The organism is Ruminococcus sp. Marseille-P6503, assembly GCF_900604945.1.
Taxonomy (GTDB): Bacteria; Bacillota; Clostridia; order Oscillospirales; family Ruminococcaceae; genus FB2012.
On record NZ_UWPB01000001.1, the window covers coordinates 115,344 to 346,029 of the forward strand.

General features: G+C 45.1%; 211 protein-coding genes, 8 tRNA genes, 2 other RNA genes, 1 CRISPR repeat array and 1 riboswitch (1 of these 223 running past the window's edge). Of the genes, 152 read left to right on the plus strand and 69 right to left on the minus strand.

Annotation, left to right across the window (positions count from 1 at the left end; translation table 11 throughout):
• Positions 1-156, plus strand: the 3' portion of a protein-coding gene (argF, locus tag EIH25_RS00465) for an ornithine carbamoyltransferase (RefSeq protein WP_124097980.1). Its footprint begins 762 nt before the window's first position; only the last 156 of its 918 coding nucleotides appear in the window; the start codon falls outside the window, past its left edge; it ends in the stop codon at positions 154-156.
• Between the two features lie 112 nt (positions 157-268).
• On the opposite strand, the gene EIH25_RS00470 is transcribed toward argF, so the two are convergent.
• A complete protein-coding gene (locus EIH25_RS00470; protein WP_164489112.1) occupies positions 269-1,237 on the minus strand; it encodes an asparaginase in 969 nt (322 codons plus the stop codon).
• A 377-nt stretch (positions 1,238-1,614) separates the two neighbouring features.
• Here EIH25_RS00470 and EIH25_RS00475 point away from each other — a divergent pair, with 377 nt between their 5' ends.
• Together EIH25_RS00475 and EIH25_RS00480 are read left to right on the plus strand one after the other, a co-directional pair.
• Positions 1,615-2,925 (plus strand): alpha-amylase family glycosyl hydrolase, encoded by a 1,311-nt coding sequence (locus EIH25_RS00475; RefSeq protein WP_124099601.1) that lies wholly within the window; start codon positions 1,615-1,617, stop codon positions 2,923-2,925.
• Positions 2,926-2,945: 20 nt separating this feature from the next.
• Positions 2,946-3,563 (plus strand): M15 family metallopeptidase, encoded by a 618-nt coding sequence (locus EIH25_RS00480; protein WP_124097982.1) that lies wholly within the window; start codon positions 2,946-2,948, stop codon positions 3,561-3,563.
• A 141-nt stretch (positions 3,564-3,704) separates the two neighbouring features.
• Here EIH25_RS00480 and EIH25_RS00485 read toward each other — a convergent pair whose 3' ends face one another.
• On the minus strand, positions 3,705-4,571 hold the full coding sequence (locus EIH25_RS00485; RefSeq protein WP_124099603.1) for a DMT family transporter: 867 nt from the start codon (positions 4,569-4,571) through the stop codon (positions 3,705-3,707).
• A gap of 20 nt (positions 4,572-4,591) precedes the next feature.
• Positions 4,592-4,990, minus strand: a complete 399-nt coding sequence (locus EIH25_RS00490) for a DUF3783 domain-containing protein (RefSeq protein ID WP_124097983.1) — start codon at positions 4,988-4,990, stop codon at positions 4,592-4,594.
• Positions 4,991-5,381: 391 nt separating this feature from the next.
• Here EIH25_RS00490 and EIH25_RS00495 point away from each other — a divergent pair, with 391 nt between their 5' ends.
• The 3 genes from EIH25_RS00495 to EIH25_RS00505 all read left to right on the plus strand — a co-directional run bounded on the left by EIH25_RS00495 (position 5,382) and on the right by EIH25_RS00505 (position 7,841).
• Positions 5,382-6,239, plus strand: a complete 858-nt coding sequence (locus EIH25_RS00495; RefSeq protein WP_124097984.1) for a pyridoxamine kinase — start codon at positions 5,382-5,384, stop codon at positions 6,237-6,239.
• Positions 6,240-6,275: 36 nt separating this feature from the next.
• On the plus strand, positions 6,276-6,779 hold the full coding sequence (locus tag EIH25_RS00500) for a tRNA (cytidine(34)-2'-O)-methyltransferase (protein WP_124097985.1): 504 nt from the start codon (positions 6,276-6,278) through the stop codon (positions 6,777-6,779).
• 189 nt (positions 6,780-6,968) lie between these two features.
• Positions 6,969-7,841 carry a DegV family protein gene (locus EIH25_RS00505; RefSeq protein WP_124097986.1) on the plus strand — a complete coding sequence of 291 codons (873 nt, stop codon included), beginning with the start codon at positions 6,969-6,971 and terminating at the stop codon, positions 7,839-7,841.
• A gap of 596 nt (positions 7,842-8,437) precedes the next feature.
• Here EIH25_RS00505 and EIH25_RS00510 read toward each other — a convergent pair.
• On the minus strand, positions 8,438-9,808 hold the full coding sequence (locus EIH25_RS00510) for a cohesin domain-containing protein (protein WP_124097987.1): 1,371 nt from the start codon (positions 9,806-9,808) through the stop codon (positions 8,438-8,440).
• Between the two features lie 348 nt (positions 9,809-10,156).
• Positions 10,157-10,330, minus strand: coding sequence for a hypothetical protein (locus tag EIH25_RS12340; protein ID WP_164489113.1), 174 nt, complete (start codon positions 10,328-10,330; stop codon positions 10,157-10,159).
• A 556-nt stretch (positions 10,331-10,886) separates the two neighbouring features.
• Here EIH25_RS12340 and leuC point away from each other — a divergent pair.
• The 4 genes from leuC (at position 10,887) to EIH25_RS00530 (ending at position 14,438) form a co-directional block, all read left to right on the plus strand.
• Positions 10,887-12,152, plus strand: coding sequence for a 3-isopropylmalate dehydratase large subunit (gene leuC, locus EIH25_RS00515; protein WP_124097988.1), 1,266 nt, complete (start codon positions 10,887-10,889; stop codon positions 12,150-12,152).
• A 156-nt stretch (positions 12,153-12,308) separates the two neighbouring features.
• On the plus strand, positions 12,309-12,695 hold the full coding sequence (locus EIH25_RS00520) for a hypothetical protein (protein ID WP_124097989.1): 387 nt from the start codon (positions 12,309-12,311) through the stop codon (positions 12,693-12,695).
• Between the two features lie 30 nt (positions 12,696-12,725).
• A complete protein-coding gene (gene leuD, locus EIH25_RS00525) occupies positions 12,726-13,205 on the plus strand; it encodes a 3-isopropylmalate dehydratase small subunit (protein ID WP_124097990.1) in 480 nt (159 codons plus the stop codon).
• A 162-nt stretch (positions 13,206-13,367) separates the two neighbouring features.
• Positions 13,368-14,438 (plus strand): branched-chain amino acid aminotransferase, encoded by a 1,071-nt coding sequence (locus EIH25_RS00530; RefSeq protein ID WP_206425669.1) that lies wholly within the window; start codon positions 13,368-13,370, stop codon positions 14,436-14,438.
• A gap of 102 nt (positions 14,439-14,540) precedes the next feature.
• Here the strand turns inward: EIH25_RS00530 and EIH25_RS00535 are convergent, their stop codons facing one another.
• Both EIH25_RS00535 and EIH25_RS00540 read right to left on the minus strand, forming a co-directional pair.
• On the minus strand, positions 14,541-14,720 hold the full coding sequence (locus EIH25_RS00535) for a hypothetical protein (RefSeq protein WP_124097991.1): 180 nt from the start codon (positions 14,718-14,720) through the stop codon (positions 14,541-14,543).
• 73 nt (positions 14,721-14,793) lie between these two features.
• Positions 14,794-15,771 carry a diacylglycerol kinase family protein gene (locus tag EIH25_RS00540; RefSeq protein ID WP_124097992.1) on the minus strand — a complete coding sequence of 326 codons (978 nt, stop codon included), beginning with the start codon at positions 15,769-15,771 and terminating at the stop codon, positions 14,794-14,796.
• Between the two features lie 207 nt (positions 15,772-15,978).
• Between EIH25_RS00540 and EIH25_RS00545 the strand changes: the two genes are divergently transcribed.
• The 6 genes from EIH25_RS00545 (at position 15,979) to EIH25_RS00570 (ending at position 20,633) form a co-directional block, all read left to right on the plus strand.
• Positions 15,979-16,794, plus strand: coding sequence for a hypothetical protein (locus EIH25_RS00545; protein ID WP_164489114.1), 816 nt, complete (start codon positions 15,979-15,981; stop codon positions 16,792-16,794).
• 51 nt (positions 16,795-16,845) lie between these two features.
• Positions 16,846-17,349: a small multi-drug export protein gene (locus tag EIH25_RS00550; RefSeq protein WP_124097994.1), complete on the plus strand. Its 504-nt coding sequence runs from the start codon at positions 16,846-16,848 to the stop codon at positions 17,347-17,349.
• Between the two features lie 397 nt (positions 17,350-17,746).
• Positions 17,747-18,217 carry an SsrA-binding protein SmpB gene (smpB, locus tag EIH25_RS00555; protein ID WP_124097995.1) on the plus strand — a complete coding sequence of 157 codons (471 nt, stop codon included), beginning with the start codon at positions 17,747-17,749 and terminating at the stop codon, positions 18,215-18,217.
• Between the two features lie 5 nt (positions 18,218-18,222).
• On the plus strand, positions 18,223-18,591 hold the full coding sequence (locus EIH25_RS00560; protein ID WP_124097996.1) for an MmcQ/YjbR family DNA-binding protein: 369 nt from the start codon (positions 18,223-18,225) through the stop codon (positions 18,589-18,591).
• Positions 18,592-18,599: 8 nt separating this feature from the next.
• Positions 18,600-18,957: a transfer-messenger RNA gene (ssrA, locus tag EIH25_RS00565) on the plus strand.
• A 452-nt stretch (positions 18,958-19,409) separates the two neighbouring features.
• Positions 19,410-20,633 carry an HD domain-containing protein gene (locus EIH25_RS00570; RefSeq protein ID WP_164489115.1) on the plus strand — a complete coding sequence of 408 codons (1,224 nt, stop codon included), beginning with the start codon at positions 19,410-19,412 and terminating at the stop codon, positions 20,631-20,633.
• A gap of 451 nt (positions 20,634-21,084) precedes the next feature.
• Here the strand turns inward: EIH25_RS00570 and EIH25_RS00575 are convergent, their stop codons facing one another.
• From EIH25_RS00575 to EIH25_RS00590, 4 genes are all read right to left on the minus strand, one after another.
• Positions 21,085-22,023 (minus strand): DUF1848 domain-containing protein, encoded by a 939-nt coding sequence (locus tag EIH25_RS00575; protein ID WP_124097998.1) that lies wholly within the window; start codon positions 22,021-22,023, stop codon positions 21,085-21,087.
• A 46-nt stretch (positions 22,024-22,069) separates the two neighbouring features.
• Positions 22,070-22,312, minus strand: a complete 243-nt coding sequence (locus tag EIH25_RS00580) for a hypothetical protein (protein ID WP_124097999.1) — start codon at positions 22,310-22,312, stop codon at positions 22,070-22,072.
• A gap of 157 nt (positions 22,313-22,469) precedes the next feature.
• Positions 22,470-22,553 (minus strand) — tRNA-Leu (locus EIH25_RS00585).
• A gap of 169 nt (positions 22,554-22,722) precedes the next feature.
• Positions 22,723-23,646 (minus strand): AEC family transporter, encoded by a 924-nt coding sequence (locus tag EIH25_RS00590; protein ID WP_243113053.1) that lies wholly within the window; start codon positions 23,644-23,646, stop codon positions 22,723-22,725.
• 400 nt (positions 23,647-24,046) lie between these two features.
• On the opposite strand from EIH25_RS00590, the gene EIH25_RS00595 reads away from it, so the two are divergent.
• The 20 genes from EIH25_RS00595 (at position 24,047) to ruvX (ending at position 44,619) form a co-directional block, all read left to right on the plus strand.
• Entirely contained in the window at positions 24,047-25,435 is a 1,389-nt protein-coding gene (locus EIH25_RS00595) for a hemolysin family protein (RefSeq protein WP_243113054.1), read from the plus strand.
• A 51-nt stretch (positions 25,436-25,486) separates the two neighbouring features.
• A complete protein-coding gene (locus EIH25_RS00600; RefSeq protein ID WP_124098000.1) occupies positions 25,487-26,890 on the plus strand; it encodes a transglutaminase domain-containing protein in 1,404 nt (467 codons plus the stop codon).
• A 223-nt stretch (positions 26,891-27,113) separates the two neighbouring features.
• Entirely contained in the window at positions 27,114-28,262 is a 1,149-nt protein-coding gene (gene fucO, locus EIH25_RS00605) for a lactaldehyde reductase (protein WP_124098001.1), read from the plus strand.
• A gap of 146 nt (positions 28,263-28,408) precedes the next feature.
• Positions 28,409-29,728 carry a DUF3440 domain-containing protein gene (locus EIH25_RS00610; protein ID WP_124098002.1) on the plus strand — a complete coding sequence of 440 codons (1,320 nt, stop codon included), beginning with the start codon at positions 28,409-28,411 and terminating at the stop codon, positions 29,726-29,728.
• Positions 29,728-30,300 (plus strand): ParB/RepB/Spo0J family partition protein, encoded by a 573-nt coding sequence (locus EIH25_RS00615; protein ID WP_124098003.1) that lies wholly within the window; start codon positions 29,728-29,730, stop codon positions 30,298-30,300. The genes EIH25_RS00610 and EIH25_RS00615 overlap by 1 nt, the downstream gene beginning before the upstream one ends.
• Positions 30,301-30,729: 429 nt before the next feature.
• Entirely contained in the window at positions 30,730-30,879 is a 150-nt protein-coding gene (gene rpmG / locus EIH25_RS00620; RefSeq protein WP_002848320.1) for a 50S ribosomal protein L33, read from the plus strand.
• A 17-nt stretch (positions 30,880-30,896) separates the two neighbouring features.
• A complete protein-coding gene (secE, locus tag EIH25_RS00625; RefSeq protein ID WP_124098004.1) occupies positions 30,897-31,157 on the plus strand; it encodes a preprotein translocase subunit SecE in 261 nt (86 codons plus the stop codon).
• A gap of 59 nt (positions 31,158-31,216) precedes the next feature.
• Positions 31,217-31,747 carry a transcription termination/antitermination protein NusG gene (nusG, locus tag EIH25_RS00630; protein ID WP_124098005.1) on the plus strand — a complete coding sequence of 177 codons (531 nt, stop codon included), beginning with the start codon at positions 31,217-31,219 and terminating at the stop codon, positions 31,745-31,747.
• A 170-nt stretch (positions 31,748-31,917) separates the two neighbouring features.
• On the plus strand, positions 31,918-32,343 hold the full coding sequence (rplK, locus tag EIH25_RS00635; RefSeq protein ID WP_124098006.1) for a 50S ribosomal protein L11: 426 nt from the start codon (positions 31,918-31,920) through the stop codon (positions 32,341-32,343).
• 122 nt (positions 32,344-32,465) lie between these two features.
• Positions 32,466-33,161, plus strand: a complete 696-nt coding sequence (rplA, locus tag EIH25_RS00640) for a 50S ribosomal protein L1 (RefSeq protein ID WP_124098007.1) — start codon at positions 32,466-32,468, stop codon at positions 33,159-33,161.
• A gap of 213 nt (positions 33,162-33,374) precedes the next feature.
• Positions 33,375-33,584, plus strand: a complete 210-nt coding sequence (locus tag EIH25_RS00645) for a hypothetical protein (protein ID WP_124098008.1) — start codon at positions 33,375-33,377, stop codon at positions 33,582-33,584.
• Positions 33,585-33,604: 20 nt separating this feature from the next.
• Positions 33,605-36,262, plus strand: coding sequence for an alanine--tRNA ligase (gene alaS, locus EIH25_RS00650; protein WP_124098009.1), 2,658 nt, complete (start codon positions 33,605-33,607; stop codon positions 36,260-36,262).
• A 24-nt stretch (positions 36,263-36,286) separates the two neighbouring features.
• Positions 36,287-36,628, plus strand: a complete 342-nt coding sequence (locus EIH25_RS00655; RefSeq protein ID WP_124098010.1) for a histidine triad nucleotide-binding protein — start codon at positions 36,287-36,289, stop codon at positions 36,626-36,628.
• 22 nt (positions 36,629-36,650) lie between these two features.
• Positions 36,651-38,600 (plus strand): ComEC/Rec2 family competence protein, encoded by a 1,950-nt coding sequence (locus EIH25_RS00660; protein ID WP_124098011.1) that lies wholly within the window; start codon positions 36,651-36,653, stop codon positions 38,598-38,600.
• 50 nt (positions 38,601-38,650) lie between these two features.
• A complete protein-coding gene (holA, locus tag EIH25_RS00665; protein ID WP_124098012.1) occupies positions 38,651-39,709 on the plus strand; it encodes a DNA polymerase III subunit delta in 1,059 nt (352 codons plus the stop codon).
• 44 nt (positions 39,710-39,753) lie between these two features.
• Positions 39,754-40,362 (plus strand): DUF4093 domain-containing protein, encoded by a 609-nt coding sequence (locus EIH25_RS00670; protein ID WP_124098013.1) that lies wholly within the window; start codon positions 39,754-39,756, stop codon positions 40,360-40,362.
• A 2-nt stretch (positions 40,363-40,364) separates the two neighbouring features.
• Positions 40,365-41,756, plus strand: a complete 1,392-nt coding sequence (locus EIH25_RS00675) for an MBOAT family O-acyltransferase (protein WP_124098014.1) — start codon at positions 40,365-40,367, stop codon at positions 41,754-41,756.
• A 13-nt stretch (positions 41,757-41,769) separates the two neighbouring features.
• On the plus strand, positions 41,770-42,876 hold the full coding sequence (locus tag EIH25_RS00680) for a DHHW family protein (protein WP_124098015.1): 1,107 nt from the start codon (positions 41,770-41,772) through the stop codon (positions 42,874-42,876).
• A 139-nt stretch (positions 42,877-43,015) separates the two neighbouring features.
• A complete protein-coding gene (gene pyrB / locus EIH25_RS00685; protein ID WP_124098016.1) occupies positions 43,016-44,101 on the plus strand; it encodes an aspartate carbamoyltransferase in 1,086 nt (361 codons plus the stop codon).
• Positions 44,102-44,187: 86 nt separating this feature from the next.
• Positions 44,188-44,619 carry a Holliday junction resolvase RuvX gene (gene ruvX, locus EIH25_RS00690; protein ID WP_124098017.1) on the plus strand — a complete coding sequence of 144 codons (432 nt, stop codon included), beginning with the start codon at positions 44,188-44,190 and terminating at the stop codon, positions 44,617-44,619.
• 34 nt (positions 44,620-44,653) lie between these two features.
• Here ruvX and EIH25_RS00695 read toward each other — a convergent pair whose 3' ends face one another.
• The 6 genes from EIH25_RS00695 to EIH25_RS00720 form a co-directional block, all read right to left on the minus strand.
• Positions 44,654-45,058 carry a sulfite exporter TauE/SafE family protein gene (locus tag EIH25_RS00695; protein WP_124098018.1) on the minus strand — a complete coding sequence of 135 codons (405 nt, stop codon included), beginning with the start codon at positions 45,056-45,058 and terminating at the stop codon, positions 44,654-44,656.
• Positions 45,059-45,061: 3 nt separating this feature from the next.
• Positions 45,062-45,424, minus strand: a complete 363-nt coding sequence (locus EIH25_RS00700; RefSeq protein WP_124098019.1) for a sulfite exporter TauE/SafE family protein — start codon at positions 45,422-45,424, stop codon at positions 45,062-45,064.
• Positions 45,425-45,496: 72 nt separating this feature from the next.
• Complete coding sequence (locus EIH25_RS00705; protein ID WP_124098020.1) at positions 45,497-45,730, minus strand: KH domain-containing protein; 234 nt, start codon at positions 45,728-45,730, stop codon at positions 45,497-45,499.
• Between the two features lie 153 nt (positions 45,731-45,883).
• Complete coding sequence (rpsP, locus tag EIH25_RS00710; RefSeq protein ID WP_124098021.1) at positions 45,884-46,126, minus strand: 30S ribosomal protein S16; 243 nt, start codon at positions 46,124-46,126, stop codon at positions 45,884-45,886.
• 62 nt (positions 46,127-46,188) lie between these two features.
• A complete protein-coding gene (gene ffh / locus EIH25_RS00715; protein ID WP_124098022.1) occupies positions 46,189-47,568 on the minus strand; it encodes a signal recognition particle protein in 1,380 nt (459 codons plus the stop codon).
• 71 nt (positions 47,569-47,639) lie between these two features.
• Entirely contained in the window at positions 47,640-48,032 is a 393-nt protein-coding gene (locus tag EIH25_RS00720; RefSeq protein ID WP_243113055.1) for a putative DNA-binding protein, read from the minus strand.
• Between the two features lie 291 nt (positions 48,033-48,323).
• Between EIH25_RS00720 and EIH25_RS00725 the strand changes: the two genes are divergently transcribed.
• On the plus strand, positions 48,324-49,295 hold the full coding sequence (locus tag EIH25_RS00725; protein WP_124098024.1) for an aldo/keto reductase: 972 nt from the start codon (positions 48,324-48,326) through the stop codon (positions 49,293-49,295).
• A 117-nt stretch (positions 49,296-49,412) separates the two neighbouring features.
• Here the strand turns inward: EIH25_RS00725 and ssrS are convergent.
• The 4 genes from ssrS to EIH25_RS00745 all read right to left on the minus strand — a co-directional run bounded on the left by ssrS (position 49,413) and on the right by EIH25_RS00745 (position 53,495).
• A non-coding RNA gene (gene ssrS / locus EIH25_RS00730) (6S RNA) lies at positions 49,413-49,620 on the minus strand.
• Positions 49,621-49,737: 117 nt separating this feature from the next.
• Positions 49,738-50,067, minus strand: a complete 330-nt coding sequence (locus EIH25_RS00735) for a DUF1292 domain-containing protein (protein WP_124098025.1) — start codon at positions 50,065-50,067, stop codon at positions 49,738-49,740.
• A gap of 1,600 nt (positions 50,068-51,667) precedes the next feature.
• On the minus strand, positions 51,668-52,639 hold the full coding sequence (locus tag EIH25_RS00740) for a hypothetical protein (protein WP_124098026.1): 972 nt from the start codon (positions 52,637-52,639) through the stop codon (positions 51,668-51,670).
• Between the two features lie 31 nt (positions 52,640-52,670).
• Entirely contained in the window at positions 52,671-53,495 is an 825-nt protein-coding gene (locus EIH25_RS00745; RefSeq protein WP_124098027.1) for a methyltransferase domain-containing protein, read from the minus strand.
• A gap of 328 nt (positions 53,496-53,823) precedes the next feature.
• Here EIH25_RS00745 and ilvB point away from each other — a divergent pair, with 328 nt between their 5' ends.
• The 8 genes from ilvB to EIH25_RS00785 all read left to right on the plus strand — a co-directional run bounded on the left by ilvB (position 53,824) and on the right by EIH25_RS00785 (position 58,366).
• Entirely contained in the window at positions 53,824-55,449 is a 1,626-nt protein-coding gene (gene ilvB, locus EIH25_RS00750; protein WP_124098028.1) for a biosynthetic-type acetolactate synthase large subunit, read from the plus strand.
• 113 nt (positions 55,450-55,562) lie between these two features.
• Positions 55,563-56,060: an acetolactate synthase small subunit gene (ilvN, locus tag EIH25_RS00755; RefSeq protein ID WP_124098029.1), complete on the plus strand. Its 498-nt coding sequence runs from the start codon at positions 55,563-55,565 to the stop codon at positions 56,058-56,060.
• Positions 56,061-56,133: 73 nt separating this feature from the next.
• Positions 56,134-57,150 carry a ketol-acid reductoisomerase gene (ilvC, locus tag EIH25_RS00760; RefSeq protein ID WP_124098030.1) on the plus strand — a complete coding sequence of 339 codons (1,017 nt, stop codon included), beginning with the start codon at positions 56,134-56,136 and terminating at the stop codon, positions 57,148-57,150.
• Between the two features lie 253 nt (positions 57,151-57,403).
• Positions 57,404-57,479 (plus strand) — tRNA-Val (locus EIH25_RS00765).
• Positions 57,480-57,532: 53 nt separating this feature from the next.
• Positions 57,533-57,609 (plus strand) — tRNA-Asp (locus tag EIH25_RS00770).
• Positions 57,610-57,640: 31 nt separating this feature from the next.
• Positions 57,641-57,716 (plus strand) — tRNA-Phe (locus EIH25_RS00775).
• A 31-nt stretch (positions 57,717-57,747) separates the two neighbouring features.
• Positions 57,748-57,823, plus strand: a tRNA-Gly gene (locus EIH25_RS00780).
• 270 nt (positions 57,824-58,093) lie between these two features.
• Positions 58,094-58,366: a hypothetical protein gene (locus EIH25_RS00785; protein ID WP_124098031.1), complete on the plus strand. Its 273-nt coding sequence runs from the start codon at positions 58,094-58,096 to the stop codon at positions 58,364-58,366.
• Positions 58,367-58,581: 215 nt separating this feature from the next.
• On the opposite strand, the gene EIH25_RS00790 is transcribed toward EIH25_RS00785, so the two are convergent.
• The 10 genes from EIH25_RS00790 to EIH25_RS00835 all read right to left on the minus strand — a co-directional run bounded on the left by EIH25_RS00790 (position 58,582) and on the right by EIH25_RS00835 (position 68,678).
• Entirely contained in the window at positions 58,582-59,493 is a 912-nt protein-coding gene (locus EIH25_RS00790) for a dihydroorotate dehydrogenase (protein WP_124098032.1), read from the minus strand.
• Positions 59,486-60,259 carry a dihydroorotate dehydrogenase electron transfer subunit gene (locus tag EIH25_RS00795; protein ID WP_124098033.1) on the minus strand — a complete coding sequence of 258 codons (774 nt, stop codon included), beginning with the start codon at positions 60,257-60,259 and terminating at the stop codon, positions 59,486-59,488. Before EIH25_RS00795 ends, EIH25_RS00790 begins: the two co-directional genes overlap by 8 nt.
• Before the next feature lie 401 nt (positions 60,260-60,660).
• Entirely contained in the window at positions 60,661-61,596 is a 936-nt protein-coding gene (gene pyrF, locus EIH25_RS00800; RefSeq protein WP_124098034.1) for an orotidine-5'-phosphate decarboxylase, read from the minus strand.
• Positions 61,597-61,619: 23 nt separating this feature from the next.
• Positions 61,620-62,900 carry a dihydroorotase gene (locus EIH25_RS00805; protein WP_124098035.1) on the minus strand — a complete coding sequence of 427 codons (1,281 nt, stop codon included), beginning with the start codon at positions 62,898-62,900 and terminating at the stop codon, positions 61,620-61,622.
• Positions 62,900-63,415, minus strand: coding sequence for a hypothetical protein (locus EIH25_RS00810; protein ID WP_124098036.1), 516 nt, complete (start codon positions 63,413-63,415; stop codon positions 62,900-62,902). Before EIH25_RS00810 ends, EIH25_RS00805 begins: the two co-directional genes overlap by 1 nt.
• Positions 63,416-63,525: 110 nt before the next feature.
• On the minus strand, positions 63,526-65,202 hold the full coding sequence (gene ilvD, locus EIH25_RS00815) for a dihydroxy-acid dehydratase (RefSeq protein WP_124098037.1): 1,677 nt from the start codon (positions 65,200-65,202) through the stop codon (positions 63,526-63,528).
• 81 nt (positions 65,203-65,283) lie between these two features.
• Positions 65,284-66,003 (minus strand): hypothetical protein, encoded by a 720-nt coding sequence (locus EIH25_RS00820; protein WP_124098038.1) that lies wholly within the window; start codon positions 66,001-66,003, stop codon positions 65,284-65,286.
• Between the two features lie 164 nt (positions 66,004-66,167).
• On the minus strand, positions 66,168-66,680 hold the full coding sequence (locus EIH25_RS00825) for a GNAT family N-acetyltransferase (protein ID WP_124098039.1): 513 nt from the start codon (positions 66,678-66,680) through the stop codon (positions 66,168-66,170).
• Between the two features lies 1 nt (position 66,681).
• Entirely contained in the window at positions 66,682-67,635 is a 954-nt protein-coding gene (locus EIH25_RS00830; RefSeq protein WP_124098040.1) for an ROK family glucokinase, read from the minus strand.
• Between the two features lie 89 nt (positions 67,636-67,724).
• Complete coding sequence (locus EIH25_RS00835; RefSeq protein WP_124098041.1) at positions 67,725-68,678, minus strand: type I phosphomannose isomerase catalytic subunit; 954 nt, start codon at positions 68,676-68,678, stop codon at positions 67,725-67,727.
• A gap of 233 nt (positions 68,679-68,911) precedes the next feature.
• Here EIH25_RS00835 and EIH25_RS00840 point away from each other — a divergent pair, with 233 nt between their 5' ends.
• The 15 genes from EIH25_RS00840 (at position 68,912) to EIH25_RS00910 (ending at position 83,479) form a co-directional block, all read left to right on the plus strand.
• Positions 68,912-69,400, plus strand: coding sequence for a GNAT family N-acetyltransferase (locus EIH25_RS00840; RefSeq protein WP_124098042.1), 489 nt, complete (start codon positions 68,912-68,914; stop codon positions 69,398-69,400).
• A gap of 59 nt (positions 69,401-69,459) precedes the next feature.
• Complete coding sequence (gene glmM, locus EIH25_RS00845) at positions 69,460-70,803, plus strand: phosphoglucosamine mutase (RefSeq protein WP_124098043.1); 1,344 nt, start codon at positions 69,460-69,462, stop codon at positions 70,801-70,803.
• A gap of 233 nt (positions 70,804-71,036) precedes the next feature.
• Complete coding sequence (locus EIH25_RS00850; protein ID WP_124098044.1) at positions 71,037-71,753, plus strand: NAD(P)H-dependent oxidoreductase; 717 nt, start codon at positions 71,037-71,039, stop codon at positions 71,751-71,753.
• 71 nt (positions 71,754-71,824) lie between these two features.
• Positions 71,825-72,697 carry a class I SAM-dependent methyltransferase gene (locus EIH25_RS00855; RefSeq protein ID WP_124098045.1) on the plus strand — a complete coding sequence of 291 codons (873 nt, stop codon included), beginning with the start codon at positions 71,825-71,827 and terminating at the stop codon, positions 72,695-72,697.
• A 48-nt stretch (positions 72,698-72,745) separates the two neighbouring features.
• Complete coding sequence (locus EIH25_RS00860; protein ID WP_124098046.1) at positions 72,746-73,645, plus strand: carbohydrate kinase family protein; 900 nt, start codon at positions 72,746-72,748, stop codon at positions 73,643-73,645.
• A gap of 41 nt (positions 73,646-73,686) precedes the next feature.
• Positions 73,687-74,550, plus strand: a complete 864-nt coding sequence (locus EIH25_RS00865; protein ID WP_124098047.1) for an energy-coupling factor transporter ATPase — start codon at positions 73,687-73,689, stop codon at positions 74,548-74,550.
• A gap of 22 nt (positions 74,551-74,572) precedes the next feature.
• Positions 74,573-75,328: a hypothetical protein gene (locus EIH25_RS00870; RefSeq protein WP_124098048.1), complete on the plus strand. Its 756-nt coding sequence runs from the start codon at positions 74,573-74,575 to the stop codon at positions 75,326-75,328.
• A 120-nt stretch (positions 75,329-75,448) separates the two neighbouring features.
• On the plus strand, positions 75,449-76,318 hold the full coding sequence (locus tag EIH25_RS00875) for an energy-coupling factor transporter ATPase (protein ID WP_124098049.1): 870 nt from the start codon (positions 75,449-75,451) through the stop codon (positions 76,316-76,318).
• Positions 76,315-76,998, plus strand: coding sequence for a YoaK family protein (locus EIH25_RS00880; RefSeq protein WP_124098050.1), 684 nt, complete (start codon positions 76,315-76,317; stop codon positions 76,996-76,998). Before EIH25_RS00875 ends, EIH25_RS00880 begins: the two co-directional genes overlap by 4 nt.
• 58 nt (positions 76,999-77,056) lie before the next feature.
• Positions 77,057-77,866: an energy-coupling factor transporter transmembrane component T gene (locus EIH25_RS00885; RefSeq protein WP_124098051.1), complete on the plus strand. Its 810-nt coding sequence runs from the start codon at positions 77,057-77,059 to the stop codon at positions 77,864-77,866.
• Between the two features lie 4 nt (positions 77,867-77,870).
• Positions 77,871-78,155 carry a hypothetical protein gene (locus EIH25_RS00890; protein WP_124098052.1) on the plus strand — a complete coding sequence of 95 codons (285 nt, stop codon included), beginning with the start codon at positions 77,871-77,873 and terminating at the stop codon, positions 78,153-78,155.
• A 1-nt stretch (position 78,156) separates the two neighbouring features.
• Entirely contained in the window at positions 78,157-78,915 is a 759-nt protein-coding gene (truA, locus tag EIH25_RS00895) for a tRNA pseudouridine(38-40) synthase TruA (RefSeq protein WP_124098053.1), read from the plus strand.
• On the plus strand, positions 78,912-80,249 hold the full coding sequence (locus EIH25_RS00900) for a DUF5711 family protein (RefSeq protein ID WP_124098054.1): 1,338 nt from the start codon (positions 78,912-78,914) through the stop codon (positions 80,247-80,249). The genes truA and EIH25_RS00900 overlap by 4 nt, the downstream gene beginning before the upstream one ends.
• A 24-nt stretch (positions 80,250-80,273) precedes the next feature.
• Positions 80,274-81,146 (plus strand): CvpA family protein, encoded by an 873-nt coding sequence (locus EIH25_RS00905; protein WP_124098055.1) that lies wholly within the window; start codon positions 80,274-80,276, stop codon positions 81,144-81,146.
• A 41-nt stretch (positions 81,147-81,187) separates the two neighbouring features.
• Complete coding sequence (locus EIH25_RS00910) at positions 81,188-83,479, plus strand: ATP-dependent Clp protease ATP-binding subunit (protein ID WP_206425670.1); 2,292 nt, start codon at positions 81,188-81,190, stop codon at positions 83,477-83,479.
• A gap of 69 nt (positions 83,480-83,548) precedes the next feature.
• On the opposite strand, the gene EIH25_RS00915 is transcribed toward EIH25_RS00910, so the two are convergent.
• The 3 genes from EIH25_RS00915 to EIH25_RS00925 form a co-directional block, all read right to left on the minus strand.
• Positions 83,549-84,844 carry a Ger(x)C family spore germination C-terminal domain-containing protein gene (locus tag EIH25_RS00915; protein WP_124098056.1) on the minus strand — a complete coding sequence of 432 codons (1,296 nt, stop codon included), beginning with the start codon at positions 84,842-84,844 and terminating at the stop codon, positions 83,549-83,551.
• Complete coding sequence (locus tag EIH25_RS00920) at positions 84,841-85,914, minus strand: GerAB/ArcD/ProY family transporter (RefSeq protein WP_124098057.1); 1,074 nt, start codon at positions 85,912-85,914, stop codon at positions 84,841-84,843. The genes EIH25_RS00915 and EIH25_RS00920 overlap by 4 nt, the downstream gene beginning before the upstream one ends.
• A 106-nt stretch (positions 85,915-86,020) precedes the next feature.
• Positions 86,021-87,502 (minus strand): spore germination protein, encoded by a 1,482-nt coding sequence (locus EIH25_RS00925; protein ID WP_164489116.1) that lies wholly within the window; start codon positions 87,500-87,502, stop codon positions 86,021-86,023.
• A gap of 189 nt (positions 87,503-87,691) precedes the next feature.
• Here EIH25_RS00925 and EIH25_RS00930 point away from each other — a divergent pair, with 189 nt between their 5' ends.
• From EIH25_RS00930 to EIH25_RS00960, 7 genes are all read left to right on the plus strand, one after another.
• Entirely contained in the window at positions 87,692-88,363 is a 672-nt protein-coding gene (locus EIH25_RS00930) for a DUF421 domain-containing protein (protein ID WP_124098059.1), read from the plus strand.
• A gap of 82 nt (positions 88,364-88,445) precedes the next feature.
• Positions 88,446-88,823, plus strand: a complete 378-nt coding sequence (locus EIH25_RS00935) for a DUF4363 family protein (RefSeq protein WP_124098060.1) — start codon at positions 88,446-88,448, stop codon at positions 88,821-88,823.
• Between the two features lie 163 nt (positions 88,824-88,986).
• On the plus strand, positions 88,987-89,277 hold the full coding sequence (locus EIH25_RS00940; RefSeq protein WP_124098061.1) for a helix-turn-helix domain-containing protein: 291 nt from the start codon (positions 88,987-88,989) through the stop codon (positions 89,275-89,277).
• The gene (locus EIH25_RS00945) at positions 89,234-89,770 is read left to right on the plus strand and encodes an IS1 family transposase (protein WP_124098062.1); all 537 of its coding nucleotides are present in this window, start codon (positions 89,234-89,236) and stop codon (positions 89,768-89,770) included. Before EIH25_RS00940 ends, EIH25_RS00945 begins: the two co-directional genes overlap by 44 nt.
• Positions 89,771-89,909: 139 nt before the next feature.
• A complete protein-coding gene (locus EIH25_RS00950) occupies positions 89,910-91,721 on the plus strand; it encodes a zinc ribbon domain-containing protein (RefSeq protein ID WP_124098063.1) in 1,812 nt (603 codons plus the stop codon).
• Between the two features lie 385 nt (positions 91,722-92,106).
• On the plus strand, positions 92,107-93,690 hold the full coding sequence (locus tag EIH25_RS00955; protein ID WP_124098064.1) for an MBL fold metallo-hydrolase: 1,584 nt from the start codon (positions 92,107-92,109) through the stop codon (positions 93,688-93,690).
• 135 nt (positions 93,691-93,825) lie between these two features.
• A complete protein-coding gene (locus tag EIH25_RS00960; protein ID WP_124098065.1) occupies positions 93,826-94,761 on the plus strand; it encodes a nucleoside kinase in 936 nt (311 codons plus the stop codon).
• Between the two features lie 128 nt (positions 94,762-94,889).
• Here the strand turns inward: EIH25_RS00960 and rbr are convergent, their stop codons facing one another.
• The gene (gene rbr / locus EIH25_RS00965) at positions 94,890-95,495 is read right to left on the minus strand and encodes a rubrerythrin (protein WP_124098066.1); all 606 of its coding nucleotides are present in this window, start codon (positions 95,493-95,495) and stop codon (positions 94,890-94,892) included.
• An 84-nt stretch (positions 95,496-95,579) separates the two neighbouring features.
• Positions 95,580-96,929, minus strand: a complete 1,350-nt coding sequence (ypeB, locus tag EIH25_RS00970; RefSeq protein WP_124098067.1) for a germination protein YpeB — start codon at positions 96,927-96,929, stop codon at positions 95,580-95,582.
• A gap of 321 nt (positions 96,930-97,250) precedes the next feature.
• On the opposite strand from ypeB, the gene EIH25_RS00975 reads away from it, so the two are divergent.
• The 8 genes from EIH25_RS00975 to EIH25_RS01010 all read left to right on the plus strand — a co-directional run bounded on the left by EIH25_RS00975 (position 97,251) and on the right by EIH25_RS01010 (position 106,183).
• The gene (locus EIH25_RS00975; protein WP_124098068.1) at positions 97,251-98,378 is read left to right on the plus strand and encodes a cysteine desulfurase family protein; all 1,128 of its coding nucleotides are present in this window, start codon (positions 97,251-97,253) and stop codon (positions 98,376-98,378) included.
• A gap of 84 nt (positions 98,379-98,462) precedes the next feature.
• A complete protein-coding gene (thiI, locus tag EIH25_RS00980; RefSeq protein ID WP_124098069.1) occupies positions 98,463-99,641 on the plus strand; it encodes a tRNA uracil 4-sulfurtransferase ThiI in 1,179 nt (392 codons plus the stop codon).
• Between the two features lie 623 nt (positions 99,642-100,264).
• The gene (locus tag EIH25_RS00985) at positions 100,265-100,801 is read left to right on the plus strand and encodes a CinA family protein (protein WP_124098070.1); all 537 of its coding nucleotides are present in this window, start codon (positions 100,265-100,267) and stop codon (positions 100,799-100,801) included.
• Positions 100,802-100,810: 9 nt separating this feature from the next.
• Positions 100,811-101,896, plus strand: a complete 1,086-nt coding sequence (locus EIH25_RS00990) for a class B sortase (RefSeq protein ID WP_124098071.1) — start codon at positions 100,811-100,813, stop codon at positions 101,894-101,896.
• A gap of 78 nt (positions 101,897-101,974) precedes the next feature.
• The gene (locus EIH25_RS00995; protein WP_243113056.1) at positions 101,975-103,132 is read left to right on the plus strand and encodes a cell wall hydrolase; all 1,158 of its coding nucleotides are present in this window, start codon (positions 101,975-101,977) and stop codon (positions 103,130-103,132) included.
• Positions 103,133-103,334: 202 nt separating this feature from the next.
• Positions 103,335-104,804 carry a SpoIID/LytB domain-containing protein gene (locus tag EIH25_RS01000; RefSeq protein ID WP_124098072.1) on the plus strand — a complete coding sequence of 490 codons (1,470 nt, stop codon included), beginning with the start codon at positions 103,335-103,337 and terminating at the stop codon, positions 104,802-104,804.
• A gap of 27 nt (positions 104,805-104,831) precedes the next feature.
• Entirely contained in the window at positions 104,832-105,503 is a 672-nt protein-coding gene (locus tag EIH25_RS01005) for a zinc-ribbon domain-containing protein (protein WP_124098073.1), read from the plus strand.
• A gap of 92 nt (positions 105,504-105,595) precedes the next feature.
• Complete coding sequence (locus EIH25_RS01010) at positions 105,596-106,183, plus strand: Maf family protein (protein ID WP_124098074.1); 588 nt, start codon at positions 105,596-105,598, stop codon at positions 106,181-106,183.
• A gap of 31 nt (positions 106,184-106,214) precedes the next feature.
• Here the strand turns inward: EIH25_RS01010 and EIH25_RS01015 are convergent, their stop codons facing one another.
• Entirely contained in the window at positions 106,215-106,925 is a 711-nt protein-coding gene (locus EIH25_RS01015) for a DUF421 domain-containing protein (RefSeq protein ID WP_124098075.1), read from the minus strand.
• 129 nt (positions 106,926-107,054) lie between these two features.
• Here EIH25_RS01015 and EIH25_RS01020 point away from each other — a divergent pair, with 129 nt between their 5' ends.
• The 19 genes from EIH25_RS01020 to EIH25_RS01110 all read left to right on the plus strand — a co-directional run bounded on the left by EIH25_RS01020 (position 107,055) and on the right by EIH25_RS01110 (position 127,846).
• Positions 107,055-107,252, plus strand: coding sequence for a hypothetical protein (locus EIH25_RS01020; protein WP_124098076.1), 198 nt, complete (start codon positions 107,055-107,057; stop codon positions 107,250-107,252).
• 68 nt (positions 107,253-107,320) lie between these two features.
• A complete protein-coding gene (locus EIH25_RS01025) occupies positions 107,321-107,632 on the plus strand; it encodes a hypothetical protein (RefSeq protein WP_124098077.1) in 312 nt (103 codons plus the stop codon).
• A gap of 314 nt (positions 107,633-107,946) precedes the next feature.
• A complete protein-coding gene (locus EIH25_RS01030; protein ID WP_124098078.1) occupies positions 107,947-108,225 on the plus strand; it encodes an HU family DNA-binding protein in 279 nt (92 codons plus the stop codon).
• A 141-nt stretch (positions 108,226-108,366) separates the two neighbouring features.
• Positions 108,367-108,735: a DUF6465 family protein gene (locus EIH25_RS01035; protein ID WP_124098079.1), complete on the plus strand. Its 369-nt coding sequence runs from the start codon at positions 108,367-108,369 to the stop codon at positions 108,733-108,735.
• A 212-nt stretch (positions 108,736-108,947) separates the two neighbouring features.
• Positions 108,948-111,416 (plus strand): glycoside hydrolase family 2 protein, encoded by a 2,469-nt coding sequence (locus tag EIH25_RS01040; RefSeq protein ID WP_124098080.1) that lies wholly within the window; start codon positions 108,948-108,950, stop codon positions 111,414-111,416.
• 212 nt (positions 111,417-111,628) lie between these two features.
• The gene (locus EIH25_RS01045; RefSeq protein WP_124098081.1) at positions 111,629-112,963 is read left to right on the plus strand and encodes a hypothetical protein; all 1,335 of its coding nucleotides are present in this window, start codon (positions 111,629-111,631) and stop codon (positions 112,961-112,963) included.
• A 29-nt stretch (positions 112,964-112,992) separates the two neighbouring features.
• Positions 112,993-113,691, plus strand: coding sequence for a response regulator transcription factor (locus EIH25_RS01050; RefSeq protein WP_124098082.1), 699 nt, complete (start codon positions 112,993-112,995; stop codon positions 113,689-113,691).
• Between the two features lie 48 nt (positions 113,692-113,739).
• Positions 113,740-115,254 carry a HAMP domain-containing sensor histidine kinase gene (locus tag EIH25_RS01055; RefSeq protein WP_124098083.1) on the plus strand — a complete coding sequence of 505 codons (1,515 nt, stop codon included), beginning with the start codon at positions 113,740-113,742 and terminating at the stop codon, positions 115,252-115,254.
• 64 nt (positions 115,255-115,318) lie between these two features.
• Complete coding sequence (locus EIH25_RS01060) at positions 115,319-116,311, plus strand: DUF1385 domain-containing protein (RefSeq protein WP_124098084.1); 993 nt, start codon at positions 115,319-115,321, stop codon at positions 116,309-116,311.
• Positions 116,312-116,329: 18 nt separating this feature from the next.
• Entirely contained in the window at positions 116,330-117,196 is an 867-nt protein-coding gene (gene prmC / locus EIH25_RS01065; protein WP_124098085.1) for a peptide chain release factor N(5)-glutamine methyltransferase, read from the plus strand.
• A gap of 154 nt (positions 117,197-117,350) precedes the next feature.
• The gene (gene recA, locus EIH25_RS01070; protein ID WP_124098086.1) at positions 117,351-118,556 is read left to right on the plus strand and encodes a recombinase RecA; all 1,206 of its coding nucleotides are present in this window, start codon (positions 117,351-117,353) and stop codon (positions 118,554-118,556) included.
• A gap of 3 nt (positions 118,557-118,559) precedes the next feature.
• On the plus strand, positions 118,560-119,177 hold the full coding sequence (locus EIH25_RS01075; RefSeq protein WP_124098087.1) for a regulatory protein RecX: 618 nt from the start codon (positions 118,560-118,562) through the stop codon (positions 119,175-119,177).
• A 27-nt stretch (positions 119,178-119,204) separates the two neighbouring features.
• On the plus strand, positions 119,205-120,059 hold the full coding sequence (locus EIH25_RS01080; RefSeq protein WP_124098088.1) for a hypothetical protein: 855 nt from the start codon (positions 119,205-119,207) through the stop codon (positions 120,057-120,059).
• Between the two features lie 287 nt (positions 120,060-120,346).
• Entirely contained in the window at positions 120,347-122,149 is a 1,803-nt protein-coding gene (locus tag EIH25_RS01085) for an L-fucose isomerase (protein ID WP_124098089.1), read from the plus strand.
• Between the two features lie 139 nt (positions 122,150-122,288).
• Complete coding sequence (locus EIH25_RS01090) at positions 122,289-123,761, plus strand: rhamnulokinase family protein (protein ID WP_124098090.1); 1,473 nt, start codon at positions 122,289-122,291, stop codon at positions 123,759-123,761.
• The gene (locus EIH25_RS01095; RefSeq protein ID WP_124098091.1) at positions 123,754-124,188 is read left to right on the plus strand and encodes an RbsD/FucU domain-containing protein; all 435 of its coding nucleotides are present in this window, start codon (positions 123,754-123,756) and stop codon (positions 124,186-124,188) included. Before EIH25_RS01090 ends, EIH25_RS01095 begins: the two co-directional genes overlap by 8 nt.
• Positions 124,189-124,236: 48 nt before the next feature.
• On the plus strand, positions 124,237-124,713 hold the full coding sequence (locus tag EIH25_RS01100) for a hypothetical protein (protein ID WP_124098092.1): 477 nt from the start codon (positions 124,237-124,239) through the stop codon (positions 124,711-124,713).
• 92 nt (positions 124,714-124,805) lie between these two features.
• Positions 124,806-125,480 (plus strand): class II aldolase/adducin family protein, encoded by a 675-nt coding sequence (locus tag EIH25_RS01105; protein WP_124099615.1) that lies wholly within the window; start codon positions 124,806-124,808, stop codon positions 125,478-125,480.
• Between the two features lie 443 nt (positions 125,481-125,923).
• Positions 125,924-127,846: an EAL domain-containing protein gene (locus tag EIH25_RS01110; protein ID WP_124098093.1), complete on the plus strand. Its 1,923-nt coding sequence runs from the start codon at positions 125,924-125,926 to the stop codon at positions 127,844-127,846.
• A 63-nt stretch (positions 127,847-127,909) separates the two neighbouring features.
• Here EIH25_RS01110 and prfB read toward each other — a convergent pair whose 3' ends face one another.
• Positions 127,910-129,043, minus strand: coding sequence for a peptide chain release factor 2 (prfB, locus tag EIH25_RS01115; protein ID WP_124098094.1), 1,134 nt, complete (start codon positions 129,041-129,043; stop codon positions 127,910-127,912).
• A 167-nt stretch (positions 129,044-129,210) separates the two neighbouring features.
• On the opposite strand from prfB, the gene EIH25_RS01120 reads away from it, so the two are divergent.
• The 10 genes from EIH25_RS01120 (at position 129,211) to secF (ending at position 139,865) form a co-directional block, all read left to right on the plus strand.
• Positions 129,211-130,218, plus strand: coding sequence for an RING finger protein (locus EIH25_RS01120; protein WP_164489117.1), 1,008 nt, complete (start codon positions 129,211-129,213; stop codon positions 130,216-130,218).
• A 129-nt stretch (positions 130,219-130,347) separates the two neighbouring features.
• Positions 130,348-130,638 carry a 30S ribosomal protein S6 gene (rpsF, locus tag EIH25_RS01125; protein ID WP_124098096.1) on the plus strand — a complete coding sequence of 97 codons (291 nt, stop codon included), beginning with the start codon at positions 130,348-130,350 and terminating at the stop codon, positions 130,636-130,638.
• A 24-nt stretch (positions 130,639-130,662) separates the two neighbouring features.
• Positions 130,663-131,202, plus strand: coding sequence for a single-stranded DNA-binding protein (gene ssb, locus EIH25_RS01130; protein ID WP_124098097.1), 540 nt, complete (start codon positions 130,663-130,665; stop codon positions 131,200-131,202).
• Between the two features lie 36 nt (positions 131,203-131,238).
• Entirely contained in the window at positions 131,239-131,475 is a 237-nt protein-coding gene (gene rpsR, locus EIH25_RS01135) for a 30S ribosomal protein S18 (RefSeq protein ID WP_124098098.1), read from the plus strand.
• A 174-nt stretch (positions 131,476-131,649) separates the two neighbouring features.
• Positions 131,650-134,088: an endopeptidase La gene (lon, locus tag EIH25_RS01140; RefSeq protein WP_124098099.1), complete on the plus strand. Its 2,439-nt coding sequence runs from the start codon at positions 131,650-131,652 to the stop codon at positions 134,086-134,088.
• Positions 134,089-134,095: 7 nt separating this feature from the next.
• On the plus strand, positions 134,096-134,791 hold the full coding sequence (gene yihA / locus EIH25_RS01145) for a ribosome biogenesis GTP-binding protein YihA/YsxC (RefSeq protein WP_124098100.1): 696 nt from the start codon (positions 134,096-134,098) through the stop codon (positions 134,789-134,791).
• A gap of 185 nt (positions 134,792-134,976) precedes the next feature.
• Positions 134,977-135,279 (plus strand): YerC/YecD family TrpR-related protein, encoded by a 303-nt coding sequence (locus tag EIH25_RS01150; protein WP_124098101.1) that lies wholly within the window; start codon positions 134,977-134,979, stop codon positions 135,277-135,279.
• A 1-nt stretch (position 135,280) separates the two neighbouring features.
• Positions 135,281-136,030 carry a class I SAM-dependent methyltransferase gene (locus tag EIH25_RS01155; RefSeq protein ID WP_124098102.1) on the plus strand — a complete coding sequence of 250 codons (750 nt, stop codon included), beginning with the start codon at positions 135,281-135,283 and terminating at the stop codon, positions 136,028-136,030.
• 72 nt (positions 136,031-136,102) lie between these two features.
• Positions 136,103-136,972 (plus strand): Hsp33 family molecular chaperone HslO, encoded by an 870-nt coding sequence (gene hslO / locus EIH25_RS01160; RefSeq protein ID WP_124098103.1) that lies wholly within the window; start codon positions 136,103-136,105, stop codon positions 136,970-136,972.
• Positions 136,973-137,456: 484 nt separating this feature from the next.
• A complete protein-coding gene (gene secF / locus EIH25_RS12345; protein ID WP_164489118.1) occupies positions 137,457-139,865 on the plus strand; it encodes a protein translocase subunit SecF in 2,409 nt (802 codons plus the stop codon).
• A 146-nt stretch (positions 139,866-140,011) separates the two neighbouring features.
• On the opposite strand, the gene EIH25_RS01170 is transcribed toward secF, so the two are convergent.
• The 3 genes from EIH25_RS01170 to EIH25_RS01180 form a co-directional block, all read right to left on the minus strand.
• Positions 140,012-141,556 carry a sialate O-acetylesterase gene (locus tag EIH25_RS01170; RefSeq protein WP_243113057.1) on the minus strand — a complete coding sequence of 515 codons (1,545 nt, stop codon included), beginning with the start codon at positions 141,554-141,556 and terminating at the stop codon, positions 140,012-140,014.
• Positions 141,557-141,603: 47 nt separating this feature from the next.
• Complete coding sequence (locus EIH25_RS01175; protein ID WP_124098105.1) at positions 141,604-142,086, minus strand: DUF4829 domain-containing protein; 483 nt, start codon at positions 142,084-142,086, stop codon at positions 141,604-141,606.
• Positions 142,087-142,188: 102 nt separating this feature from the next.
• Complete coding sequence (locus tag EIH25_RS01180) at positions 142,189-143,805, minus strand: ATP-binding cassette domain-containing protein (RefSeq protein ID WP_124098106.1); 1,617 nt, start codon at positions 143,803-143,805, stop codon at positions 142,189-142,191.
• Positions 143,806-144,165: 360 nt separating this feature from the next.
• Here EIH25_RS01180 and EIH25_RS01185 point away from each other — a divergent pair, with 360 nt between their 5' ends.
• The 7 genes from EIH25_RS01185 to EIH25_RS01215 all read left to right on the plus strand — a co-directional run bounded on the left by EIH25_RS01185 (position 144,166) and on the right by EIH25_RS01215 (position 147,633).
• Entirely contained in the window at positions 144,166-145,062 is an 897-nt protein-coding gene (locus EIH25_RS01185) for a DUF5685 family protein (RefSeq protein ID WP_124098107.1), read from the plus strand.
• A 71-nt stretch (positions 145,063-145,133) separates the two neighbouring features.
• Complete coding sequence (locus EIH25_RS01190) at positions 145,134-145,742, plus strand: J domain-containing protein (protein WP_124098108.1); 609 nt, start codon at positions 145,134-145,136, stop codon at positions 145,740-145,742.
• 13 nt (positions 145,743-145,755) lie between these two features.
• Positions 145,756-146,298, plus strand: a complete 543-nt coding sequence (locus EIH25_RS01195) for a hypothetical protein (RefSeq protein WP_124098109.1) — start codon at positions 145,756-145,758, stop codon at positions 146,296-146,298.
• Positions 146,299-146,411: 113 nt separating this feature from the next.
• Positions 146,412-147,161: a VTT domain-containing protein gene (locus tag EIH25_RS01200; RefSeq protein WP_124098110.1), complete on the plus strand. Its 750-nt coding sequence runs from the start codon at positions 146,412-146,414 to the stop codon at positions 147,159-147,161.
• Between the two features lie 146 nt (positions 147,162-147,307).
• Positions 147,308-147,381, plus strand: a tRNA-Gly gene (locus EIH25_RS01205).
• A gap of 39 nt (positions 147,382-147,420) precedes the next feature.
• A tRNA-Arg gene (locus tag EIH25_RS01210) sits at positions 147,421-147,497 on the plus strand.
• A gap of 59 nt (positions 147,498-147,556) precedes the next feature.
• Positions 147,557-147,633, plus strand: a tRNA-His gene (locus tag EIH25_RS01215).
• Positions 147,634-147,967: 334 nt separating this feature from the next.
• On the opposite strand, the gene EIH25_RS01225 is transcribed toward EIH25_RS01215, so the two are convergent.
• Positions 147,968-149,106 (minus strand): IS3 family transposase gene (locus EIH25_RS01225; RefSeq protein ID WP_124098111.1). Its coding sequence is split into 2 segments (ribosomal slippage): positions 147,968-148,854 and positions 148,854-149,106, totalling 1,140 coding nucleotides; the frame shifts between segments, so codons are not numbered across the junction.
• A gap of 177 nt (positions 149,107-149,283) precedes the next feature.
• On the opposite strand from EIH25_RS01225, the gene EIH25_RS12575 reads away from it, so the two are divergent.
• The gene (locus EIH25_RS12575) at positions 149,284-150,054 is read left to right on the plus strand and encodes a hypothetical protein (protein ID WP_243113058.1); all 771 of its coding nucleotides are present in this window, start codon (positions 149,284-149,286) and stop codon (positions 150,052-150,054) included.
• Positions 150,020-151,501, plus strand: coding sequence for a VirB4-like conjugal transfer ATPase, CD1110 family (locus EIH25_RS01230; RefSeq protein ID WP_243113059.1), 1,482 nt, complete (start codon positions 150,020-150,022; stop codon positions 151,499-151,501). The genes EIH25_RS12575 and EIH25_RS01230 overlap by 35 nt, the downstream gene beginning before the upstream one ends.
• A gap of 56 nt (positions 151,502-151,557) precedes the next feature.
• Here the strand turns inward: EIH25_RS01230 and EIH25_RS01235 are convergent, their stop codons facing one another.
• Positions 151,558-152,463 carry a hypothetical protein gene (locus EIH25_RS01235; protein WP_124098112.1) on the minus strand — a complete coding sequence of 302 codons (906 nt, stop codon included), beginning with the start codon at positions 152,461-152,463 and terminating at the stop codon, positions 151,558-151,560.
• 107 nt (positions 152,464-152,570) lie between these two features.
• Here EIH25_RS01235 and EIH25_RS01240 point away from each other — a divergent pair, with 107 nt between their 5' ends.
• The 3 genes from EIH25_RS01240 to EIH25_RS01250 all read left to right on the plus strand — a co-directional run bounded on the left by EIH25_RS01240 (position 152,571) and on the right by EIH25_RS01250 (position 155,096).
• Positions 152,571-153,212: a hypothetical protein gene (locus EIH25_RS01240; RefSeq protein ID WP_124098113.1), complete on the plus strand. Its 642-nt coding sequence runs from the start codon at positions 152,571-152,573 to the stop codon at positions 153,210-153,212.
• The gene (locus EIH25_RS01245; RefSeq protein WP_124098114.1) at positions 153,209-153,877 is read left to right on the plus strand and encodes a hypothetical protein; all 669 of its coding nucleotides are present in this window, start codon (positions 153,209-153,211) and stop codon (positions 153,875-153,877) included. Before EIH25_RS01240 ends, EIH25_RS01245 begins: the two co-directional genes overlap by 4 nt.
• An 80-nt stretch (positions 153,878-153,957) precedes the next feature.
• A protein-coding gene (locus EIH25_RS01250; protein ID WP_124098111.1) for an IS3 family transposase occupies positions 153,958-155,096 on the plus strand; the annotation gives its coding sequence in 2 pieces (ribosomal slippage) (positions 153,958-154,210 and positions 154,210-155,096; 1,140 coding nt in all).
• 13 nt (positions 155,097-155,109) lie between these two features.
• A CRISPR array of direct repeats spans positions 155,110-159,082; the repeat unit is 30 nt; unit sequence ATTTACATTCCACTATGCAAAGATTAAAAC.
• A gap of 214 nt (positions 159,083-159,296) precedes the next feature.
• On the opposite strand, the gene EIH25_RS01255 is transcribed toward EIH25_RS01250, so the two are convergent.
• Genes EIH25_RS01255 through EIH25_RS01265 form a run of 3 tightly spaced genes read right to left on the minus strand, consistent with a single transcriptional unit; the run spans position 159,297 to position 162,642 of the window.
• Positions 159,297-159,971, minus strand: coding sequence for a DUF4956 domain-containing protein (locus EIH25_RS01255; RefSeq protein WP_124098115.1), 675 nt, complete (start codon positions 159,969-159,971; stop codon positions 159,297-159,299).
• Entirely contained in the window at positions 159,964-160,680 is a 717-nt protein-coding gene (locus EIH25_RS01260; protein ID WP_124098116.1) for a polyphosphate polymerase domain-containing protein, read from the minus strand. The genes EIH25_RS01255 and EIH25_RS01260 overlap by 8 nt, the downstream gene beginning before the upstream one ends.
• 27 nt (positions 160,681-160,707) lie before the next feature.
• Positions 160,708-162,642: a CotH kinase family protein gene (locus tag EIH25_RS01265; RefSeq protein ID WP_164489119.1), complete on the minus strand. Its 1,935-nt coding sequence runs from the start codon at positions 162,640-162,642 to the stop codon at positions 160,708-160,710.
• 819 nt (positions 162,643-163,461) lie between these two features.
• Between EIH25_RS01265 and rimO the strand changes: the two genes are divergently transcribed.
• From rimO to EIH25_RS01340, 15 genes are all read left to right on the plus strand, one after another.
• On the plus strand, positions 163,462-164,790 hold the full coding sequence (gene rimO, locus EIH25_RS01270) for a 30S ribosomal protein S12 methylthiotransferase RimO (RefSeq protein WP_124098118.1): 1,329 nt from the start codon (positions 163,462-163,464) through the stop codon (positions 164,788-164,790).
• Between the two features lie 168 nt (positions 164,791-164,958).
• A complete protein-coding gene (gene pgsA / locus EIH25_RS01275) occupies positions 164,959-165,510 on the plus strand; it encodes a CDP-diacylglycerol--glycerol-3-phosphate 3-phosphatidyltransferase (protein WP_124098119.1) in 552 nt (183 codons plus the stop codon).
• A gap of 352 nt (positions 165,511-165,862) precedes the next feature.
• Positions 165,863-166,540, plus strand: a complete 678-nt coding sequence (epsC, locus tag EIH25_RS01280; RefSeq protein ID WP_243113060.1) for a serine O-acetyltransferase EpsC — start codon at positions 165,863-165,865, stop codon at positions 166,538-166,540.
• Between the two features lie 99 nt (positions 166,541-166,639).
• Entirely contained in the window at positions 166,640-168,049 is a 1,410-nt protein-coding gene (cysS, locus tag EIH25_RS01285; protein WP_124098120.1) for a cysteine--tRNA ligase, read from the plus strand.
• A gap of 43 nt (positions 168,050-168,092) precedes the next feature.
• On the plus strand, positions 168,093-169,028 hold the full coding sequence (locus tag EIH25_RS01290; RefSeq protein ID WP_124098121.1) for a peptidylprolyl isomerase: 936 nt from the start codon (positions 168,093-168,095) through the stop codon (positions 169,026-169,028).
• Between the two features lie 259 nt (positions 169,029-169,287).
• Positions 169,288-170,601 carry a hypothetical protein gene (locus tag EIH25_RS01295; protein WP_124098122.1) on the plus strand — a complete coding sequence of 438 codons (1,314 nt, stop codon included), beginning with the start codon at positions 169,288-169,290 and terminating at the stop codon, positions 170,599-170,601.
• A gap of 130 nt (positions 170,602-170,731) precedes the next feature.
• The gene (locus tag EIH25_RS01300; RefSeq protein ID WP_124098123.1) at positions 170,732-171,151 is read left to right on the plus strand and encodes a hypothetical protein; all 420 of its coding nucleotides are present in this window, start codon (positions 170,732-170,734) and stop codon (positions 171,149-171,151) included.
• Positions 171,152-171,369: 218 nt separating this feature from the next.
• Positions 171,370-172,026 carry a CopG family transcriptional regulator gene (locus EIH25_RS01305; protein ID WP_124098124.1) on the plus strand — a complete coding sequence of 219 codons (657 nt, stop codon included), beginning with the start codon at positions 171,370-171,372 and terminating at the stop codon, positions 172,024-172,026.
• A 122-nt stretch (positions 172,027-172,148) separates the two neighbouring features.
• Complete coding sequence (gene clpB, locus EIH25_RS01310) at positions 172,149-174,743, plus strand: ATP-dependent chaperone ClpB (RefSeq protein WP_124098125.1); 2,595 nt, start codon at positions 172,149-172,151, stop codon at positions 174,741-174,743.
• Positions 174,744-174,973: 230 nt separating this feature from the next.
• Entirely contained in the window at positions 174,974-175,246 is a 273-nt protein-coding gene (yabP, locus tag EIH25_RS01315) for a sporulation protein YabP (protein WP_124098126.1), read from the plus strand.
• Positions 175,247-175,256: 10 nt separating this feature from the next.
• Positions 175,257-175,706 (plus strand): spore cortex biosynthesis protein YabQ, encoded by a 450-nt coding sequence (gene yabQ, locus EIH25_RS01320; protein WP_124098127.1) that lies wholly within the window; start codon positions 175,257-175,259, stop codon positions 175,704-175,706.
• A gap of 75 nt (positions 175,707-175,781) precedes the next feature.
• Entirely contained in the window at positions 175,782-176,108 is a 327-nt protein-coding gene (locus EIH25_RS01325; RefSeq protein ID WP_124098128.1) for a septum formation initiator family protein, read from the plus strand.
• A gap of 152 nt (positions 176,109-176,260) precedes the next feature.
• The gene (locus EIH25_RS01330; RefSeq protein ID WP_124098129.1) at positions 176,261-176,791 is read left to right on the plus strand and encodes a S1 RNA-binding domain-containing protein; all 531 of its coding nucleotides are present in this window, start codon (positions 176,261-176,263) and stop codon (positions 176,789-176,791) included.
• Positions 176,792-176,893: 102 nt separating this feature from the next.
• Positions 176,894-177,157 carry a DUF4321 domain-containing protein gene (locus tag EIH25_RS01335; protein ID WP_124098130.1) on the plus strand — a complete coding sequence of 88 codons (264 nt, stop codon included), beginning with the start codon at positions 176,894-176,896 and terminating at the stop codon, positions 177,155-177,157.
• An 18-nt stretch (positions 177,158-177,175) separates the two neighbouring features.
• Complete coding sequence (locus EIH25_RS01340) at positions 177,176-177,856, plus strand: hypothetical protein (protein WP_124098131.1); 681 nt, start codon at positions 177,176-177,178, stop codon at positions 177,854-177,856.
• Between the two features lie 93 nt (positions 177,857-177,949).
• Here EIH25_RS01340 and aroF read toward each other — a convergent pair whose 3' ends face one another.
• The 8 genes from aroF to EIH25_RS01380 form a co-directional block, all read right to left on the minus strand.
• Complete coding sequence (gene aroF / locus EIH25_RS01345) at positions 177,950-178,966, minus strand: 3-deoxy-7-phosphoheptulonate synthase (protein WP_124098132.1); 1,017 nt, start codon at positions 178,964-178,966, stop codon at positions 177,950-177,952.
• A gap of 263 nt (positions 178,967-179,229) precedes the next feature.
• On the minus strand, positions 179,230-180,519 hold the full coding sequence (locus tag EIH25_RS01350) for an aminotransferase class I/II-fold pyridoxal phosphate-dependent enzyme (RefSeq protein ID WP_124098133.1): 1,290 nt from the start codon (positions 180,517-180,519) through the stop codon (positions 179,230-179,232).
• A 218-nt stretch (positions 180,520-180,737) separates the two neighbouring features.
• Positions 180,738-181,454 (minus strand): hypothetical protein, encoded by a 717-nt coding sequence (locus EIH25_RS01355; RefSeq protein ID WP_124098134.1) that lies wholly within the window; start codon positions 181,452-181,454, stop codon positions 180,738-180,740.
• Positions 181,444-181,905, minus strand: a complete 462-nt coding sequence (locus tag EIH25_RS01360; protein WP_124098135.1) for a LytTR family DNA-binding domain-containing protein — start codon at positions 181,903-181,905, stop codon at positions 181,444-181,446. Before EIH25_RS01360 ends, EIH25_RS01355 begins: the two co-directional genes overlap by 11 nt.
• Positions 181,906-182,059: 154 nt before the next feature.
• A complete protein-coding gene (proS, locus tag EIH25_RS01365) occupies positions 182,060-183,517 on the minus strand; it encodes a proline--tRNA ligase (protein WP_124098136.1) in 1,458 nt (485 codons plus the stop codon).
• Between the two features lie 74 nt (positions 183,518-183,591).
• Positions 183,592-183,903, minus strand: coding sequence for a hypothetical protein (locus tag EIH25_RS01370; RefSeq protein WP_124098137.1), 312 nt, complete (start codon positions 183,901-183,903; stop codon positions 183,592-183,594).
• A 165-nt stretch (positions 183,904-184,068) separates the two neighbouring features.
• Entirely contained in the window at positions 184,069-184,959 is an 891-nt protein-coding gene (locus tag EIH25_RS01375) for an LD-carboxypeptidase (RefSeq protein ID WP_124098138.1), read from the minus strand.
• A 412-nt stretch (positions 184,960-185,371) separates the two neighbouring features.
• On the minus strand, positions 185,372-185,893 hold the full coding sequence (locus tag EIH25_RS01380) for an AAA family ATPase (RefSeq protein WP_124098139.1): 522 nt from the start codon (positions 185,891-185,893) through the stop codon (positions 185,372-185,374).
• Between the two features lie 436 nt (positions 185,894-186,329).
• Positions 186,330-186,442, plus strand: a riboswitch (TPP riboswitch).
• 95 nt (positions 186,443-186,537) lie between these two features.
• Here EIH25_RS01380 and thiD point away from each other — a divergent pair.
• From thiD to thiE, 6 genes are all read left to right on the plus strand, one after another.
• The gene (gene thiD / locus EIH25_RS01385) at positions 186,538-187,335 is read left to right on the plus strand and encodes a bifunctional hydroxymethylpyrimidine kinase/phosphomethylpyrimidine kinase (RefSeq protein ID WP_124098140.1); all 798 of its coding nucleotides are present in this window, start codon (positions 186,538-186,540) and stop codon (positions 187,333-187,335) included.
• Between the two features lie 2 nt (positions 187,336-187,337).
• Positions 187,338-188,651 carry a phosphomethylpyrimidine synthase ThiC gene (thiC, locus tag EIH25_RS01390; protein ID WP_124098141.1) on the plus strand — a complete coding sequence of 438 codons (1,314 nt, stop codon included), beginning with the start codon at positions 187,338-187,340 and terminating at the stop codon, positions 188,649-188,651.
• A 37-nt stretch (positions 188,652-188,688) separates the two neighbouring features.
• Positions 188,689-189,105 (plus strand): DUF2185 domain-containing protein, encoded by a 417-nt coding sequence (locus tag EIH25_RS01395; RefSeq protein WP_243113061.1) that lies wholly within the window; start codon positions 188,689-188,691, stop codon positions 189,103-189,105.
• A gap of 395 nt (positions 189,106-189,500) precedes the next feature.
• Positions 189,501-190,031: an energy coupling factor transporter S component ThiW gene (gene thiW / locus EIH25_RS01400; protein ID WP_124098143.1), complete on the plus strand. Its 531-nt coding sequence runs from the start codon at positions 189,501-189,503 to the stop codon at positions 190,029-190,031.
• Complete coding sequence (thiM, locus tag EIH25_RS01405) at positions 190,028-190,840, plus strand: hydroxyethylthiazole kinase (RefSeq protein WP_124098144.1); 813 nt, start codon at positions 190,028-190,030, stop codon at positions 190,838-190,840. Before thiW ends, thiM begins: the two co-directional genes overlap by 4 nt.
• Positions 190,830-191,462, plus strand: coding sequence for a thiamine phosphate synthase (gene thiE / locus EIH25_RS01410; RefSeq protein WP_124098145.1), 633 nt, complete (start codon positions 190,830-190,832; stop codon positions 191,460-191,462). Before thiM ends, thiE begins: the two co-directional genes overlap by 11 nt.
• Before the next feature lie 140 nt (positions 191,463-191,602).
• On the opposite strand, the gene EIH25_RS12700 is transcribed toward thiE, so the two are convergent.
• Positions 191,603-191,953 (minus strand): helix-turn-helix transcriptional regulator, encoded by a 351-nt coding sequence (locus EIH25_RS12700; protein ID WP_124098146.1) that lies wholly within the window; start codon positions 191,951-191,953, stop codon positions 191,603-191,605.
• A gap of 148 nt (positions 191,954-192,101) precedes the next feature.
• Between EIH25_RS12700 and EIH25_RS01420 the strand changes: the two genes are divergently transcribed.
• A complete protein-coding gene (locus EIH25_RS01420; protein WP_124098147.1) occupies positions 192,102-192,608 on the plus strand; it encodes a hypothetical protein in 507 nt (168 codons plus the stop codon).
• Positions 192,609-192,753: 145 nt separating this feature from the next.
• Complete coding sequence (locus EIH25_RS01425; protein ID WP_164489120.1) at positions 192,754-194,145, plus strand: C40 family peptidase; 1,392 nt, start codon at positions 192,754-192,756, stop codon at positions 194,143-194,145.
• A 116-nt stretch (positions 194,146-194,261) separates the two neighbouring features.
• Here the strand turns inward: EIH25_RS01425 and EIH25_RS01430 are convergent, their stop codons facing one another.
• On the minus strand, positions 194,262-195,212 hold the full coding sequence (locus EIH25_RS01430) for a DegV family protein (protein WP_347561927.1): 951 nt from the start codon (positions 195,210-195,212) through the stop codon (positions 194,262-194,264).
• Between the two features lie 187 nt (positions 195,213-195,399).
• A complete protein-coding gene (locus EIH25_RS01435; protein ID WP_243113062.1) occupies positions 195,400-197,838 on the minus strand; it encodes an ATP-dependent Clp protease ATP-binding subunit in 2,439 nt (812 codons plus the stop codon).
• Positions 197,839-198,101: 263 nt separating this feature from the next.
• On the opposite strand from EIH25_RS01435, the gene EIH25_RS12645 reads away from it, so the two are divergent.
• The gene (locus EIH25_RS12645) at positions 198,102-198,236 is read left to right on the plus strand and encodes a hypothetical protein (RefSeq protein ID WP_279254423.1); all 135 of its coding nucleotides are present in this window, start codon (positions 198,102-198,104) and stop codon (positions 198,234-198,236) included.
• Between the two features lie 382 nt (positions 198,237-198,618).
• Here EIH25_RS12645 and EIH25_RS01440 read toward each other — a convergent pair whose 3' ends face one another.
• Both EIH25_RS01440 and EIH25_RS01445 read right to left on the minus strand, forming a co-directional pair.
• On the minus strand, positions 198,619-201,585 hold the full coding sequence (locus EIH25_RS01440) for an ABC transporter permease (RefSeq protein WP_124098149.1): 2,967 nt from the start codon (positions 201,583-201,585) through the stop codon (positions 198,619-198,621).
• A 37-nt stretch (positions 201,586-201,622) separates the two neighbouring features.
• Complete coding sequence (locus EIH25_RS01445; protein ID WP_124098150.1) at positions 201,623-202,675, minus strand: biotin/lipoyl-binding protein; 1,053 nt, start codon at positions 202,673-202,675, stop codon at positions 201,623-201,625.
• Positions 202,676-203,147: 472 nt separating this feature from the next.
• On the opposite strand from EIH25_RS01445, the gene EIH25_RS01450 reads away from it, so the two are divergent.
• Positions 203,148-204,005, plus strand: coding sequence for an SMI1/KNR4 family protein (locus EIH25_RS01450; RefSeq protein WP_124098151.1), 858 nt, complete (start codon positions 203,148-203,150; stop codon positions 204,003-204,005).
• A 21-nt stretch (positions 204,006-204,026) separates the two neighbouring features.
• Positions 204,027-204,911 (plus strand): leucine-rich repeat domain-containing protein, encoded by an 885-nt coding sequence (locus tag EIH25_RS01455; RefSeq protein WP_124098152.1) that lies wholly within the window; start codon positions 204,027-204,029, stop codon positions 204,909-204,911.
• A gap of 231 nt (positions 204,912-205,142) precedes the next feature.
• Here the strand turns inward: EIH25_RS01455 and EIH25_RS01460 are convergent, their stop codons facing one another.
• From EIH25_RS01460 to EIH25_RS01485, 6 genes are all read right to left on the minus strand, one after another.
• Complete coding sequence (locus EIH25_RS01460; protein WP_124098153.1) at positions 205,143-207,182, minus strand: carbohydrate-binding domain-containing protein; 2,040 nt, start codon at positions 207,180-207,182, stop codon at positions 205,143-205,145.
• A 49-nt stretch (positions 207,183-207,231) separates the two neighbouring features.
• Positions 207,232-207,918: a DUF4956 domain-containing protein gene (locus tag EIH25_RS01465; RefSeq protein WP_206425671.1), complete on the minus strand. Its 687-nt coding sequence runs from the start codon at positions 207,916-207,918 to the stop codon at positions 207,232-207,234.
• On the minus strand, positions 207,911-208,639 hold the full coding sequence (locus EIH25_RS01470; RefSeq protein WP_124098155.1) for a polyphosphate polymerase domain-containing protein: 729 nt from the start codon (positions 208,637-208,639) through the stop codon (positions 207,911-207,913). The genes EIH25_RS01465 and EIH25_RS01470 overlap by 8 nt, the downstream gene beginning before the upstream one ends.
• Before the next feature lie 276 nt (positions 208,640-208,915).
• Positions 208,916-210,547: a DAK2 domain-containing protein gene (locus EIH25_RS01475; protein ID WP_124098156.1), complete on the minus strand. Its 1,632-nt coding sequence runs from the start codon at positions 210,545-210,547 to the stop codon at positions 208,916-208,918.
• Positions 210,548-210,568: 21 nt separating this feature from the next.
• Positions 210,569-210,919: an Asp23/Gls24 family envelope stress response protein gene (locus tag EIH25_RS01480; protein ID WP_124098157.1), complete on the minus strand. Its 351-nt coding sequence runs from the start codon at positions 210,917-210,919 to the stop codon at positions 210,569-210,571.
• A 363-nt stretch (positions 210,920-211,282) separates the two neighbouring features.
• Complete coding sequence (locus tag EIH25_RS01485; protein WP_164489121.1) at positions 211,283-213,754, minus strand: EAL domain-containing protein; 2,472 nt, start codon at positions 213,752-213,754, stop codon at positions 211,283-211,285.
• Positions 213,755-214,165: 411 nt separating this feature from the next.
• On the opposite strand from EIH25_RS01485, the gene EIH25_RS01490 reads away from it, so the two are divergent.
• The 6 genes from EIH25_RS01490 to EIH25_RS01515 all read left to right on the plus strand — a co-directional run bounded on the left by EIH25_RS01490 (position 214,166) and on the right by EIH25_RS01515 (position 220,814).
• On the plus strand, positions 214,166-214,831 hold the full coding sequence (locus EIH25_RS01490) for a uracil-DNA glycosylase (protein WP_124098159.1): 666 nt from the start codon (positions 214,166-214,168) through the stop codon (positions 214,829-214,831).
• A gap of 225 nt (positions 214,832-215,056) precedes the next feature.
• Entirely contained in the window at positions 215,057-215,275 is a 219-nt protein-coding gene (locus tag EIH25_RS01495) for a DUF3343 domain-containing protein (RefSeq protein WP_124098160.1), read from the plus strand.
• 135 nt (positions 215,276-215,410) lie between these two features.
• Positions 215,411-216,538, plus strand: a complete 1,128-nt coding sequence (locus EIH25_RS01500; RefSeq protein WP_243113063.1) for an aminotransferase class V-fold PLP-dependent enzyme — start codon at positions 215,411-215,413, stop codon at positions 216,536-216,538.
• Between the two features lie 351 nt (positions 216,539-216,889).
• Entirely contained in the window at positions 216,890-217,771 is an 882-nt protein-coding gene (gene cdaA, locus EIH25_RS01505) for a diadenylate cyclase CdaA (protein ID WP_124098161.1), read from the plus strand.
• On the plus strand, positions 217,759-219,069 hold the full coding sequence (locus tag EIH25_RS01510) for a CdaR family protein (RefSeq protein ID WP_124098162.1): 1,311 nt from the start codon (positions 217,759-217,761) through the stop codon (positions 219,067-219,069). Before cdaA ends, EIH25_RS01510 begins: the two co-directional genes overlap by 13 nt.
• Before the next feature lie 161 nt (positions 219,070-219,230).
• Positions 219,231-220,814 carry an FAD-dependent protein gene (locus EIH25_RS01515; protein ID WP_124098163.1) on the plus strand — a complete coding sequence of 528 codons (1,584 nt, stop codon included), beginning with the start codon at positions 219,231-219,233 and terminating at the stop codon, positions 220,812-220,814.
• 492 nt (positions 220,815-221,306) lie between these two features.
• On the opposite strand, the gene EIH25_RS01520 is transcribed toward EIH25_RS01515, so the two are convergent.
• Positions 221,307-222,071, minus strand: coding sequence for a sporulation initiation factor Spo0A C-terminal domain-containing protein (locus tag EIH25_RS01520; RefSeq protein ID WP_124098164.1), 765 nt, complete (start codon positions 222,069-222,071; stop codon positions 221,307-221,309).
• Positions 222,072-222,636: 565 nt separating this feature from the next.
• On the opposite strand from EIH25_RS01520, the gene EIH25_RS01525 reads away from it, so the two are divergent.
• From EIH25_RS01525 to EIH25_RS01550, 4 genes are all read left to right on the plus strand, one after another.
• The gene (locus EIH25_RS01525) at positions 222,637-223,458 is read left to right on the plus strand and encodes a hypothetical protein (RefSeq protein WP_124098165.1); all 822 of its coding nucleotides are present in this window, start codon (positions 222,637-222,639) and stop codon (positions 223,456-223,458) included.
• Positions 223,459-223,706: 248 nt separating this feature from the next.
• Positions 223,707-224,135, plus strand: coding sequence for a 50S ribosomal protein L13 (gene rplM, locus EIH25_RS01530; protein WP_124098166.1), 429 nt, complete (start codon positions 223,707-223,709; stop codon positions 224,133-224,135).
• A 17-nt stretch (positions 224,136-224,152) separates the two neighbouring features.
• Positions 224,153-224,554 carry a 30S ribosomal protein S9 gene (gene rpsI / locus EIH25_RS01535; RefSeq protein ID WP_124098167.1) on the plus strand — a complete coding sequence of 134 codons (402 nt, stop codon included), beginning with the start codon at positions 224,153-224,155 and terminating at the stop codon, positions 224,552-224,554.
• A gap of 524 nt (positions 224,555-225,078) precedes the next feature.
• Positions 225,079-225,513 (plus strand): hypothetical protein, encoded by a 435-nt coding sequence (locus tag EIH25_RS01550; RefSeq protein WP_206425672.1) that lies wholly within the window; start codon positions 225,079-225,081, stop codon positions 225,511-225,513.
• A gap of 96 nt (positions 225,514-225,609) precedes the next feature.
• Here EIH25_RS01550 and EIH25_RS01555 read toward each other — a convergent pair whose 3' ends face one another.
• From EIH25_RS01555 to EIH25_RS01565, 3 genes are all read right to left on the minus strand, one after another.
• Positions 225,610-226,518, minus strand: a complete 909-nt coding sequence (locus EIH25_RS01555; RefSeq protein WP_124098169.1) for a hypothetical protein — start codon at positions 226,516-226,518, stop codon at positions 225,610-225,612.
• Between the two features lie 232 nt (positions 226,519-226,750).
• On the minus strand, positions 226,751-227,674 hold the full coding sequence (locus EIH25_RS01560) for an NPXTG-anchored protein (protein ID WP_124098170.1): 924 nt from the start codon (positions 227,672-227,674) through the stop codon (positions 226,751-226,753).
• A gap of 271 nt (positions 227,675-227,945) precedes the next feature.
• Positions 227,946-230,291, minus strand: coding sequence for a vWA domain-containing protein (locus EIH25_RS01565; protein ID WP_124098171.1), 2,346 nt, complete (start codon positions 230,289-230,291; stop codon positions 227,946-227,948).
• Between the last annotated feature and the right edge of the window lie 395 nt (positions 230,292-230,686).

Sequence of the window (230,686 nt, forward strand, 5' to 3'; positions counted from 1 at the left end):
GCAATGGTTCAGCATTGTCTGCCTGCTCACCGCGGGGAGGAGATCACCGCGGAGGTATTCGAGGCTCACGCCGACGAAATATTTGAAGAGGCGGAAAACCGTCTGCACGCTCAGAAAGCCGTTATGGTAAAGGTAATGGGCGGAGAAAAGGAATAGCTTTTGCAAAAATCAGGCTTCTGAAAAGAGATATAAGGCGCTGATATAATATAAGAGGGCGGCAACGAACCGCCCTCTTATGTTTTTAAGTCTGTTATTTTCAATCCCTATGCTATTTTACCGTTTCAAAGTAAATGTCGGTGTTCATGAATTGTTCTGTGGGATATTCTGTCTGATTTATTCCGATAAGCAGCTTTATATATGCTGAAACGTCGGATATTCTGCCTAACGGTTTGATACCGGCTTTAAGCATTTTATCCAGAGAAGCGTAGATGTTTCCTCCGCTTTTCACGCCGCACACATACAGCGGTATTTTCCTTTCACTGCATTTTTCAGCCAGCAGAGTTATATTCCTGCCGGAGCTTTTGCTGTCCGTGCAGGCGGTGGCGCTGTGATAAGGGACGAACAGTACCGCGCCCGCGCTTTCGGGAATGTTATAGGCTGTAAAATCAATATCCGGATAGCCGTATATTTTAAGCACGCTCTTTTCAAGCTTCAACGGCTTTCTCAGCAGAGGCTCAAAGCGTTTTCTCAGCATTTCTTCGCTTATACGGTAAAACTCATCTCCGCCGTAGGAGGAAAACCTGTCAAGACAGGTATCCGCCGGAAGCATACGGGTAGAAAGATAGACCTTTTCATAGACGGTGAAAACGCCGCGGTATTTTCCGTCTGAAATTATCTTTACGGCGCAGGAGAAATTATAAAGCCCGTTTGTTCCGCTTTCGTTGAGAGGACGGTTTGCGGCAATAAGTATCACCGGAACGGGAGAATGTCTGAACAGCATTCCTACAAATGCCGCCGTATAAGCAAGAGTATCGCTTCCGTGAGTTATGATTACTCCGGAATAGGCTTTAAAATCAATGCGGGAAAGCTCGTCTGCAAGCAGCTCCCATTCGCAGGAGGTTATGTTTTCGCTCAGAATATTCATGATCCTGCGGCATTCAAATTCAATACTGTGTCCGTAAATGCTTTCATACTGGCTTATAAGCAGATATTTTCCGCTTTCGTCAACGTCGGTGACGCCGTTGTCAGAAATACTGCCGATGGTGCCTCCGGTAAAAAGCACTAATATTTTTTTCATATATATCATATTCTTGTTAAGGGAATATGCACTCCTTTCCGTTTCTTATTTCATAATATTTTCCAAAAAATTCCAAGGTAAACTATGTTATTTTTATCCGCTTATTGTACAATAACCGGAATATTGCTCAGGTTTTTTTGCACATTTTATCATATCACTTTAGCTGTGAAAAGTCAAGAATTGTGCATAATACACAAATATCTTGAAAATTTTGCTGTAAAATCAGTATTGTATTAACATAGAATATCTGATATAATTATTATTGTCCAGATAAAACGGAAAAATTATTGCAATTAAGGCATTCAGAGAATGCTCCGACGGAATCGGCGGAATACTGTTTTCTCTGAATACCGTAACCGGAAAGGAATGTTGTGAAAATGTGGGCATATGAAAGCGTATTTTATCAGATCTATCCGCTGGGCTTCTGCGGAGCTCCGTTTGAAAACGACGGGGTCGTAAAGAACAGAATAAGCAAGGTGAGCGAATGGATACCTCACATAAAGAAGCTCGGCTGCAACGCGGTTTATTTTTCGCCTGTGTTTGAGTCGGATACTCACGGCTACAATACGAGGGATTACCGCAGGATCGACTGCCGTCTGGGAACGAACGGGGATTTTGCCGAGGTTTGCAGGGAGCTGCATGAAAACGGAATAAAGATAGTGCTTGACGGAGTGTTCAATCATGTGGGCAGGGGCTTCTGGGCTTTTCAGGACGTGCTGAAAAACAGGGAAGCGTCGCCCTATAAGGATTGGTTCCATATTGATTTCGGCGGAAGCTCAAATTACGGCGACGGCTTGTGGTACGAGGGCTGGGAGGGTCATTTCGATCTTGTTAAGCTTAATCTCCGCAACCGAGAGGTCGTAAATCATATAATGGACTGCATAAGAGGCTGGACCGAGGAATTTGATATAGACGGTCTGCGGCTCGACGTTGCTTACTGCCTTGATTTTGATTTTCTTAAAGAGCTGCACGGCTTCTGTAAGTCGCTGAAGCCGGATTTCTTCCTGCTGGGAGAGCTGCTCCACGGCGACTACGCCCGCTGGGTAAATCCTGAAATGCTTGACAGCGCCACCAACTACGAATGCTATAAGGGGCTTCATTCCAGCTTTAACAGCATGAATATGTTTGAGATATGTCATTCGCTGAAAAATCAGTTCGGGCCTGAAAACTGGTGCCGCTACAGGGGAATGCACCTGCTGTCCTTTGTGGACAATCACGACGTTTCAAGAATAGCAAGCGTGCTTAAAAACGAAAAGCACCTGCCGCTTATTTATGCGCTTATGTTTGCAATGCCAGGAATACCGTGTATCTATTACGGCTCGGAATGGGGAGAGAAGGCTGATAAAAGCCAGGGCGATCCGGCTCTGAGAGTATCCTTTGATAAGCCTGTGAGCAATGAGCTTACCCAATGGATATCCGCACTTGCAAAGGCTCACAGGGAAAGCAGGGCGCTTTGCCGCGGCTCGCTTTCCGTTCCTGTGCTTACGAACAAGCAGTGCATTATTGAGCGTGAGTTTGAGGGAGAACGGGTGCTTGCGGCGATAAACGCAGACGGCGAAAGCTTTACCGCACACTTCGACGCCCGCTGCGGAAGAGCGGTTGATCTGATAACCGGAAAGGAGCACGACTTCGGCGGCGGAAGCGAGCTGCCGCCGTATTCGGCTTTTCTATGGAAGTGCGAAAGGTAAAAGCAAAACAGGAGGGGGATATGATACCGGTATTTACTTCGCAGGAGCTGCCGGAAAGCGTGATCAAAAGGATTAGCGGCGTGACCTACCGCGAGAATCCGCATATAAAGCTTTCCGAGCTTTCCTATCTGAGGGTAGGCTATATTGATTTTGAAGGGAATACTCAGGTAGGGGAGCTGATATGCGGCAAAAGGCTTTCCAAGGATATGCTTAATATTTTCAGGGAGCTTTATGAAGCCGCTTACCCAATAGAAAAGATACGTCTTGCCGATGAATACGGCGGAGACGACGACAGAATAATGGCGGATAACAATACCTCATGCTTCAACTACAGAACCGTTGCCGGAACGGATACGATCTCTCTTCACGGCTTCGGCAGGGCGGTCGATATAAATCCGCTGTATAATCCCTATATAGCCGGCGGCAGAGTAATGCCTGAAAACGCACTGCCCTATGCCGACAGGACTAAGGATTTTCCGCACAAAATAGACAGGAACGATATATGCTATAGAATTTTTACCGCTCACGGATGGAAATGGGGCGGAGAGTGGAAGGAGTCAAAGGATTATCAGCATTTTTATAAGCCAAAGGTCAAAGCGGCGGGGCTTTTAAAAGCAATTTTCAGAAAAAGGGTCTGAAAAGCAATAAAACGAGTCTGCTTCTCAAAGAAGGCAGGCTCGTTTATTTTGGCAATCGGTATAATTTGATTCGTAGCAAAGCCCGATGTAAGCTTGCTTAACATCGGCGCCAGGTTATATTACGCCGGAATGATATCTGGTTTATGATTTTTTTGCGTCTGTATTATGCCATACGTTATTGTAGAAAAATACAAGCACAGCCATAAGAATTATTACCGCGTATCCGAAAAAGCTCCAGCGGTCGGGAACATCGCCGAACAAAATGTAGCCCAGAATCGTTGTAAAAATAAGCTGGGAATAATCGTAAACGGAAATTTCTCTGGCAGGGGCGTAGGTATAGGCGGCGGTGATAGCGAACTGACCTCCGGCGGCGGCAGCTCCCGCGCCAAGCAGGCAGAGAAGCTGGGAAGCGGACATGGGCTGAAAATCCGCAATCATGAACGGCAGACAGAAAAGACATGAAAAGGCTGAAAAATACGCGACGATATAGGCGCCCTTTTCGCCCCGGCTTCCCAGATATCTTACGCAGGTATATGCAAGTCCGGCGCCCATTCCTCCGAGGAACCCAATAAGGGCGGGGAAAAATTCAACGTTTGAAAAGCTGGGCTTGATAATAAAAAGACTGCCTATGAACGCGCATATCACCGTTATTGCCTGAAAAGCGGTTAGACGCTCCTTAAGGAAAAGGAAGGAGAATAATATCACGAAAAAAGGCGACATTTTATTCAGCATGGAAGCGTCCGAAAGCACCATGCGGTCAATGGCGTAAAAATTGAACAGCATTCCGGCAGTACCTGCCAGCGCCCGCACAAAGAGTATCGGACGGTTGCTTTTATGGGTTATTCTGAACGGAATATGATCCTTTTTCAGAATAAACAGCGCGAAAAACAAGGCTATAAGGTTTCTGAAAAAGGTTTTCTGAATAGTGGGCAGCTTTCCTGACAATCTTACGAATACCGACATAAGCGCAAAGCAGAAAGCGGAAAGTATAATGCAGATTATGCCCATATATTTATTTTTCGGCTTTGTCAATTTCCGAAGCCTCCGTTCAAAGCTTTATGCTCCTTGGAAAGCTCGCCGATCAGCGCGGAAAGCGTCCATGCCTGATTAGTGGGAGTGCATACCGCCTTAAGGCTGACGCTTACCGAGGCGCTTCTCATTGCCTTTATAAAATTGTCAAGCCGACGGCGGTCTATTCCGTTGAAAATTATACATTCCTCTGCGGGAGGATTTTCACATACGGCGTTGCGCTGCTTGAAACCCGGAAAGCCGCACAAAAACCCTATCTGTTCGCAGGACTGGGACGCTGTTACCGTCCGGTATTCAATATTTTCCTCTGAGCAGAGCGCCGTCAGAGCGGTATGCTTTTCGGGAGCAAGGTTAAAGCTTAATATCAGTGGCTTCGCCGTTACTATTCTTGATTTCATCCAATCATTCCTTTATTTTTGTCTGATTCCGTTTTAAACGGTTTTGACTGTATCTGAGCCGAATAAAATATATGCTTGTTATCCGTCTGCTTTTAGTATTATACTACTTTTGATCGATTTATGCAACTGACTCAGGGATTATTGCGGCATTACAGCCGGTCAGCGGGCGAATTTTAAAAAACTATTGAAAATCAGAGGGGCGTGTGTTATAATATAAAATATATCGGTTAGGAAATCATAACGTGAGAGCTTGAAAATACTGCTGAAAAGCTTTAAAGCTATGATCGGGGGCTTGAGCTCCAAGCCGGGAATACACAAGCTATATTTGAACAGAAACGGAGGAAGACGGGTTCGTATTGTTTTTTACATTCAATGCGTTCGCGGCGTTTTTATGACAGGTCCAAAAAGAGTTGCGGCAATACATGATATTTCGGGAATAGGCAGATGTTCGCTTACCGTAATAATTCCGGTGCTGTCGGCTATGGGCGTTCAGGTCTGTCCGGTACCTACCGCCGTGCTTTCGGCTCATACCGGTTACGGCGAGTTCGTAATGAGGGATCTTACGGATTATATCAGCCCCGCTCTTGAGCATTATAAAAAGCTCGGGACTGAATTTGACTGTATTTACAGCGGATTTCTCGCGTCCGGAGAGCAGATAGACCATTGTCTGGACTTTTTCGCAAGCTATCCCCAAGCGCTCAAGGTAGTGGATCCGGTAATGGGAGACGGCGGCAAATGCTACGCTACCTATACTAAGGATATGTGCGACAGAATGAGCGAGCTTGCGGCTGTAGCCGACATTATTACCCCTAACCTTACGGAGGCGGCAATACTTCTGGGGGAGGAATACCCGTCCGCTCCTATGCGCAGCAGCGAAGCGAAATCGTGGCTTGCAAGGCTTGCGGAGCTTGGACCTGGAACTGTGGTAATCACAAGCGTTCCCGTTGCCGAGGGAGGGATCGCCACCTTAGGCTATGATAAAGAAAAAAGCAGCTTCTGGAAGATAATCAACGATTATGTTCCCATAAGCTATTCGGGCAGCGGAGATATGTTCGCAAGCGTTCTTATCGGAGGTCTGCTCAAGGGCGACAGTCTGCCTATCGCTATGAACAGGGCTACTTCCTTTACCCAGCTTGCAATAAAAACAACCTACAGCTACGGAACCAAGTGGACTGACGGTATAATGCTCGAAACTCAGCTGCCGTGGCTTACTGGGTATCAGGAGCTGTCGGATTTCACCGATCTGTAGCCAGGCTCTGAGAATTTTTAGCTGAGGACGTGTAAAATGCATAAGCTTAATATAGTTCTGGTAGAACCGCAGATACCGCAGAATACGGGTAATATCTCCAGAACCTGCGCGGTTACGGGCGCGGCTCTTCATCTTGTAAGGCCTTACGGCTTTGAAATAACCGATAAACATCTGAAGCGCGCCGGGCTTGATTATTGGGACAAGCTTGATATTTTTCAGTATGATAATATCGGTGAATTTTTCAGGCATAATAACGGAGAATACTATTTTTTTACGACCAAAGGAAAAAAGGTGCACAGCGACGTAAGCTATCCTGCGGATAAAGCCGTGTACATAATTTTCGGCAGGGAGGATAAAGGTCTTCCGGAAAAGCTGCTGGCTGAGAATTATGAAAAGTGCGTCAGAATACCGATGAGGGACGAGCTGAGAAGCCTTAACCTTTCAAATTCCGCCGCCATCGCCTGCTATGAGGTTCTGCGGCAGTGGGATTATCCCGATCTTGGCAGGGAGGGAAAGCTGAGGGATTACCGCTTGGATTAGAGCTTCTCCTGATTTCAGGAGGATAAAAAATCAATAGATTAAACAGTGTGATTTGTTACAGGAAACAGGGATACGAAAGCTTTGTATATGATTTAAATACCGCGGATTAACCTATCGTTACAGAATAGAGGTCCGGTTACCGACAGCACGAAAGGAGGGACGCTCTCTGTCAGGGAGCGTGTAGGAACAATGGCAAAAATTAAACTGCTGACAGATTCTGCGTGTGACATTACCAAGGAACAGGAGGAGGCATTTGACATTCAGGTCGTGCCCTTTAAGGTCGCAATGGGCGACAAAAGCTATGTAAGCAGAATTGACTTTGACAACGAAAAGTTTTATAAGATGATGGACGAGTTTGACGGACTTCCGGCAACCTCGCAGATAACCGTCTTTGAGTATGAGGAAATATTTGAAAAGATTTTTGCGGACGGCTATACCGATATTATAAATGTAACTATAAACAGCGAGGGAAGCGCGACTTACGGAAACGCCGTTATGGCAGCAGCTAATTTTTTCGAGTCGCACCCCGAGCTTAAAGACGAATGTCATATTTACAATATCGACAGCCAGGGATATACTGGAGGCTACGGTTTTCCGATTTTGCAGGCCGCCGCTAAAATCAGGAGAGGCTGTACCGCAAAGGAAGCGGTGGATTATATACAGGACTGGGTGGAGAACTGCGTGATCTTTTTTGCGCCGTATTCGCTGAAATACGCCAAGAAATCCGGCAGGATACCGTCAGCCGCGGCTTTTGTCGGAGAAGTAATGGGACTGCGCCCCGTTATGAGGATACATGACCATAAAATAGCGACAGAAAGCAAGGTCAGGGGCGACAAGGCAATAGTTCCTAAGATCGTAGAGCTTTGCGCCGACGAGATCATACCTCAGACGCCGTACTGCGTTGTTTACGGAAACGATGAAAGCGTGCGGGACGAGATTGCAAGGGCGCTTACCAAAAAACTGGGCTATCCGCCGGCTGAATATTTTCAGATAGGCGCGGCTATCGCAATTAACGCGGGTCCGAAGGTAACGGGAGTTATTTTTAAAGGAAAAAATAAATAACAGGCTCCGCTTCTGGAACGCGTATGGAGAAGGTGGAATTTAAGAGGACAGAGTTGATGAAAAGGCGCTGCGGTTTATCCGCATCGCCTTTTTAATTTTCCCCGTTATTATGATTACATGATAATGTTTCAATAATAAAGCTTACTCCGAATCTTACTCCGGCAGTCCATGAGCCGTCCGATTCTGCGGTAAGCATTTCGCCTATAAGGCTGTCGATTTTCTGCTGCTGCTGTTTGTCGGCGCTGCATTCCGACAGGATCTTAAAGATCTCGGAATATGCCTCCTGATATTTTTTGTTATGTTTTAAAACGTCTTTGATCTCATTGTCAAAATTATATATCAGCTTTTGTAGCGAAGTGATATAAACCCTCCCCTTTCTGTTAAAAAAATATTTTTAACCGTTATTTTATGTATGATATTATATATTATGTGTCGAAAAATGTCAATAAAATAATAGAATATTTTTTCTGATTTGGGATTATACACAAAATTTGTGAGGGTATAAGCGCGGTATTTAGTAAAATATAAGTGTTTGACTGACGCGGTAATAAACCGCCGGAGCCGAAATAAAAATGAATCCGGCGGTTTATATAGGTTTAGTCTTGTTCTTTTTCATTTATCCTGTTATAAATCACAACGAACAGCGACCACAGTATTTCGGCTGTGCATACCAATGTAACGATTATCCGCAAGGGACGGCTCTTTATACCGGTGGAAGGATTAACGTCCGGGGAAGAGATATCTGAATTTTTTTCCGCTTCCTGAGCTGCGCTTAGCGCCGCGTTTTCAACCGCCTGACTTTCTCTGTCCGCGCTGACGGCAGATTCCGTTTCTGTACCGTGTTCAAAGTCAGAACCGCTGTTATCTGAATCAGAGGAGGCGTCCGTTTCATTTGCGCTTTCGGACGAATTTATAGGAACAGCTTCTATAGCTTCAACAGAAAATTCGGAATTTTCCTTGAGAAAGTAAAGCTGTACGAAAATATCGCCGGAAACAGAATTTGGGTCAATACAGCCGGAGGTCCATGTATCACTGCCTGATCGGTGCGTCATATTGCCGTACGACTGCCACCGACCGTTGACAAGCATACCGATCCCGCCGTTTACGCTTCCGCTGGTAGAAATATTTACCTTAATGCTGTAAAGCTTTGAAAAATCAGTTATATAATCTGACAGGCTGAAGGAGCAGCCTACAGGCTTTTCGGAATTAAAATCGCTGTCTTGGGTTTCATATGTAAAAACCGGACAAGCGTCGTCAGTCTGGAGAACCTTCGAATCGGAGGGATCAGCCGAAGTTACGGTTTTTGATTCCGGGGTGGACGCTTCGGAATCGGTATCGGATACCGTTTTTGCCGTTGTTCGCTCTGAGGCTGACGGTTTGCCGGCTTCTTCCCGACTAGAAAGCTCAGTGTTGTCAGAGCCGGAAGCCGCTGAATCAGAAATGCTTACCGTAAGGGGAGAAGCTTCCGTCGGAGCGGAATATGCAGAGCTTATGTACCCTGAGCCGCTTGAAGAAACCATGTTTTCAACCTCTGTCCAGAAGCTTATTTTTCCGTTTGCGCCGCTTTTGACCGTAAAGGTAGCAAGCGCAAGGTCGGTAGCGGAGGTTATGTTTGAGTTGACAAGATTTGCGCCGATTATTCTGACGATTCCCTTTGAATAAGCGTAATCGGTCACAACGGAGAATTTGCTGTCCGCCTTGTATGCCGAATCTGTTTCCGCTGGAATGTAAACCTCTACCTTGTTCGGATCGTAATGCAGATTTACAGTAAAGCCAGCCGCGCCCGTTTCGTTCGGTATAAATCCGACGGTAACATTGAGCCTTTCGCCTTCTTTTGCCGAGGTCTTGTCCGCGGTCAGGGTTATCTCGTTGTCTGCCGAAGCCGAAGTAGCCGGCGAAAGCAGCGAAGTCGCTATAAGAACTGCCGCTGCAAGCGAAAGAGCAAGCTTGTTTACTTTAAGTTTCATTTTACCATCCTCCTGTTGTTTTTATTTTCCCTTGCGCTGCTGATTATGGGGTCGCCTTTCAGCAGGTGTACAAAAATTTTAGCTTGATTTGAAAATACTGCGTTTGGTACATGGATTATATCACAGCCGCAGTGCGATAGTCAATAAAAAAACGTCGAAAAAACTGCGGCTTTACGGCTGATTGCTGTGTTTTGAGCTTAAAGCCAAATGAATGCGGCGATTAATATTGCACAACACAATATATGCTGTAAACAAATTTAAGAAACGCGGGGATTTCAGCAGAGGCTTACGGGGATTTTGGCGTAAAATGTATGTAGCCGCAGCAGCGTTTTCTGCGGCATTCTGAAATTATTTCATCATCATATTAATGCCTTCTACCATATCTCCTATGGCGTGAAGCGCGCGTCCGGCGTTGGACTTCAAACGGCGTTTTTCTCTTGACGTCGCATTTGCAACGGCATAAGTTATCGCTCCTGCGGTAAGTCCGACGGAAATTCCCTTGGCAATCGAACTGATCTTCATTTTTACGCTACCTCCTTTCAATATTTTGTGGTTTGCGCAGCAAAATTCCGATTTATTTCGTTAAAACATGGTTCAGGTCTGTTACTGTCATAAAGGCGGCTTGCTCCGCTGTTATTATTTTTTGATACGGTGTGAAATTAATTCAAGGATAGTTATGCTTGAATTAAGCGCAAAATTAAGGCAGAAGCCTCAAAGTTTACCTCCCGCCGGATATTGCGGTTAGTGCAATTAGTTACTGAATATTCCGCTTTTGTTTCATATTTTATGATAAATTTTAATACGGATTTGAAAAAGACGCAGTGTATAAGCCTATTGCGGTAAATATTTTCAATATTAAAATGTTTGTTTTAGCTAAAATCCTCATAACGCAAACGTTATAGATAAACATTATTCATATTTAATATAACTTTTATGTATTTACATATACTTTTTAAATGTGATATAATAATATTATCTTAATCGCTGTCAGCGGTAAATTTTTGAATCAATTAAGCATTGCCGTTTTATATTTGACAGGAACAGCGGCTTTCTATATAGAGAAGGGAGTAAGGAATATATGGGTATGACAATGACGCAGAAGATACTTGCGGCTCACGCCGGACTTGACGAGGTCAAAGCCGGACAGCTTATTATGGCAAAGCTCGATCTTGTGCTGGGTAACGACGTTACTTCGCCGGTCGCTATCAACGAATTCAATAAGGCTGGTTTCGATTCGGTTTTCGACACTGAAAAAATCACTATGGTAATGGATCATTTTACGCCGAACAAGGACATCAAGGCCGCCGGTCAGTGCAAGCAGTGCAGGGATTTCTGCGGAGAGTATAAAATTAAGAATTATTTTGACGTTGGAGATATGGGTATTGAGCACGCTCTGCTGCCGGAGAAAGGCCTTGTGGCTCCCGGCGACTGCGTTATCGGCGCGGATTCCCATACCTGTACATACGGCGCGCTCGGCGCTTTTTCAACGGGAATAGGCTCTACCGATATGTGCGCCGGAATGGCAAAGGGAAAGACCTGGTTCAAGGTTCCCTCCGCCATTAAATTCAATATAACCGGAAAGCTTCCGGAATATTCGGCGGCAAAGGACGTTATTCTTCACATTATCGGATTGATCGGAGTTGACGGAGCGCTTTACAGATCAATGGAATTTTCCGGCGAGGGTCTGAAAAACCTTACTATGGAGGATAGGCTCTGCATGGCTAATATGGCTATTGAGGCGGGAGCTAAAAACGGTATTTTCGCTGTTGACGAGGTTACTCTTGACTATATAAAGGACAAGGTAGACAGGGAATACAAGGTCTATGAAGCGGATCCGGACGCCGAATATGAGGCGGTCTATGACATCTGTCTTGACGAGATCAAGCCTACTGTGGCGTTTCCTCATCTTCCCGAGAATGCAAGGACCTTTGATCAGATTGGCGACATCAAGATCGATCAGGTTGTGATCGGCTCCTGCACTAACGGAAGAATTGAGGATATGAGATGCGCCGCCGAGATACTCAAGGGCAGAAGGGTTGCGGATAATGTAAGGTGCATAGTTATTCCCGCTACTCAGAAGGTTTATCTTCAGGCTATGCAGGAGGGGCTGCTGGAAATTTTCATTAATGCCGGCTGCGCCGTTTCAACTCCTACCTGCGGACCGTGTCTGGGAGGACATATGGGAATACTGGCTAAGGGCGAAAAGGCGGTAGCTACCACCAACAGAAATTTTGTCGGCAGAATGGGTCACCCTGAATCCGAGGTTTATCTGGCTTCGCCTTATGTCGCCGCCGCTTCGGCGGTTACCGGAAGAATATCGCAGCCGTCTGAGCTGACGGATTGAATCTCGCGTACCGCGGCCGAATATTTCAGGCGTGCGGTAAGTATAAAATAAAAGGGAACTTCTTGGGGTAATATGTGCTGTTGTCAGCGGCGGCAATAGTCTGCCGTAAGGTTTGATGAATCGGCTGCGGCGCTAATTATTTAGGAGGATTCATAAATGAAAAATTACATTCGTGAAATATTCTGGGATATAATTCTTAGTATTATTACCAAGAAGTACGGAACCTCCCTGAACGACGATCAGAGGGAGGATAAGGCGGATGAAATGGTCGAACAGCTTCGCGCGGAAAATAATTTTACCGTTGAAATGACTCAGGCGCTGCTTGACAAAAAGGGAATGAATAATTTCTATACGTCGAATATAAAGGGACAGCCTGTTTACGGTATCGTTAAAGAGGGAATGTTTCATAAAGTAAAGACCTGCTATTTCATTTCCCGTAACAAGGATGAGATAACGTCCCAGTATCTGGAGCAGGTTTACGAGGAGCTGAGGAAACAGGCTATGGGTGAAAATATTTTCAATTCGCCTGACTATAAAAGCTAAAAATATATATGAAAGGCAGGTTGTTCTGCAATGAAAGCACACGGCAGAGTACATAAATACGGAGATAACGTTGATACGGACGTTATCATTCCGGCAAGATATCTGAATACTACCGACCATAAGGAGCTTGCGGCTCATTGCATGGAGGATATAGATACCGAATTCGTCAATAAGGTAAACGAAGGCGATATAATGGTAGCGGAAGCAAATTTCGGCTGCGGTTCATCGAGAGAGCACGCTCCGATAGCCATAAAGGCCAGCGGTATTTCCTGCGTTATCGCCAAAACGTTTGCAAGAATCTTTTACAGAAATGCAATAAACATCGGACTTCCTATAATAGAGTGTCCTGAGGCGGCTGAAAAAATAAATGACGGCGACGAGGTTGAGATCGATTTTGAAAGCGGCGTGATCACCAACAGGACCAAGAACGAAACCTATCAGGGACAGGCTTTTCCGGACTTTCTCATAAATATTATCAACAGCAACGGTTTGCTTAACTCGCTGAAATAATTTAAGCGAATCAGGCAGCGCGTAAAAGCGCTGTCTTTTATTTTGCAGGAGAATACGGGCAATTATTCATTACAAGCCAAAAAATTTGTCCCAGCTACTTGAAAATTATAATAAAGTGTATTATAATTAGATTGAACAAAATTTATGAAAGAAGGATTTTGTATGTTGGATATCAAAATCGAGCGTACCGCGGCTCCAAAGGAAAAGCCGGCTGATGAAACTAAGCTTGGCTTTGGTCATATTTTTACAGACCATATGTTTATTATGAATTATGATACGGGTATGGGCTGGCATGACGCAAGAATAGTTCCTTACGGAGAAATTTCTCTTTCTCCTGCCGCAATGTGCCTGCATTATGGTCAGGAGATTTTTGAAGGTCTGAAGGCTTATCGTACAGCCGACGGAAGCATTCAGCTTTTCAGACCGGACGAAAACTTTAAAAGAATGAATGTTTCTGCCGAAAGAATGGTAATTCCAAAGCTGAACGAGCAGGATTGCCTTGACGGCCTTTTGGCGCTTTTGAATATCGAGAAGGATTGGGTGCCTCATACCGAGGGCGCTTCGCTTTATATCAGACCGTTTATTATTTCAACCGATCCGTATGTAGGCGTAAGACCCGCTGATCATTATATGTTTATGATAATACTTTCACCGTCGGGCGCGTATTATTCGACGGGGCTTAATCCGGTTAAGATATACGTTGAGGACAAGTATGTTAGAGCTGTAAGAGGCGGAACGGGCTTTGCCAAAACTGCCGCCAACTACGCTATTTCGCTTGCCGGTCAGGACGAGGCTCATAAACAGGATTATGAGCAGGTGCTGTGGCTTGACGGCGTTGAGAGAAAGTATGTTGAAGAGGTAGGCTCGATGAACATCTTCTTTGTAATTGACGGAGAGGTTATTACTCCCGCGCTTACCGGATCGGTTCTTTCAGGAATTACAAGAAAATCCGCTATTGAAGTATGCAGGGACAAGGGATATAAGGTTACCGAAAGAAGAATATCCATTGAAGAGGTCGCGCAGGCCTATGACAGCGGTAAGCTTGACGAGGTTTTCGGCACAGGAACTGCCGCGGTTATTTCACCTGTAGGTCATCTTAAATGGGGCGATAAGATCATGGAGATCAACGACAATAAGATCGGTCCTGTTTCTCAGATGCTTTACGATACGATGACGGGGATTCAGTGGGGAAAAATCGAAGATAAATACGGCTGGATTTTCCCGGTAAAATAATTTCGGATAAATACAGCCTTCAAAAAATCCGCCGCGCTTTATGTTCGGCGGATTTTTTGCATAGAAAAACGGCTTCCGCAGAAAAGGGAAGCCGTTAAAGGGTCAGTTTTTCTTTCGGCAGAAGCCGAGCACATAAAACAGCCACAGCATTGTTACTGAAACCGCACATACAGTTCCTGCAAAATCGCTGTTGAAAGCGAAAGAACATACGCAAACCAGCGCGGCATTGACCATCAGAGTAACAAACAATGCAAGCGAAGCTTTTTTGATTTTAAAGTTCAAGCGTTGATCAATTCCTTTCCTGAATCAAGCAGAGTATCCTGCTTTACTATAATTATCGGCTTAATTCCTCAGGTTATACGCCGTCCTGTGTTTCCGTAGCGGAATCGTCTGGAAGCTTATCCGAATCTATTGCATTAATAAGCTGCTGCTCTGCGGTTTTGTCGTCGGGCTTTACCATAAACCTGACAGCCTGCTTATGGCTGACAATTTCAGCTTTTGTGTGCGAGCCTCCCGCTTCGCCGTCAAGAGTCCATGCAATTTCACAGTCTGATGTAAAGCTGACCTTAGACGTCTTGAATTTTACAAAGTTTTTGTCGGTGAGCTTGTTCAGCGCGGCGTCGGCTAGCAGGCTCTGAAGCATAAGCGGACTTGCGGGAGTTTTTACAAGAATAACTTCAAACAGACCGTCGTCAAAGCAAACGCCTTCCGATATCAGCTTTTTCATTCCGCCGATTGAAACGGTGTTTGACACAAGTCCTAGAATAAAATTACCCTGTATGATTTCGTCGTCATGCTCCACCGTCATTTCATATCCGGTATATTTAGGCAGACGCTTGATCGCTTCGGCAATATAGGCGGCATGACCGAAAATATTTTTTGCGTTCTGAGAGGTTTCGTAGGATACGTCGGTAAAAGCGCCGAAGCCGGCAACGTAAACGTAATATTCACCGTTGAATTCTCCTACGTCATAATCAAAATAAACTCCGTCTACTATTTCCTGCGCGGCAACGGACATTTTTGTGGAGATCCCCATGCTGGACGCAAAATCGTTTGTCGAGCCGGCTGGAATGTAGCCGAGAGGTATTTTTTCAGCCTGCGCCATCATTCCTTTTACTGCTTCGCTGAGCGTTCCGTCTCCGCCGGATACCACTATCAGATCAAACTCTGAAGCGGTATTTTTGATTTGATTATATCCGTCCAACGGCGCTTGCGTAGGATAAGCGGTCACTGTATATCCGCCTTTGGTGAATATGTCTATAATATCGCAGAGATTAGAACGGACAGCCCCCTTGCCCGCCTGCGGGTTATAGACAAATAATAATTTTTTCATCAATATATTTCCTTTCTTTTATCTTTATCTCTGTTCTCTAAGTTTATATTATTGATAAAAATTCGTTTTGCTTTTATTTCTTATATTATTATAGCATAATATGCAATAATGTCAAGGATATATTAATTGTTTTTGTGGAAAAATTCTTATAGCTTTTCTATTTACTTTTTTTATGATCTGTGATATTATAAAAACTGGGGTGCCGCAATGAGGACTTTGAAAGCTGCAGTTGTTTCCGCAGTGATCATAATTGCTTTTTCTTTTGTATGCGGGCTTTTTGTTATGTGTATGGTATGGCTGGTCAGCGGCGCAAGGCTTGACGTTTTCGAGCTGTCGATCATTTATCGTTTTTCGGTATTTGTATGTATTGCGGCTTTATGTATTCTGCGGCTGGCTGACTGCGTTGGGAAAAGCATAATGTACCGCAGGATTGCTCATATAATGGAAACTGACGGCGCAACGCTTCAGCTGTATGCTATGCTGAAAAATCAGGCAGACAACGCAAGAGGCGCAAAAGCGAAGGCGACTGCTTTGCTGACTTTTGCCTCATACCTAACAGAGGGCGGTCATTACAAAGAATGCTATGAGATACTGGAGAAGATTTCTCTTGAAAATTTAAGCCCGTTTTATCAGGACGAGTATTTTAACGTTTATCTGTACGCCAGGCTTTTGGATGGAGATATGGACGGCGCCGGAGAAATATACGAAAAAGCGAGCTCAAACTTTGAAAGGGCAAGGCTGAGAGAATATAATATGCCGGTCCTTCATACGCTTGGAGTATACGAATATGCTAAGGGGAATTATACTCAGGCTGAAGCTCTGCTGCTTCAGGCGAAGAACAGCGCTCCGACAAAGCAGGCGAAGGCTGACTGCAGCTTGTATTTAGGTCTTTGCTATCTGAAAACCGGAAGAAAAGAATATGCCAAAGCGGCGGCTCTGGAGGCGGCGGGACAAGTAAAAACAGTATATCAGAAAAATAATTTGAAAAAGCTTATGAAGCTTGTAGAGAAAGCTTACGCTTAGGCAGGAAAGGTTATATTTTTGCTGACAGTGGACGGAAGAAAGGAAAATTTTATGAGTGACGCATTGATCAATTGGTTTACGACAACGCTTGACGGTCTGCCAAAGGAGCTTATTTGTTTTATCATATCTATGGTTCCTATTCTGGAGCTTAGAGGAGGGCTGGTCGCGGCGGCTCTTTTCAATATTCCTATAGTTCAGGCTATTCCCATCTGCGTTATAGGCAATATAGTGCCTATCCCGTTTATACTTTTGTTTATCAATAAAATATTCGCCTGGCTGAAAACGACAAAAAAATTCGGAGGATTTATAACCAGATTTGAGCAGAAAACGCTTGCCAAAGGCGATACGGTCCGAAAATACGAATTCTGGGGACTGCTTATATTTGTGGGCATACCGCTTCCGGGAACCGGAGCGTGGACGGGCGCGCTGCTGGCGTGTCTGCTTGAGGTGAAGATGAAAAAGGCGGTTCCTGCAATCTTTTTCGGCATTTTGCTTGCAACGGCTATAATGTGCATTATAACCTATCTTATTCCCTGGATAATCGCAGCGCTTTAATTCCCGATAAATTTCTGTATCCGACTGTAAAAATAATTAAATGAACAAGACCCGGAAAGAATCAGCTTGCCGGGTCTTAAATTATAACCTAGCGCCAGGCGTTCGCCTCTCTTAGGCGGCGGGTTCCATTCAGTATTTCAGTAGGGGAATTAATCCCCCTACTGAAACCCTGAGGAGCTAGAAGCTCTTCGCTGTCAAAAGACAGCGTTTGGCGCAGGTTGCTTCGTCGCAGCCGATGAAAAGCCACGCTTACATCAGGCTTTGCTCCGAATTAAAACCGACAAATATTTGACGTGATATTGTTTTGCAAAAACTGACAGTAAGATCGATTTTAATATACTTGACTTTACAGAAAATTGGTGCTATAATAAAGTTTACTGCAAAGGAGGTGCCGTATGTGGCTATAGATAAAAGCGGAACGAAGCAGATAGCCGATAACCGAAAAGCAAGACACGATTATTTTGTGCTTGAACAGATCGAATGCGGCATCGAGCTTGTAGGGACTGAGGTCAAATCAATAAGAAATGGCGGAGTAAACCTGAAGGACAGCTGGTGTTCTGTTGACGACGGGGAGATGTGGGTAAAGGGTATGCACATATCTCCTTATGAGCAGGGCAATATATTCAATAAGGATCCGCTCAGGGTAAGAAGGCTTTTGCTGCATAAGCGTGAGATAATGCGTCTTTTAGGAAAGGTAAAGCAGGAGGGGCTTACGCTTGTTCCGCTTGCTCTTTACTTCAAGGGCAGCAGGGTTAAGCTTGCGCTGGGAGTGTGCAAGGGCAAGAAGCTGCATGATAAGCGCGAGGACATGGCCAAAAAGGCGGCTCAGAGGGATATTGAAAGAGCGCTCAGGGACCGCGGAAGGTAACGTTAATGAGCACTGAGGATTTCATAAAATACTGTCTTTCAAAGAAGGGCGCATATAAGGATTTTCCTTTCGGAGAGGACTGTACTGTTATAAAGGTAGAAAAGAGGATATTCGCGCAGTTTTTCACGCTTAAAGGTCAGGAATCTGCTACCTTCAACTGCGACGCTATGACTGGAGATTTTTACAGAAGGCTGTATCCGGGAGTTGTTGTAAGAGGGTATCACTGTCCGGCGGTTCAGCAGCCGTATTTCAATACTTTGCCTTTGAATGGTTCGGTTGAAGCTTCGGTAATATTAGAAATGATCGATCACAGCTATAAAACTGTAGTCGGCAAGCTTCCGAAATATATACAGAAGCGGTTGGTCGATCAATAAATAAAAACGGGGGCGTAAAGGTTTCGACGGGGATCTTGAAGCACGATAAGCGAGTAGAGGAGCGCACTCTCTTTAAACGGCGTACGTTTTAAAATTAAACGACAACGATAATTTTGAATTAGCAGCTGCTTAATGCTGCTCGTCTTACCTTTGAGTACCACGGCTTAGGATAAGGCGCCGACTAGTGGTGAACGTCATTGAGTGACGGCTGTAGCTCTTTGATGTATTGCAGTCTACCGATAATATTTGCCTGCTTGTTTGCGGATATTAAAGGGAAACGGAGCGATCCGGAATAACAAGCTACACTCGTAGAAATTCGTGGGGATAGGTTTTCGGACAGGAGTTCGACTCTCCTCGCCTCCACCATATAGCATAAAAACCACGCATTTGCGTGGTTTTTATTTATTTTCCCCATGAGCCTTTGCTTTCTCCGGTGTATAAAATATTTTGTCCAAGTATTGACTTTTTGTCATCTTGTGGTATATAATTTAAGTAAGATTTATTTGTCGATATAAGCTTAATATGAAAAAGAAGAATGCTATCAAACTAACAATTGGATTAATGAATTCAGTTTTTATGCCAGTCGAACTGAATAATTGCTTTCAGTATTTAACTGATTATCTGCGCGGGTTATATATCTGTATGCATTTACTGTTCCCTGAAGTTAAAAGAAGTGCAGTTATTATAAATAAATGGTCGGCTTGTACAAAAAAGTTTAGATGATTCTTAATTGTAAATCGTATCGATGTTGAAAACATAGCAGATGTTTTCAACAGGGTCGAAGGTGAAATTACGTTTTAATAATGATTGGAAAATATATGAATAACTATTTTTTGTTTAGCGAAAGTGAAAGAAAATATCTAGAATCCGTAAATTTGTCATATGACGAGGCTTTATCTCCGTACGCTTCTAAAAATGATTCCGCTGTGAGGAGAAAAACACCCAGATATGACATCATTCGTCCGCAATATTCCTATGATGTTGATTGCATACTTTATAACCCGTTATATAATAGATACGCTGATAAAACTCAGGTTTTTTCATTTTATAAAAATGACGACTTAACCCGCAGGGCCTTGCACGTACAGTTAGTATCAAAAATAGCAAGAACAATCGGACGGGCCTTAAAGCTCAACTTAGATCTGATAGAAGCAATAGCTCTTGGTCATGATATGGGTCATACTCCGTTCGGACACAAAGGCGAGGAGTTTTTGAGTATATCGTATCAGAAAGGGTGCAGAAAAACAGGCGTACCGGTAAGATATTTCAATCATAATGTACATAGCGCCAGATTGTTCAGATATGTTTTGGGAACCAATATATCGCTGCAGACATTAAGCGGTATTTTGTCGCACAACGGTGAAAAAGGCTATAAGGAATATACTCCGTCAACGCTAAATACTTTTGATGAATTCGACGAACTTTTGGAGCAATGTTATTTAGAGGATAAATTTCATAAGAGACTAAGACCCAATACTTTGGAAGGGTGCGTAGTTAGAATAAGCGACAGGATCGCCTATGCAGGAAAAGACAGGCAGGATATGTTTCATGCCAAAATGATAACTGAAACCAAATTCAAAGAAAGCAGGCTTATTGGTACGAGAAACAGCGATATAATTTCAAATTTAATAATTAATTTGATAAAAAACAGTATCGATTCTCCCTCGCTGAATATGGATAAGGAAGTTTTCGATGATTTTGAAGACTTAATATCTGAAAACAATAAAATATATTCCTCAGATGAACTTAACGAGCCATACTATAAAATCATACGACCGCTGATGTTCAAGTTATATGACCGTCTGCTGGATGACGTTATAAGTAAAAATTATAATTCACCCATATTTAAGCATCACTTAAACAATACCATTTTAGGTAACTGTTATCGTGATAAAACCTCAAGACGCATTATTGCGGACCCTAATGAAGCAGTCGTTGATTTTATAGCAAGTATGTCTGACGACTATTTCATTGATATATGCAGGTATTTGCATATCGACGACCAGTTAGTCGGCGAGATTAAGTATCATGAGTATTTTTGAAGTTCGGAAATAATTAAACTATAAAGAAGTCTATCAAGATATGACCGACTTCATATAACCGGCTTCTTATTTTCCGGCATTTTGAAATGCTGTAAAGCGGGAGAGCTTACATTACGTCAGCCCTCCGCTTTGCTTTTTCTTTTTGAGATTCAACTTTTATAAAGCAAATTTTGTCCAATAACATAAAATGCTGAAAATCCTGAATTTATAGGATTTTCAGCATAAAAAGCAACGCGGCTTAAACTTTTTAGAGTTCAAACTGCGGTAGGTTTATCAATTGTGTTGTGAATATGAAATAGATATTTGCTCAGTGTACAATGCCGTTGCTCGATTACCTCGCACTTTTTTGTGAAAAGTGTAAGCGGCATAAAATATCCTGTTACCACAAACTGATAACGGGAATTGTGTTAGGACTGTCACGGTTTGATGAAACATTTGACACATATTTTGTTTACATCCACATCTTTAATTGTGTATCAATCATTGATTTAACTTTCCTGTCTGTGATTTTATCATCTTCGCCAAGAAAACTACAAAGCAATGGTGAATTCGCATCATATTTATTGAAATTTGCAAGAACGGTATTCTTGCTGTAATTTGCATAACAATATTTACATTCGTGCAGACAAGTGTTATACACACCAATATCAATACTTTCAACACAGCCGCATTCATCACGTTGATTTTTGTCTTTTGATACCGACAGCCATCCGCCTGCAAGCTTTTCAATCAGTTTGTCATCAATACATTTCCCATGTTCAATACCAAACTCACTCAAATCAATTTCCTCTGCGCAGGTATTTATAGTGAAATTTTTTCTCTTTGCAATTTCAGAAAAAGCTTTTGCAATTTGTCTTATACTTTCAAAAGAAAGCTCCGATATATTATTGTTTTTGAAATTCGTTGCGTTCTTTTTGTAGTAGTCTACAAAGCTGATTACACATTTTCCAAACTTTCCATCTAATATTTCAGCAAGTTTTTCAAAATACTTGAAGTGATATTCAGCTGTATATTTTTCGTTAACTATGATCGGATCATATCTCCAGATAACTCTTTCCTTGCCAATTTTGTCTGAAAGTGATTTAAAAGTCTGTATTAATTCCTTATCCTTTGACGGAACGCTCGGTTCAATGTCTTTGGCATAAGAATTAAGCGTAAATTGAAAATAATAGTTATAATCTTTCAGTTCATCAAGCCGCTCCAACATCGGCTTGGGATTTTTCGTCCAGAACACTATGCAGTCGACAACGTCAGGGGTAAGTTTTATCCTGCTTATCTGATGAGTATTCATAGGATTTCTCACAAGCACATCCCCGGCTTTTATTCTGTTAAAAAACCATTCCGAATAGAAAGCAGGTATATCTGTTCTTCGGCTTGCACTGATTATCATTTTATCACCCCATTTACATATTACATCATAAATCAAATTTCGTCAACTATTTATTTCTTTCTAATTTTATAAGATTGTAATTAATATTACTTAGAGTTAGTATTGGCTTTCTCGAAATCGACTTAAAATAAGAAGCACATTTGGTATCAGCATATATGTCTACTAAAATCCAATTCTTATTGTTTTGTATATATTTTTCATAATGAGCTTTCTGCACAATACGACTTGATTCCTGCTCTTTGTGACCTGAGCTTACTCGGCAATAAGCTGCTGCTTTTAATTTTGGCATTGCAATTTCCTTATTTTTATATAAAAGATAGCATAAAAATAAACAAGAGTTCAACTTACAGGATTTGAACTCTCGTTTTTATTTCTATTTTATTGTGTTTTTAAATAATATAAAGCTACATTCTTGTGCAATTAGCACTAAAATGTAGCTTTCAACTTGGTGCGGCAAACGGGACTTGAACCCGTACGTCAAAGACACACGCCCCTCAAACGTGCCTGTCTGCCTATTCCAGCACTGCCGCAATCGACTTTAATATTATATCATTAAAAATTGTCGTTGTCAACAGTTTTTTTGCTTTTATATTCGGTTTTACAGTTTGTTCACCAACGTTTAAATATTTCACAAAACTATTTTCGGTATTAAGCGAGCGTTTAGTTATCTGTCTTGACGATCAAACTAAAGGTTTTATTTTAAAGCAGCAGTTCCGCGCCGCAGACCAGAAGGGGCAGCGAAATACCGGAAAGCAAGGTCGTTGCGGTGAATATCTCGGAGCATTTCTGAGGATTTTTATCCAGCGTTACCGCGAACATAGTTCCCATTGTGGCGGCAGGACAGCCTGTAGCTACAAGAATGGTCGTTTTAACGGTATCTGGAGCAGGCAAAAGATTGATTATTAAAAATACTGCTGCCGGTATAAGTATAAGCTTGAGAAAACAGATGTAATATATCCTGATTTTTTTCAGGCTTTTAAGAATATTTGACTGCGCCGCGGTAGAGCCTGCAATAAGCATTGCAAGCGGCGTGTTCATATCCGCGATATATTCCATTGCCTGAGCGGGTATCTCCGGAAGTCTTATCTGAGTAAGATAGCATATAAGACCGAGTATTACCGCAATGACCGAAGGGGATTTCAAAGCCTTTGCAAACGAAGAAAAATCCCGTTCCCCTTTCATTGTCATAAGTCCGTGAGTCCATACCAGCAGATTGAAAACCGTAAGATAAGCGGTAAGATAAAGCACTCCCTCCGAACCGTAAAGACCGTTTATAAGAGGCATACACATAAACGCGCAGTTTGAGTAAATGACCGAAAAGCGTTCAACAGGGCAGTCGTCATTGTTTTTCTGACGGATAAGGAGCGTAGCCGCGGCGATCGTAAGGGCAAAGGATATTGCCGAAAGCGCGAAAGCCCAGAGAAGCCCGCTGATAAGACGGCTGTCGTATTCAGACTGGTAGGACATGAATATAAGTACGGGATTTACAATATTCAGCGCTAACCTGGAAAGCTGTTTGGTTCCGTCCTTTGTTATTATTCCTTTCAGGAAGCAAAGCGCTCCGAGAATGAGAATAAGAAACATTATAAGTATTCTTTCTCCGACGATCAGCCCGTATTCCATTTAATCAGTCCTTTCATTCACATAAGCTTTATTTTACAGCAAAGTTATGAATAATTTTATAAGCGGCGGAGCGGATAGGATAATTTCAGAGATTTATACATATTAAATGTAAGTTTTTTTGAAAGACAAGGCAGATTGCACAATTTGACGGCGTCTGCGCATATGCCTGTTCCCGCGGGACAAACAGCTGGCTTCAGAGCTGAATTTTATCGCTTTGATCTGACAATATATGCCCTGAGCTGACGGCGGCTTCGGTAGTCAAAATCCGTTATTAAGCTCTGCCGGAAACGCTTTAGAATACGGACGTTTGATACGGTAAATTCTTTTTGATGATTCGCTGAATATTCTATTGACAAATACAGTATGAATGTTGTACAATTACTTTAATGAAATTGTTATAATGAAAGGAATGGTCGGACAAATGGACGACGCCGGGCGATTGTGGCAGGGATTTCTGATTTGCGCTGTAGCATTATTTGCATCGGGCTTTTTTACCGCCTGTGAAAACGCTCTGATCGAAATGAACGATATGAAGGCAAAAAAGCTTTCAGAGGAGCATAAAAGAGGAAAAACGCTGAAAAAGCTGCTTGATAAGCCCAACCGGCTTGTAATGCTGAATCTGGTTTCCCGGACGGTAATGATAATAATTATGTCGGCTGCGGCGACAGCTTACTTCTTTTCTCCTTTGAGGAACTCTTTGCTTGATTTGTTTTCGGCTGAGGAAAACAAGCCGACGGTGTACTATGCGGCAGGGCTGCTGTCCTTCCTTATTATAATATGTGTGCTGGCGGCGGTAATTTCCGTTTTAGGCATAATGCTGCCGAAAAGGCTGTGCTCCGGCGGAAAGATCACAGACAGATTTGTAATGAACACCTGTCAGCTTTACCGTTTGTTTCTCGCGCTGTTTGTTCCGCTCGAGCTTTTGGTTTCAGGTATAACCTCCGCTGTTTTGAGGCTGTTCGGAGTAAAGGAGGCCTCCGGCGGCGAATCGGTAACGGAGGAAGAAATACTGATGATGGTAGACGCCGTAAATGAAACGGGCGGTCTTGAGGAAACCCAGGCGGAAATGATAAGCAACATTTTTGAATTTGACGATCTTGAGGTCCATGAGATCATGACTCACAGGACCGAGGTAGTGGCGGTCGAGGACGATTCCTCGGTAAAGGACGCGGTCAGGATCGTGATTGATCAAGGCTTTTCCCGTATTCCCGTCTATAAGGGCAATATCGACGATATATGCGGAGTGGTGTTTGCCAAGGATCTGCTTAAGGCGGTTTTTGTGGATCACGCGGACGACAGGCTTGTAAGGGAATTTATGAGAGAAATAAAATATATTCCCGAGAGCAACAGCTGCAAGGAGCTGTTTGAGTTTTTCACTTCACAAAAAAAACAGATAGCGGTGGTTGTGGACGAATACGGGGGTACTGCCGGAATCGTTACTATGGAGGATCTGCTTGAATCCATAGTCGGAAATATTCAGGACGAGTATGACGACGAGGACGAGGAGATACAGGAAATCACGCCTAATACGTTTGATATAAACGGCAAAGCCGATCCTGAGGAGGCTATGGAACGTCTGGGAGCAAAGCTTCCTGAGGACAGCGATTATGATACGATGAGCGGCTTCGCGACGGATATTCTCGGGTTTATTCCGTCGAAGGGCGAGGCTCCGTCGTTTACCTGGCAGAATATTGACTTTTCGGTTATTAAGGTAAGCGAAAAGCGTATAGAAAAGCTTCGCGCCGTTATAAGAAAAAGCGGTCCGGAGCAGAACGCCGCGGCTGAATAGTCTGTTTTATTTGTAAGTAACAAAATGCCGGCGGCTGGCGGTCAGAGATGAATGTGTAGAAATTTGCAGGAAACGGAGATAACTGTGCATAAATCAGTATTTAAAAATAAGTATTCAACAGACAGCCTTTTAAGGGGAGAGATAACTTTCAGAAGATTTCTGAACAGGTTATTGTGCGCCGCCGCGGCGCTGACAGTAGCGGTTGCGGTATCTTCCTGTTCTTTCTCTGATGTTTTGTACGGAGCATTATCTGGCTCTGAATCATCTGGCTCAACGGTGGTGTCACCCAGAGCGGACAGCTCTTTCGGGCACAAAGGTCAGCCGTCAGTTCAGACTGAGATGATAACGGGATCGGTGTCAGAAAGCAGCAGCTCGGACGATTCTGACGCAGACGCTGTACTTCCGGCGGCTGCGGATTATTTTCTGAAAGACGCCGATGAGAAGATAAGGCAGTGCTACCTTGAAATATACGCCGGTCTGATCGGATATAACGAGAATATTGATATTACCGACGGAGTTATTCCCTCAGACCTGCTTGACGATTTAATGACTCTGATAATCTGCACCTCTCCTGAGATGAATCAGATTGGTTCGAGCTACAGCATTGTTGTAGATAACGACAATTATGTCAGATCGCTTAACGTTTCGTATGTGAAAAATCAGGAAGAGGGCGGCAGTCAGCTTGCCCAGCTGAGGTCGGAGGCTGAAAGCATATGCCTTCAGGCGGAGGGGCTTGACGATTATGAAAAGCTCAAATACTTTCACGACAGGATAATTCTCAAATGCGCCTACAGCGACGAAACCGAAAACGCTTATTCGGCGTACGGCTGTCTTATTGAGGGAAAGGCGGTCTGCGAAGGCTACTCCAAGGCAATGCAGATACTCTGCGAGCGGGCGGGAATATTGTGCATACCCGTGCTGGGAGAGTCTCTGGACGCTGACGGCGAAGGCGTTCCTCATATGTGGAATATGGTGTATTTGAACGGAGGCTGGTATAATATAGACGCGACCTGGGACGATCCCATTTCCGATTTGGGCAACGATTATATCAGATATGACTATTTCAACATAAGCGACGAGATATGTTCAAGGGATCATATCGCCGAGGAATCGGTATTCATGAAATATCCGCAGGCGGCGTCAGACGAAGAAAATTATTATGTGAAATCAGGGCTTGTAGTGTACGACGCAGCTTCCGCTTACGGAGTGTTTGAAAGCGCGGCGGTGAAAGCTATCGAAAGCCATGACAGGTATGTCAGGGTCAAGTGCTCGTCGGACGAGGTTTACGACTGGGTATACAGTGAAATATTCGGCGGAGGCAGCGGAAACGGAAGCATTTTTGATATATTGAAAAGCGCTTCTGAGAAAACCTCGCCGGATATATCCTACGCTTCATACTCTCTGATACGCAATGAAAACACGAATACCTATACCGTTATTTTAAATCAGGAATAATCAAGGCAGCGCCGCCGTACTATTTTCGGCGGCGCTGCCTTGAATTTTTTGCGCCTTTGCCTTGGTTCGCAGCCGTATACTGTTCAAAGGAAAAGCTTAACATATAATTATCACATAATATTCTTGTATATTTCAACAAATATGCTTGACTTCAATAGGCTGTTATTGTATAATAAGCACATAGGATTTTTCCTGTAAAGCAGACAGAAAGGAATGGTTTTTTATGGCTAACAGAATGATATTGAATGAAACGTCATATTTCGGAGCGGGAGCTGTCGCTGAAATCGTCAGTGAGGCAAAAAAGAGAGACTTTAAAAAGGCCCTTGTCATAACCGATAAGGATCTTATAAGGTTTAATGTAGCAAAGAAAGTAACAGATCTTCTTGATGATTCCGGTATGCCGTATGAGATTTTCTCCGACGTTAAAGCTAATCCGACGGTTGCGGTGGTTAAAAAAGGCGTGGAGGTTTTCAGCAAGTCGGGAGCTGACTATATTATAGCGATCGGAGGAGGCTCCTCTATAGACACTGCTAAGGCTGTAGGTATTATCATAGCTAATCCGGAATACTCTGACGTTACTTCGCTTGAGGGCGCCGTTGATACCAAAAATCCGTGCGTTCCCATAATAGCGGTGCCTACTACCGCCGGAACAGCAGCGGAGGTTACGATAAATTACGTTATCACAGACGAGGAGAATAAGCGTAAATTCGTGTGCGTGGATCCTCATGATATTCCGATTGTCGCCGTTATCGACAGCAGTATGATGTCGTCGATGCCGAAGGGGCTTACGGCGTCTACCGGAATGGACGCGCTTACTCATGCGATCGAGGGCTATACTACCAAGGGAGCCTGGGAGCTTACGGATATGATGCATTTAAAGGCTATCGAGATCATCAGCCGTTCGCTGCGCGCAGCCTGCGACAATGATCCTATAGGCAGGGAGGATATGGCTCTCGGTCAGTACATAGCCGGAATGGGATTTTCAAATGTAGGGCTCGGAGTGGTTCATGGAATGGCTCATCCGCTCGGCGCTTTTTATGATACTCCCCACGGAATCGCAAACGCTGTCCTGCTGCCTTATGTAATGGAGTATAACGCTCCCTGCACCGGAGATAAGTTCAAGGATATTGCGGAGGCTATGGACGTCGATACCTCCGGAATGAGCGAAAGCGAGTACAGAAAGGCGGCGGTTGACGCGGTAAGACAGCTTTCCAAGGACGTAGGAATACCTGAGAAGCTCCGTGAGATAGGAGTAAAGGAAGAGGATCTTCCGGCGCTTGCCCAGTCGGCGTTTGAAGATGTGTGTACCGGAGGAAATCCCAGAGAATGTACTGTGGAATCTATTCTGGAAATTTATAAAACCGCTTATTAAAGACAATTTCAGATACAGCGCCGGAACGAGGATACGCCGTTCCGGCGATTTTTTATACTGTCTGCTGAAATTGGTATAATTATGTATAAAAAACTTGAAATATGTTTCAGGATATAGTATAATTATACAATAAGGCGGTGAAGAATATGATTAAAAATTATCTGGACATTGACGTTTATGAAGCTTTTCAGAACCGGATGGAATATATTTTTCAGGAGTTTGATAATATATATGTTTCGTTCAGCGGAGGAAAGGACAGCGGACTGCTTCTGAATATGGTGCTTGACTATGCCGAGAAGCACGGGATCAGAAAAAAGATCGGACTTTTTCATCAGGACTTTGAGGCTCAGTATACCTATACCACTGAATACATTACCAGCACCTTCGAGAAAAATCTTGAACGTGTGGAGCCGTATTGGGTGTGTCTGCCTATGGCGACCAGAACCGCTCTGAGCAGCTATGAAATGTACTGGTATCCTTGGGACGACAATAAAAAGGATATCTGGGTGAGAAAAATGCCCGATAAGCCTTATGTTATCAATCTGGAGAACAATCCGATCAGATATTACAGATATAAAATGCATCAGGAGGACCTTGCAAAGCAGTTCGGCAGATGGTACAGGGATATTCACGGAGGGGGAAAGACGATTTGCCTGCTTGGAATAAGGGCGTCGGAATCGCTTCAGAGATACAGCGCGATTGTAAATAAAAAGTACGGCTATAACGGCGTGAGCTGGATAACCAAGACGTTCAAGGACGTATGGTGCGGCTCTCCTATGTATGACTGGACGGTAAGCGACGTTTGGACGGCATATTATAAATTCGGGTATGAATACAACCGTCTTTACGATCTGTATTATAAAGCGGGGCTTACTCCGGAGCAGATGAGGGTAGCTTCGCCCTTTAACGATTATGCCAAGGACAGCCTGAATCTCTATAGGGTACTGGAGCCTGACGTATGGGTCAGGCTTTTGGGACGGGTGAGAGGAGTTAACTTCACTGCGTTATACGGAAGATCCTCCGCGCTGGGATACCGAAGGATAAAGCTCCCCGAGGGTTATACATGGAGGTCCTATACCGAATTTCTCCTCAGCACCCTTCCTAAACGGCTGAGCAAAAACTATTCGGACAAATTCAGGACGTCGATAAGATTCTGGCACGAAACGGGAGGAGGATTGTCTGACGAAACGATACAGGAGCTGCTGAGAAAGGGATACAATATCATGCTCAACGGAGTTTCAAACTATACCATGAATAAGAAATCCAGAGTCATATTTGTCGGAACCATTCCTGACGATACCGACGATATACTCAGTACCAAAGATATTCCCAGCTGGAAAAGAATGTGCACCTGTATTCTGAAAAACGACCATATGTGCCGCTCTATGGGTTTCGGAGAGACGCGTAAGCAAAAAAATCAGATTGAAAAGATAAAGAAAAAATACAAGAGTCTGGAGGAAATATAATGAAATATACAAGTCCTGTATACGGTGTGAAAGCGGTGCCGATAGAAAAAATAGTTCCTAATACATACAACCCCAACGCGGTCGCGCCTCCGGAGCTTAATCTGCTGTACGACAGTATAAGAGAGGACGGCTATACAATGCCGATAGTCTGCTATTATTCCAAAAAGGACGATAAATATATAATAGTTGACGGGTTTCACCGCTATCGCGTCATGCTGGAGCATGACGACATATATAGGCGTGAAAACGGAATGCTGCCGGTTTCCGTAATAAACAAGTCTTTGGATCATAGAATGGCAAGTACAATACGCCACAACAGAGCCAGAGGTTCTCACGACGTTGACCTTATGAGTAATATTGTAAAGGAGCTGCATGAGATAGGAAGATCGGACGCATGGATCTCAAAGCATCTCGGCATGGACAAGGACGAGATACTGAGATTAAAGCAGATCACCGGTCTGGCGGCTTTGTTCAAGGATGTAAACTTCGGAAAAGCGTGGATCCCGGAGGAAGAGGGAGAATTTAATGAAAATGCCGACGCTGCCGGAAAACCTGACGAAAGCAAGGTCTGAAAAACAAATGACCGCCGGAAGCCGCTTAACCGTCCGGCGGTCAGCGCGGAGGCACGCCTTTAATATATGAAAAAATCGGAGCGGCTGAAGCGTCGCCGTATATTTCATTGTTCCGGGCATAACAGAGAATTTCCGGACATTTTTATGTTCTGCGGCTCGGCTTTCGTTTCTATATGATTGCCGGAAGAAGAATTTACAGAAAGTTTATAAAATTGCTTGACAAGCGTATGTCAAGTATGATATAATAATCATACCTCTTTATGAGGTCTATTTTTTTGCGCGTTTTTGGCTGTATGCGCGGGAAACGCGGCTTAAAACATAAGTTACCTCATAGCTGCGCGGGCTTTTGTACATGACTTTGCGCGTGAGGGAGGCAGACGCATTCTGCCCGTTCCTGCAGAATGCAAATTTCGTCAGGAGGTGCCGAAAATGAGAGTTAAGATTACGCTCGCTTGTACAGAATGCAAGCAGAGGAACTACAACACGAAAAAGAACAAGAAGAATGACCCTGACAGACTTGAGATGAATAAATACTGCAAGTTCTGTAAGAAGCACACTCTTCACAAAGAGACTAAGTAAGTCGGGAGGGCTTTATTATGGCTAAGAAAGAAGCTGACTCCAAGGCTGCGAAGTCAAAGGCGTCCGGCAAGTCTGAAAAGACTAAAAAAGGCGGCGTGAGAAAGTATTTCAGAGATCTGAAATCCGAACTGAAAAAGGTCGTTTGGCCAAGCAGAAAGCAGGTTATAAACAATACGGGAATAGTTCTGTCCGTAATGGCGGTTATGGCGCTGTTTCTCTTTGGTATCGACACCGGACTGGGAGCCGCGATAAAGGCGTTGCTTAATCTGGGCGCTTGATTGCCGGCGTGTCCGGAAAACGGTTTTTGCAGCCTGCAATATCTACGGAGGTTTATATCATGTCTGAAGAAGCAAAGTGGTATGTAGTACACACATATTCCGGTTATGAGAACAAGGTTAAACAGAATATTGAGAAGGTTGTTGAAAACCGAAAGCTTCAGGAACTTATTACCGAGGTCAAAATACCTATGGAGCTTGTTACCGAAGTAAAGGATAACAAGGAGGTTGAAGCTGAAAGAAAGCTTTTCCCCAGCTATGTTCTTGTAAAAATGGTCATGAACGACGATTCATGGTACATTGTAAGAAACACAAGGGGAGTTACAGGATTTGTCGGTCCCGCGTCCAAGCCTGTTCCTCTTACTGAAAAAGAGGTTGCGGCGCTGGGAGTTGAGGCTGAGAGAAAGAAGACCGTTGAGGTCAACTATAAGATCGGAGATCTTGTGGTTGTTACAGGCGGCTCCTTCGAGGGCTTTACCGGAACGGTTCAGAATATCGATATCGAGTCGCAGACCGTTGACGTAGTAGTATCGATGTTCGGAAGGGAAACTCCTGTAAGTCTTCCTATCTCACAGATCAAGGCTGAGGACTGACGCAGACGGCGGGCTGGAATGTCCGCATAATTCATACGTTTATAAGAAGCGAAAGTTGATATACAAGACAATCCGCTGGAATCAATGCGGCTTGTCTGTTGACATCTTGCTTCAAAAAGTGGGAGAGCGTTTCGGCGCTCGCCTTACCACAAATTATGGAGGTGCGAAAGATGGCACAAAAAGTAGTAGGCTATATTAAGCTGCAGATTCCGGCAGGAAAGGCGACTCCTGCACCACCGGTAGGTCCTGCGCTGGGACAGCACGGTGTTAACATCATGGCATTCACAAAGGATTTCAACGAGAGGACAAAGAACGATATCGGTCTTATCATTCCTGTTGTAATCACGGTTTATGCCGACAGATCGTTTACGTTTATCACAAAGACTCCTCCGGCAGCCGTTCTTATCAAGAAGGCTTGCAAGATCGAGTCCGGTTCAGGCACACCTAACAAGACAAAGGTTGCTACAATCACAAAGGAGCAGGTACAGAAGATTGCCGAGCAGAAAATGCCCGACCTGAACGCTTCCAGCATCGAATCAGCAATGAGCATGATCGCGGGAACCTGCCGTTCAATGGGCGTTACTGTAGTTGACTGATAGTCTGTAACCTAATCGCGAACCGTATAAAATCAATTATACGGCAGATGGTGGGAGGAATTTTCCGCTAGCCGGTATGCTATATGGGTATCGGTATTACCACTAATAAGGAGGATATAATAATGAAACACGGCAAAAAGTATGTTGACAGCGCGAAGGCTGTTGACAAGACTAAGCTTTATGACGCTCCTGAGGCTCTTGATTTGGCGGCTAAGGGTGCTAAGGCAAAATTTGACGAAACAATTGAAGCGCATATCCGTCTGGGCGTTGACTCCCGTCACGCTGACCAGCAGGTAAGAGGCGCTGTAGTTCTTCCTAACGGAACAGGTAAGTCCGTAAAGGTCTGCGTATTCTGCAAGGAAGATAAATACGAGGCCGCTAAGGCTGCCGGCGCAGAATATGTAGGCGGCATGGACCTCGTTGAAAAGATCACAAAGGAAAACTGGATGGATTTTGACGTCGTAGTCGCTTCCCCTGACATGATGGGCGTTGTAGGACGTCTTGGTAAGATCCTCGGACCCCGCGGCCTTATGCCTAATCCGAAGGCGGGTACGGTTACTCCCGACGTTGCCAAGGCTGTTACAGACGCTAAGGCAGGTAAGATCGAGTACCGTCTTGACAAGACAAATATCATTCACTGCCCGATAGGCAAGGCTTCCTTCGGAGCTGAAAAGCTTGAGGAAAACTTTAATACCCTTATGAACGCTGTAGTTAAGGCAAAGCCTGCTGCCGCTAAGGGTCAGTATCTCAAGAGCGTTGTAGTCGCTTCTACAATGGGCGTTGGCATTAAGGTCAATACAGCCAAGTACGGAAACTGATTAAGTGTTTTATAAAACAGAGCCGACAGTGTTGTGCGGCTCTGTTTTTTTGCGCGGTAAAATTTACGGCTGTCCTGTCAGAGCGGTAAAGATATTTTTTCAGTGTATAAGGCTAATTTCAGCGTTTTTTTGACTTGTGACTATTGACAATTTTTATTGCAGGATATATAATTATAATATATGTGAAAAGCGTTGACGGAATTAACCGAAAAGATGGATCCAAGAGAAAAGGCGGTCGGTGCGAGCCTTGATTCGGATTTCGGCGGCTGCCCCGAGCATCGCTGTGAAAGCAGCGGCGTATCTCCTGCGTTAAAGGATTCGAGCGGCCGCGGCAGGTCAAGCTGCGCGGCAATTTGGGTGGTAACACGGAGTATGCAGCTTCGTCCCATGTTTATGGGACGGGGCTTTTTAAATAGCTATTGAGATGAAAGGATTTGAAATTGATGGAATGGACCAGTCTTAACGATCTGAGGGAAGCTTATCTGAAATTTTTTGAAAGCAAGGGGTGTCTGAGGCATAAAAGCTACCCGCTTATTCCTCAGAATGATAACAGTCTGCTGCTTATAGTCGCGGGAATGGCTCCCTTGAAGCCGTATTTTACAGGTCAGGAAGTTCCGCCGAGAACGAGAATGACTACCTGTCAGAAGTGTATACGGACGGGTGATATTGAAAACGTGGGAAAGACCGCGAGGCACGGTACTTATTTTGAAATGCTCGGCAACTTTTCCTTCGGAGATTATTTTAAGGAAGAGGCTATTTCATGGGCGTGGGAATTCTGCACCGAGGTTCTCAAACTTCCTGTGGACAGGCTCTACGTTTCCGTTTACGAGGAGGACGACGAGGCGGAAAGGATCTGGCACGAAAAGGTAGGCCTGCCTATGGACAGGATATTCCGTATGGGCAAGGAGGATAATTTCTGGGAAGCGGGAGTTGACGGTCCGTGCGGTCCGTGCTCTGAGATATATTTCGATAGAGGAGAGGAATACGGCTGCGGAAAGCCCGGCTGTACGGTGGGCTGCGACTGCGACAGATATATGGAATTCTGGAATCTTGTGTTCACTCAGTTTGAGCGCCATGAGGACGGAACCTATACGCCTCTTGCTCAGAAAAATATAGACACCGGAATGGGACTTGAAAGACTTGCCGCAATGATGCAGGGCGTAGATTCAATCTTCGATGTTGATACGGTAAAGGCTATAAGGGATCATATCTGCGAGATCGCGGGCTGCAAATATGGGGAGGAATATAAAAAGGACGTTTCTATCCGCGTTATAACCGACCATATAAGAGCGGTTACCTTCTTAGCGTCGGACGGAGTTCTGCCGTCAAACGAGGGTAGAGGCTATGTTATGCGCCGCCTTCTGAGGAGGGCCGTGCGTCACGGAAAGCTTCTGGGGATAAACGGTCTGTTCCTGAAGGATATTGTGAAAACCGTAGTTGACTGCAACAAGTGTGAATATAACGAGCTTGAAGAAAAGTATGATTATATAGTAAAGGTGCTCACCACAGAGGAACAGAATTTTAACAAGACTATAGACAGAGGAATGAAGATTCTTGACGAGTATATTGAAAACATGAGCTCCGAGGGCAGAAAAGTGCTGGACGGAGAGTCGTGCTTCAAGCTTTCGGATACCTACGGTTTCCCTATCGACCTGACCCGTGAGATTCTGGAGGAAAAGTGCTTCGAGGCTGACGAGGACGGCTATGCCGCGTGCGTGGAAAAACAGAGAGTTACCGCCAGAGAAGCCAGAGGCGGCTCAAAATATATGGGCTCGGACGAAACGGTATTCCATAAGATAGACAAGGAATTCCATACGGAATTTACAGGATATGAGAAGCTTACGGATACGGCTGAGATTGCGTTTATCGCGACCGATGACGAGCTTGTTGAAAACGCGGGCGCGGGGGACGAGGTCTATATAGTTTCGGCAAGAACTCCGTTTTATGCGGAAAGCGGCGGACAGGCAGGCGACAAGGGAACGATAACCACCTCCAGCGGAAAGTGCCGCGTTCTTGACGTTCAGAAGGCGGTTGCCGGCAAATTCGCGCATAGGGTGAAGGTGACTGAGGGCGGAATCTCCGTCGGTCAGACTGCTGAATTTGCAGTTGACAAAAAGACCCGTCTTGCAACAATGAGAAACCACAGCTGCGCTCATCTGCTTCAGTCGGCTTTAAGGCAGGTCCTTGGAGATCATGTTCATCAGGCGGGACAGCTTGTGGACGAAAACAGACTCAGGTTCGACTTTTCTCATTTTAACGCGATGACGCTTGAGGAAAGACTCAGAGTTGAAATGCTTGTAAACAAGTATATCCTTTCCGCGCTTGACATTACGGTCAGGGAAATGCCTATAGCCGAGGCTCAGAAGCTGGGCGCGATGGCGCTTTTCGGAGAGAAATACGGCGATGTCGTAAGAGTCGTTTCCATGGGAGATGAAGAGGAAAACGCCTCTATTGAATTCTGCGGAGGAACTCATCTTGACAATACTTCAAAAATAGGCTTGTTCAAGATAATATCAGAAAGCTCGGTAGCTTCCGGAGTAAGGCGTATTGAGGCGGTGACAGGTACCGGAGTTCTTGAGCTGTTTAATGAAAACGACAGGCTTATTCATCATGCGTCGGAAATTCTGAAGCTGGCAAATCCTATGGAGCTGCTTAAAAGATGTACGGCGGTCATGCATGACATAAGAGAGCTTGAAAGGGAAAGAGACGCGCTTCAGTCTGAAATATCGTCGCTCAGAACAAAATCCCTGTTTGATAACGCCGCGGACGTGGGCGGAATAAAGGTCATAACCGCGATGTTTACGGGAATCAAGCCGGATATGCTGAGGAAAATGGGCGATGAGATCAAGGCGAGCAGGAGCGATATATTCGCGGTAATTGCCGGAGTTGACGGAGAAAAGGCCAACTTTCTTGCGGTAGCCGGCAAGGACGCGGTTGCAAAGGGCGCTCATGCGGGCAGGATCGTAGGAAAGATCGCGGCAGTTACCGGCGGAAAGGGCGGCGGACGTCCCGATTCGGCAATGGCGGGAATAGGAGACAGGTTCAAGATCGACGAGGCTCTTGATAAGACGATTGAAATAGTAGGCGAATTTGTAAAATAGGCTTCGACATAAAGGAGGATAAAGATGTCTGATTGTTTATTCTGTAAGATCATAAAGGGAGAGATTCCGTCAAAGAAAATTTATGAGGACGAAACGGTATATGTGTTTGAGGACATAGAGCCTACCGCTCCCGTTCATTATCTGGTCATACCCAAGGAGCATATCTCAAAGCTTGACGAAATCACGGCGGAAAACAGCGGAGTAATATCTCATATTTACGAGGTGATTGCAAAGCTTGCAAAGGATATGGGGCTGAAGGAGGGCTTCAGAGTCGTTTCCAACTGCGGCGAACACGCCGGACAGAGCGTTTTTCATATTCATTTTCATATGCTGGCAGGCAGAGATTTCGGCTGGCCGGCAGGCTGACCGAAGATCGTGAGGAACGCCTGTGACGCGTAAATTCGCCTGGTGGGGCTTGTCTTTTCTTTTAGGACTTATACTTTTTGCCGCCGACTGGGGTAAAAGCTTTCTGCCTTTTACTATAGCCGCGGCGGCTTCGGGCGTTCTTTTGTATATATCTGTCAGGAAATACCGGGTATATATTCTGTCAGTAACGGTCTGCGTCCTGATCGGTCTGGTTTTCGGAAAAATATATACCTTGCGTATTTATGAGCCGATTATGTCGTATGACGGAAAGAACGTTGTCTTGGACGGATATATAACCGATTTTTCGTATACCGGAAGCGATGTGTGCAGGATCACCGTTAAAGGAAGGATAAACGGCGGCAGAAAAACCAGCGTTACATACTTTGCTGAAAACGACGATTTCGATTATTATCAGTATGTTACGGTTACCGGAAGGGTCAGCGCGATCAGCGATACCTTAAAGTTTGATTCGCAGAGCTATAACCGTCCGAGGGGAGTTTTCCTTGAGGGCGATTCGACTCCCGAGGTTGAGATAAAGGAAGGCTGCCGCAGCCGCTTTATGCGTTCTGTCATGAAATTCCGCGATCATGTCTCTGAATTTATACGGGACAATACCGGCGAGCGGGAAGGCGCCTTTCTGACCGCTATGCTGTGCGGCGACAAGACCGAGCTGGACGATGTAACCAAGACTATGCTTTACAGAAGCGGTATAGGTCACCTTTTTGCGGTATCAGGAACGCATCTTTCGGTTATAGCAATGTTTTTCGGCATTATAATAAACAGGCTGTTTTCGTCAAAGCGTATAAGGTTTCTTCTGATCGAGGCGGTAATAGTCGTCTTTATCGCTTTTGCAGGATTTTCGCCGTCGGTGATTAGAGCGGGGATCATGATGTCGGCTGTGCAGTGCTCGGGAATCTTCCGGAGACGAGCGGATACGCTGAATTCTCTCGGCATTTGCGCGGCGGCAATGTGCGCGTTCAATCCATATCTCGTCAGAAGCGCGTCGTTTTCAATGTCGCTGGCTGCGGCGTTTGCGGCTGGCGCGGTAGGTCCGGCTCTGAACCGTTCGCTGAACGTCAGGCGTTTTGCCGGATTGCCGCGCGCCTTTGTTTCGGTTACTGTGGTGTTGTTTGTAACGCTGCCGCTGGCGGCGGTGTACTTTACCGAGGTATCCGTTATTTCTCCTGTTACAAACCTGTTTGCCATACCTTTCTGCACCCTTGCGCTGACGCTTGTTACGGCGGCTGTGCTGACCGGCGGCGGAGCGGTTTCGGTATGTATTCTTAAAGCGGCGGGAGCTGTTGCGGGATTCGTTATCAGGCTCGCGCAGAAGCTTGCCGGTCTCAGCTTTGCCGCGGTTCCGTCCTGTCGGTTTGCGATAATCATGATATTTTCCGCGGCAGCGGCAGCAGGGATCGTTTATGCGGTCGTATATAAGAAATTTCGTGTTTACGCGGTAACGACCCTGCTTGTATACTGCGGGATATACGCTTCGGTAACCTTTGCGTCGTTTGCGGACAGAAATACCGTATACGCGGCGGTCTTTCCCGGAAAGAGGAGCTGTGCGGCGGTAGTTTATCAGAATTCGCAGGCGTTTGTTATAGATCTGAATTCAAAAGGAGAATATGCGTCGGCGGTGCAGAGATTTGCTTCGTATAACGGCATAAAAAGAATAGCCGGAGTTTTTATCGAAAGCGGCGTGGATTACAGTAAAAGCGTCTATGAGCTTTCGCTTGTTCCGCAGGCGGAGGCGTATTACTCCGACTCGGGAATTTCCGGTAGCTCTGCGTTTCCCGCGGGAACAAGCGCCGACTTGCTGAATTTTACGGTCACCGAGGCGGACGGAGGATATGCGGTTTCGGCATACGGCAATGTGTTGGAGCTGTTTGAAGACAAAATAATTATAAACGGCAATGAATATGAAACGGCGGGACAGGATTCGCAGATTTTGTTCAGCTTCGGCGGAAAGTAAAGAAAAGCGTGCGCGGACTTTGCTCGGCAATTGTACGAAGGAGATTTATTATGGCTTTTACGGCGGCAAACGATCTGGCTAAGAAGATAAAAGCCGGAGCTTTTGACAAACTCTATTATTTTTACGGACACGACTCGGGAGCGCTGGAGGCTTATGTGAAAAAGCTGATAAAAAAGCTGTGTCCCGACGGCGACCAGACTATGAACCTCCACAGCTTCGACGGAAAGAAACCCGATATTGCTGAAATTGCCGGAGCCTGCGAAATGCTGCCGCTGTTCGCTCCGAGAGTAGTCGTTACGATTAACGACCTCAATATGGACACGCTTGTCAGGTCTGACGGCGACGATCTGAGAAAAATCCTTTCCGATCTTCCTGAAACTACCTCGGTAGTGATATATTCCACCGGAGTGGATCTTTATAAAAACAAGCGCAGCCTTACAGATAAGAATAAACGGTTTGCAGATTTCTGCGCCAAGCACGGGTCGGTATGCGAGTTTGCATACAGGCGTGTGTCAGATACGGGCAAAAGCATTGCCGCTGCCGTTAAAAAAGCGGGCTGCGGCATATCAAAGCAGGACGCTGAATATTTGGCGGACTGCTGTCTGTGCGATACTTCTTTTATCGGACATGAGCTTGAAAAGCTGACGGCTTACGCTGTGAACCGAACGATAACCCGCGAGGATATTGACGCCTTGTGCGTAAAAAAGGTGGAGTCCGACGGCTTCGCGCTTGCTATAAATATTCTCAGGGGCAACGCGTCAATGGTCTTTAACCGAATAAAGGAGCTGTCCGAGCAGAATTACGAGGCGTTTGAGATTCTGGGGGTCATAAGCTTTTCCATGACCGATCTCTACAGAGCGAAGCTTGCCAGGTCGTCGGGAAGGTCGGTATCGGACTGCGCGGCGGATTTCAAATACGGAAAAAACCGTGAGTTTGCAGTGAAAAACGCTTATTCGGAATGTTCCAACATGACCTGTGAGCGCATAAGACAGTCGCTAAAAATATTTTCAGATACTGATCTGCTGCTCAAGACGCGTTCAAGCGGAAAAAGCGGAGATATGCTTGTTCTGGAGCAGGCTGCCGCAAAGGCTATGGCGCTCAGGTGCTGAATCGGTCCGAAAAAATATTCTGAGGGAGTAGGATAGCTGTAAAAATGGAAAAGATACGGCTCAAACAGGCAGTTGTGGTAGAGGGCAAGTACGATAAAATAAAGCTTTCATCTTTTATAGACGGAGTTATTATCTGCACTAACGGCTTCGGCGTGTTTAAGGACAGGAAAACGGCGGAGCTTATAAGGTATTACGCTAAAAACAGCGGAATCATTATTCTGACCGATTCCGACTCGGCAGGATTTAAAATAAGAGGCTATATAAAGGGGATTTGTCCTGAGGGCAGGATCATAAATCTTTATATTCCGGATATATACGGCAAGGAAAAGCGCAAGGCCGTTCCCTCAAAGGAGGGAAAGCTGGGAGTAGAGGGTATAGACGCCGGACTTTTAAGAGCCACCTTTGAAAAGGCGGGGATAGAAAGCCTTAAGCAGCATGAATATCCTGTTACAAAGCTGGATTTCTATGAAGCAGGGCTGTCGGGAAAGCCGGACAGCGCGGCGCTGAGGAGAAGGACGGCTCGGAGGCTCGGTCTGCCCGAGCTTATTACGGCTAACGCTTTGCTTGAGGCTGTGAATACAATGTGTGACAAAGACGGATTTATGAAGCTTGTCGACGAGCTGAAGCAGGACGGTAAAACAGGGGAGAACTGATAATGATATTTTCAAGTATTCTGTTTCTTTATTTTTTTCTTCCCGTATTTATGGGCATATACGGATTAGCAAAGCCTAAGCACAGAGCGAAGGCGCTGGCTTTGGGAAGCTGCTTTTTTACGGCGTGGGAAAATCCATGGGGACTTATAAATCTTGCCGTATCAGGTATTTGCGCGTACATAGGCGGAATACTTATTTATAATTTCAGGGAGAACAGGAGAAAGTCCGGAGCGGCTATGATCATCTGCGCCGCGGTCAACGCGGCAATGCTCGTGTTTTTTTCCTACAGCGGATATGACCGGACCAGTCTTATAGGCGCCGCTTTGGGAAGGGATACCGTTCTGCCTTTTTCGGCGTTTGGCGTAAGCGTGTATACCTTGCACAGCATTTCCTACTGCGCTGATATTTACCGGGGCAGTCTGGAGCCGGATATAAAATTTTCCTGTGTTTTTTCATATACAGCCTTTATTCCGTCTATGGTGTGCGGTCCTGTAGTCAGATATAAGGAGCTGTCCGAAAGCCTGAAGGCTCCGAGGATAACAAGCGGAAAGCTTTCGGACGGTATTCTGCTGTTTATGTTCGGATTATTTGAAAAGACGGCTGTTTCAGACCGGCTTGGATTTCTGTGGAAGGATATGACCTCGGCGGGAGCGGAGTCTATGCAGCTTGAAACCGCTTGGCTGGGTCTTTTGATTTTCGGCTTCTGGTTTTATTTTGAATTTCTCGGCTTTTCCCATATGGCGAGAGGCTTTGCTCTTATGCTTGGCTTTGAGCTGAAGCCTAATTTCAAGCTGCCTTTTACCGAAAAGACGATTATCGGCTTTGCTTCCTCGTTTAATATTTCCCTCAACAGATGGGCGAAGGATTACATTTACGACTCTTTTACCAAAAACAAAGACTCTCGGGTCATTAACTCGGCGAAGCTCCTGCTTTGCGCGGCAGCCGTAGGATTGTGGTACGGAACTGGCGTTAATTTTATTCTATGGTCGGTTTTTACGGCGCTGCTTATTCTGGCGGAAAGCGGACTGAAAAACATATTATCCCGTATTCCCTCCGCGGTAAGATTTATAATGACTCAGCTTTCGGTTCTTTTAAGCTGGTCGGTTTTATCGGGTAAGGATCTTCATTCCACGTTCGGATATATCAGAGCACTGTTCCGGCTGGAGGCAGTCTCCGGCGGAGATACGGTGTGGTACTGGCTCAAATCGTCGTTTGTGCTTATCGTATTGTGTATGTTACTGGCTTCGCCTTTAATGAAGCTTTTAAACTCCAAGCTGCGCGATTTAAAATTCGACGTTATTAGTTTTTCAAAGCCTATGATCATACTTGCGCTGCTGATACTTTGTACCGCCTTTATGGTTTCTGGAAACGGCAAGGCGGCTTTTGCGTTCTGACTGGAGGTATATAATGAAAAGGATACTGGATTATATATCTGTTTTTCTGTTTTTCGCTTTTACGGTAATGTTCGCGGTCAGCACGGTTTTTTTTCAAAGCTCGGAATCAGAAAAGAATATTTCTGAGGACAGAACCCTTAAAGGGCAGATACAGGGCTGCGTTTACAGCAGATTCCCCCTGAAAAGCAATTTCAAAGCCCTTTACAGCTCTGTGCTTATCGGTACGGGTCAGAACCGTCTGGGAAAGGTTTATGTAGACAACGACAGGCTGATAGAGGTATTTGACAGAACCGACAGTGAAAAAATTCAGAAATCTGTAGCCGCAATAAACAGGTTTCGTGAAGCGCATAAAGACGCTTCGGTTTATGCAATGCTGGTGCCTACCGCTTCCGGCATATACAAATCTCAGCTTCCCTCCTTTGCTTCGGCGGTCGATCAGCAGAAGCTTATCGACGATATATATTACCGGCTCGACAACAGCATATTAACGCTGGACGCGTTCAATCCTCTTTTTTCCGCGAGAGATGATTATATTTATTTCAGAACTGACAGCAGATGGACTTCCTTCGGCGCTTACGCGGTTTACAGAAGCGTGATCTCAAAGCTTGGATTTCAGCCGGTCGATCTTTCCAATTACGATATAGAGTATGCGGACAGAAGCTTTTACGGCAATTTATATAAAAAGACCTTCTACGGAGGAGTGTCGGCGGATACTGTCAATATATTCAGAAATAAACGGGGAAGCTATGTAACCGGCACCGAAGGCTATAAGGACGAGCAGAAGGTTACTTCAAAATCGGTATACTACGATTCCGCGCTTCAGTCAGACGATAAATACGGGATATTTCTCAACGGAGATACGTATAAAAAATACACGGTTTCGACCTCGGTAAGCTCCGGCCCCGAGTTGCTTATTATAAAAGGAAGCTACGCAAACTGTATGGTTCCTCTGCTGACTCCTCATTACAGCAGCATAACTCTTGTGGACCTTGGAAAGCTGGACGGCGAAGCTCTCGGAGATGTCGTCGATATTGACGGGTTCGATCAGATCATGTTTCTATACGACATACGGCAGTTCTGCGCATATGATAAATTTGATCTGCTTAATGAGCGGGGCTGAATCGGAGCTTAGGTATACACCTCATATTGTTCAGGCTTGTGAAAAAAGCAGTTATGCCGTATTGAAAAAACGTGTAAAGTGTGGTATAATGTCAAGGACGGAAATTTGAGCTTTCGGCATAATGAAAGGTTGGTTTTTTATGAGCAGCTATGATGAGTTTATACACCTGATCGATCTTAACGACTATCCGGTTTCCTGGTGGAAGCAGCTTCTGGAGCTTGGTCATGATATAAAAGAAAATCCTGAGAATTACAGCGAGGCCTGCAAGGGAAAAATTATGGGAACGCTGTTTTACGAGCCGTCTACAAGAACGCAGATGTCGTTTCAGACCGCTATGCTCAGGCTGGGCGGAACGATAATAGGCTTTGACAATCCGGCGACCTCGTCGGTCGCTAAGGGAGAGAATATCAAGGATACGACCAAAATAGTATCCGGCTATGCGGATATTCTGGTTATGCGTCACCCGTCGGCAGGCTCTGTAAAGGCGGCGGCGCTTACCGCGGAATGTCCCGTCATAAACGCCGGAGACGGAGGACATCTTCATCCGACTCAGACGCTTACGGATCTGCTTACCCTCAGGGAGGAAAAGGGTACTCTTGAAAATCTGACCGTCGGTCTGTGCGGAGATCTCAAAAACGGAAGAACGGTACATTCGCTGATAAAGGCAATGTCCTGCTTCAAGGGGACGAGGTTTGTGCTTATTTCCACAAAGGAGCTTGCTCTGCCGGTATATGTCAAGGATATACTTTCCGCGGGAGGTCATGAGTATAAGGAGGTATCAAGCCTTGACGAAGCAATGCCGGAGCTTGACGTGCTTTATATGACCAGGATACAGCAGGAAAGATTCAGCTCGAGGGAGGAGTATGAGCGGCAGAAGGGCTGCTATATTCTGGACAGGCAGAAAATGCTGAAAGCAAAGGCGGATCTTGTCGTGCTTCACCCGCTTCCGAGAGTAGATGAAATAGCTATTGAGGTTGACGACGACAGAAGGGCTATGTATTTTAAACAGGCAAAATACGGAATGTATATAAGAATGGCGCTTATTCTCACCATTTTGAATAAAAACGGAACTCCTGCCAGACTTGTATGCGGCAGGGCGCTGCCCTCGGTCAGATGCTCAAATCCCAGATGTATAACTAATCATGAGGAATATCTGCCTAAATATTTTATAGGCGGCGGAGATACAGTTATCTGCGAATACTGCGACGAAAGAACATTGATATAGTCAGGTTTTAGTCTGTGCCTGCGAATATGGCGGGATTTCGGGCAGAGGCGAAAAATTAAGTATACTTTTAAGGAGATTTTGCGTATATGAAAATAATGGCGGTCGATTACGGCGACGCGAGAACCGGTCTTGCCGTCTGCGACAGAACCGAGTTTCTGGCTTCGCCTATAGGCACGATAGAAGAACGCAATGCCAAGCTGCTGGCAATGAAGGTAGCGCATATGGCAAAGCAGTACGAGGTCGGAGAGATAGTCGTGGGGCTTCCTGTAAACATGAACGGTTCCTACGGTCCGAGAGCGGAGAAGTGCCGCAGCTTTGCTGATATGCTCAACGAGCTTACGGACGTTCCGGTCAATATGTGGGACGAGCGTTCTACCACGGTTACGGCTCATCAGATATTAAACCAGACGAACGTAAGGGGAAAGAACAGAAAGGCGGTCGTTGATACGGTTGCCGCTTCCGTTATTCTCGAGGGTTACCTTGAATACAGAAGAAAGAATAAAAAAGACAGAGAATAGGCGTCGGAGCGGACGGAAGCTTTTACGGCTGTTTTCACTGTGAAGCGTTATCATCGGAGGCGGAGGGCTGAGCCTCAGGCTTTTCCTTTTTGGAGAACAGCTCTTTTATGCCTGCGAGTATAACGAATACGCCGAATATCCGTTTAAGCAGCGTATTGTCCATAGCGTTTGCCATAAAGCTGAATATTGCAACAAAAATCGTTCCCGAGATTATAACGGGAACGATTTTTTTCCATTCCACCAGCTTGTTTTTAGTATGAAAATAAAGGGAGACGGCGGCTATAGGCAGAAAGAATACAAGATTGATCCCCTGAGCCTGAAGCTGGGGAAGTCCGGCAAAAAGGGTAAGATAGATTATAAGTATCATTCCGCCGCCCAGTCCGAGGGAGGCAAAGACTCCGGTTGCAAAGGATACCAGCGCGATCGTGATCCAGTTCATAAGCTATCCTTTCATAAGTCGGATTCCGAATATTATCATTACCGCTCCGAATATGCGTTTCAGCGTTATTCCAGAAAGCCTTACCAGAAGCTTTGATCCGGCAAAAACGCCGATAAGTCCGCAGGGTATGAATTTCCATGCCTGGGCAAGGTCTATGGAGCCTTTCGCGAAATAAATAACGCCGCTTATTACGCTCAGCGGCAGCGTTACCGCAATCGAGGTAGCGTGAGCTTTTTTTGTTTTCATTCCGTCGCGCTCCAGCATCGGAACGGTAATTATACCTCCGCCCGAGCCGAACAGACCGTTTGCCGCGCCGGAAAGAGCGCCTACAGTATACAGATAAAAGCTTTTCAGATATTTTTTCATAAAAAAATCACCTTTTACTATTATCGGTAAAAGGCGATTATTTATTCATTACAAGGTATTGTATCCTAGCGCTTAGTCTATCTCGACCATTATTTTCTGATTGATACGGGAGCAGCCGGCTCTCATTACAGTTCTTATCGCTTTTGCAATACGTCCCTGCTTTCCGATAACCCTGCCCATATCCTCAGGAGCAACGTGGAGATGATACACCACAATGCCTTCCTCGTTAGGCTCGTCCACCTGAATCTCTACCGCGTCCTTGTTTTCAACAAGCTCGCATACGATAGTCATTAAAAGCTTTTCCATTTTTTTATCCTCATTTCTCCCACGGAAAATACCGGCTGTCCCACCGGTAAACCGGTAAGGCGTGCGGTGGGATAAGTACCTTACCGATTGGGAACGCACCGTATACCGGTCTGAGCTCTGTATGAATTTACATACTTTTATCAGCTACCGGCATTAGATAGTGCCGTTTTTCTTGAGAAGCGACTTAACCGTGTCCGTAGGCTGCGCGCCCTTTGCGATCCAGGATTTAGCCTTCTCGTCGTCTACCTTAAGAACGGTAGGTTCCTTGGTAGGGTCATAGTATCCGATTTCCTCAATGAAACGTCCGTCTCTGGGATATCTGGAATCAGCTACGACGATACGATAGAAAGGAGCCTTCTTAGCGCCCATTCTTCTCAGTCTGATCTTAACTGCCATTGTATATTCACCTCCGATTGGTCCAATAATTTATATCAAGCAATTATTGCATGATCGCTGTTTTACATCGGCAGACCCGTTCCGTTTCCGCCCAGTCCTTTGAGCAAAGCGGCTCTGTTTCTTCTGGATTTCTTTCCGTGAAGAGCGCCGCCTCCTATGCCGAACTGCTTCATCATTTTCTGCATCTGTTCAAACTGCTTTAAAAGCTGATTGACGTCGGAAACCTGAGTTCCGCTTCCCGCGGCTATTCTCCGCTTCCTCTTCGGATCTATTATCGCGGGCTTTTCACGTTCCGCCTTTGTCATGGAATTTATCATTGCCTCGGTCTTTTTGAGCTGAGTTTCGCCCTGCTCAAGCTGCTCGTCCTTTATATTTCCCGCTCCGGGGATAAGCTTCATAAGCGATCTGATAGACCCCATTTTCTGAATCTGCTTCATCTGATCCAGCAGGTCGTTAAGATCAAAGCCTTTTTCCTTGACCTTTCTGGCAAGCTTTTCGGCGTCCTTTTCATCTACAGTCTGGGTTGCCTTTTCTATCAGCGTAAGCATATCGCCCATGCCGAGTATTCTTGAAGCCATTCTTTCCGGGTGGAAGGGCTCGAATTCGTCAAGCTTTTCGCCCATTCCCACAAACTTGATCGGCTTTCCCGTTACTGAAAGCACCGAAAGCGCCGCTCCTCCTCTTGTATCGGAATCGAGCTTTGTGAGTATTACCGAGTCGATACCCAGAGCCTCGTCGAAGCTGGAGGCTACCTTTACGGCGTCCTGACCGATCATGGCGTCTACTACAAGCATTATTTCGTTTGGCTCGGCAATCTTTTTTATATCCTTAAGCTCGTCCATCAGCTCCTCGTCTATATGCAGACGTCCCGCGGTATCGAGAATTACAAGGTCGTTTCCGTAATCCTTAGCGTGCTTAATGCCTTCCTTAGCGATCTTTCTCGGGTCGGTCTGTCCCATATCAAAAACCGGAACTCCGGCTCGTTCGCCGACGACCTTGAGCTGTTCTATAGCCGCAGGTCTGTAGATGTCGCAGGCGACCAGCAGCGGACGCTTGCCCTGAGCCTTGAAATGCTTTGCAAGCTTTGCGGCGTGAGTCGTTTTACCCGAACCCTGAAGTCCGCACATCATAATGATACAGGGAGGCTTGTTGGGAAAATTTATTTTGGAATTTGCCTCGCCCATAAGCTTTATCAGCTCTTCGTTTACTATTTTTATTACCTGCTGACCGGGAGTAAGGCTTTTAAGCACATCTTCACCGACGCTTCTTTCGGTAACGCTTGCGATAAATTCTTTAACGACCTTATAGCTGACGTCGGCCTCAAGCAGCGCCATTTTAACTTCCCGCATAGCTTCCTTAACGTCCGCCTCGGAAAGCCTGCCCCTGGATTTAAGCCGCTTGAAAACGCCTCCCAGCTTTTCGGATAGTCCTTCAAATGCCATGCAAACACCTCTTTTTGAGCAATTATCGCTCCGCCGACATCTGATAAAATTATCAGCGCGGCAAAGCTGTATCAATCTTCAAGATATTTTGAATTGTCGTACTCTGCAAGTCTGGAATCCAGGTCTTCAAGCAGAACTATCGTCTTGTCCGCAATATTTCTGGCAAAGGAAACCTTTTTACATTCCTCAAAAATGTCAAGAGCCATACGCTTAAATTCTTCCAGCTGCTTTTTGTTCTGCTCCTCCTGACGTGAAAGGCCCAGTATCTCTTCAAATTTCAGCAGCGCTTCTTCACCGCGTCTGATCGAATCGTGAACGCCCTGTCTTGAAATTTCATACTGCTGGGCGATTTCCGCGAGAGAGAGATCGTCGTTGTAATAAAGCTCAAGAACGTCGCGCTGCTTTTCTGTAAGCAGTTCTCCGTATAAATCAAGAAGTATGCTCATGCTGAGATTTTTATTCACAGTCGTTCCTCCGTTCATAAGCTTTGTTTTTTACCGCGGATCAATTGTAAAGCAAAACCGCTTTACATATTATATATCAAGTTCAGCCGCTTGTCAAGGGCTTTCTTAAAAATAATATTTTTTTTACAAATATCGCTTGAAATAGCCTTTTGCAATGTGATATTATTATAAAAACTGAATAAATCTATAAAAGGATAGAACGTTGATTTTCGGGGAGAGGTTTGAAGCGGTGTTTCAGACTTCCGTTTTTGAAGTTTTACTGGTTAAAAATTCAGACAGGAAGGTGTTTGCGTGTTTACTTTTGAAATTAAAAACAGCCGTTATTCTTTGAAGCTTCCGGCGCTTACGCTGGGAACGGCTAATTTTGACAGACAGGATAACGACGAGGCTTATTTCAAGCTTCTTGACAGATATGCGGAGCTTGGCGGCTCATGTATAGATACGGCGAGAGTTTACTGCTCATGGACTGAGGGCGGAGAGGATTCGAGCGAGCTGGTTATAGGAAGATGGCTTAAAGCAAGAAACTGCCGCGAAAAAATGATAATAGCCACAAAGGGAGGGCATCCGAGGCTTGATGATATGTCCGCTTCAAGGCTTGACCCTGAATCGCTGCGTTATGATCTTGAAAGAAGTCTGGAATGCCTTGGCGTCGATTATGTCGATATATATCTGCTGCACAGAGATGACGAGAAGCTTCCGGTTTCTGAGATCATGCCGGTTCTCAATGAATTTGTGGAAAGCGGAAAGGTAAGATTTATAGGCGCTTCCAACTGGACGACAAGCCGTATTGAAGCGGCGAACCGTTATGCCGAGGCGCACGGTATGGAGCCCTTCAGGGTAAGTCAGATAAACTACAGCCTTGCGCATTCCAGCACGGATACCTTCGGCGATCCGACGCTTGTATGCATGAATATGTGGGAGTACAACTGGTACAGAAAACACAATTTTCCGGTAATGGCTTTCACCCCGCAGGCAAAAGGCTTTTTTGCAAAGTTTGCAAGAGGCGACCTGTCGGCGGCAAAGCTGCCTGAGGGACAGTTTACAAGCACGGCAAATCTGGCAAGGCTTGCAAGGGTAAAGGAGCTGAGCCTTAAAACCGGTGATTCGCCGGCAGTCGTGCCGCTCGGCTATCTGAACAGTCAGCCGTTTTTTGTATCTTCGGTATTCGCGGTATCTAAGCTCTGGCAGCTGGAGGAGGATATGACGGCGCAGGATCTGAGATACGACGCGAAAACGGTTGCTTTCCTTGAAAATATACTATAGACGGTTCAGCCTTATATAAAAGACGCCGCTCGGCACAGTAAGGCTTTTCTGTTCAGACCATGCATATGTATATAAAATAAAAATCCGAGGGATAAAATCTCTCGGATTAATTTTTGAATGTAGACCGCCTTGCCGTCGTGCAGCGAATAAAACCCGCCTCAAGCAGGTGGGTACCAGCCCTAGGTTTCACGCTCCCTTCGTCCGTAGCCCGAAGCAGCCGAAGCGGTTCGGGGCGGGAGGTCTGCAATCCGCTTTCGGAGCAAAGTTCCCTTTTAAAATGTGTTGGATTTATAAAACCGCACTTGATCGTACAAGGCAGTGAGTCTGTATTAATTTGCTGTATATAGTATAGCACATTGCCGCGTAAATATCAATAGGTAATTTTGTGCAAAAATGAGTGAAAAAAATTGTACAGCATAACTATTGACAAAGGCGTTACGCGTCAGGAATACGTTGAGCTTCCGGCGTCGTCATCTTCGTCATCGTCAAACTCAAACATTTCCTCGATTCGTTTCATGAAAATGTTTCCGATACGTTCGTATTCCTCGTCGTCGTCAATAGAAACCATAATTTCCTCATCACCGTCGAAATCGGATTTCAGGATAACGACCTCGCCGTCGTCTCCGAGGGTTTCCTCAGGATTTTCGTAGTAGGGAGTCAGGGCGTAATATTTTTCGCCCTCGTATTCCATGGCGTCGAGCATTTCAAAAACCTGTTCATGCCCGTCCTCGTCTTCAAGCGTGTAAAGGTCAGGGGTATATTCTTCAGACATAGCGTACCTCCGCGCGGTTCAATAACTATAAACCGATTTTAAAGTTGTTTTAACAGCCTGTGATGATATGGCGCTCTCTGAAAAAACATTCAATTGAAGCGCCGCAACATATTTATTATACTACTATTGACAATGAAAGTCAAGCGCATAATGTAAAGGCAATATTAAATAATTTATTTCGCAATTTTTTGAAAAAAACTATTGACAATGCACAAAAAGTGTGTTATAGTATAAACAAGGAAAAGGAAATACCAGAAAAGAAGTTCCTCAGAGAAATTTATCTCAGAAAATAGACGATATGTCGAAAGGGATGCCGATTGAATATCACAGGTTTATTTTCATATAGGTTTCTTGATGAAAGGCAAAAGCTGAAGCTGAATTAGTCCGACGAGAGGGATCTGACAGAGATTAAGGCAGAGATTCAGTACAAAGCCGCAGTACAGAGGAATTTATAGGGTTATCCGAGTACCTTTGATTAAATCGAAGCGGCGGCGGAGAATTATCAAGTGGTTCATATAGTGCATAGTTTTACGGCAGGAACGGCAGGGTACCGCGGTTAAGCTTAATAATGATTTGAAAGGAGCGAGTCCCATGGACGCAGTAGAGATCGGACAGAGTATCCCGAGACTCGGCAGAATCTGAAAAAAATCGAGTGACAACTCAGGTGTATAGACTGATAAACTCAAACCGGAAAAATGGTTTTTAAAATATAGATTCGAGAGTTTCGCGGTAGATCGGAAAATAAGTTTATGCAAGTTTGGATACTCTGAAATTACAATTTAATAGTTCAGATAATGCGAAAGGAGAAATTACTATGATTTTCTTCAAGAGGTTTCTGAATAAATTTTAGTGAGGAGTGTTTCCAATGCACAATTTAAGTTTTACGAAGGATTTTTTGAAATAACCTGAAAGAGTGAGTCCAATGTAAACTTAAGGCTTAAGCAGTTTTAATACTGTTAAATGCGATTTAGGCGCTTTAAGATATGATTTGATATTTGAAAGACGGGAGTGAGTCCGCCTAAAAATTTAAATTGAAGCGAAATTGCTTGTAAGGTTAAGGAATAAAGTTTCTATAGGAGTGGTGCATAATGATTAGGATGTGCACAAGGCGCTTGAATATTTAAATGATTGGAGTGAGTCCGCCAGAAACTTTAGCTTGATTTTGATGTTTGTTCCTTAGGGGAATTTAATTTATACGAAAGGTATGAGTCCAATGGCATGATACCTCTGCGGTAGGTAAAATTACTTGAAAGGTTGAGTCCGATGGTTTAAGTAATTAAGAGTGAAATCGAAATTACTGAAAGGTGTAATTCCAATGGTTTAGGTTTTAAGCCGTAAGGCTTGAGGAAGAATGCCAAATGAAGCAGATTTGGCAGGTGCGGCAGCAGAGGCTGTTTGCAGAAACTTAATTCAATGTGGAGTGAATCCGATGTACTAAGTAGTATGACAGTATTTAAAGTGCTATTTGATTAAATATTGTATATAGTGAGAGAACAGGCAGTGCTTGTTCTCTCTTTATTTATGCGTATATAACAAAAAAGAACGAGTCCGTTTTACTGGACTTGTTCTTTTTTAGGAAACCTTAGCTTACATGACAGTATCAATCGTTTTTGCTGTACCACCTTTTCAGCACCTGCTCGGCTTTTTTGCCGAATACCGTAAAATCACGGTTTGCCTTTGCCTTTTCAATGGGAGGAAGAACCGCTTTCCAGTCCCACCAGAAGTAGCCGCAAAACCAATCCTTGTTCCATGTGGAAGTCATTGCCGCCTCATAGAAATCAGCCTGCTCCTGTTCGTCGGAGGGCTTTTCCGGTCTGTTGTGAAAATCCCACGGATACTGAGAGCAGCCCTGTTCGTTACGCATACCTATTTCAGCGAACATAACAGGCTTGCCGTAATGCTTGTGCGCCTTTTCCAAAACGTCGGTACGCTTGTCAAATTCCCTTATCATTCTGTCCAGACTGCGGTCGTTTTCGTCCGTAACGGGATAATAAGCGGAAATGCCTATAACGTCTACAGCTTCCAGCCAATCAAAGCGAAACTCGTCGCCGTGATTGATGTTATGCATGATAATTCCGCTGTAAAGCTTTCGTACCTCCGCGATCATTTTTCTGCACCTGTCGGACTGCTTGTCCATTCCTGCCATTTCACAGCCGGTGCAAAGCATTTCACAGCCTGTTTTTTCAGCAATCGCGGCGTAATGAAGCATAAAGGCGTTATACGATCTGAACCATTTATCCCAGTATTCCGGATTTTCAGACGGAAAGTCGATCCTTGCTCTCCATGCCCTGTCAAAGCAGTTTACCATAGGCTTCAGGCAGACCTTCAGACCAAGCGATTTTGCCTTTTTTACTGCAAAAACCAAGTCGCTGTCGGTCTGAGTCCTTTCGTAGTCGCTGAATATTCTGGTGCTTGCAAAGCTTTCCTGCCATGCGTTTACGGGAATACATATCCAGTTAAGACCGTTCGACGCCAGCCTTTCCATCGACCTTTCCGCCGCTTCGGTCTGCATTGTTCCGCTGGGAGCAAAAAATCCCCATGTATATCCTTTGCAGAATAAATCCTTGTTCATATTGACAACACCCTCTTTTTATGTTCTGAGCTTATTTTTTTCGGTAGGCTTCAATAAGAAAGCTGCATTCGGTTTCCAGCGCTTCAAGCGCTTCCAGCCGGCTCCCTGATTCCTCAGGAGTTTTGTAAAAATACGGAGTCATGGCGAAAAGATTTCGTATATCCTCGTTCGAGGAAAGAGTTACCGAATAGGTTATCTCCTCCTCTTGGATTTTGGCAAATTTTCTTAGGCCGTAAGCGTTCGGTCTGTTCTCGTACGGCTCATCATAAAGCACGCTTTTAAGTCCGTACAAATGCCTTGCCGCCGGGGAAATTATAACCAGAAAACCGCCTTTTTTAAGTACCCTTGTATATTCGTCGTTTGAAACGGGAGCAAACGCGGAAACGATCAGGTCTGTCGAAAGCGCGCGGAAGGGAAGCTCAAAGGCTGAAGCGACGGCAAAGCTTACGTTGGCAAGTCCATTTTGCCTGCTTCTTGCCGCGCAGTGCGAAACCGCGCTTTTTGATAAATCTATGCCGTAAATTTCCGCGTTTTTCAGCTCACAGGCGTAAAAAGACGTATAGTAGCCCTCTCCGCAGCCGCTGTCTATGATAACGGGCTGTTCTTTTCCGTTCAGCAGCGCCTTGATGATTTCTGCCGCTTTCACAGCCAGAGGTCTGTAATAGCCCTTGTCGAGAAAAGAGCTTCTCGCCTTTACCATAAGCGGATTGTCGCCCGCTTTTTTCGGATTTCTCCCTTTGGTGGTCAATAGATTTATATATCCGTTTCTTGCAATATCGAAGCAGTGGCCGTTCCTGCAGCGGCAGACGTTTTTTGAAGGCTTCAGATTCTTTCCGCATACGGGACATATATACATTTAGTATCATGCACTTCCTTTGTTTCCGGTTTGTCAGATTCCTTAAATTCCTATGTATTATAGCACACATGGATTTAACATACAAGAGCAAAACTTAAAAAAAATAAGGATAAAAAATAAACTTCCGGCTTCTTAGCATCTACGTTTCCGCAGCTGTTACCGTCATAGGCTTTTTAAGTCTGAGGGCAGTTGAAAAACATTTATTTTTCGGTTTTCCTGCGGATTTTTGATTATTTTTCTATTGACTTTAAAGGTGTATTATGGTATAATAAATTAATTTCAGACGTATTAAGTGTCTGAAAAAATTTTATTACGGAGGCGATTCTTTATGAAAATGAAAGCTGCTCAGGCAATGGTTGAATGTTTAAAGGCGGAGAATATAAAGGTCGTCTACGGCTATCCGGGTGCGGCGATATGTCCCTTTTATGACGCATTGATGGACGCCGGCAACGACATTACTCACGTTCTTGTCCGTCATGAGGCCAACGGAGGTCATGCCGCTAACGGCTTTGCAAGGATTTCGGGCAGGCCTGCCGTTTGTATTGCCACTTCAGGTCCGGGAGCTACTAATCTTATTACCGCGATCGCAACGGCTTATGCCGATTCTATACCTATAGTCTGCATTACAGGGCAGGTCAATACCGATCAGATCGGAAGCGACGTTTTTCAGGAGGCGGATATAACCGGCGCCGCCGAGCCCTTTGTAAAGCACAGCTATCTTCTGAAGGACCCCGCGGAGCTTCCGAGGGTTTTTAAGGAAGCGTTTTATATAGCCGGAACCGGCAGACCAGGACCGGTTCTTATTGACGTTCCTATGGATGTTCAGAAAGCGGAAATTGATTTTGAATATCCCGAAACAGCGGATATAAGAAGCTATAAGCCGACTACAAAGGGTAATTATCTTCAGATAAAAAGAGTGCTTACGGCGCTTAAGGAGGCTGAAAGACCGCTGATATGTATCGGCGGAGGAATCTTTGCCTCTCATGCCCGTAAGGAGATAAACGAGCTCGCGCATATTATGCAGATCCCAGTTATCACTACAATGATGGGTATTTCGGCGTTCTCAGACGACGATCCGCTTTTTTACGGAATGTTGGGTATGCACGGGGTAAAGAGCGCGAATACGGCGGTCAGGGAATGCGACGTACTGTTTCTCGTAGGGGCGAGGGTAGGCGACCGGGCTGTAAGGACTCCGCTCGCGCTTGAAAAGACCACTAAGATACTGCATATTGACATTGATCCTGCGGAGATCGGAAAGAATATCGGAGCCGATTATCCGCTGGTAGGCGACGCAAAATCAGTTCTTTCCCAAATGCTTGAAATGGCTGAGCCTATGGAGCATAGGGAATGGTTAGAGCGCCTTGATTCGTATAAGCGGCTCAGAAGCTTTGATCCGGCAAAAAGCGGAACGGTAAACCCCAGAGAATTTATGGAGAAGCTTTCAGGGGCGATGCCTGATAATACGGTAGTTGTCGCCGATGTCGGACAGAATCAGATCTGGACTGCAACGGGCTATCATATCAAAGAGGGAGGAAGGTTTCTTACCTCGGGCGGAATGGGAACTATGGGCTATTCCGTTCCGGCAGCTATCGGAGCGAAGATGGCGGACCCGTCAAGACCGGTTATGGCAATATGCGGCGACGGAGCGTTTCAGATGGAGTTTATGGAGCTCGCAACGGCGGTTCAGCACGGAGTAAACGTCAAAATAGTAGTTATGTCGAATAACCGCCTCGGCATGGTAAGAGAGCTTCAGACAAACGGATATAACGGCAGGGAAACGGCGGTATTTCTCGACGGTTCTCCGGACCTTATCAAGCTTGCCGACGCTTACGGTATACCGGCGGTCAGAGTTACCGACGAGGCTTCGATGAATGAGGCAATAAAGCTTCTCAGCGAAACAGACGGTCTTTTCCTTGCGGAGGTAAGGGTAGATGAAAATGCAGCCACGCTTTGACAGTTCTGCATTTTGCCGTATCTTTAATTTTAGATGTGTGAAAAATTAAAAATAAATTAATAAACCAGTGCTATAATTATAAATTGCGGAAGAAAAGTGGAGGGTATAAAGATATGAAGCATACTATATCTGTTTTAGTGGAAAATCACAGCGGAGTGCTTTCAAGAATTTCAGGGCTTTTTTCCAGGCGAGGCTTTAATATTGAAAGCCTTGCGGTAGGTCCTACGCAGGATCCGACGATTTCCCGCATAACCATAATTGCCGACGGCAACGAGCATACCGTTGAGCAGATCGAAAAGCAGCTCAACAAGCTTATCGAGGTAATAAAGGTAAAAACCCTTTCAAAGGACGAGTGCCTTGCAAGAGAGCTTATGATCGTGAAGATCGCCTGTACCGCCGATAAGAGAAGCGAGGTTATGACGATTGCGGACATAACCGGCGCCAAGGTAATGGATATTACCTTGACCACCATGACCCTGGAGCTGTGCGATACATATGCTCATCTCAAAAGATTTGAGGAGATAGTTACGCCGTATAACATTCTGGAAATGGTAAGAACGGGAACTATAGCGATTCAGAAGGGTGCGGACGTTATCGCCGCAAGGAAGTGATTCAAGCTTATATAGCCCGCAGCGGCTACATAAAATATTAGGTATTACATTTAATATACTGGAGGAATTTACAATGGCAAAGATTTTTTATCAGCAGGATTGCGACCTGAACCTTTTAAAAGGCAAAACGGTAGCGATCGTCGGCTACGGTTCACAGGGACACGCTCATGCTCTTAATCTCAAGGACAGCGGAGTAGACGTTGTCGTAGGTCTTTACGAGGGATCAAAGTCATGGAAAAAGGCAGAGGAGCAGGGGCTTAAGGTTATGACTACCGCCGACGCCGCAAAGGCTGCCGACATTATAATGATACTTATTCCTGACGAGAAGCAGGCTGCGCTTTATAAGAGCGAGATCGCTCCTTATCTTACCGAAGGCAAGACATTAGCTTTCGCTCACGGCTTTAATATTCACTTCGGCTGTATCGTTCCGCCGAAGAACGTTAATGTTATAATGATCGCTCCTAAGGGACCTGGTCATACAGTTCGTTCGGAGTATCAGGCAGGCAAGGGCGTACCTTGTCTTATTGCAGTTGAGCAGGACGCTACGGGCAACGCTCAGGATATAGGTCTTGCGTATGCCGCGGGTATCGGCGGAGCAAGAGCCGGCGTTCTTGAAACGACCTTCAGAACGGAAACTGAAACCGACCTCTTCGGAGAGCAGGCTGTTCTCTGCGGCGGTGTATGCGCTCTTATGCAGGCTGGATTTGAAACTCTGGTTGAAGCGGGATATGATCCGAGAAATGCTTACTTTGAGTGTATCCATGAGATGAAGCTTATTGTTGACCTTATCTATCAGTCCGGCTTTGCAGGCATGAGATATTCGATTTCAAATACCGCTGAATACGGCGACTATATCACAGGTCCTAAGATCATTACTGAGGATACAAAGAAGGCTATGAAGAAGGTGCTTTCAGATATTCAGGACGGTACTTTCGCCAAGGACTTCCTCCTCGATATGTCAAGCGCGGGCTCTCAGGTTCACTTCAAGGCTATGAGAAAGCTTGCTTCCGAGCATCCTTCCGAGAAGGTAGGCGCGGAGATCAGAAAGCTTTACAGCTGGAGCGACGAGGATAAGCTTATCAACAACTGATAAAAATGTATATCTGAGCCTCCCGCCGCAGAAAGCGGGGGGCTTTTATATATTTACGCTTGTAAAGAAAATGAACGGCGGTCAGAAATGATTGTGTAATTTCTCCAAAGATACAGGGGAAGCTTTAATAAAAATAGCTTTAATTGACGAAAATAAAGCTGTGAGAAAAAAATATAAAAAAAGGCTTGACAAACGGAGTAAAATGGCGTATAATTAATTATGTTGTGAAACGCAAGTTTTCGCAGTCGATTTTGGGAGCATAGCTCAGCTGGGAGAGCATCTGCCTTACAAGCAGAGGGTCACAGGTTCGAGCCCTGTTGTTCCCACCAGAACAAGCAGAAAATGTTGAAGCCTTTGACTTCAACATTTTTAATCTGCTTACGGCCTGGTAGTTCAGTTGGTTAGAACGCTAGCCTGTCACGCTAGAGGTCGTGGGTTCGAGCCCCATTCAGGTCGCCAGCTTAAATCCAATGACCTTGGATTTAAGTATGCCTCTGTAGCTCAGTAGGTAGAGCAGGGGACTGAAAATCCCCGTGTCGATGGTTCGATTCCGTCCGGAGGCACCATAATCAGATCTGAGTTTTTTGGATCTGCAATGCGGATTTAGCTCATCTGGTAGAGCGCCACCTTGCCAAGGTGGAGGTAGCGAGTTCGAGCCTCGTAATCCGCTCCAGTATCAGTGAATTGTCCATTATCACACAGTGGTAGCGGATATTTTTATATCTGCCGTAAGTATATTTTGCTGTGAATTCGGTGTGATTGCATGGTTCTCGTTATCATTTTGTGGTGACGGGATTTTTTATGCGACCTGACAAAGGCGGCAGGAAAACAAATTAAACGGCTGTTTCTGCAAGGACGTAAGTGACTTTAGCTTGACAGTACGGTGCAGCTGTGGTATAATAATGTTAAATTGATATTATTTTGTCGGGAAGGGCAGGGCATAATGAGTAAGCGTTTGGATGACGAGGTCAGAATAGAAATCCAGGGGTTTGACAGACCTGATTCGTGGAACACAAGCAGGTATATCGTGTATTCATGCGAGGGGAAAAATACTGTTGCGCTGCGCACCGACAAGCTTATGTCAGCATTGGCTTTTATTAAGAAAAATTCCGATAGAAAGCATCATTACAAGCTTTATGACCGTATAATAAATTCTTTCAGTATGAACGAGATACTGCGCGCGGCTCAGGAAGAGGATGAAAGGTCGGAGAAATAAGAGGCTGCAATATTGTGATAATAGCCTAGGAGCAGCTTTAAGAGCCGTGCATAGAATTTTGCGCATACATGGTTACTCAATTTATATGCGCTGTGCTTAAGCAGAGATATCGTCATTAGATATATTGTATTTTTTATATAAAAAACCGGGCAGTCCGTATAAAAAGGATTGTCCGGTTTGTTTTAAATGTCTGCCTGAATAGGATACAGTAATACCTACCAGGGTTTGACCGTACCTACGATTTCGCTTATGCTCTTTACTCCGTTTTCATCGCACCATTTGTCAAGCCCCTCTATTATTTCAATCGGAGCATAGGGGTTGGAGAAGATAGCCGCGCCGATCTGGACTGCGCCAGCGCCAGCCATCATCATTTCAACGGCGTCCTCATACGTTGAAATTCCGCCCATGCCGATTATCGGAATCTTTACGGAGTTCGAAACCTGCCAGACCATTCTTACCGCAATAGGGAAAACGGCAGGGCCGGAAAGTCCTCCTACGTTGTTTTTCAGGATAGGTCTGCGTGATTTTATGTCGATCCTCATGCCGAGAAGTGTGTTTATAAGTGAAAGCGCGTCGGCTCCGTTAGCCTCAACTGATTTGGCTATATCCGTAATGCTTGTTACGTTGGGAGAAAGCTTTACCATCAGCGGCTTGTCCGAGGCGTCCTTTACAGCCCTTGTGACTTGACCTGCTACAGCGCAGTCTGTGCCGAACGCCGCGCCGCCCTGCTTTACGTTGGGACAGGATATATTAAGCTCTATCATGTCAACGGCTGAGCCTTTGAGCCTTTCGGCAAGCTCGGCGCATTCCTCGACCGTCGAGCCGGCGATGTTTGCAATTATTCTTGTGTCCTTTGTGACCAGAGAGGGAAGCTCATAGCTGAGAAATTTTTCAACGCCGCCGTTCTGCAGCCCTACCGAATTAAGCATACCTGCGGGCGTTTCAGCTATTCTGGGGCCGGGATTTCCCTGACGTTCGTGCAGAGTAGTTCCCTTTACTGAAATTCCTCCCAGCCTTGAGAGAGGATAAAACTGCTCGTATTCTCTGCCGTAGCCGAATGCGCCGCTTGCGGGAATGACCGGATTTTTAAACTCAACTCCGGCAATTTTTACCCTCAGATCAGCCATTAAGATCCACCTCCTTGCTGTCGAATACAGGTCCGTCCTTGCAGACGTGAGAATATATTTCCTTTCCGTCCTTTACCGTTCTGCATACGCAGCCCAGACACGCTCCCACTCCGCAAGCCATCCGCTGTTCCAGAGATACCTGCGTTTCGATTCCGTATTTTTCCGCTATGTCAACGATTCCTTTAAGCATGGGCATAGGGCCGCAGGCGTAAATTATATCAGGCTTTGCGGATTTAAGATAGCTTTTGAGAGCGTCGGTGACGAAGCCGTGAACGCCTGCCGAGCCGTCGTCTGTGCAGAGGATCGTTTCAGCGCCCGCAGCCTTGAAATCCTCCTGCAAAATAGCAATAGAAGAGGTTCTGAAGCCGCTGATTACCGCGGCTCTTTTACCGTACTTTTTAGCTATGCCCAGCATAGGCGGAGTACCTATTCCGCCCCCAATGCATACGGCTTTTTTGTCAGATCCAAGCGCCTTGAAGCCTTTTCCCAAGGGAGCGATAATATCAATCATATCCCCCTTGTTAAGCTCTGAAATTTTTTCTGTTCCCTTTCCCCTTACCTCAAAAACAAAGCGGATCGTTCCGTTTGTCCTGTCAATATCGCAGATAGAGATAGGTCTGCGAAGAAAAAATCCCTCGGCGGCGATTTGCGCAAACTGACCTGCTTCAGCTTCAGCCGCAATTTCCGGGCATTTTACGGTAATATCGAAAATTCCTTTAGCCGCCGCGCATTTTTGGGTTATGGGGTATTTGCCCTGCCTGTACATCTGATCAGTCCTTTCGGTTAATTTTGTATTGCTGCACAATGTCATATAACCTATTCACCGATGTCCCCCGCCTTCTTAAGGCGGCGGGGTTCATTCTGTCATTCAGCGGGGGATTATATCCCCGCTGAACACCTACGGAGCTAAGGCTCATGCGGTGAGGCTGCCTCGTCGCAGTCGATGTTAAGTAAGCTTACATCGGGTTTTGCTCCGAGTTAAATTCCTTATCATTTTTTATACCTTAGATAAGGATTTGCAAAGGTCTTTCAATATATTATTTCTTTGAAAGCGTTTTATTATGCGTATTGAAGCTTGTATTTCAGTAGAGCTTCTTCCGCGCTTCAAGTTCATTCCTGAATATCGTATCCTAAAAATACAGGCGGAATAAATCCGCCCGCTGATCATTATTCAGGAAGCGCTATCTTAGGCAGATAAGAAATAATATCCTCTTTCATTCTGATAACCTCACGCCTTGCCGCCTGAGCATATTCATGCTCGTCGCACTCCTCCTTCTTGTACGCGCACATTACCGCGCGGGAGGAGTTTACGACAGCTCCCAGACCGTTTTTGTCAAAGCCTTTTGCAACGCCCTCGGCTCCGCCGCCCTGAGCGCCGTAGCCGGGAACAAGGAAAAAGGTGTGAGGAAGCGCCGCTCTCATTTCTTTAAGCTGTTCGGGATAGGTTGCGCCGACAACGGCTCCAACGCCGCTGTAGCCGTACTTGCCCATGACCTCAACGCCCCATTTTTCGCACATATCGCCCATGACGGCATAAACTGTCTTGTCGCCTATCATCAGATCCTGCAATTCTCCCGACGACTTGTTCGAGGTCTTTACCAAAACGAAAATACCCTTGTCGTAAGCTCTGCATTTTTCAAGCAGAGGCGAGATCCCGTCAGTGCCGAGGTAGCCGTTTACGGTAAGAGCGTCAGCGCCGAAAGCTGGAATTTCCTCGCCGCATACCTCGGTAACGCCGAGATGAGCCGTAGCGTAAGCGTCCATTGTCGCGCCGATGTCGTTTCTCTTGCCGTCCGTCATAACGAACATACCCTTTTCCTGAGCGTATTCAATAGTCTTGCAGAGAGTCTTAACGCCCTCCCAGCCGTACATTTCATAATAGGCTGCCTGAGGCTTAATCGCGGGGCAGATGTCGTGTATCTCGTCGATAATGCCTTTATTGAACTCAAGAATAGCCTTTGCCGCCGCTTTCAGCGTCTTTCCGTATTTCTTTATCTTCTTGCCGACGATATATTCCGGAATATACTCAAGCTTGGGGTCAAGACCGACGACTGAAGGATTCTGAGTCTTTACAATGTTTTCAATAAGTCTGTCAAACGACATTTTTCATCTTCCTTTCATTAGCTTCAGACAGAGTCCTGAAGCTCGTATACTATTTGCCCTCCGCAGATCGTATAAACGTTTCTGCCTTTTAAGCGTTCGCCCTTAAACACAGTATTTTTGGATTTGGAGCGCAGCTTATCAGGAATAACCTCCCACTCGAGGTCGGGATCAAATATGCAAAGCTCGCAGCTTTCTCCCTCTTTTATCATAACAGGAGGCAGACCGAGAATTTTTCTGGGGTTTACAGACATAAGCCCGGCAATCTTTGAAAGCTCCGCCTTTGAGGTGTGATAAAGCCGCGTCAGCGCGGCGGCAAGGGAGGTCTCAAGTCCAACCACTCCGTTGGGGGCCTTTTCAAAATCAGCCTTCTCTTCAGCCGTATGTGGAGCGTGGTCGGTAATAATGCAGTCTATCGTTCCGTCCAGCAGGGCGTTTTCGATTGCCTGCCTGTCCTTTTCCGTTCTCAGCGGAGGGGACATTCTGTAATCCGCGTCTTTACCGAGCAGCTTTTCTTCCGTAAAGGTAAAGTAATGCGGAGCGGTTTCGCAGGTCACCTTTACTCCGTCCTTTTTGGCGGCTCTTATAATATTTACCGCGCCGTAAGTCGAAACGTGACAGATGTGTATATGCGCTCCGCAGGAAGCCGCCAGAGCTATCTCCCTTGCGGTGATATAATCCTCCGACGCCCTGTCCATACCCTTTACGCCCAGCTTTTGCGATACTTCGCCTTTGTTTATTATTCCGCCGTTTATTATGCTGAGATCCTCGCAGTGCGAAAGCACAGTCATTCCGTTTTCTTTGGACAGCTCCAGAGCCGTTCTCATAAGCTCCGCGTTTTCAACAGGCCGTCCGTCGTCGGTAACAGCGATCGCTCCCGCCTTTTTCAGCGCGTCATAATCGCACAGCTCCCGGCTATGCATACCCTTTGTAATACAAGCCGAGGTGTAAATATTGATACCCGTCCGGCCGCCCTTTTTCAGAATATATTCCGCGGTTTCCGGATTGTCGCAGGCAGGCTTTGTGTTGGGCATCAGCAGAACTCCTGTGAAGCCTCCCGCCTTTGCGGCTTCCGCTCCCGTAAAAATATCTTCCTTGTGAGTAAATCCCGGGTCCCTGAAATGGACGTGCATATCGAACAATCCGGGGAAAGCGATAAGCCTTGCTTTGCAGTCTATAACTCTATCAGCGCCGCGGGATATGCTGCCTATTTCAGTGATTATTCCGTCTTCCGAGAGAATGTCGGTAATTTTGTCAAGTCCCGTCTGAGGGTCTATAGCCCGCACGTTTTTTATTAAAAGCTTCATCAGTTCTTTTCCTCAAATGATTTGCCCTTGGCGTAAAGGTCAAGAGTCTTTTCCGGCATCTCGCAGCTGTAAAGCTTGTTTGAGCCGTTGACAAGGAAGGTGACGGTGCACGGCTTTTCCTTGTCGGCGTCGGTTGCGTCTTCTGAGGCGGACGGATCGTTAAGGTCCGTATAGGATATCTGAGCGAAGAACATATAATCCATGGCTTTGTCAAATTCCGGCGCGTGATTTCCCGGAAGAATAAAAAGCTTGATTTTTCTGGAGTCCTCGTCTACCTTGAAGTATCCCTCCGCGATGACGCTTTCGTCATCGGTGTAAGATATCTTGAATTTGCTGTTTTCGTCAAAGGTCAGCGTAACGTTCTCCTCCTCGTCGTACCAGGCGCCGGAAATAAGCGTTCTTGTATCGCCCTCGGTAGACGGGTGGTTGAGCATATAGCTTCCGACGACAATCGCGCAGATCACAAAAGCTATGAATACAAGCAGCAAAAGGAACTGTACTATTTTCTTTACCATATAAAAATCCGTCCTTTCAGGCGGAAAGCTCCGCCTCGTTGATTTCAGATGATCTCACTGCCCCGTTCAGCAAAAAGCTTTGACGGAACGGGGCGGGTGTGACAGCCGATCTATTTTATTTCAAGGATCGCGCCTCTGTTTGCAGAGGTTACGAGAGAAGCGTATCTGGCGGCATAGCCTGTTTTTATCTTAGGCTCCTTCGGCGTCCAGTTTTTCTTTCTTGCTTCAAGCTCCTCGTCGGAAACCTTGAGCTGAATACTGTTGTTGTTGATGTCGATTGAAATTATATCTCCCTCTTTTACAAAGGCTATAGGACCGCCTACGGCAGCCTCGGGAGAAACATGGCCGATTGCAGCGCCTCTCGTAGCGCCGCTGAAACGTCCGTCGGTAATAAGAGCCACGGTTGAGCCCAGACCCATTCCGGAAATAGCCGACGTCGGATTGAGCATTTCTCTCATGCCCGGACCGCCCTTAGGCCCCTCGTAGCGTATTACGACTACGTCGCCGGCGACGATTTTGCCGCCTCTGATGGCCTCTATAGCGTCCTCCTCACAGTCGAACACTCTTGCGGGGCCCTCGTGAGCCAGCATTTCAGGCGCGACAGCTGAACGCTTTACAACGCAGGTGTCGGGAGCAAGGTTGCCCTTTAGCACCGCGATTCCGCCCGTTTCCGAATACGGATTGTCGATAGGTCTGATGATATCCGGGTTCAGATTTACAGCGCCCTTGATATTCTCGCCTACGGTCTTTCCTGTGCAGGTAACGCATTCCGTGTTGACAAGACCCTTCTTGTTCAGCTCGTTAAGAACGGCGTAAACGCCGCCTGCCTCGTTAAGATCCTCCATATATGTATGTCCGGCGGGGGCAAGATGACAGAGGTTAGGCGTTCTCTTTGAAATTTCGTTTACAAAGTCAAGATCAAGCTCTATTCCGCATTCGTGAGCGATAGCCGGAAGATGAAGCATTGAGTTTGTGGAGCAGCCGAGAGCCATATCCGCGGTGATCGCGTTGATGAAAGCTTCCCTGGTCATTATATCCCTGGGTCTGATATTCTTTCTGTAAAGCTCCATTACCTGCATTCCGGCGTGCTTTGCAAGCTTCAGCCTTTCCGAATATACCGCCGGAATAGTGCCGTTTCCTCTGAGTCCCATTCCAAGAACCTCGGTAAGACAGTTCATTGAGTTTGCCGTATACATACCGGAGCAGCTTCCGCAGGTAGGACAGGCCTTGTTTTCATATTCCTCAACGTCTTCAAGGGTGTATTTTCCGGCGTTGTAAGCTCCTACAGCCTCGAACATACTTGAAAGCGAGGTTTTTCCTCCCTTGACGTGACCGGCAAGCATAGGTCCTCCTGATACGAAGATAGTCGGAACGTTTACTCTGGCCGCCGCCATCAGCAGTCCGGGAACGTTTTTATCGCAGTTAGGCACCATTACCAGCGCGTCAAAGTGATGAGCAAGCGCCATACATTCGGTTGAATCGGCAATAAGGTCGCGGGTAACAAGCGAATATTTCATTCCCTGATGTCCCATAGCGATTCCGTCGCATACAGCGATGGCAGGGAATACTACGGGAGTTCCGCCTGCCATGGCAACGCCCATTTTAACGGCTTCTACTATCTTGTCGATGTTCATATGCCCCGGAACGATCTCGTTATATGAGGAAACTATGCCTACGAGCGGCCTTTCCATTTCCTCCTTGGTCATTCCCAGAGCGTTGAACAGCGATCTCTGCGGAGCCTTGTCAACTTCGCCGCAGAAAAAGTTACAATTTTTACATTCTGACATTCTGATTACCTCTTTTTATAATAATTTGGTTTTAATTCGGAGCAAAGCCCGATGTAAGCTTGGCTTTTCATCGGCGCTAGGTTATAAAATTGTTTCCTTATAGGTTGCCGCCGCTTCGTCAACCGCGGCCATAAGCTTCTTTTCCAACGGAGTTCCCATAACGTCTGGCTTATAGGATACTCCGATGTAGTTGTTCTCCCAGCTCATTCCTCTGTCAAGCGCGTAGAAATAGAGAATATTTCCGCGCAATTTTACCTTGGCTTTAAAATATATTTTTTCTCCTAGGTCTGAAACTTTCAGGAACATAAACGCTTGGTCGGGAACCGAGCCGTTCCTGCAGCTTTCGATCATATCATATATTTCGTTTTCCGGAGCGCTTACGATACAGAAGCAGGGAAGACTGCTGTCATATTCGTTATCTCCGTGTTCTTCGCTGCTGTAGGGCAGATACAGAGCCGAATAATCTACCTCGCCGGCTCCGCTTCTGAAAGGTAGAAAATCCCCGCTGAGCATAAAGGTATATTTCAATTCAATAACCGTGTCGTCTCCGTCATAAAAAATTTCGTTCACAAGTCTTGACGGCTTTGCCGCTGCCGTACCGCTTTCAAGGATACGCTCAGGCGTCCGGGCGGATTTATTTTCCGCCGGCGCGGAAGAACCTCCGACCGCCTTGTCTTTCATTCCAAGAGCATTGTCCATCATTTTTGAAAGGCTGGGAACTGTTCCCGTGTTGCCGTTTTTGTCTACTGCATCGTCAATAGCTTTTGCAGCGCTTTTTAATATTTTGTCAAATAAGCCCATAAGCTTTTGCTCCTTTTTTAAGTATTGTATTGAGCTTTTTGTTAAAATGTCCGCTGAGAATATCAGGAAGCAATACTGCCGGCAGTATTATCACGGACAACCTGCGGTTTTTCTGCTGTCAGGCGTATGCGCGCGGCGGCAAAATTGTAGAGCCGTATGCCTTTTCATGCTTCAGAGCTGAAATAAATCATATTCGGCAGCGTTTTGTCATCGTACGGTTCAGCCAGCGTATCGTTGTGAACGATCTCGCATTTTCCGCCGGAGTATTCCAGCGCTATGCTTTCCCAGAACCTGACCGATCCGATGTTTTTCGGATGACAGCGGATCTCCCAGCTGCCCTTGTGCGTATCCCAGAGATAAAAAGCCAGCTTTTTGCCAAGTCCAAGCTTTCTGTATTTAGGCAGTATGCAGAATTCAGCCACCTGATAATCGGTGCTTTCTCTGTATTCAGCATACGGACAGCTCATTGCAAAGCCTGCAATTTTATTATCCGCGCGGATAAAGTAGGCATAACGCCCGTCCTCCGTCCAGTAATAGTCAAGCCATTCGTAGCCGAAGTTTCCGTTTTCGTCAACGTCCCGTCCGTCATACTGCGAAAACTCATAGTCATACTTTTCAAGCAGGTTCCGGAGAATTTCCTTTTCCTCTTCTTTGACCTTTGTAATTTCAATATTCATATCAGTGCGAAAGCCCCAAGAAAGCCGCCCCGATGATTCCCGCGTCGTTGCCCAGCTCGGCAATTACTATCTCGGTGTTCTTAGCCGAGTTTTTAGTGTAGACCTCCTTTGCCACCAGCTCTTTCAGAGGAAGCAGCAGGGGGTCTCCCTCGTTGCATACGCCTCCGCCGATACACAGAATGTCCGGCTGGAAGGTGTTGATAACGTTTGTGATTCCGCAGGCAAGGTATTTTATATATTTATTGACTACCTCTCTGCCGGCTCTGTCGCCTTCTCTCATGGCGTTGAATGCGGTTCGGGCTGAAATCTTTCCGTCATCCTCGTTCATTTTCCACATGATGGAGCCTTTGTTCTCAAGCATGGCTTCTCTTGTCATTCTCACAAGAGCGGTTGCTGATGAGAAAACCTCAAAGCAGCCGTGCCTGCCGCAGGTGCATTGGGGACCGTTGGGGTCGATAACGGTGTGACCGATCTCTCCGCCTGCGAAGTTGAAGCCGGAATATATTTTGCCGCCGATGATTATTCCGCTGCCTACTCCGGTTCCGAGGGTAATGCATACTGCGTCGTCGGCGCCTTTGGCGGCTCCGGCAATGTATTCGCCGTAGGCCGCGGCATTAGCGTCGTTTTCAACAAAGCAGGGCTTGTCGATAAAGGTTTTCATCATCTCAACGACATGAAAGTCAAGGAAGCCGAGATTGTTGGAATATTCGATAATGCCGTCGGCTGAATTTGCCGTTCCGGGAGTGCCTATCCCTACGCTTTCTATTTCGCTGAGGGTGAGTCCGGCAAGCTCTACGGCTTTCAGGGCTGTTTCAGCCATATCCCTGCAAATCTCCTCAGCGGCTCTGGGAAGATTGGTTTTGCAGGAGGCCTTCGATACGATACTGAACTTTTCGTCGACTACTCCCGCCTTTATATTTGTACCGCCCAAGTCGATACCGATATAATATTTCATTTTTCATTCTCCCTTTTACTTATTGATTATTATTTCAACGGACGGCTAATCAAAAGCCGCGGCGCCGATTATCTGATCCGGGCATATGCTCAGACCTTGGTAAGCACAAACCGGCATTTGCCCTCGACCGCGTATTTACCTGTGCCTGCCGGAATGAAAACGCTGTCGCCCTTCTTGGCTTCTGCAATATCGTCCGCGATTATCTTGGCTTCTCCCTCCAGCATGAGAATGCTGTTGAAGGAGCTTCCGTCAGCTTCAAGCGCCGCCTTGCTTTCTACGTCGACTCGGTATGTCGTAAAGTATTCGCAGGAGGAAAGCAGCTTGATTTTATAGCCGTCCTTTTCTTCAACAGGCGTTTCGGGATACTGCTTTGCAGGACGAAGGGCTGTGACGTCCTTTGCCTTTTCAACGTGCAGCTCTCTCGGATTGCCGTCCTTTCCGACTCTGCCGTAGTCGTAGATACGGTATGTCGTGTTTGAATTCTGCTGGATCTCGGCAATAAGGATACCCTTTCCGATAGCGTGAAGCGTTCCCGCCTCAATGAAGAATACGTCGCCTTTTTTTACCGGAACCGCGTTCGTAACCTCCAGCAGGGTATTGTCCGCGATACGTCGGGCAAACTCTTCCTTCGATATCTCATGCTTGAAGCCGTAAAGCAGCGTTGCGCCGGGGTCGCAGTCTACAACATACCACATCTCGGTTTTTCCGTATTCTCCCTCCACTCTCTGCGCGTACTCGTTGTCGGGATGTACCTGAACCGAAAGATTATCCTTCGCGTCGATAAGCTTGATGAGAATAGGAAAGCTGTCAAATTTCTCACAGTCGGTTCCTAAAACTGACTTTCCGGCTTTTTCAATGTATTCCGCCAGAGTCATACCGGCATATTCGCCGTTAGCTACGATCGAATTTCCGTCCTTATGACAGGAAAGCTCCCAGCTTTCCGCAACTTTGTCGTAATCGCATTCCTTGCCGAAATCATCACGCAGTCTTGTTCCGCCCCAGATATAATCCTTGAAGGCGGGCTTGAGTTTTATAACTGACATTAAAAAATCCTCCATTGCATATTTAATTACATTTAAAAACATTATATCACAGCTGAGATTCAATGTCAACCGATCGGGTATGCGTAACGCAGTATTTTAAGCTTTGCTTTCTGAACCGACAGGGAAAATAAAAAGAAGCTTGTCAGGATAATTTTTGTTTGACTTGCCGTCGTATATATGGTATAATAAAATGTCAAATTGTATTCGTTTTTTGTGAGAGGAGGAGAAGCCTTATGCGGTTTGAGATACAGTCTCAGACGGATAGGACCGCATCGGGAGCCGCGTATGTGCATTATAAGGCGTGGCAGGAAACCTACAGAGGACTTATGCCGGACGAATTTCTGGATTCTCATACTTACGAAAAATGCAGACGGTACGCCGATACGTATCAGAATAAATTTGTCGCCGTTGTAAACGGGCAGGCGGCAGGCTTCGCCGCGTTTCTGCCGGAGCGCAGGGATTTTTGCTCCGCTGAAAGCGCCGGAGAGATCGTAGCCCTGTACGTTTTGAAGAAATATCAGAAAGCCGGAATAGGAAAAGCACTTATGGAAAGCTGTCTGAATAAGATTGAAAAAAGGGAAGTCGTGCTTTTCGTACTGAAGGGAAACGAAAACGCGATAGGCTTTTACCGCCGCATAGGCTTCAGACCCACCGGACGAGAGATGATTCAGCAGGTCGCCGGAGGAGAAATAACCGAGCTTGAAATGCTGCTGAAAAGATAACTGACGCTTGAAAAAGACTGTTTGCAAGGGCTGAAAATCATTAAAAGGAGTAATTTATAATGGGAAGACTATTCGGAACAGACGGAGCAAGGGGAGTTGCGATCACTGAGCTTACCTGTGAAACCGCTATGAATATAGGCAGGGCCGCGGCGCTGGTGCTTGCCAGGGAAACCAACCATACGCCTAAAATTATAATCGGAAAGGACACCAGGATCTCGGGCGACGTGCTTGAAGCCGCGCTTATCGCGGGTATCTGCTCGGTCGGCGCCGACGCTCATATTCTGGGGGTAGTTCCAACTCCGGCGGTAGCTATGCTGGTGCAGAAGTACGAAGCCGACGCGGGCGTCATGATCTCCGCCTCGCACAACAGCGTTGAATTCAACGGAATAAAGCTGTTTTCAGGCTCGGGCTTCAAGCTTTCGGATAAAATTGAGGAGGAGATTGAAGCTCTGATACTGGATACTCCCGAGAAAATGCAGCTGAAAGACGGCTGTGAAATAGGCAGGGTATTTTACGAGCCTAACGCCGAGTGGGATTATGTAAGATATGTTATGAAAACCGTAGACTGTGATTTCAAGGGCATAAAGGTAGCGATCGACTGCGCCAACGGCTCTGCTTCAAGAGTGGCTCCCAAGCTTTTCGAGGGTCTGGGCGCAAGCTGCGTATTTATTCATAACGAGCCGGACGGAACAAATATCAACGAAAACTGCGGCTCTACTCATATTGAAGACCTGCAAAGGATTGTAGTTGAGAAAAAATGCGATCTGGGCTTAGCCTTTGACGGAGACGCTGACAGATGTCTTGCGGTGGACGAAAACGGACAGCTTATAGACGGCGACAAGCTTCTGGCGATATTTTCAAAATTCATGAGGGTTCAGGGAAAATTAAAGTCAAACACCTGCGTAGTAACCGTTATGAGCAATCTGGGCTTTTTCAAGTTCGCGGAAAGCGAGGGTATCAACGCTACCACCACAGCCGTAGGCGACAGATATGTTCTCGAAAGAATGCAGCAGTTCGGCTACAATCTGGGCGGAGAGCAGAGCGGTCATATTATTTTTCTCGACGAAGCGAACACGGGCGACGGCGAGCTTACGGGAGTAAAGCTGCTTGAGGTGCTTAAAAAGACCAAGAAAAAAGCCAGCGAGATAGCCTCCTGCATGGACTGCTATCCTCAGGTGCTTGTAAATGTAAAAATAACCGCCGACAAAAAGGGTATGTGGGAAAAATGCGAGGCGGTTCAGAGCGCGATTCAGACGTACAAGGAAAAGCTGGGCGAAGACGGCAGGATTCTGGTGAGAGAATCCGGTACCGAGCCGCTTGTCCGTGTAATGCTGGAGGGAAAGCGCACAGGCGTTATAACCGAATATGCGAACAACATTGCAAAGCTGATTGAGGAAATGTGATATATGCTTTTGAAGCTCCGCCGTACCGCTTGATTTTACCGTCATATCACACAGATTTAGCGACAGAGATTCGTTCAAGTATACAAATTTTGTTTTAACTAAAAGTTTTTCTGTTCATAGTTGCACGTCCGCGTGCAACTTTTCCCTCTTTTTTGCCTGTTAGCAGAGGGGTATAACGCGCAAAACAAAAATGCACGAAAAAACACAGTATAATAATTTCAGGAGGCGGCGCAATGAAAATCGCTCTTATTCACGGTCAGAATCATAAAGGCTCTACATATCATATAGGAAGGCTTATGGCTGAGAAGCTCGCGGAGGAAAAGGATATTTACGAATTTTTTCTTCCTCGGGATTTCGGGGAATTTTGCCGCGGCTGTACAAACTGTATCGTAAAAAGCGAAAGCCTTTGTCCTCACGCGGAAAAGCTGAAGCCTATTACCGGCGCGATGGATAACGCCGACGTGATAATTCTTACTTCTCCTGTGTATGTCTATCACTGCACAGGTTCAATGAAAGCTTTTCTCGATCACTACGGCTGGAGATGGATAGTACACCGTCCGGAAGAGAAAATGTTCTCGAAAAAGGGGATAGTGATTTCCACCTGTGCCGGAGGCGGCTCAAGATCCGCCAATAAGGATATGAAGGACAGTCTGATATTCTGGGGAGTTCCGAAGGTCTATTCTGTAGGAAAGGCGGTCAGGGCGGTTTCCTGGGACGGCGTAAGCGAAAAGAAAAAGGCTCGTATAGAGTCGGAGTTAAGCAGGATCGCCGCAAGGATAAAAAGCTCCGGCTTCAGACCTGCCGCGGGCTTAAAGGGACGTTTCTTTTTCGGGATTTCCCGTATGATGAACAAAGGCGGCTCATGGAATAAGGCGGATACAGAATACTGGAACGCCAAAGGCTGGACGGAGAAGAAAAGACCGTGGAAACGTCTGGCTCAGCCGAAATAACCATTAGGACGGAGATGCTTCCGTTCGGGTATAGTGAAAAATGATCAAGGATATAACTGAGGGCTGAAAATATGAGGATTGCAGACAAATGGCAGGATTATAAGATAATCGACACGTCGGACGGCGATAAGCTTGAAAGCTGGGGAGGAAAGGTGCTGGTGCGGCCAGATCCGCAGATAATCTGGAAAACGCCCCGCAAAACCGATCTGTGGGATAAGGCGGACGCGGTCTATCACCGCTCCTCGAAGGGAGGCGGCGAATGGGAATACCGCAAAAAGCTGCCTGAAAGCTGGAATATTTCCTACGGAGAGCTTAGCTTTATTATCCGTCCCACTGGCTTCAAGCATACGGGGCTTTTCCCCGAGCAGGCGGTAAACTGGGACTATATGGCGGATAAAATAAAAAAAGCAGGCAGACCGATCAAGGTGCTTAATCTGTTTGCGTATACAGGCGGCGCGACTCTTGCCTGCGCCAACGCGGGAGCGCAGGTTTCCCATGTTGACGCCTCAAAGGGAATGGTTCAGTGGGCAAGGGAAAACGCCGCGGCAAGCGGACTTTCGGACAAGCCTGTACGCTGGCTGGTAGACGACTGCCTTAAATTCGTTCAGCGGGAGATACGCCGCGGAAACCGCTATGACGCGGTGGTAATGGACCCTCCGAGCTACGGCAGAGGTCCGGGCGGAGAGGTCTGGAAGCTGGAGGACTGCATATATGATCTGGTAAAGACCTGCTCCGAAGCGCTTTCGGACAAGCCGCTTTTCTTCCTGCTCAACAGCTATACAACGGGGCTTTCGCCGTCAGTTATGGCTTATATCCTGAACGAGGTCATCACTCCCGGATTCGGAGGAAAGGTGACCGCCGACGAAATAGGACTGCCGGTGGAAAAATCATTAACGGCTCTGCCCTGCGGCTCAACAGCGGTATGGGAGGAACGGCAGATATGACGGACGGGCTTTTTAAAAAGTAAGGCTTTGACTTTCAGAGGTGATAAGATGTCGGATTATATTTATATGTACGGTATGGTCATGTCGACCTACGCATATCTGCTGTGCGGCAATTATCCCGAAGCCGACGGCTATGCTGAAATAAAGGAGAAATATCACCATTTGGGCGGCGAAACGGGAACTGCGGCGGCTATACTTTGCAGTCTGGGGGCGAAGGTAAAGCTCGGCGGCTCCCATTACGGAAATTTAAACAGGGATCTTATTCTCGGCTATTTTGCCGATAAATCCGCTGACCTTTCCGAATTGGTTTATGAGGATTTTGAGGGCGTTGAGGACAGGGTGATCATTGACAAAAGCACCCGAACCTGCTTCGGGGAATTCGGCAGGCATTTCAGCCGTGAAATTCCTTTTTATGAGCCGCCCCGCGAGGAATCGGTGAAAAACGCCGTTTGCGTAGCAGCTGACCCGTTTTTCGGAGACGAGATCGCGCGGCTTTGCGTAAAGCACGATAAGCCCTATGCGACTATCGACTGCGATCACGACAGCTATATGAATGAGCGCTGCGCCGTAAACGCGGTTTCTCACCAGTATCTCGACGGCCATTATCCCGATAAAAGCTATGAGGAGCTTTACAGGCTCTATACTGAAAATACCGACGGACTTGTTATCTTTACTCTCGGGGAAAAGGGCGCGATGTACGGCAGAAAAGGTCGGCAGCCTGAATTCCGCGGCTCGGTGAAGGTCGACGTTGTTTCAACTCTGGGAGCGGGGGACAGCTTCAAGGCAGGCACGGTTTACGGACTTTACAAAGGCTTTGACGACGACAGGCTTGTCAGATTCGCCTGCGCGGCTGCCGGAGCGGCGGTGTCAAGATTCCCTATCCCGCTGCGTCCTCCTGAGCTTGAAGAGGTCGAAAGGCTTATGAAACAGTACGGAGGTAAGCTTTGAGATAAAGCTCAAGTAAATGCAATCGAGAAAAGAGGAACAGAATGAACACATTTTTAAAAGCGGAAAACCTTAATTTTTCATATATAAACGAAATGGAGGAGCCTCCCGTAAAAACCGAGGTGCTTAAAGGAATCAGCCTCGATATAAAAAAAGGCGAGTTTGTGGCTGTCCTTGGGCATAACGGCTCCGGAAAGTCCACTCTTGCAAAGTGCTTCAACGCTATAAATATTCCGGAAAGCGGAGAGGTTGCCGTTGACGGGATGGATACAAGGGACGAAAACAATCTGCTCCCTATACGTCAGCGGGTGGGAATGGTGTTTCAGAATCCCGACAATCAGATAGTCGCTACGATAGTCGAGGAGGACGTGGCGTTTGCTCTGGAAAATATGGGCGTCGAGCCTGCGGAGATACGCAGGAGAGTAGACGAGGCGCTGAAAACCGTTGGTATGTACGAATACCGACGCCACGCTCCCCATAAGCTTTCAGGTGGACAGAAGCAGAGGGTGGCGATCGCCGGAATAATCGCTATGCGTCCCGACTGTATCCTGCTGGACGAGCCTACTGCAATGCTGGACCCTAAGGGCAGGGCGGAGGTCATGAAGACCATAAAAATGCTTAACCGTGAAAACGGAGTTACTATAGTTCTTATCACCCATTATATGGAGGAAGCCGCTCAGGCTGACAGAGTGGTGGTTATCGACGGAGGAGAAATAGTTATGGACAACGTTCCGAAAAAGGTTTTTTCTCAGGTCGAAACGCTTAAAAATCTGGGGCTTGACGTTCCGCAGGTAACGAAGCTTGCTTACGGGCTTAAAAAGGCGGGCTATGATATTTCCACGGAGATAATCTCTGAGGAGGAGTGTGCCGAGGCGGTTGCCCGGCTGATTGTGGAAAGCGGCAGATAAACTGATTCAAGGGGGATATTTTATGTGGATAATTTTGCTGATAATGATTGTTTTCATAGTGCTTGACAGAACCGGGATATTGAAATGCAATACATTGTTTATGAGCGTTTTGTATGTTGTCGGAATACCGCTGCTGCTGTGCGGCTATCTGGCGGTGGTTATTTCGGGAATAATAAACATGGTGGCGGATTTTTCACTGTCAAGATGTATGATTCTGGCGGTTAATATTATGCTTGCGCTGCCAATGATTATTATGATGTCTTATATTCTTGTGAAAATCTGCCGTGCGCCTATTGACAGAACGCGTTTTAACGGCAGCGATGAGGATTACAATATTGCCTGCATGAAACGACAGCGCAGTCTTTTGTGGATAGCCTATCCAATTTTCTGGATAAGCGCGGTTATTGCGCTGGGAACGGGAGTGCATATTTTTATGACGGCTGTCGGCGCGTCAATCATAACTATGAATCCTTTTTTCTGGTTTATATGCATATGTACCTTTGGACTGACTCTGGTATGCTATGTGATTTTGGTTGTCGGCTATATGTCCTCGTCAATTATATTCTTCCTGCTTTTCGGAACATTGACCGCGGTATTTATGATTATCACAGTCGCAATGACCGTTACCGCATTGTACAGAATGAGAGGGCTTTCCGGATATTCCAAGTTGAAAAACGTTCTTTTGGCAGTATCTATGCTGGTGCCGGTGTGGAGTCTTGTTTCCATGATAGAGATCAGTATGAAAATGCGCGATCTGGGAAAAAAGAGGCTTATGTGAATCCGGATTAACATAACAGGGGAGTTTAACACCCTGCATTCAAACAATTTTCTTGAAATCTACACAAATGTATGATATAATAATACGAATAATCGTATTAGACAAAAGGAAAGTAAAAGTATGGCAGTAATCAGAACTGAGAATTTATCATATGTCTACGGCGAAGGAACGCCTTTCCGCAAGGTTGCTGTGGACGATGTCAGCATAGAGATAGACGAGGGAGAGCTTGTGGGAGTTATCGGTCACACAGGCTCAGGAAAGTCTACCCTTATTCAGCATTTCAACGGACTTCTCAAGCCCTCCTCAGGTAAGCTTTTTATTGACGGGGAGGAGCTGTGGGCTGATAAATCGAGGCTAAGGCCTATAAGGTTTAAGGTGGGACTTGTTTTTCAGTATCCTGAATATCAGCTTTTCGAGGAGACCTGCTATAAGGATATAGCGTTCGGACCTAAAAATATGGGGCTTTCGGACGCTGATATCGACCGCAGGGTAAAGGAGACCGCAAGGCTTGTAGGACTTTCGCCAGAGATACTTGACAAATCTCCGTTCGAGCTATCAGGCGGTCAGAAAAGGCGCGTGGCGATAGCCGGAGTTATGGCTATGGAGCCGAAGGCACTTATTCTCGACGAGCCTACCTCGGGACTTGATCCCAAGGGCAGGGAGCAGATACTCGGGCTTATAAGGGAGTATCATCAGGAGAAGAAGAATACGGTAATGCTTGTTTCCCATTCAATGGAGGACGTCGCAAAGCACTGCTCTAAGATACTGGTGATGAATTCGGCTAAGGTATTCTGCTACGATACGCCGGTAAATGTATTTCACCGTTCGCGGGAGCTGGAGGAAATGGGTCTGTCGGTTCCGCAGATAACAAGGGTATTCAACAGGCTCAAGGCTATGGGTTACGATTTCGGGGAGGACGTTTATACTGTGGATTTCGGCAGAAAGCTGCTTTTGCGGGAATTGTCAGGCGGGAAGAAGATGAGCGAATGACAGGCGTGAAAAGACAGATGTCGGAAACCTATACGGTCGCGGCACTGCTTGCTTCGGCAGGAGGCTTTCTCGACGCTTACAGCTATGTTTGCAGGGATCGGGTCTTTGCCAACGCTCAGACCGGCAATATAGTGCTGCTGGGGATCTCGGCATTCAGCAGGAATTGGCTGGGAATGCTCAGATACCTTGTTCCGATAATAATGTTCGCTCTGGGCGTAGTCATGGCTGAATGGATAAGAAAACGCTTCGCGGCTTCCCGTTTCCACTGGAGGCAGTATATAATACTGATTGAAGCCGCTGTGCTTTCGGCGGCGGCGTTTATTCCCGCGGGGAAATACAATATCGCGGCGAATATAATGATATCCTTCGTATGCTCGCTTCAGGTGCAAAGCTTCAGAAAGGTTCATTCCATAAGCTTTGCCACGACTATGTGTACGGGAAATCTGCGGACGGCGACCGAGAGCGTTTTCAGGTACAGAAGCACCGGCGAAAAGGAATATCTTGTAAACGGACTGAAAATTTACGGAATTATTTTATTTTTTATAGCCGGAGTAATTGCAGGAGCGGCGGTTACGGAGCTTTTGAGCAACTTTGCCGTGCTTTTCGCCGTCGGACTGCTGGCGGCGGTATTCGTTCTTATGTTTATTGACAGCGAAAAAACGGGAATTCTAAATAGATAAGAGGATAAAAGACCTGTAAAAGCAGGTTTTTCAATGTGCGTTTAAGGAGGATGTACCTTTGTTAAAGGATATCACTATAGGACAGTATTTTCCGGGAAATTCACCCGTTCACAGAATGGATCCGCGGGTAAAGCTTGTGCTTACCATGGCCTTTATAGTAATGCTTTTTATGTCGTCCAGCTTTTACGGACTGCTGGTCGGTATCCTGTATACGCTTACGGCTTTCGCGGTTTCGGGGATTCCGTTCAAGATGATGTATAAAAGCCTGAAGCCTATAGTTCCCATAATAATTTTTACTGCGCTGCTCAATCTGCTTTTTGTCAGAACCGGAGACGTGCTGTGGCAGTTCAAATTTATAAAGATCACTGAGCAGGGCGTTCATACGGCTGTGTTTATGGTGGTAAGAATCGTTTGTCTTATCATCGGAACATCGCTTCTGACCTATACGGCTTCTCCTATTGAGCTGACCGACGCTATAGAGCGGCTGCTTTCGCCGCTGAAAAAGATCAGGGTTCCGGTTCACGAGCTTGCTATGATGATGACTATCGCGCTCAGGTTTATTCCTACGCTTATCGAGGAAACCGACAAGATAATGTCGGCTCAGAAGGCCAGAGGCGCGGATATGGAAAGCGGTTCGGTGATCCAGAGGGCTAAGGCGCTTATACCTATACTTATTCCGCTTTTTGTTTCCTCCTTCAGGAGAGCCGAGGAGCTGGCGCTGGCGATGGAATGCCGCTGCTATCACGGCGGAGAGGGAAGAACAAGAATGAAGCAGATGAAGACCGGCTCTGTGGATTATGCGGCTATAGCGGTAACCGCGGCTTTTATCGGGGCGGTAATTCTTATAAATATATTTGTGAAGGGGTAGTGCAATGAGCTTTCTGACAGATATGGATCAGAACGACAGGCTGTCAAGGCTTGAAAGCAGGCTGCGCAGACTTGAGGGAAGAAACGGTAAGGGGGAAGATCAGATGTCAAGACTTATCAAGGAGCTGGTAGGCATGGAGTGTACCATCGACGGCGATGATTTTTTCAACAGCAGATGTACTGTTATCGACGCCGACGACGAGTGGATAAAGGTTACTGTTCACGACAAGAAAAAGGATTATACCAAAATCGTGAGAATTGATACGATAGATAATATTACGCTTGACTGATATGAAAAATTTTTTAGTAAAAATGGCGTATAACGGCGCGGCTTATCACGGGTTTCAGCGGCAGAACAACGCTGTCGCCGTTCAGCAGGTAGTCGAGGAGGCGATAGAATCGCTGACCGGAAAGCGGGCTTCGATAAACGGCTGTTCCAGAACCGACGCCGGAGTTCACGCGAGAGAGTATTATTTCAGCTTTGAAACAGATTCCGGAATAAACTGCCGGGGGCTTATATTCGGTCTGAACGACAGGCTTCCGGACGATATCGCTATCCTTGACTGCCGAGAGGCGCCGCTGGATTTTCACGCAAGGTTCTGCTGCCGGGGCAAGGAATACAGGTATCTTGTCCATAACAGCGAAATAAAGGATCCTTTCTATAAGGATACCGTATACAGAAGCTGGTTTCCGATAGACGCTCAAAAGCTTGACAGGGCTGCCAAGGCTTTTGTCGGCGAGCATGATTTCAAGGCCTTCTGCTCCGCGGAATGCGATAAAGAAAATACGGTAAGGAAAATATACCGCTTCGACGTAAGGCGCAGCGGCGATATTGTGGAGTTTATCGTAGCGGGCAGCGGATTTCTTTATAATATGGTCAGAATTATGGTCGGAACGCTGCTTTATATAAACGAGGGAAAGATCGCGGAGAATGCCATACCGGCTCTGATTGAAGCAAGGGACAGGACGAAAGCGGGCATAACGGCGCCTCCGCAGGGTCTGTATCTTAATAAGGTTTTTTATGATGATAAAGGATTTGACTTAACGTGAAAAGAAATGAAAACGAAAACCCAAGGACGGCTTTCGTCGGCGGTGAAGCCGCAGACGGCAAGGACGAAAGCAGGCCGATAGAGGTAAGCTCAGGCGAGGAAGCCGAAGCCACAGAAAAAAAGATACGCGGAAAGCGCGGCGGAGCCAAGAGTGAAAATACTATCGACATGGAGGATCTCAGGCTGGCGAGAAAAAAAGAAAAACGCCGCCGGATACTGAAAAAAACAATAATTATTCTTATTATTCTGCTGCTTGGGCTGGCGGTTTATATTACCAGGGAGCTTTGGGTTCCGAAGCTGGAGGGAATCCTGGAAAGACCTCACGACACTATCGTAAACGACGGAGTAGCTCAGTCGGGAAATTTTCCTATAGCGCTCAGCGGAGGATCGGTAAATATTATCGACCGTATGGATAACAATATTATAATAGCCGACGACAGCAGGATATGCTTTTACGACGGCGGCGGAAAGCTGAGGAATACCGTATATCACAATTTCGGCAATCCCATGATAAAAACCGCTGGAAAGCGTCTGCTTGCGTTTGATAACGGCGGATATACCTTCAGGCTGTACAACAAGAGCGGAGAGGTATATGAAAAAAGTATTGAGGACCAGATAATTTACGCCACGCTTGCCGGAAACGGAAACGCGGCGATCGTTACTCAGACTGAAAAATACGTCGCCTGCATGACGGTGTACGATTCAAACGGAACTGAGATCTATAGGTGGAGCTGCGGTCAGAGGATCATGGACATAAGCTTTACCGACGACGGGGCAGGCTGCTATGTAAGCGCCTTCGCTTCGGAGGACGGAGAGATATTTTCACAGATACACTACGTTGAGTTTGACAAGACCGACGAGCTTATGAAAAGCGAAAAGCTGGATTCGCTTGTGTTCGGAGCCTGTGAAAACAAAGGCGGCAGAATATGGGCTGCCGGCGACGAAAGGTTTTATCTGCTTGACAAAAAGGGAAAAATAATCGACAGCTACGAATATACCGCCGATATGATATCATATTCCTTAAGTGAGGAATGCGCGGCGGTTTCCGTAAGCGGAATGACCCGCGGAGTTTCTCAGCTTGCGGTTTTCGACTGCGATTCGGACAATGCTCAGCCCGCGCTTGTCAGGTCTGAAAAGGGAACGCCTGAAAAGGTCAGCTGTATTGACGGAGGGATATATCTGCTCAGCTCGGAAGCGCTGGACGCTTATGACGTCAACGGAAATCTTATAGCTACCGCGGCGGTTTCTTCCGACAACACGGATTTTGTTTATTACAGCGACGCCGTTTATCTTATGGGATACCGTGAGGTGAACAAGATCGTATTCGAGTCGTAGGATATTGCGGAAAGGAATAAACTGATGGCTTTCGCTCTTGATATAGGAGTTATTTTCATATTTACAGTTTCCGCGGCGATAGGCTACTGCCGGGGCTTTGCAAGATACGCGCTTAAAATGCTGGGGACGATAGTATGCGTTGTCCTTGCTTTTATTGCGTCGGATCTCTTATCGACGCCGGTATATGAAAGCTTTGTACAGCCGAGGATAGAGCAGAAAATAAGCGAGGACCTTGAAAAATTCAGCATTGAGGATACGGTAAGGGATTACCTTGAAAAAAACGGCTTGGAAACTAAGCTTTCCGACGAGCAGCTCAGAGAGGCGCTTTCCGGCAGCGGAAGTATTCCGCAGTCGGTCGCAAGGGCTGCCGAGGACGGCGGTGCGGACGAAGCTCAGGCAAAGCGAATTGAGGAGGAGCTTGATTCCTTTTTTGAGGACGGCTTCGCGCGGGAGGTCTGCAAGAGGCTGGGAATAGAGAATACGGACGAGATGTCAGGGCTTTCCAAGGGCTTTGTTTACGACACTGTAAGGGCGCTGGCTTCCGGGGACAGCTCGGAGGGAGCAGGATATATTGCCGAAACGGCGGCGCCGCTGATACGGACTGTTGTGAAATATATACTGTTTGTAATAATTCTGATCGCCGCGGAGTCGGTACTGGCAATAATTTTCGCCGTTGCCGGAATTTTTGACAGAATACCCGCGGCAAACGGAATAAACAGATTTCTGGGGCTGCTGGCGGGAATGATAAAGGGCGCGCTGTATATTCTGCTGATAGGATTTATCTGCTCCGCCGTTATCAGGATCAGCGGGGATTACCCCGGACATTTTCCGCTTAATACTGAGTTAATAAACAAAACGTATATTTTCAGATATATATTCTATATTTTCTATAAATAAAAAAACGGACCTTCAAGGTCGGGGAAAGGAACAGATGAAGTATGTTGATGTGTTCACGCTGCAAAAAAAGACCGGCTGTTGTGTTTATCTCACAGATGAATACCGCCGATTCCAGTCAGAAGCATAGCGAGGGGCTTTGCCTTGTATGCGCCAAAGAGCTGGGAATTTCGCAGGTAGACGATTATATGAAGTCAATGGGAATAAGCGAGGAAGAGGTTCAGGCAATGTCCGACCAGCTTATGGAGCTTACTGACGGCAACGATTTTGAGCTGGGCGGAAGCGGAACAATGCCAAGCTTTTTAAGCAGCCTTTTCGGAGGGGGAGTTCCGTCTGAGGGACAGACCTCCGGCGCTCCGGCGGAACCGGGAAAAAGCCGCCCGGCGTCCTCCAAAAGCGCCGACGCCAAGGGGGAAAAGAAAAAGAAGCTGAAATTCCTGACTAATTACTGCACCAATCTTACCGAAAGAGCCAGAGAGGGAAAGCTGGACAATATTGTCGGCAGAGATAAGGAGATTTCCAGAGTTATTCATATTCTTTCGCGCAGACAGAAAAACAACCCCTGTCTTATCGGAGAGCCGGGCGTGGGAAAAACTGCCGTTGCGGAAGGCATAGCTCAGAAAATTGTCAGCGGCGACGTTCCGTTTCACATTAAGGATAAGGAAATCTATCTGCTTGACCTGACGGCACTTGTTGCCGGCACTCAGTTCAGGGGACAGTTTGAAAGCCGCTGCAAGGGTCTTGTGGAAGAGGTAAAGAACGAGGGTAACGTTATTCTTTTTATAGACGAGGTTCACAATCTGGTGGGAACCGGCGACAGCGAGGGAACGATGAACGCCGCCAACATACTTAAGCCGGCGCTTTCCAGGGGCGAGGTTCAGGTAATAGGAGCCACTACCTTCAAGGAATACCGAAAGTATATCGAGAAGGATTCCGCTCTTGAAAGACGTTTTCAGCCGGTTACCGTTTCGGAGCCTACCGTAGAGGATACTGTAAAGGTTCTTGAGGGGATCGCAAAGTATTATGAAAGGCACCACAGAGTAAGGATTTCAGATGAAATGCTGAGAAAATGCGCCGTTTTGTCGGAGAGATACATCAACGACAGGTTTCTGCCGGACAAGGCGATAGACCTGCTTGACGAAGCGTGCGCCGTTGCAAGTATAAGAAGTCCGGAGCTTGAGGAATTTGACGAGCTTAACTCGGATCTTCATACGCTTGAGAAGCTTGTTTCCGATTACGAGGCTTCCGAAAATCCTGACTATGAGATAATTGCCACTGAAAAAGCCGAGATACTGCGTATTCAGAACAGGCTTAAAGAGGTTGAGGAAATTATAAAGAACATTCAGGTGACAGACGGGGATATTTCCAAGGTAATAGAGCTCTGGACGGGTATTCCCGCGAACAAGATAGTAGAAACTGAATATGAGAAGATACGCAATCTTAAAAAAGCCCTGTCTGCCAGAGTAATCGGACAGGAAGAGGCGGTTGACAAGGTAGCGAAGGCTATAAAACGGACGAGGGTTCAGCTTACAAAGCGCCGCAGACCTGCGTCGTTTATATTTGTAGGTCCGACGGGAGTGGGAAAAACGGAGCTGGTAAAGGCTCTCGGTGAGGAGCTTTTCGACGCGACCGAACCGCTTATACGGGTAGATATGTCGGAATTCATGGAGAAGCATTCGGTTTCAAAGCTTATAGGCTCGCCTCCGGGATATGTAGGCTTTGACGAAGCGGGACAGCTTACCGAGAAGGTAAGGCGGCGTCCTTATTCTGTAGTGCTTTTTGACGAGATCGAAAAGGCTCACCCGGACGTTATGAATATAATGCTTCAGATACTTGACGAGGGAAAAATACGGGATTCTCAGGGACGTTCGGTTTCCTTTGAAAATACCGTTATAGTTATGACGTCGAATGCCGGTTCTTCTGATAAGGATACTGGAGTGGGCTTTAACAAGACCGACGCCGAGGTATCGCATGAAAAAGCGATAAAGGCTCTGAGAGAGTTTCTGCGTCCTGAGTTTCTGGGAAGAGTGGACGAGATCGTCGTATTCAATCCGCTTACGGAGGACAATTACGCGGATATTGCCGCTCTTATGCTGGACGAGATGAAGGAGCCGCTGGAGGAAAAGGGAGTAAGGCTGGCTTACGACAGAGAGGCTTTGAAGCTTATTGCGCGTAAGGCTTACGGCAAAAAGCTTGGAGCGAGAGATATACGTCATGTTATCAGGGACGAGATAGAGGACAAGGTCGCCGAGGTCCTTATTGACAGAGGCGAAGGCTCGGTAACCGCTCTGGGTATAACGGTCAAGGACGGGGAATTATCTGTTGACGCCGTCTGATAAACAGCTATGCAGCCTGAACGGGCGGACACGGTTTATTCCGTGTCCGCCCGTTTTCAGGCTGAGCCTTTATTTGATATAGCAGCTTACGCTGGTCTCAAAATCAATGATCTGCCTCAGCAGGTCAAAGTTGTCCGAATAGTCAAGATACAGCTGAGGATAATAGAATTTTATGAGCCGCGAGCAGTTGAAGCAGTCGGCTCCGTATTGGTAAAAGGCCTTGTCCGCCGCCGCTTCGCAGTCCTGCTTGATTTTCCGGCTTACGCTTTCCTTGAGCCTGTCTTCGTTAAAGCTGGTGAGAATATTTGTATCGGTCAGAATGATGACGTCGATGTCGGTTTTATAAACAAGTCTGCCGTCCTTTTCAACAAGCTTGTTTTTTACGCTGCGCTTTTTGACCGTAACGCCTATTTGTTTTCCGTCCGTCTGAGTGTTGACTACCGTTTCCTTCATATGGTCGGTGAGCCAGTTCAAGCCCTTTGTTTCATCGGCGTTTATATATCCTTTTAATTGTCCTCCGCCTATCACCGCGGACTCTTCGATTGTAACCAGCTGCTCGGCGATTTGAGAGCCTTCCTCCGAACCTCCGCCTCCTGAGGACTGCGAGCCTTCCTGCTGAGAGCTGTTTTCAGCGCCTTCCGCTTCGGAGGAGCTTTCGTTTTGCGAGGAATCAGGGTTGTTTTGACTGCTTTCCTCCTGCTGACCGGAGGAATCGCCGGACTGCTCCGATTCGCCGGAGAGCGGTTGGCTGCTCTGGTCCTGAGTTGAAAGCTGTTTTACTGAAACTACAGGCAGAACTGCCGAGCTGCCCGGAGATTTCATTGAATTCATAAAGTGGAGCATATCGGAGAATACTGTTTCGCCGTTGCTGTAATACATATCTATGATCTCGGTAAAGTTTTCCGACGCTACCGCTCCTGTGGAAAGCTGTACTTCCATGATCTCCTTTGCCGTATTTTCAGCCATGACGACGGAAACGCCGAGGTAGTTGTCCTTGTTTTTTATAAAGTAGCCCAAAAGCTTATCGGGATCGTCAAGGGATACCTGAGAGCCCAGAACGATTATCTGGTTGTGTCCGATGAAAAGATATTTTCCCATTTGGCTTTCGCATTTTTCCATAGCCTCGTCGAAGCTGGCGGCAGTATTGGAGATCACAAAAATATTGGGCTTGCTGGGGTCGATCTGCGTATCCGAGCCTGCTCCGCTGGCTTTGAATACCTGGAGCGTAACGGTGATTCCCTCCTCCGACTCATCTATTCCTACGGCGTGCACAAGCGCGCGCTCGGAGATCTCAACGGCTTCCTTGTTATTAAAGGATACAAATACAAGAGTAAGCATTATCAGCCATAAAAACGCTCTTTTCATTTTGTACCTCCTGTTTTTGAACGGGTATAGCGCGTCCTGAACAGCATGACCGCCAAGGGGAGCGCTGCAACAAGGATAACAATAAGAATATTGCTGAAGGCTTTATAGCTTATGACTTCCCATTTGTCAAGCATTATCAGTATTATGTCGGCTGAGCCGCAAAAAAACGCAGGAAGGAACAGCCAGAGCTTTTTGTCCGTCTTAGGAAACAGAAATCTGAAGCAGTCGGAAATGCAGATCAGAGCGACGGACGCTTTTATCAGGGCGCACATTACCCAGAACATAAGAAAAAAGGCGTCGAAGCGTTCAAATATCCTGTTTTTTGAATATGCCGACAGAGCGAAGAACGGAAGCTTGGTATCAATTGCGAAGTCTCCGAGAATCACGGCAATAGCAATAATAATCACAGTTGAGAGAACCGCTTTTGCCGCGATATATGAGTATACGGTTTTTCCCGGCTTTGATTTAAGATACGGCAGAAGCAGTGCAAGCAGAACAAGCTCGTCGGAGCGGGAAAAGCTGCTGAGTATTCCGTCCGCAAGCATTTCTCCTCTGTTTTCAGCCGCAAGGTTCAGGGCTCGGAAATCAATCACTCCCTTAAAGCCCGTAATTACCAGCAGCGTTCCCGCAACGGTTATAAAAGCGGTTACCACCGCTGTCCTGGCTCCGGACGACACACCCATAGACGCTACATAAACCGAGGCCAGTGAAAATACAAGCACCACGCTCCATTCCGAATAGGTTGAAGCAAAGCTGTATCGCAGAAAGAATGCAAAATCGCCTATCGTAATAAACAGTATGAAAATACTGAACAATAAATAGATAACCGCCGCGGCGCAGCCTGCGGTACGGCTTTTTGCAAAAGCGGTTTCAATAATTCCTTTGCCGTTTGTTTTGGCATATAATTTGATCAGAGGAATCAGAAGGACGCACTGAATACCGAGCGTCAGAAGCTTTGAACACAGCAGAAGTACCGCGTTGTCATTCTGCGGCGGTATATAGGTCATAAGGGTGTAGAACAGACAGCAGATCAATATAGATACCATCTGAACCGGTGTTATTTTTTTCATAAGAACTCCTAAGGCTGTTTAGATTATCATCGGCTCCGCTTTGCAGCTGTAAATTCAGAACAAAAAGCTTTACGGAGAAATGAATGCGCGGTTTATCGTAAAAGCTTTATTTTCCCACATATTTTTCAATAGTCGGATGATCCTTCTGCATCTGACGGTAGCTTTTCCGCGAGATAACGTCCATTATTTCTTTCCGTGAAAACGGCGATACCGGAGCGGTATACGGAATATAGAATTCGTCCATAGCGCAGATGTTGGATATTATCAGTATCGTGCATACCGCTATTCCGAGGAAGCCTGCCGCTCCTCCGGCAATTATATACAGGATACGCAGGACAGAGGTCTGCTGACTGAAGCTTGGCAGAACAAAGGAAGCCGTTGCCGTAAGACCTACTATTATAAGCAGCGGAGATGAGATAAGTCCGCTTTTTACCGCGGCGTCGCCTATAACAAGTCCGCCTACTATAGAGATCGCGCTGCCTACGGCGCTTGGAAGCCGGACGCTCGCCTCTCTCATCAGCTCCAGCAGAACCATTATGATTATCACCTCAAAATAGAGAGGATAGGGAGTTGTCTGCTCCGAAGCGTAAAGATTGAGCAGCATACGCAGCGTAAGCATTTCAGGGTGATAGTTTGTTACGGAAACGTAGATCCCGGGAAAGGCGACCGCAAAGAAAAAGGCTATATATCTTATCCAGCGCAGGAATGTTGCATAGTAGGTTTTTGAGCAGTAATCGTCGATGGTTTTGAAGTTTTCGGCAAAAAGCGAAGGGCAGATAAGCGCAAAGGGAGTTCCGTCTATAAGCACGCCGACCTTTCCTTCGTTCAGCTTTGAGCATAAAATATCCGGTCTTTCAGTCGTTCCTATACCGGAGAACAGGTTCTGGCTGTTTTTTTCCTCAAGGAACGGTTTGATATAGCCGCTGGCGATAACGGTGTCCATTTTTATGCCTTTGAGCTTTTTCCGCACTCTGTCAACGATCTTCGGCGGAGCTTTTCCTGCCATATGGACAATGCACACGTCGGTTGAGGTCTTTTCGCCTATCTGCATCATTTCAAACCTTAAAGCCGGATCTTTCATTCGTCTTCTTATAAGCGATATGTTTGTTCTTATTACCTCGGCAAACGCTTCCTGCGAACCCATTACATTGCGTTCGCTGGTCGGCTCGGATATGGATTTCTTATCGTAGCCCTGTATTCCGTAGGCTACCGCTCTGGGTATACCGTTTATAAGTATCACTGCAAAGCCGGAAAACAGCAGCTGAATGATATCTCCGTAGGAACGGATTATTTTTCTTTCGTTGGCAAGCAGGCTCTGCTTGGTGCAGAAATCAAAAATTCCCTGCGCGGGCTGCTGCCGCGGAGTTTTTAATTCCATCAGCGGTCTGAAAATAAGCTCCGCCATTGAGGTTGTGGATACCATTGCTTCTATTGTAACGACAGCGCAGTCCACTCCTCCTATATTGATCTCCATGATATTAAGATCCATCGTATTGCCTGTTACTGTTCTTAAATCTATAAGGTTTCTGGTTATATCCTCTGAGATAACGGCGTCTTTATAATTTGAATAATCTATGGTGCCGCCCATTCTTTTATACATCTCCTTTCGGTAATATCAGCGCTGAATATATTATCTGCATAACGTTTCTGAATATTCAGTCTGCTTTGAGCTAAAATAAATCATAGAGGATATTGCGTCAGTGAAATCCTGTCCTGACGAAAATATGACAGTCATGACGCGGATAACTGAAATGAAAAGCTAAGGAGGCATTAGCTTATGCTTATTGTTTTCTTTCGGGCGATCATACTTTATTTTATTATTGTCATTTCAATAAGACTGATGGGCAAGCGGCAGATAGGAGAGCTTCAGCCGTCCGAGCTGGTGATAACTATTCTTATGTCCAACATAGCTACGCTTCCTATCGAGGATATCAATATTCCTATGATAATGGGCGTCGTACCTATTTTTACGCTGGTTTGCCTGGACGTTTTTATGTCGCAGCTTTCCCTTTACTCCAGAAAGGTGAGAAAGTTTTTTTCAGGTACGCCCAAAATCATTATTTCCGACGGAGCTGTGGATCAGGAGGTAATGAAAAAGCTGAGATTTACCATAGACGATCTTATGGAGTCGCTGAGAAGCGTGGAGGTATTCGATCTTGAGGACGTTCAGCTTGCTATAGTTGAAACTACAGGAAAGATTTCGGTTTATCAGAAGCAGTCAAGTCAGCCCTGCACAAGAAAGGATATGGGAATAGAAGCTAAATGCAAAAATCCGCCTCAGCTTATAGTGACCGACGGAGAGATCGCGGACAGAGCTCTGGATTTTATAGGCGCGGACAGAGAATGGCTTATGAAAGCGCTTGAAAGGGAAAAATGCCCTCTCGAGAAAGTTTTTCTGATGACCTGCGACAGCGACAGAAAATATAAGCTTATAAGAAAAGAAAAATAAATCAGACGCGTACCCTCGTTTATAAGCAGGCAGTATAAGGGTCTGCCGAAATTGAGGAGGGCCGGGCGGAGGAATATTCTTTATGAAAAGAGTTTATATATGCATGGGGATATTTGCTTTGATCATCGGCATATCGGTATATTCACTGTGCATTTTGAAAAAAAGCAACGAGGAGCTGTATTCAAGAATTGATGAAATAATTGAATTGCACGAAGGCGGCGATACGGATAAAACAGCGGAAAAGGTAGCTCAGCTTGAGCAGTTCTGGAAAGGGTACTATGTAAGGATATCCTTTATAGCAAGGTCGTCTACCCTTGACGACATTTCCTATTCAGTCGCTAAGCTCGCGCCGCTGCTTAAAGAGGATTCGGACGAGTTTGTTTCGGAATGTAAAAGCGTCAGATACTGGGCATATCTGGTGTACAGCAACCAGCTTCCGCGCCTTTATTCGGTTTTATGACGCCGGATAAGCGTTATGCGTATACGTTTCCACGCCGCAGGCAGGGGAGCTTATACGCTTTTGTTTCGCTTTACAGCAGATATATATCAGTTCAGGAGGACGAAAACGCTGAGCTGTGTATTTGGGTGTGGACAAATAGAGCAGAATATGATATAATGAAGGAATGAGAAAAGCAAAAGAAGTAGCAGGTAGAAAATGTCCTATCTGCGGTAAATCAAAAAATCAGGTGAACGCAGGGAAAAATCGTTCGGGAACACAGAAGTGCTTTTGCAATGATTGCAAAAAATACTACACTCTCAACCCGAAAACACGAGAATATCCCGAAGAAATTCGCCAACAGGCAATCAAAACATTCTACGCAGGAGCCAGCGGACGAGGAGTCGGCAAGGTGTTTGGTTTCAGCAAGGCGAATGTCTACAATTGGATTAAAAAAAACAGTTCAAGCTCACAGTAACTTCCATTTTTTAGAATTAGATGAGTTGTATTGGTTTATTGGACAAAAGCCCAAAACAGAAACACGTGAAAACACTTATGTAATGACAATGGTAAGCAGATTGCCAAGACAAATCGTTGGATTTGATGTTGCTTTTGATAAATCACCGGAGCGTATACAAAGGGTGGTTGACAGCGGTCCTGAAGCCGAATGTTACTGTACAGACGGCTATTGGGGTTATGTTGATATTGTATATCCAGGTAAGCATATTCGTAATATTTACGACAAAAGCAACACCTTTACCGTTGAGGGAATAAATGCTGATTTGAGGCATTATATACCTCTTTTGAGGCGACGCAGCCGATGTTTTCCACGAAAGCTTGATACGCTAAAAGCTGTTTTAGAGCTATTTGTCCAAGCGTATAATGAATTTGGCATCGCTAAAATGAATTATCGCAAAAGCCGTACCTCAAATTCTCGTGAATTACCCTTTTCTGTTCTTGATTTTTTATAATCTGCTCTTTGTGTCCACACCTGTGTATTTTTATATATTGACAAAATTGCTTGTTTATAATATAATAAAAATATCAATTGGACAAAAAATATTTATTTTTGCCCGGGGAGTAAATACAGTATACATACGGAGGTAAGTTATGAGTCAGCCAAAATTTTGTGCCAAATGCGGAAATAAGCTGGACGAAAATGAAAAATTCTGCGGAAAGTGCGGAGCGTCCGCGGAAGAAAGCAAGGCGGCGGTTCAGTCTGAGCAGCCTTCCTCCGCGGCGGCGATTCCAGCGGTAAAGGATAAGAAAAAGGTTATGCTTGCTCTTATTGCCGCGGCGGCAGTAGTGGCGCTTATAGTAGTAATCATTATAATCGTCAACGTTACCAAGTATCAGAAGATCGACGCCAAGGATCTTTTCAGAATCGAGTTCAGGGGAATCAACGGCTCCGGAAAATGCACGGCGGCGCTTAACTGTCCGACCGAGGACGATTATTTGTCGGATATGCTTGACGAGCTTTATGTTGACGAAGAGAGCGGCGAGGATTACAGCGATTATTTTTCAGACGATAAGAAAACTCTGCTTGACGTCTATACCAAGGCGAAGGACAAGGGCGAGGCGGAGGATATGCGCGACGCTCTTATGAAGGTCAATAAAAAGACCGGAGAGTACGAGCTTCAGCTGGATCTGTCCGACGACGAAAACCTTACAAACGGCGATAAGATAACCTGTACGGTAGAGTATGACGAGGACGAGCTGAAGGAAGAGAAAATCAAGCTTGTCAACACAGAGTTTGAGGTAGAGGTCAAGGGGCTTAAGGAAGGCACCAAGCTGGATATGTTCGAGGACTTTAACGTAAAGTTCAGCGGAACCGACGGAAACGGCGAGGCTGAATATCCGAGCCAGTCTGAAAAATATCCGTTTATAAGCTATTATAATGTTACAGGAAGCTATGATCTTACCAACGGCGATACCTTTACCGTTGAGGCTTACATAAGCGGCAGCGTCGGAGATATTGAATATGTCGATCCTGAAGACAGCGAATCGGGAATGTATTTTACATACGAGGACGTAACATATGTTATTGACGACACGTCGGTTTCAAAGGACTTTGTAGTCGAGGGACTTACCGAGCCTGAAGAAATAGACGTTTTCGAGGGTATTGAATTTGAAACCAGCGGCGCGATCCCGAAAATTAGAATCACCGGAGTAAAAACGGATAACTGCGCTGAAATCGTAAAGGAAAACGTAAGCTTCTCGGTTGAGGATTACAGCAAGGAATACGACGCGGGCGATAAGTTTGTTATCAAGGCGTATGTTTCTTCATATCTTGAGGACGAGGGCTACAAGGCTGCAGGTACTAAGAACGCGGACGGATATTACACGAAGGAGTTTACGGTTGACGAGGCTTCTTTCAATAAATATCTGACAGACGAATCCTCCTATGAAGATTTCATGAAGCTTGACGACCTCTTTAACGAGCAGGTAAACGAGTTCAAGAGCGATTACAGCGGAAAATCGTATATATCGGGTCTGAGCAGCTTTGACGGCAAGATCAAAAGCTTTGAAAGCTTTGACGCGGACAGCGTTTATTATTCTTATATCGCAGAGAGCGATTCCCTTTTCTCGAGCGGAGATACCAGCTATGTTTACAGGGTATACAAGGTAAAGGTAAAGCTTGACGACGATGATAAGTCTACTGAAACTTTCTATGTCGCGTTTGCGGCAAATGCTCCTTACGTTACTCCCGACGGAAAGGCGGAGGTTTCAAGCAGCTATATTTCGGTTTATGCAAACGCCAAGAAATCCGACCTTGTAAAGGAAAGGATCAGAACCGAAGGAGCCGAGGTTACGGAAATAAAGAAGGATTCGTCCAGCGCGGCTGACAGCAAGGACGATTCGTCGTCGCAGGCTGAGACCTCAAGCAAGGCGGACAGCGATTCAAGTGAAATGGTTCCGTAAGAATAGAGCTTGTTATGGCTCGCTGAAATTTAATATTTTCGTATAAAATAACAGGCGGATTCGGTTTGCCTCTGCGGCAGGGCTTTTACAGCTTTGCAGAGGCGTCCGGAACCGCCTGTTTTATTCTGTGCTGAATATCCCGCGGCAAAGGGTCAATAGTTTAACTGTGGCAGCAAAAGATCAGGAGAATTTTTTCAGGAACACGTTTGGGAACAGCGGTTACTGACTGTAATTTATTTTGGAAACAGTTTTGTGAAAATCAGATAAAATTTCAGAAATTTATTGAAAATATATTGGGTATATGTTATAATAAATCCTAGAAGATATGCGGCTTGGAAAATTATCAGCTGTGTTTTTGCCAAAGCCTGAAAGGAGACGGAAATTTATGAAAACGACTTTTATAGGAGCTGCTCATGAGGTTACGGGAAGCTGTACTTATATAGAGGCCTGCGGCAAGAGGTTTCTTGTTGATTTCGGAATGGAGCAGGGCTTTGATTCCTTTGAAAACGAACAGATACCTACCTCGCCCGGGAAAATAGATTTTGTACTGCTGACTCATGCTCATATCGACCATTCGGGGCTGCTTCCGCTGCTGTATGCCGGAGGCTTTAGCGGAGGTATACACTGTACCGAGGCAAGCTGCAATCTGTGCGGCATAATGCTGAGGGATTCGGCGCATATTCAGGAATTTGAAGCGGAATGGCGCAATCGTAAGGGAAGAAGAAAGGGGCAGGAGGAGATAGAGCCGCTTTATACGATGGAGGACGCCGAGGGGGCAGCTAAGCGCTTTGTTCCTCATAAATACGGAGAGATATGCGAAATATCAGAGGGAATAAAGGTAAGATTTTCTGACGCGGGTCACCTGCTTGGTTCCGCAAGCATTGAGATATGGCTTGAGGAGAACGGAGTTTCAAGAAAGATCGTTTTTTCAGGCGATATCGGAAATACCGATCAGCCGCTTATCAGGGATCCTCAGTATCTTGACAGCGCCGATTATGTGGTTATGGAATCCACCTACGGTACCAGATATCACGACAGACCGACGGATTACGCGGCGGCTCTCGCGGAGATTATCCAGACTGCCTTTGACCGTGGAGGAAATGTGGTTATTCCCGCCTTCGCGGTTGGACGAACTCAGGAGCTGCTGTATTTCATAAGGCACATAAAGGACGAGGGGCTTGTAAAGGGGCACGGGGATTTTCCTGTGTATGTGGATTCTCCGCTGGCTATAGAGGCTACCGGCATATTCAATAAGAACAAGGATTCATGCTTTGACGAGGAGGCTATGAAGTTTGTTTCACAGGGCAAAAATCCTATAACCTTCAGCGGACTTCATCTTACTACTACCAGCGACGAATCAAGAGCGATAAACTTTGATTCTGCTCCTAAGGTTATAATTTCAGCAAGCGGAATGTGCGAGGCGGGAAGAATAAAGCACCATTTGAAGCACAATCTTTGGCGGAAGGAATGTACGGTTCTTTTTGTAGGTTATCAGGCTGCCAACACGCTGGGAAGAAGCCTTTGCGAGGGAGCGTCAAAGGTCAGGCTTTTCGGGGAGGAGATCACCGTTAAGGCTGAAATAAAGATACTTCCCGGAATAAGCGGTCATGCGGACCTTGGCGGTCTGGACAGGTGGATAAGCCATATAAAGGAGCCGGATAAGGTTTTTGTCGTTCACGGAGAGGACGCGGTTTCAGAAGCCTTTACCAGACATCTGAGAGAGGATTTCGGACTTGACGCCTACTGTCCTTACAGCGGGGCGGAGCTTGATATGGTTACGGGAGAGTTTGTAAACGCCGAGCCAAAGCTTATAGTTAAGAAGCCTAAGCCGTCCACAGCCTATCAGCGGCTTTCCGCCGCCCTTGAAAGGCTTTCGGCTGTTGTTCAGTCCAGCAAGGGTCTTACTAATAAGGAGCTTGGAAAAATGACCGATACTATCAATAATCTCTGCTCAAAGTGGGAACAGTAAATGACATTGAAGCCCTGGGCGGCATAGTATAATAGGAATACCTGTTTGTATGAACTGACGCACGCGCAGTCCTGCGGCTGGTTTCGGCTGCCGGAGTAATGTACAATTTAATCTGGATATACAGGAGAAAACAGTATGAGAAAGCTGCATTGCACATCAATAAACCGAAAGCTTGAGGAAAACAGCGCTGATTTTATAAAAAGAAGCGAGCATAACTACTGCGAGCAGATAAAAGCGGCTGCCGATTCGATAGCGGACAGCAGAAAGGAAAAGCCTATTATTCTGCTTTCAGGTCCGTCGGGCGCGGGGAAAACCACTACCGCTCTCCGGCTGGAAGAATATCTTGATAATCGGGGGATCGAAACGCATACTGTATCAATGGACGATTATTTTCTTCCTATCGATCACGATACGGCGGTCAGAGATGAAAACGGAGAGATAGATTATGAATCGCCGATGAGGCTTGATATACCGCTGCTCAACGAGCATATGCTGAAGATATCAAACTGTGAGGAGATCGAGATACCCGCTTTCGATTTTTCCAATCAGGCGAGAAAAAAAGGAAAGCCGCTTAAACGCAGACCCGGCGAGCTTGTGGTGTTTGAGGGTATTCACGCTCTTAATCCTCAGGTTACCGGCATGACGGACAGCTTTGCCAGCTGCATATATGTGAGCGTAAGAACAAGGATAGAAACTAAAACGGGAGCGCTGCTTCACCCGTCCCATATAAGGCTTATGAGAAGGATAATCAGGGATAAGTTTTTCCGCGGCAGAGCGGTTGAAAGCACTATTGAAATGTATAAAAACGTCGAACGCGGCGAAAACAGATTTATTATGCCGTTTAAAAACCGCGCGGAATATTCTGTAGACACGTTCCATCCTTATGAATTATCGGTATACAAGAAATTTCTGTACGGCGATCTGAAGGCTGAACAGGATAAATTCAGGGATTTCGACAACTATCAGCTTATGCTTGAGGTGCTTGACGAACTGGACGAAATTGATATTGACAGCGTTCCTGATGACTCGCTTGTAAGGGAGTTTATAGGAGGAAGCAGGCTTAATTATTGATTCCTTTCGGCGGCGTAATTTAAAGGCATCAGGCTTTTCAGAGGTTATATGTAAAAAATAAAACGGGCGGATTGTGTTCGCCCGTTTTGCTTATGCCGCCGGACTTTTTGATCCCGGCTTTTGTCGCGTCAGTTTTGCTGGCAGCCCCAAGGAGCCATATTCATTCTCAGGAAATAGCCCTGAGGGTGTAAACATACGGGGCAGTTTTTCGGAGCCTGAGTGCTTTCAAGAATATATCCGCAGTTAAGGCAGACCCATGTGGTCTTTTCCTCGGATTCAAAAAGCCTGCCCGATTCCATCAGGCTTTTGAAGGTATTGAAACGGTCGCCGTGGCATTTTTCAACCTTCGAGATGTTTTCAAAGTCCTGAGCTATCTTTGAGAAGCCTTCCTCTCTTGCTACCGCGGCAAAGGAAGGATATACGTCCTCATATTCCTCGTATTCGTTATGATGCGCCATTTTCAGCAGATCTTCGCATTTCTTGGAAATATCTACGGGATAGCCTCCGTCGATATGAATCGTTTCTCCTGAACATTCGGCAAGATGATTATAGAAAACCTCGGCGTGTTCCTTTTCCTGATTTGCAGTAAATTTAAACAGGTCTGCTACAACATAAAGCTGCTGCTGGCGGCACTGTCCAGCCGCGAAGGTGTAGCGGTTTCTTGCCTGGCTTTCACCGGCAAACGCCCTCATAAGATTTTCCTTTGTTTTGCTTGATTTAAATTCGACCGGCATAAAAAACATCCTTTCTGTTTCAGAGTCTGTGCTTTAAGCGTACCGCAAGGCGCGGTACTGAAAAAGACAGGCGCTTGGTTTTGATTACATTGTAAGAGTTCCGCTTTCACTTTCAAAGAGCATCAGTATCTGCTCTTCCTTGCCGGTATATGCGTTTACATATACCAGAACGTGAGAGCCGTCCTCAGACTGACATTTGAATTCGTAGCAAAGAAGCTCTTCGGTTGAATCGGACGGAATTACCGCAAGCTGACGCGAAAGAACCTCAAGCATGGGGGAAACCTTTTCCTGAGCGTCAAGAACGGAAATTCTGTTGTCGTTATAGCCGCGCTTTTCATGATTGACCAGGAAGCCTCTCGCGTCGTAGCCCAGTATCTCTCCGTTGTCCATTGCCACCGATACCTTTATAAGATCGGTATAGCAGCATATACCGTTATCGTCATAGGCGTAATTTACAGTGAGTATCCCGTTATAATCCTCGTAATAGGTCTTAGTCATCGAGTTGACGCCTAGCTCCTCAAGAAATTTGCCGGCTGCTTCAAGACCCTCCTCCTGAGAAAGAGAGCTGTCCGTAACCTGACGGCTTTTGAGGAAGTAGGAGATATATCCGCCGTTCTTTGTAACCGCGCAGGTCACGCTGCCGTTATCGTCTGAAAATACCCATGACGGCATTTTTCCGGCTTCTTCGCTGATCTGTGTAAAATCCGTTGAATTGATGTTGAGTGCAAGGGTGCACCGTTCCAGAGCCTTCTGCTGGGTCACTTCTTCCGCTTCGGCTGTCATTTTAGGCGTCTTTTCAAGAATATGATCCGAAAAGGGTCCGTCATATATAAGCGTAGGATAGGAGTCGAAGCCTTCCTCAAAGTCCTCAAAGCCTTCGGTGACAGACGGCGTTTCGGCGTCCGTTCCGGCTGACACGGTTTTGCTTGCTACGTTTGAAAGAGAAATCTCGCCGCTTGAAATGCTGTTTTCAAGCTCCCACATATCGTCGTTCAGACGCTTTGAGAAATCGTAAAGCGTGCGGAGCTTTTCATATTCATCCAGTGAAATTTCCTCGCCTTCGCTTGCTTTTTCCGCAATAGACAAAGCGTAGTTTCCGACCTGAGAAAGGAATTTATAGGTGTTTTCAAGCTGAAGCTCCTCGACCGGAAGCTGAGATAATGCGGCTTTGGCGGCTGAGGATTCTCTCCAGAGCTTCGCGGCAAGAGTTTCGTGCATATCCGCGGTTCCCGCGTAAAGCTCCTTCTGCAAAGTATTGCTGATATTGTCAGCGGCAGTCGAAAGATCCTCTACGGCTCGTAAATACGAATACTCAAGGGCTCTGGCGCTGGTATTATGCTGATTCATAAGCTGAACGTTGCGTACTGCCAAAGCGGTTACCGCGGCGGCGGCAAACGAGCAGATCCTTATTAAACCTCTTCTTGTTACTGACATAACTGCCTCCTTGAATTTTGTGTACATAAAAACGTACTTATTTTATATTTTGTACTTTTTATTGTACTTTTAAAAAGAAAATTTTCTGTACATATAATTGTACTTATATAAAATTAGTACAATAAAACGTACATATATTATCCTTGTCAGAATTATTATGCCGGAAAATTTCAATAATATACTTATTTATTTGCATTATTGTTCGGATTGTGCTATAATAAAATAGTATGACTGCGGCGTAAAGCGGTTCACAAGAACGATACGCCAAGGTTTGCAGTTATATTTCATATAGCTGTTTACAGGAAAGGAATTGAAATTTTTATGATATATTTTGACAATGCCGCTACAACCAAGCCATGCAGCGAAGCGGTCGAAGCCGTTATGAAGGGGCTTGAGCTGTTCGGAAACCCTTCGTCGCTGCACGGTATGGGAGTTGAGGCGGAATGTCTGATAAACAGGGCGAGAAGCTCAATCGCGGGATCTCTCGGAGCGGCTGATGAGGAGATATATTTTACCTCCTGCGCTACTGAGAGCAGCAATACCGCTATTTTCGGGATAGCAAGAACCATAGGCAAACGTAAAAAACGTATAGTTACCACCTCGGTAGAGCATCCGTCGGTTCAGGTCTGCTGTGACGAGCTTGAAAAACAAGGCTTTGAGATCGTAAGAGTAACGCCCGGTGAGGACGGTAAAATAAGCGCCGAGGATATAATTGCGGCTGTAAACGACAATACCTGTCTTGTAAGCTGTATGCTTGTCAACAATGAAACCGGCAGGATACTGCCCGTAGAAAAGGCATTTAGGGCGATAAAGCGAAGATTTCCCCAGACCGTCACTCACTGCGACTGCGTTCAGGGGTATCTTAAAATTCCCGTTAAGGTAAAAAAGCTTTATGCGGATATTATTTCCCTCAGCGGGCATAAAATTCACGCTCCCAAGGGCATCGGAGCGATGTACATAAAAAAAGGCGTAAGAGTTCCTGCTTTTATGTACGGCGGCGGTCAGGAAAAAGGCTTCCGCTCCGGAACGGAGTGCGTTCCGCTTATCTGCGGATTCGGAGCGGCAGCTGAAAAATACGCGGATACAATCGGGGAGAGATTTGAAAAAGCCGCTGCTCTGCGAAATTATCTGTTTGAAAAATGCGGTGAGAACGGTATTCATGTAAATTCGGATACGGAATGTTCTCCGTATATCAGCAGCATTGCCGTTGATGGCTACAAATCAGAGGTGCTGCTGCATTTTCTTGAGCAGCGCGGAATCTATGTTTCAAGCGGCTCCGCCTGTTCCAAGGGAAAGAAAAGCTCCGTTATAAGAGAGTTTGGAATTGCCGAAAAGTATCAGGACTCTACTCTGCGCGTAAGCTTCAGCGAAGAAAATACTGCCCAGGAGATCGACAGTCTTATAGAAGCGTTGAAATCCGCGCGTCAAAAGCTGTGCGGGACAAGGTAAAATATAAGAACAAACATTTTACACTATTTATAATGTATATAAGGGGAAAAGGAATAAGATTTTTGAAAGGTGAGAAAAACTGATATGAAAGAAGTTATACTGTGCAAATACGGTGAAATTGCTCTTAAAGGGCTTAACAAGAATAATTTTGAAAGCATTCTTGTGAAAAATGTAAAAAGACGTCTCAGAAATTCAGGAAGCTTTAAGTATTCAAGGGCGCAGTCTACGCTGTATATCGAGCCTCTGTCGGAGGATACAGATATAGATGAGGTAGTTGATAAGCTGTCAAAGGTATTTGGTATCGCCAAGCTGTGCAGGGCGCTGACGGTTGAAAAAAAAATGGATTCAATACTTCACGATTCAATGGATTATTTGGCGGAAGCGCTGGAGGGCGCCGCAAGCTTCAAGGTGAACGCGAAGCGCGCCGACAAGAAATTTCCGCTTAAATCTCCTGAGATATGCAGAGAGCTTGGACATGAGATACTTGAAAGATTTCCGCACCTCAAGGTAGATGTGCATGATCCTGACGTTACGGTAACAGTTGAAATACGGGAGGAACACGCTTTTATAAACGCTCTGAAGCTTGACGGAGCAGGCGGAATTCCGGTAGGCTCAAGCGGACGTGGAATGCTGCTGCTGTCGGGAGGAATTGATTCGCCGGTTGCCGGATATATGGTGGCAAAAAGGGGAGTGCAGATACAGGCGATACATTTTGAAGCTCCGCCGTACACTTCGGAGAGAGCAAGAATGAAGGTTGAAAAGCTGGCGGAGGAGATCGCGACCTACTGCGGCGATATTAATTTTTACTGCGTTCCTTTCACTGAGATACAGGAAGTGCTGCGCGACAACTGTCCCGAAGAGCTGTTTACAATACTGATGAGAAGGCTTATGATGGAGATCGCCCAGCGCTTCTGCGAGCGTGAGGACATTCAGTGCCTTATCACCGGAGAAAGCATCGGTCAGGTGGCAAGCCAGACGATGTACGCTATGGTCTGCACTGACGCTGCCTGCCGTATTCCGGTTTTCCGCCCCTGCATCGGTATGGACAAGTCTGAGATAGTTTCTGTTTCAAGAAAAATAGGCACGTTTGACACTTCAATTGAACCGTATGAGGACTGCTGCACGGTATTTACTCCTAAGCATCCGAAAACGAAGCCGGCGCTGTCCGAGGTGGAGGCCGCGCAGGCGGCTTATGACTATGAGCCGTTTATAAAAAAAGCGGTTGATAATACTGTAGTGAAATTAATCAGAAATAAAATCTGATTCAGATAGTAAAATAACAGAAGTCGGCGTAATCAAGCCGCTTTAATCTGACAAGTTATATAACTTGTCAGATTAAATTATTATCCAGTATATACTGTATATTAAAAATTTTTTGATTTAAAAATATTACTGTAAATATAAGCCAAATCATTATCTGTAAAGCTTAAAACCTTTCAAAAAACTATAGGTACATAAAAACAGACAGAAAAAACGTTCTGCTGAAGCTGGTTTTCAAAATAACCGCGTCCTGAATAACATATTATGGCAGATTGTATACTGTAACTTTTATTGTACAATTGAGAAAGGTTACGCAGCGGTTAAAAATGTAACCGAAATTCAATAAATAGTACGATAAAATGGACATATATGCGCTTCGACACAAATTGTCACATATCACGAAAACCGCGCAATTCAGGGATAATATGTTGTTTTTCGACGCCTGTAAACAAGCATAAAAGCGTGGAGTTTAATTTAAAATAAGATTTGAAGTGTTACAAACAGGTTACATGATTATCCACAAATTAACAGTGCATTATGTTAAATAAAAGGGCTGCATTAATAATCAGGCTATAATTACAGCTGTTTTTATGTGCATTATAGTAAAGAAACGGAGGTCAACCACTGTGAAATTTGCCGAAGATGACAAACTGGTTACAAAAACCCTTGACATTGTAACAAGCGATGTAGTAGAATATATGATAGCTAAAGGCATTACTCTCAGCACTGCTGAAAGCTGTACCGGAGGAATGCTCAGCCAGACGGTAACGTCAGTTTCCGGCGCGTCGAAGATATTTTTCGGAGGCGTATGCTCCTACAGCGAGGAAGTCAAAATGAAGCTTTTGGGCGTCAGCGCTAAAACGCTGGAGCGGTATACGGTCTATTCGGAACAGGTCGCTTCTCAGATGAGCGCGGGGATCATGAAACTAACCGGAAGCGATTCCGCTGTCGGTATAACCGGTATTGCCGGTCCCGGCGGAGGTACCGCGCAAAAGCCTGTCGGAACGGTTTACGTTTCGGTAAGATATAAGGATTTTGAAACGGTACGCGATTTAATGCTTTATAAAGAATATGAAGATATGGACAGAAAATTCATTCGGTTGATAACTGTGCAGAGAGCTCTTGAAATGCTGCGGGAGCTTCTGCTGAAACATGAAAGCTGAGGATTGATCATGTCTATGGCCAATGAAATCAAGAATATTTCTGAAAAGGACGATTCCAATTTTTTTGTCAGATTCGTCAAATATTTTGTACCGTGGAAGGGCGATAAGAGCGCCGAGGTAGTCAGGAAAATCGTTTTTATCTTCTCGATTTTCATCTTTGTTTTTTCTATAAACGAGCTTACTGATTTTCTCAAAAGCGACCAGGAGCAGATAGACTACGCTCAGGAGATCGTTAAGTACGAGCCGGATTTTGACGACCTGAACCTTAACGACGTAAGCGGCGACGCTGAGGACGGCGCCGATATTCCGGAAAGCTCGGATAAGGAGCGCAAGGTTCAGAGCTGGGCGAAGGATTTGCTGAAAAGAAACGACGAGGTCGTTGGGTGGATAAAGATCCCCGGCTTTGTTAATTCAAACGGCGAGGAGTACATAAATTTTCCTGTGCTTCAGCACGTTACGGATAATATCGACGAGGGAAACAATTACTACCTTAAAAGAAATCTTGACGAGGAGTATTATGATTCCGGAAGTATTTTTGCCGACTGCGTGATTCCGATAGACAAAGACGGTCAGGCGGACAATATCACGATCTACGGACATCATATGAGAAAGCTGGGAACCTCCTTTACCCATCTCGCCGAGTATAAAGACGGCGTTGACTTTCTTAAAAAATATCCTGTGATCGAGTTCAACACAATTTACGACAGCGGTGAAAAATACGTTATAATCGGCTGCTTTGTTGCAGCCGCGGAGGATAATCAGGACGATATTCCGATTTTCGATTACTGGAGATACCGTAACTTTGACGACGACGAATATTCGTTTGAAAGCTGGATAGATAATGTAAGAAAGCAGTCGTGGTACTCTTCGGACGTTGAGTGCACCGAGGACGACGATTATATTTCGCTTTCGACCTGTTCAAACGAGGTAAGCGATATGCGCTGGGTCATCGTCGCCAAGAAGATGACTGCCGACGATAATCTTGATCTTATCGTTGAGTCCTATGAGGAAAGGGACGATAAGGATATATATTTCCCGAAATGCTGGAGAAACGTATGGGGAAACAACAAAAAGTATCTGGGCTGGTCTTACTAAGCTTAACTGCATCTTAGGATGTAAATATATAAGGCTCTGCGAATCTCTCACGCTCGCAGGGGAGACGGTTCCGCGGATATGCTGAACTGTCGGAAAGGTAATGTGATACAAATGAAGCAGAAACAATCTGTAGAAGGGGTCTTGCGAAGCACGAAGCCTTCTATCAAGAAAGTAGGAACAATGCTGGGTTCCGGAGCAATGGCCGTGCTGGTTATCGGCGCTGTCAGCGTTTACGGGCTTTCGGGTAAAACCGAAATATCCGGCGGGGAAACAAAAGCTGCAGCTGAGTATAACGTTGCGGCAGTGCAGGCTGCTGACGAGGAGAGAATTCCTGCAAACACAACCGCTTCAATCGCGACTGTCAGCTGGTGGAAAGCGGGAGTCGAGGAGTATGAGTTTGTTGAAAAAGCTGTAACTACAGCTTCGTCAAAGAACAAGGAAGCTTCCAAGACCACTACAGCTAAGACGACTACGACATCGGCTGAAGCTTCTAAGTCTGAAAAAAAGACTGAGAAAGGCTCTGAGACTGAAGCGATTGAAACAAAGTCTATGTACGCGGCTGAGGCTGTCAACATGAGAAAGGGCCCTTCCAAGAGCGACGATGTTATAACCGTTCTGGCTGCCGGAACAAAGGTAAGCTGCACTGCAAAGACCGACGACGGCTGGTATAAGGTTGAGTACAACGGAACAACGGGCTACTGTATGGCGGAATACCTTACTTCAAAGGCTCCTGCCAAGACAACAACTACGGCAGCGGCTCAGACCTCTGCAGCGAAAAAGACGACTGCTGAAACTGCCGCGACCACAAAGAAAACAACGACAGAGGCTTCTTCCGACGGCTCGGATTCAGTTATAAGCTATACTGACGAAGAGTTTGAGATGATGTGCTATGTCCTTCAGGGCGAGGTCGGAGGTTGTTCGGACGCAAGCAAGATCGCTGTTGCAAACGTAATTATAAACAGAGTTAAGTCAAGCAGATTCCCTGATACTATAAAGGGCGTTCTGACAGCTCCTAATCAGTTCACAGCGATTTCCTCATACTACAACAAGACCAACACTCCGTCAAGCAGCACTAGAGAATGTGCCAAGAGAGCGCTCAGCGGAGAGGGCGCTGAGGAGTCAAAGGGCGCTACATATTATTACGCGCCTAAATATTGCTCCGGCTCAACTGCCGCATGGTTTGAAAGCCTTACGTTCTGTATGGAGCTTGAGGGTCAGAGATTTTTTAAGAATTAATTTGTAAAAAAGTGCTGAAAAAATTTAATATAGTTTGTAAGAAGCTACAAAAAGTCAGGACATAATTTCAATATGTCTTGACTTTTTCTTATTAATGATTAAAATTAAATTAGGTATTGCCATGATGATTCTGGAAAGTTGTGGTATTTTTCGGCTTTTCAGTTTTTCTGGATCGCTGTTATAAAAACGCAAGAGGTATTTTATGAATAGTAAAATCAAAAAAATGCTTACCAACGCAGGAATAATGCTTGCCTGCTTCGCTGTTATAGGAACCTTCGGGGCGGCGGCTCTTGGAGAAAAACAGGAGCAGAGAAAAACGAAGCATATTATTCCGGCAGATATCGAGGCTTCGGCAGCCGATACCGCTACCGCTTATGAAGCCGCGCAGTTCATTGATTTCAGAAAGGCTGGGATCGACGAGTACGATACGGCGGTGATTTCCAAGGTTCAGGAAGGAAAGACGCCGTCCGGCAAATCGGATAAAAAGGCGGTCAGCTTTTCTATGGAGCTTCCGTCCGATGAAACGATGATTTACGATCCTCAGCCGGAAAGGGTTTATTTCAGCGAAACAAGAAGCGTAGCGGAGGAATATTACACGGTTTATGATATAATATCCGGTTCAACGGTAACTATGAACGCTTATGAACTGCTGTGCCGCATGGTTTACAGTGAAATAGGCGCTTCATGGAAGGAGGACGCTATTAAAGCTCAGGCGGTTGCGGCTTATTCGTATCTGCGCTTTAACGACAGCTTAGGTCTTATACCGACTATCGGGCTTAAATCAGGGTATCCGTCCAAAATCGAAAGCTGCATAAGCGCCGTGGAGGGTCAGTGCGTATATTACAACGGAAATATAATCAACGCTGTGTATTCCGCGTCGTCAGCAGGCTGTTCCGCTGAAAGCGAGAATGTATGGAGCGTTTATTATCCCTATCTCAGAGCGGTAGTAAGCGCTTATGACGATCAGGACCCGAATTTCGGCTTGGAGACCGAATTTACCGAAGATGAGGTAAGGGAGATATTCGCTGAAAAGACCGGAATAAAGCTTTCCGAAGATACTGAGAACTGGTTTAAGGCGGATTCAAGATACAGCGGAAAATATATAGGAGCTATGACTATCGACGGGCACGGTTCATATTCGGCGGGAGGAAGCACAGTAAGATTTACCGGCGCCGTTGTGCAAAGGCTTTTCGGACTGAAATCAAACGCTTTCACTATAGATTATGAAAAGGGCGTTTTTAAATTCACCACCTACGGCTACGGTCACGGAGTAGGTATGTCCCAGTGGGGAGCCTGCCTTTACGCGGAAAACGGCTATACCTACGATCAGATACTAAGGCATTATTATACGGACACATACCTCGGGCTGTCAGACGTAAATCAGAAAGCGGTGGAAAGAGGGAAAATGACTCAGGAGGAGCTTGAGAAGGAAATTGAAAACTCTGAAATAAACGACGACAGCAGCTTTTCCTCAGACACGGAAACAGGCGGAATACAGACAGATGATTCGGCGCAGGCTTCGGATACCTCTGCCGACTCATCTCCGAGCGGACCGTCCTCCGCTGAATCAGACGCGGAATCGGACAGTACGGAGGAATCTGCCGCGCAAGGCGATATTAAGAATGATTCATCGTCCGCAGCGGACGATATTCAGAATTTCGATGAAAATTAATTATATTTATACACGGAGGTTTTAAGCATGGCATTTTTAAATAAGCTTGGAGAGAAGATATCATCGGGAGCGTCGGCGGTTTCTGATTCCGCCAAGAAAATGGCTGAAACAAACAAGCTTAACGCAAGGATCAATTCCGATCTTGCGGAGGTAAATAAGAAGTATATCGAAATAGGAAGAGCCGTTAAGCTGCGTCTTATGGAGGGAATAACCGACAGCGAGGTAATAAGGCTTGCCGGAGAAATAGACGCTTTGCTTGCGGAGGTAGCTCAGCTTAATGAGCAGGTAAACGTACTTAAGGGTGTAAAAAAATGCGGTAACTGCGGCGCGATGATCAACGCTGACGTTATGTTCTGCCCGTCCTGCGGATCGAAGCAGGAGGTTAAAGCTCAGCCGGAGCAGGCTGCGCCTTCTGAAGCGGCTGAAGTCACTGTACAAGAAACTCCTAAGGCTATCCAGCCTGAAACTGTACAGTCTGAGGCAGCGCCTGAGGCTATACAGCCTGAAAACATACAGTCTGAAGCAGAGCCTGAGGCGGCGCCTGCCAGTGCGGAGGCAGTGTCTGAGCCTGAGCAGCCTGCCGTTCAGCCGGTTATAGAGGAACAGCCCGCGCCTGCTTTTGTTTTCTGCACTGAATGCGGACATAAAGAAGCTGCCGGAACAAAGTTCTGTTCCGAATGCGGAAACAAGCTTGATTGATAATATAACGGCAAACTATTATAAAAACGCCGAACGGGGATTTCTTCTTTGCGGGAAATCCTCTATCTTTTGATTTGAAAGGACAATGAATAATGCCGCTGAAAATACGAAGGCTGTTAGAGGGTAAAAAAGTAATTCTGGCTTCTCAGTCGCCCCGCAGAAAGGAGCTGTTTAAGCTTATATGCCAGGACTTTGAGGTTTGTCCGGCTTTAGGCGAGGAGAAGATTCCCGACGGAATTCAGCCTGAATATGCCGCGGAGACTATTGCCGCGGAAAAGTGCAGGGAGGCGGCACAAAGGCGTCAGGCCGACGTTATTGTGGCCTGCGATACTGTCGTTCTGCTTGACGGAGAAATAATGGGCAAGCCTGCGGATCCGGCAGACGCTGCACGAATGCTCGGAAAGCTTTCCGGCAGAACCCACAGAGTGATAAGCGGAACGGCTTTTATGTGCGGCGGCAGGCTTCGTTCCTTTTCGGAAATAACTGAGGTCACGTTCAGGAATTTGACTGACCAAGACATTGCCGACTATATTGAAACGGGAGAGCCTTTTGACAAGGCAGGCGCTTATGGGATACAGGGAACGGGCGCTCTGCTTGTGTCGGGAATAAGCGGAGATTATTTTAACGTTGTGGGGCTGCCGGTATCGAAGCTTGCGTCGCTGCTGGAGCGGTTTGTATGATTATCAGCGGCATTGCAAAAACGCTCGGCGGTTAATCAAACAGGTTTTTATCTACCTTGTGATCGCACTGCGGGTATATGGTAAGCTTGTTATTCCCGTCGACGGTAGCCAGGAAAATATCTGACGGCGACGAATAATTCTGCTTGTGCATTTCGGTGGAGAGCCATTTCATGTCGTTCCCGGTGTGTTTAAGGTTGTCCTCCATTACGACTCCGTCCAGAATTACGTTTACGCAAAGTCTTTCGTCCGGAGGGTTCTGCCCCAGGTCCTTCATGGTAACGGGGCTGTTGACTTTTTTGGGCAGGAACGATATTTTTCCGTTGTTTTCAAGAATGGCATAGGAGATCTGCGACAGATCAAAATAACCGGAATTTCTGGCGCGGGTAAGCAGATCGCCCGTATCAAGCTTTGCGGCTTTTATATTTTCCGGGTAGATCTTACCGTTTTCCATTAAGATAAGGGGAGTACCGGAGAAAAAGCGCCTTGCCTTTATGGATTTTATGGTTAGCATTGAAAGCGCGAAGCCTGTAAAACCGTACAGAACCATTGCGATAACGGCGGTAATCATTTCTTTTCCGGTGCTTGAAACCGCCAGCTCGGAGGCGATTGAGCCTATGGTTATTCCGTTGATGTAATCGAACAGATTAAGCTCGCTTATCTGTTTGTTGCCGAGAAGCTTTGACAGCAGAAACATTATAACTATTGAAGCGATTGTTGCAAGAACGGCTTTCAGTATAAACAAAACGGTTACTTCCTTTCCAAAATAGTTCTTTGAGTATTATGCGCTTAGGATTCGGGTTTATTCACTTATGAGCCGGGACATACATATAATAGCTTTAGGAAACTATTATAGGAAACGGAATGATTATAGTTGAACAACTGTTATGGACAGAAGCTTAATCTGCTTGCCGTATCTATTGCAAACGCATTGTCGGAGGGATTGAGCGACGATGAAATAAATCTGCTTGCCGGTCTTTTGCAGCTTGTCGGAGAAGCGCTTGCGGTCATTCCCGCGTCAAAGGCCTTGTGCGGCAGGTCTGATCAGGACGAAGGAGCGATCCTTAAATAAGGATCGTTGCCCGGAATATGCCGGGATAAAAATATTGCGGAGGAGCGCCTTACGGCGCGTAAAATGTCATGGGATTTTTTAAGAAGAAAAAAGATGAAACCTCTCACAGGGATTTAAGCAGGCTTCACGGTAAAGGGCTTTCCTATGCCGTGGAAAGAACAGGAGGCCAGGAGCTTGTTCTTGGAAGAAAGGGAGGAATTTCCGTAACGGAAGCTGAAATAATCGTGGTATGCGACGGTCATGAGGTGTTCAGGTGTAATGCCAGGGGAGCGGTAGCCGCCGAGCTTATGAGCCATAACGGCGTGGATATAAAAGGCGCAGATCCTCTCACTGGAGAAAAACGTCACATTATCGCGTATTATTCAAATCTGAAACAATAATTTGTGAATATTGTGTTACTTGAAGTCATGCTGATTCGCGTTAAGGCATGACTTTTTTGCTTTGTCAGATATGGTATTTATACTGAAAAAACGGGGAAAGATATTTTTATCTGTTTGCTTTCGGAAAACTTTTCTAGAGTAAGAGCTATAGATATTCTGTGAATAAATACAAAAGCACGCTTGATATCATTACTGCTTTTTATGTATTTCTACAAAGATTATGAAAACGAAAAGAAAATGCTCTGTAAAATTTGACAAGGAGCGTAAAATAGGCTATAATACAAGCAGAAAATTTATTTACGGAGGTTTTTATTATGACAAAATCAGAACTCGTTTCAGCAATTGCCGAAAAGGGCGGCTACACAAAGAAAGACGCTGAAAAGGCTCTTTCCGCTGTTGTTGATACAATTTCCGAAACACTTGCAAAGGGAGAAAAGGTGTCGATCGTAGGCTTCGGAACCTTTGAGGTTCGCGACAGAGCGGCAAAGGAGTCGATCAATCCGGCTACAAAGCAGCCCGTACACTGCCCTGCAAAGAAAGTTCCCGCTTTCAAGGCAGGCAAGGCTCTTAAAGAGGCTGTTGATAAGAAATAACCGCGGATTACGTCACTTTTCCGGCTTTTAGACGGCGGTTGTATTGGTCTGCCGGCGGTACGATAGTATCTTCCGCCGGAGCCTGAGGGGCTTACGCCCGTTACCGAATTGATTTGCTTTAATTTGAAAGGAGAAATTGTCATGGCTGTAAAGAAAACTGCGGAGGCAGCAAAGGAAGCTGTAAAAACTGAGGCTAAGGCTGTTAAGAGCGGCGCAGAGGCAGTTAAGAACGAAGTTAAGGCTGTTGAGAAAAAGGCCGCCGAAAAGAAAGCGCCTGCAAAGAGGGCTGCTTCTAAGGCTTCCGGCAAGGCGGCTGAAAAGAAAGAAACCGTTTATATTCAGTTTGCCGGCAAGGAGATCGACATGGATTCCGTTGTCGAGTCTGCAAAGGCTGATTTCAGGGCAAATAACAAGGGCTATGTAAGAAAGCTCGAGGTTTATGTTAAGCCTGAGGACAGCGCTGCGTACTATGTTGTAAACGGCAAGATAAGCGGCAAGGTTGATTTGTAATTTCAGTTTTGAATATGCCGGAAAGACCGACTGGGTTTTTCCGGCATATTTTTTGTTTGTCTGATTTGTTCAGAAAATATTAATTGACTTGACGCTTCAAAGGGTTCATAATATCTTTAATATAACGCCAATTCTTGAGGGTACAGAGGCTGTGATTTCAGCTTGGGTATCTGCGGAAAAGGTAATTGAAAAAACAGAAATGAGGCGTCGGCGTGACAATTGACCTGAACGAAAACTGGATCATGAATAAGTGCGGAGCTGCGGAAAGGCTTATGTGCTCCGTTCCTTGCTCGGTATATAAAACTCTGCTGGAGCATGGCAAAATACAGGATCCGTATTGGCGGGAGAACGAGTATGTTTCAACCGGCATATGCGACAGCGATTACGAGTTTTCTACCGTCGTATATGCGGATCGGAGCGTTTTGCGCTATGAAAATATAAGGCTTGTATTCGACGGAATAGATACTCTGGGCGAGGTGTATCTTAACGGAAAGCTCATAGGCAGAACCGACAATATGCACCGCGTCTGGGAGTTCGACGTTAAAAAGCTTCTGCATACGGGGGAAAATCAGCTCAGTGTGAAAATATTCTCTCCGAATGCGTATATTGCCCGAAAGCAGGCGGAGCGTCCGCTCTGGGGCGTTGATTCAACTATGGAGGGATATACTCACCTGAGAAAGGCTCACTGTATGTTCGGCTGGGACTGGGGCCCCAAGCTTCCGGATATGGGGATATGGAGAGGCGTAAGGCTTGAATGTTACTCCCGCGGAAGGATACTCGACGTTCATTATACGCAGAAGCACACAAACAGAGAGGTTCTGATAAGCTGTCTTGTTCACAGCGAGGCTTACGGCTGCGACGCAGCCTTCCTTGAGATATATTCTCCCGAAGGACGTCTTATATGCTCGGAAGAAATCGACCTGCATGACGACGATGAATATCATGAAATGAACTGCAAAATAGAAAATCCCAGTCTTTGGTGGGCTAACGGCTATGGGGCTCAGCCTCTTTACAGATGCGTTGTAAGGCTTGTAAAGGACGGGGCGGTCATAGACGAGAATACGACCAGAATAGGTCTGAGAACGCTCACCGTAAGCAGGGAAAAGGATCAATGGGGCGAGGAATTCTGCTTTAAGCTCAACGGAGTAAAGATATTTGCAATGGGCGGAAATTACATACCCGAGGATCAGATCGTTGCCAGATGTACAGAAAAACGTACTCGTAAGCTGCTGGAGCAGTGCGCGGCGGCTAATTTCAATTTTATCAGAGTATGGGGCGGAGGCTGTTATCCGGACGATTATTTTTACGACTGCTGCGACGAGCTTGGACTTATCGTATGGCAGGATTTTATGTTTGCCTGCTCCTCCTATCTGCTTACCGAGGAGTTTGAGAAAACGGTAAGGGAAGAGGTAAAGGACAACATAATAAGGCTCAGAAATCATGCCTCTCTCGGAATGTGGTGCGGAAACAACGAGATAGAATCGGCTTGGGAGGGCTGGGGCATACCGGACGACCCGCAGTCGAAAGCGGATTATCTGCGGCAGTTTGAAGAGCTTATTCCGGCTTTGGTGAAGGAGTATTCGCCTGAGATATTCTACTGGCCGTCATCGCCGTCGTCGGGAGGAGGATTTAAGGACTCGTCGTCAAATCATGCGGGTGATATGCATTACTGGGACGTATGGCACAATCTGAAGCCTATAGAGGATTTCAGAAAATATTACTATCGTTTCTGTTCGGAATACGGCTTTGAATCCCTCCCCTGCATGAAAACGGTAAAGGAATTTGCCGACGAGGCAGCGGGAGATTTTGATCTGATGTCGCCGGTGATGGAGGCGCACCAGAAATGTACCCAGGGCAATGAAAAGATAATGTTCTATCTGGCTCAGATGGTGCGTTATCCGTACAGCTTTGAGCGTCTTATTTATTCTTCACAGCTTTTGCAGGCCGACTGTATCCGCTCTAATGTTGAGCATATGCGCCGGGCGAGGGGGCGCTGCATGGGTTCGGCGTACTGGCAGATAAACGACTCGAATCCGGTAATTTCCTGGTCGGGTATTGACTATTTCGGACGCTGGAAGGGTCTGCACTATTATGCCAAGCGATTTTATAATCCCGCGCTTATTTCCTGCGACGACAGCGATTCTGTAAGACCTGTTCTGAACGTATCGAACGAAACTCTGAATACGCTCGAATGTGAATACAGGTGGCGGCTCAGGAACAGCAGGGCGGAAATACTGCTGGAGGGAAGCGGAGAGCTTGAAATTCCTGCGCTTACTTCAGAGAATATAGCCGTCTGCGATCTCAGCGGTCAGCTTGAAAGCAGGCAGGATAAGCGCGAAAGATACCTTGAATACAGCCTTATAAGAAACGGAGAGCTTTTAAGCCGAGGCTCCACCTTATTTGTACGGCCGAAGGAGTTTGCTTTTGAAAAGCCGTATATTTCGGTCATTGGCTCTGAAAACAAGCAAAGCTTTATTCTGACGCTTACCGCGGAAAGCTTTGCAAAATCCGTATGTCTTGATCTTGAGGACGGGGACTGCGTATTTTCCGACAACTGGTTCGATATCCATGGAACCGAGCCTGTTACCGTAACGGTAAGCAAAAAGGAATGTTCGGAAAAAATGTCCCTTGAGGGATTTATGGACAGACTGACTATCCAGTCGAATTATGAGAACAGGTAACGGAAGAATTCAACGGGCGCGGATTGCAGCGTCCGTTTTTTCTGCTGGATTTGATTTGTACGCTGCTGCTTTCAGAGGTATTTCTACAGCGACAGTATTTTCTGCAAAATATTTGTCTGTCACGCTTGAAAAACAAGCGGTCTTGTGATATAATATAAATATATGTATGCGTTGACGGTGTACGTTGTTAGATTTTAAACGGGAGTGGTGAAATGAAGCTGAAAAGAGCGGCGCTGCCGCTGGCGGCTGCGCTTGCTATGACAGGCTGCTCGCCTGTTAATTTCAATGTTGATAATATTCTTACCGCGCCCAAGCTTACCGAGGAGCAGAGCGAAATACACGAGGCGCTTATTTCCGCGGTGGGAAACAATATAAATCTTAAATATCCGAGAAACGGCGCGAACAGGTCGGCTTACGTTATCGCCGATATCGACGGAGAGGAAAGCGACGAGGCTCTGGTATTCTACGAGTATACCGGCGCAGCCGGAGACAGCGACGGGCTCAGGGTCAATCTGCTGGACAAGAACGCCGACGGCGACTGGGTTTCCGTCAAGGAAATCGCGGGCGCGGGAACGGAAGTCGATCAGGTAATAATAACTCCTATGGGCAACGGTAACCAGATCGACGTTCTTGTAGGCTATCAGAGTATCTCAGGCGAGGATAAGACCCTTGAAATATACAGCTACAGCGACGGAGATTTCATCAGGATAGGAACGGATACCTATTCTGTGCTTGAAACCTTCGATATAAATTCCGACGGCTACAACGAGATCATAACCATTCAACGCGGCACCAATCAGGATACCGGAATCGTAACGGCGAAGGCGGCGCTGCTGGAGCTGAGCGGAGGAGAGATAACCAAGAGCGACGGAATAGATATGTGCGATAATGTGGCGTCGTACATTAATTCCAAGACCGGCTATCTTCCCGACGGCAGGCAGGCGATCTATATAGACGGACTTACCTCCGCCGGAGAGCTTCAGACTGAGATAGTGTATTACAGATATTCGGCTCTTCAGAATCCTATGCAGCTCAGAAGCGAAAAGCTGCTTCCTATGTGTACACGTCCGACCGGCTATTATTCAACAGATATAGACGACGACGGAGTAATCGAAATACCGTCTACAAAGCCTATGCTCGGCTATGAAAACGCTGTCGCCGAGGAGCAGCTGCTGATGACGTCCTGGTCGGTATACAGGGATTTTTACAATCTTGAAGCCAGATATTCGGGATACTATGCCATTTCCGACGGATACGCAATGATGTTTCCAAGCAGATGGACGGATCAGGTTACCGTAAAGAAGGATACGGATACCGGAGAAACGGTATTTTATAAATACAGCGGAGATATTAATTCGGATATGACCGAGCTTATGCGTATAGCCGTAGCCTCCAAGCAGGAAAGCGAGGATTATCTGTACGAGGGATATGAGCTTATACGCAGCAAGGGTCAGCTTGAATATCTGGTAAAGCTTCCGACCAACAAACGGGAGCAGCTTATACTTACGATAGACGAGGTCCAGAATAATTTTTATACCGTTGAATAGCGCAGAAACGTTTGCAGGGAGGTTTTGATATGAAAAAAGTATTGGTATGCGAGGACGAGGATTCTATCCGCGAATTTGTGGTAATAAATCTGAAAAGAAGCGGCTATGACGTTATAGACGTAAGCTGCGGCGAAGACGCGATAAGGGTGTTCGAGGAGTCGGACGGCGGCATTGATATTGCGCTGCTTGATATAATGATGCCCGGGATCGACGGTATGCAGGTATGCAAAAGGTTCCGCGAGCGTTCGGACACTATGGGTATCATAATGCTTTCGGCAAAATCTCAGGAAATGGATAAAATATCCTCTCTTATGATAGGAGCGGACGACTACATTACAAAGCCGTTTTCCATTTCAGAGCTTATAGCCAGAGTTGACGCGGTATGCAGGAGAGTAAATATGTCCCATGCGAAGCCGGAAGCCGCTTCTACTATCGTTTCGGGACCCTTTACTCTTAATCTAAAAAGCAGGACAGTTTATAAAAACGGGGCGCAGATAGATCTTACTCAGGTGGAGTATCAGATAATGGAGTATTTCTTCAAGAACCAGAATACCGCTCTTGACAGAACAAGCATACTTAACCACATCTGGGGAGAAAGCTATTACGGTGACGATAAAATAGTTGACGTTAATATCAGGCGCATAAGAATGAAGATAGAGGACGAGCCTTCCAGTCCCAAATATATTCTTACTATATGGGGCTTTGGCTATAAGTGGGCGTCAAACTGACAGAAACGCCCGTAAGCGCAGCTATTATGCTTTGAAAGGGGCTTGCCGGTGGGCATAAACAAAAACAGAAGTAAATACGGCAGACACAGTATTACGCAGCACTGGATAAGAAACAGTCTGGGCGTTGTGATTGTTATTCTGCTTATAGTTGAGGTACTGCTGGTGCTTGTTGTAAGAAATTATTATTACAGCTCCGCAAGGCAGTACGTCACCTCAAAAATGAACGTGGTTACCGGAGCGGTTATGAACAACAGTGACGACGCTTCGGTGAATTACAATTCGGAAATACGCTCTGTGGTTGAAAGCTATCAGGACAAGGACAAGATCGAGCTTATGGCGATAAAGACCGACGGAAGCGTAGATATAACCTCGTCGGGCTTTTCGCCGGCGCAGGAAACGGATATGTCCGATTATGAAAACGCCAAAAAGGATCCGACAGGGACGGCCTCTCAGATATTCAGGCTTCCTACGGGGGAAAAGGTTGTCGCGGTAACGTCGGTTATTTCTCCCAGAGGCTGCGAATACGAGGCGCTGAGAATGATTTCCTCCATGAAAGGCGTCGATCATCAGCTTTTTATTATTTTTATACTGATAACTCTGGTTGTGGCGAGCATTATCCTGCTTATGCTTTTTTCGGGAATGTTTTTTATTAGGTCGATCGTTTATCCGGTTATACGGATCGGTCAGATCGCCAGAAAATTCGCAAAGGGAGATTTTTCGGAAAGAATCGAAAAAACCACTGACGATGAGCTGGGCGAGCTTTGCGATTCAATAAACTATATGGCTGACGAGCTTTCAAATACCGAGTCTATGAAGAACGAATTCATATCCTCCGTATCCCATGAGCTGAGAACGCCGCTTACGGCGATAAAGGGCTGGAGCGAAACGATGACGACTATAGACGACGCGGAAACCTTTAAAAAGGGTATGAGAGTCATCACCTCCGAAACCGAGCGTCTGTCGCAGATGGTGGAGGAGCTGCTGGATTTCTCCAGAATACAGGATAACAGACTTACGCTTAATAAGGATACGATCGACATTCTCGCCGAGCTGGGAGAAACGGTGCTTATTTATCAGGAAAGAGCCAGAGCGTTGGGGATTACGCTTAATTACTATGAGCCTGAAATGCTGCCCTTTGTTTACGGAGATAAAAACAGGCTGAGGCAGGTTTTCATTAATATTGTGGACAATGCCATAAAGTATTCCGATAAGGGAGATACCGTTTCGGTAGAGGCTTACGAGCAGAACAATGAGATATGTATTTCTGTTTCCGATACCGGAATGGGTATATCCAAAGAGGATCTTCCTAAGATAAAGACTAAGTTTTTCAAGGCTAATCATACCAGAAGAGGTTCCGGCATAGGTCTTGCGGTTGCCGATGAAATTATTCAGCGGCACGGAGGAACGCTTGAGATCAACAGCGAGCAGGGCGTAGGCACGACCGTTATGATCACGCTTCCCTGTATTGACCAGAAAAAGAAGCCGGATAACCAGTCAACGGTGAATGTAGAGCTTATATCCACCGATAATACGCTTGAACAGAGCGAAAAGCTTGAGCAGTGATTTCAGATTTAAGGACAAACAGTGAAAGGAGGATATGCTTGCGCAAGCAGGCATAACCGTATAAATGAGCAAAGGTAAAGAAGCAGCCGGAACGGAAAAATTCAAATCCAAGATAGGCGGGCAGGCAGTTATCGAAGGCGTTATGATGCGCGGGATCGACAAGGCGGCTATGGCTAACCGCCTTCCGACCGGAGAGATTGATCTTGAGGTATGGAATATAAAGGGCGGGAAAAATATTCCGTGGTACAGAAAATGTCCCTTTGTAAGGGGAGTTTTCAATTTTGTTATTTCAATGATCGACGGCTATCGGTGTCTTACAAGATCGGCAAACAAGCAGATGGAGTTTGAAGAGGAAGAGGAGCCGACAAGATTTGAGAAGTGGCTTGACGAAAAAGTGGGCGACAAGCTTATGCCGGTCATTTCCGCGGTTTCAATGGTTATCGGAGTCGTTATAGCGGTCTTTCTGTTTATGATGGTTCCTTCATGGGTGTCAAAGGGGATAGAGCATTTTGTTTCAATGCCTGTCATAGTCAAGAACATAATAGAGGGTCTTCTGAAGATAGGCATATTTATCGGATATACGGCTCTTACCGCGCTGATGAAGGATATACGCAGAACCTATGAATATCACGGAGCGGAGCATAAAACCATAGCCTGCTTTGAGCACGGGGCGCCTCTTACTCCCGAAAGCGTCAAGAAATATTCCAGATTTCACCCGAGATGCGGAACCAGCTTTATTTTTCTGGTGCTGTTTATAAGTATTTTTGTAAATACGGTTTTCAGTCTTACATGGGATAACGTAGCGCTGAGAATGCTGTGCAAGCTTGCGCTGCTGCCTCTTGTAATGGGCATAGCCTACGAGCTTATAAGGATTGCGGGAAAGTATGACAATCCGGCTACTAAAATACTTTCGGCTCCGGGACTGTGGATACAGAGGATAACTACCAGAGAGCCTGACGAACAGGAGATAGAGTGCGCCATCGAGGCTTTAAAGGCAGTTATACCTGAGGACGAGGAAAAGCTTCACAGTCAGGCGGCGGAATGTGAAAACAGCTGATTGAAAAACGCGGTATAAATGATTACATATAAAAAGCTTATTGAAACTGTCCGTCAGGGATTAAGCGGAGCGGGAATTGAAAACGCAGCTTTTGAAGCAAAGGAGCTGCTTGGACTTGCCATAGGTACGGACTGCCGCAGCGGGGCATTTTTAAAGGCTGTGGAAGGAAACGTAAGCGGAGAGGCAGCTGCCAGATTTCTTGCGCTTGCGGACAGACGCAAAAAAGGCGAGCCGCTTCAGTATATTCTGGGGCAATGGGAGTTTTACGGTCTGCCTTTCAAGGTAGGAGAGGGAGTGCTTATTCCCAGGCAGGATACCGAAGCGCTTGTTGAGCTGGCAGTGGAAAAAAACAGGCGCAGGAATGGACTTACAGTTATAGATCTGTGTTCGGGGTCGGGCTGTATAGGAATTTCCGTTGAAAAAAATCTTGACTGCAAAAGGGTTGTCTGCGTTGAAAAATCTCCAGAGGCGGTAAAGTATCTCGAACGCAATATCGATATCAACGGCTCGGGAGCGGAAATAATCCGCGGCGACGTCTTTGAGGCGGAGGTTATGGAAAAAGCTCCTGAAGCCGATCTTATAGTCTGCAATCCGCCCTATCTTAGCTCCGAAGATATGGCAAATCTTCAGAGAGAGGTGGCCTTTGAACCTGAAAGCGCGCTTTTCGGAGGAGCGGACGGTATGGATTTTTACAGGAATATAACCCGTCTGTGGAAGAAAAAGCTCAGGCAGGGCGGAATGATGATCTTTGAGATCGGTATCGGTCAGGAGCAGGAGGTCATGGATATCATGATACGGAGAGGCTTTATAAACGTAAGGGCAAGGAAGGATCTCTGCGGGATTTACCGCGTAGTTTTCGGAGAAATTGGAAAGAAGCGATTTTGAGTACGTTTTTCTGTACTTATAATCAGCGGGAATTTATAACTGTCCGAAAAAAGATACTGTAAATCAGAATTATCATGCTATAATTATAGCGGAGTAAGCAAAACCGCCGGACGTAATTGCTTTGTAATATGATTAGATTCAGGAGGCTGTAAAAATGGCTATTGACAAGAAGAAAAAAGAAGTAAAGACCGTGGTCAAGATAGTTGACAAGGACGAGAAAAAGAAAGCGCTTGATACCGCTATCGCATATATAGAAAAGCAGTTCGGAGCAGGAGCTATCATGAAGCTGGGCGATTCCAAGGCGCTGGACGTTGAGGCTATACCCACAGGCTCTATGACTCTGGATATGGCGCTGGGTATAGGAGGTATACCCAGAGGAAGGATCGTTGAGATATACGGACCTGAGTCTTCCGGAAAAACCACCGTTGCGCTGCATTGCATCGCCGAGGCTCAGAAGGCGGGCGGAGAGGTTGCCTTTATCGACGTTGAACACGCCCTTGATCCGGTTTATGCCGAAAAGCTGGGAGTGGATATTGACAGTATGCTGGTTTCTCAGCCTGACAGCGGCGAGCAGGCTCTGGAGATCGCCGAGGCTCTTGCAAGGTCGGGAGCTATCGACTGTATCGTAATCGACTCGGTTGCCGCTATGGTAACAAAGTCTGAGATCGACGGAGAGATGGGCGATACGCACGTTGGACAGCTTGCGAGGCTTATGTCTCAGGCTATGCGAAAGCTGACCTCGGTTATCGCGAAATCAAACTGCTGCGCTATTTTTATAAATCAGGTGCGTGAAAAAATAGGCGTTATATACGGAAATCCTGAAACGACCCCGGGCGGACGGGCATTGAAATTCTACGCTTCGGTGAGGATCGAGGTAAGGCGCGGCGAACAGATCAAGAACGGCGCGGAGGTAATAGGAAACCGCACGAAATGCAAGGTAGTAAAGAACAAGGTCGCTCCTCCGTTCAAAGAGTGCGAATTTGATATTATGTACGGCAAGGGAATTTCGCGTACAGGAGAGGTTCTCGACCTTGCGGCTGAAACGGGAGTCGTCAAGAAGGGCGGTGCGTGGTACAGCTATAACGATATGAAGCTGGGACAGGGCCGCGACAACGCTAAGGATTTCCTTGAAGCAAATCCTGAGATCATGGGTGAGATAGAGGAAAAGATCAAGGCAAGCGGCGCTGAGATCGTTATGGCTTCAAAGAAGAACAAAAAGGCGGCGAAGCTTGAAGAAAAGTCGGCGGCAGCCGCTAAGCCGGCGAAGAAGGACGAGCCTGAAATGCCTGATCTTACCGTTTCTCCTGAAGATGACTTTGAAGAGTTTGCTCCGGTGGATATAAGCGAGCTGGGTGAATAACAGATGTTAAAGATACTTTCAGTGGAAAAGTATAAGGGGAATACCTGGCGGATCGATTTTGAAGGCGCGGAGCCGGCGTTTCTGAATTCGGAAATTGTATTGCGGTATAATCTCCGAGTCGGCGCCGAGATTCCGGAGAACGCATGGGAGGAGATTGTTTATTCCAACGAGCTTCGGCGCGCAAGAGAGCGGGCGATGTATCTTCTGGATTACAGGGATTATTCCTATGTCGAGCTGTATAAAAAGCTTCTTAATAATTACGGCGAGCAGATATGCTACGATGTATGCGACAGGCTGGCTGAGCTTGGCTTTATAAACGACAGACGGTATGCCGAAAGCCTTGCAAGAAAGTATATGGAGGTAAAAAGGTTCGGCTATTACCGGGCGGCTCAGGAGATGAAGCAAAAAGGGCTGTCTAAGGAGCTTATCGACGAGGTCCTGAGCGAATACGAGGATACCGTCGATGAACGTATCTGTCAGCTTATTGAGAAAAAATATCTGAGAAGGCTTGAGGAAGACGGCGGAGTGAAAAAAGTAAAGAACGCTCTGGCTCGGCAGGGCTATTCGTATTCGGATATAAACGCCGCACTTGACAGGTATCTGGAGGAGCAGGAGGATTAATGCATTGATTGACGAAAGGAGACGGCTATGAAAAGGATCGCAGTTACAATGGCAACGGCGGTTATCGCTTTGTCTGCTTCCGGCTGCAATGAGAATAACGTGAATAATGATTCAGCTGCATTTTCTTCGGCTGCGGAAAGCGTAACTGAAAACGGCGGAGGTAATCAGGATAACAGCGTAGGCGGGAATTCGGTTTCGGACGACCCGATAGAAAATGCGGAATATGTTGTAGGCCAGTATATGAAGTATGCCAATCTGGAATTTGACGAGTCGATGCTCAAGCTTATGACCTCTGAGATGCAGGAGCAATATAAGGATACTGTGGAAAATCAGGGTCACGATCACGGGTACGACGATAATGAGGAGAATATGCTGTCAGACGTTTCGTTTACCGCCGACAGAGAGCAGTCGCAAATACTTGAAAGCGTTAATATCAAGGACGAATATATTACCGCGGTCGAGCTTATAGGAACGGTAAGCTATAAGAATCAGGGAAAGGAAGCTTCCTATAAAGGATATGCAATAGTTATAGAAACTCCCGGGCATGAGTGGAAGATAGCGTATGCCGGAACGAAAAGCCAGGCTTATCTCGCAGGGATAATCGCCGATGATGAGTCCGATAAAGCGGACAGTAATGCGGCGGCTGTCTATGAGGCCGCGGAGAAGGCGTGTACTGCCTTGGACGGGAAATATGAATTTAAGTATATGAACTACATAAGCACCGAGAACGACGATTTTGTCAATGAGATAAAGAAAAATCTGCCGGAGGAGCTTATAGACACTTATTTCACGGTCTTTATTACTGACGGAAAGCCTGATTATGTTCTATGGTCGGAAGATATGTCAAGCGAAACGGTAGGTCAGTATCCTAAGGACAGCTGATAAACAGGCCTGATTTCTTTCAGCAGCACGATTTTTACAGATAAACATTTTGCCGCGCTTTGCAGTCTGTGAAGCGCGGCTTATTGCTTTAAGTAAGGAAAAGCCGTACGGCTCTGTAGGACGGTTATTAATTCTGCACAAAAAAATAACCGAAAATTTTACTTTTCCAACAGGTAAAATTGCAAGACAAATCATAAGATATGTGGTATAATTATATACAAATGTAAACGTTATCGCCTAAGGCGGATGATATGCATTATTATAAAAATCATTTAGGAGGTTATTTTATGGCAAAAAGCAGACTTATCGGAGATTATCCTGTGATCGGTATCCGTCCGACGATCGACGGCAGACGGGGATATCTCAACGTCAGAGGCTCCCTTGAAGAGCAGACAATGAATATGGCAAGATCGGCGGCTAAGCTGTTTGAGGAAAATTTAAGGTATTCAAACGGCGAGCCGGTAAAGGTCATTATTGCCGACACGACCATTGGAAGAGTCGCGGAAGCCGCCGCCTGCGCTGATAAATTTAAGAAAGCGGGAGTAGATATAACCCTTACCGTTACCCCGTGCTGGTGCTACGGCGCGGAAACCATGGATATGGACCCTATGACGATAAAGGGTGTGTGGGGCTTCAACGGAACTGAACGTCCCGGAGCGGTTTATCTTGCTTCGGTGCTTGCTACCCACGCTCAGAAAGGACTTCCCGCGTTCGGTATTTACGGACATGACGTTCAGGAGGCTGACGATACCTCAATACCTGAGGACGTTAAGGAAAAGCTTCTTCGCTTCGGACGCGCGGCAGTTGCCTGCGCCACTATGAGAGGAAAATCATATTTACAGATCGGCTCTATCTGTATGGGAATCGGCGGCTCGATTATCGACTCCGCATTTATTGAGGAATATCTTGGAATGAGAGTTGAATCGGTGGACGAGGTAGAAATTATCAGACGAATGACCGAGGGTATTTATGACGAGGAGGAGTATCAGAAGGCTCTGGCATGGACAAAGGAAAAGTGCATAGAGGGCTTTGACAAGAATCCTGAGGAAATTCAGAAATCCGGAGAGGAAAAGGATAAGGACTGGGAATTTGTCGTTAAGATGATGTGTATTATCAAGGATCTGATGAACGGCAACGACAGGCTGCCTGCCGGCTGTGAGGAGGAAGCGGTAGGTCATAACGCAATTGCCGCCGGCTTCCAGGGTCAGCGTCAGTGGACGGATTTTTATCCTAACTGCGATTTCCCCGAGGCAATGCTCAATACCTCCTTTGACTGGAACGGCGCCAGAGAGCCTTATATACTCGCGACGGAAAATGACGTGCTCAACGGTCTGGGAATGCTGTTCATGAAGCTGCTGACCAACCGCGCTCAGATTTTTGCGGACGTTCGTACATACTGGTCGCCGGAGGCGGTAAAGAAAGCAGCCGGCTATGAGCTTGAGGGAATCGCAAAGAAAGCAGGAGGATTTATCCATCTTATCAACTCCGGCGCGGCTTGCCTTGACGCAAACGGTCAGTCTGTGGACGAAAACGGAAATCATGTAATGAAGCCGTGGTATGACATGACCGACAGGGATATGGACGCCGTTATGAAAGCGACCACCTGGAACTATGCCGACTGCGGATATTTCAGAGGCGGCGGATATTCCTCGCGCTTTGTAACGGAGGCTGAAATGCCTGCCACGATGATAAGGCTTAATCTTGTAAAGGGACTGGGACCTGTGCTCCAGATATGCGAGGGCTGGACGGTTCATCTGCCGGACGAGGTAACCGACAAGCTGTGGAAGAGAACCGACTACACGTGGCCCTGCACCTGGTTCGCTCCAAGAACTACGGGAGAGGGCGCTTTCAAGACCGCTTACGATGTAATGAACAACTGGGGCGCCAACCACGGCGCTATCAGCTACGGTCACATCGGCGCGGACCTTATCACACTTGCTTCAATGCTGAGAATCCCCGTTTGTATGCACAATGTGCCGGAGGACAAGATATTCCGTCCGGCGGCATGGAACGCTTTCGGTATGGACAAGGAAGGTCAGGATTACAGAGCCTGCGCGGCATACGGTCCTATGTATAAGAATATAAGATGATACCGCTTTTTTGGGGAACTGTATGCTTTCTTATATGCGCAGTGAAATTTGTGAGGAACATACTATCAATGAGGCTTACAGGGACGAGATAGACGAACTGTTAAGCCGGCTTTGACGTTATTGCGGAGGAGATGATAAATTGAACAAAAAAGTTTTGGCGATAGATTTCGGCGCTTCGAGCGGACGTGCGGTCATCGGCGATTTTGACGGTGAGAAAATCACTCTTACCGAAATCCACCGCTTTTCAAACGACCCCGTTATTCTCGGAAAAACCATGTACTGGGACGTGCTCAGGCTTTTTCATGAAATCAAGCAAAGCCTTATAAAATCAAAGGCTTACGGCGAAATCGAAAGCGTCGCGATCGACACCTGGGGCGTTGACTTCGGACTTCTGGACAAGGACGGCAGACTGCTGGAAAATCCGGTTCACTATCGGGATTCACGCACAGCGGGAATGATGGAGGAGAGCTTTAAGCTGATAGACAAGGACAGGTTCTACGGCATAACAGGCAATCAATTTATGGAGATAAACACTGCGTTTCAGCTGCTGAGCCTTGTGAAAAACCGTCCTGAGCTGCTTGAGCGTGCGGATAAGCTTGTGCTTATGCCTGATCTGTTCAACTATTTCCTCAGCGGTGAGATTCACGCCGAGCAGTCGATAGCTTCTACCACTCAGCTGTTTGACCAGAAAAGCAGGAAATGGTCGGAGGAGGTTATTGACGCGCTGGGAATAAAGCGTTCTCTGATGCCGGATATAATAAAAAGCGGTACGATTGCGGGAACGCTTTCAGAGGAGATATGCGAAGAGCTGGATATGAAGCCCGTTAAGATAATCGCGGTATGCGGTCACGATACTCAGTCTGCGCTCGCCGCCTGTCCTGCCGCTGAAAAGGATTTTGCTTTTCTGTCCTGCGGAACCTGGAGTCTGCTGGGAACTGAGCTTGACGAGCCTGTGATCGACGAAAATTCCAGCCGACTCAACGTAACCAACGAATTAGGCTGCGAGGGCAAAACCTCTTTCCTGAAAAATATTATCGGCTTGTGGCTTATTCAGGAAAGCCGCCGCCAGTGGATACGGGAGGGAAAGGAATACTCCTATGCCGAGCTTGAAATAATGGCTAAGGAGGCAAAGCCCTTCAAGTGCTTTGTCGATCCTGACGCGCCCGAATTTACGCCTGCCGGAAATATTCCTGAGCGTATCCGAAAATACTGTGAGCGGACAGGTCAGGAGATACCTGAAAGTACTGGCGAAATAATGCGCTGTATTTATGAAAGCCTTGCGCTCAAATACCGCTCGGCGATCGGGCAGCTTGAAGAATGTACAGGCAGAAAATTTGAAACGCTTTATATGTTCGGAGGCGGCACGAAGGACAGATTTTTGTCAGAGCTTGCTGCAAACGCCTGCGGCATAAAGGTTTCGAGCGGACCTGCCGAGGCTACCTCGCTTGGAAATATAGCCGTTCAGCTTATGGCGGACGGTACGATTTCAGGACTTGGCGAAGCGCGGAAAATCGTGCGCAGGTCGGAGAAAATAAGTATCTTTGAGCCGGAGGACGCCGAAGCGTGGAATCAGGCGTACAAGAGATTTAAGGAGGTTACCGCTTATGCTTAAAAATATCCCTGCCATACTGTCGCCGGAGCTGCTGAAAACTCTCTGCGAGATGGGACATTCGGACAGAATCGTTATTGCGGACGGAAATTTTCCCTGCGAGAGCATGGGAAAAAACGCCAAGGTCATCCGCTGCGACGGCCACGGCGTGCCCGAGCTGCTGGACGCGGTCTTACAGCTGTTCCCTCTGGATACCTATGTGGAAAAGCCGGTAAACCTTATGCAGGTTATGCCGGGCGACAATGCAGAAACTCCTATCTGGGAGGAATACAAGGCTATAGTTGCAAAGCACGATGAAAGAGGTTCTGATGTAATCGGCGAAATAGAGCGTTTTAAGTTCTATGAGGAGGCAAAGACTGCCTACGCTATCGTCGCGACGGGCGAAAAGGCGGTATACGCAAATGTAATGCTGCAAAAGGGAGTAGTCTGAATCTGTTATCAGTATGTTAGATATAAGAAACAGTAAGGGGGGCAGGAAATGAAGGGTAAACAGGTTAAGCTGTATAATATCGGATTTCATCCTATTTTTCTGTTTCTTTTTCCGCAGATGTGGCTGATCTCATTGCCGCTAAATTTTATTATGGACAGCGCGATTCTTTTGATAGGGCTGAAAGTATTCGGTAAAACGGAAATCAAGTTCAATTATAAAAAAGTCATTCTGAAAACATGGATTTTTGGATATTTGTCTGATTTAATCGCGACAGGCTTATTGTTTGGTTTCGAGTGTATGGCCAATTTGTGGAGGGGAGATATTCTTGTAAATCCGTTCGGCAGTGTGAGCTCATTTCTGCTGGTTCTGGTATCTGTTGCGTCAGCAGGTTTTTTGATCTACCTATTCAATTATAAAATAGCGCTTAAAAAGACAAATCTGGACAATGCAGTTAAGAAAAAAGTTTCTTTATTATTGGCATTGTGTACAGCTCCCTACTTATTTTTTATGCCTGTGGTTTGGTAACAGCTTCAAATTTATATCAGACTTATAAAAGCAGCCGGAAGCATTAAACCGCCGGCGCGCGGAAAATCATTATTTTGAAAGGACTAAGATTTATGTACGAGGAAATTAAAGAGCAGATGGTCGAGATATGCCATAAAATGTGGCAGAAGGGCTGGGTAGCCGCCAACGACGGAAACGTTACTGTGAAGGTGGGAGAAAACAGGTTTCTCGCAACTCAGACGGGAGTAAGCAAGGCGTATATTACGGCGGATAAGATAGGTCTTATCGACGGAGATTTCAATATAATCGAAGCCAAGGAGGGCTGGAAGCCTTCATCAGAAGTAAAAATGCACCTGAGATGCTATGAGCAGCGCCCCGACGTCGGAGCGGTCGTTCACGCTCACCCTCCGGCAGCGACCGGCTTTGCCTGCGCTCATGTGCCGCTTGACGATTACTGCATGATCGAAACGGTAATCGCCGTAGGCTCGGTTCCCATAACTCCGTACGGTACTCCGTCTACATATGAGGTCCCCGACGCGATTACGCCCTATCTTCAGGAGCATGACGTTATGCTGCTTGAAAATCACGGCGCGCTGACTGTAGGAGCGGATCTGATTACCGCATATTACAGAATGGAAACTCTTGAGCTTCAGGCGCAGATCTCGCTCAACGCAAGGATTCTCGGCGGAGCGGTGGATATTTCAAAGGAGAATATCGACAGACTTATAGCAATGCGCCCTCAGTACGGAGTTACCGGAAAGCATCCCGGCTATAAAAAATATCATTGAGATTACTGACCTATCGTCGGCTGAAAGCGGAAGTTTTCGGTATGCTGATGATCTGTCGGATCAAACTTTTATGAAATTGCTGACGCAGGCAAAGAAAGCTGTGCCGCCGAATCCTGAAGCGGTGCGGCTTCTTTTGGTCCGCGTTTTTATTTTCATCTTATCCGCCGCGGGCATTGGTTTTTAAAGCGAAATTTTCGGTATGTTTCGTAACGAAAAATAAAAGCTGTTCAAATTACCGAAATTTTTATTTTGGAAAAACAGTTAATTTTGATAAATAACATTATTTTTCTCCGAGCGTATTATGCAAGAAAGCAAAAAGTGATAATAAATTGTAAAGTCTATTGTCGAAAATTATTTAAGGTGCTATAATTATCTTAGTAAGATATTTTAGCAAAGACTGCGAAAACGATTAATTTAAATATTTTCGCAAAGGGGGCGGCTTTTTGAACTATATAGTGCATTATGATATCTGCGCTTTGGTGCTGTATGCGGTAACTATTGTCGTTTTCTGTATACGGAAAAGGGTTCCGTGCAGGAGGAATAAGGCGTTCGGCTTTATGCTGGGGACGGCTGCGGTTTCCTGCGTTCTGGATCTGCTGTGCGTATTTACCACGTCGGAAACGGTGGGGCGGTTTTTGAAAATGCTCTGCCACGTTTCGTATTATGTTACGCATAATCTAATAACGTTTGCTTTTATGATATACGTTTTATTTCTGACGGATAATTTTTCAGGCAGGACAAAAGGCTTTAAGGCTGCTTTGTATGCACCTATAAGCGTTGATTTGATTTTGATTCTTACTTCGCCTTTTACAAAATGGATAATTTATCTTGATGACGGCGGCGCTTATACAAGAGGTCCCCTTCAGCCCGTATGTTATATAATTTCCGTTTATTATCTTTTGTTCGGAGTGGTATATACGCTGAGAAACCGCAGGATGATATCCACTCAGGTGGTCGTTTCAATAATGGGCTTTGTAGGAATGACCTGTGTCGCTGTAGTTATCCAGTTTTTTAATCCTCATTTGCTGGTTGAATGTTTCGGCGGCGCGTTGTGCATTATGCTGGTTATGTTTATGCTTCAGAATCAGGACGATATAATGGATTCGGTAACTAAAATGCTTAACAGAAGCACATTTGCCAACAACTGCATGATAAATTTTTCGGCGGATAACGCCTTTGCGGTGCTGCTGATAAAAATACCTGATTTCACGCTTCTTATGAAAACCTTCGGAGGGCGCTTTTCAAATAATCTGCTGAGAAGCTTTTCGGAGTATCTTTATTCTTTTGTCAATCTGGGAGACGGATATTATCTGGAGGACGAATGCTTTGCGCTTACATTTTTCAGGGATTATGACAGAATCGACGGAATATACAGGGAGATAGACGCAAGACTTAGTTCCGACTGGAAGATTGGCGCTGTTGACACAGTGATTTCCGCAATGTTTCTGCGCATCGACTGTCCTGCGGACGCTTCGGACGTTGAAACGGTCATGGATTTCATAGAGCAGTTCAAGCAGTATTCGTTTTCTGATAAAAAGCTTTATTACGCGGAAAACATAAATCTTTACGACAGAAAAAGGCGCTTTGATGTTGAAAGAGCTATTGAAAGGGCGCTTAAGAACAAGACGTTCAAGGTTTATTATCAGCCTGTTTTCGGCTCTGAGGAGAATAAGATAGTGTCCTGTGAAGCCCTGCTGCGTCTTATGGACGATGAGCTTGGGAATATCCCTCCCAGTGAATTTATACCTATTGCTGAGCAGAACGGAAGCATTATGAAAATAGGCAGATTTGTTTTTGAGGAGGCCTGCCGTTTTATAAGAAAGGGTTATGCGGCCTTACTGGGAATAGAGTATGTTCAGGTAAATCTTTCAGTGGTTCAGTGTATGCAGTCTGATCTGACTGAGAATTTTGTAAACATCATGGACAGATACAAGATAGATCCGTCGCAGATATGTCTTGAAATAACCGAAACCTCGGCGGCCTACACCCCGCATATTATGGAACAGAATATAAAGCAGCTTTCGGCGATTGGAATAAAGTTTGCTCTTGACGATTACGGAACCGGTTATTCAAATATGAATTATCTGCTCAATCTTCCTTTTAAATATATCAAGCTTGAAAAAGAGATCACAGGAAAGGCGCTGAATAATGAAAAAGCCAGAATAGCAATAGAAAGTACTGTGGCCATGATCAAAAAGCTGAATATGAAAATAGTGGCGGAAGGGGCGGAAACCGCGGAGCAGGTTGAAACGCTGCTTGAAATGAAATGCGATTATATTCAGGGCGTTTATTTTTCAGAACCTCTTGCAGAAAAGGATTTTCTCAAATGGGCAGAAAGCTTTAATGCGATAAATTTAAAGGTATAAAAACAAGACGGACAAATCAGACTTTGTCCGTCTTGTTTCATTAAAAGCGCTTAGTCGGCCGGATCAAGGCTTTTTGTCCTCGTCGTTCAGATTTCCGAGAGAGAGGGATTTGAGATAGGCGTTTATAAAGCCGTCCAGCTCTCCGTCCATTACCGCGTTTACGTTGGAGGTTTCATAGCCGGTCCTGTGATCCTTTACAAGAGTGTATGGCATGAAAACGTATGAGCGTATCTGGGCGCCCCAGGCTATTTCCTTCTGAACGCCTTTTATATCCTCTATTCTTTCGAGATTTTCCCGTTCCTTGATCTCAATAAGCTTGGATTTAAGCATTTTCATCGCGTATTCTCTGTTCTGGAACTGGGAACGCTGAGTCTGGCAGGCGCATACTATTCCGGTAGGCTTATGGATAAGCCTCACCGCGGATGAGGTTTTATTGATATGCTGACCTCCGGCGCCGCTGGAGCGGTAAACCTGCATTTCAATATCCTCAGGTCTGATTTCTACCTCTACAGAATCGTCGATCTCCGGCATAACGTCAATGGCGGCGAAGGAGGTATGTCTGCTTCCCGAGCTGTCAAAGGGGGAGATGCGCACAAGGCGGTGTATGCCGGATTCGCTTTTTAAATATCCGTAAGCGTTTTCGCCCTCAACGATTATAGACGCGCTTTTTATTCCTGCGTCGCCGCCTTCAAGATAGTCGAGAGTTTTGACCTTAAAGCCGTGAGCGTCGCCCCAGCGGTTGTACATTCTGAACAGCATTTCACACCAGTCCTGAGCCTCCGTTCCTCCGGCGCCGGCATGGAAATTGATTATCGCGTTGCATTTATCGTATTCGCCGGTCAGCAGGGAAGCAAGCGTTAGCTCGTCGACTGATTTGGCAAGGGCTTCTATTTCGCTTTGTATTTCCTCGGTCATGCTTTCGTCGTTTTCCTCCGCCGCCATATCAAGCATGACCTCAATATCTTCAAAGGAGCTTTTTATTTTAGCGTAGCGTTCAATATTGCTTTCAAGGCCTCTGGTTTCCTGGAGAACCTTCTGAGACAGCTCAAGGTCGTCCCAGAAGCCGGGCTCCGCCGCCTTTTCCTGAAGCTCCAGTATACGTTCCTTGCTGTTTTCAATGTCAAAAACCTCGTAAAGCTCTTTGATTTTAGGTCTGTAGCTTTCAAGCTCAGTCCTTAGATTTTCTAAAAATACCATAGATTAATCTCCTTATTTTATCGTCATACTATATTATAAAGCTTTTTTTATAAAAAGTAAAGAAAAAATAGCAAAAACTCTTTCTTTTTTTGAAAATGTATGCTATAATTAAACTGATTTATTTACAGATAAATGTATCGGTGCGCTTTTGGAAAGGAAACATCGTTATGGGAAATTATATCGGAACAAAATGTATCAGCTGCGGCGAGGTCTTTAAAGAGGGAGACGACGTTGTAGTGTGCCCCGAATGCGGAACTCCGTATCACCGCGCCTGCTATGAAAGGGAAGGGCAGTGTATAAATACTGAGCTGCATGAAAAGGGAGGCTCGTGGCAGCCGCATTACGATTCGGACACAGCTTCGGCAAATACGGATAATCAGCCTGTAAGATGCGCCAGATGCGGCGAAACAAATCCGCCTGACGGTCTTTTCTGCAAAAGATGCGGTATGCCGCTGACAGTTAATACAGGAGAAGAGCGTCCTTTCAACGTTCCTCCAAACTATAATTCGCAGAATTTTACACAGCAGGGAAACGGGAATTTTTCAAACGGCGGCTTTTATCAGGGAGCTTCTCCGTTCGGCGCCGGAAGGCAGATGACCTTTGATCAGGATTCGGATATCGACGGGGTAAAGCTGGGCGATTACGCTAAGTATGTCGGAAAAAATCCTATAGTTATGCTTTCAAATTTTATCCGCTTCGGCAAATTCGGAGGGAAATCAAGTCTTAATCTGGGAGCGCTGCTTTTTCCGCAGTTTTATTTCTTTTACCGTAAAATGCCGCTTGTCGGATCGCTTTTTATGTTTCTCACTATTCTTACAGGAATTCCGAGCCTTCTGTATTCTTTTCAGTCGGGCATTATGGGTATAGATGTGATCTCGGCAAGTATAGATCTGTCCGGCGAAGCGTTCGGGACGATTCTGAATGTTGCTTATTTGCTGTCGATGGCTATAAGGGTAGTACCCGCGCTATTTGCCAACTACTGGTACTACAGGACTGCAAGAAAGGATATAATGTCGATCCGCGCCGTTTATTCCGATTCCGGCAATGAGAATTCGATAAAGGAGCAGATAGCCGCTAAGGGCGGAACCTCGTTTGCGGCGCTTATAATGTCTGTGCTGATTTTTATGACGCTTAATATTCTTGTACTGTTTCTGATAAATAAATTTTTGACGTAAATTTACGAAATGTTAATAATCACGGCGCATAAACTTGATTGACAGATTTTTCGGGCTGTGGTATAATAATTAAGTTATCCTTGCTTGTATTTTGTATACAGGCGAAATCCAGAAGGAGGTGCAGTATTAATGGCAAAGATTAATGAAACTTACGAGGCAGTTGTTGTTTTCAGCTCAAAGGCAGGAGAAGAGGCTGTAAAGGCTCTTACCGACAAATTCAATGAGATGATTCAGGCAAATGCGTCCGACGTTGAGATGAACGATTGGGGCAAGCGTAAATTGGCTTATGCTATTAACTATGAAACGGAAGGAAATTATGTGCTTTGGAATTTTACAAGCGACACATCTTTCCCTGCTGAGCTTGAGCGTGTTCTCAAGATCACAGACGGAGTTCTTCGTTTCCTGATCACAGTAAAGTAAGCCGGTTGAAAAGAGGGAAAGGTTATGCTTAACAGAGTTATTTTGATGGGTAGAATAACGCAGGATCTTGAAGTGCGCCAGACTCCGAACGGGGTTTCGGTCGTTTCATTCACTGTGGCGGTTGACCGCAGCTTCAAGGGTCAGAACGGCGAGCGCCAGACTGACTTTATAAACTGTGTAGCATGGCGTCAGCAGGCGGATTTTATCGGCAGGTATTTTGCAAAAGGCAGAATGATCGCGCTTGAGGGAAATCTCAGGACGAGAACCTACGATGATAAAAACGGCACGAAGCATTATGTTACAGAGGTTTTTGTAGACAGCGTTTCGTTTACGGGTGAAAAAGCTGACGGCGCTTCTCAGGGCGGTTATCAGAACAATTACGGATCGTATTCTAATAACGGCGGATATCAGAATAATAATTATCAGCAGAATAATTCATATTCAAATAATCCTCCGCAGCAGAATCAGAATAACAATTACGGCGGAGCTCCCGCCAATGATTCGCTTAATATAGGCGACCTTGACGATTTCGAGGTGTTGAGCGATGACGGAGTACCTTTCTGATTTGAAAATCATCGTGTTGAGTAAGGAGGATTAATTGTGGAGAGAAATAACAGAGCCGCTAAAAGAGGACGCAAGAAGGTTTGTATGTTCTGCGTTGACAGAGCTGAAAAAATCGACTATAAGGATATTGCGAAGCTGAGAAAATGCATGACTGAGAGAGCTAAGATCCTTCCCAGACGTGTTACAGGTACTTGCGCATATCATCAGAGAGAGCTTACAACAGCTATCAAGAGAGCTCGTCATCTGGCGCTTCTTCCATATGTTGCAGATTAATTTTTAATGTAAGCTGAGAGATATCCTCAACAGGGTATCTCTTTTTGTTTTGTATGAAACAGGAACGCTAATTTACAGTAATTTAGTATACTTTAGGGGTTGCAAAGTTAAAGGATATATGGTATCATATATTTGGTATCTAAAAAACAATGTTGTATACAGATAGGAGCAGCTATGAAAGATAGAATAAATATAAAGGAAAGTTCAAACGCGCAGGTTTACCCCTGCGTTCCTACCAGAGAGCTGGTCGTGTTCCCTAATATGGTAATGCATTTCGACGTGGGCAGACCAGGCTCTGTTAAAGCTATGAAAAACGCGCTTCAGGGAGAAGGCTATGTATTTCTTGTCGCGCAGAAGGACGTAAACGTCGAGCGTCCGGAAAAGAGCGACGTATATAAAATAGGTACTGTAGCTAAGGTAAAACAGATAATAAAAACTCCCAACGGCGTTTACAGATGTCTTGTAGAGGGCGTTCAGAAAGCGAGGCTTGCAGAGCTTATAGACAATGACGCCTGTTATGAGGCTGAGGTTAGAAATATTCCCAATTACGGCAGAGAAAATCTGAGCGAGAATGAGATAACCGCATTGTTCAGAGAGCTTAAGGAGGTTTTTGCGGATTATGCAAGGGTGCTTCCGAGGATGCCGCAGGAGCTTTATACTCAAGTAATGGGCGCGTCGGACGCTAAATCGCTTTTTGAAGCTATCGCGTTTAATATCGTGCTTCCTTTTGAGGATAAGCAGAGGCTTCTTGAGATTCCGTCGTCAGGCGAAAAAACGGCGTTCCTGCTGTCAGTGCTGTCAAGGGAAATTGATGTGCTGACGCTTGAGGCACAGATCCATGAGCAGGTTCATGCGGCGATAGAGCAGAATCAGAGGGATTTCTATATCCGGGAGCAGATCAAGGCGCTTCAGAACGAGCTGGGAGAAAACGGCTTCGGCGACGAAGCCGGAGATATGGACGAGATACAAAACTATGTTGACAGGATACATAGACTCGGAGCAGGCGATGAGGTTGAAAATAAGCTGCTTTCAGAGGTGAAAAGACTTTCAAGAATGGCTTCAGGCTCGCAGGAGGCTGTAGTAATAAGAGGCTATCTTGATACCTGTATCTCTCTGCCCTGGAATGTTTATTCCAAGGATCAGACCAACATAAAGAAAGCGCAGCAGATTCTTGACAAGGATCACTACGGCATGAAGAGAGTAAAGGAAAGAATACTTGAAAATCTTGCCGTAAGATCGCTTACTCCCGATATAAAGGGTCAGATAATATGTCTTGTAGGACCTCCGGGAGTCGGTAAGACGTCTATCGGAAAATCAATCGCGAAAGCGCTGAACCGTAAGTATGTCCGTGTTTCGCTCGGCGGAGTAAAGGACGAAAGCGATATCAGAGGACACAGAAAGACCTATGTGGGCGCTATGCCAGGACGTATAATCAATGCGGTCAAACAGGCGGGAACCAAGAATCCGGTCATACTGCTTGACGAAATAGACAAAATGAGCAATGATTTCAGAGGAGATCCCTCTTCGGCTATGCTGGAGGTTCTTGATTCTGAGCAGAACTTCTCTTTCAGGGATCATTATATCGAGCTGCCGTTCGACCTCAGCGACGTGCTTTTTGTTACTACCGCCAATACGCTTGAAACAATTCAGCCGCCGCTGCTTGACAGAATGGAGGTAATCGAGCTTTCAAGCTATACCAGAGAGGAAAAATTCAATATCGCAAAGAAGCATCTGATTCCTAAGCAGCTTGCCAAAAACGGACTTAAAGCTTCTCAGATGAGAATAACCAACGACGGTATATATGCGCTTATAGACGGCTATACCCGCGAAGCCGGCGTCCGTAAGCTTGAAAGAGCCATTGGTTCGCTTTGCAGAAAAGCGGCAAAGGAGATCGTTGAGGACGGAGCTGCCAAGGTTGTTTTTAAAGACGGCAATATTGAAGAATATCTCGGTCACAGAAAATATCTGCCGGATCTTGTGTCTAAGGAGAATCAGGTAGGCTGCGTAAACGGTCTGGCGTGGACCTCGGTAGGCGGAGTAATTATGCCTTTGGAGGTTCTGGTGCTTGACGGCAAGGGAAAGATCGAGCTTACCGGCTCTCTGGGCGACGTTATGAAGGAGTCGGCAAAAATCGCGGTCAGCCTTGTACGCAGCATTGCTGAAAAATATAAGATCAGATCGGATTTCTATGAGAAAAACGATCTGCATATCCACGCTCCCGAGGGCGCTGTTCCCAAGGACGGTCCTTCGGCCGGAGTAACGATGACTACCGCTTTAGTTTCCGCGCTCAGCGGCATACCGGTAAGATCCGACGTAGCCATGACGGGAGAAATTACGCTCAGAGGAAAGGTTCTTCCGATAGGCGGTCTGCGTGAGAAAACAATGGCGGCTTATAAGGCGGGTGTGAAAACGGTTATCGTACCCAAAGAAAATATGGGAGATCTTGACGAGGTCGACGACACTGTAAAGCTCGGTCTGGAGTTTGTATTTGCTGAAAAAATTCAGGATGTTCTTGATGCTGCTCTGGTAAAAAAGACTGATCCTGAGGATATTCCGTATGAGATTGTAAAACAGCCCGTTCGCAAGGCAAGCAAGGCGGCGGTGCAGAAATAGGTGACGTATGAATTTTAACAAAGCGGAGTTTTTTACCTCCTTCGGCAAGCTTTCTCAGCTTCCCGAGCCTGACAGGATAGAGATTGCTTTTTCAGGCAGGTCAAATGTCGGAAAATCCTCTCTGATAAATAAGCTTCTGAACCGAAAATCGCTTGCAAGGGTAAGCTCGGTGCCGGGTAAGACGGCAACGATCAATTTCTATAAGCTTGAGGATATATATCTTGCGGATCTGCCTGGTTACGGCTATGCCAAAACGGCTAAAAATCTGAAACGGGAGTGGAGCGAGCTTATAGGCGGCTACCTTGCCAGTCCCGACAGGTATCTCGAGCTTGTGTTTCAGTTAATAGATATGCGTCATTCGCCGACTTCGGACGATTTGCAGATGATAGAATTTCTTATTGAAAACGAAATGCCGTTTGTAATAGTGTTTACAAAGGCGGACAAGCTTAAGCCCAACGCGAGAAAGCAGCGTATGGCGCGGTTTGCACAGGAAATTCCTTATTTTGAGGATATAACCAGCGTTGAGTTTTCGGCGGTTACCGGAGAAGGCGTTGAAACGCTCAGGGAAATAATAGAGGAGGTCGCCGGAGCGGGCATACCGTCCGACGATTCGGAAGCGGAAAACGGTGAGGAAGAGCCGGATAATTGCCATGAGTTGGATTTGGCTTCAGGCTTTCTTACTCCGAGAAAAAGAAGAGAATAAAAAATTGTTGAAACCCCTTTACTTTTATCAAGTGATGTGCTAAAATAATATCAGGTAGTTTAGCGCTTTACACTATGAAAAGTAAGGGGCTTTTTGTTCAGCAGGTCTGTAAATCTAACTTTAAGGAGGAAGGTCTGTGTACGCTTTTTCATTTTCAGCTGTGAATTATGCGTGCGGGCGTTATTATGAAGGAAAAAATGGAGATAAAAAATCTTGACGAGCTCTTTGAAGCGGTTCTTTGTCTTGAAACAGTCGAGGAATGCAGAGCGTTTTTTAAGGATCTCTGTACCGTTCCGGAGCTCAAGGCTTTATCACAGCGTTTTCAGGTAGCGAAGCTGCTGACTGAAAATCATGTTTACAGCGACATAGTTTCGGAAACAGGGGCTTCAACCGCTACTATAAGTCGTGTCAACCGGTCTATTTCCTATGACGGAAGCGGCGGCTACAGCATTGTGTTCGACAGAATGAAGGATAAAAAGCAGGGATAGTATGAGCGGATACGGTAGGTTTGCATGGTTTTACGACCGTCTTACCGATAATGTGGAGTATGATAAAATAGCGTCTGTCATAAACGGGTATGTTGAGAGGTTCGGAGGCAGAAAGGGTATTCTGCTGGACCTTGCCTGCGGAACCGGCTCGCTCTGCGAGCGGTTTGCCGGTATGGGCTACGATGTTATCGGTGTTGACGGTTCAGATGAAATGCTTAATGCGGCTTTGGATAAAAAATGTGAAAGCGGACTGCCGATACAGTATCTTTGTCAGGATATGACGGAGCTTGATATGTACGGTACGGTGGATGTGACCGTATGCACTCTCGACAGTATAAATCATCTGTCGGATATTAAGGCGGTAAGGAAGGCCTTTGAACGGGTATCGCTGTTTGCCTATCCTGACGGAATGTTTATTTTTGACGTCAACACCTTATACAAGCACAGGGAAGTGCTGGCGGACAACGTCTTTGTATACGAGCCGGACGGTCTTTTCTGCGTATGGCAGAACCAATACGATCCTGCGGACGGCTCGGTAGACATATATCTTGACTTTTTTGAAGAGAACGGGCAGGGGGGCTACGGCAGATTCCAGGAAAGCTTTACCGAAAGAGCTTATCCGTGCGAGGCTGTCAGGCGTGAACTGGAGCAGTCCGGATTTGAAATTTTAGGCGAATTTGACGGCTACAGCGAAAGCCCTCCGAATGAGAAAACCGAGAGATTGGTTTATGTCACAAAAAAATGCAGATGATTTTTGCGGTACGAAAACTGCCGTTAAAGCTGAAAGGAGGATATGCTCGTTTATGCGGGCATAGTTTTATAGATGGGAAGAATAGTAAGAGCGATAAGCAAGGACGCTTCTGTTGTTTGCAGCGCCATTGACGGCAGAGACATAGTCGCGCGTATAGAGCAGATACATAAGACCTCGGCGGTCTGCACTGCGGCGCTGGGAAGGCTTACGCTGGGAGCGTCGCTTCTGGGCTTCGGGCTGAAGGGAAAGGACGATTCGGTAACTCTGAGAATGGCGGGGGGAGGACCTGCGGGAACGCTTATCGCGGTTTCGGACAGCTTCGGAAACGTTAAGTCCTATATTCAGAATCCGGTTGTGGAGATACCTCTTAACAGCGTGGGAAAGCTTGACGTGGGGGGAGCGGTCGGAACCGACGGAACTCTGAGCGTGATAAAGGATCTGGGGCTGAAAGAACCCTATTCGGGTCAGATACCGATAGTTTCCGGAGAGATCGCGGAGGACATTACAAGCTATCTTGCGGTAAGCGAGCAGGTTCCCAGCGTCTGCGCTCTGGGGGTGCTTGTAAATCCGGACCTTACCTGCGCTCAGGCCGGCGGATTTCTGATACAGCTGCTTCCGTTTGCGCCGGAGGAGGCAGCGGATGTGATCGAAAAAAATATCAGGTCTATGCAGTCGGTAACAAAAATGCTTTCTCAGGGGCTTTCGGCAGAGGACATTGCTATGAAAGCGCTTGAAGGTCTTGAGCCTGATGTGCTTGACGATTTTAAGGTGGAATACAGGTGCGACTGCTCAAAGGAAAGAGTCGAGCGCGCGTTGGTATCGCTGGGACAGCAGCAGCTTGAGGAGCTTTCCCGCGACGAGGTCACCGAAGTAAAATGCCATTTTTGCGATAAGGTCTATCATTTTACTTCCGGCGAAGTAAAAGAGCTTATGAAAAGATAGCTGAGTATTAAGAAATAAGATACCGGAAAACGATTTTATACGTTTTCCGGTATATTTATCCGTGAAAAAGCCTTGCGCAGTCTGTTGAAAATATATGATGTAAGTCCATTGAGGTAATTCATTCCGTCTGCGCAGATGATAAACATTAAAGGCAGGAAATTGACAAGATATCTGGAACGTGTTTCCCATATAAGCAGGAAAAGAGCAAGTCCGAATACGGAAAGTCTTATAAGGGAAACAATGCAGATTTCACTGTTGATTATAGTCGCTATACTCTGGCTCTCATGCTTTCTGTCTTATAAATACTGATGTTTTGCGTGCATTATAATGGTATATAAGAAAATAACTGAAAATTGTGCGCTTTGCTGTCTGCATTTTTTTCAATATCTATTGACTTTTGCACAAAAAAGCACTATAATTATATAGTGAATGTGTGTGCGGAATTGACAAAATACGCATAAAATATAAATTAGGAGGAACAATCGTGCGACGAGTTAAAAAGCCTGTGTTTTTTATCGTGCTGCTCTGTATTCTTGGGCTCGGCTATCTTACCTTTGCCGGCATACATACGCAGTATGGTGATATAAAAACGACCTATATCAAGGGAGCCGATGAAATACGCTGGGGAATTGATATTCAGGGCGGAGTCAACGCCACATTTGAGCCTGTTGACGGATATGACGCCACCGACGACGAGATGGACGCGGCGAAGGCGGTTATTGAGCAGCGTCTGGTAAGCCTTAATATTACCGACAGCGAGGTTTATGTTGATTATAGCAAGGACAGAGTAATTGTTTCGTTCCCTTGGCAGGCGGGAGAAGAGGATTTTGATCCGGAAGCGGCGGTTTCTGAGCTTGGCGAAACGGCTGTGCTGACGTTCAGAAAGGGAACCGAAGCCGACGGCGAGGAGGTTCTCACCGGAACGGACGTAAAAAAGGCTGAGGCTCAACAGTATCAGGATCAGGATACCGGAAATATAGAATACGCCGTAAGTCTTACGCTTAACAGCGAGGGCACAAAGAAGTTTGCCGAGGCTACCGCGGAGCTTGCCGGAAGCGGACAGATTTCAATATGGATGGACGATGAAAGCATATCCGCTCCTAGCGTTGAAAGCGCAATAACCGACGGTAAGGCCCAGATAACGGGCAATTTTACTTACGAGAGCGCAAAGGCGCTTGCCGATAAGATCAATGCCGGCTCTCTGCCCTTCAAGATGACTACCTCCAGCACAAATATCATTTCCGCGACCTTGGGAGAGGGCGCGAGAACGGCTATGTTAATTGCCGGAATAGTGGCTTTTGTAATTGTTTCTATCTATATGATCGTTGTATACAAGCTTCCGGGTGTTGTGGCTTCTATCGCTCTGATAGGACAGATCATAGGTTCCATTGCTTGTATTTCGGGCTTTTTTGGAAATATTGACAGCTTTACCCTTACTATTCCGGGAATTGCAGGTATTATTCTTTCCATAGGAATGGGAGTAGACGCAAACGTAATTACCTCAGAGCGTATTAAGGAAGAGCTGCTTAACGGAAAAACTCTGAACGGCGCTATTGAAATGGGTTACAAGAGGGCGTGGAGCGCGGTATTCGACGGAAATATCACCGTTATATTCGTTGCCGTGATCCTTATGGGAGCGTTCGGTCCTACCGACAGTTTGTTTGCAACTATTCTTAAGCCGATTTTCTTTATGTTCGGCGCGTCTACGGCAGGTACGATCTATTCTCTTGGATATACGCTGCTTGTCGGTATAATCTTTAACTTCGTGTGCGGAATTTTTTGCTCGCGGCTTATGCTTTCCTCCCTTTCAAAATTCAAGGTTTTCAAGAAGCGTAAGTTTTACGGAGTTCCCGATACTGAGGAGAAAGCCGCTAAGCTCAAGGAGAAAAAGAGCAGAGTTCTTAAGGTAAATTCACACAGAAAGCTGTTCTATACGATTTCATGCAGTCTGATCGCCGTATTTATAATTATTACGGCTGTAGCAGGTCTTAATGTGGCTATAGAATTTAAGGGCGGAACTATTATCACCTATACTTATTCGGGAGACATCGATACAAACGAGGTTTCCGGTTTGGTCAGCGATGTAATCGGAGAGAGTGCGGTCGTTACAAAGGGAGAAAATTTCTCCAGCGACGATAAGACGATAAGGATATCCCTTTCCTCAAAGCAGGGAATAAGCAACGAAAAGCAGGACGAGCTGAAAACGGCAATGGAAAGCACGTTTGCAGACAATAATATTCAGCTCCTTGAATCAAACGATATTGCCGCTTCCAACGGAAGTGAATTCTTCTTTAAATGTCTTGTGGCGTGCGCGTTTGCCGCTGTTGTAACAATTATCTATATAGGATTCAGATTCAGGAAGATCGGCGGACTTTCAGCCGGATGCTTTGCGGTTCTTGCGCTTATACACGATATGTGCATGGTTTACGGCTGCTTTGTGATCTTCAGGTTTGATATAAACGCTAATTTCATGGCGGTTCTCCTGACCATTCTCGGTTATTCGATAAACGCGACTATCATCATTTACGACCGTATTCGTGAAAACCGCAGGCTGTACGGCAATAAGATGTCTATAGAAGAGCTGGTTAATCTTTCTATTACCCAGACTTTGGGACGTTCGCTTCATACTACCGCTACGACGGTTCTGGCAATGGCGACGGTTTGCATTGTCTGCCTGATATGCAATATAACCTCGATAATGAGCTTTTCTTTCCCGCTGATTATCGGAATGCTCGCAGGCGTTTACTCTTCAAACTGCATTGCCCCTACCCTATGGGTTATGTGGCAGAAACACGTTGATAAAAAGAACAAGGGTAAAAGACCTGTTCCGGCGAAGAAGTCAAAGGCAAAAAAGCAAAGGACTGAAAGACCTAATAACGGCGCCGTTGTTTAATGCGAAACTGATAAAATAATCGGACGGTCACAGTCTGCTCCCGCAAATAACGCGGGGCGGTCTGTGACCGCTTTTGGTTATCAGGAGAAAATAAAAAGGGCAGCTTTCTCAGTCAGAAGGAAGCTACCCGGATATATTAATTCTGTTTATTCGTCATTTCTGTGAGTTCTGAACGGAGCCAGAGGTATGCCGGTTTCGTTATAGACGTTTACCTCTCCGTAATTATACCAGCAGTATCTGGCATAGACAGGCTCTGAAACCTCGCCGCTGCTGATAGTTATTGTGCTTCCTGAAATCTCAGCCTTTGCAGGATAAAATTTTTTGTCGGCTCCGGCAATTTCAAATCCGACAGGTTCGCCGCCTTTGATAACAAATCCGTTTTCAGCATACTCAAAATAAAGCTTTATTCCGCCGCTGATATACTCATAGGACTTATAGACAGGGCCGAACGCTTTTACATCTATATTATAAACCAGCTTTTCAGCCTGCATACACAGTCTTTCGCCTACTGGCGCTTTATCTGTAGGATGAATATTGTCAAGCTCTCCGCAGTCTGAAATAACCGCTATTCCCGTATTTCTGACCGTTCTGAAGGCTCTCATCTGAGCTTCTCTGATAAGACACCAGTGCTTATAATCAGGATCGTTTTTGTATTTGAACATAGGAAGCTGAACGATAATAAAGGGAAGCTCCTCATCGCCCCAGATGTTTCTCCACAGCGAAATAAGGCTTGTAAGGAGAGTATAGTAGGTTCCTGGCTTGTGATCGTCCGACTCGCCCTGATAGTATAAAAATCCTCTTAAAGTATATGGACAAACTCTGGATATCATTGTTTCATAAAGTCCTGCCGGACGGAAGGGATTTACACAGTTGACAGGGCCGGGCCATTTATTTACTCCGCAAAGCTCCTGCACCCGCTCCCAGCTAGCGTCGGGCTCTTTTTTATATACCTCCTGGGATTTTTCAAACCATTCCTTGTCATATTGCAGAAATTCCTCATATTCCTTTTCCTGTTGCTGCACAGATTTGCCCTCGTTCGCCTTGTCGAATTCCTCAAGGTATGAGTTCAGCTCTTTGTTTATATCGAGAGTTTTTCTGTTTACCCAGGCTGAAGCGGAGGTTCCTCCCCAGTTGCAGCCTATAAGCCCTACCGTTACTCCCAGCTCGGCGGACAGCTTTTTGGCAAAGTAGTATCCTACCGCGCTCCACGCTTTGGAACCTTCGGGGTCACATTCTCCCCAGCAGGCGGTTTTTTCGGCTTCCTCAGCCTGCTTTACCGTAGCTGCCTTATTGGTATAGTAAAATCTTATGGGCATTGTTCTGCAAAGCGCTGCCAGTTCTTCCTTTCCGCCCTTTGCGTTTTGCAGCTCCAGCTCCATATTTGACTGTCCGCCGCAAAGCCACACTTCGCCTATCATAACGTTGCGGAAGGTATGGGTCTGCTTTACGGAAACCGCCTTGCCGTTTTCGTTGATAGCTTCGGAGTATTCAAGATGAAGCTCATACGGACCTCCGGCAGGCATAGGAGGCAGGATCAGCAGCCATTTTCCGTTTTCAGCGGTGCACCTGGCTTTTGCTCCGTTAATTTCCGCAGTTACGGCGGCGCCGTCGTCAGCCTCTCCCCATACGGAAATGTTTTTTTCTCTCTGCAGCACCATATTGTCGGAAAATATTGCAGCAGCCTTAAACATATTGATCAGACCTTTCGATATTTTGTTTGCCGCGCGGATATACGGCTTTAATCATGCTCCCAGCTTATTATCCTCCACGGCGAGTTTTCTTTTTCCTTTACAAGATAGAAATTCCAGACGGTATTATCCTTTGAAAACCTGTCGTCGGCAAAGCCCGGCGTGCTTTTATATGTAAACGAAGCTGAAACGATAGCGTTATCATAATAGCCGTCGTAATTTTTAGCCTTTTCGTCCAGCAGAATACTTTCGGTGCATTCTATTTTACAGAAAAAGTACAGCGAAGGCAGAAAGTTCTTTGTTTCCGCCGTATTGAATTCGCTCCCGCCGAAGGTAAGCTGCCGCATACCGGCGTTATTTCCGTCGTTCCAGTATTCAAAATATTTTCTTACCGTATTTGTTGCCGACAGGTTTTCAGGCGCCGCGGTTTCGCTGTATTTCTTTTCCTTCCAGCAGCAGAATACTGCCGCTGTCCCTGTAATCAGAGCGGCTGTAATAAAAATTACTGTTATTATTTTTATTGCTTTTTTCATGTAGACCTCTTTTTTGTGTATTGAAAACAGAAATGCGCCCCTTATTTCAAATAAGCCTCAGGATTCAGTTGTTCAAGACTAGGCAGATCTCTGCCGACGGTTTTATTCGATAAACGGCTTCATTCCCTTTTCACGTCTGAACTCCAGATATTCCTCATAGGTTCCGGCTCTGTCTATACAGCCGTCGGGAGTTATTTCAATGATCCTGTTGGCGACCGTCTGCATAATCTCATGGTCGTGGGAAGCGAATATAACTACTCCCTTGAAATCTCTCAGACCGTTGTTTACAGCGGTAATGCTTTCAAGGTCAAGGTGGTTTGTAGGTCTGTCCAGCAGCAGAACGTTGGAGCCGAAAAGCATCATTCTGGAGAACATACACCTTACCTTTTCTCCTCCTGACAATACGTCGACCTTCTTATAAATATCGTCGCCGGAAAACAGCATTTTTCCTAAAAAGCCTCTGAGGAAGGTATCCGTTTCCTCGGTAGTGGAATACTGTCTTATCCAGTCTACTATTGTCATATCGCAGCCGTTAAAGAATTCGCTGTTGTCTTTGGGAAAATAGGAACGGGAGGTAGTGGATCCCCATTTGAAGCTGCCCTCGTCAGGCTGCTCCTCCTCCATAAGGATTTTGAACAGCATAGTTATAGCCTGCTCGGATTCGCCGACGAAGGCTACCTTGTCCGTTCTGCCGAGCGTAAAGGAAACGTTATTCAACAGCTTTTCTCCGTCGGCGGTCTTGGAAATCCCGTCTACTCTTAAAATTTCCTTGCCGGGTTCTCTGTCCATATTAAAGCCGATATAGGGGTATTTTCTGGACGAAGCCGGCATTTCCTCGACGGTAAGCTTGTCTATGAGCTTGCGCCTTGAGGTAGCCTGCTTAGACTTTGATTTGTTGGCTGAAAATCTGGCGATAAACTCCTGAAGCTCCTTGATCTTTTCCTCAGCTTTTTTGTTCTGCTGCTTGATCATTCTCTGCATAAGCTGTGAGGATTCATACCAGAACTCGTAGTTGCCCACATACATCTTGATCTTTGTATAATCTATATCAACTATATGAGTGCAGACGTTGTTAAGAAAATGTCTGTCGTGAGATACTACAAGGACGGTTCCGAAATACTCTGCAAGAAACTCCTCAAGCCAGCGGATCGCGTCAATATCCAGATGGTTGGTAGGCTCGTCCAACAGTATAATATCGGGATTGCCGAAAAGCGCCTGAGCAAGCAGGACCTTTACCTTTTCATTTCCGGAAAGCGAGGACATCTGCGAATACATTATATCCTCAGGAAGCCCGAGACCCTGAATAAGCTTTGAAGCGTCAGACTCAGCCTCCCAGCCGTTAAGCTCGGCAAATTCGCTTTCAAGCTGACCTGCTCTGTCGCCGTCCTCCTCTGAAAAATCCTCCTTGGCATATAGAGCGTCCTTTTCCAGCATAATATCGTAAAGGCGCTTATTGCCCATAATTACAGTATCCAGAACATTATACTGGTCAAATGCGAAATGATCCTGACGCAGCACCGACATTCTTGTTCCCTTGTCAATGGAAACGTCGCCTGTAGTCGGTTCTATTTCTCCGCAGAGAATTTTGAGAAAGGTGGATTTTCCCGCTCCGTTTGCGCCGATAATTCCATAGCAGTTGCCTGCTGTAAACTTCAAATCAACGTCCTTGAACAGAGTCTGTCCGCCGAAGGACAGACTGACGTTTGAAACTGTGATCATTAAATACTCTCCTTATTTTCAAGAAATATACGCCGACTGTAAAGGGTATGACTGCCCGCAGCTTATGCTTTAACAATCGCTTATTTAAAAATATTCCAACAATTAATTATATCATGCATAAGCGCAAAAGTCCAGTAGTTTTTATTTAAAGTGTAAAAAAGATTTGTAGCACTACAACGGATTTTACTGTTGATTTTCACAATAATGTTGACTTTTCAATGTATGAATAGTATAATAAAAAATGTATACATTCTGTTTTCGCCTGACTGCGGCATAAACTGAGAAATTGTATTATTTTTTGCTCAGCTATCACAGCCTGCACACATTAACGGGTTATAATTACCTTTTAAGGAGTATTGTATGTTTGGATATGTCAGAGCCTTCAAGCCGTATATGAGGGTGTGCGAATTTGATACTTATCAGGGCGTTTACTGCGGCTTGTGCAAAATGATGGGAAGGGAATTCGGGCTTGTTTCAAGGTTCACTCTGAGCTACGATTTTACCTTTCTGGCTTTGATGAATATGTCGCTTAATGAAGAAAAGCTTACCTCCTGCAGGCAGAGGTGTATCGCTCATCCGCTGAAAAAGAGAGTCTGCGCCATTTGCGATGACGGTCTTGAATATCCCTCGTATGCCGCGGTAATACTTGTTTATCATAAGCTGAGGGACGATCTTGCTGACAGAGGGCTGAAGGGAAAGCTCCGCGCGGCGGCAGCGCTGCCTTTTTTCAGACGTTATTACAAAAAAGCGCGGATTAAATATCCTCAGCTTGCAGATACTATAGAAGAGCTGATGAAGCTTCAGCGAAGCACGGAGGAAGCAAGGACCGAAAGCGTCGATAGAGCCTGCGAGCCTACCGCCGCTATGATGGAGGCGATCGTAGGCGGACTTTCCGACAGGGAGGAAAGCAAGCCGGCTTTAAAAAGGTTCGGCTATCTGCTGGGAAGATATATTTATATCTGCGACGCTCTGGACGACGCGGGTGAGGATCATAAAAAAGGCGGATATAATCCATTGCTTTTTTTGCGCGGCGATCCGGACGCGGCTTCTCTTTCAGACAGGGATTTCAAGGCTATCAGCGCCTATGCCGCCGACAGCGTGAATCTTACTCTGGGAGAGCTTGCGGAAGCGTATGTAAAGCTTGATATTCAGATGTATAAGCCTATTATTGACAATATAATTTATCTCGGTCTGAAAAACGTGTTTGAGCAGATTCAAAACGGAACCTACAGGCGTAAAGGTAAGCCGGATAAATAATTGATATAGTAGCTGCGAAACCGGCGGTATTGCGTCAGGCAGTAAAGTAATATCAGAAGTGAGGAGATAAAATGAAGGACCCATACAAGGTGCTGGGGATCTCGCCCAGCGCAACCGACGATGAAGTAAAGGCCGCATATAAGGAGCTTGTAAAGAAGTATCACCCGGATCAGTACCAGGACAGTCCTATAGCGGACGTTGCGGAAGAAAAAATGACCGAAGTCAATGCCGCGTACGACCAGATCATGGCGCAGCGAAGAAGCGGAGGCTATTCCTCGGGCTCTTCCTATGACGGAGGAAGCTCTTCGGTAAATTATCAGGAAATACGGCGCATGATCCAGAACGGGGATATAACCAGAGCCGACGGACTGCTTGATACTGTCGCTCAGGGACAGCGCGGAGCAGAGTGGTATTTTCTTAAGGGAAGCGTCTGCTATACCAGAGGCTGGCTCAATGACGCGTATATGAACTTTCAGACCGCATATAGGATGCAGCCCGGGAATCCGGAATATCAGGCGGCGGTAAATCAGATGAACCAGCAGAGAGGCGGCTTTATGCGGGGAAATCCCAATGCAGGCTATCAGAATCAGGCGTCTAATTCAATGGATTGCTGTACGTCGCTGTGCTGCGCCGACTGCTGCTGCGAAATGATGGGCGGAGATTTGATACCCTGCTGCTGATACGGAGGATCATATGAGAAACAAGCTGGCTTTCAAGGTGGCGCTTGGAGGAATAGTAACTGCGGTTTGTCTGTTTTCCATGTTCTGTACCGGAATGTTTCCGATGCTTGATTATGCAATTCCGACCTTCGCGGGATTTTTGATGGTAATAATGATAGTTGAAACAAGCGCCCGCTGGGCTGTCACCACATATGCGGCAACCAGCTTTCTCTGCTTGCTGGCAACGCCTAATTATCAGGCGACGCTGCTTTTTATTCTTTTTATGGGTTATTATCCGATACTGAAGTTTTATCTGGACAGAATAAATAACAAGGCAGTTTCCTGGGCTGTTAAATACATAGTGTTCAATGTTGCGATCACGGTTTTTTACATGCTGTTTCAGTACGTTTTTGTCGGTACCGATATGCTGGAGGGCATGGAGATGTTCGGCAGATACGCCGTTCTGGTCATATGGCTGGCGGCAAACGCCTTTTTCTTTATTTATGACAGGCTGCTGACTCAGCTGATTGATCTCTATGTAAACTGGTTCAGAAAGAAAATACTCAGAAGAAAATAGAATATGAAATCTGTCTGGGATTACAGTTCAGACCGGCTGAGATGTAAGCTTTGCCGCCGGAGATTCCTCCGAGGGTTATCGGACAGGTTTGATAAAAAAGAGAGCTGAAGAATATGAGAGATAAGGACAGCAGAACTAATAACGAAACAGAAGAAATGCGGAAAGCGAGAATGGCAAGGCATCGTAAAAGAGTGCAGATACTCAGTCTAGCAGTTTTCTTTGCCGCGCTTGCCGGCGCGACATATCTTATGTGGCCTTTTATAAGCAGTCTTAAAACTGACGAGGGAATGGAGAGTATAAGGGAAACTCTCAGCAGATACGGCAGCGTTGCAGGAGTGCTGATTTTTACGGCGATACAGGCTGTTCAGGTCATAATCGCGATAGTGCCCCCTATACAGATAGTCGGAGGACTGCTGTTCGGCTGGTTTTTCGGCGCTGTTCTTTCGTTCGTGGGAGTTGTGCTGGGAAGTCTGGTGATTTTCCTGCTTGTCAAGAAGATCGGGACTCCGGTAGTTGAAGCTTTTGTTGATGAAAAGCAGATCAAAAAGTTTAAGTTCCTTCAGGACGAGCGGAAGCTTACAGGAATATTGATAGTGCTTTATCTTATTCCCGGCATACCTAAGGATGTGCTGACTTACATTGTTCCGCTTACCAAGATAAGCACTAAGGATTTTTTTATGTATGTAATGCCATGCCGGCTGCCTGCGATTGTTATGTCTACGGTTCTCGGAAGCAACGTAGGAAGCGGTAATTTCAGAATCGCGGTAATAATAGTTGCTGCGTTTATGGTAATAGGAATAATAGGTTTCTTTTTCAAGGACGCTATTTTAAACAAAATAAAGCAACATAAAAAGCAGAAATAGGCGGTTATTCACAAAAAAGCCGCCTACAGAATTTTTTTCTGATTTTTTTGAAAAAAAGTATTGACAAGAGATTATTGATGTGATATAATTAATTTCGTTGATTGATGAAGATTTCAGTAGCTGATTTTCTTGCTAATATAACATTTGCGGGTGTAGTTCAGTGGTAGAACTCCAGCCTTCCAAGCTGGTCATGTGGGTTCGATTCCCATCACCCGCTCCAATATGCACCTGACGGTGCAATTTTTATGTACGTCTATGTGCGCCTTTAGCTCAGCTGGATAGAGCAACTGCCTTCTAAGCAGTAGGCCACTGGTTCGAGTCCAGTAAGGCGCGCCATTATTTTTCAGGCACGGACGGTGTTTTAACCGCCGAAACGTGCTTTTTGTTGATTTATGGTGGGTATAGCGTAGTTGGTTAACGCGTCAGTTTGTGGCACTGAAGACCGTGGGTTCGAATCCCACTATCCACCCCATTTTTAGCGCAGACAGTGTAATATCCGTTGTCATTATGTGGCAGCGGATATTTTTTATGTAACGAAAACCCCCAGTTCAACTGGGGGTTCAAAAAAGCTTAAGCGATGAGTGGAAAAAGAAAACCTCCGATGATATAATAAAGTTAAGGTCTGCCAACCCAACAAAAAATCAAAGGAGGTATCGTCATGACAAGAGACGATATAAGCAGTTTAGCACATTCGAAGTGGAATTGCAAGTATCATGTGGTATTTGAAACACTCATCTGAATCACACAAAGGTAAAACAGATGTAATAGTACCTGTGAACCAATGTCAATAAAGTGGACAAGAAAAATCAGAAAAAATTGGATTCAGCTTGAATAGGAGTCAAGCCGTTATTATGAGAATGAGGTCTTACCGAATTGTAAAAACCGTTAATGTATTGAAAAAGAGCAAGGTTTAAATCCTCAAGAGAAGAATAAGCCTTACGATTAACCTCTTCCTTTTTCAAGTATTTGAAAAAGCATTCCATAACAGCATTATCATAAGGATGCCCCTTTGCCGAAAAGGACTGAATCATGTTCAGATTGTCCAGATGTCTGCGAAATTCAGAGGATGTGAATTGGCTCCCTTTGTCCGTGTGGAATATTATACCTATGGATTTGCCTCTTGCGGCAACAGCCGAATTAACGGTATCTATCGCAAGTTTAGTATCAATTTTATTTGATAATTTGTATGCGATCACCTTCCTTGAAAACAGATCGAGAATTACGCATAAATAATAAAATCTTCCCGCTGCTCTTATGTACGTAAAGTCGCATACCCACGCCTTGTTCGGAGCAGATTGATTGAAATTTTGAGACAAAATATTTTTGCATTCTCCATTGGAAACCGATTTTGATTTGTGCTTAAATGGCTTAACAGTGCTCATTTTAGGTAAGTTCATACTCTTCATCAGACGGTACGCTCTGCCGGCGCTGATGTTTATGCGATAATCACGCTTAAGACAAATTTTCATTTTTTCAGCGCCAAAACGCTTTTTAGTTCTTGTATAAAGCTCAAGAATACATTTGCGTATATGGCGGTTTTCCTTTTCGCGGTTGCTTTCACGGTGATTTATGTATTTGTAGTAAGTACTTCGGTTTACACCGAGAACACGGCAAAGTGTTGTGATTTTGTGTTCACAGGAAAGCAGCTTAACGGCTTTTAATCTTTGTCTGAGTGAGGCGTGAATATCGCAATGGCTTTTTTTAATATCAGATTTTCCTCCTCAAGCTGTGCGTTTCGTTTCTGAAGCTCCTTGATTTGCTTGGAGGTAAGAATAGTGTTATCGTCCATTTTGACCTCTGAATACTTCTTTATCCAGTTGGCTAAGGCGCTGTGCGATATTCCGTATTCCTGACTTATCTGAGAATAGGTTTTCCCTGATTGATATAAATTTACGATTGTTTGCTTGAATTCCTCTGTGTACTTCGGTTTGCTTTTTCCTGACATTTTTTATTCCTCCTACTTGTCTTTTATTTTGATGTTTTTATTATATCTTACTTGTCCACTTTTTTAGTATATATCCAAAAAAAGGAGAATTCAAACAAAGGGACTGTACAGAACGCCATTCCCTATCAAATCATGTATCGGGACGGCGTTTGTCAGGTATCGGATAACTTTTATTCTATGACGGTGCAGTTTTTCGATACCAATTACAGTATTGCGGAGTTTGACGAGCAGAACAACATTTTTTCAAAATACTGCGATGTTATTAACCTTTTTGATAACACAATAAAGTTTCAGCTTACCTTTGAGAATCAGAATCGTTCCAAAGACAAGCTGATAAAAACGGTACAGATTCCGCAGCAGGATGACGATTTCAACGCAATCAGACAGGAGTATTCCAAAATGCTGACGGATAAGCTGCTCAAAGGCGCTAACGGTCAGTCGGCAAGAAAATTCCTTACGTTCGGCATTGAATCCGCATCGTACAAGGCGGCAAGAGCAAAGCTCATGTCAATCAAAAACGACGTAATCAAGGGATTTAAGGCGTTTGGTGTGGAAGCGGAACTCCTTGACGGTCCGGCAAGACTGGAGGCTTTATACTATGCTTTAAATCCATACGGCAATCAGAATTTTGTATTCGATTGGGACAGTATGCTGAAAGCCGGAATGGACACGAAGGACTTTATTTGCCCGAAATCCATGAAATTCAACAAACAGGATTTTGAAATCGGAAACGCTTACGGCTCTGTATTCGGAATGAATATTCTTGCGGGAGAGCTGCCCGATGAGATACTTCGTGATTTTCTTGAAATGCAGAATCTGTTCTGCGTAAATATTCATGCAGAACCGCTCGACCAGATTGACGCGCTGAAATTCGTGAAGAAAAAGCTGACAAACGTAAACCAAATGAAAGTCGATGAGCAGAAAAAGGCTTCACAGGCAGGGATATGACCCCGATATTCTTCCTCCGCAAATCAAGATGTATATTGACGATATTGAGAAATTGCTCGGTGACTTAAACAGCAAAAATGAGAGGCTTTTTCACATTTCGATTTCAATTAGAAGCTATGCAAAATCGAAAAAGGATTTGAAGCTGCGAGCTGAAATGCTGAAAAGAATCTGTCAGAAAAACAACTGCGCGCTGTTTCCTTATGACTATCGTCAGGAACAGACTTTGGTATCGACTTTGCCGTTGTGTTACAACGAAATCCCCGTCAGCCGTGAAATGCATACGAGCGGCATTGCAATTTTTATGCCGTTTACTACAAAAGAGCTTTTTCAGGACGGACAGGCTGCATATTACGGTGTAAATACGCTTTCGGGCAATATGATTCGCGCAAACAGGTCAAGACTGAAAAATCCCAACGGATTGATACTCGGAACGCCCGGCAGCGGCAAGTCATTCAGCGTAAAGCGCGACATACTTGACTGTTTCCTGACCACAGCAGACGATATTATTGTATGCGATCCGGAGGGCAAGTATTTTCCCCTTGTGTCTGCACTGAAGGGACAGCGAATCAGAATTGCAAGCAATTCCGAACAGCACGTCAATCCAATGGACATTGCCATTGACAATTATCTGTTTGAAAATCCTATGGAGGTCATCGCCGACAAGTCGGATTTTCTTATTTCGCTGTGTGAAATCGTTGTGGGCGGTCGATATGGGCTTTCTTCCGAGGAACGTTCTGTCATTGATAAATGTGTCCAGCGGATTTACAAGGAATTTATTGAAAATTCACCTGATACAGCTAAAATGCCCTTGCTTTCTGATTTGCAATATGAACTGAAAAAAGAGGGCGAAGTGGCGCTGAGAGTTTCCAATTCCCTTGAAATGTTTGTCAACGGCTCGCAGAATCTTTTCAATCATCATACCAACATTGATATGCAAAACCGTCTTATCTGTTTTGACATCAAGGATCTTGGCAGCCAACTGAAAAAAGTGGGTATGCTTATCGTGCAGGATACGGTATGGAACAGGGTTTCCGAAAACCGAAACCGCAAGAAGATTACCCGTTATTACATTGACGAATTTCACCTGCTTCTGAAAGAGGAACAGGCTGTAAAATATTCCTCTGAAATCTGGAAAAGATTTCGTAAATGGGGCGGCATTCCGACCGGAATTACGCAGAATGTCAAAGACCTTTTGCAGTCGAAGGAAGTTGAGAACATCTTTGATAATTCGGACTTTGTGTATATGCTCAATCAGGCAAGCGGTGACAGAGATATTCTTGCGGAAAAGCTTCATATTTCAAAGGAACAAATGGAGTACGTCACAAACAGCGGTCCGGGCGAAGGTCTGATTCGTTACGATAAGGTACTGCTGCCGTTTACAGACCATTTTCCGACGAATACGCAGATGTATAAGCTGATGACAACGAAATTGACGGAAAGCGCATAATGCAATTTTTTCATCAGAAAAGCCGTAGAGCGCTTTTCTCTACGGCTTGGAAATGCCTATATATTGATTTCAATTACATAATAAACTTGTGAATAAAACAGCTCTCCGTTTTCACCCTCAAATTCTTCATAATCGCCTATTTGTATAAAATGTAATAACCCATACTGCTTAAGCAACGTGATTATTGAAAGGACATCGTTAAAATCATGATTTGCTGATTCATTTTGCTCAACTAATTCTTCAAAGTATTGTTCAGTCAAATTAAATGGATTCTCTTCGAAATAAAAGTGCTGCTTTCCGTTGAGAACAGTTACTATGCTTTGAGTAATCGGAGAAGATTTAAGCGCTTCGATATATGAAAATTTTTTTAAATCTTTTTCTTTGAATTCTAAGTGTCTATATTCATTAGAAGGCTCACCCCAATAAGGTAAAAAATCATTATCTTCAATAATTTCATATATAATTTTCATTAAATTATGAATCTTAACGAAATCGACTTCTGACAGATAATCTAATGAAGAAATATAAAAATGAGTTTCATGGTTTCTTAGCTCTTGAAGTAATTCAAGTTCTTCTTTGATAGATTGAATGCCAAGTCTATCTAAAGTGGGTTTAATTAACTTGTTTTTATCTACGAGCCTTGAAAATTCAATAGAGTAGAATTTATTTCTATGTTTAGCGTCCATGCCTTCAAAAAATTTATTCAAATTCTTAGTTTGATAAAATTCTAATTGTAGCTTGGCAATATCCTCGTTTTTAACGACTATATGGTCGATAACTGTTTTATCTTCTTTATCGAGCATAATTTGCTTGAAAAATAATTCTATAGAATTATGTAATGATGATACAAACGTCTTTTTATAATGAAGTGTAGACAATCCGTTTTTTATGTACTTACAGTATTTGATGGCTATTGACCATGATTCAAGGGCATTATCAAGAAGTATTTTCTTAACTTTCATTTCAAGCCATGCCTTTCATTAGTATAAATTACATTAAAAATAGTATATCAGAAAAACATCTCATTTTCAAGCCTTATTCGAAAAATAGCCTGAAAGGAGGCGGTCAATTGAGCAAACTTGAACGCAGACAGAACAACTTGCAAAAAGCGCAGGCACGATTTGAAAAAGTCAGTAAACGCAGTAAGCAGTTTCAGCTGAGTTTTGAAAGACGGCAGAAAGAAAAAGGTAAATTCAGAACTTATGCAAGTATCAGGCGCGGAGAAAAGGCATATCACGGCAGCAATCGTGGAATTTTTCATAAAGCTGTAGATTTACGGTTTCGTATCAAGGGCGATACTCCATCAATCACAAGAGCAATAAACAGTATAGAGCCGTCTGCTTTCAAGGGAAAGGCTTTGAAAAAGTCGGCACAGGCTGTAAACTATGCCGTTCATGATACTGTGAAAACTGCTGTCGATACGATCCTTGCCGCTGAAACGGTCGGTATAAAATCAGGCGATGCCGTACAGCGTGAAGTCAGAAATAAGCTGAGAGAAAAGTACGCCCGTGAAGCCGTTGACGATTTCCATAAAGGTACGTTTGCCCAGTTTCGTATAGGCGCTGATTTAATTAAGGATACTCGTCATCATTTCAAGCTGAAAAAGCAGTACAAATTTGAAAAGGCAAAATTCAAGCTGAAAAAAGCAGAATATGCAGTTTTCAAAGAAGATACCTTTAAGCCGAAAATTCAGAAAATAACGCTGATTTGAAATCCGCCAAAGTTAAGTTCAAAGAGTATAAGCAGAATTACAAGCAAGGCAGTAAATTCAACATTCAAAAGGCTTTCCAGATAAGGCGTACCCAGAAATTTCAGCAGACAAAGCGTGAGAGTAAATTTGAACGTAAAAAGCTGACTGTAGAAAAGAAATTCAAAAGCAAAGAATTGAAAAATCAGCGGAAAATCAAATGTAATTCCAACCCCGGATTTCTCGTTCTGAAGCCTGTGAAATACACGGAAAACCGCATGAAAGCGTCCGCTTGGCAAAAGGCGGTCAATGAGGATTCCGACAACGATTTTATGCACGTCACTGATTCTGTAAAACGCAGAATTATTGAGCCAACGGCGCGGAAAGTCAGCAAACTGCAGCGTTTACAGCGGCAGCAGAAAAAGCGTGAAAGCCTTTCGGAGAGGCAGAAAAGGTCTGATCAAAAGCTGAATCGTCAGGAAAATCGGCTGAAAGAAAAAAGCAGTAAACCGCCTAAAAGCGTAAAAAACCGAAACATCAGAAATCTTTCTCGGAGAAATTCAAAGATTTTGCAAAGACTGTCGGGAAGTTTATCAAGAATGTTTATGAAAAAGAGGTCAGGAGGTTTTTCGCCTGTATTGCTGCCCCTATCATCATTATTCTCCTTGTGTTCGCTTTTATCATTATGATTTTGGATATATACTAAAAAAGTGGACAAGTAAGATATAATAAAAACATCAAAATAAAAGACAAGTAGGAGGAATAAAAAATGTCAGGAAAAAGCAAACCGAAGTACACAGAGGAATTCAAGCAAACAATCGTAAATTTATATCAATCAGGGAAAACCTATTCTCAGATAAGTCAGGAATACGGAATATCGCACAGCGCCTTAGCCAACTGGATAAAGAAGTATTCAGAGGTCAAAATGGACGATAACACTATTCTTACCTCCAAGCAAATCAAGGAGCTTCAGAAACGAAACGCACAGCTTGAGGAGGAAAATCTGATATTAAAAAAAGCCATTGCGATATTCACGCCTCACTCAGACAAAGATTAAAAGCCGTTAAGCTGCTTTCCTGTGAACACAAAATCACAACACTTTGCCGTGTTCTCGGTGTAAACCGAAGTACTTACTACAAATACATAAATCACCGTGAAAGCAACCGCGAAAAGGAAAACCGCCATATACGCAAATGTATTCTTGAGCTTTATACAAGAACTAAAAAGCGTTTTGGCGCTGAAAAAATGAAAATTTGTCTTAAGCGTGATTATCGCATAAACATCAGCGCCGGCAGAGCGTACCGTCTGATGAAGAGTATGAACTTACCTAAAATGAGCACTGTTAAGCCATTTAAGCACAAATCAAAATCGGTTTCCAATGGAGAATGCAAAAATATTTTGTCTCAAAATTTCAATCAATCTGCTCCGAACAAGGCGTGGGTATGCGACTTTACGTACATAAGAGCAGCGGGAAGATTTTATTATTTATGCGTAATTCTCGATCTGTTTTCAAGGAAGGTGATCGCATACAAATTATCAAATAAAATTGATACTAAACTTGCGATAGATACCGTTAATTCGGCTGTTGCCGCAAGAGGCAAATCCATAGGTATAATATTCCACACGGACAAAGGGAGCCAATTCACATCCTCTGAATTTCGCAGACATCTGGACAATCTGAACATGATTCAGTCCTTTTCGGCAAAGGGGCATCCTTATGATAATGCTGTTATGGAATGCTTTTTCAAATACTTGAAAAAGGAAGAGGTTAATCGTAAGGCTTATTCTTCTCTTGAGGATTTAAACCTTGCTCTTTTTCAATACATTAACGGTTTTTACAATTCGGTAAGACCTCATTCTCATAATAACGGCTTGACTCCTATTCAAGCTGAATCCAATTTTTTCTGATTTTTCTTGTCCACTTTATTGACATTGGTTCAAAGATTAAAACTTTCTTTCACCTAACCCATCCCTATTCCATTCCTCATTTACATTCCACTATGCAAAGATTAAAACGTTCAACCACGCCACGCTGGAAAACTGGCTTTATGATTTACATTCCACTATGCAAAGATTAAAACGAGCGACGAAAGACGCAGCAGAGCAGGAGGCGGCAATTTACATTCCACTATGCAAAGATTAAAACTGCCATACGCCGTAAAGGCTTTTGTTCCGGCTTGTAATTTACATTCCACTATGCAAAGATTAAAACCGAATCCGCATTCCGAGCAGATAAATTCATCGACATTTACATTCCACTATGCAAAGATTAAAACCAGCCGCCTTTCGCTGTCGCTCTCCTTTGCCCCAAGATTTACATTCCACTATGCAAAGATTAAAACTTTCAAATTTATCTCCGAACGTCAACGAGCTGTTCTGATTTACATTCCACTATGCAAAGATTAAAACGCATTTGACCGCCAGCAGAAAGTAAAGGACACCATAATTTACATTCCACTATGCAAAGATTAAAACGAAAAGGTCACGCTTTATAAAAAGCGGCAGGGGCATTTACATTCCACTATGCAAAGATTAAAACTTATCCTTCCAATTTGCCCTACCGACTTATAAGTGATTTACATTCCACTATGCAAAGATTAAAACACATATATGACTAACATAGATTTTGAAGCTTTTGAAATTTACATTCCACTATGCAAAGATTAAAACAGAGGGAGATAAACTCCCTCATTTTACGTCGACTCTATTTACATTCCACTATGCAAAGATTAAAACACGTAGCGATATACCTGCTCGACTTTCTTTCTGAATTTACATTCCACTATGCAAAGATTAAAACAAATGATATGGTGTAAAAATTATAATTTTAATAACTATTTACATTCCACTATGCAAAGATTAAAACCTAATGCGGTTCTTCCTGCAAAGCATGAAATATTTTTATTTACATTCCACTATGCAAAGATTAAAACTGTTTTAGTTGTCGCTGTTGTCGGTTGGTTTGTTTTATTTACATTCCACTATGCAAAGATTAAAACTTGATGTATCTGCTGTTATGAAGCCTTTAAATAAAATTTACATTCCACTATGCAAAGATTAAAACGAGTCATGGCAGTATATACTGCAACATCAACGGCGATTTACATTCCACTATGCAAAGATTAAAACAGAAGCGAATTTGCGAATTGACCGACTTAAAAGTTTATTTACATTCCACTATGCAAAGATTAAAACTGAGTGCCTCCACGATAGAATCCGTGCGGAAACTCAATTTACATTCCACTATGCAAAGATTAAAACTAAGATTGAGATTATTATCCTGCATGAACCGCTCTGATTTACATTCCACTATGCAAAGATTAAAACTTATAGAATCTATAATAAAATTGGCGGTGGTGCTTTATTTACATTCCACTATGCAAAGATTAAAACAATTACTGAATGATGTTAATGCCATTATTGACTTATTTACATTCCACTATGCAAAGATTAAAACCATTTAATTATGTATTATTTGTGCGTATATTTTTAATATTTACATTCCACTATGCAAAGATTAAAACACAGGAAGTCATTGAAAGAAATTTAGTCACAGCATAATTTACATTCCACTATGCAAAGATTAAAACAGCGACGGTATGCAGTATCAGCTACAGATAATTGTAATTTACATTCCACTATGCAAAGATTAAAACGGAACGATTCTGACATGGCTTTTTGACAGCTTCAACAATTTACATTCCACTATGCAAAGATTAAAACAAGATTGGTTTGAAGCTGGGCGACTGAAAAATCCGTATTTACATTCCACTATGCAAAGATTAAAACTTTTATCGATCTTATGATTTCTCGACTTGTTGCAGTTATTTACATTCCACTATGCAAAGATTAAAACACTTATAAGTCTTTAGAGCAAATTGGCAGGGTAAATTTACATTCCACTATGCAAAGATTAAAACCTGTACAGCTAAAATTTTAGACTTTCTGTCAAAAGTATTTACATTCCACTATGCAAAGATTAAAACCGGAAATAAATTTTTAAATTATGAAAAACATAAAAAAATTTACATTCCACTATGCAAAGATTAAAACTAAATGGAGAGGAGTAACAAGAGTTATGTGTACAGTATTTACATTCCACTATGCAAAGATTAAAACGCTTCAAAATATCCATATGCTCCATACAAAAAAATATTTACATTCCACTATGCAAAGATTAAAACGCTGAATTGGTTAATGAAATTGCACAGGAAACAATATTTACATTCCACTATGCAAAGATTAAAACTCAGCTTCAAAATATCCATATGCTCCATACAAAAAAAATTTACATTCCACTATGCAAAGATTAAAACGCGCAACAGAAAAGAGGTGGTATAATGACTGATATAATTTACATTCCACTATGCAAAGATTAAAACTCAATTTTCCAAAATATAATAAATGGGCTTGCACTTAATTTACATTCCACTATGCAAAGATTAAAACCCCTTATTTTAGTGAGATGGGTTTAGGAAAAATTGATTTACATTCCACTATGCAAAGATTAAAACTATGTACGCTCTCTTTTACGCTATCTTTTTTAAAAATTTACATTCCACTATGCAAAGATTAAAACGATACGCTATGTCTTTCTTAGCCGCAAAGCAATACAGATTTACATTCCACTATGCAAAGATTAAAACCTATATGTACGCTCTCTTTTACGCTATCTTTTTAAAATTTACATTCCACTATGCAAAGATTAAAACTTTAAATTCTATATTAATTAATGAGGGGCGCATTTGTATTTACATTCCACTATGCAAAGATTAAAACTTTAACGACCCTGATATAAAAGCAGTTTTTCAGGGTATTTACATTCCACTATGCAAAGATTAAAACTTTCATACTCATCAAATATTTTATCAAGCATAATATCATTTACATTCCACTATGCAAAGATTAAAACTATATCACATATTGATTTATTTGTCAACAGAAGTAATTTACATTCCACTATGCAAAGATTAAAACCCCGAGCCTGATGGCCCAGAATCAACGTAAAATGATTTACATTCCACTATGCAAAGATTAAAACTAAAATGGCAATTAGTAATATGTATATTTCAACATAATTTACATTCCACTATGCAAAGATTAAAACGTAAATGCAATGCCGCCGTCTACCGATACATTGATATTTACATTCCACTATGCAAAGATTAAAACTTTATTCGTTACTTTTCTAAATCTGTGCATAATAGATTTACATTCCACTATGCAAAGATTAAAACCTGGATGCCTCTTTAAATTCACACATGTAAGAATAATTTACATTCCACTATGCAAAGATTAAAACTTGTGATACCCGTTCTCATACAATTCTAGGCAATGTATTTACATTCCACTATGCAAAGATTAAAACCTAAAGAGTTTATTGGTAATCAATTTTATAGTTCTGTATTTACATTCCACTATGCAAAGATTAAAACGGGTTATGTTCTTAAAGGTCTTTTATATTCTCGTATTTACATTCCACTATGCAAAGATTAAAACTGAGGTCAGCGCAATAAATGTAAAAACTGCTTCAAAATTTACATTCCACTATGCAAAGATTAAAACTACTTGTCAATGATTTCACTATCTTCTAAAGAAGCGATTTACATTCCACTATGCAAAGATTAAAACATAATCCATTTACTAATTATGATATATTTTATGCATTTACATTCCACTATGCAAAGATTAAAACTATCATTCTATTTTGGAACACAGTATCGCAAGGAGTATTTACATTCCACTATGCAAAGATTAAAACCTCAAATTGACGAATCCATTGTACCTGTGGTTCAAAAATTTACATTCCACTATGCAAAGATTAAAACGTGGCGTTACGGTTATTCCACTGCTATTGAAACGTAATTTACATTCCACTATGCAAAGATTAAAACGCGTACGCCAATGTAGCCTGAAAATATTATAGCAGATACGGTCAAAATTGTCAATGTATCAGAAAATTGGCCTGATTACGGTGAATTATATGGTAAAAATGGTCGTTATCCGCGTATTTTCGGGATTGTCGGTCATACGGATATTTTGCGTTATAAGGGGTCGACAGAATAAAAAATCCGCCGTATAGTTTTTAACGACGGGTCCTTTTGAATATTACAAAGTCATTTCATTGCTTACCGGCCTGCCGCAGCTGATCTCAAGATTTCCGTTAAGACATCTGAGCGCGTCGATCATTTCCTTTTCCTTGCCTTTTTCTTTCATTACAATTAAATAATCCAGCTTGTAAAGACTGCCGAGATTGGTGGTTTTAATATTGACAAGCTCGTATGAGCGCGTATATTTTCTGAGGATTTCTTCAAAGATTCCGCTGTAGTCCAGGCTTTCCGGAATAGTGATCTTCAGGTTCTTTTCTTCCAGTCTGGGCGCTCCCAGCTTTGTGTATGCCGCTAAAAGCATGACCGCGCACATGATTAAAGCAAACAGCGAGGCGATTCCGACATAGCCTGTGCCGCAGGCAAAACCCGCTGCCATAGCCATAAATATAGCTGAGATTTCTTTGGCGTTTCCCGGAACAGAGCGGAACCTCACCAGTGTAAATGCTCCGGCGACGGCTATTCCTGTGCCAAGATTGCCGTTTACAAGCATTATTATCATTTGCACAACAGAAGGCATTACGACCATGGTAAGCAAAAAGCTTTGCGTATATCGGGTCCTTCTTGAATACGCGAACGCCATTGCAAGTCCTATAACAAGTGAAAAAGCGGTGCATATCAGAAAATTCTGAACGGTCACTCCGTTGTATGTTATGCTGGAAAATAAGTCAGACATTTATATTTACTCCTTTGCTGTTTTGGATAGTTGACATATATGCCGTTCCGTATTTTGAGCACGATACCGGATAAAGCTTCAGCTTATCCAGGATATGCGAAAGCCACAGCGGCATTGAAGCAGAGATTTTGATTTCCATTATGTATTCGTCACGACCGAAAAGTTCGTCGCCGTATCCTCCCTTAGTAAGACTGGGATTTTCTTTGCGCCATCTCACGTTTTTATCAATAGTAAGCCGCAGACCGGGATCTGTTTTTCCTATATACGAAATACGGTCGTAGAAAAGCGCTCCTGACGGTAAAAGGCTGCCGTAAAAGGCGATAAAGCGTTCTATTTCGTCTGCGACCTGACCGTCCGGATGAGGTCCGCCGTTTACAAGCCAGTCGTAAGCTTCGGAGTAGGGCAGGCATATTCGGCGCTTGTATACTATTCCCTTGTATTTCTTTTTCAGTTCGGCAAAAGCGGGAGAATCTGCGCTCGGTACCCCATAGGTGCGAAGCCTAAGCTTTTCCTTATATATCGGTTTTTCCAGCGAGCTTCTTATCAGCCTGAAGTCGGGAGTGTCAAAATAAATATTGCATATTGTAGTGTTTCCGTATCGGTCGGGCGACATATACGGAAGTATACATTCTGTAAATTCCGAATACCTGTCGCCGTACAGCCTGTATTTAAGCTCATAGCGCTTGAACACGCTTTGATATTGCGCCATCAGTCAGCGGTTCTCCTTTCAGATGATTTATGAATACTGCTCGTTTACCCAATCCACCATCGGCTGTATGTTTGCGCCGCGCTTGCTGAGGAAATCCTTTATGCAGGATACGGAAGCGTATCCTCCGTTGATTGCATTGTCCGTACTGCCGGAGCCGGGGTATCTTTCAAAAAACTGATCGAAAAGCGGCTCGTAAGCGGCGGTATATTCATCAAGGACTTTAATGGCGTTTTCCTTTTCAAATACGCCCTCGGACATTTCAAGCAGCCTGGAATTAAAATCGCTGCGGAAATCCTCGTTAGTCATAAGGTACGCGTAGCAGAGCACCGCCGGATTATCGGTATTTCTGTCAAGAAGCCCCAAAGGCTTGTAGTTATCATCTTTTATAGTGTTTGCATAGGCGTCCCCGCCGCCGCTTACTCCTCCGAATTCCATATCATAGAACATAAAACGCCATCTGCCGTCGGCATATTCGTTGGAGGGATCAGTTTCTGTCGTTTTCCACATAGACCAGTTCTTGCCCGGCCAGTCCCATTTGTTGTTTATCCAGATTTCCGCCAGAAAATAATCTCTCACGCTTTCAATATCCACCAGCTTTGAAAATTCCTCGTAATCGTTCGGATCGGTAAGATCAGAGTGAGCGCTGAAAAATTCATTGAGTTCATTAAAGTAATAGCTCTCGTCTGTTTCTCCCTCGGGAAGCGTTCCTTCGTCAAGAGCGTATCCGAGCTCCAGACTTTCGGCGTCGCCCTTGTATACGGCTACGTTTTCCTTTACTACTCCGAAGTGATCCTCAAAATAGTTATCCGAATAATCCTCTTCGAGGACATAAACTCCCCAGTATTCTCCGTTCAGATAAACAACGCAAGGACGGGAGGCCTTAGTCGTGCAGTCAAGATCGCTGACCAGGTCCTGCCAGTAGGTATCGTTGAATTTTGAGGTAAAGGCACAGTTTCCGCCGGCGCGCAGAACCAGAGTTTTAAAATTGTCAATAGTTTTTCCTGATGTGTCTTTCAGCCCTTCGCCGAAAATGGGGTATCTGAACTTATTATCGCCGTAATCCCTGCGTGCAAAAAGCCTGAGCCCCTTTTGCAGGTCGGAACGTGAATAATTTCCCTGAATCCTGATTCCGCAGTCCTGTGAAAGAGCAAGCTCGGCGCCGTCGGCTGAAAACTCAAAAAAGTCAATATGACATTCCCGTTCCCACTCTCTGCCCTTCTGCTTGTAATTGGCGTCGAGCTGCCTGGCGGTTTCGCCGTCTATTTTTTCTCCGCTTTCAAGATATTCCTCGAAGGCGGCGTCAAAAATATCCCCTTTTACATAAATACCTTTTTCACTGTCAAACAGGTCGTCGTATTCCATGCTTATGCTTACTACGGCAAGCGTTGTGCCCATGGCTTCACAGCTTTCCCTGAGACCCTGGATATGCTCCTCCGGCGTTCCTATATAAAAAGTTTGGGTAAAGGACTGGGAATATGAACCGTCGTCAGCTTCCGCGGCGGCCTTGATAACGGTGCATTTGTCCACAGCCGATATATCTGGAGCCTTAACTGTAGCTTCAAAGCTCTTGCTGCTGTAATCGTATTTTGAGTAGTTTCCTGAAAACAGCGCCGGATCTACGGCGGAAACAATATTTTCATCGTTTTCCCTGTCGGTTATATCAATGGGAGCTTCATACAGAAGTCGTGTATCGCTGGTTCTGGGGTCGCTTCCGTCTGTGGTGTAATAAATGTTTTCGGCGCCGCCGCAGTCAAGCTCAAGCTTAAAGGCCTCGCTGTACAATCCGCTTTCTGAGGAAAAGGAAACTTCGCTGTCGTTCAGCTTGATTTCGGTTCCGTCTTCAGAAATGATAACGTTACCGGAACCGTTCGCATCGGAATTTGACGCGCCTTTGCCGGCGTTGCCGCAGCCTGTCAGCAATACCGCCGCAGTCAGCAGATACATTGTTTTCTTGAATTTCATATTATACATCCCCTCCGTAATGTACAAAGCTGCAATTTATGCATGATGAATAAATCAATAGTGTATTTATGATAAATAATTATAGCTTATTGCCAAGCAAAAATAAATAACATATAATACTGTTTGTTTAACATATAGTATCATTCTGAATATATTTATACGATTTTAGAGTCCTGATCGTACAATATTGGAGCGGACAGATAAAAATTTTATTTTTGTACACAATAATGCCTTTTTATGGCGTTTAAGCGTTTTATGCAAATAAGACAAAGAAAAAATGTTACTATAGGATAATTTTATTATATAATATGTTTATTCAATTGACATATCAGAAGTAAGGAGGTATAATATCAGTAGCTATTCAGGGCGGTCGCTGTACCGCTTGAGGAATTTCGGGGGCGCTTTAATGAAACAATTTATTAATGCGGCGGCAGGCGTTTTTGTGCCGCGGCTGTTATTCTGACAGGCTGCTCCCGTCAGCTTATAGACTGGATATTGTCGCGTATAGATTGGCTTGACGAGCAGTGGCTGATACAGTGACGCGCAGTCGGAAGCGGCGCTGCTGCTCAAATTCTCTTATATGATTTCTGAGTATTATGCTGAATGGTATTTTGCTGTAATATTGACGGTTTAGGGTATCTTCTGTCTGCCTGCAGGGAACAAAAGATACCCTTTCTGCTTTGCGGTACAATTTGAATTTCTTCCATATGCCAAAAACACTTGACATTTGTTATCAAAAGTGCGATAATATAATAGATTTTAAAACGCAGCCTTATTTATGCTGCGGATCGGCGAACAAATGGATTGGAGAATGGTCTAATGGCTGTACGAGTTGGAATGGTATCTCTCGGCTGTCCGAAAAATCAGGTGGACGCTGAGCATATGCTTTACGATCTCCGCAGAGAGGGTTTTGAAATAGTGCAGGACGCCGCGCTTGCCGACGCTGTAGTTATCAATACCTGCGGATTTATCGAATCTGCAAAGCAGGAGGCTATCGACACTATTCTTGAATTCTGTACGCTTAAGCAGGAGGGCAGGATAAAGGCGGTTATCTGCACCGGCTGTCTTGCCGAAAGGTACAGGGAAGAGGTGCTGAAGGAGATACCCGAGCTTGACGCTGTTATTGGTATCGGCTCTAACGGAAAGCTTTGCGAAATAATACGCCAGGCGCTTGAAAGCGATGAAAGTTTAACGTCGTTTGGCGAAAAAAGCGGGCTGTGCCTTGAGGGCGGAAGAATTATCTCTACTCAGCCGTTTTACGCTTATCTGAAAATTGCCGAGGGCTGCGATAATTGCTGTACCTACTGCGCTATTCCTTCTATAAGGGGACGTTTCAGAAGCAGGAAGATCGAGGATATAACCGCCGAAGCAAGGTGGCTTGCCGATAACGGAGTTACGGAGCTTGTGGTGGTGGCTCAGGATACCACACGGTATGGAGAGGATATATACGGCAAGCCTTCGCTGGCAGAGCTTTTGAGCGAGCTTTGCAGGATAGACGGGCTAAAGTGGATAAGAACGCTGTATGCTTATCCCGAGAGGATCACGCCGGAGCTGATAGACGTAATCGCAAAAGAGGAAAAGCTGGTAAAATATCTTGATATTCCGCTTCAGCATTGCAATAAGGAGATACTCAGGAGAATGAACCGTCACGGCGACGGTGAGTCGCTTAAAGCGCTGATAAACCGAATCCGCGAAAAAATACCGGGAGTAACGCTGAGAACTACTCTTATTACCGGCTTCCCGGGAGAAACCGAAGAGCAGTTTGAAGAGCTTTGCGAATTTGTAAACGAAACGCGCTTTGACCGTCTGGGCTGCTTTGCATATTCAGCCGAGGAAGGGACGCCAGCCGCTTCAATGGACGGTCAGATACCTCTTAAAATACGTGAAAGACGCGCGGAGATCATTATGGAGCAGCAGATGTTCATATCCGATTCCCTTAACGAGCAGATGCTGGGCAGAACGGTCGAGGTAGTTACCGAGGGATACGATCGTTACGCCGAATGCTGGTACGGAAGAAGCGCCGCCGACGCTCCTGAAATTGACGGAAAGATTTTCTTTATCAGCGATACCGGGCTGAACGCGGGGGAATATGTAAAGGTGCATATTGACGATACTCTGGATTACGATCTTATAGGCACCAGAGTTTAAACTAGGTTAATATTTGCGGATTATAATTCAGTATGTCGGCTGAATGAGCGCTGATTTCAGGAAAGGTATATCAGTAAAGGAAACGCATATTATTATACTGTCGTTTGAGCCGATGTCCGTTATTATCTGTATCCGACAGGAAGCAGGCAGAAAGGAAAGAATACACAGATGAATTTACCAAATAAGCTTACCGTGCTTAGAGTATGTCTTATTCCGCTGTTTGTGGCGGCGTTGCTGATAGACTCGATTCCCTGCAATATATATGCCGCGCTGGTTATTTTTGCGCTGGCTTCAATAACCGACTGGTTTGACGGCAAACTGGCGAGAAAGCATAATCTTGTGACCACGTTCGGAAAATTTCTCGATCCCCTGGCGGATAAAATGCTTGTGATGTCGGCGCTTTGCTGTTTTACATATCTTGACTGGATAGATCCGGCGGCAGTCGTTATTATTCTCGCAAGGGAATTTATGGTTTCCGGACTGCGGCTTGTGGTTGCAAACGAAGGAGTTGTCGTCGCGGCGGGAATATGGGGAAAGCTTAAAACAGCCTTCACGATGTTCGCGCTGATTGCAATAATGTTTTTGGTAGGATATTTCGGATTTGACAGAAATATTTTTATCGTCAACGAGATTCTTATCTGGATATCGGCAGTTCTGACGATCATCTCCGGCGGAATATATCTCAAAGGCTATTGGTCTTACATCGACTCCAGCAAATAACGGCTTTGCCGCTGTAACGTCAGGCAAAGCCGCTTCATACAATAGAAGAGTATCAAATGCGTAACAGCAAGAGTAGCATTGCGGTCGTCATTGCAGAGAAAAGCCGGTGGGTGAAAGGCTTTATGGCACGCCTTGCGAAGTGCGGCTGCCAGCAGGGCGTATTCGGGAACGGACAAAAGTCCAAGTATCGCGCCCCGTAGATTCTGCGTTAAGGATTTCAAGTCCGAATGCTTTTGACGTTCGGAAAAAATCAGAGTGGAACCGTAGCTTAAGGGCTGCCTCTTTAAACTGTGCACAAAGCATGGTCGGAGGCAGCCTTTTCTGATATATAACTATGAACGGAAATAAGATTATGATGAAGAAAGGAGAGGCGGAAATGTCGTTTATTGATAATATACGGTCGGATATTCAGTCGGTAAAGGACCGGGATCCGGCGGCTCACAGTTCGCTGGAGATAATTCTGACATATTCGGGACTTCACGCGGTCCTGATGTACAGAGCGGCTCACTGGCTGTATGTAAAAAATCACGGGACCCTTGCAAGGGTGGTATCTCAGTTTGCCAGATTTTTGACCGGAATCGAGATTCACCCGGGAGCAAGGATAGGAAAAGGTCTGCTTATCGATCACGGAAGCGGAGTGGTGATAGGCGAAACGGCCGAGATAGGAGATAACTGCCTGCTTTATCAGGGGGTGACTCTGGGCGGTACCGGAAAGGATCACGGGAAAAGGCATCCTACACTGGGAAACAACGTAATGGTAGGCTCCGGCGCCAAGATACTGGGACCGTTCAAGGTAGGAGACGGCGCGAAAATAGCCGCCAACGCGGTGGTGCTTGAGGAGGTTCCTCCCAACTGTACGGCGGTAGGCGTTCCTGCCAGAATAGTAAGGCGCAACGGAAAGAAAATGAAAAGCGGCTGCGATGATCTTGACCAGATACACATTCCCGATCCTGTGGCTCAGGAGCTGTGTCAGACCAAGCGTCAGCTGGCAAGACTGGAGCAGAGGATTTCTGATCTTGAAAAGAGGTAAGCCTTGCGATACGGCAGCCTGCAAAGACAAGGGAAGAAATATTCAGATACAGGAAACAATATATTTAAGCGGCAAAATAATTTGAAAAGAGGTTAAAATATGAACATCTACAATACCCTGACGCACAGAACAGAGGAATTTGTGCCGAACGTCGCGGGAAAGGTGTCAATGTATACCTGCGGCCCGACGGTATATCATTACGCCCATATAGGCAATCTGAGAAGCTATATAATGGAGGACGTGCTTGAGAAGTATCTTCGTTATGACGGATATGACGTAAAAAGAGTTATGAATATTACCGACGTGGGACATCTTACCTCCGACGGCGATACAGGAGACGATAAAATGCTCAAAGGCGCGAAGCGCGAGCATAAAACGGTGATGGAGATCGCAAGGTTTTATACCGAGGCTTTTTTTGACGACTGCAAAAAGCTGAATATAAAAACTCCTGACGTTGTAGTACCGGCGACCGAATGTATTGATGACTTTATCAGAGTGATTTCTTCGCTGCTTGAAAAGGGATATGCCTACGAGGCAGGCGGAAATATTTATTTCGATACCTCTAAGCTTAAGGAATACTATGTTTTTCATAATTTCAGCGAGGAGGATCTGGAGGTCGGCGTAAGAGAAGGCGTCGAGGAGGATAAAAACAAGAAAAACAAGGCGGATTTCGTGCTTTGGTTTACCAAGTCGAAGTTTGATTCTCAGGAGCTTAAATGGGATTCGCCCTGGGGAGTAGGTTATCCCGGCTGGCATATCGAGTGCTCCTGTATTTCAATGAAAAATCTCGGCGAATATCTTGACATTCACTGCGGGGGAGTGGACAATATTTTTCCTCACCACACAAACGAGATCGCTCAGTCTGAGGCCTATACCGGCCATAAGTGGTGCAATTACTGGTTTCATGTGCATCATCTTAATACAAACTGCGGAAAGATGTCCAAATCCAAAGGCGAGTTTCTGACGGTTTCTCTTCTGGAGAGCAAGAATTACGATCCTATGGTATACAGATTTTTCTGTCTGCTGTCGCATTACAGAAAGTCGCTGGTATTTTCGTATGAAAATCTCGACAACGCCAAAACGGCGTATGGTAAGCTCGTTTCCAGAATAGCCGCGCTTATGAACACAAGCGCCGGAGCTGTTGACAGCGCTGAATTTGACAGGCTTAAACGCAGCTTTAAGGCGGCAATGGACGACGACCTGAATACCTCGAATGCCATTACCGCCCTGTATAATGTTTTAAAGGCTGACGTGACCGCCGCTACTAAGCTTGCTCTTATTGAGGATTTTGATAAGGTTCTGTCGCTTGGATTGATCGAAGCGGCTAAGAAGCTTTCAGCTTCCAAGGCAGAGGATATTCCCGATGAGATACTTCAGCTGGCTGAGGAGAGAAGCCGTGCAAGAAAGGCAAAGGATTTCGCCCTTGCGGATTCTTTGAGGGACAGGATCTCACAGCTGGGATATGTGATTGAAGAAACAAGACAGGGAACGAAGATTTCTAAGAAGTAGCGGACCGCTCCGGCGGTCAGGCGCAGAACTGAAAGGACTTAAAATGAACGGAAACAATCAAATCAACGACCCATTCAGAAGAAGAAAAACAAGAACCTATTTTCAGCTTTCGCTTATTGCGGTGATTTTCGTTATCGTATTTGCCGTAATCATGTTTTTTGCCGGAGGCAAGGAAGATCCGGTGGATTATTCCGAATCTGATTTCATACAGCTTGAGGAGCCTGCGGATGACGCGCCTGTGGTTGTTTTTGAAACAACGGAGGGAACCTTCAGGGCGGTGCTGTTTGAAAACGAGGCTCCCGAGTATTGCAAATTTTTCGAGGGACTTGTAAATGACGGCTATTTCGACGGAACCTATGTCTGCACCCTGCTGCGAAGCGGAGATATTACAGGCGGCTTTATCGGGGGAAGCAAAACAAAGGACGGAATGGCGGACGACAGCACCGACGTTACGATGATCGATCTGGAGGTTTCGCCGAATATTCTTCCGTTGAACGGAACGTTAGGCTCATTGGTAAAGCAGGGCGGAACGTTCAGCAAGAGCAAGGCGGGAAGCGTTTTCACCGTTCTGGGCGACGCCGTGGATATTGAGGAGCTTAAGGAAAACACGGATTCCGAGGACGTAAACGGTTTTAAGCGCGTAAGCGGAATATTTGAAGAATACGGCGGAGTCCCTAACTATATTCAGATGTATACGTTTTTCGGGCAGGTATACGACGGCTGGGATGTGCTTGAAAAAATCAATTCGGCTCAGATCGTGGACGAAGACGTTCCGGACGATGAAAGCGACAAGAATTATCAGCCCGCTTCGGAAATCAAATTTACCAGAGTGTATATGTCAACCTATGGTGAACAGAATTCCAACGGCTACAGTATTCCTGTGAAAGCGGGAGCTTCCGCTAACAGCAGCGAAGGTCAGCCGGATCAGGACGACGGCTCCGAGGCGGCAGACTCCGGAAGCAGCGGTTCCGATTCATAAAAAAGCTCCCGTATTTTCGGATACGGGAGCTTTTTTGCAGAACGTTTGATTTTCATCAAACTGTTTTAGGAATATCACTTGGCTGTCACTGACAAAGCTTAAAATAATATCGTACAATTTGCAGCAGTCGGCAAGTATATTTGTGTAGAAATACTTGACTTATTTGAAATAACGTAGTATAATGTATGAATTGAAGTGTATTTACAAGCGGAATTTTACGCTTTGACTGAGAATATTCGCGAAAGGAATGTTTATAGATATGGCAAGACTGAAAAAAACTGCCGCTTTGCTGACTGCAGCTATGATCGCTTGTACTGCCGCCGGCTGTTCGGATACAAGCTATACTCTCAAGGCTGACAATGAGGAGATCCGTGCGGGGATCTACATTGACTATATGCTCAACGAGATGTCTTATCAGATTTCTATGCTTTATTATAACGAGGGTATCACCGAGGATTATTTCAGCCAGGAAATTGAAGGCAAGTCTTTTTCAGAGTACGTTTCAGAGCAGGCTTTGAAAAATACCAAGGAATACGCTGCGATAACAAAGCAGTTTGAACAGCTGGAGCTTGAGCTTACCTCGGATGAAATGAAGGACATTAATTCCACCGTAAACGACGCCTGGGATAATCAGAGCGAGCTTTATGAGAAGGAAGGAATAAGCAAGGAGTCGCTTAAAGAGGTATATCTTTGTACCCTGAAGCGCGAAAAGCTGTTCAATTATTTCTACGGAGAGGGCGGAGCGGAGGAAGTGTCCGCCGATGAAATGCAGACATATATAAACGATAATTATCTTCGTTATAAAACGATATCCATAAGCAAATCCTCTTCTGAGGACGAGGAAACGGCGAAAGCTGAAAATGAGGAAAACGAGGCGCTGAGAGATGAATACCTTGAAATGGCGCAGGGTCTGTCCTTTGACGAGTTTGATCAGGTGATTGACGCATATCAGGAATATCAGGAGGAGCAGTCCGCTTCCGAAAGCGGCGACAGCAGCGGAGAGTCCTCCGACAGCGCTGAGAGTGATGAAAGCTCTGAAAGCGGCGCGGATGCGGACAGCGAAGAAAGCTCTGACGATACGTCGTCCGTTGTTGATGCGTCGTCCGAGGAGGAAACGGACAGCTCGCTGACCGAATCGTCTGATCCGGCTTCGGATAGCGGGGAAAGCAGCGAATCGGATTCTGATACGGACAGTTCGTCGGAGGAAGAAGAGGATCCGTATCCAAACGAAACAATGGTGAACTTCGGCGCCTATGAGGAGGAAGATCTGGAGAGCGATTACGGCAAGCTGCTGAGCGAGATCGACAGCCTTGAAATAGGAAAAGCGGCAGCCTATGAAAACGACAGCGCTTATTACATTATCATCAGGGGCGACGTTTCAGAGAGAACTGATTACGCTGAGGATAACAGGGATTCTATTCTTCAGGAAATGAAGAGCGAGGATTTCCAGACCAAGGTCGACGCTTGGGTGGAGGCGATAAGCTTTACCGAAAATGAAAAAGCGCTCAGGCGTTATACTCCGGAAGCTGTTTACGATAAGCAGAACGAGTATTATGAAGAATTAAACGGTTAAAATTATACGGGGGTAGTCAATTGAGGGCTGCCTCCGTTCTGTTTCAGCGCAAAATAATACAGATTTAAACTTGGTGTAGGAAAAACGGGTGAATAAAAAATGCTTCCTGTGCGGAAGCTCGGAGGTAGCTATGAAATTCAGAGACAGAATAGCAAGATTTATGTACGGAAGATACGGAACCGATAATTTGTTTTACTTTTTGTCGGTTGTGTATATAACGCTTATGCTGGTGAATGTGTTTGCACATTCCTGGACGCTTTATGTGCTGGGCATAGCGGTGTTTGTAATCACCTTTTACCGTGTGCTGTCGAGAAATACGGTCAAAAGAATGAATGAGAACGTAAAATTCAACAGGCTGTTCGGCGGCATAAAAGACTGGTTTTTAAACAGGAAGTCAAGAATAAAGCAGAACAAAAGCTATTGCTTCAAGCGCTGTCCTAACTGCGGAAAGGTACTCAGACTGCCGAGAGTGAAAGGAAAACACTCTACGCGCTGTCCTGCCTGTTCTGCTGATTTCAACGTAAGAGTTTGGTTTGATAGGAAAAAATAAAAGATTTTAGTGCAGGTTGCACATATGCCGTCGTTTAATGGGCGGCTTTTTTATGCGGTTATATAATTTGATTATTAATTTATATAATAGTATTGACAAGTTATATAATTGTGATATAATAATATATAGAATAACAGATAAATAAACAGAGGGCAGCTGTATAAAAAGCAACGCAGTGTAAAAAATAATGCCGTAAAAGGGAAAAGAGCTGATTTGAAATGAAGAAAAGCGTATATAGTCTTGTACTGGCGGACGATGTTGTTGAAGCGATAGACGAGCTTGCTTATTCAATGAATACCAGCAGGTCGAATCTTATCAATCAGATACTTGCCGAAAAGGTTTCTCTTATGACTCCTGAAATGAGAATGAGGGACATTTTTTCACGCATAGAGCAGCTTATGGACGGAAGATTCCAGCTGCTTGACCAGTCCTCAGATACTATGATTTCGATAAAAAGTCCGCTTAAATATAAATACAAGCCTACCGTGAAGTACAGTATAGAGCTGTACAGGTCTTTTGAGGGCGCTGTAGGAAAGCTGAAAATTTCCCTGCGTACTCAGAGCAGCCGCCTTATTCAGACTATGAATGAGTTCTTTAAATTATGGAAGTCGGTTGAGGATAATTACCTTTCTCAGATATTCCGCGGCGGAGTTCCTTGGGAAGCTTCCGGACTGTCGTTTTCCAGAGAGTTTTACGCTCCGTCCGGCAGCGGGCTTTCCGACCTGCAGATCGCAGATTCTATCGGAGGGTATATAAATATGATCGACGCGGCGATAAAAATATATTTTGAGCATTGCGATTCTCCGCAGTCTGCAAGGCAAAAGATAAGCGAGCTTTACGCCGGCTATCTGAATAAAGGAGTAGCTGTGATTTAAACGCCTGCCGGCATTAATGCAGGCGGTAACTGAGTTGAGCGAATGCTCGGGCGGTTTCGGGCAACGATCGTCTGCGCCGTTCGTCAGGCTTTAACCGAACCGTGAAATAAGGGGGTTATATTATGAACATTCAGAAATTTACACAGAAGTCATTGGAAGCGCTGCAGGAGGCTCAGTCGATAGCTTCGAGGAATTCCAATCAGGCGGTAGATCAGGAGCATTTGCTGCTGGCGCTGCTTAAACAGGAAAACGGACTTATTCCGCAGCTGTTTCTGAAAATGGACATTGATCCTCAGAACCTTGCGGACGCTGCTGAGAAGGCGGTCGGATCTGTTCCTAAGGTGCAGGTAGGAGGACGGGAGCAGGGCTCCGTATATATTTCCTCGGAGCTTGACCGAGCGCTTTCCGAGGCGGAGGCTCAGGCGTCGAGAATGAAGGACGAATATGTTTCGGTGGAGCACATTGTGCTTGGCGTTATGGAATCGCCCAACAAAGCGGTTAAGGAGCTGTTTAAGTCCTTCAATATCACCAGGAGCAAGTTCCTTCAGGCGCTCCAGTCGGTAAGAGGAAATACTCAGGTTACCAGCCAGAACCCTGAGGAAACCTATGATGTGCTCAAAAAGTACGGGCAGGAGCTTGTGGAGCTGGCAAGGGACGGCAGGCTTGATCCGGTTATCGGCAGGGATAACGAGATAAGAAACGTTATCAGGATACTTTCGAGGAAAACCAAGAACAATCCGGTGCTTATCGGCGAGCCGGGAGTAGGTAAGACCGCGATTGCCGAGGGGCTTGCCCAGCGTATAGTAAGGGGTGATGTTCCGGATAATCTTAAGGACAGAAAGGTTTTCTCACTTGATATGGGCGCGCTCGTCGCGGGCGCAAAATACAGGGGGGAGTTTGAGGAGCGTCTTAAAGCCGTTCTGCAGGAGATAAAAAAGAGCGAGGGTCAGATAATTCTGTTCATAGACGAGCTGCATACTATCGTCGGAGCGGGAAAGACCGACGGAGCAATGGACGCCGGAAATCTGCTCAAGCCTATGCTTGCAAGGGGGGAGCTGCACTGTATAGGCGCTACGACTCTTAACGAATACCGTCAGTATATTGAAAAGGACGCCGCGCTTGAAAGGCGTTTCCAGACGGTGCTTGTAGACGAGCCTACCGTTGAGGATACTATAGCTATTCTCAGAGGTCTTAAGGAGCGCTACGAGGTTTATCACGGCGTAAAGATTCAGGATCAGGCGCTTATTGCCGCCGCCACTTTGTCAAACAGATATATTTCCGACAGGTTCCTGCCGGATAAGGCTATAGACCTTGTTGACGAGGCGTGCGCGCTTATTCGCACCGAGATGGATTCTATGCCGACGGAGCTTGATGAGATACAGCGTAAGATAATGCAGCATGAAATAGAAGAGGCGGCGCTTAAAAAGGAAACCGACAAGCTTGCGCTGGAGCATTTGAAGGACGTTCAGAAGGAGCTTTCGGAAATGCGCGAGCGGTTCAATGAGATGAAAGCCAAGTGGGAGAATGAAAAGAACGCGATTTCCAAGGTTCAGAAGCTGAGAGAGGAAATCGAAGCCTGCAATGCGGAAATAGAAAAGGCGGAACGAAGCTATGATCTTAACAAGCTTGCGGAGCTTAAATACGGCAGGCTGCCCGCCTTGCAGAAGCAGCTGGAGGAAGAGGAGCGCAATGCTGAAAAAAGCTATACCTCGAACACGCTGCTGAGAGATAAAGTAACTGAGGAGGAGATAGCTAAAATCATCTGCCGCTGGACGGGGATCCCCGTTTCAAAGCTTATGGAGGGCGAACGTGAAAAGCTGCTGGGTCTGGAGGATATTCTGCATAGGCGTGTAATAGGACAGGACGAGGCGGTTGAAAAGGTAACGGAAGCCATTATGCGTTCAAGAGCGGGAATAGCAAATCCCAGCCAGCCTATCGGTTCATTCCTGTTCCTCGGCCCTACCGGAGTGGGAAAGACGGAGCTTGCAAAGGCGCTGGCGGAGTCGCTGTTTGATGATGAGAAAAATATTATACGGATCGATATGTCGGAATATATGGAGAAATTCAGCGTAAGCCGTCTTATCGGAGCGCCTCCGGGATATGTAGGCTACGAGGAGGGTGGACAGCTTACCGAGGCTGTAAGGAGAAAGCCTTATTCCGTAGTTCTGCTTGACGAGATAGAAAAGGCTCATCCTGACGTGTTCAATATTCTGCTTCAGGCGCTTGACGACGGAAGGATCACAGATTCTCAGGGAAGGACGGTTGATTTCAAGAATACTATAATAATTCTTACCTCCAATCTCGGTTCTCCCTATATTCTCGATGGAATTACAGAAAACGGAGAAATTTCCGACGAGGCGCGCGGGCAGGTGGATAAGCTGCTGAAAAGCCAGTTCAGACCTGAATTTCTGAACCGTCTGGACGAGATAATTTACTACAAGCCGCTGCAGAAGACTGAGATCCTCAGGATCGCGGACCTTATGATAAACGAGCTCAGAAAGCGTCTTGCCGAAAAGCAGGTAGGAATAGAGATCACCGACGCGGCGAAAAACGCTGTCGCGGAGCAGGGCTTTGACCCTAATTACGGAGCAAGACCTCTTAAAAGATTTATACAGAGAAAAATTGAAACGCTTATTGCGAAAAAGATAATTGCCGGCGAGGTAGAGCCGGAGTCGGTTATAACAGTCGATTACAGAAACGGAGAGTTTGTGTGCTGAAAATACTGACGTGTATGAACCGGGGACGCTGATGACCGACGTTTGATCTGTAGGCCGGTTCTGAATAATGTAAAATCCGTCTGCCGTATTATTCGGCGGGCGGATTTGTTTTTTTGTCTGAATTTTCTGTCTGAAGCCGGCATATAAATTATTATCAAAGCAATATCGTCTCGCGTCCGTTCGGCAGTATTACACGGTATTGCGGTTATAATTAACAGGAGGTATTTTATATGTCGGAAATTCAGGGCAGACATAACGTTATATTGGAAAACCGTTCGCATCTTGTGCTGTCGGGCGTAACCGATGTGGACAGCTTCAATGAAACCGAAATAGCGCTTTTTACTCAGCTGGGAGAGCTTACGGTTAAGGGGAATAATCTTCATATCAATGAGATGAGCGTCGAAAGCGGAGATCTGTCGGTGGAGGGCGATATATGCGCTCTGATCTACGGGGATAAGGACAGAAAGAAAAAGCTGACGGCTTTCGGTAAGATTTTTAAGTGAGGTGGAGCATATGACTCCTATGCAGCTTGGAGTTGCGGCGGAAACTCAGGTGTTTTTACTGTCCTGTCTTGCCGGAGCGGGACTGGGCGCGCTGTACGACTGCTTAAGGGTTTTCAGAACGGCGGTAAGACACAACAAGATAATGCTTTTTATCGAGGATTTTGCTTATTCTGTTTTTTTCGGTTTTGTTTATTTTATTTTCGGCGCGGCGCAGACAGGTCAGCTCAGGTTTTTTACCTTTGTGGGTATGGTAATAGGAGCGCTGCTTGAACGCATCGTGCTGGGAAATACCGTGGTAGCTATGGTAAAGGCTGTGACGGGCTTTATATGGCGTATGATCGTTTCTCCGGCGGCAGGATTTATAGCTAAAATTGCACTATTTATTAAGTCGGCTTTTGTGAAAAAGTACCCAAAATTTCATAAAAGTAAAAAAATCGGAGAAAAAGTCTTGAAAGTATAGATTTTAATAGTGTATAATAATATTAACTGAAATGAAAGCAAACAAGGATAGTTATCGGAAAGGAAGTGCGGTTAAATGGTCGGAAAAAGGAACAGCGCTGAAACGACCGGTAGCGGGGACAGAAAGACAGGAATCGTCAAGATCATTACGACTGCAGCAGTTTTTTGTCTGATTATCTATTCGGTATTCAATATTATTTCTCAGCAGGCGCAGATCGCTCAGCTGAAAAAGCAAAGTGAGGAGCTTTCGGCTAAAATAACCGAGGCCGAGCAGCAGAATGACGAATATGTAAGGCTTCTCAGTGCGGACGACGAGTCGGAATATATGGAGCGTATCGCTATCGAAAGGCTGGGGTACGCTTACCCTAACGAGAGAAGATTTTATGTGGTTGAAGGGAAATAGGTCCGGCGGCATATAAACGGATCTTCAAAAGACGCTTTATCCGCAATTTGTACCAAGGCTTCTTGCTGTATTATTCGGGGGAGCAGGATTTATTGTTCAAAAGCCGTGCGAGGCATAAAAAATATTAAATTAAGAGAGGATTATAAAATCAAATGCAGCTTGAGGTTGGAAAGATCTACGAGGGTAAGGTAACCGGTATCACAAAGTTCGGAGCTTTTGTCGAGCTTGATAAGGATACGACGGGAATGGTACATATTTCAGAGGTGGCAAATACTTTTGTAAATGAGATCAAGGATCATATTCAGGAGGGTCAGACCGTAAAGGTCAAGGTTCTCTCTCTTGGGGAGGATAATAAAATTAGTCTTTCGATAAAAAGGGCTTTGCCCGCTCCTCCCAGAAAACAGAAGGATAACGGCAGTCAGCGCGGCGGACAGAGCAGGCAGAATAATCAGGGCCGAAGCGGCGCGTTTCAGAAGCATGGTACGCCAAGAAATAAGGACTTCGACAGGGAGCCGCAGGATTTTTCCAAAAATCCGCCTCCGGTTTATGACCCCAAGGCAGCTTCGGGAAACGCTGATTTTGAGGATATGCTCAGCAGGTTCAAGAGCGCCAGCGAGGAGCGTTTTTCCGATCTGAAGCACGTTATGGATAATAAGAGAAGAAGCGCGTCTAGGAGAAGGTAAGCTTGCCCGGAGCGTTTGAATCAGAAGATTTCAGGCGGACCTGGTTCGCCTGTTTTCAGTTTTAATTTAAGGCTCTGAGAGCCGCTTTCGGAGAATGTTAATATGAAGAATTTCAAAAAAACCTTTGCCTTTATATTTTTTATGCTTGCCGGAATCATTCTGGGAGCGTTCATCGCTTATGTATGCGAGGGAAAGTCTTATGTGGGCTGGCTTGCGTGGGGAAAAAGAGTAGGGCTTGAAAGCTTTGCCGTCGATCTCTATGTAATAAAGTTCAATATCGGCTTAATGGTTCACGCTACGATATCTCAGATATTTACGATTCCAATCGCTTTGATAGTTTACGCCAAGACCTGCAAGGGACTGTAATTTATGCGGAGAAGTGCTATGAGATTCAGGAGGTTTAGAATATTTGCTTCGGCGGCGACGGCGGCTTTGATTTTTTCCTCGTGTTCTTTTGCTCCCAGCGTTGAGGGAGAGGATCTGATAAAAAAGGCAAGAGAGGAATACAAGGCTCTTGACAGCGCCAGAGTCGTTATGACCAATACCGATACCGGAGAGGTTGAACAGACCTTTACTTTCAAATATGATGAAAAGGATATACTTATGTATTCCTATGAGGGAAAAAGCGAAAGCTCTGAGTACGCCCAGTTCCATAACGGAGCCGAGTGTTTTTCCTATGAAAACGGAGAGTACAGCCATGTTCAGAAAGGCGACAATGACTTTAACCTTTATACCCGTGACGCCACTCATCCTCAGGCTGACGAAGGGCTGATACTTTTCGCTCCGGCAGCGGTAACGCAGGCCGAGGTAACCGAGGAGAACGGGATAACGCATATAACCCATATATACGACGCGGAAAAAATCGGCGCGGAGGCTGAGAGCGGAGAGGTCATCGGATTTTCGGCGGAATATTTTTTCAGCGGCGACGAGCTTCAGTATTTTATTGAAACTACCGGCGTAAGGGAAAACGGAGAGGACAAGCAATATTCCTATAAGGTTGAAATAACCGAAAAAAACAGTGTTGAAAGCATTGAGAATACAGTTGAAAAATATATTGACGAATAAAAAGATCCGTTTCGGCAGCTGATTTCTGTTCCGAAACGGATCTTTAGTTATGCGGCCTTAATTCTGTTTTAAGGCGCGGGTATTATTATCAGATTACCCTAAGGTTTTGCCCTCAAATTCAACTCTGCGTTTAATATCGTTCATCAGCTCGTCGAACTGCTGCGGATCAAGGGACTGTGCTCCGTCGCAGAGCGCCTTTGCAGGGTTGTTGTGAACTTCAATCATAAGTCCGTCGGCTCCGGCGGCAACTGCGGTTTTGGCAAGAGGAGCTACCATCCATGAAAGACCGGTAGCGTGGCTTGGGTCTATTATAACCGGCAGGTGAGTAAGCTTTTTAAGCATCGGAACCGCTGATATATCAAGCGTATTGCGGGTTGAGGTTTCAAAGGTTCTTATTCCCCGCTCGCAGAGAATGACGTTGGGATTTCCTCCTGCCATAATGTATTCGGCGCTCATAAGCCATTCCTCGATCGTATTGGCAAGCCCTCTTTTCAGCAGAATAGGCTTGCTGCATTTGCCGAGAACCTTCAGCAGGTCGAAATTCTGCATATTTCTCGCGCCTACCTGAATAACGTCCACGTCGCTGAACATATCAATGTGAACCAGATTCATTATCTCGGTTACGATAGGAAGTCCTGTTTCCTTCTTGGCTTCAAGCAGAAGCTTCAATCCCTCTCCTTCGAGTCCCTGGAATGAATACGGCGAGGTTCTGGGCTTGAAGGCTCCGCCTCTCAGCAAGGTCGCGCCGCTTGCCTTTACGTCTTTGGCGACCTCGATGATCTGTTCCTCGGTTTCAACGGAGCAGGGACCTGCTATAACGTTGAATATGCCCTCTCCTACAGTAACCTTGTCCGTTACCTTGATCATGGAATCCGTCGGGTGCATTTTGCGGTTGGCGGCCTTATACGGTTCAGATACGCGCTTTACGTCCTCTACAAAAGACGAGCCCTTGAGCGTGTCGATATCAATTTTTGTCGTATCGCCGATGATTCCGACGATCGTAGTATGCGAGCCCTCGCTGAGATTGGTTTTAAGACCTTTTTCGTGAAGTCCGGCTATAAGCTCCTGAACGTTGTCCTTTGTAGCGGTTGAATTAAGAATAACTATCATAATATTTACTCCTTAATGCTGCGATTTAAAGCTTTTATCTTTTTATGCTTTTAAGCTTTTATGTATTAAAGTATACAGTATTTTTTTGTGATTGTCAACAGCATTTTTAATAAATCCGCGTAAAATAAAAAACGTTTATATGTGTATTATGACTATTGAGCAGTCGTGTAAAAAGTCAATAAAAGGCAGTATAAATTTTTGCTCAAAATAAAACTGATACCGCCCGGCAGCAGTATCAGTTTTGTGTAATATGTTATCAGCGCTTATTTCATATCGGCAAGCAGCTTTTCCGCGCTTGCAAGCTTAACCGCGCATACGAAAACTTTCATAGCCTCTTTGATTTCTTCGATAGGCGGGAAGGTAGGCGCGATCCTTATATTGCGATCCCTTGGATCATTTCTGTAGGGGAACGCCGCGCCGGCAGGAGTAAGCGCAACTCCGGCTTCCTTGCAGAGAGCTACGATTCTCTTGGCGCATCCGTCCATTGAATCAAAGCTGATAAAGTAACCTCCGTTAGGATTATGCCATGAACCGATTCCGAGTGGAGCTATCTCTTTGCTTAACGCGCTGAGAACTGCTTCAAAGCGGGGAGCGATTATTTCTCTGTGCTTTTCCATGTGAGCCATAAGCCCCTCGTAGTTTCCGAAGAACTTGGCGTGACGAAGCTGATTGATCTTGTCGTAGCCGATGGTCTGGATAGTCATGAGCGATTTGATGTAATCAACGTTTTTCTTTGAAGCTGCCATAACGGCGATTCCGCCTCCGGCAAAGGTGATCTTTGAGGTTGAAGCAAACATATAGACCATATCCTCGCGGCCTGTTTTCTTGCACTCGTCAAGAATGTTGAGAAGCTTGTCTGGAGTTTTGGTCAGGTGATGTATGCAGTAAGCGTTGTCCCAGAAAATCCTGAAATCCTCAGCCTTTGGATTAAGAGCGGCAAAGCGTTTTACAACTTCGTCAGAATATGTGATTCCGGTAGGATTGGAGTACATAGGGACGCACCAGATACCCTTGATGGTATCGTCTTCTGCAACCAGCTTTTCGATCATATCCATATCGGGGCCGTCCTCTTTAAGGGGAACGGGTATCATTTCGATTCCGAAGCTTTCGCAGATTGCGAAATGCCTGTCGTATCCGGGAACAGGACACAGCCATTTGATCTTATCGTAATCCTTCCATGGCTTGTGAACTCCGTCAACTCCGAATATGATACATCTAGCTATCATATCGTACATAATATTCAGGCTGGAGTTTCCGCAGATAATAAGCTCATCGTTTGAAACGCCCAGCATAGGCGAGAAAAGATTCTTGGCGTCGATGATTCCGTCCAGTCCGCCGTAATTGCGGCAGTCGGTTCCGTCGGAAGCTTTGTAATCAGCGTCATAGCTGTTGACAGCGGCGAGCATTTTCATGGCAAGGTCAAGCTGCGCGGACGAGGGCTTGCCTCTCTCCATATTAAGGGAAAGACCTTTTTCCTTGTAGCCGTCGTATTCAGCCTGAGTTTCAGCTTTGAATTTTTCCAGTTGTTCCTTGCTCATTTCAGATAGCAGCATAAAATAATCCTCCATACCATTTATAAATTATAATCTGTATTATATTTCATCATGTATTATTGTATACCTTTACAAACAATTTTGCAAGTTGTTTTTGGCAATCCTGCAAAAAATCATGATTTTACACATATTACTTAGATTTTACACTGTATAAATGGGCAATTTTCATAATAGTAATTCGTGACGTTCACAGCCTGAGCTTCAAAAGACAAAACTTCTCAGATGTAATGGACGGTAAGACCGCCGAAGCTTATTCTTCCTTTGACTATAAGCGTTTTTTCCTCGCCGCCTTGTATTCTGACGCCCTTTTCCTCCATTCCTCCCATTGAGAAATCTACTTTGTTTATTACAGTCCAGGTTTTGGGAACGTAAATAACAACTCCTGCAAAGTCAGTGTTCAGATCAAGCTCCGCTGAGCTTCCGTCGATGACGGCGTTGTCGAAATAAAGCTTAACTCCGGCAAACCGGCTGTTTACGTTCACTTTTTTTAAGCAGTCGGAATTTATATATCTTATGCAGCCGCTGAATTTTGCTTCGATGTTTATTTCGCTTCCGTCTGAAACTTCGCTGTTGCCGCTGCCGAACTCATTTGCAGGGATAACGTGCGCGTCGTTGTATTTTTTATACCATTTATATTTTTTAGGAAAAAGCAGAGACAAGCCTATGCTCAGGAAAAGAGCTATTCCCAGAACCGGCCATGGCGTAAGCTTTTCAATGCCGAGTTGTTCGCTGAACAGGATAGCTATAACGGCCAGCGGAAATAGTATTCCGGAAAAGCTGGCATATCTTACGCTTTTTACTATCAGGGGTATCAGAAGCAGCGTGATTATAAGGCTTACAAGGCTTACTCCTATCAGCAGATCAAGCGCGTTAAGTATTATAAGAGCGGCGGCCAGTATAAAAAACGTTCCCCAGAAAAAACTTCTATTCTTCATAATTTCTCCTTTCGCTTATGCGGATCCTCAAAGCCTTGTAGTAATTTCTTGATACATACACCTGCTTATGAGTATTCCTGAATTTTACCAGACTGGAAGACGTAAGGTTCTTTTCAATGGAATAAATATGATTAATATTCAGAATTGCGGATTTTGAAGCTCTTATGAACTGTATCGGCAGAATTTCCTCCAGCTCGTAAAGCTTATGCTTTATCTGAAATACGTCGGACGTCGTATGGGCGTCAATCCTGCCGGGGGATGTTTCAAAAAACAGAATACTGTCAAGCGGCATGAAATATTCGGTCTGCCTTTTGTAAAATACCATTTTCAGTCCGTCCGATACGCCGCTGACCGCCTTTTGAAGCTCCCTGATATTTTCATTCAGCTCTCTGCATCTGATAACTACCTCGTCCTCCTCAAAACTGCTGTCTATCACGATTCTGATCTTCACCTTACCGCCTCCCCGCAATTTTATTATAATACGCCGACCGCTGTTTTGTAAATAAAAATCATGCGACAGGGCGAATTTGCGCTGCAACAGGTAATGTTATAAAAGCAAACGCCGTTTCAGACCTCGTATCCGATCTGAAACGGCGCGGCGTTCTTTAATAAGCCTTGCCCCAAAGCACCATTTTCTTCGCGGGTTTTCCGCAGCATACGCATTTGTCTGAGAGCTCATGCTGTTCAAAGGGAATACATCTTGAGCCTACGCCGGTAATTTCCTTTACCTTGTCCTCACATTCCTCTTCTCCGCACCACATAGCCTCTACAAAGCCGTCGCCATTTTCCTCAAGCACCGCTTTTATTTCTTCCATAGTCCTGCACTGATAGGTCTTATTTCTTCTGTTTTCCAGAGCCTTGGCAAGCATTCCCTGAGGAATTTCCCTTTCCAGCAGCTCAGTCACCTTATCCTTAAAGGTTTCAAGCATATTTTCAAGAGAAACGGCGGTTTTTTCTCCGTTATACCGTGTAGCTATTACGCACTGGTTATTCTCAATATCCTTAGGGCCTATTTCAACCCTGAGGGGAACGCCCTTCATTTCGTATTCAGCGAACTTCCAGCCCGGAGAGTTGTCGGAATCGTCAAGCTTGACTCTTATACCGTTTGCTTTCAGCTTTTCGTAAAGCTCGTTCGCTTTGTCAAGAACGCCCTTTTTGTGCTGAGCGACAGGAACTATAACAGCCTGAACCGGAGCGACAGCGGGAGGAAGCAGAAGACCGTTGTCGTCGCCGTGAGTCATGATAATCGCGCCTATAAGACGGGTGGTTACTCCCCAGCTGGTCTGATGAGGATACTGCAGCTTATTTTCCTTGTTGGCGTACTGTATCCCGAAAGCTCTTGCAAAGCCGTCGCCGAAGTAATGTGAGGTTCCAGCCTGCAAAGCCTTTCCGTCGTGCATAAGAGCTTCGATGGCATATGTGGCCTCAGCACCCGCGAATTTGTCTGAATCGGTCTTTCTGCCCTTTATAACGGGCATTGCAAGATATTTTTCGCAGAAATCCGCGTAAACGTTAAGCATACGCTCCGTTTCCTCAACGGCTTCCTCGGCGGTTGCATGAATAGTATGCCCCTCCTGCCACAGAAATTCTCTTGAACGCAGGAAAGGACGGGTAGTCTTTTCCCATCTTACGACCGAAACCCACTGGTTGTAGAGCTTGGGCAGGTCTCTGTAGGAATGGATAATATTTGCATAGTGCTCGCAGAAAAGCGTTTCGGAGGTAGGGCGTACGCACAGACGCTCTTCAAGCTTTTCGCTTCCGCCGTGAGTTACCCAGGCAACCTCCGGCGCGAAGCCCTCAACGTGATCCTTTTCCTTATTAAGCAGGCTTTCCGGAATAAACATAGGCATACAAACGTTTTCATGTCCCGTAGCCTTGAACATACCGTCAAGTATCCTCTGAATATTTTCCCATATAGCATAGCCGTAGGGACGGATTACCATACAGCCTTTAACGCTTGTGTATTCTATAAGCTCAGCCTTTTTGCATATATCGGTATACCATTTTGCAAAATCCTCATCCATTGAAGTTATCGCGTCAACTAATTTTTTGTCCTTAGCCATTAAAAAAACCTCTTTCTTATTTCAAATAAGCGCATATATTCAAGCGCCTCGCGGATAAAGCAGGCGGAAGCCTGTCAGTCTTTTTTTGTATCGCCGTTATTTTTTTCGCTTCGCTTGAAATTGACCGCATAAATGTCCTTATTGTATATTTTATAATTCAGGTCGTAATCCTCATGCTGGGCGTCGTAAGGGCCTTTGACCGAAGGCTCTGTCCCGGCGTTATCATTTTCCTCCACCCTTTCGGGACTGCTGCCGAGCTTGGGATAACGCTTGATAATACGCGCGGCTATTTTCGGCGTCAGGATACACACGACTGCAATAAGCGTCATAATAACCGCACAGCCTATGAATAGCTGTATCAGTATATCAACAAGCTCCTTATTCAAGCCGCTCACTCCTTTTTAAGCATTATCGTTTCTGAAATACAACAGCCCGCTACAGTCATCTGCTTCAGACGCAAATTTACAGTCGGCAGTTGTATGTTTGCGGATATACGTTTTTTATTGATTAAAAACTCTCAAAACGTCTTACAAGCTTTTATAAGCGCATTTTTAGTCAATAAACTTCAAAGAGTTATTGTTGGTATCCAGTATAGCCTGACTGCCTACTGGTAGGATCGCATGATTTTTCCCATGTCCAAAATCATCACAATAGGCAACTGGCACATTGTGATATTCACCGAATCTACTTAACCTTTCAAGAAGCTGAGTAGAAAGCGTATCTGAATAATTCCCAAAAAGCAAACCAACTACATTTTCTATAAAGCCGCTTTGTTCAATATGCGATATGAGCATACTTACCGCGGCTAAACAACTGAATTCTTCACGGTCTTCCAAAAAAAGGATATATTTTTTGCTCTTATCAATACGCAAATATTCGCTGTTTACAGAAAGTGCAAAATTCCATGTATAACCGCCAATCAAAATACCGTTGCAAACCCCGTTTTTTAAAGAATACCATTTACTGTTGCTGACAAAATGCCCCGTATTCTTATTGATAAGATGTGATGAAAACTGTTCATAGGTGTAGTCCTGCAACTCGGCGAAATGGCCTGGCGATTGCCCATAATAGGTGATTAAGCCTGTCTTTGAATAAATCGCGTTGAGGATAGAAGTTCCGTCGCTGTAGCTCAAAAACAATTTTGGATTTTTCTTTATATTTTCATAATTGATAAGGGGTAGCAACTCAATACTTCCATAGCCGCCTCCGAAAAAAATCAGCTTTACCTCGTCGTCAAGAATCATTTGATTCAAGTCATCTGCGCGTTCTGCTTCGCTCGCTGCGTAACCATATGTGTCTTTGAACAGGTTAGAGCCGGTTTTCACTCGAAAACCTTTCGCTTCTATTCCAGAAATAATCTCCGCGTAGCTGCTAATTGAAGCAATATGGCTTGGTGAAATAATACCAATTGTATCGCCTATGCTCAATTTATCCGCCCGCATATAATCGCCTGCTTTCTCAACATAAAATACAATCTTAGTTTAACAGTATCATTTTATCACAAACCATGCCGATTTTCTAATTCATCCCAAAAGCTGGGGAGAGTAATAAACAATCATTCTCGTCCAGACAAACAGACCGTTCTACAATTTTTTATTGATTTTATAGACGGAAATCGTCTTATAACTTCTTGCAAGTGTTTATAGAAGTGAGGAAAAGCCTTGATTTATAAGGGTTTTCCCGTATCTCTATATATCCTGCCGTATCTCCACATAAATTCGTTTGTAAAAAGTTCCATAGCAAGCATTGGAAAAGGGTACCCTTTCCGTAAAAAATACTCGTTTTTGCCTGTGACAGAAATAGAGATTTTTGTTCGTTGGGAATATCCTAAGCTCTTATGTAAATGGGAAGCTATCATTTCATTTCACGTAAAACAAATTCTATATTTTCTTCGATTGATTTAGTACCATCTATTCTTATAATAGGACATTTTAAACATTGTATCCATTCTTCTACTGTGTTTTCTTTTCTGTTTTTTACCATGTCAAAAAAACTTTTTTCTCGTTCGTATAAATCCCCACCGGGTTCCATTCTATCTCCAAATTTTTCATAAGAACGATTTTTAACTCTCTGCATTCTTATATCCTTAGGTACTTCGATTAATATTGCATATTGAAAAAGCGAATAAACTTCCGTTCCGTAATCTCCCTTTATAGAAGAAAACACAAAGTTTTTATAATGTACTATATCATGTAGTAATAAAGATTTTGCTTCCTCTCTTGTTCGAGGATTAGCAAAAAGGTAATTCTTATCTGTTTTGGGGAAATACAAATCTTCGTTATCAATAAAATGGAATTTTAGTTTTTCAGCAAGTGCTTTTCCAAATGTGCTTTTTCCTGCACCATTTAAACCGCACACAAGTATTCCGGTCTCCACAATGTACCTCCTTAATCTATCCGCCCAATTATGTTTTGTCGATTTGTATGCTCATATTTTAGCGCTTATATATGAAATTTTCTACTATAACCCAGCTTCCTACATAGCATGGTATCCCCTTATATCTGCCCGTATCGTTTTATATCGGCTTATTGAGTCAGGGTGGCAAAAAAGCGTCAAAATGCTATTTCAGGCGTTTGAAGTCACACTTGTATTTATAAAAAATTAAGCATTTATACGGGTTTAAGGTGTTTTACTCGTTGTACCGTTAAAAAGTATAATACTATTTTTTATTATATCACTGTTTGAGTTTAAATGCAAGTGCTTCAGGGAGAAAAAAGCAGTTTGTCGAGTACTGCAATGTTTTCTGCAAAACATCAGGCTATGAACTTGACTTTTGCAGAAAAAGATGATATACTGTATAAAAAGTGAATAATCAGATTTGCAGGGGGACTGGCGCCTGTTAAGGCTGCCGAGTTGAGAAGGTAGAACCTGACCCTTTGAACCTGTTGGTTAATACCATTGTAGGGAAGCAAAAAGGCGTACTTAGCGCGTTTGTATAAGGACTTTCGGATAATGGGAGTTCTTTTTTGTTATGCTGTACATTATCAGAGAATATCTGGCAGCCGAAAGGAGATATTAGTATGAAAAACTGTCTTGCCATAGCCGGCTCCGACTGCTCCGGAGGGGCGGGAATACAGGCCGATCTTAAAGCGTTTTCTGCAATGGGAACGTTTGGAATGAGCGTTGTTACTTCGGTGGTTGCCGAAAATACGTCGAGGGTCATTTCAATTCAGGATATCGACTGCGGTATTATCGCCGATCAGATAGACGCTGTTTTTGAAGATATCCAGGTGGACGGAGTAAAAATAGGAATGCTTTCAAACGCGGATATAATGAAAACTGTCGCGGAAAAGCTTAAAGAATACAAGCCGCGCTTTGCGGTAATAGACCCTGTGATGGTTGCCACAAGCGGCGGAGCTCTGCTGAAAAGCGACTCCCTTGACGCTCTGGTAAACGAGATCATACCGCTGAGCTTTGTGCTTACCCCGAATATACCTGAAGCCGAGGTTCTCTCCGGCATGAAGATAGAAACTGTCGGCGATATGCAGAAGGCGGCGGTAAGGATACATGATTTAGGAGCTGATAACGTTCTTGTAAAGGGCGGACATCTTACTGAGGAGGCGACGGATATTTTGTACGACGGGGAGAATTTTCACAGCTTTTCTCATGAAAGAATAGCTTCAAGGAACACCCATGGAACAGGCTGTACGCTGTCTTCGGCGATAACTGCCAGGCTTGCGCGGGGAGATGACATTATCACAGCGGTCCATACCGCTAAGATCTATCTTACCGAAGCGATACGCAATTCCTTCAGCGTGGGCAAAGGAAACGGACCGGTAAATCATTTTTATGAGTATTATAATATGAAAGGACTTTGATCATGAGAAATTACGCAACTCAGATGGAAGCGGCAAAGAAAGGAATCGTTACTCCTGAAATGCAGACTGTCGCCGGCAAGGAATATATGGACGTCAACAGACTTATGGAGCTTGTTGCAAAGGGCGAGGTATGTATTCCGGCGAATATCAATCATAAGTCGCTGTCAGCCGAGGGAATCGGAACGGGAATGAAGACAAAGATAAACGTAAACCTTGGAATATCAGGCGACGCCAAGGATTACGACCTAGAAATGAAAAAGGTTGATATGGCTCTGAAATTCGGGGCGGAAGCGATCATGGATCTTTCAAATTACGGAAAGACCAATAAGTTCAGAACCGAGCTTATCGCTAAATCGCCTGCAATGATAGGAACCGTTCCAATGTACGACGCCATAGGATATCTGGATAAGGATCTGCTTGAAATAACCGCTGAGGATTTTCTGAAGGTGGTGCGCGCTCATGCTGAGGAGGGCGTAGATTTCATGACTATTCACGCAGGAATAAACCGCCGCGCGGTGGAGGCGTTCAGGCGTGAGGGCAGAAAAATGAATATTGTTTCCCGAGGCGGCTCGCTGCTGTTTGCCTGGATGATGATGACGGGAAATGAAAATCCGTTTTTCGAGTATTACGATCAGGTGCTGGATATACTTAGGGAATATGACGTAACTATTTCGCTGGGCGACGCTCTCCGTCCCGGCTGTCTTGCGGACGCTACCGACGCGGGTCAGATATCTGAGCTTATAGAGCTTGGTAATCTGACGGCAAGAGCGTGGGAAAGGGACGTTCAGGTAATGGTCGAGGGTCCCGGTCATATGGCTATGGATCAGATCGCGGCCAATATGAAGCTTCAGAAGAGGATTTGCCACAACGCTCCCTTTTACGTTCTCGGACCGCTGGTTACTGATATCGCCCCGGGCTACGACCATATAACTTCGGCTATAGGCGGAGCTATAGCGGCGGCAAGCGGAGCGGACTTCCTTTGCTATGTAACTCCTGCCGAGCATTTAAGGCTTCCCGACGCCGACGACGTTAAGGAGGGGATCATGGCAAGCAAAATCGCCGCTCATGCCGCTGATATTGCAAAGGGTATCCCTCACGCTATGGACAGGGACAATGCTATGGCGGAGGCAAGACACAAGGTTGACTGGGACGAAATGTTCAGGCTGGCGATTGATCCCGAAAAGGCTCAGAGATTTTTTGAACAGACTCCGCCTGCCGACCGTCATACCTGTTCAATGTGCGGAAAAATGTGCGCTGTAAGAACTACCAATATGATTCTTGAGGGCAAGGAAGTTAAATTCTGTTCGGAAAAATAGATTCCCTAAATGCACGGGGCACGCGTTTTATAATGGAGTGATTATAAATGGGCTTGTTCAGGAAAAAAACGCGAAAGATGACAACGGGTATATCAATATAAAGGTAAAAAAGCTTATTGAATGGAACGAACCTAACGGTGAGGTCTGTATTGTATCCGATAGAATTACCAAGGAAGGCTGGAAGGCAGGATATATGTACAGAGAGAAGCCCAATTCGGATTATCCCGACAGCGGTTGGCGCTTATATGCAGGCGATGAAGATGAGGAGTATTCAAATGATCCGAATAATTGCCATGTGTTCGCGCTTAATACAGTATGCAACTATGACCCGGAAATCATTCCGTATCTTCACTCCCCAGTCGGTACCTGTCTGATCAGGGTAAAGGGCGGAAGATTTATAACAGATGACGGAACTCAGCCGATCGTTATGGAAAAGCAAAGCGGCGTCGGCTAGGTTATATACGGAGAATCGATAGTTGATTATCTTTGCTTGACAGTTTGCCCTGCGGCATTAATAATCATTATTCTATCTTTCTCTTTCCTGCGGAAGGGCTGATAAGTTCCCTTTCCGCATAAAGTAAACGCGGGAGGGGAATTTGCCCGTCCGGCGTGATAACTTTTCCCGTATGAGGAGCGTTTTACGGGGTTTTGCGGAAATCTCCTATCCGTATAAACAGAGTATTCAGCGAGGGAACCCGTGTTTCGGGGTGAGAGGGCGCTAGCGAGCGCCGACCGAAAATATTTTATATTTTCATGCTGCTGTACAATTTTCAGTACAGTATCGCGCTGTCGCTGGATATTTAGCTTGTGTCCGGCGGACTGCCGCATGAGTACAGGAGGTTTTCTATCATGAAAAAAACAAACATTCACAAGCTTACGTTCGCAGCGGTTCTTACCGCTCTGGCAGTCGCGGGGTCGCTGATATCGTTCCCTATAGGAGCGTCGAAATGCGCGCCGGTTCAGCATCTGGTAAACATAATCGGAGCGGTATTTCTGGGACCTGCATGGAGCGTAGGCATAGCCTTTGCAGCTTCACTGCTGAGAAATCTGCTGGGACTCGGTTCGCTTCTGGCTTTTCCCGGTTCTATGGTGGGAGCGCTGCTTGCGGGTCTGCTGTATAAGTACATAAAAGCGCTGCCTGCGGCTTATATCGGCGAGCTTTTCGGAACCTCGGTTCTTGGCGGACTTCTGGCCTTTCCGGTTGCAAAGTATATCGTCGGCTCCGACGCGGCGGCTGTGTTCGGTTATATTCTGCCGTTCTTTGTAAGCTGTGCCGGCGGAACGGTTCTAGCGATTTTTATTGTTACAGCTCTGAAAAAGGCTAAGGTATTCGACGGATTTCTCGGAATAGGGAAAACGGCAGGGGAGGTCAAAGCATGATTGTTGGAGAAATTGCCGGACAGTTCGATACAGTAAGAGAAAAGTGCCCTCTTGTTCACTGTATAACAAATTACGTTACCGTAAACGACGTCGCCAACGCTGTTCTTGCCATAGGCGCTTCGCCGATCATGGCGGACGATATTAACGAAGCCGCGGATATTGCTTCTGTGGCCTCGGCTCTCGTCATCAATATGGGAACGCTCAATCAGCGCACTGTGGCTTCTATGCTGGCGGCGGGAAAGGCTGCGAATCAAAAGGGGATACCCGTTGTTTTCGATCCTGTAGGCGCGGGCGCGTCGGCTTTCAGAAACCAGACCGCTAAGGCGGTTATGGAGAATGTAAGGGTTGATATTTTAAGAGGAAATCTTTCCGAAATGTCTTTTATGGCAGGGCTTGAGGTTTCCACAAAGGGCGTTGATTCCTCTGCGGAGGACGAGAAGAACGACTCCGCTTCGGTGGCGAAGAACGCGGCGGAAAAATACGGCTGTATCGCGGCAATAACCGGAGCGGTCGATACTGTAAGCGACGGCAGTCGGATTGTACGGATTTCAAACGGACACCCGATGCTTTCCAAGGTAACCGGCACAGGCTGTATGACGTCCGGGATCGTAGGAGCCTTTGCAGGAGCGTCGGACAATATGCTGTCAGCGGCGGCGGCAGGTATCTGCGCTATGGGAATAGCTGGAGAGCTTGCTTACGAAAAGGCAGGAGAGCTTGGAACGGGAAGCTTTCACATTGCGGTGATCGACGCGCTAAGTAAAATCGACCGGGCGCTTGCCGCAGAAAGGATCAGGGCAGATGAGAAATAAGATCGACTATACGCTTTATCTCTGTACGGACAGGGAGCTGATGTCCTGTAAAACTATTGAAGAATCGGTGGAGGAGGCAGTCAGGGGCGGAGCGACAGTGGTACAGCTCAGGGAAAAGGACTGCTCCAGCCGTGAGTTTTACGAGCTTGCGTTAAGAGTAAAGCGGATAACCGACAGCTATAGCGTTCCGCTGATAATCAACGACCGTACGGACATTGCTCTCGCGGCAGACTGCGCCGGAGTTCATGTGGGTCAGAGCGATCTGCCGTGCAGGGAACTGAGGAAGCTGATGGGAGATAAGCTTATAGGCGTTTCGGCGGCTACCAAGGAGGAAGCCTTGCAGGCGGTAAACGACGGAGCTGATTATCTAGGAGTAGGAGCAATGTTTCCTACCGATACGAAAACCGACGCCAGACACGTTACAAAAGAACAGCTGGCGGAAATAAGAGCCGCGGTCGACATACCGATTGTTATAATCGGCGGAGTAAATAAAAATACACTGGGTGGATTCAAAAATATGGGAATTGACGGAATAGCGGTTATTTCCGCTATTGTGGCGCAGCCTGATATAAGAGCGGCAGCAGAGGAAATAAAGAAGCTTTGGACAGAAAATAATATATAAAGACGCTGAAAAACGCCTGCTGAATTGAAATTAGTTCGGCAGGCGTTTTATTGTTTAAAATCATTTATATGTCTGACAAAAGTCCTGTTGAAGCAGCAGGAATACTCAGAAAATACGCAGGCATTATTTACAGGAAAAGCTTAATCTGTTCCCCGTCTTGACCGATATAGTTTGTTAAGCATTTCCGAATGTTCTATAAGCCTGCCTTTGTGCAGGTCGTCCATGCTTCGGAAATTTTTTATAAGCTGAGCTTCGTCGGAACTCAGGTTAGATTTTGTCAGTCCTATTTTATCGTTGGTAAGCCCCGCAATGTAGTCCAGTGAAACCTTATAGAATTTTGCAAGGGATATTACATGATGAAAAGGAATTTCACGGCTTCCGCTTTCATATCTTTGATACTGCGATTGCTGCATACCGAGAATTTTTGCAATTTGTCCTTGGGTATAATCATTATCCTCACGCAAATCTCTTATTCGCTGGTAATTAAACATGAAATAACACCTCGCTTTGGTATAAAATTATATCAAATTATTACTGTTTGGTATTGATTTTATTATTGTTTAGCTGTATAATATAAAATGTATATAACTGATTGATTGTATAAATATGTTTCAATAACTCTAAAAGGTGGTATGCGCATTGAAAATGAAAAAAGTGAAAAGAATTATGATCAATGTGCTTATATTCATTTTCGGAGTATTGTCCGCGGTGTCGCCTTTTTTTAACAGCTTTGTTGTGAAACGAGTAGTTAAGGAGCTTACCAGTGAAACTATGCGGGTGACGGAACCTGTATGCGTAAATATATTCGGAGCCGTATGGACGGCGGTTGTCAATTATACCGAGGATTTCATGCCGCTGACGGAGCTTATTTGCCAGCTGGGTATCATCGGTTTGTTTCTGATCACATGGTTTAAAATGACGTTTATTTTTTTCAAATTTATATGGAAGCGTTTTACGCTTAAACTGGACGACTGCGATTTATTTTTAGGGTTTATGCTTGATCTGGCTATGTTCTATCTGTCAGTAATTATTATGTCGTTTTCTACAGGATATATATTTCTGAATAACGTATTTCTGCTGACGGTTTTCTCACAGACTGGCTTTGCCCACTTCATAAGAAAGGCAGACGTTGTTATAAAATTCTGACGGTTGATATCAGGTATTTTTTCGGCGGTACTTGACAAACGGAAGCTTTGGGTATATAATATATTACAAAAGAGTAACAACCCTGAAAAATCGGAGTCGGATTATGTATATATTACCCAGAATTAAGAAAGCTGCGGCAATATGTTTGGCAGTTTTGATAACAGCCGCAGTTCTAGGCGTCTCAAATGGTGAAAATTTGGTTACAACTTCTGCCGCTCCCGAAAACGCCGATTATCAGCAAAGGCTGAAGGAGATCGAGGAGGAGCAGAGAGAGCTGGATAAAAAAATCGCCGCTGCGGACGAATCCATAAACGGCGAAAAGCAAAAGCTTGAGGCAGTCAGTCAGAAAATAGAAAACATTAAGGAGAAGATAACGGCGGTTGAGGAGCATACAAAGGAGATCGAGGACGAAATGGTCGCTCTCGATGAAGAAATGCGTGATACCCAGTATGCTCTCAGCAGTCAGGAGGAAGCCATAAAGTCGGGAGTAAACGATTTTATGGAGCGTGTGAGAGTAATGTATATCGCAGGTACCGATACATATACAGACGTTCTGGTTAATTCCTCGGATTTTTACGATGTCCTTATGCGGCTGGAGCTTGTGAAGCGGGTGGCAGGACACGATAACGACGTTATCTCGGCGCTTATGGCTCAGAAAGACGAGATTGAAGAAACGAGATCCCTGCTTGAGGATCAAAGCGTGCGGCTTAAGGCTAAAAGCAAGGAGTATTCGGAGCAATTGAAGTCGCTGTCAGAGGAACAGGCGGAGCTGCTGAAGCTTCAGATGGAATACGACGAAAAAATATCACAGCTTGAAAGCGACAGATCCGTCTATGAAAACGAGTCGGACAAGCTTTCGGACGAGTACAGCAAGGTTTCCGGAGACGCGGTTAAAACCTCTGGCTCCGCCGAAGCAAAAACCAGCAGCGCTGCTTCTACAAAGAAGACTACTGCTGAGGCTGACAGCGGAAGCGGAACGGATAAAGCCACTACCACAAAGAAAACCACAGTTACAACCGTTCCAGAGGACAGCGGCGAGCCGGAGGATACTACTACGACTCAGAAGCAGACTACAACGGCGAAGCCTGCTGCAACAACGCAGCAAAAGCCTGTCACAACTGCCGGAGGTTCCTCCGGCGGCGGAGATTCCTCCTATAACCAGACCAAGATAGACATAGTTGTAAGCTATGCCAAAAGCATGGTAGGCGGAAGCTATGTGTTCGGAGGTTCGAGCTTCGGCGAGACCGACTGCTCAGGACTTGTAATGCTGTCATACGCTCAGGTAGGTATATCTCTGCCTCATAAGGCGTCATTACAGGCTAACTACGGAACATCGGTGGACTATGACGATATGAAACCGGGCGATCTTATTTTCTTCGGCGGCAGCTCATATTCGTCGATATATCACGTTGCAATGTATATAGGCGACGGAAGAATGGTGCATGCTGAGAACACCAATACGGGAATAGTTATTTCAAACGTCGCGTCGTTCTCCAAGTATAACAACATCACCTGTATCAAGCGGCTGATTGAATAAGCTGTCATAATAAAAACATACAAAGCGGCTGGAGCATTCCCGCCGCTTTTTTGCTGTAAACGAGAAAATCCGGTCTGCACTCCAAGCAGAACCGGATATATCAGCAATCAGTATTTTTATCTTTTTTCTCCCATAAAGAACAGCGCCAGCGTTCCCGGCCCCGAGTGGGAGCCGATTACCGTTCCGGTATAGGATATTATCACCTTTGTTTTTTTGCCGAGCTTTTTTCTTGCCAGCTCTGCGACATATTCGGCGTCCTCTATACAGTCGCCCTGACAGATAGCAATGACAGGATTATCCCAGCCGTCAATTCGTTCTTCCATCATTTCAACCAGCTTGTTCAGAGATTGCTTTCTTCCCCTTACCTTCCCCAGAGGGACAAGGCGGCCTTCGTTGTCAACGTGGAGAACAGGCTTTATTCCGAGAAGCGTGCCTGCGACAGCGGTAGCCTTTGAAACTCTGCCTCCCCGGTGAAGATATTTTAAATCGTCTACGGTGAACATATGGCAAAGATGCAGCTTGTTTTTTTCAAGCCATCGGGCAAGCTCGTCGATTCCCAATCCTTCCGCCTTTTTCTCGCAGGCTTTATAAAGCAGCAGACCCTCGCCGGTTGAGGCGCATAGACTGTCAACGCAGATTATTTTAGCGTCGGGGTATTTTTCAAGGACATCGTCCCTCGCAATGCAGGAGCTGTTAAAGCTTCCGCTGAGTCCCGAGGAAAATCCGAGATACAGAACATCATAACCGTCTTTTACAGCGGCTTCAAATTCATTTCTGTAAACCTCGGGCGGAATCTGAGCGGTTTTGGTAGAGCTTCCGTTTCTCATTCTGTTATAGAAGTCCTTGAAAGGCAGCTCGCCGTCCTTATATGATTTACCGTCTATTTCAAAATTAAGCCTGAAAATTTCAACCTTAAACTGTTTTATATATTCCTCCGGCAGATCGCAGGTTGAATCGCAGCAGATTTTATATTCTCTCTCAGTCATAACAACGCCCTTTACACAGCTTACCGACTGTGCCGGACTGCCCTCCGTTCCTTTTTCGGCTGCCGGATTTTTAAGAAGCAAAAATCCGGAGTAATACCGCACAATTATTATACGGGATTGTCCTGGCTTTTATTCTGCTTCTGTTTCAAGCTGGTATTCGCAAATACCGAAGCAGCCGTTTATTATGAAAATATTATAACACAGTGAACTGTGAATGTTCAATGATTTTTTGACATTTGTCGCAAAATTATTGTAAATAATTTTTAAATTAAACCGTCTGATTAACAGCGTGTTCCTTTACGGCAAACTTTCCGTCGCAGATAACAACGGAAAAGCATGAAGATTTACAGGCTCCGTTTACTATCAGATCGCTGACGAGATTTTCTATTTCTGAGCATACTATTCTTCTTACCTCGCGCGCTCCGGAGGATTTTCCTTCGCTTTGCCGTGCGATCTCCTTAGGTATATCGTCTTCGTATTCAAAGCCGTATCCAAGTCTTTTCAGCCGCTTTTTAAGACTGTCCAGTTCAGTTAAAGCGATCTCGCAGAGCTGAGTTCTGCCGAGGCGGTTAAATACTATCGTTTCGTCGATCCTTCCCAGCAGCTCAGGAGAAAGAAATTTTTTCAGTTCTGCCGTCAGTTCTTTTTTCATGCTTTCATAATCGTCTGTATCGGAAATTCCGTCGGCAAAGCCAAGCTGCTTCTTTTCCTTCAGCTTTTTCACGCCTATATTTGAGGTCATTATTATAATAACGTTTGAAAATGATACCTTCCGTCCTGACGAATCGGTGAGAAAACCGTCCTCGGTAATTTGCAGCAGCAGGTTGAATACCTCGGGGTGAGCCTTTTCTATTTCGTCAAGCAGAAGCACCGAATAGGGCTTTTTTCTTACTGCCTCGGTAAGCTGTCCTCCGTTTTCAAAGCCGACGTAGCCGGGAGGCGCGCCTATAAGCTTTGAAACGTTATGACGTTCCATATATTCGGACATATCTATTCTTATAAGGGCGTCGTCGCGGTGAAAAAGCGCTTTGGCAAGGGATTTTGCCAGCTGGCTTTTCCCTACGCCGCTTGTACCCATAAAGATAAAGCTGCCCATAGGTCTGCCGTCGTCTTTAAGTCCGGAGCGGCAGCGCCTGATCGCGGCGCAGAGCCTTTCTACTGCCTGGTCCTGACCGGTAACGTCCTTTTTTAGCAGCTGCTCAAGATTTTTCAGCAGCTGAGATTCCTCCTCAGTCAGAGCGGAGCAGGGAATTCCGGTCTGTCTGGAAACGACTTTTTCTACATCGTATCTGGTAAGCTCTGTTTTTTTCTCGTTTCCGTTTCCCGTAATTGCATTGAGATAATCCTCGCGTGAGATCTTACCGATCACATAGTCGTTGAATATTTCGGATATGCTGCGCTTGCCGCAGCTTTCCGCCGAAGCGTTGATTCTGGCGCAGGCGCAGGCTTCGTCAAGAATGTCGATCGCCTTGTCGGGGAAAAAGCGGTCGGTAACATAGCGCTTTGCAAGGCTTACGATATGTCTTATAACGTCCTCAGAAACGGATACCTTGTGATGCTCTTCATATTTTCCGCATATTCCCTGAAGTATCTCAACGGTTTTTTCAGAAGATGGTTCCTCTATCTTGACTGTCTGAAAACGACGGTCCATCGCGCTGTCCTTTTCGATATTTTTCCTATATTCCTCAAAGGTGGTAGCGCCTATAATCTGAAGCTTTCCTCTCGCAAGCTGAGGCTTCAGGATATTTGCCGCATCTATTGCGCCCTCGGCGGCTCCGGCTCCCATAATATTGTGTATCTCGTCAATAAACAGGATAACGTTTCCTGCCGATTCCGCTTCGTCCATGCAGTTTTTCAGCCGCTCCTCAAAATCTCCGCGGTATTTGGCTCCTGCCAGCAGCAGGGTAAGATCCAGAGCAAAAATTCTTTTTTTGGACAGCGCTGAGGGAACCTCGCCCAGCATTACCTTTGCCGCAAGCCCTTCTACGACCGCGGTTTTTCCTACTCCCGCCTCGCCTATAAGACAAGGATTATTTTTGGTGCGGCGGCATAGTATTTCCATTATCCGCTGAGTTTCCTTTTCTCTGGCTATGACCGGGTCAAACTGTTCGCACGCGGCTTTTCTGGTAAGCTCCCGCCCGTACCTTTCAAGATTTTTAAGCCTAACATAGTTCTGTTCCATAAAAACAGTCCTGTCGTTTCCAGCGGAGGTGCAGTCGGCATACATACGGGTAAGGTTGCAGTCAAGCTCACGCAGTATTTCGGCGGCACAGGCGTTGGACTGTCTGAGAATAAGCGCCAGAATGTATTCGGAGCCGGTTTGCTTTGCGCCGAAGCTTTCGCTCAGATTGCAGGCGCCTTTTAATATAGTAAGCGCGGTAGGAGTAAAATCGTTCTGAGTAAGGCGGCAGGGCGTACCTCTGCCAATCATTCTGAGCATTTGCTTTTCTACCGCCTCGGTCGTAACGGAATGCTTGATAAGAACGGCGCAGGCGGTAGAAGCGCCCTCCTCCATTATTGAAAGCAGAATATGCTCCGAGCCTATATAGGTGTGCCCCCACTTTCCGGCGCATACGACTGCGCCGCGGATAATATCCCGTCCTTTTTTTGTAAACCTGTCAATTTCAAAGCTGTGATTGCCAGCAGACAAAAAAATCACCCTTTCGTTATAGGCAGCCCTGACATGAGTTACCATTATAGTAAGCATTGACGCTTTTCGGATTTTTAGACATTCGGTCAATAAATTTCAGCAGCGTATATAGTGCGGCACAGACCTTGAAAACCGGTATGTCTTTAATATCCGAGTCTTTGCAAACCGCTAATATTATCTTATGCGCAGGACAAATTCAGCTTTCCCAAAATTTTTGTAACACAATTCTGCCGGCTTCATAAACTGTAATATAAAGCAAAGGCAAACGGCGAAACGCTTGTTGCCGCTTTATAAAATACACAGAAAAAGGAGAATGTTTTATGAACGGTTGTGGATTTGGCGGATGCTGGTGGATTATTATCCTTATCCTTATAATCGCTTGCTGCTGCGGCAACGGCTGCGGACTCAGCGATAACGGCTGCGGCTGCAACGGCTGCGGAGGCTGCGGCTGCTGATTATCTGGCATAATACGAAAGAGGTCGCTGTAAAAGCGGCCTCTTTTGCTGTTGTTATGCGAAGATAATTTTCTCGTTCACAATCGCCATTGCACACGCCCGTATGTTGTTGAGCCGTCCAACCAATTTTAAGGTTCTTCCTTTATATGTTCCGTGATACCCCCTTCGGCTGCTTCATCTGTTATATGAGCCTTTCAAAGCGTTTCTGATCTTGCATTTGCTTTTATAAGCAGTCAGAGAAAGAGTAAACTTTTGCGTAACGGTATAAAGGGATAAGGCGGACGCATGGCGATAAGTTCTTTGTTATCAAGGCTTTCTGAGGATTTTATTAAAACGCTGTAACCTCCGTTAAGAGGGGCTTTTCGTATTGGCGTATGCAAGGTTAATCCTCGCCGAGCTTAAGAGCCTGTGAAATTTTTATCTTTGAGATAAGCCGGCCAAGAACCGCAAAGCCTGTCAGCAGCATTACAGCGATAACGGCATAAAGCTTTAGGTAATCGCTTCGCAGAGGTATAACGGCGAAGCCGGGAACCTGTTCCGAAGCGTCGTAAAGCGACTGGAACAGCGGAACGAACAGGTCGCTTGCAGCGCCGCCGATAAATATAGCCGTAAAGATCGAAACGCCTGAAACAAGAAGCTGCTCGTAAATTATCATTGCGATCACTCCGCCGTAGCTCATACCCATAGCCCTGAGTATTCCGAACTGGAGAGTGCGGCTTTTTATGGAAAGGATCCAGTATATTAAGAAGCCGATAATGCACATGATCATAATTATGATAAATCCAAGGGTAAGCGCGCCGTTCATTCCCTGAAGCATGGGATCGGTCTTTTCGCTTATTATCTCCTGACTTTTTACGTTGAGCATTGTGGGATCAATGTCGCTGTTTTCTATGGAATCGTAGAATTCCTCAGTTGTCGTACCGTCGTCAAGGTCTATCCAGACCTGATACGGCTCAACCGTCGTCTGAACTCTTACATAATCGAAATTCATTATTGCAAAATCCTTGTAATTTCCGCTTTCATCGGTTTCGTAAGGATTCATTGCCGGCCAGTAATCAACGAAAGCAAGTATTGTGGTTTCAAATTCCTCGTTTGCTCCCCATGAGCAGTTTACCGTATCTCCCAGCTCAAGTCCGTATTTGTCCCTGAAGGACGAGGAAAGTATGACGCCTGCGTTGTATTCGCTAAGAGCGTTGAGATATTCGTTGATATGCACCGGAAGAAGTCTGTCTTCAAACCAGCATACCTTGGAAAATTCGCTTGGGATAACAGTCATGAGCTTTACGCTGTCGGAGTGATCGCTGGTTCTGCTTGCCGACTGGTAGTCCTGCATAAAATCTTCCGGATTTCTTTCGTCGTCATTTTCAGACGAGCTTTTGCTGACCTTCATTTTGCCGCTCTGAATAGTAACTTCGTCTTTTATGAATACTTTTGTGGCGGAGTTTACCCCCGCAAGATTTTCAAAGCGTTCAAAAACCGGCTCTATATACTGAATTATCTCATCGCTTCCGTCATCGGATTCCTCCTCGGTTTCCTCAGCAGTAGTAATGTTTCCGGAAGCCGACTGTGGCTGTGAAGCGGCAGCGGTGGTTTTGCTGCTTTCCCATTCCTCTGCCATTGTTACGTCCGCGCCGATCGAATAGGATACTCTCTCCTCGGCGTTTCTGTTGAGCGCTCTTGCGGTATTGGCGAAGAAAACGCCCAAGGAAACCGTAAGTATGAGGAATATCATAAGAAAGCGTTCCCTGCCGTTGGCGCATCTTCCTATATTGCTGAGGGAAACATACGCGGACGGCGACCAGAAGCGTTTTCCTATTCTGGCAACAAGTCTTATCAGCGCGGGGTATATCCTAATAAAGAACAGACCAAGCCCCAGAATAAAGGCGGTAGACGCTATGAACATAAGAGGGTTCACCGTAGCTGTGGTATCGGTAAGGCCTTCGGAAATCAGCTTTTCCTGTTGGTCGTTGTAAAAATACAGCCAGGCTATCGAACCTCCGGCAAGTATAAAATCAAGACACAGCTTTTCCCAGAGAGGAAATTTCTTCTTTTTTGCCTTTGACTGCTTATGCTCAACAATAGTGGTTTTGGTTGCGGGAACTATAGGAACCATCGTCGTTACAAAGAATACTATCACGGCTATGCCGGCATAGAGAAAAGCGTCCTTTGTCATTGAAATGGGCAGAGATTTTCTGTTTACGAATTCAAGGAACCCGTTAGAGGCTCCGAGGATTCTGCAAAGTCCCATTCCCGCAAACGGTCCGGTGACCGCCGTTATTACGCCGAGAAACAGCGATTCCATCGCGTATATGAGCATGATCTGAAATCTGCTTGCGCCCCTGCTTTTGAATACCGCTATCTCGTTCTTTTCCTGTTCAACGTTGAGCTGCGAAACCATAAACAGATATACCAGTATCATCATGATGACCGGGATCTGAAGCAGCCAGAGAATCAGGCGAAGCCTTGAAGCTCTTTCTCCGTAGTCTTCCAGAATCGAAGCGGCGGGCAGATTGAAGGTGATATTGTTATCGCTGTATACAAGCGCCTGAGCGTCGGTTTTTTCAAGCATAGAGGACATATTGTTCATATTCATATGCTGATAGTCCATGGCATAGCGCTGGGCGAAGGCGTTGATACTGACCGCTCCCGTATCAAGGACGCTGCCGTAAAGCAGGTCGTAATCCATAAACATAGTGTTGAGATATTCGCTGTCAAGCCCCTCGGCCCAGTAAGAATCGTTTTCATCGGCAACGTCAAAGGTTCCGACGATTTCAATTTTAATCGAGGCAGACTGATCGAAAACGTTGGCTATTTCATAAACAGTTCCGGTAACAAGACCCGAAACCTTAAGCGCGCGCTCAGTGGTAATTACCTCGTAAACTCCGTCGCCGCGCTGACCGCTTTCGTACATTCTGCCGGAGGTAAGCGATACATGGTCTTCGATTCCGGTCATTGCGCCTAAGGTCAGGCGGGAAGCGGATTCGCCCGGAGCGACGTCGATCGTAGTGACGTAAAGATATTCGTCGGCTATGTATTTTTTCTCGGTAAGGGCAGGGCAGTCAAGATCGTCGTACGAATCGGTGACAAGCTCGGACACGCTGTCTATCTCTTTTCGCTGTTCTTCCGCCGATATATCCAGCGTAACCGAATAGGACGTATTGTAAGCTCCGGGATATATGTCGTTTTCAAGCTGGAACGCTTCCATATCCTTTACCAGCATACGCTGCAGAGAAGCGTTCATGTATATAGGAATGGTGCTCATCATAGCGCTTGCCATAATGAATCCTATCAGCAGGCACAGCACCATCCATTTAGTGTTCCGCATTTTGCGGAAAAGCAAAGTAAGCATCTGTCGTTAATCCTTTCAATAAACTGCTTGTGAAAGCTTATCTGAGAACAAGCTCGTCGCCTTCGCTGAGTCCTGATATTATTTCGGTCTGCGAACCTGTTTCCAGTCCCGTTTCAACCTTTACGGCGGTCTTTTCGCCGTCTTTAAGGACATATACCACCTGTTCTCCGTCAACAGTTTTTATAAGGTTATTTGATATTACTATTGCGTCCTGAACGCTGTCCTGAATAAGGATACAGTCGGCAAGCTGACCTACCGAATCTGTCGGAATTTCGTCGGTAAATCTGACGTAGACGGTTTCCGCTTCAAATGCGATGCCTGTATCGTCAAGCTTGTCGTGGCTCTGCGCCTGTTCAGCCTGATAGTCGGCAAGCTCGTCAGGCGTCATAAAAACTTCGCCCTTATAGTAATTTTCGTCGATCCTGATCTTAACCTCAGTACCCATTTTATATACTCTTGAATCGGTAGGCTTAATCGCTATGTAAAGCTCCGAGGTATCAATAATTGTGGCGATAGTCTGTCCCGTGTTTACGCTGTCGCCAACCCTCACATCGGCAAGAGAGTAAACTGTTCCGTCTACCGGAGTCTTGAGAGTAGCGGCGTCCTTCTGATCGTAAAGCTTTTGAAGCTCGTGGTTGAGCAGCTCCACGTCCACATACGCCTTGTCTATTTCAGACTGTGTTCCGCCGCTTTCATAAATAACGTCAACGTTAAGCTGAGCTCTTTTGAGGTAAAGCTCTTTTTCCGCGATCTGATAATCAAGCTCCTGAGTATCCAATTCGCATATCGGATCTCCGCTCTTTACCGTATCGCCTGCATGAACATGAAACGCGCTTATCGTTCCGCCCTGCTTTTCATAGACAAGGTTATACTGCTTTTCGGCAGTAACAGTGCCGGAATTTACGACCTTTTTTTCGAGGTCCTTTTTCTGGGCGGTTACCGTTGTGTATTTTACCTCGCTTGCCTTGACGGTAGGCGCCGGAAGAACCTCCTCCTCGTCCGGAAGCAGATAGCAGCCGGCGGTAAGACAGGCTATTGCCGCAGCCAGAGCGGAACAGGTTATTGATTTGTATATTTTTGCAATTCTCATAATTATGCTCCTTAAAATTATACACTTATTTTCTTATTATATCAAAATACTTTGTCTTTTTCTATATGTGAATATACAAATTTTCGGTGTATTTTCTGTGACTATTGCCTATATTACGGCTTTGTTTTAAGGTATAGAATTTATATACTCTTTAAGTGTAGTATATAAAAGAGCATAAAGATGAACTGATATTTAAATTAATAGGTTATTTCGCTTAAAACGAAAACGTTATTTTCATATAAAATAAATAATTTTGTGAAAAAACTATTGCGCTTTGAGAAAATATATGCTATAATGTGTATAACATTAGTATTATGTTATTTGATTTGGACAATTCGGTTGGAGATTTAGCGGATATGCCTTGTGGTTACTATGCGACAAGAGAAACACAAAAAGATAATTGGGTGATTACAAGGCGTTAAATTTTGACTATATTTTTCATAGTATTCAAATTATATGTAAGGAAACAGATATGGAAGGAAACAGCAATAATTTGTTTGAAAGATTGTTTGAATTTATTGAAATGTATGATACTGACTGGAAAAATAGAATCAAGCCAGCATCAGAAAATGCTATTAACCAGTTAGTAGAAATTTCAGAAATAATTAAACATAATGTAGACATACCTGCAATCTATCGAATGTTTTTAAAAAAAATGGGAGAAAATGACGGGGGATTGTTGTCAGAAGTATTGTTGGGAAAAACTCAAATATACGACATAATAGAACTTCTGGAGGATTACCATAAATATGAACCTGATTATTTTGAAAACTTAATATTTCCCTTTTGCATACAAGAAACAGGGGTAGAGCTTTCTTTTGATTTAAGTTCTAATAATCAGGAAAGTGTTTGGATTACAGAAGGTAGTGAGATTTTCAGAAAAGCTTCAGAAAATTTTGAAAAACTTTTGTTTCAGTGTGCATTTAAAAAGTTTGTCTATTTTAATGTAAGGATAAGTTATGGGGCGTCTAAAAATGTATTAGAAGAGACAATGGAGAAAGCGCGTATATCTAATATTTTTGAAGAGCTAAATAGAATAATAAAAAAATATGGCATTATAAAGGCGTGGTTTAGTGATTTTGAACATTACATTGGGATAGGAAGTAATATTGCATTTTATATGGAATATCATAATGGAGTGGTTGGAGAAATAAGTGGGAGAAATCATACAGAAGTAAATAATTTGTTGACTGACATTATAAATATTACGGGTGCTAGGTGTATAAGTATGAAAGAGGATAACGGTAAGCCTGCAGCAGGAGATTCTGCCAGAATATTAGGGGTAAGACCGGATATCAATATACCTGTGGACGTCAATGAAATGCTATAGCCCAATATAGGAGGAATAGAAATGTCCTTAAATGAACAATTTATACAGAGGCTTACTTTTGATACAGTGGAATATTCTGATAAAAAGGGGAGCCGTAATGTAAAATATGCGGAGATAACAGGATACACCGGCTGCTGTGAAAAGCTTGAAATTCCCGGTGAAATAGACGGTATTCAAGTAAAGGCAATTGCGCATGGGGCGTTTTACGGCTGCAAGAGCTTAAAATCGGTAATACTCCCTGACGGTGTGCGTGATATATGCTTCGACGCTTTTTACGGCTGCTCAGGCTTGGAATCTATCAGAATTCCTGAAAGCGTTACATATATAGGAAACAGGGCGTTCTGCGGCTGTACGTCTTTAAAATCTGTATCGATCCCGCAGTCGGTTGAAATAATAGGGGAAAAGGCAGTAGGGTATGACGATATAAACGCTAAAACAAAAGGCTTTACCGTAAAAGGAAAAAAGCTTTCGGCAGCGTATAAATATGCTTCGGCAAACAGTCTGGACTTTGAAAAAAACGGGAAGTCGGAAATGCCTTTTACTTATTCGGTTGAGGTAATGTACGACGCATCAGGCGATAAATACGTTAAGGCAGCGTGCATAACCAATTACTGCGGGGACAATGATAATGTGACAGTTCCTGATAAAATAGACGGATACGCCGTAAAAATAATCGACGGCTGCGCTTTTGCACAGACGTCGGTGAAAAAAGTCGTTATTCCAGACGGGACAGAGAAAATACTGTCGGGAGCTTTCAGGGGCTGTAAAAGTCTTGAAAGAATAATACTTCCTGATACTCTTGAGCTTATAGGCAGCTATGCTTTTTCAGGCTGTGACAGACTGAAAAGCGTTTCAATTCCTAAGAATACTAAAGTAGGGGAAATGGCGTTTGATAGCTGCGCATAAGGTGCTTCATGCTATATCCAAGCGCTTGGTTTAATGAACGGCTTGGAAAGAAAGCAGGCTATGTGCAGAAGCAGAATTTTTATAAAGCGGGCGTAACTGTTGTGTAACGCCTGCTTTTTATTATCTTCGGAGGTCTGTTCTGCGGCAGGTCTTCGCTTAAAAACGGACGGCTGCGGTTTCCTTTCTTACAGGGAAAGCCGCAGCCGTCTGCTGTTATATCGGGTTGTAGAGTTATCTGAATCCCATTGCTCCTCCTCTGCCTCCTCCGAAGCCTCCCGCCGAGGTGCTGTTGGAGGTGCAGATTCCGTCTATTGTGACCGTTTCGGAAATGCTTCCCGCAGTAATGGTATAGGTTTCTCCGTCCTTGATATCGGGCGAGCTGAAAACCACCGACTGCCAGTCCTTTTCGGGAGTATATGACAGTATGACGCTGCCGCTGCTGTCTGTTATGACTACCTCAGTGTCTCCTGAAACTGTCGAGCTGAGATTGTGAAGAACCGAATACTGAGTGGAATTGTTTTCTCCGAAGCTCTCTTCCATTCCTACGCTTCCGAAAGCGGCTATCGTTCCTCCCGTGATCCATGCCGAAGCGTTGTCGCCGTAGTCGATTGCGCCGTTTCCTCCGTTGGTCGGACCGCTGACATAGATTTCTCCGCCCTCAATGACAAGATTTCCGTTGGAATCAAGACCGTCGCCGGACGCGTTGACTTTCAGCGTTCCTCCGCTTATAGTCAGCAGATATTCCGTACCCGAGCCGGTGTTGAATCCGTCCATGCCGGGACGTCCGGAGCTTCCCGTATCGCTTCCGCCGCCTGCGTTCAGTCCGTCGTCGCTTGCGGTTACGGAAATATCCCCTCCTGAAATTGTCAGAGTTACTCCTTCAAGCCCCTCGTAGCTTTTCTCAATATTAATCGTTCCTCCGGTTATAAGAAGCTCGCCGTCTGCGTGAACTCCGTCGTCGCCTGATTTGGCGCTGAGCGTTCCTCCGGAAATATTTATATTTCCGTTGCAGTGCACCGAATCGTCCGAGGAATCAACGGTTATTTCCCCTCCTCTGATGTTCAGCTCCGAGCCTGCCTTCAGGGCTTTTGCCGACGAGCTTTCCGAGGAGTCTGTATCTGAATCCGAAGATTCGTAGGATACGGTGGTGAAATATTCCTCCGATGTGTATGCGGCGGCTGTTATTTCGGAATTTTGCTGATCGGGAGGCGTCATCTCTTTAAAGTTTTCATCGGGAGGCGTCATATTTCCGAAGCTTTCGCCGGGAACGGTCTTTCCGTCGGGAGGAGTCATATTGTTATTTCTGCCTCCCCAGTTTCCCCAGTCGCCGTTGGGCTGACCGTCGGACGTCATGCTTGCGTTGTCGCTTCCTCCGCCTGTGACTATATTAAACGTGCCGTTCTCAACGGACAGAACGCTTTCGGCTTCAATTCCGTCAGTACCCGCGGTTATATCAAAGGTTCCGTCGTTGATATAGATATAGCCTTTGTCCGCGCTTTCGGTGTTGCTGGACTTGATTCCGTTTGTACCGGCGCTGACGATAAAGCTTCCGCTGTTGATTTTAATGCTGTCCTTGCCGTAGATTCCTCCTGACGCAGCATTAACGGTATAGCTTCCTCCCACGATGACCAGATCGTCCTTGCAGACTATGCCGTGCTTGTAGTTTGCCGTTATATTCAGGCTTCCCGAACCGTTCAAGGTCAGGTCAGAACGGCAGAATACCGCGCCGTCTACGTTTGAAGTGTCCTCGTCAAGACTGTATTCTGTACCGTCGGAAAGGGTGTTTTCACTTCCGGCTTCAAGGGTAATAGTCACTTTGTTCGCTTTGTTTACGAAAAGCGCGGAATTGTCCGAGCAGGAAACATTTACTCCCTTGAAAACCAGCTTTATATCGCTTTCCTTATCGGCGTCCACTATTATCTGACCGTCGGATACGGTTCCTGAAAGCATATAGGTTCCGGCTGCTGAAATAACAAGATTTCCGTCAGTAAATTCCGCTCCCGAGCCGGATATATCCGCGCTGCCGCCGTTCAGCACAACGGCGCAGGAGGAGCTTTCGTCGTAGCCTACGTCAAGATCTACGGCGTCAAAGCTTGTGTCTATAGTTGCTTCGGTTGCCGAAGCGTTCTGACTTTGGCTTGACGATGATGAGTTTTCGTTTTTCGAGCATCCGCTGGCAGCTGATAAAACGATTATTAATGCCAGCAGCATGGCTAGGCGTTTTTTGATCTCATATTTCATTTCTATAATATTGCCTGCTATTGCAAGCAAGCCTCCTTTCGGTATTATGAAAAATAAATTGTTAGCAGACAGTTTATTTTTAAAGCTGCTCGTACGGCTGGCTGACAGGCTGACCGCAGGATATTTCAAGATTGCCGTTGCGGCATCTGAGATCGTCTATCAGCGCTTTTTCCGAAGCCCCGTTTTTTAGGGTCAGCTTATAGGTAAGCTTAAAAAGACTGCCCATGTTTGTAGTTTTGACATTTACGAGCTTGCAGTCCGAGGTGTATTTTTCAAACAGGTCGTCGAATATATCGCTGTAGTCAAGCGATTCCGGAATAGTGATTATAAGCTGTTTTTCTCCGCTTTTATCTCCTATCGGAATAGACGAGTATATAAGATTCGCCGCGCATAGTATAGCGGTGAAAATAACCGCGATCAGCGCGTATCCGGTTCCCATTGCAAGACCTATAGCCATTGCCAGAAAAATACTGCATATGTCACGGGCGTTTCCCGGAACCGAGCGGAATCTGACCAAGCTGAACGCTCCCATTACCGCTACGCCTGTTCCTATATTTCCGTTTACAAGCATTATAACTACCTGAACGATTGCCGGAAGCATTGCGAGAGTGATGGAAAAACCCTTTGATACCTTGTTTTTATATCTGAAAACCAGAGCGACCACCGCTCCAAGAGCCAAGGATATAAGAGTATACAGGATAAATTCTCCCGTCGATACGCCGTCGGCAGTTGAAATTGAAGCCGACGCTGAAATTAAATTATGCACAGTAATTCACCTTTCCTTTTTCCATTTTGTGTTTTAGTTCGTTCTGATAAGCCGTACCGTATTTTGAATATGAACAGGGGAAGATTTCAAGTTCGTCCAGAATATCAGCTAGCCACAGGGGCATTGCTCCGGGTATTTTGATCTCCATAATGCGTTTTCCCGCTTTGAGCAGCTTTTTGCCCCACACTCCCTTTTCAAGCTCCAACGCGTCTTCGCGGTAAATGATGTTGCTGTCAAAGGTGATCCTCAGCTCAGGATCCTCCTTCGAGTAAAGCGCGATTCTGTCGTAGGAAAGATACATAGCCGGAGCAAGTTGTGGATAAAAGCTCATTACCCATTCAAGCTCGTTTTCTATCTGTTGGTTTCCGCCTGTTCCGCCTTCGCCTTTTATAAAGCTTTTTGCAGCTTGCAGAGACATATCTATACGCCGCTTATAAACAACGCCCTTGTATTTCTTTTTCAGCTCCAGAAAAACGGTATCGTCAGCCTTCGGAACGCCGTAGCTTCTGAGTCTCATTTTTTCCTTGTATACCGGTTTTTCCATAGACGTTCTGATAAGCCGACGATCCGGCGTGTCAAAATAAAGGTTACAGATCGTGCTTTCGCCGTAATTATCCGGAATTACGCGGTCGTCCAGTCTTTGCCTGAGAAGTCTGTACTTTTTGTCGTCAAGCAGATATTTCTTTTCGACTCTTCTAAAGATTTCCTGAAAATTGCTCATATTTTTACGCCCTGATATTATGGGCTCCTCCTTTTAATGTATTTTACCGCTGATTTTTTAACGGCTTCGACTGCTTTAACTGTTATCAAGTATAGCTTTCTTACTTAAATTTTACTTTAGGATATAAATAAATTTTACTTTAAATTACCGCAAAAAAATAAAGGCGCGCTGTATTTTCGCCTGCGCTCAAAAAAAATAAACAAAAAAACAAGTCGGTCGGTATTTTTGTGCCGACCGGCTTGACTTTTACTGAAGGTACATAACTTACCCCTCAGATCATTCTACAGATATTATATAATAGTACACAGGCTGTCCACCGTTGATAAGATTTACGTCGATATGCTGATATTTTGCCGATACCTGACTGCAAAGCGCTTCCGCCGCTTCGTCTGAAACGTCTGCTCCGTAAAGAATGGTGATATACGAGCTGTCGCTCTTTACAAGACGCTTTGTAAGCTTGTACGCCGCTTTGGCAACATCTTTATCGACAAATGCCAGCTTGCCGTTGTCCAGACAGAGAATTTCCCCTTGCTTTATCTGATGACCCTCGTAATCCGAATCTCTGGCGGCAAAGGTGATCTGACCCGTTGAAACGCGCTCCAGAGCTTTGGTCATTTCAAGACGGTTGGTATTGAAATCATTGTCGGGGTCGAACGCAAGCATTGCGCTCATTCCCTGAGGAATAGTTCTGGTCTGAAGCACGCATACGTTTCTGTCTGCAAGCTTTACCGCCTGTTCCGCAGCCATAATGATATTTTTATTGTTCGGAAGAACAAAAACCGTTTCGGCAGGGCAGGACATGATCGCCGCAAGGATATCCTCTGTTGACGGATTCATGGTCTGACCGCCTCTTACAACGCAGTCCACTCCGACGTCCCTGAACATAGCTTCGATACCGCCTCCCGCGGCAACCGCGACAAAGCCGTATTTCTTTTCAGGCTTAGCCGGAATGAATTCCTGCTTTGATTCCTTCTGCCTCCGCTCATGCTGCATTTTCATATTTTCTACTTTAGGCAGATTTATATATCCAAATTCAAGACCCTTCTGGATCGCAAGTCCCGGATCGTTGGTGTGAACATGAACCTTGATTATCTCATCGTCGTCAACGACTACAACGCAGTCTCCGATAGTTTCAAGATAGGCTCTAAGCTTTGAAGGATCGTCGCAGTCCCTGGCTTTGGTTATCAGCATTTCAGTGCAGTATGTGAAATGAATCTCCTCGTCGAACTGTCCTACCGTATCGGCAAAGGTTTCTACAGTGATCTTTTTTGTTCCGGAGGCTTCAGCCTTCACGATATCTCCGCCGTGGAAAACATCTTTCATCGCTTCAAAAATTATCAGCAGTCCCATTCCGCCCGCGTCTACAACGCCTGCCTTGGCAAGCGCTGGGAGCAGCTTGGGGGTTTCGTCCAGCGACAGCTTTGCCTGACGGCATATCTCGTCCCAGATCATCAGAGTATCGTTGGAGGAAAGGGCGAGCGCTCTGCCTTTTTCCGCCGCCTCTCTCGCAACGGTAAGAATCGTGCCCTCGGTCGGCTTCATTACCGATTTATAAGCGCCGTCCACTCCCATTTCCATAGCGCGGACCATGTGCTCGCTGTCCATTGACTCCTGCCCCTCCAGAGCCTTTGAAAAGCCGCGGAAAATAAGCGACAAAATAACGCCGGAATTTCCTCTCGCGCCTCTCAGCAGGGCGGAGGCGGCAGCTTTGGCAACGTCGCAGACTCTTACTCCGTCGTCCATATTTTTCAGCTCCGCTACCGCGTTGCCGATCGTCATTGACATATTTGTACCCGTATCTCCGTCAGGAACGGGAAAAACGTTCAGCTCGTCAACTGATTTTTTCTTATTTGAAATACTGTTGGCAGCGCTGATAAAAGCGTCCCTCAGTATTTTTCCGCTTATCACCAGAAAAGTCCTCCTATTTAGTTAATTTACCATTCCGTCAACATAAACGTTTACCGATTCAACGCAAACGCCCGCCTGCTCGGTAAGAACATAGCCGACCTTATGGGCAATGCTTTCGGTAATTGCTTTTACATTGACTCCGTAGGTTACGGTAATATGCAGGTCGATAATCAGCTTGTTATTATTCTGCCTGATAATGACCCCTTTATTTGCAGCCCTGTTCTTTTTTATCAGAGCGTCGACGCCCTGCAGAGCGCCGTATGAATTCATTCCGGCAACTCCGAAGCAGCTTTGTACCGTGCCGGATATCAGTGTTCTGAGATACTTCATTGAAATACCGATCGTTCCCAGATGATTGCAGGCTTTTATCATTAGACTCCACTCCCTTTCAGACTGTGCCGTATAAAACAGAATACGCGCAATTTCCAGTGAGATATAATCGCAGCAGCGAACGGTCAATACTTCGGCTGACGGATTCGGTTATGCGCGGCGGCTGATTTATATGGTACAAGCGCAAATGGATAATCATAATATATTATTCAAAACAATGTTTAAAATATTATAGCACATTATAAATTTGTTTGCAATAGCTTTGATAAAACTTTTCGCGTTTTCCGGCCGCGCAGCGGCAGGCAGCGTTTTTTGTTCAGGCGGTCTTTGGTTTTGCTGTCAATATTTATACGCTGTTCCGCCGTTTTTCAAGCGTGAGAATTTCCGTATACGAAGAAACCGGCTTTATTTGCCGTCCGACTGGATTTTCATGTATTTGTTTTCAAAATCGCGGACGGACAGCGCCTTGTCAAAAAGCCAGCCCTGAGCCATTTTGTGTCCGCATCTGCACAGGATATCCGCCTGAAGCTCCGTTTCGACGCCTTCAAAAACAATGTCCTTATTGGTAGAGTTGATAAGACTGCATATCCTGTTTACATATTCTCTTGCCTGAGAGCTGGTGGCGATCTTATCTATAAAAATCTTGTCCAGCTTTACAATATCTACCGGAGCGTCAAGCAGAACGCTGAGGGAGGAATAGCCCATGCCGAAATCGTCGATATCAATTTTAAAGCCGTTTTTTCTCAGCTTTCTCATATTGCTGAACATTATGTTTATATCCTTGCTGAGGCTGCTTTCTGTAATTTCTATCTCAAGCAGACTCCTTTCGATTCCGTAGCTGTCAGCCATATCGGTGAGCTTTTTTACGAACGAGCTGTAATTGTTATGCTGTCTTGAAAAATTGACCGATATGGGAAGCGTTCGTATTCCTTCTCTTTTCCAGCGCGCGAGAGTGCTCAGCACCTGCTCGTAAATAAAGAAGTCAAGCTCGGTTATGTAGCCTACGTTTTCAAGTATGGTTATAAATTCAAACGGCAGCTTGTAGGTCCCGTCAGGGTTTCGCCATCTGCTGAGAGCCTCTGCTCCTATTATCTTTCTGGTGTCAAGAGAAAATTTCGGCTGGAGGAAAAGCTCTATATATCCGTTTTTGATGGACGGAAGAAGCTCGCTGGCAATAGCCTGTTCGTAGCTTCGCTGCTTTCTCATTCTTTCGGTATAGATCCCGCAGGGTATATCTTTAATTCCCTTTACGCTTCTGCGGGCAAGATTCGCGTTGTCCATGGCGATGGTTACGTCAACGTCCGCAGAGTCTATAAAATACAGTCCGCTAGAAATATGTATGTCGCTGGCGGGATATTTTTTCTTGTGAAATTCGGTAAATAGTTCGTTTCTGAGTTTTATGCTTTCGATAAGGCTGTCCCGGGATTCCGACTTGTATAGTCCTGCGTAGTAATCGGAATGGATACGGCAGGCGTATATATTGGTTTCGGTGTTTCTGATAATATCGGCAAAATCGTACAGCATACGGTTTCCCGCTTCCGAGCCGAAGTTATCGTTTACATATGAAAAATCGTTTATATCGGAATATACTATTCCGTAGCATAAGCCTTTGTCATAGCTGTTTTTCAGATATGACGACACCCGAGCCTTGAATGCTTTTCGGTTGAGCAGCCCTGTTACCGAGTCGGTTGTGGTCAGCCGTTCGATTTCGGCGCGGTCGCTGTCGATCGTTCTTTTAAGATCCTTTACATTTTCAATGCTGAACAGTCTTCCGTATACGTTTGTAACCTCTCCCTGTTCGTTTGCAACGCTGACATACGGAAGCTTATACCACGTGTAGCTGTCATCGTACGCCATGGTTCTGAATTCAATGCTTCCCTTGTGCGGGTAGGAGCATATTTCGATCCACGAATTGAGATACGCCCTGAAATCGGCGGGATGAACAAAAGGCTTGCACTTCAGCTCGTTCCAGAAATTATTTATTATATTGTTCTCCTCGCCGTATCTGTTTATGCAGTTTGCAAGGAACATCCTGTCCTCGGTAACGTTGTACTCAAAGTAAACCTCTTCGGTGTTTTCAGCTATGATCTTGAAACGCTCAGTCTGGTTGATTATTTCTCTTTCAGCTTTTTTGGCGTTGGATACGTCGAGAAGAATAGCATATATAAGGTGGGTTCCGTTTTCGGAGGTATCAAAATATTTGCCCTTGAGGCACATCCAGGCAGACCTGCCGTCATATTTTGTTATCCGGAATTCATATGAAAAATCTCCGCGGTTTTCAATACATCTGTTGAGGGTTTTGAGAAAATCGGGGATTTCCCCTTTTTTAAGCAGATGTCCTCCTGTTCCCGGATGAAGCGTTTTGTCAGGGTATCCCAGCATTTTATAATAATCGTCGTTGGCGTCGGCTATTTTCACTGTGTTTTCGGTCACTTCATAGAGTACGACTCCGCCCGGAACGTTATCCATCAGAGCGTCCAGCTCCATTTTTGAAAGCCTGTATTTTTCTCTCAGCTTTATATTTTCGGTAAAATCGCAGATGGTGATTTTTGAGTGCAAATGACCGTTGCCGGCGGTGTAGTCTTCCGAAAGACATATAACGTGAATATATCTGCCGTTTTTGCATTTGAACCGGTGCTCCAGAAAAACCGACCGATCAGACTTCTGAAGCTCTTCAGCTTTTTTCATATATTCTCCGCGGTCTTCCTCCGGAATGAAATTGTAAAAGCGCACCAGACCGTTTTTTATGTCCTGCTGAGTATATCCGGTTATTTTGCAGAATCCGTCGTTTGCGGACAGAACGACGCCGCCGTCCGTAAAATCGGCGATATATTGTCCGTATAATACTTCTGATACTGCCGGAGCTGTTTTTAGCATTTTTACACCTCCTGAATTGGAATAATAATTAATATTATACCGCATTTTTCATGAAATTTCAATATCGCATAGACTTTTCGTCAGAATGTATATTTTTTTTGACGTTTTTTACAAATAAAAAAATATATATTTTGTACTTTCAACAAGGTTGATTTTTCTGTTTGCTTATGTTATTATATAAAAGTATACTGAAAAATATAGCGTTTGTAAAAGCTCCGTCGGGCGTGCCGGCGAACAGCGCTTTTAGCCGTATGGATTTGTTTTCTGCTTTTGCACGGCGGCGCTGAAAATGAAAGGAACGGATAAAAATGAATAATAAAAAACCGCTTATTATGCGTATCGCTGTTATTGCAATCGCCGCCTTGATGGTACTCGGTATCGTAATAGGAACAGTTGCGGGAGTATATTGATATGGTACATATAGGAAACAGCTGGGATGAAATTTTAAAGGACGAGTTCAGAAGCGAATATTATTTACGGCTCAGAGAGTTTCTTAAAAGAGAATACGCTTCGTTTAAAGTATATCCTGATATGTTCGATATTTTTAATTCTCTTAAATATACTGATTATTACAGCGTTAAGGCGGTAATTATAGGACAGGACCCGTATCACGGTCCCGGGCAGGCTCACGGTCTTTGCTTTTCGGTCAGAGAAGGCGTAAATCCGCCGCCTTCTCTTCAGAATATTTTTAAGGAGCTTCAGGCGGATCTCGGATATCCTCCTCCTAAGAGCGGGGAATTGACAAAATGGGCTGAAAACGGGGTTCTTATGCTTAACAGCGTGCTTACGGTAAGAGAGGGGCAGCCTAACAGCCATAAAGGAAAGGGCTGGGAACAGCTTACAGACGCTGTTATCAGAAAGCTGAATGAACGTGATAAGCCTATAGCGTTTATCCTCTGGGGAGGAAATGCAAAAGCAAAGGCTGGACTTATAACAAATCCGGCACACGGCGTTTTCAAAGCGGCTCATCCATCTCCGCTTTCAGCGTACAACGGATTTTTCGGTTGCCGTCATTTTTCTGCGGTAAATAATTTTCTTGTCAGCAACGGAGTCGAGCCTATAGACTGGAGACTGTGATTGCAGTCCTGTAAAAACCGAATACTGTATTTATTGATCTGACGGGCACGGAAGGAGCTGTCCGTCAGATTTTTGCTTTATGAGCGGCGCCGGCAGGAATGTAATCTAAGGCGCGGCGGCTTTACATATGATATTTTTGATTAACAAGCCTGAGCATTAAGGCATATAGTAATAGTGTCCGTTGTATTATTGCTTCGGACAAATTATATAAAGGTGGAAATAATGATGGGGAAGTATCTTATAGCGATGACTTCGATTACCTACGCTATGAAGGCCAAGTCTTTGCTTAATGACAGCAGGATCTATTGTGAAATACAGAGAACGCCTGAAAATATCGGTTCGGGGTGCGGCTATTCGCTCAGGATACATGACGAGCCTGATAAAATAATCGCATTGCTTGACGGTTTTAATATTCCTCATAAGGACGCCTACGAATATAAATAAACAGGCGGCGAAGCTATAAAAATTCAATGCGGATTCTGCGCTTCAGGATTTGTCGTCAGAAGCTACTGAAGCGGCAGGACCGCCCAAGACACCGAAAGGAGGTATGCTCCCTGTAAGGAGCATGATCATAAAAATGTGAAGCAGATAATAAATTTCGATAATTCAGCTACCAGCTTTCCAAAGCCGCCCGGAGTCAGAAGCGCGGTTTCGGAGGCGGTGTCAAGGTACGGCGGAAATCCGGGAAGAAGCGGCCATAAGCTGTCGATGCGCGTTTCTCAGAAGATATTTAACGTAAGAAACAGAGCGGCAGAGATGTTTGCGGCTCAGCCGGAAAACGTCGCGTTCACGCCCAACTGTACCTTTGCCGTAAATATGGCGGTAAAGGGAATAATGCAGTACGGCGGGCATATGATCATATCGGATTATGAGCATAACGCGGTTTCAAGACCTGTATACGCGCTTTCGCAGATGAGGGGAGTCGAATATTCGATAGCCCATGTAACGGACAGCGACGAGGAAACCGTAAGAAATTTTGAGAGGCTCATAAAAGCCAATACCAAGTGCATATGCTGCACCGCGGCGTCAAACGTTACGGGAAGGATCCTTCCTTACCGACAGATAGCTCAGCTTTGCAAAAGCAAGGGGATATGCTTTATTGCAGACTGCGCTCAGGCCTGCGGGCTGCTGGATATTTCCCTTGACGACGGTATAAATTTCATATGTACCTCCGGTCATAAATCGCTGTACGGACCTACGGGAACCGGACTTCTGATAACGGACGGCGAATACGCGCTTTCGACGATAATCGAGGGAGGGACCGGAGCGACGTCGTCCGAGCTTGCCCAGACTCCGTTTCTTCCGGAAAGACTTGAAAGCGGAACGATCAACACAGTAGGAATCATCGGGCTGGGCGAAGGACTGAATTTTGTCAGAACCAAAACGGTAAACAGGATATTCACTCATGAAAGCCAGCTGTGCAGCCAGTTTATCGAGGGTATAAAAAACGTCCCTGGTATAAAGATATATCGTTCGGACTGCAAGCACGTTCCGATCGTTTCCTTCAATATCGGAGACGAAAATTCACAGCAGGTTGCAAGCTGGCTTTCCGACAGAGGCTTTGCCCTCAGGGGAGGACTTCAGTGCGCGGCTCTTGCACACAATACCTTAGGAACGATTTCACAGGGTACGGTCAGATTTTCTCCGTCTGCCTTCAACAGCAGACAGCAGGTTCACGCTCTGATCGACGCCGTAAGAGCTTATTGATACGTTATTTCAAAACGCTTACAAAAATCCGCGGACATTGACTTGCCTGCGGATTTTTTGTTTATGACGGGAAATTTTTTTGAAATTGGTATTGTACTTTTGATTTTTATATGGTAAAATAAAATATATATAATGTAACCGTTGCGTCAGTTTTGAAACTGATTTGTAATATATAGCGGCATAGCCGCTTTGCTTTTTGATATATCGGTTCAAAGGGTTCATTGCATAGCGTTCCGGATTAGGAACGGTATATAAAAAGCGCGGCGAAATTTCTGCTGCGGCCGTTAAATATTTCTGCATGGTATTCGGAAGTATTTAAGTACCGCAGCTAGTATGTAAAGGGTGTGACATATGCTGACAGCAATTACCGACGGAATCCTGGCTATATGGAGCGTGTTCAAATCTATCCAGATAAGCGATATTATAGATATAGCCATTCTTTCATATCTTATATTTCACGGAATAAAGCTCATAAGGGAAACAAGGGCTCAGCAGCTGGTAAAGGGCATAATCGTTCTTATAGTTTTCTATCTGCTGGCTGTTTTCTTCAATTTGCAGACTATGCGTTTTATGCTCAAGACCTGCTTTCAGTGGGGAATTCTTGCTATCGTTATCGTATTCCAGCCGGAGCTTAGGCGTATACTTGAGAAGATCGGGCGTACTAAGCTTACGGAGTTCAGCTTTTTTTCAAATAACGACGGAAACGACAGTACGGAGCATTGGAAGAACTGTATTGACGCAATATGCGACGCGGTTCAGAATCTGTCCTCTACCTGTACGGGCGCGCTCATTATATGCGAGCGCAAAACCAGACTGGGAGAGCAGATCGATACGGGAACTATACTTAACTGCACTCCGTCGTCGGCGGTGTTCGGAAATATATTTTTCCCCAACACACCGCTTCACGACGGAGCGGTTATCATACGCGACGGAATGATACTTGCCGCAGGATGTTTTCTTCCTAAGCCGCAGAAGGAGGAGCTTATTGCCAAGCAGCTTGGCTCACGGCACAGGGCTGCCATAGGTATGAGCGAGATTTCAGACGCTATAGTGGTTGTTGTTTCGGAGGAAACGGGTACGATTTCGGTTGCCGAAAACGGAGAGCTGACCAGAGGCTTTACAAAAGAAAGTCTTAAAAAGCTTCTTACGTTAAGGCTGATTCCTGTAGACGAGGAAAATTCGGGTAAGGAAAATTCGCTTGCTGGAAGGGTGATTTCTAAATGGAAAAAATAAAGGCAAAAAAATCGCCTAAGAAGCATGAAGCCGATTTTGTTCTGCGTATTCTTGCCGTTATCATCGCGGTAATCATATGGTTTATCCTTTCGATAACCCAATATCCTACGAGAAACAAAACCGTAACCAATGTTCCTGTCGTTTTTTCGATGGAAGGAACCACGGCTGAGGAAAGAGGACTTTCAGTTTTAAATTACAAGGATATAACGGTTGACGTTGAGATAAGGGGTATGAACTATGAGATCGGAAATTATTCCGCAAATGATCTTGCCGCTACTGTAAATCTTGACCAAGTAACAAAAGAGGGAACCTATAATCTGGATATAGACGTTAAATCGGCACATTCTTCAGACAAGGTGACAATCGTGTCCGTTTATCCTGAAACGGTAGAGGTAACCTTTGACAGGATAAGCACCGCCAAGTTTGATGTGGGAACTGAGGCTCCGCTTATCAATGCCGATGAGGGGCTTACGCTGAAGGAAACTTCCGTTTCGCCGTCAGAGGTAGAAATTGAAGGCGCGGAAAACGAGCTTAAAAAAATAGAGAGAGTTGCTGTAAGCGTATCAAGATCGATGACGATATCCGAGGATACAACGATCTCAACAAACGACGTTATATTCTATGACGCGGACGACAACGTTCTTGACGCCTCAAAATATACGGTAAAGGATACAAAATCGTTTGACGTTAATTTTGTTATATATAAAAAGAAAACGGCTAACTTCAACGTTGAGTTTACCGACTGTCCTCCTGGCTTTGACGTTTCGTCCCTGCCTTATTCGCTTTCAGAGGAGAGTATTCAGGTTATTTCGCCTAAGCTTGACGACGCGGATTCTGAGAATATAAAGCTCGGAACCATTTCCCTGAGCAGCGTTGATCTGGCAAAAACCTTTTCGTTTGAAGTTGATAATGTGCTCAGCTCGGGCGAATTGAACCAGACGGGAATAGAAACCATCGAGGTATCGTTTGATTCGGAGGGATATACCTCAAGAAAATTCACCATTCCGCGGGATCAGATTACTGTGCAGAATATTCCTTCCGGAAAGGACGTTACTATTGTAACGAAGCAGATACCTAACGTTACGGTTTACGGACCCGAGGATATAATGAATAAGATTTCTGCAGATGATTTTTCTGTGCTTCTGAACCTTTCAGATGTAGTTAATTCCGGCTCTGTAAATCATGCGGTTACCGTTTATTCTCCTAAGTACAATAAAGTGTGGTGCTACGGAACCAACGAAATCCAGATAGAGGTAGAGGATAAAAGCTCGTCTGCGAAATCAGACTCTGAGGATTAAGGAGGAATAGTCCGTAATGCGGCGGACAGTTCGGATTTTGCAGCACCGTAATTTCAGCGGGCGGTATCAAACCGCCCGCTTGTCATTATAATCAGTAGGCTCTTATGTAAGCTTAATGTAAGGAATTGATAACGTGTTTTACAGCTACAGGAGGTTGGCATATGCCGGTAATTATAAATCAGATCAAAAGCTCGCTTGACGCTTCGGAGGAGGAGATAATAGATAAGGCGGTAAGGCTCGCCGGAGTGAACAGGTGCGATATAATATCCGCTCAGATCCATAAAACTTCTCTTGACGCGAGAAAGCAGAACGATATATGCTTCGTTCATTCGGTTTATGTCAGTCTTACCGACGTCTCCGAGGAGAAAAGGCTCTGCGGGGGCAGCAGCCGTTTTTCATATGCGGCTCCAAGCGAACTGAAGCCGGAAATTTCCCGCGTAAAAAAAAGAGGAAGGGTCTGTATAGCCGGCTTTGGTCCTGCCGGAATTTTCTGCGGCCTTGTATTGGCTCAGAACGGATACAAGCCGCTTATCCTTGAAAAGGGAGAGGATATAGACAGCAGGACGAGGAGCGTTGATACCTACTGGAGGGGAGGCCCTCTTAATACAAGGTCAAATGTTCAGTTCGGAGAAGGGGGAGCGGGAACCTTTTCTGACGGAAAGCTTACAACCAGAATAAAGGATCCGCTGTGCAGATATGTTCTTGAGCAGTTTGTCAGATTCGGCGCTCCTCAGGAGATACTTACCAGGGCAAAGCCGCATATCGGAACAGACAAGCTGAGAAATATCATCAAAAGTATCCGCAGGCATATTATTTCCCTCGGCGGCGAGGTAAGATTTTCAAGCGAAGTAAACGGCTTTTCAGGCGACGGCGGCAGGATCGTTTCGGTAAGCTTCGGCGGTGAAAGCGCAGAATGTTCCGCACTGGTGCTGGCAACGGGACATTCTGCAAGGGATACTTTTGAAATGCTTGCCCGGAAACAGGTTTTTATGGAGCCCAAGCCTTTTTCCGTCGGAGTAAGGATCGAGCATTTACAGGCTGACGTGGAAAGAAGTCTTTACGGAAAAAACGCCGGAAATCCTTTGCTGCCGAAGGGCGAGTATCAGCTTTCCTACAGGAGAAGTGACGGGCGGGCGGCGTATACCTTTTGTATGTGTCCGGGAGGCTTGGTAGTTCCGGCGGCGTCGGAGGAGTGTACGGTTGTGACAAACGGTATGAGCGAGTATGCCAGAAACGGAGCAAATGCCAATTCGGCAGTGGCAGTTTCGGTCACTCCCGCCGATTTCGGAAGCTCTCCCCTTGACGGAATGTATTTTGCCAGACAGATTGAAAAAAACGCTTTTTATGCCGGCGGAGGACTAAAGGCTCCGGCGTCAACCGTCAGAGGCTTTATAAGCGGCAGACCTGATCTTGACACGCCGCTTGCGCCGAGCTATGCAAGGGGTGTAGCGCCGTGCGAATTCCGCAGCATATTTCCCGGGTTTGTTACTGATATGCTGGCAGAGGGGCTGGACAGTTTTGCAGGAAAAATGAAATGCTTTGCAGACGGAAATGCCGTTCTTACCGCGCCGGAAACCAGAACCAGCTCTCCGGTGCGTATAACAAGGACAGAAAGGCTTAATTCCGTTTCAATTGAAAATCTGTTTCCCTGCGGGGAGGGAGCAGGTTATGCCGGAGGAATTATGTCCGCTGCCGTAGACGGAATCAAAACGGCTCTTGAAATAATGAAAAGACAGGCTCCGTAGCTTTGCAGGCAATAAAAAAACAGCATTATATATGCTGTCTGAATTAAAAAAATTATATATTTTAAAGCGATAATAACAGATTATGAATCAGAAGATATAATTATTGAGCAGATTACGGAAAACTGCGCTGAAAGCAGCCTGACGCAGAAGTAGCACAAATCCTCTTGGCGCATAAAATGTAATTAACAGCGGATAGAGAAGCTGAAACGTACGGTTGAAGTGGCACAGAGGAGAGTACGAAACGCTTTTGTGTCCGCAGGGGAGCTTTGACCGACTGCCAAACTGTCGCTGTTAAAATAGATAAAATGTCGGGAGCGGAACGTTTTTCGTTCCCGGCATTTTATATTAAGGCAGTACCGCACAATGACCGCTCAGCTGATCTGCACATTATGCGATGATATTTATGTCTGCGCTTCCTGCGCACAATCATTTTGCGGTATTACCTTAACTATTCTTATGCATGATAACTATTAATAACTAATAACGTCTGGTCTAATTTGCGACCTTGCTGAGATTATTCATTTCACGGTTTACCTTATCGGCAATAATAAGAATAAATTCTCCGTTGGTCGGATGCCATTCCGAACGTGCGGCACAGGTTCCGAAAATATCGGCTTTGTCGGATAAAGGCGCTCTCTGCCAGCCTTTTTGTATCACAGTCCGGATATTTCTTTCTATGCTTGCCGTACTGGACTGGAATTTCTGAGATATTCGGGGATATACGCATTTAGAAAAGCTTCTGGTGTTGACCGGTTCCAGCACCGCCATTTTTATAGCTTCCCTGAGATAAATGAAACCGTTGTAATTCGGCGTTACGCATAAACGCGACAGAATTTCCGATACATAATTGTGAAGCCGGCTAAGGTATTCCGCTGCGTTTTTAATGTCGCTTTCTTTTCTTCCCAGGTTACCGATTATTGAGCAGGCAACATTCTCTATATTGAGAGGTTCTTTAAGCACGGTGATGTTCTTGTCAGATTTTATGCTGCTTTGAAAAAAGCTATCTTTTTGAATAATGTAATTAACGAGCGGCTTGGGATCAATTTTAAGCAGCTTATCGATCAGCTTTTCGGGCTGACTGGTTTCAGATGTGAAAAATACTGCTGCCGGCTTGTTTTCCATTACTTCAAATAAAATTTCCAATGAACTGCTGCTTGTTTCAATAATCTGCATACCCTCGCTGCTCAATAGCTGTGAAAGCTTTTTCAGCGAACTGTTTTCTGTTCCGCCGATTATTATCTTCTGATTTACTTCCATATATCCTCCTATATGATTAAAATTAACAATTCAGATTATAACGTATTTATACCGGTATTTCAATGGATTGTTTTCTATTTAATTCTTTTGGCAAATTACATCATAAAACAATTAATCTTAAGTTTATCGGAAATTAAAAAACGTCGTAAAATATTTGTTTGCGGTATGGAGAAAAAAGCGTTTTTTAAGGTTTGAATTATAAGCTATTTTGTCAAAAATGCATAAGAGTTGTAATAATAATTAATAAAATAGTATAAAAATAACCGATTTATTGTTTTGAAGAGGTCGAAAAAGGTTGGTTAAAATATATGTTTATCAGAGCTTTAAGTTAAAAGACGCTTAAATGTAAAGGCAGAAAGTATAAATTGTCTTTCAATACTTTATAAACAATTTATAAATATAAATGACGGGAAAGAGCTTTGACGGGGCATAATGAAGTCAGAATAGAGCCGTTTATATAATGAGAGCGTTAATTTGATAAAATATAAGCTTGATTATTTTAGCTGTATGATATATAATAAAAAGTATCAATCAGCAAAAAAAGAGGGAGGATATGCTCACTAAAGTGAGTATTTATATAAAAATGGAAAATCAATATTATCAGGATAATATGATCGATTTAAACGAGCTGCCTAAGATACGCAGCGGCGCTATGTGGTATGTAGCTATCCTGCCGGTTCTGGCTTTGTATCTTGAAAATTATGCTATAAATAAATGGCTTGGTATTCTGGTATGGGCTTTTGCGCTTATAAGCTGTCCGGTTATATGCTACAGAGATATGCGCGCTCTTGAAAAGCTCGGGTTGAATTGTCAGAACCTTAAAATAATTTCCGTTGTATGCCCTCTGCTGTATATGTATAAAAGATGCAGGCTTTTAAAGCAGAGCAGTATCATGGCTGTGTTTTTTACTATATTTACAGTCTATGCCGTTTTACAGAACGGATTTGCAGTATCGCTCAGGGTTGACGATCAGACGTTTATCAATCAGGTCAAGTATAATTACGTCGCCAATATTGACGAATTTTCCGATATAAGCGCAGACAAGAGCTCTAATATAATAGGAGAACAGATCGACGCGTTTATAAATGAGGACAAAGCAGAATATAGGGTTTCCGCGGACGGGGATCTGCGGTATATAACAGTGTCGGGAAGCTGTGATTACGATACGGTATCAGGGGCGGAGCTTGAAATTGTATTTATAATTGATTATGACTGTTATGCTTTTAAGAGTCTGGAGCTTGATTCAGTTTCGCTTTCAGGACAGGCTCTTGAAGGAGAAAAGCGGCAGGAGCTGCTTGACGTGATATTTTTGAATAAGAAGTCTTCCGGCTCATACGGGGATTCTGTTAGCCCGAAGGATAGCTCATCTCAATATAAAACCGCGTAAATTCGGTAAAACCGCCGTATATTATGCGTTAAATGTCATATGATTTCAACATGAAATGAAATTTAAGAAATCGAGAGAAAACGAGAAAAACAAAGAGATTTTAAGCGTGAAAGGGATATAAATTAAAAATTCGGCATTTTGACCGTTGACTTTTGATTCCGCGTATTGTATAATGTTTAATGTTGTGAGTCCGCAGGTGATTTCTGCCTGTGGGATAACAGAATTCAAATTTGAACGGAGGAAAAAATATGTCAACTTATATGCCTAAAACCGGCGATATTACTCGCAAGTGGTATATTTTAGACGCTGAGGGTCAGTCCCTCGGAAGAGTTGCCGCAAAGGCTGCTCACATTCTTCGCGGCAAGCATAAGACGACTTATGCGCCTCATGCAGACTGCGGCGACCATGTAATCATCATCAACAGCGATAAGGCTGTCCTCACAGGAAAGAAGCTGGATCAGAAGTCCTACAAGTGGCACACAGGCTGGATCGGCGGACTTAAGGAGATTAAGTATTCAAAGCTCATGGCTGAGCAGTCTGACAGAGCAATGACCATTGCCGTTGAGGGAATGCTTCCCAACAATACGCTTGGCAGAGCCGCTGCAAAGAGACTGAGAGTTTATAAGGGCGCAGAGCATAACAATGCCGCTCAGAAGCCTGAGAAATACGAACTTTAATGAGAGGAGCAATTAAGATGTACGAATCAAAGAAGCCGTTTTATTATGGCACAGGTAGAAGAAAGCATTCTGTTGCCCGCGTTCGTATTTACGAGGGAACAGGTAAAATTACGATCAACGGAAGAGATATCGACGATTATTTCGGACTTGAAACTCTTAAGCTTATCGTTCGTCAGCCTTTCGGCGTAACTGATACGGCAGATAAGTTTGATATTGTCTGCACTGTTAAGGGCGGCGGAGTAACAGGTCAGGCGGGAGCTATCAGACATGGTCTGTCAAGAGCCTTGCTTCAGTATAATGAAGAGCTTCGTCCGGCGCTGAAGAAGGAAGGTTTCCTTACCCGCGATCCGAGAATGAAGGAAAGAAAGAAATACGGTCTCAAGGCAGCCCGTCGCGCGCCTCAGTTCTCAAAGCGTTAACAGATTTCTTTCAAAAACGCCGATTTTACGGTATTTTCGGGAGATTTTTGCGAAGTTGTTCGACAAAATTGTTTAACTAACAAATGCGAATATAAACCTCTTTGTCGGGAGACCGACAGAGAGGTTTTTTGTTTCGGTCAAGTCAGTTCATCAGCCAGCTTGTCATCAAGACAAACATATCAATAACAATAATGTGGAAGCTAAGATTCGTCAACAATTACAGATTTTAAGAGATAAAGGATTTATTGAATTTACAACAAGAGGACATTATAGAAAATTGAATTAGAAGGTATAATAAAGCAAATATAATTGTAATAGTTTTAGATTTTGATAAAATATTAAAGTAAGGAGTAAAATTTATGCTGTTCAATATTAATGAAAAATCTGTTGATGAGATTAAGGAAATGCCGTATACGTCAGAAAAAAAGTTACAAACTCTATGTGAAAATAATTCGAAAGAATTAGCAGATCTACACGATATTGAAAAATGAACAGCGTGAAATATAACTTTCTGCTGATTGCTCATGAGTATTTGTTTGTGTTTAGGAAGTAGATTAGCAAATAAACATATTATAGGTGTGATGGATATATTAAATAATGTACAAAAAGCTGAGTTTGGTGCTTTATATACGCCGGTAGATACTTTGAACGACAAGAAGATTGGATTTTGGATTAGAGATATTAGTGTGGTGGTGGGAAAACTTGCTGGATTTTCTGTCTGTAAGAGTTTTCCTCCATATAACTATGATGATACTATTTTGGTAAAATATGAGGATTATTATTTTTATAATAACTGTCCGTTAAAAACAAAAACACAGCTCGGTTTTTTGCTTTTTTCAATTAATTATGCTATTGAATTTATAGACCAATACTTTGTCAATGAGATTCCGCAAAAGTTTAAGTTTGCATATCTTCAGTATTACTATCTCTGTGATTTTATCAAAGAGTTAAATGCGTAAAGGCAACATAAAAACCAAAGCGTATTTTTGTTATGTTACAACAAAAAAGCTGCTTCGCTAAAACGAAACAGCTTTTTATTTATGTTCTGTTGTTATTTACTTTCCGTAATTACACTCGATAACGTTGCCGTCCTCATCTTCAAATACAATATCGGCAATATAGAAGTCTGCCTCATTAGGCATACCCCATCTCATAATTGAGAGATACTGAGCGTCGGTGGAATCGGCAAATACAGCCGCAGGCTTGATTCCAGGACGAACAACAACCTCATAGGAACCCCATTCAGAAGTCCACTCTGATTCACTGAATTCAATCAGCTGATTCCATGAGTTGCTGCCGTTGCCGTCAGTAGGCTGAGTAGCAACAGCGCCGAGGAAGTTGCCGGGAACCAGTGATTCAGTGCCGTCGTCAGCAGTAAAATTACCTACCGCTTTTGTTACGATATCCATCTTGATAGTGAATATCTTTGGCAGATCCTCTTCCTGACCGGCAAAGAGCTTAGCCATATCAAATCTGATCTTAGGAATCATGTAATCGCCGTATTCGTCTTTATCAAGAGTCTGAACTCGGAGCATTGGGATTCCCTCAAGCTCTTCAATTGAAAGCTCTACATGAGATTCGCCGGTATCCGAAGTATATGCGCCGTTTCCCTTATCCTCTGCGAACGGTCCGACAAAATCGTCAACATCCATATCAGTTGAGAATGTAAAGGACGCGTTATCCAGATTTTTAAGAGTTTCAGGCATTTCAGAAATATCTTTTGGAGCGTCTGCTTCAGATTCACTGTCAGCAGAAGATTCAGCTGCCGATTCCGCTGCTGATTCAGCCTCAGATTCTGCTGCTGATTCCGCTGCGCTTGACTCGTCAGCTGCTGAAGATGTAGAAGCGGCGGCTGCCGAAGATGAATCAGCCTTGCTGCTGGAAGAATCGTCAGAATCTCCGCAGGCTGTGAGCAATGAAGCTGTCATTAAAATTGCTAAAGTTGAAGCAAGTAATTTCTTCATTTTTATTACCTCCGATAAATTGTTTCTTTATTTAAGAAACCACATAAACTTTACCTTTAAATTATAGCATATCTTATATGCTTAATCAATATGATATTTGCACAATAAAAGATATTATAATTCGTTAAAATACACAGAAAACGTTTACTCATTAGTGGAAAATATACAAAAAAGGCTGCGGAAATTAATCCGCAGCCTTAATTATCTCTTATTAACAGCACGATTGTGTTAATTATTTCTTCTTAGCAACAATTACAGCAGCGCCTGCAAGAGCGATACCTGCAAGAGCGATACCTGCAGCAGCGCCAGCTTCTGGGTTGTTGGTGTTGTCAGAAGCGCCGTTAGCTGTAGAAGTTGTGCTTCCTGAAGCAGAAGTTGTCGATCCGGACGAAGAAGTTGAAGTTGTCTTGGAATCGGCGCTTGAATCTGCTGTAGACGTAGAATCGTCTTTGGAATCAGCTGTTGAATCATCCTTTGAATCTGCTTCGCTGTCAGCAGTGCTTGTGTCGCCTGCGCCTGCGATAACAGGTGAAGGATTGCCGTCCTCGCCTATTTCCATAGGAAGCACGGAATCGCCGGAAACAACTGTAGACCAGGTGCCCTTGGCAAAATGACCGAACTGAATGTTGAAACCAACGTTATACACTGTTACTGCGTTTCCGTCGGCATCTGTTGCCTCAACAGGATCAACTGAAGCGCCGCCGGCAGCAACTGTCTCATAGATTTTTGAACCGGGAACAGTTACAGTGTAAACGCCGTTGTTGTTTTCAATCTCATAACCAACAGAAGCGCCGTCAACATACATAGCCTGTGTGGACTGATCTGCCTCGTCAGCATTAGCAACTCTGAGAACTGTGTAAGAACCGCCTTCATTAAGAGGAGTGCCGTCTTCTCCTGCTTCCCATTCAGCAGCTGTTGTGTCGATAGTAAATGTCAGAGTAACGTCGCTGAGATCCTCTTTGGTAGAAAAGAACTGATACCATGAACCGTTCCATCTTGTAGCGGTATCCATGCCTTCAAAAGCAAATACATTTTTCTGTTCTGCTACTTTCCAGTCTTTAATAAAAGGCTGAACATCGGCAGCGGAAGCAGAAACTGCCATTGCTGCAGCTACAGCCAAAGCGGACATTCCTGCAAAAATCTTTGAAATCTTCATTGTAAAATCTCCTCCATATAAAAATATGTTTACGAATTGTCGTTCAATTCTGTAATTAATTATATCAGATTGTTTCCATAAAATCAAGTATTTTTTTAATTTTTATTCCTAAATAAAGTTGTAATATCTAACAATCTTGCTGTGGCTTTTTTGTGCAACAAACACAGAAATCGTTTACTATATTCCATATAATGTAAAATAAGTAAATAAAAAATACAGTAGAAAAGCCGGCGCCTGCTGGAAATTTTTCTGCTGTAAATTCTATAGAAAATCAATGCGTAGCAACGTCTGAGAATGAAACGCCGACCAGCTTTCCTTCGTAGGTCGCGGAATAAGAAAATCCTGTTCCGGTAAGCTTAGCCTGACCGCTGCTTATATCGAAAGAGCCTTTTATTGATTTGGTAATGTAAAGCTCCTTTATCTGACCGGGATAGTTGCTGTCGTATATCTGAAGTATATATTTTCTGTGGCACGAGGAATCCTGTATAAGACCTATAGCGTTTACGGTATGAGTATCGTCAATGGTGGCAACGACCGGAATACCCTGGCTTAACAGCTTGGTGAGCCTGCTGAAGCCTTCGTCTCCGTTGGTCAGGTTGAATTCGCTTTCAGAGTCGTCCCACTGCATTGCGTTGAATCTGTAGAGAGCGCTGTAGAAGCCTGCCTCCCAAGCCGAATAGCCGCTTTCTATTTCTGAGAGACCTCCGGCGATATCCAGCGACATCAGCTCTACGGAGGACCATTCAAGGTTTCCGCCGTTTATAGGATATTTGTCGACCGCCCATCCGCTGTTTTTGGCGTCGTTAATATATTCGTCCTTGATTTTCAGCAGGTCACCCTTGCTGTTATAGTCAAGGTAGAGCGTAACGTCTCCGTATGTGCCGAGAAGCGCGGCGGGTTTGATATTATAAAGAGAAGTACCTTTTTCATATTTTTCAGCAAGCTCAGTACCGCTTAAATCATAGCCCGGAGCGTCGTATTTCTGAGCGCTGACGTCTTTGGGAGAAAGCGCTCCGAGGGAGAGGGGAACATTTCCGAGGTACCAGTCTCTCGCCATGACCGCAAGACCGAAATCCAGACTGGAGACGGTAGAAGTTCTGAAGTTTTTGAAGCAGAATCCGTTTGTTTCAGGGTCAAATCCGGTGTTGTAGAGCGAATAGCCGCTTACGGTGTCGGAAGAATCGGAGTAGCTGACTATATCGTAATTAAGCGTTGTAACGATCTGTTTGTAAACGTCGTCCAGGGCGTTTGCGTCGGAAGCTGAATAATATTTTCCTCCGGTTGACGAAGCCAGTTCCTGAAGCCAGCTTCTGTCTACCTCGCGGCCGAGACCTACCGTAAGAACGATTATATTTTTGTCTTTTGCTATACTTGCAAGCTGTTCGATTGATTTCGGGTTGCTTTCGTCAGAACCGCCGTCGGTGAGCATAACGATGATATTTCTGTAATTTTTGTCCGTATCGCTGGAAAATTCATTCATGCAAAGCTCAAGAGCGGTCTGACTGTGGGTGCCGGTGAATATTTCCGTTTCATTTCTGATACTGTCCAGAGCGTCCTTAAGCTTTTTGCGGTCGTCGGTAAAATCCTGAAGCTGGGCATAATCTCCGGTAAACTTTGAAATCGAAAAGGCGTAATCTCCTTCAATTTTATTTATCAGGCTGCTTGCGAAGTCAAGACGCTTGAAATCCACGTCGTTTTCAGTCGAAGGCGGACAAAGCTCCTTTGGATACATTGAGCCGGAATTATCGACAAGAAAAGCTATTCTTGTAGTAGCTTCATCGTTTACCGTTTTCTCCACCCCGACTACATATGTAGAGAAATGCGAAAGCTCTGCCGAGATAGTACCGTTATTTTTATCGACGGAGGATTCCACTTTCGTATATTGCAAGGTCGCGGGGTTGAAGTTCAGGATCGTAAGATCGTCATATGAATATCCCAGCTTCTCTATTTTTGAGCTGTCAAGCTTGAATGTGACCTTTGCTGATTTAAAGTCATAATCGCAGTAAAAATCATATGCGTTGCTGACTATGCTGGTATTTGAAGAGATCCCGAAAATGTCCAGCTGTTCGATAGTGGCGCTGGCAACGTTGGCGTCCCCTGTTATCTCAAGAGTTACCTGACCTTTTTCTCTTTTTACCGTAAGCTCCCGCTGAGCGTCCTCTGTTTTTCCGTCGGTTGAAGATTTTCTCGGATCGGTCCCCGCCATTATTTCATATCCGTCAAGCAGTCCGTCGCCGTCGGTATCAGGATTGGTAGGGTCTGTTCCGAGCTTCTGCTCGTCGCCGTCCGAAATTCCATCGCCGTCGGTATCCTCGTTTTGAAGATTGGTGCCTTCGCGCTCTTCCTTGGCGTTTGCGATCCCGTCGTTGTCCCAGTCGCCTTCGTCGTCAAATTCAGGTTCCTTGAACGTAGTGCTTATATCAAGCTGCTTGATTATTGATTTTGCTTTTGAGATACGGTTGCTTTCAACGATCTGGTATCCTATTACGGCAGCGGCAATTATAACTGCCGCAAGGAGTGCGCCCAGAAAAATGAAAAGAGGAATTTTGTTTCCGGATTTTGTTAGTCTGGAGTTCTTTTTTGCAAGCGCTTCGGCTGCCGACATTTTTTCTTTCATTGATAAACCTGCTTTCGTTTTAGTAACTGAAATGAGTAGTTTTCCAATCTATTTTCGCAGTAAGCTGGACTGCGTCGTTAACTGAGCCTTAAAAACGTTAAATAAAATAGCTATTGTAATATAATTTTATCACATAATATCGTTTTTTGCAATATGCATAAGCACAATATTTTTAACAAAAGTATTTCATGCTTCTGACATTATTTTTGTCATAGTTAATTAATGGCCTGAGCTTGCTGCGCTGTTATGCGTTGATTTTGCTATATACAGCCGGAAGCCTGAATGTGTTGATATTGTGTAATAATGAATGAGAATTGTGAAAAATCAGATATAATCTTGAAAAACGGCAGTATTTGTGATATAATGATCTACAATAGGCTTGAAAAACATCGCTT

Bases quoted from the DNA above. Each gene is read 5' to 3' on its own strand.
- EIH25_RS00470 (WP_164489112.1), bottom strand. From the start codon at position 1,237: ATGAAAAAAATATTAGTGCTTTTTACCGGAGGCACCATCGGCAGTATT.
- EIH25_RS00475 (WP_124099601.1), top strand. From the start codon at position 1,615: ATGTGGGCATATGAAAGCGTATTTTATCAGATCTATCCGCTGGGCTTC.
- EIH25_RS00480 (WP_124097982.1), top strand. From the start codon at position 2,946: ATGATACCGGTATTTACTTCGCAGGAGCTGCCGGAAAGCGTGATCAAA.
- EIH25_RS00485 (WP_124099603.1), bottom strand. From the start codon at position 4,571: ATGGGCATAATCTGCATTATACTTTCCGCTTTCTGCTTTGCGCTTATG.
- EIH25_RS00490 (WP_124097983.1), bottom strand. From the start codon at position 4,990: ATGAAATCAAGAATAGTAACGGCGAAGCCACTGATATTAAGCTTTAAC.
- EIH25_RS00495 (WP_124097984.1), top strand. From the start codon at position 5,382: ATGACAGGTCCAAAAAGAGTTGCGGCAATACATGATATTTCGGGAATA.
- EIH25_RS00500 (WP_124097985.1), top strand. From the start codon at position 6,276: ATGCATAAGCTTAATATAGTTCTGGTAGAACCGCAGATACCGCAGAAT.
- EIH25_RS00505 (WP_124097986.1), top strand. From the start codon at position 6,969: ATGGCAAAAATTAAACTGCTGACAGATTCTGCGTGTGACATTACCAAG.
- EIH25_RS00510 (WP_124097987.1), bottom strand. From the start codon at position 9,808: ATGAAACTTAAAGTAAACAAGCTTGCTCTTTCGCTTGCAGCGGCAGTT.
- EIH25_RS12340 (WP_164489113.1), bottom strand. From the start codon at position 10,330: ATGAAGATCAGTTCGATTGCCAAGGGAATTTCCGTCGGACTTACCGCA.
- leuC (WP_124097988.1), top strand. From the start codon at position 10,887: ATGGGTATGACAATGACGCAGAAGATACTTGCGGCTCACGCCGGACTT.
- EIH25_RS00520 (WP_124097989.1), top strand. From the start codon at position 12,309: ATGAAAAATTACATTCGTGAAATATTCTGGGATATAATTCTTAGTATT.
- leuD (WP_124097990.1), top strand. From the start codon at position 12,726: ATGAAAGCACACGGCAGAGTACATAAATACGGAGATAACGTTGATACG.
- EIH25_RS00530 (WP_206425669.1), top strand. From the start codon at position 13,368: ATGTTGGATATCAAAATCGAGCGTACCGCGGCTCCAAAGGAAAAGCCG.
- EIH25_RS00540 (WP_124097992.1), bottom strand. From the start codon at position 15,771: ATGAAAAAATTATTATTTGTCTATAACCCGCAGGCGGGCAAGGGGGCT.
- EIH25_RS00545 (WP_164489114.1), top strand. From the start codon at position 15,979: ATGAGGACTTTGAAAGCTGCAGTTGTTTCCGCAGTGATCATAATTGCT.
- EIH25_RS00550 (WP_124097994.1), top strand. From the start codon at position 16,846: ATGAGTGACGCATTGATCAATTGGTTTACGACAACGCTTGACGGTCTG.
- EIH25_RS00560 (WP_124097996.1), top strand. From the start codon at position 18,223: ATGAGCACTGAGGATTTCATAAAATACTGTCTTTCAAAGAAGGGCGCA.
- EIH25_RS00570 (WP_164489115.1), top strand. From the start codon at position 19,410: ATGAATAACTATTTTTTGTTTAGCGAAAGTGAAAGAAAATATCTAGAA.
- EIH25_RS00575 (WP_124097998.1), bottom strand. From the start codon at position 22,023: ATGATAATCAGTGCAAGCCGAAGAACAGATATACCTGCTTTCTATTCG.
- EIH25_RS00580 (WP_124097999.1), bottom strand. From the start codon at position 22,312: ATGCCAAAATTAAAAGCAGCAGCTTATTGCCGAGTAAGCTCAGGTCAC.
- EIH25_RS00590 (WP_243113053.1), bottom strand. From the start codon at position 23,646: ATGGAATACGGGCTGATCGTCGGAGAAAGAATACTTATAATGTTTCTT.
- EIH25_RS00595 (WP_243113054.1), top strand. From the start codon at position 24,047: ATGAAAGGAATGGTCGGACAAATGGACGACGCCGGGCGATTGTGGCAG.
- EIH25_RS00600 (WP_124098000.1), top strand. From the start codon at position 25,487: ATGTGTAGAAATTTGCAGGAAACGGAGATAACTGTGCATAAATCAGTA.
- fucO (WP_124098001.1), top strand. From the start codon at position 27,114: ATGGCTAACAGAATGATATTGAATGAAACGTCATATTTCGGAGCGGGA.
- EIH25_RS00610 (WP_124098002.1), top strand. From the start codon at position 28,409: ATGATTAAAAATTATCTGGACATTGACGTTTATGAAGCTTTTCAGAAC.
- EIH25_RS00615 (WP_124098003.1), top strand. From the start codon at position 29,728: ATGAAATATACAAGTCCTGTATACGGTGTGAAAGCGGTGCCGATAGAA.
- rpmG (WP_002848320.1), top strand. From the start codon at position 30,730: ATGAGAGTTAAGATTACGCTCGCTTGTACAGAATGCAAGCAGAGGAAC.
- secE (WP_124098004.1), top strand. From the start codon at position 30,897: ATGGCTAAGAAAGAAGCTGACTCCAAGGCTGCGAAGTCAAAGGCGTCC.
- nusG (WP_124098005.1), top strand. From the start codon at position 31,217: ATGTCTGAAGAAGCAAAGTGGTATGTAGTACACACATATTCCGGTTAT.
- rplK (WP_124098006.1), top strand. From the start codon at position 31,918: ATGGCACAAAAAGTAGTAGGCTATATTAAGCTGCAGATTCCGGCAGGA.
- rplA (WP_124098007.1), top strand. From the start codon at position 32,466: ATGAAACACGGCAAAAAGTATGTTGACAGCGCGAAGGCTGTTGACAAG.
- EIH25_RS00645 (WP_124098008.1), top strand. From the start codon at position 33,375: ATGGATCCAAGAGAAAAGGCGGTCGGTGCGAGCCTTGATTCGGATTTC.
- alaS (WP_124098009.1), top strand. From the start codon at position 33,605: ATGGAATGGACCAGTCTTAACGATCTGAGGGAAGCTTATCTGAAATTT.
- EIH25_RS00655 (WP_124098010.1), top strand. From the start codon at position 36,287: ATGTCTGATTGTTTATTCTGTAAGATCATAAAGGGAGAGATTCCGTCA.
- holA (WP_124098012.1), top strand. From the start codon at position 38,651: ATGGCTTTTACGGCGGCAAACGATCTGGCTAAGAAGATAAAAGCCGGA.
- EIH25_RS00670 (WP_124098013.1), top strand. From the start codon at position 39,754: ATGGAAAAGATACGGCTCAAACAGGCAGTTGTGGTAGAGGGCAAGTAC.
- EIH25_RS00675 (WP_124098014.1), top strand. From the start codon at position 40,365: ATGATATTTTCAAGTATTCTGTTTCTTTATTTTTTTCTTCCCGTATTT.
- EIH25_RS00680 (WP_124098015.1), top strand. From the start codon at position 41,770: ATGAAAAGGATACTGGATTATATATCTGTTTTTCTGTTTTTCGCTTTT.
- pyrB (WP_124098016.1), top strand. From the start codon at position 43,016: ATGAGCAGCTATGATGAGTTTATACACCTGATCGATCTTAACGACTAT.
- ruvX (WP_124098017.1), top strand. From the start codon at position 44,188: ATGAAAATAATGGCGGTCGATTACGGCGACGCGAGAACCGGTCTTGCC.
- EIH25_RS00695 (WP_124098018.1), bottom strand. From the start codon at position 45,058: ATGAACTGGATCACGATCGCGCTGGTATCCTTTGCAACCGGAGTCTTT.
- EIH25_RS00700 (WP_124098019.1), bottom strand. From the start codon at position 45,424: ATGAAAAAATATCTGAAAAGCTTTTATCTGTATACTGTAGGCGCTCTT.
- EIH25_RS00705 (WP_124098020.1), bottom strand. From the start codon at position 45,730: ATGGAAAAGCTTTTAATGACTATCGTATGCGAGCTTGTTGAAAACAAG.
- rpsP (WP_124098021.1), bottom strand. From the start codon at position 46,126: ATGGCAGTTAAGATCAGACTGAGAAGAATGGGCGCTAAGAAGGCTCCT.
- ffh (WP_124098022.1), bottom strand. From the start codon at position 47,568: ATGGCATTTGAAGGACTATCCGAAAAGCTGGGAGGCGTTTTCAAGCGG.
- EIH25_RS00735 (WP_124098025.1), bottom strand. From the start codon at position 50,067: ATGTCTGAAGAATATACCCCTGACCTTTACACGCTTGAAGACGAGGAC.
- EIH25_RS00740 (WP_124098026.1), bottom strand. From the start codon at position 52,639: ATGAACAAGGATTTATTCTGCAAAGGATATACATGGGGATTTTTTGCT.
- EIH25_RS00745 (WP_124098027.1), bottom strand. From the start codon at position 53,495: ATGTATATATGTCCCGTATGCGGAAAGAATCTGAAGCCTTCAAAAAAC.
- ilvB (WP_124098028.1), top strand. From the start codon at position 53,824: ATGAAAATGAAAGCTGCTCAGGCAATGGTTGAATGTTTAAAGGCGGAG.
- ilvN (WP_124098029.1), top strand. From the start codon at position 55,563: ATGAAGCATACTATATCTGTTTTAGTGGAAAATCACAGCGGAGTGCTT.
- ilvC (WP_124098030.1), top strand. From the start codon at position 56,134: ATGGCAAAGATTTTTTATCAGCAGGATTGCGACCTGAACCTTTTAAAA.
- EIH25_RS00785 (WP_124098031.1), top strand. From the start codon at position 58,094: ATGAGTAAGCGTTTGGATGACGAGGTCAGAATAGAAATCCAGGGGTTT.
- EIH25_RS00790 (WP_124098032.1), bottom strand. From the start codon at position 59,493: ATGGCTGATCTGAGGGTAAAAATTGCCGGAGTTGAGTTTAAAAATCCG.
- EIH25_RS00795 (WP_124098033.1), bottom strand. From the start codon at position 60,259: ATGTACAGGCAGGGCAAATACCCCATAACCCAAAAATGCGCGGCGGCT.
- pyrF (WP_124098034.1), bottom strand. From the start codon at position 61,596: ATGTCGTTTGACAGACTTATTGAAAACATTGTAAAGACTCAGAATCCT.
- EIH25_RS00805 (WP_124098035.1), bottom strand. From the start codon at position 62,900: ATGAAGCTTTTAATAAAAAACGTGCGGGCTATAGACCCTCAGACGGGA.
- EIH25_RS00810 (WP_124098036.1), bottom strand. From the start codon at position 63,415: ATGGTAAAGAAAATAGTACAGTTCCTTTTGCTGCTTGTATTCATAGCT.
- ilvD (WP_124098037.1), bottom strand. From the start codon at position 65,202: ATGTCAGAATGTAAAAATTGTAACTTTTTCTGCGGCGAAGTTGACAAG.
- EIH25_RS00820 (WP_124098038.1), bottom strand. From the start codon at position 66,003: ATGGGCTTATTTGACAAAATATTAAAAAGCGCTGCAAAAGCTATTGAC.
- EIH25_RS00825 (WP_124098039.1), bottom strand. From the start codon at position 66,680: ATGAATATTGAAATTACAAAGGTCAAAGAAGAGGAAAAGGAAATTCTC.
- EIH25_RS00830 (WP_124098040.1), bottom strand. From the start codon at position 67,635: ATGAAATATTATATCGGTATCGACTTGGGCGGTACAAATATAAAGGCG.
- EIH25_RS00835 (WP_124098041.1), bottom strand. From the start codon at position 68,678: ATGTCAGTTATAAAACTCAAGCCCGCCTTCAAGGATTATATCTGGGGC.
- EIH25_RS00840 (WP_124098042.1), top strand. From the start codon at position 68,912: ATGCGGTTTGAGATACAGTCTCAGACGGATAGGACCGCATCGGGAGCC.
- glmM (WP_124098043.1), top strand. From the start codon at position 69,460: ATGGGAAGACTATTCGGAACAGACGGAGCAAGGGGAGTTGCGATCACT.
- EIH25_RS00850 (WP_124098044.1), top strand. From the start codon at position 71,037: ATGAAAATCGCTCTTATTCACGGTCAGAATCATAAAGGCTCTACATAT.
- EIH25_RS00855 (WP_124098045.1), top strand. From the start codon at position 71,825: ATGAGGATTGCAGACAAATGGCAGGATTATAAGATAATCGACACGTCG.
- EIH25_RS00860 (WP_124098046.1), top strand. From the start codon at position 72,746: ATGTCGGATTATATTTATATGTACGGTATGGTCATGTCGACCTACGCA.
- EIH25_RS00865 (WP_124098047.1), top strand. From the start codon at position 73,687: ATGAACACATTTTTAAAAGCGGAAAACCTTAATTTTTCATATATAAAC.
- EIH25_RS00870 (WP_124098048.1), top strand. From the start codon at position 74,573: ATGTGGATAATTTTGCTGATAATGATTGTTTTCATAGTGCTTGACAGA.
- EIH25_RS00875 (WP_124098049.1), top strand. From the start codon at position 75,449: ATGGCAGTAATCAGAACTGAGAATTTATCATATGTCTACGGCGAAGGA.
- EIH25_RS00880 (WP_124098050.1), top strand. From the start codon at position 76,315: ATGACAGGCGTGAAAAGACAGATGTCGGAAACCTATACGGTCGCGGCA.
- EIH25_RS00890 (WP_124098052.1), top strand. From the start codon at position 77,871: ATGAGCTTTCTGACAGATATGGATCAGAACGACAGGCTGTCAAGGCTT.
- truA (WP_124098053.1), top strand. From the start codon at position 78,157: ATGAAAAATTTTTTAGTAAAAATGGCGTATAACGGCGCGGCTTATCAC.
- EIH25_RS00905 (WP_124098055.1), top strand. From the start codon at position 80,274: ATGGCTTTCGCTCTTGATATAGGAGTTATTTTCATATTTACAGTTTCC.
- EIH25_RS00910 (WP_206425670.1), top strand. From the start codon at position 81,188: ATGTTGATGTGTTCACGCTGCAAAAAAAGACCGGCTGTTGTGTTTATC.
- EIH25_RS00915 (WP_124098056.1), bottom strand. From the start codon at position 84,844: ATGAAAAGAGCGTTTTTATGGCTGATAATGCTTACTCTTGTATTTGTA.
- EIH25_RS00920 (WP_124098057.1), bottom strand. From the start codon at position 85,914: ATGAAAAAAATAACACCGGTTCAGATGGTATCTATATTGATCTGCTGT.
- EIH25_RS00925 (WP_164489116.1), bottom strand. From the start codon at position 87,502: ATGGGCGGCACCATAGATTATTCAAATTATAAAGACGCCGTTATCTCA.
- EIH25_RS00930 (WP_124098059.1), top strand. From the start codon at position 87,692: ATGCTTATTGTTTTCTTTCGGGCGATCATACTTTATTTTATTATTGTC.
- EIH25_RS00935 (WP_124098060.1), top strand. From the start codon at position 88,446: ATGAAAAGAGTTTATATATGCATGGGGATATTTGCTTTGATCATCGGC.
- EIH25_RS00940 (WP_124098061.1), top strand. From the start codon at position 88,987: ATGAGAAAAGCAAAAGAAGTAGCAGGTAGAAAATGTCCTATCTGCGGT.
- EIH25_RS00945 (WP_124098062.1), top strand. From the start codon at position 89,234: ATGTCTACAATTGGATTAAAAAAAACAGTTCAAGCTCACAGTAACTTC.
- EIH25_RS00950 (WP_124098063.1), top strand. From the start codon at position 89,910: ATGAGTCAGCCAAAATTTTGTGCCAAATGCGGAAATAAGCTGGACGAA.
- EIH25_RS00955 (WP_124098064.1), top strand. From the start codon at position 92,107: ATGAAAACGACTTTTATAGGAGCTGCTCATGAGGTTACGGGAAGCTGT.
- EIH25_RS00960 (WP_124098065.1), top strand. From the start codon at position 93,826: ATGAGAAAGCTGCATTGCACATCAATAAACCGAAAGCTTGAGGAAAAC.
- rbr (WP_124098066.1), bottom strand. From the start codon at position 95,495: ATGCCGGTCGAATTTAAATCAAGCAAAACAAAGGAAAATCTTATGAGG.
- ypeB (WP_124098067.1), bottom strand. From the start codon at position 96,929: ATGTCAGTAACAAGAAGAGGTTTAATAAGGATCTGCTCGTTTGCCGCC.
- EIH25_RS00975 (WP_124098068.1), top strand. From the start codon at position 97,251: ATGATATATTTTGACAATGCCGCTACAACCAAGCCATGCAGCGAAGCG.
- thiI (WP_124098069.1), top strand. From the start codon at position 98,463: ATGAAAGAAGTTATACTGTGCAAATACGGTGAAATTGCTCTTAAAGGG.
- EIH25_RS00990 (WP_124098071.1), top strand. From the start codon at position 100,811: ATGTCTATGGCCAATGAAATCAAGAATATTTCTGAAAAGGACGATTCC.
- EIH25_RS00995 (WP_243113056.1), top strand. From the start codon at position 101,975: ATGCTGAACTGTCGGAAAGGTAATGTGATACAAATGAAGCAGAAACAA.
- EIH25_RS01000 (WP_124098072.1), top strand. From the start codon at position 103,335: ATGAATAGTAAAATCAAAAAAATGCTTACCAACGCAGGAATAATGCTT.
- EIH25_RS01005 (WP_124098073.1), top strand. From the start codon at position 104,832: ATGGCATTTTTAAATAAGCTTGGAGAGAAGATATCATCGGGAGCGTCG.
- EIH25_RS01010 (WP_124098074.1), top strand. From the start codon at position 105,596: ATGCCGCTGAAAATACGAAGGCTGTTAGAGGGTAAAAAAGTAATTCTG.
- EIH25_RS01025 (WP_124098077.1), top strand. From the start codon at position 107,321: ATGGGATTTTTTAAGAAGAAAAAAGATGAAACCTCTCACAGGGATTTA.
- EIH25_RS01030 (WP_124098078.1), top strand. From the start codon at position 107,947: ATGACAAAATCAGAACTCGTTTCAGCAATTGCCGAAAAGGGCGGCTAC.
- EIH25_RS01035 (WP_124098079.1), top strand. From the start codon at position 108,367: ATGGCTGTAAAGAAAACTGCGGAGGCAGCAAAGGAAGCTGTAAAAACT.
- EIH25_RS01045 (WP_124098081.1), top strand. From the start codon at position 111,629: ATGAAGCTGAAAAGAGCGGCGCTGCCGCTGGCGGCTGCGCTTGCTATG.
- EIH25_RS01050 (WP_124098082.1), top strand. From the start codon at position 112,993: ATGAAAAAAGTATTGGTATGCGAGGACGAGGATTCTATCCGCGAATTT.
- EIH25_RS01060 (WP_124098084.1), top strand. From the start codon at position 115,319: ATGAGCAAAGGTAAAGAAGCAGCCGGAACGGAAAAATTCAAATCCAAG.
- prmC (WP_124098085.1), top strand. From the start codon at position 116,330: ATGATTACATATAAAAAGCTTATTGAAACTGTCCGTCAGGGATTAAGC.
- recA (WP_124098086.1), top strand. From the start codon at position 117,351: ATGGCTATTGACAAGAAGAAAAAAGAAGTAAAGACCGTGGTCAAGATA.
- EIH25_RS01075 (WP_124098087.1), top strand. From the start codon at position 118,560: ATGTTAAAGATACTTTCAGTGGAAAAGTATAAGGGGAATACCTGGCGG.
- EIH25_RS01080 (WP_124098088.1), top strand. From the start codon at position 119,205: ATGAAAAGGATCGCAGTTACAATGGCAACGGCGGTTATCGCTTTGTCT.
- EIH25_RS01085 (WP_124098089.1), top strand. From the start codon at position 120,347: ATGGCAAAAAGCAGACTTATCGGAGATTATCCTGTGATCGGTATCCGT.
- EIH25_RS01095 (WP_124098091.1), top strand. From the start codon at position 123,754: ATGCTTAAAAATATCCCTGCCATACTGTCGCCGGAGCTGCTGAAAACT.
- EIH25_RS01100 (WP_124098092.1), top strand. From the start codon at position 124,237: ATGAAGGGTAAACAGGTTAAGCTGTATAATATCGGATTTCATCCTATT.
- EIH25_RS01105 (WP_124099615.1), top strand. From the start codon at position 124,806: ATGTACGAGGAAATTAAAGAGCAGATGGTCGAGATATGCCATAAAATG.
- prfB (WP_124098094.1), bottom strand. From the start codon at position 129,043: ATGGTATTTTTAGAAAATCTAAGGACTGAGCTTGAAAGCTACAGACCT.
- EIH25_RS01120 (WP_164489117.1), top strand. From the start codon at position 129,211: ATGGGAAATTATATCGGAACAAAATGTATCAGCTGCGGCGAGGTCTTT.
- rpsF (WP_124098096.1), top strand. From the start codon at position 130,348: ATGGCAAAGATTAATGAAACTTACGAGGCAGTTGTTGTTTTCAGCTCA.
- ssb (WP_124098097.1), top strand. From the start codon at position 130,663: ATGCTTAACAGAGTTATTTTGATGGGTAGAATAACGCAGGATCTTGAA.
- lon (WP_124098099.1), top strand. From the start codon at position 131,650: ATGAAAGATAGAATAAATATAAAGGAAAGTTCAAACGCGCAGGTTTAC.
- yihA (WP_124098100.1), top strand. From the start codon at position 134,096: ATGAATTTTAACAAAGCGGAGTTTTTTACCTCCTTCGGCAAGCTTTCT.
- EIH25_RS01150 (WP_124098101.1), top strand. From the start codon at position 134,977: ATGAAGGAAAAAATGGAGATAAAAAATCTTGACGAGCTCTTTGAAGCG.
- EIH25_RS01155 (WP_124098102.1), top strand. From the start codon at position 135,281: ATGAGCGGATACGGTAGGTTTGCATGGTTTTACGACCGTCTTACCGAT.
- hslO (WP_124098103.1), top strand. From the start codon at position 136,103: ATGGGAAGAATAGTAAGAGCGATAAGCAAGGACGCTTCTGTTGTTTGC.
- EIH25_RS01170 (WP_243113057.1), bottom strand. From the start codon at position 141,556: ATGTTTAAGGCTGCTGCAATATTTTCCGACAATATGGTGCTGCAGAGA.
- EIH25_RS01175 (WP_124098105.1), bottom strand. From the start codon at position 142,086: ATGAAAAAAGCAATAAAAATAATAACAGTAATTTTTATTACAGCCGCT.
- EIH25_RS01180 (WP_124098106.1), bottom strand. From the start codon at position 143,805: ATGATCACAGTTTCAAACGTCAGTCTGTCCTTCGGCGGACAGACTCTG.
- EIH25_RS01185 (WP_124098107.1), top strand. From the start codon at position 144,166: ATGTTTGGATATGTCAGAGCCTTCAAGCCGTATATGAGGGTGTGCGAA.
- EIH25_RS01190 (WP_124098108.1), top strand. From the start codon at position 145,134: ATGAAGGACCCATACAAGGTGCTGGGGATCTCGCCCAGCGCAACCGAC.
- EIH25_RS01195 (WP_124098109.1), top strand. From the start codon at position 145,756: ATGAGAAACAAGCTGGCTTTCAAGGTGGCGCTTGGAGGAATAGTAACT.
- EIH25_RS01200 (WP_124098110.1), top strand. From the start codon at position 146,412: ATGAGAGATAAGGACAGCAGAACTAATAACGAAACAGAAGAAATGCGG.
- EIH25_RS12575 (WP_243113058.1), top strand. From the start codon at position 149,284: ATGACGGTGCAGTTTTTCGATACCAATTACAGTATTGCGGAGTTTGAC.
- EIH25_RS01230 (WP_243113059.1), top strand. From the start codon at position 150,020: ATGAGCAGAAAAAGGCTTCACAGGCAGGGATATGACCCCGATATTCTT.
- EIH25_RS01235 (WP_124098112.1), bottom strand. From the start codon at position 152,463: ATGAAAGTTAAGAAAATACTTCTTGATAATGCCCTTGAATCATGGTCA.
- EIH25_RS01255 (WP_124098115.1), bottom strand. From the start codon at position 159,971: ATGTCTGACTTATTTTCCAGCATAACATACAACGGAGTGACCGTTCAG.
- EIH25_RS01260 (WP_124098116.1), bottom strand. From the start codon at position 160,680: ATGGCGCAATATCAAAGCGTGTTCAAGCGCTATGAGCTTAAATACAGG.
- EIH25_RS01265 (WP_164489119.1), bottom strand. From the start codon at position 162,642: ATGAAATTCAAGAAAACAATGTATCTGCTGACTGCGGCGGTATTGCTG.
- rimO (WP_124098118.1), top strand. From the start codon at position 163,462: ATGGCTGTACGAGTTGGAATGGTATCTCTCGGCTGTCCGAAAAATCAG.
- pgsA (WP_124098119.1), top strand. From the start codon at position 164,959: ATGAATTTACCAAATAAGCTTACCGTGCTTAGAGTATGTCTTATTCCG.
- epsC (WP_243113060.1), top strand. From the start codon at position 165,863: ATGATGAAGAAAGGAGAGGCGGAAATGTCGTTTATTGATAATATACGG.
- cysS (WP_124098120.1), top strand. From the start codon at position 166,640: ATGAACATCTACAATACCCTGACGCACAGAACAGAGGAATTTGTGCCG.
- EIH25_RS01290 (WP_124098121.1), top strand. From the start codon at position 168,093: ATGAACGGAAACAATCAAATCAACGACCCATTCAGAAGAAGAAAAACA.
- EIH25_RS01295 (WP_124098122.1), top strand. From the start codon at position 169,288: ATGGCAAGACTGAAAAAAACTGCCGCTTTGCTGACTGCAGCTATGATC.
- EIH25_RS01300 (WP_124098123.1), top strand. From the start codon at position 170,732: ATGAAATTCAGAGACAGAATAGCAAGATTTATGTACGGAAGATACGGA.
- EIH25_RS01305 (WP_124098124.1), top strand. From the start codon at position 171,370: ATGAAGAAAAGCGTATATAGTCTTGTACTGGCGGACGATGTTGTTGAA.
- clpB (WP_124098125.1), top strand. From the start codon at position 172,149: ATGAACATTCAGAAATTTACACAGAAGTCATTGGAAGCGCTGCAGGAG.
- yabP (WP_124098126.1), top strand. From the start codon at position 174,974: ATGTCGGAAATTCAGGGCAGACATAACGTTATATTGGAAAACCGTTCG.
- yabQ (WP_124098127.1), top strand. From the start codon at position 175,257: ATGACTCCTATGCAGCTTGGAGTTGCGGCGGAAACTCAGGTGTTTTTA.
- EIH25_RS01325 (WP_124098128.1), top strand. From the start codon at position 175,782: ATGGTCGGAAAAAGGAACAGCGCTGAAACGACCGGTAGCGGGGACAGA.
- EIH25_RS01330 (WP_124098129.1), top strand. From the start codon at position 176,261: ATGCAGCTTGAGGTTGGAAAGATCTACGAGGGTAAGGTAACCGGTATC.
- EIH25_RS01335 (WP_124098130.1), top strand. From the start codon at position 176,894: ATGAAGAATTTCAAAAAAACCTTTGCCTTTATATTTTTTATGCTTGCC.
- EIH25_RS01340 (WP_124098131.1), top strand. From the start codon at position 177,176: ATGAGATTCAGGAGGTTTAGAATATTTGCTTCGGCGGCGACGGCGGCT.
- aroF (WP_124098132.1), bottom strand. From the start codon at position 178,966: ATGATAGTTATTCTTAATTCAACCGCTACAAAGGACAACGTTCAGGAG.
- EIH25_RS01350 (WP_124098133.1), bottom strand. From the start codon at position 180,519: ATGCTGCTATCTGAAATGAGCAAGGAACAACTGGAAAAATTCAAAGCT.
- EIH25_RS01355 (WP_124098134.1), bottom strand. From the start codon at position 181,454: ATGAAGAATAGAAGTTTTTTCTGGGGAACGTTTTTTATACTGGCCGCC.
- proS (WP_124098136.1), bottom strand. From the start codon at position 183,517: ATGGCTAAGGACAAAAAATTAGTTGACGCGATAACTTCAATGGATGAG.
- EIH25_RS01375 (WP_124098138.1), bottom strand. From the start codon at position 184,959: ATGCGGGCGGATAAATTGAGCATAGGCGATACAATTGGTATTATTTCA.
- thiD (WP_124098140.1), top strand. From the start codon at position 186,538: ATGAAAAACTGTCTTGCCATAGCCGGCTCCGACTGCTCCGGAGGGGCG.
- thiC (WP_124098141.1), top strand. From the start codon at position 187,338: ATGAGAAATTACGCAACTCAGATGGAAGCGGCAAAGAAAGGAATCGTT.
- thiW (WP_124098143.1), top strand. From the start codon at position 189,501: ATGAAAAAAACAAACATTCACAAGCTTACGTTCGCAGCGGTTCTTACC.
- thiM (WP_124098144.1), top strand. From the start codon at position 190,028: ATGATTGTTGGAGAAATTGCCGGACAGTTCGATACAGTAAGAGAAAAG.
- thiE (WP_124098145.1), top strand. From the start codon at position 190,830: ATGAGAAATAAGATCGACTATACGCTTTATCTCTGTACGGACAGGGAG.
- EIH25_RS12700 (WP_124098146.1), bottom strand. From the start codon at position 191,953: ATGTTTAATTACCAGCGAATAAGAGATTTGCGTGAGGATAATGATTAT.
- EIH25_RS01435 (WP_243113062.1), bottom strand. From the start codon at position 197,838: ATGCTTACTATAATGGTAACTCATGTCAGGGCTGCCTATAACGAAAGG.
- EIH25_RS12645 (WP_279254423.1), top strand. From the start codon at position 198,102: ATGAACGGTTGTGGATTTGGCGGATGCTGGTGGATTATTATCCTTATC.
- EIH25_RS01440 (WP_124098149.1), bottom strand. From the start codon at position 201,585: ATGCTTACTTTGCTTTTCCGCAAAATGCGGAACACTAAATGGATGGTG.
- EIH25_RS01445 (WP_124098150.1), bottom strand. From the start codon at position 202,675: ATGAGAATTGCAAAAATATACAAATCAATAACCTGTTCCGCTCTGGCT.
- EIH25_RS01450 (WP_124098151.1), top strand. From the start codon at position 203,148: ATGGAAGGAAACAGCAATAATTTGTTTGAAAGATTGTTTGAATTTATT.
- EIH25_RS01455 (WP_124098152.1), top strand. From the start codon at position 204,027: ATGTCCTTAAATGAACAATTTATACAGAGGCTTACTTTTGATACAGTG.
- EIH25_RS01470 (WP_124098155.1), bottom strand. From the start codon at position 208,639: ATGAGCAATTTTCAGGAAATCTTTAGAAGAGTCGAAAAGAAATATCTG.
- EIH25_RS01480 (WP_124098157.1), bottom strand. From the start codon at position 210,919: ATGATAAAAGCCTGCAATCATCTGGGAACGATCGGTATTTCAATGAAG.
- EIH25_RS01485 (WP_164489121.1), bottom strand. From the start codon at position 213,754: ATGCTAAAAACAGCTCCGGCAGTATCAGAAGTATTATACGGACAATAT.
- EIH25_RS01490 (WP_124098159.1), top strand. From the start codon at position 214,166: ATGGTACATATAGGAAACAGCTGGGATGAAATTTTAAAGGACGAGTTC.
- EIH25_RS01495 (WP_124098160.1), top strand. From the start codon at position 215,057: ATGGGGAAGTATCTTATAGCGATGACTTCGATTACCTACGCTATGAAG.
- cdaA (WP_124098161.1), top strand. From the start codon at position 216,890: ATGCTGACAGCAATTACCGACGGAATCCTGGCTATATGGAGCGTGTTC.
- EIH25_RS01510 (WP_124098162.1), top strand. From the start codon at position 217,759: ATGGAAAAAATAAAGGCAAAAAAATCGCCTAAGAAGCATGAAGCCGAT.
- EIH25_RS01515 (WP_124098163.1), top strand. From the start codon at position 219,231: ATGCCGGTAATTATAAATCAGATCAAAAGCTCGCTTGACGCTTCGGAG.
- EIH25_RS01520 (WP_124098164.1), bottom strand. From the start codon at position 222,071: ATGGAAGTAAATCAGAAGATAATAATCGGCGGAACAGAAAACAGTTCG.
- rplM (WP_124098166.1), top strand. From the start codon at position 223,707: ATGTCAACTTATATGCCTAAAACCGGCGATATTACTCGCAAGTGGTAT.
- rpsI (WP_124098167.1), top strand. From the start codon at position 224,153: ATGTACGAATCAAAGAAGCCGTTTTATTATGGCACAGGTAGAAGAAAG.
- EIH25_RS01550 (WP_206425672.1), top strand. From the start codon at position 225,079: ATGAGTATTTGTTTGTGTTTAGGAAGTAGATTAGCAAATAAACATATT.
- EIH25_RS01555 (WP_124098169.1), bottom strand. From the start codon at position 226,518: ATGAAGAAATTACTTGCTTCAACTTTAGCAATTTTAATGACAGCTTCA.
- EIH25_RS01560 (WP_124098170.1), bottom strand. From the start codon at position 227,674: ATGAAGATTTCAAAGATTTTTGCAGGAATGTCCGCTTTGGCTGTAGCT.
- EIH25_RS01565 (WP_124098171.1), bottom strand. From the start codon at position 230,291: ATGAAAGAAAAAATGTCGGCAGCCGAAGCGCTTGCAAAAAAGAACTCC.